This window comes from Fictibacillus nanhaiensis (genome assembly GCF_019801215.1).
In the GTDB taxonomy this organism is placed as follows: domain Bacteria; phylum Bacillota; class Bacilli; order Bacillales; family Fictibacillaceae; genus Fictibacillus; species Fictibacillus nanhaiensis_C.
The window spans coordinates 172,104-402,789 of record NZ_JAHVJO010000003.1; the positions used below are offsets into that span (position 1 = coordinate 172,104).

The window sequence follows — 230,686 nt, forward strand, 5'->3', positions numbered from 1 at the left end:
GAAAAACGTAAAAAAAGGGCTCTGATAAGAGTCCTTTTTTCTATATTCCCACGTTCATTTGGATTTCTCCCACGTTATTTGGGATTTATCCCACGTTATTTGGATTTATCCAACGTTATTTTAGAAATGTCCGAAATTCGACAAATTAGCTTTAAACCGATAACACTCTAAACATCTTAAGCTTTATTTATGATGAAACGGGCATTTGCCGGTAATCGGCTCTACATCGTCTCCGATAAAATACTGTTTCCATTCCCGATGCTCAGGATCTCCGTAATGACTGATGTTTGGATGCTTCGGCAAGTTATCCCATTTCTCCACGCGTTCACGAACTTTTTCACGGGACATGCTGCCGCCCGGGGATGTGCCTTCTAATCCTTCAAAAATACGGCGTGGCTGGAATCCAAGAACTAAGCTGTTTCCGAGATCTCTCGTTTTTCGTTGCTTGTAAGCCGGTGCATTCCCGAACACAAAATACGGTTCTTGATTGAACGAAAAAGCAAACAAGTGATGATCAGGATCTTTAGGAATTTGTTCTGGCCAAGGCTGATCATCTGTTTCGTGAAGATATTGGAGAATCTTCCAAAAGTACTCCCTGTAGTGTGGGATGTCCTTTTCTTCCTTTTCTGGTTCAACGAACACAAATAAGCCGTGACGAATTAATTTTGGAGCGTCAAAGAGTTTATTGAATTCTTTTATCGCTTCAGGCAAGTTGGACCAGTCGTCATGCGTCATATAAGCATAGCGAAGTTCCCCTTTATTTTCTGCAGCCATTCCGAAATAACACGGAAACGTTTTGTCCGTCACCGTTTCATGAAAAGTCTTATACTCTTCAATGACCCATGCCGGCACCCTTTCTGGATTTGTCATATCTTCTTTTGTCAGCAAACTTAACTGTTTCGTCTCCACTAAACCACTCCTCTTATCTGATAATGAGGAATTTCCCTTAAGACGTTTCGGTAAAACGTAAATTTTCCTGCTGCTCCTTGTTTCCAAAAAGAATGAGTTCCAGCTCCTCCAAATTTTCTGCAAGCCATATCATTTCTTTTGCAAATCGCTTTGGTGGATCGCCTTGATGTTCCATCGTTACGGAGATCCACCACGTACTTTCGAGGTACCATAACAGTTTCATCGAAGAACATAATATTTTGAGCGATAATTCATTTGTATTGCTATATCCTTTTACAAATGCCTGTACAGCTTCCAAGTTTAAGGATTCTTCTTGTAAGCAGGTTGAGATCACCACTCTTGCGACATCTATAGCGGGGAAATCATAATTCATACGGTCAAAATCCAAAATCGCCGCTAATTCACATTCGAAAAACAGCAGATTATCTACCCATAAATCCCGATGAGACCATCCGCTAGGGAAGTTTATTATTTCAGATAAATTTAATTTTAGGGTAGCTTCTTTTTGTAGCTTCATGAATGGTTGAAGGTGGTATAGCCCTTTTTCTTCAGACTCCAATAATACACTGTCCCAGTAGTCTAGACGTTCTTCAATAGGTGGTATTTTAAACATCGTCTCAGACTTTGGCGGCAAGTTCCCATCGTTCAGCAGTTTATGGAGCTTTCCAACAGATTGCCCTAACGACTCCATCTGGTTAGAATGAGCTGACCCTGCTGTTATCAAGCTACCTTTCATAAAGCGCATCACCGTAAAATATTCACCTAGACTCGACTCATGCAAAAGGTTTCCGTTATGCTGCAGCAATTCTGGGCAAGGAATCCCATGTGAAAAAGCACGATTTTGGGTGTGAAGTGCTTTTCGAATTGTATTGAGGTCGTATTTTTTTAACCTCTCTCGATTGTATTGTTTTAATAAAAAAGTCCCTTCGTCTGTTTCGATTTTCCACTTTTCATTAAGCCAGCCTCGTTTAATTGGCGTAACTTTAGAAATGGTAAAACCAAATAATCCTTCTGCCTCACTTTTTAGATGTTCCCATAACGATTGTTCAATTAGCTCCGTTTTCAGGATACTCACTACTTTCTTATGATTTACTTCAGCTCCTGCCATTTTGACCATAAAGCTTCTGGTCTTTTCGTATATGTACCTGATTCGCGATCCATATATCCATTCACAATAAATTCTCTACGAATCGTACAGAAATCTTCATGATAGTTCTTAATAAATTCGTTCAAATGTGGCTCACTGTATGTTTTACCGTCCTCAAGCTGGCGAACCAAGTGTTCGAGAACAACTAACTTTTTCTTTTTTTGTGAAGGAATATTCTTCAACTTACCTTCTTTATTGAGAAAAGCATTCAACACACTTGTTTGATAGTTTTTAAGTTCTGTAGACATGATAAATGATCTCCTTTTAGCATTACTTTTTTCCAGCGTAAATCTACTCTATAGAGTTTCTGTTTTCTTCATACGTTCAAATTTTAAATATCGAGTCCCTTGAAAAGAAAGCGTGCCTCTGTCACCTTCCACCAACTGGCCATATTCTTGTGGGCTCACTTCAAATTCCATGCGATCACCGCTCTCCACTTCAAATGTTACATAATAATCGGTACGAGCTCGTGTATCATTTGCTCCACCTCTCACTTCCGTTCGCTTTGTTTTCACATCCGCTGAAACGGTTAATATTGGCTGATTGTTGTTATAGTTCCACTGGCTAATACCTTTAACAATTACAAATAAAAATAATCCAATTACAAGGACGAAGACTGCACCCATAAAAATTGGTCCAAACTCAAACAGCCAGTCTCCTCCGCCTAATCCAGGTTCTTGAAAATCGTTCATCGTTTAACCCCCCCATGTGAAAAATCTACCTTACAAGACGTCTCTTTTAACATATTATTACATACGGAGTTATAAAGACAGAAGTTTCAGTCTTTACGTTGGTGTGAAAGCTTGCTCTCAGATTTACTGACTAAAGCAGTCTTACGGTACGTGTTCTTTTTTTTATTACACAAATGCTCATAGAATTCCAATGTTCGCTCATAGACTTGGACTTCGACAGGAACAACCATCTTTTTCACTTATTTTATGGGTATTTTTATTCAATAGGTGTTTTTACAATCCACTACACTCTTTAAAGAACGAAAAAAAGCCGCCGAAGCGACTTTTTCTTCCTTTACTCTTAAACGGACACTCTATTTGCTCGTATATCGTGCAGGGCATTCTGTACTTTGCCATATTCTGATGCGTGTGGTCGGTCTTCACCATCGCCATATCCGTAATCTACCATTCTGTTGCGGTTTAAACATAGTTTTGTCAGTTCTGGCTTAAAGAAATCAAACAGCTTGAACCGGTCCTCCAAATGAGAAAATCTCTTTTGATACGCTTCAATAGCTTCTACCAAATGCGACCAAAAGGCTTTTTCTTCAATCAGTTTCTTCTTCACTAAAACGTTCGACATGTACCGGAGATGACAGATGAAAAGTCCAGTGAAAATAAACTGCGTTAACCCTTCAGGTGGCTCGCTGCGCAATACTTTACGCAACTCTTCCGTTACTCCTTCCAGTTCAGGGAAAGGCTGATCAGAGATGTTGACGTCATCCACATAATCCTTCACTGCTAATCTTTCAGGCTGATAGTCTTTCAATATGAGAATCGTGTTCTGACCATGTGGAGAGAAAACTGTTCCGTACTGATACAAAAAGTGCAGCAATGGCGGCATGACAACCGAAAAGAACTTCTTCACCCATTCATCTGCACTTAAGCCAGACTTTTCAATCAAACTTTGAACAAATGGTTTTCCATTCACATCTACATGATGAAGAGCAGCAAGGGTGATCGGCTGTTCCCCCTCTTTCAAATACGTATAGATGCTTTCACGCCATATGGTTCCGAGCATTTCTAAATATTGATACGGTGCTCCTTTTAACTTGCTGTAGTGGGGATGGTCCACGTTCATGCTTGCCACTTCACCCGGTAAAACCACCTGACACTCTTCTTTTAAAAAATGGTCCTGTTCAAAGATTCCTTTGATGTGTTCCGTAACTCGCGGAGCAATCACTGTACGTTCAGATGGAAGCCCGCGATAGACGAGAGTGTTTAAAATACTCATTGGAAGCTTCACATGAGCTTTCGTTTTGTTCGTTGTGTTCACAAACGTTCTGATCGACTGCTGGGGCAAGTAATGATCTGTTCCTTCTTCTAACGGAACAATTACCCCGTTCGCCAAATCTTCCGGAAAGTTTTGAATCAATACGTTCTTCCATTGCCATTCGTGAACAGGCATGAAGTAATAATCTAACGGCAGTTTTCCGTTTTCCCGTAAAATTTCATTAAACCGCTGAAGAAGTACACCATCAAGTTCTTTCAAAATCAGTTTTTCGTAGTGAAGCTCACTTACGGAATGAAACTGTGCACGGTCACGATGAACAGCAATCCAAAACAGCTTCGTCTCCTGCTGGTTTTCAGGGGCATATTTCATGTAATCGTCAAAGCCAAACCCAATACGTCCTTTGTTGTATGTAATCCAAGGGTGACCTGACATTTCTCCTTCTAATTCAGCATAATCGAGATCAGCCAGTTCATCAGAAGTCTTTTGATGATGGTTTAATGTGTTTGCATCAGCAATCAGCGTATGGTTTAACTCTTTAATTAAATGTCCTGCTGTTTCAGCTGACATCCCGATCAACGGCTGAATATCCGTTAAAAAGGTAATCGCACTTCTTGCCGGCTTCCACTTCTCCGACTCAAAAACTTCGATAGAATCTCTATCTACCTCATAGCTGTCAAAGAAACGTTTCTCTGCTGTAAACCGATATTTCCGCTTCTCATTTATCGTGAATACATATCCCTCTTCTGTTTTTTCTGGAGAAATCATGTCTTCATACATGTACTCTGCGAGCATTTTGGCAAGCAAGTTCTTATTCACAATCTCCCACGTATCACGCTGTAAAATAGCTTCTGTTTCATTTATATAAAGCATGCTTTTCCTCCTTTTGAAAGTGCAGTTTCCCTGCCTTTCTTTCGCTTGTGAACGTACTCCATAAGAAAACAACAAGGTGAAGAACAACAAACAGACTTGCATAGAAAAATACGTCTGAAATCGATTGGTTGCTCACGATGAATGATGCCGCAACAGGTGCAAGCAGCAAACCTACATTTTGAATCGCAGAGATTTTACTATAGTCGCCATGTGTATTTTGGCTTTTTTGAAAAAGAAAAACATCCAGTTTTGCCAAACACCAGGCAGCTCCTATTCCGAACAAACATCGGAACACGATCAAGCCCACCATTCCCGTTTCAATTCCTTGGAAAAAAAGGCCTGAAATCATCAGAATCGTCGCGAACACATAGCCGTTCCAGCCAATTTTTTCACTGTATCTTAAGATTAGAGGCAGACTAATGATGCTCATAAGACTTGGTATTAAGAACAACAGGCTGCTCATAATCTCACTCGTGTGGTACACATTTTCGGTGTACGTTGTAAAGAATGGCCGAATCATATTTACTGCTAAATGAATCGTTAACACCACGATGCCGAATTTCACAAAGTGCGGAAATAGACTCGAATCATGATTTACATTCTGCCGTGTATTACTTATCTTTTGTTTGTTCAACGTTTGTTTCAATAAAAAATAACTGCAAAGACCTAAGAAACATTCGATAAGACCGATCATCCAAAAGATCATAAGCGGATTCTCCATCTGTATTATCCAAGCCGATAAAACGGTCGCGGTTACGATGGCTCCCTGTAGAACGGCATGATAACTGGCTGCCGTACCTGTTGTTCTTCCTTCATTTTGTTCCATCATGATTGTGTACAATAAAAAGTAACTGCTCTTAAAAAGGAGCAACAGCATACTTGCCGTTAGAAACATCACAAACGTCTGTGAAATTGCCACTATAAAGCAGGAGAGCCCTGTTCCCCATTGACCGATCATCAGCAAAATGGAGCTGTTGTATTTTTTTGCGAGCATGCCCCATATTGGTGTGAAAATGACGACCACTAAACGGCATGTCATGATGTAAACCCCTGTTACATCGGGGTCCGTGATGCCGTACACCTTACGAAAGAATTGCGGATAGAACGGTGATAACAAAACTTCGGTGCACACAAACAGGAAGACACAGCATAAAAGAAAAAAGGTTAACGAACGCTTGCTAACTTCCATGAAGGTTCCGTCCCGAATGTCTGAAACACATTTTTATGGCTGACACAATAGATTTCTTCATCATAGAGCGTATTGACGATTACAGCATTTCGATATGCACCAAGACCTAAATCAGGAGCACCGACTCCGTGTGTGTGAAGCTCTCCATTTTGAATAAAGATGTGATTGTTTTCAAGACCTTTTGTTTGTAAACGATAATCCCGTTTGATCTGGTACCTGTTTTTCATATCCCACTGAATTTTGTCCTGCATGCTTATGAGGAAATGCGGAAGTGAAGGAGCATAGCCGGTACCTAAAATAACAACATCTGACTCTAGTTCAAACACATCTCCTGTAACATGCTGACGCAATGTAAGTATGTTACGATTTCCTTTATTTTCTAAATGAACGAGCTCTGTCATCGCCTGCAAATGAATCTCTGGTTTTACTTCACCCACCGTTTTTTCGTATAACAGATTATAAATATCAGCGATCGTATCCATGCTGATACCTTTATAGAGAAGATCTTGTTTTTGCAGGAGTTCATCTTTTTTGGATTGTGATAAATCATAAAAGAAATTCGTGTAATCAGGTGAAAAATACTCAAGACCTAGCTTCGAATACTCCATCGGGAAAAATCCGTTTGACCGTGTGAACCAGTTCAACGAATAACGGTCATTATCCTGAAGCTGGGCCAGGTCATAAAAAACCTCCGCCGCACTTTGGCCAGATCCAATTACAGTTATGCTCTTTGCCTGCATTAAATTTTTCTTGTGCTTCAAATACTGAGAAGAATGAATGACGTTACATCCTAACTTCTTTTCAAGATGAGACGGAACAGAAGGACTTGTTCCGATTCCAATGGCCAGGTGCTTTGTATAATACGCTTGTGTTTCTCCACTGTTTTCCGATTTCACCATTACTTCATACAAGTGACCATCACCATAATCTATAGGGACAATCTGTTCAACGCTCGTTCCAAAGCGGCAAGACTCGATCTGGCTTGCTGCCCATCGGCAATAGTGGTTGTATTCGGTCCGTGGAATATGAAAGTTTTCTAGAAAATAAAAGTGGTACAATCTGTTATGTTCCTGCAAATAGTTTAAAAAGGTGTACTTGCTCTTGACGTTTGCCATGCTGATTAAATCTGCAAAGAAGGGAACCTGCAAGGTTGTACCATCGATTAGCATTCCTTTATGCCAGTTAAACTCTGTTTTTTTCTCAAAAAACAGTGCCTCTTTTCCACCCGTTTCATCAAGCATTGCTGCGAGACCGAGATTAAATGGCCCGATGCCTACGCCGATGATGTCATACACTTTTTCATGTTGCGGCTGCTTTAAAGACATCACTCCATCTCCTTTCAAACGTTTCTCTATGGCAGAACATGAGCATACCTGTCTTATCTGGCAGCTTGATTGGTTTCACTTTTTCAAAACGGCATTTTTCAAACACGTGAATCATTTTTTCATTCATTATATCTGGTTCCGCAATCACTTTTTCAGTGCCCTTTGATAAGAACTGAAAATGAACCATTGCACGTAAAAGAGGCATTGCATAGCCTTGCCCTAAAAATGCTTCCTCCCCAATTAACAGATGAATTCCTTGATCCTTCGGGTGCGGGTCATAGCAATCTTCAACTACGTCACCCCTTACCCAATACGCTTCCCAATAGCTCATCGGAACACCATCGATCAATCCAAGATAAAGGGTCTGATGTTTATCTGCCAAAAAATGTTCCAGATGTGTTTTGTATTCTGTAAACGGCATATCAAGCTTCCAAAATGGAACCACATAAGATTGCTGCTGCCACTTGTGAAGAAGTTCGGCATCTCGCTCTAAGTCCACTTTTACAAAAGATAATGTCTTTTCGATCAATGAATCATAAAAACTAAATTCTGGCTTCATCAAGCGTCATCACCTTCTGCAATGGGTTAGGTATATTTCTGTACACAGATTGTGTTTCAAGTGATCCTACGAGCTCGTCCATGTCATGAAAACGTGTAAGCAAGTTTGCTTTACAAGGGAGTTCAGTTGAATCCAGCAAACTTCTTAAGAGCCCAGATTTACCTCCTGTTAAAGAGTCGTGATGGACTAACCGGTTTCGCAACATCTTCATAAGCTCTGCTTCTTCAATTAAACCTGCTGCTCCAAACCCGTTAATCAATCCAAACAGATGATTCATGAAAAAGTAATAACGAAATCGTTCGATTGCTACGGCATCACTGCAGATTGTCACACTTTTGCGGTTAAGGTCAGAAAGTTGCTTCACTAACAGGTCTGCTTTCGATTCGCTGTAATAATAGCCTTGGTTATCACGGTAAAAGAACGTGCTTGGATATCCGCCTTTTAGCTGTACTATTGAATTCTGCTGGTGTGCTTCAAGGGCAATTCCATATGTTTCATAAAGCCAAACCATCGGATCTAATGCGATAGACAAGTACTCTCCGAACCAATCTTTGCTTACTGCCTCAGTCGATCTGCTCTCTTTTTCTGCAATCTCGTGAATGAGCTCAGAGATACGCGAACGACCACCATATCCGTGATCTTGACATAATCCAGCTACTAAGCTCGCATTTTTATCATTTTGATAGAAAGGATTTTCTCGGATCACTACTTCAAAACCTGACGTTTCTTTATCAGTCGCTATATTTAAAAATGCAGGATCTTTAATCACTTGAAACGAAGGGAAAAATTCGTTAAGTTCTTGTCCGATTTGAGACTGCATGAGCCTGGAAACTTCCACGCCTCGATGAAGCTCTTTCTCCAGATTAACGCGAAGTGAATTTGTAATTTTTACCGGTACAGAAAACTTGAACATGTATTTGAAATCTTTGCTGTACACTGAACGCATGGAAGAAGTAGCCATGAACGGTTCGCCATAAGATCCAATGTAGCTGAGTTTCTCTTTTTTTATTAATTTTTTCACGTATTCATCTTCTAGAAGAACGGGTACTTGCAGTGGATGTACGGGTATGTACACGGATGAATCATCTTGTTTTATCGTTTGTAAAAATATCTTATCCATCTGAAGCAGATGTAAGGATATTTCCTCAGCCGTCAAAGAGTCAGCGGAATCTTGATCAACGATAGATCGATCGGCTTTAAAAAAATGAAGCTGAAACTCACCTTTCATCTCGGGAGAGTAGAGTGATTCTTGCTCATTCGTCATACCCTGCTTGCTTTTTGGAGTTGGATGAAGCAGATGTCCGAACAGAAGAGATTGCTCTGCCTCAATAAACGTAAATTCACTGTTATTTAGTTTATCTTCATCACTTTCTCGTTCTTCTAAATATCGCTTGATGTTCTGGCAGCTTAAGATCGTGCGCAGCATCAACTCATCTTCCGCATCTTCACGGTTTTGTTCGAGCAACAGCTCTTTTGAAAGCAAAGATATTAACGTGACATAGTCAAGAGATATCTGATGTTGACTCGTTTTATAAAAAATGGGAAAGTGGAACAAATGCCTTCCTGTCAGTGAATGATGTTTAACTGCTGCATAAATCGCTCCACCTTGACTGGTCAATGAAAGTTTTATCCATTTTTGAGGCGTTTCTCCACTCCATTCAATCTCTTCGTTCTCAATCTCAATAAAGTCTTGTGTTTCCCTAAGATAACAGTTTAAAAAGCTTTGCATACTCGCCTGTTCAGCTCTTAATTTATGTTTTGTCATTGGGTAATCCCCCTGTCTTCGTACTCTAAAGCAAATTGAGAAATGCTATGAAGAACATCTTCAATATCCACGATTGTTGTTCGTGGATTCAGCAACGTAAATTTTAAAAATACGTGGTCCCTCACTTTTGTCTTCGCAACAAGTGCTGTTCCTGTATGAATAATCCTCTTATAAATAAACGTGTTTCGTTCATTGTTGTCCTTCGTAGCACCTTTTACATAACGAAAAACAACCGCGTTCATCTCTGGGTTTTCGTTACACACTTCGAAATTTTCTTTTTGGCTGATGACACTTGCTGCTTGGCTTGCAAGGTGCAATGTATAATCAATCATATTGCCAAAATTCTTTTCACCGATAATTCGAAGGGACATATACAGCTTTAACGCATCAAACCGTCTCGTAGTTTGTACCGATTTATTTACTAAATGAACAAGACCGTCTTCTTCATCGTTCTCTGGGTTTAAGTAATCGGCATGGTGTGCTAGATATCTGAAGCTCGTTTTGTTTTTAACAAAAAAAGCACCACAGCTGATGGGCTGGTAGAACTGCTTGTGAAAATCGATAGTGACAGAATCTGCTTGTTCAATACGTGAAAGTTTGTCAACATGCGTATCGCTCAGCATTAATGCTCCCCCATACGCAGCATCTACATGCAGCCATAAATCGTGTTCCTCAGCAACAACCGCGATGTCCGCGATTGGGTCGATGCTTCCAAAATCAGTTGTACCAGCCGTTGCGACGATACACATCGGCAGAAGTCCGCCTGCTTCTAGTCGCTCTATTTCTTTCTTTAAATCAATTGTATTCATTTTCTTATTATCATCTGTACGAATGGTTACAACAGCCTGTTCACCAAGACCTAACTGGTAAGCTGATTTTTTTACAGTGAAATGAGCATCTTCAGAACAAAGAATGCGCATCTTATATGATTCCTGGGGAAGCCCCTGTTTCTTCACGTTCCAGTTCAAGTGCTTATCGCAGTACCGGTCACGCGCTAATAGCAGCCCCATATAGTTGGATTGCGTCCCGCCACTTGTAAATGTTCCATCAGCTGTGTCTGGCAGTTTTAGTTTTTGGCTAACCCACTCCAACATTCTTTCCTCTAAGTAGGTAGCAGCGGAACTTTGATCCCATGAATCCATCGATTGGTTTAGTGCTGCAATAATAAGCTCAGCTGCAATTGCCGGAATTACTGGCGGACAATGCAAATGTCCGATACTCGTTGGGTGCGTAACATGGATGCTATTGTGAACGATGGCTTGCAAAATATCATCCAGCACTTTGTATGTGTCTTCTCCATGAGGAGACGAAAGCGATAATGCGTTTACCTCGGTCTCAATTTCCTGTGGCAGTTTTCCGTTAAAAGCGTTGCCGTTATTTTTATAAAATTGGCTTAGCAATTGTTGTGTTTGTAACAAGATCTGTTGAAAGCTTTGAGTTCCTGCATCACTTTCGTTAAGAAAAAAACGATCAAAGTCCGTTGTGTTCATATAGCACCTCTATTTGAGTGCGGCTCTAACCGCATCTTTAAAAATAGCAATCACATCATCAAGCTGCTTCTCCGTTATGATAAGAGGTGGTAAAAATCTGATGACACTCCCATGTCTGCCACCCACTTCTAAAATCAAGCCTCTGTTAAAGCACTCCCTCTGTATACGGCTTGCAAGTTCTGGATGAGCTGCATACGTCCCTTTTAATCCTGACGGAATACGCGGATTTACGATTTCTGCTCCTACCATCAAGCCTCTGCCGCGAACATCACCAATTTCAGGAACTTCATTTTGAAGAATAGAAAGCTCTAGCATTAATTTTTCGCCAAGCTCTGCTGCATGTTTTGATAGTTGATTTTCTTTTATATAACGAAGCGTTGCCGTCCCTGCTGCCATTGCCATTTGGTTGCCCCGGAACGTTCCGATGTGCGCGCCCGGTCCCCATTTATCGAGCTCTCGGTCATAAATGACAACCGATAACGGCAAGCTTCCACCAATTGCTTTTGATAAAACGACCACATCCGGAATGATATCAGCATGCTGAAAAGCAAAAAGCTCACCGGTTCGGCCGATTCCAGTTTGAACCTCATCAATAATCAATGGAATGTTGCGCTCTTTTGTAATGCGGCGGATCTCTCGTAACCACTCAACTGGAGCAGGTATCGAACCGCCTTCGCCTTGAACGACTTCTAGAATCATCGCTGCAGGTGGTAAAATACCGCTTTCTGGATCATATAAAAGATTTTCAATATATTTAGCGCTAATTTTGTGCGTCTCTTCTCCACCGACTCCAAACGGACAGCGGTACGCATATGGATAAGGCATAAAATGAACATCTGGCATTAGACCTTGTACGTTCATCTTTGGTCCTAAATTTCCAGATAGAGCCATTGTCCCGTGCGTTGCTCCGTGATACCCTCCTTGGAAGGATAGGATGCTTCTTCTTCCCGTTGCCGTTTTTACAAGTTTGATCGCAGCTTCAATTGCATCTCCGCCAGTTGGACCACAAAATTGAATTTTGGCACGTTTCGCAAACGCTTCTGGTAAACTATCAAACACTTCACTCACGAATTCTTCCTTTACAGGTGTTGTTAAATCTAATGTATGTAATGGCCGCTTGTCATGAAGCACTTTTTCAATCGCATCAATTACAACCGGATGGTTATGACCGAGTGCAAGTGTCCCAGCTCCGGCAAGACAATCGATGTATTTGTTTCTATTCGCATCTTTTACATAAATGCCCTCTGCTTCTTCAATGGCAATCGGAATTCTTCTCGGATATGATCTTGCGTTGGATTCTCGTTTTTCCTGTTGTTTAAGATAATGTTCGTTCATTTCTATTTGTAGAGTGCTCATGTTTGCTCCTCCTTAAAATGGGTTGTTTTTTCACTGAAAATGATTCTCATTATTAATTACATGTATAACCTTAATTGATAATGATTATCATCGTCAATGAGAGTTTATCCCTAACTTCCTTCCAATTATATTCTTTGCTGGATGTAGCGAGTAGGTATAAAGTCCCTTAATTAACAAACAAAAAAAGCCGCCAGCCGGCGACTTTTCATTTATTCAAATGATAGTTTAATAGAGACTTTGTTTAGTTGAGCTTTCAACTCACATCTTCCCCCAATCGGAAATGTAAAAATAGGTGTAGTATGACCAAAATTAGCGTTTACGACAACAGGAAGGTTTCTTAGTTCCTCTTTTGTTTCAATAACATAACGCAGCTCTTCTTCTGTAATGTTTGAGCCTTTTTCAAATCTTCCGATGACAATTCCTTTTACACCGCTAAATGAAGGCTGGTGGATTAAAGACTGCAGATCCCTATCGAACGTGCGAGCATTCACCTCTGAGTCATCTTCTAAAAATAAAATCGTATTCTCCAGACTTGGCATAAACGCTGTCCCTTGCAACAAGTTGAGTGTGCTTAGGTTGCCGCCAATAATAGTGCCTGAAGCACTTCCCTCCTGAAAAACTCCATACCCCTCATTCTCAATAAACGCACGATTGTCTTGATCGATATACCAGCTATCATTGCTCCAATGAAGGGAAGGTTTCAAGTCTGCCTCTTCCTCACTCATCAATACTTTTTGAAGATACTCTAACGTATAGTCCAATCCTTTTTTCATACCTAATGAAGAGAATGCTGGACCTGAATAGGTTACGAGTCCCGTTTTTGTAAAAATGGCATTCTGGAGAGCAGTAATGTCAGAATAACCGCAAAATACCTTTGGGTTTTTCCGAATCAAGTCATAGTCTATATATTTCAACAGCTGGTTGGAAGTAAAGCCGCCAATTGTTGTGAATATCCCTTTTACATTCGAATCAAGAAAAGCCTCATGCAAGTCTTCTATACGCTTTTCAATAGGAGCAGTCATTAACACACTGGATTCCATAATATTTTTACCGAATGTTACTCGTAAACCTAGTTTCTCAAAATTTCTGATCGCTTCCCTTACAATATCCTCTGAAATAATCTGATGCGTCGTTGATGGAGCGATAATCCTGATTTCATCGCCTCTCTGCAGTCGTTCTGGTACAGTTTTGTTCATTATGTATCATCCTTTTTTAAATGAAAAATAATAGTAGTACGAAGATTTCCTAGCATTCTCCTTACACCCTGACCGTGTAAAAAGCTTCTGCATCGCCTTGTTCGACTCATGAGTAGAACCTATGTAATAGCTTGCGCCCATCTTTTTTAATAGATAGAGAGAATCGTTATGAAGCTTTGAAGCATACCCTTTTCCCCTCTCTTCTGGCAGCAACCCAAAATAGAACAAACGGCCTTCATCCTCTGTCCCAGGTTCGATATGAGGGATACATACCGCGATAGGACGGTTTTGCATATAAAATACACCACAGTTGTGTTTCCAATGAGATCCTAGCTCATTCTTAACGGAACTTAAATGCCCTTCCATCGATATCGTCGAACGCTTGTTTAGTGAGTTTTGCATCACCCTTTCCCATAAGCCCTTAAACTCTTTTTCGGTAAACTTACCATCCTTTAAAGTATAGTAAGAAAAATCGGGATGAAACTCAAACTCCTCAGATAGATTCTTCACGTATTCTATTGAGTTAGAATGATGCTTAAAACCACACTCTTCTAGATACCTGGCCAAACTGGATTGTGTGTTCGTTTCATTGCGTAAATGAACACCCACTCGGTTAAGATGTTTTTGCGATCCGATCGTTAGCAACTTCTCCACAATCTCAGAAAAAAGCTCATTTTCAACCGAATGCTTCTGTTCCAACCCAAGATACTCGGGCATGCCGTTTAATAAGTAAAAAAAGGGGGCTATTAACAATTCTAATCTTTCTTTATCATGCATACGATTTCCACTCAACTCTCTTTTTCATTTCTTCCCAGCATTTTTCTCCATCCATTTCTACAAAAATGATCGAATTCCTTTACTATAAATAACTTGCAACTTCTCTCCACAAAAAAACGACCAGCAACCGCTGATCGTTTTACATTCATTATTCTTTAACGTTTTTCTAATACATCCACCATGCGAATGGCTACACTTCTGCTCGACTGAGGGTTTTGACCCGTAACCAGATTGCCGTCTGTTACGGCAAAATCTTCCCATTTTCCTGCTCTTTGGAATTCTGCTCCAAGTTCCCGCAATTTCGTTTCAAGCAAGAAAGGGACTTCTTTCGTCAGCTGCATCTCTTCTTCCTCTTCATCCGTAAAAGCTGTTACTGTTTTTCCTTTTACGATAGAGGTACCATCTTTCAGCGTGGCAGTTGTTAGTCCTGCTGGTCCGTGACATACACTTCCAATGACTTTGTTTGTCTGCGCCATCTGACTTACCACTTCTTTTAACGCTTCGCTTTTCGGAAAATCAAATACCGTTCCATGACCTCCTGGTAAATAGATCGCGTCATAGCTCACCGCATCGTCACGGCTAAGTTCAGCGGTATCCTCAAGCAAGGACAATGCTTCTTTATATTGTTCCCGATCAACACCTTCTACGCTATTCGGATCCAGAGGGATACTTCCTCCTTTAATACTTTTCACCGTAATGTCATACCCTTTATCACGGAATTCGTTAAATGGAACGGCAAACTCTTCAAGCCACAACCCTGTTTTATTATTACCGATATTCTGATGATTCGTTACGACAATCAATATGCGTTTTGACATGCTAGCACTTCCTTTCTGTCATCTACGTTTATCATTTTTCCCGATTTCTTATTTTTAAAACAAAAGGCTTGCATGCTGTTTTCGTGAGCGAGCACACAAACAAGCAGTCTCTCCAAAAGAAAAGACTGCTTCACTCTACTCAAACTGCTTATAAAATTCGGGATCGTCAGGATCAGCGCCGTTCCGCTTATCTTGGTTCAGAGCCGAAATCCGTGACATGTCTTCGGCCGTTAACTCAAAATCAAAAATATGACCATTCTCTTCTATGCGGTGTTTCGTTACGGATTTTGGTATCGTAACAACACCATTTTGGATATCCCATCGTAAAATAATCTGGGCTACTGATTTGTTATGCTTTTTAGCAAGTTCAACTAAAGTAGGCTCTTCAAATATCTCTCCTTTTAAAAGAGGACGCCATGCTTCAACCTGAATCCCTTGTTCTTTGCAATACGTGATTAACTCTTCCTGTGTAAGACGAGGATGATATTCCACCTGGTTCACCATTGGTTTTATTTGTGCTTCAGCGATTAAATCCTCAAGATGATGCTGTTTAAAATTACTTACACCAATGGCTTTCGCTTTGCCATCGTAATAAATTTTTTCCAATGCTCTCCACGTCTCTTTATACTTTCCAGGAACTGGCCAATGCACGAGATAAAGGTCAACATATTCAAGACCCAATCTTTCTAAGCTTGCATCGAATGCTGCTAGCGTTTTTTCATATCCTTGATCCGTATTCCAGACCTTTGTTGTTATGAATAGGTCTTCTCTTGGCACATTTGTTTCACGGATGGCTTGACCAACACCCGCTTCATTATCATATAGACTTGCTGTATCGATGCTTCTATAGCCTGCATCAAGTGCCCACTTAATCGACTGGATCACTTCATCTCCGTCTTCCGCTTTATAGACACCAAGACCAAGCCAAGGCATATGGACACCGTTATGTAGAACCGCACGATCATGTATGCTGCTTACCATCTTGAATCACTCCTTCGTCTATTATGGTGTAGTGAATAGGTACACTGTACATATAAAAATGAATTACATCACTGAATGTTCCCCTATTTTAATCATTTGTAATCCAGAACGATAAACGGAACTAAACGTTTCATGATTAAAAATCTGATTAATCAGATCAGCCCATTTAATCGCGCAAGCAATAATCCGTGGGCTAGTTCGCTATCTTTCCAAATGCCTTGTTTAATGTTTTGAAACGCTCTCTCAACTGGGATATGAAAAGCTTGAATAGATGCTTCCTTCTTCTCCAACATTGGTGATCTGTATTCGACAATATCTTTTGTAAAATAGACATGTGTGATTGTATTGCTAAGGCACGCACTAGGTTGGATGCTGCCTAAGAAAACAGCCTCTCCACAAACAATACCGGTTTCTTCAAGCAGCTCTCTTTTCGCTGCTTTTTCTGGATATTCGTTACGGTTCAATCCACCGCCTGGAAGCTGGATAATCACTTCGTCAACGGCAGGTCTGTACTGACTAACTAATATTAAACGGTCATTTTCAAGAGCAACCATTATAGCAGCTTCATGTGGCATCTCTTTTAATGTGATTTTTCCAAACTCATCTTCGAATACCTCTATTTCTCTATCTCTGCTCTTATAAACAAGTTCCATTATCTAAAAGTCCCCTGCCTTTATCATGGTTTACTCTTAACATTATCCAAACATGGAAACTTTTACAACTTATAAGATTAAGAAGTTTCCCAAAGAAATGATGTCTGTATTGTGAAAATAACCATTAATCGATACACTACAAATAAGTCATGAGGAAACTTTATGAAGACTCAGGCGTACTTACATATATATAAAGACAAAGGAGTTTTCATCTATGAAAAAGAAAGCGGGAATTGTTTTAATCGTACTCTCTTTTGTTTTATGGATCTTTATCCCCATCGTTCCCTTTCTATCATTAAGCACCGGAATGAAGACGGCTATCGTAAGCGGATTGTTCATCGCAGGAGAGGTTACTTTCTGGCTCGGAGCACTTTTAGCTGGTAAAGACATTGTGAAGAAGTTTATTCAAAAGTACTTGCGTAAAAAAGAAAAAAGTAATGATGATGTTTCATAACATCGTCTAGGAGGATTAGAATGAAAAGGCGATTAACTGGGATGCTTTTTTTATTGTTTTTGTTTGGCTGCTCTTCTGTTTCACCTGAACTTGAGAACTTAATGAAGGAACAGCCAACCATCGAGAAAGAGATGAAAACACTGCCTGATACAGAACTCTCTCAAATAAAACTGCCAAGCTACTTGCCTTTTCAGCCTGACACCATTTCTTCTTCTGTTGAAAAGGATGCTGGCTTCCGGCCCCAGTTCACAGAAGTGACTTACCAAAAGAAGGGTAATGCCATTTTGCACATTACGACCTATTTTAATAAAGTGGAGAAAATTGATCCGGATATGCCTACGACAGTCAAATTAAAAGATGGAACTCTTGCCGATATGAGAAGAAACAGTGTAAATACAAAGGAAATGGTTTGGTCCAACAACGAGCAAAAAATAACCTATAAAATTACACTGGCTGTTATTCCTAAAACGAACAATCCTTGGACAAAAGAAGATCTATTGAAGATGGCAGAGTCTATGAAATAGGAGACATCTACATGGAAGGTATACTTATCGGTTTCATATATACATTTTTAATCTCGCTTTCGTTTGAAACGGTTTTTAGCAGGATTCTTAGGCAAGGAAATAAACATCCAGGTAAAAAGATTATCGTTCTTGCCATCCAAAGCTTTGTCATCACTTGGATGTTGTTTCAGATGTACACCTAGTGCCCAGGCAGGATAAAACCCATGCCTGATTATTTAAAACTCAATTTTTTTACAAGAATACAGCAGCATTGTTATTTATCTTTTTTATGATTTTTGGAATTTCAGCCAGTCCTTCAATGATGTAATCTGCTTCAACATCCCAATTACGAACTGCACTCTTCCAAATTGCGGTCATCCCCGCTTGTTTAGATCCGCATATATCATGAAGTGCATGATCTCCAACATATACACTCTCATTCGGTGAAATTTGAAGCTGCTCTAACGCTCTAGCGAAAATTTGCGGATTCGGTTTTTTGATACCTTCACACTCTGAAACTAATATGACATCAAAATAATGTTCAATACATAACGCTTTGATGTTATTCCTTTGAAATTGTCCATACCCATTCGTGATTATGCCTAATTTAATCGATTGTTGTTTCAGCTGTTCCAGCATACTTTTTAGATGGTCAAAAGGGATGCAAGCATGTTTAAAGTTATCTATGTAGTCTTGAAGCAGCATCTCCCAAGTAATTTCCTTTATTTGAAACTCATCCACTAACTGTTTGTACACTTTATCTTTCCAAACATAACCCTGACAATCAAGCTCTATGAATCTATTTATAAAAGTATCTTTTGGAATAGCATTAACCCACTGATTCAATCGTTCATATTGGTACGCTATAAATTTCTTTACAGATTCCTCTCGATCAAGCATTGTTCCGTCAAGGTCAAATAAAACGGCTTTTATCACAAGTAACATCCCTTCTTTTTACTTAATCGTTTAAAATGGTATAAATTAGTGATTCGTACAAGCAGTCCAACTCCCTTTTCATATAGTAGAATAGGGGGGTGATTATATTGAGAAATCATAACAATGGTGTAGACCCAAGAAGTCTGCGTGCTTTGCGAGAACTGCGTGGAAAAGCTCGGCAGAATGGAGAAGTGCTTGGGGCTAGTTCAGGTTCTAATGATAATTCCAGCGGCATGGATCCAGATAACATTGTACAAGCTCTTCGCTCTCTAGGTTCAACAATGCCCGAAGAATTAGATGCCGCTGCTTTAAAAAAGAAGAAAAAGAAGAAGAAAAAGAAGAAATCACGATGGTCAAACAATAGTAATTCCGATGACTGTTTTGTAGATTCTGATTAATGGTATAGTTGTTTAAAAAAGCCCCTCTTCGAAAGGGGCTTTTCCTATTATTTTGACACTTTCAATCTCTCTTCTGCATTTTGTTTCAAATAGGTTAATGTTGCAGCTCCTAATACGTTAGCAGCAACCAATAATGCATCCTCATTGATCTTAAACTTTGGATGGTGATGCGGGTAAGTTTCATCCCACAGAGCATCCTCAGCTCCAGTAAAGAAGAATGTTCCAGGAACATTTTGCAGATAGTAGGCATAATCCTCTCCACCCATCTGTGCTTCGATTTCTTCTAGCTCTAAAACGCCAGGTACATTCCTTGCCACTTCTACAACAAAATCAGTGTCTTCTTTATGGTTCACTACGGTCGGATAGCCTCTCTTATAAACATATTCATATGTAGCATCTGCAGCAAGACACGTTCCTTTAGCGACACGATCAATCTCCTGTTCGATTGCTCCACGCACATCTTCTTTAAATGTTCTTACTGTTCCAGTCAATTTGGCAGTATCCGCAATCACGTTAAAAGCGTTCTTGGCTTCGAATGCGCCAACTGAAACTACTGCTGCATCTAATGGATTTACTCGCCGGCTCACGATCTGCTGCAGATTAGAAACAAGCTGAGCACCAATCACGATACTGTCCTTCGTTTTATGCGGCTGTGCACCATGTCCACCTTTTCCCTGCACTTTTATAGAAAAAGAATCCGCTGCAGCCATGACAGGGCCTGTTCGGTATCCGATCGTTCCCGTTGGCATGGTTGCCCAAAGATGCGTGCCATAAATAACATCCACACCATCAAGGCATCCGTCTTCAATCATTGGAAGCGCCCCTCCTGGTGCAAGTTCTTCAGCATGCTGGTGAATAAATACAACATTCCCTTCAAGCTCATCCTTCATTTCAGTTAAAACTTTTGCCAAAACAAGAAGTGTTGCTGTATGACCATCATGCCCGCAAGCATGCATTACACCCGCTACTTGGGACTTAAAAGGCAATTCTGTCTCTTCATGGATCGGAAGTGCATCAAAATCTGCACGCAAGGCAACGGTCTTACCTGGTTTACCCCCTTTAAGGGTTGCAACAACTCCTCTTCCGCCAACTTTTGTTCTAACATCTAATCCTAGTTTTTCATGATAAGTTGCAATGTAAGCAGGCGTCTTTACTTCTTCAAATGACAGTTCAGGATTTTGGTGAAGATATCTGCGGATCTCTATCATTTCATCTTGATAGCTTGCTAAACGATTAAATAACTGTTCCATACACATTCACTCCTTATTCAATCTACATCTTTATATATTCGCCAGGACCTAACGGAAGTCCTAGTACATACCAAACAGCAAACAAGATACACCAGAATACCGTATACGCAATCGTGTACGGCAGTAAGGATGAAATGAGTGTTCCCATCCCCATGTTCTTGTCGAACTTTTTAGCAAAAGACAGTAAAATCGCAAAGTATGCCAGCATCGGTGTAATTGTATTTGTAATGGAATCCCCAATGCGATAAGCCATTTGCGTAAATGCTGGGCTATAGTCGAGCGCCATAAACATTGGCACAAATACAGGACCTAAGATTGCCCATTTTGCGGAAGAACTTGCGATCAGCAGATTTACGAGAGCGGTAAATAATATAAAAGCCAATAAGAGCGGAAGTCCTGTAAACCCAGACTGTTTTAAAAAGTCTGCGCCAGTAATGGCAATAATTGATCCAAGGTTGCTCCAGCTAAAATAAGCAATCATCTGTGCTGCTATAAAGGCAAGAACGATGTAATATCCCATCCCGCTCATGGCTTTCGTTAAATGCTCGGCTACATCTTTGTCATTCTTCAGAACCTTAGACGCAAAACCATAGGCAATAGCAGGAATTAAAAAGAATAAAAGCATGATAGGTACGAGTGAATCCATAAAAGGAGATTCGATAATTTGGCCTGTTTTTGGATGACGCAGCATTCCTCCCTTTGGAACGGTAACGAGCAGAAGGATACCTATGTACGTAAACAATGAAATGCCTGCCCATTTTAATCCTCTTTTTTCATGAGTAGAAAGGGTCTGTTCCTTCACTTCGAGGTCTTGTGGAGCATGATACTCACCTAACCGAGGTTCTACAATTTTAGTTGTTACCCAGACCGCAACAGGTAAAAGAACGAATGTGGATGCGAGCATAAAATAATAGTTCATCGCAGGGTTCGCCGTATAACTCTTATCCGTTAGATGGGCTGCTGATTCAGTAAAGCCTGCGAGCATCACATCCAGCATACTGATAATAATGTTCGCACTAAAGCCGCCTGCAACTGCCGCATATGCTGCTGCAAGACCTGCGATCGGATGTCTGCCAAGTGTTAAAAACACCATAGCTGCAACAGGAGGAAGGACGATTAGCGCTGCATCTGCTGCTGCGTTTCCAACGACACCGATAAACACAATGATCGGCAAGATGAGAGCTTTTGGTGAGGCAAGAACCACTTTTCGCATAAATGCTGAAATGAGTCCGGTTGATTCAGCTAGTCCCACGCCAAGCATCACGACGAGTACAAGTCCAAGCGGAGGAAAATTAACGAAATTACTCACCATTTCCGTAAGCATCCGTTTAATGCCTTCTTCATTCAAAAGATTGACCGCAGCAATCTTTTCGTTATTGGCAGGATTCACTGCACTCCAGCCCGACACGCCTGCAACCAAAGAACCTAGCAGTATAGTGACAGTAATGATTACAAATAATGTTAGAACATCTGGTAGTTTATTTCCGTTTTTTTCTACCCAATCGAGCAGCCTGTTAAAAAAATTTTTCCGTTTCTCTTCAGGCTGCGGCGGTTTTGGTGATGGAACTGCTTTGATTGCTGAACGAGCCATTGTCATCCTCTCCTATCTTTCGTATTTTTCAGAAAATTAAATTTCTTTACATTCTACAAGCTGTTTTTCTCACTTACAAGGGGTCTTTCAGAATACATCTTTTTTACTACTTTCCAGTCACCATCAGTGTTTAGAGAAATGTAAGGGCTTTCCATTGCGGAATTTTCTTTTATTTTAAAATTTACCAATCCTGTGTAATCCGCTATAATAAATCTATTATTTTGCTTTTGATGCATTTTTCAACGTAATAGAGAAAAAAGGAGCGAACTGTATTGGATCTTTTATTAAAAGAAAGTTTAAGAGCCAGCTATAACGTTCAAGCAGATGTACGTGATAAGGTAGAAATAGAGAATTGGAAGATAGATGAGCTGAATTTCTTTATTAAGGCTCTTAGACAAGAAGAATTACATACCGTTCTCGACATTGGCTCAGGTTCCGGTCAGCATGGAAACTATTTAAAAGACCACAACATGGACGTAACATGCATCGATCTATCCCCAAACATGGTAGAAACGTGTCATGCAAAAGGGTTAAAAGCTGAAGTTATGGATTATTACAACTTGCTTTTTAAAGAAAGCTCCTTTCAGGCGGTTTGGGCGATGAACACACTCCTTCATGTTCCAAAAGTAAGTTTGCCTGCTGTGTTGAAGAACATACATACTGTGTTAGCTGATAATGGATTGTTCTACATGGGAGTGTACGGCGGCAAAGATTCTGAAGGGGTCTGGGAAGATGATCCTTATGTGCCAAAGCGTTTCTTCTCTTTTTACACAAATGAAAACATCTTAGAAGTAATAGATCCATTATTTGAAGTCGTTCACTTTCACTGTATACCTCAAGCTGGCGGCAGTTTGGATTTCCAATCATTATTGCTTCGAAAAAAAGAGATTTTTGAATAAGAAAAGCCACTCATCTGAGCGGCTTTTTAGATTTTTCTCATATAACGATACGAAATGTGATCCGTGCTTCCTTCGCTAATCTTCTCTGACTGTTTCACAAAACCTTTCGCTTCATAAAACGGTATTCCCTTTTCGTTACCCTCTGCTGCCGATAGCCATTGTTCGTTAATACGTAAGCTTTTTTGAAAGTCAGTATAATAATTTAGCAGTTGGCTTCCGATTCCACGATTTCTTTTTAGAGGATCCATATAAAAAACAAAAATTTCACCTATTCCTTCTCCTGTCGTTCCCCCTCCGATCGCACCTACGACAACTCCTTCTTCTTCTGCTATAAAATAACCGTGCCAGTCATCATTCGATTCTGTCACTTCTTTATAGAGCCGCTCTTCGTTATAGTACTCTTGTATAACTTGATCAACATAAGCCTCATCCCTAAGGTAACCGTATGTAGCTCGCCAGCCTTCAGAGCATACTTTCGCTATGCCTTGAACATGTTCAGGACCTGCTTTTTTTATCGTAAGATTTAACGAATTCATCATAACTTATCCTCCCCTTTTTTCCTTATTTATCGCCCATTATATACTATTTTTTGGTAAAATAGAGATATGCTGCTCAGTCAGTCAGAAGCTTATTCTAATGATGAAAGGCGGACGAAATTTTGACAAAAACAATAACAAAAAACGAACATGTTTATGACATGCTGGACTCCCTTTTACGTGATGAAGGCCAATTTTGGAATTCTTTTTATGAAGATCGAAATAAAAAGATTCCTTTTTTTGTTGATGGAGCTGATGAAAATCTCGTAGACTATGTGGAGAGAGGACTCATCAAGCCTGGCCGTGTGTTAGAGCTAGGCTGTGGACCTGGCCGTAATGCTATCTTTTTGGCAGAGCTAGGTTTTGAAGTAGATGCAGTAGATTTGTCAAGTGAAGGTCTAGAGTGGGCAAGAGAACGTGCTTCGGAAAAAGGGGTTGACGTAAACTTTATCCAAGGAAACATCTTTAAATTAGACCTGCCTCATAATCACTATGACTTCATTTACGACTCCGGCTGTTTTCATCATGTCCCACCTCATAGAAGAGTAAGCTATTTAAATCTATTAAACGATTGTTTGAAAACCGGCGGACATTTTGCTATTACCTGTTTTGATGCAGAGGGAATGGGCCTAGATATACCGGACATGGAGGTATATAAAGAAAGAACGATGAAAGGCGGACTCGGTTATACACTTGAAAAGATGCAAGAGGTATTTTCCCAGTTTCACGAGTTAGAACTACGTAAAATGAATGAGATTAAGCAGCCAGCAAAAACATTTGGCGTTCCCTTTTTGTGGGCAGCCCTATATAAACGATAAAATAAGACACTTGGAGCGATTCCAAGTGTCTTCTATTGTCTGTCTTCTATTAAACCTTCGTCAGCCTATCACTTATCACTTCAACACGATAAAATCCAGCCATTCTTCTGGCAGCATCTCCACATACTTTCGCGTCAAGAACCGGTCATCTACGAGTACGAGTGTACCTCGATCTTTCTCTGACCGGATAACACGGCCACCAGCCTGCAAGACTTTATTCATGCCAGGGTACACGTAAGAAAAATCGTATCCGTTCTTTCCTGTGCTCTGAAAATATGCCTTTATCGTATCCCGTTCCAAGCCGACCTGCGGCAAACCTACGCCGATGATAACCGCACCTGTCAACCGGTCTCCTTTTAAATCGATTCCTTCTGAAAAAATACCGCCCATGACTGCGAACCCAACAAGTGACGTGTCCCCTACTCTTTCAAAGTGAGCGAGAAACTCCTCTCGCTCTTCTTCTGCCATCGCGGGGTGCTGCACAATTAACCGAAACGGTGGGCCATCTTCCTGCAAGCGTTCATACACATCACTCATATAGCGGTACGAAGGAAAGAAGATAAGGTAGTTGCCTGGTCGTTTGTGAACAAGATCCCCAATCATCGTTACGATTGGTTCAAGTGATTTATCTCGATCTCTGAAGCGTGTGGATAGAGGCTGGATAAAGACATCAAGCTGTTCTTTCTCATAAGGTGATGGCATTCGAATAACGTAGTCTTCTTCACCTCCGCCCAGCATCTCTCGAAAATAAGAGAGCGGTGAAAGGGTAGCAGAAAAGAATATACGTGAAGCATATTTTTTACTTGTTTGAAAAAGAAGCTGAGATGGATCCATGCAGTATAAACGAATTTGAACTTCACTTTTAAACGTATTAATAAACGTAACGAACCGCTCATCATAATACGATGCGATCTTTACCATCTGCAAAGCTGAAAAATAGGTTTCAAGCAATCTCTCATCCTTTTCTCCACTTGCAAGTAATTGTTCTGCTTGAACTAAGAAAGCTTCCATCTTGTCTATGCACTCTTCTGGCATCTCAGGAACGGCTATTTCTTTTTCGCCGTACACTTTTTTTAGTTTTAACAGTTCTTCATTAATGGCTTTTGCTGTTCTCCACACACCATCATGCTTCCCTTTAAAATCGCGGGACAATTGTAAAAACGACGACTTCAAAATCTCAGCAGAATACATGCCGCGTGCCCTGTCAACAAGGTTATGCGCTTCATCCATCAACAAGACCGTTCGTTTTTTCTGTTCTTCAAACAAACGTTTAAAAGAAACACGTGGATCGAACACATAATTGTAATCACAAACTACACTATCTGCCGTATAAGCCAGATCAACAGAAAATTCAAAAGGACATACTTTATGTTTTTGGGCATAATCAGCGATAACATCTCGATCCATGACCGTTTCATGCTTCAGAATGTCTAAAACCGCTCCATTGATACGATCGTAATATCCATCTGCAAACTCACAATAGGCAGCATCACAGCGCGTTTCTTCTTTCAAACACACCTTGTCTTTTGCCGTAATCGTCACACTTTGAAAAAACAATCCTCTCTCTTTCATCAACTGAAGTGCTTCTTCCGCATTTTTACGATTCAGCGTTTTAGCCGTTAAATAAAAAATTTTATCTGCCTTTTCTTCTCCTATTGCTTTTATAGCCGGAAAAAGGGTGGAAATTGTTTTACCCGTACCTGTCGGCGCATTGGCAAACAACGTTTTTTTATCAAGGATCGTTTGATAAACTGCTGCAGCAAATTTCCGTTGGCCTTCTCTATATTTTTCAAAAGGAAATGACAGTTTCCGAATGCTTCCATTCCTTTTTTCTTTATTTTGAAGACGCAGTTCAGCATATGGTGCATAGCTCTTTACGAGTTCATGCATAAACGATTTTAATTCTTCTAACGTATATGTTTCCTGAAAACGTTTTTGTTCACCTGACTCAATCTGAACATAGGTAAGTTGAACTTGGATTTGCTGCATAGCCTCTTTCATTAAATACATGTACGCATAGCATTTTGCCTGGGCCCAGTGGACAGGATATGACTCACTCGTGATATCATCCAGCTGTCTTGCCGTGGATTTTATTTCATCGATCGTTACACTACCATCACCTAAAAGAAGACCATCACATCGGCCCTCTAACATGTATCGTATATTTTCAAATTCATATTCTGTTTGCAAAAACACCTCGGCTGCATCTGCTTCTCCATATGTCTTTTGTATCGTTTGATGGGCTTTTGTTCCTTCTGTTAAAGACGACGTAGTCTTAAATCCCGATTGGATGCTCCCAGAACGAAATACATATTCGACAAGAAAACGAACTGAAATGCTTACAGATTGAGGCATGTGTATCACCTACCGTTTTATCACTTATATAGATTAATAGTAACACATGAAGTAAGAAGGTCGTGATTTCCTTCCATAATGTAGTATTTTTACACGTCTCAAGGTAGAAAATAGTAGTAATCTTAAAATAGTCATTGCCTCTAAATACTTTTGTGATAAAATTAAAAAGGTTTGAAAGCGATTACACAATAGTATTAGGAGGGTTTACAACATGTCTACATTATCTACTTCACTCGTAAAAACATTAAACTTAAAAGAGTTTACACACGGTACGTCTGAGCAACGAAAAGCATTTGCTGCTCAGTTTGAAGCTGGCCTGAAAGAAACAGGATTTATTATTTTAGAAGGTCATGGTGTGAACACGCACCTGATTGAGAAAAATTACGAGCTTTGGGAGAAGTTTTTTACCCTCGATACAGAAATCAAACAAAAATATGAAGGCGTTGAAGGCGGCGCTCGCGGTTACACAGGTTTCGGTAAAGAGCACGCTAAGAACCGCTCGGTTGGAGATCTAAAGGAATTTTTCCATGTAGGACAAGAACTTCCTGTCGGCCACCCGCTATCAAGTGATTATGCAGCAAACGTATGGCCTGAAGAAGTAGCAGAACTTCGTCAATATGCGTTGAACTTCTACCGTGAACTTGAGCGTGTTGCGCGTAACATGCTTGAAGCCTTAGCTATTCAAATGGACCTTCGCCCAAGATTCTTTGCTGACATGATTCAAGATGGCAACAGCATCCTTCGTGCTATTCACTATCCTCCACTAGATGAATCTATGGATAAAGGTGCGATACGTGCGGGAGAACATGAAGACATTAACTTAATCACGCTTTTAGTAGAATCTACAGCTTCTGGTTTAGAGCTGCTGACGCGTGAAGGAGAATGGGTTCCTGTTAAAGCGGAAAAAGGGCAGATCATCGTTGACGCTGGGGATATGCTTTCTCGCATAACGAATGAAGTCATTCCTGCTACTACTCACCGGGTCGTAAATCCTGAAGGCAAGAACACATCTCGTTATTCCATGCCGTTCTTCGTGCATCCATATCCGAACTCTTTGTTAGAGACGATTCCTGCTTGTATCTCTGCAGATAATCCGGAAAAATATCCACCAATTACAGCAGGTGAGTTTCTTTATGAGCGCCTTGTTGAAATTGGTTTAATTAAAAAATAAAGTTATTAAAAAAAGGCTGTTCCTAAATGGATCCAGCCTTTTTTATTTGATAACCTGTCCGCCTAACGTTTTCTCCCAGCTTTTTTCTTGCATCGTTTGGAGCATCCCAACCTTCCATTCTCCTTTATCATTTTGAAACGAAAGGTATACATCTTTATATACTCTCTCCTTTCCGTTTTCAACCATCACCATATCCACACTTCCGGCAGGCAAGCCATCATTTAGACGAATCCTTAATCTCTCGAAAGATTTTATATACGTTCCTTTGTTTTTTAACTGCTTAATTCTTGTGACCCAACTCTTCCTTGCTGCATCCTTCTTAATGGTTACATCTTCATCAAAAGCACTATCGAAAAAATATATACGGTTAAATGCTTGTTCTAGATTATCGTTCTTAACATCGTTTAAAAACTGACCGGCACTATGCTTCGCTTTATGTTTCGTCCAGAGATCAGGTCCTAAATATAGTACAAAAAAGACTAAAAATAATCCTGTTACCATCCAGCTAATTTTACGAATTTTTTTCATCAACAGCCTCTATTCTTTTCCTTTTATTCTATCCAAAAAATGTAATTCTCGCTACGATCACTTGATGATTGTTTGATAATAAAGAAAACAGCCACCTCTATTCAGATGACTGTTTCAAAGTACCTTCTTCATTTAAGTTAGCTGTACAACTTTGACACTTTACTGCTCTTAATGGGATGGTGGATAAACAGTATTGACATTCTTTCGTATCAGGTGCCTTCACTTCTTCTTTCTTTTTCATACGATTAAGCTGTTTAACTACTATAAAAATGACGAGTGCAATAATGAAAAAATTGATTAGTGTATTAATAAAGTTTCCATAATTCAGAGTTGCAGCTCCAGCTTTTTGCGCTTCTGCCAGCGAAGAGTATTCCTTCTCTCCTAAGTTGATATAAAGGTTGCTGAAGTCCACTTTTCCTAAAAGCAAACCAATTGGTGGCATAATCATATCTTCCACTAAAGAAGTAACGATTTTTCCAAACGCTGCACCAATAATAACTCCGATGGCAAGGTCCATCACATTGCCACGCATGATAAAGGTTTTAAATTCTTTGAACATGTTTGATAATTCCTTTCTACCTATCTACTCCTATGTATTTCCATACCACGTATCTTTTAAAACGCCGCTTTCTGATTTCAGAAAAGGAAATGTATTACAATATGTCGAATTCTGAAGACAAGGGGGACTTTCATTCATTATGCACAATAAAACGATCATCGCAATCATGATAACAAGTATATTTCTTTCAATAACGCTTTTTACCATTCTGTTCTTCAAAGAACAAGCTGTACCTGTTGTTCAATCTGACATCACTACCAAAAAGGAGATTGAAAGTACCAGTGTTTTCCTAAACACGAAAGAGGCATCAACATTTTTAGGCATATCAGAAGAGCAATTCAATACGATGCTTATTCTGGAAAAACAACAACTTATCCAAAATGGATCCTTTAACGGTACTATGATTCCGTACATCACCATTGATAGTACTTATTATTTTACAGAGGAATCCCTAATACTATGGGCGGCTGTATCGACTAAAGAAAACCGAAATTACGATGAATGGCTTGGTCAATAAATTCATATACTCATAGATTGTTATCCAGCTTTATTCAAAGAGCAAGCTGACACCAAAAAATGATTATACGTATCCTCACGGGTGTCAGCGTCTTTGTTTTTTACACGATTTTTAATGGTACTTCGCATATATCCTTCACATCTGTACATACTTCTGCTTCGAAATCCAGCTCCAGCAATGCTATACTTTCTATTCTTCCGTAAAACGGTTCCATGTTTTCTGCCGACCAATCAAAAGCTTGAACGAGTTTTTCATGTGACAGATGGCTGGCGATCGTGCAATGAGGAACCCAATGTTTTGGTGCATACAAGGATGTGGGATCCACATATTTCTTGAACTGTTCATGATAGCTCGTATGAAAATCAGTAAGCTCAGGATCTTTTGTAGGGGCTGCATACAATGTTCCACTATTTAAGAACATGCCTAACGAAGGAAAGAACAAAGAGATACTTTTCTCATTTTTAAAATATTGATTAAATTCCTCTTTAAAGTCTTCTAAATCTAACTCCAGATGAGTGGCAATTGTTACATGCGGCCTCATATCGTACTCCGTTATCCTTGCTTCCTTCATTCCTTCTCTTACTACATGAATTTTGTCTTCTGTCTTTTTATCCAAATACGCGATTATACCGTACATTGTATCATCTCCCTTTGTGGAAATTATACCCTATTGTACCACAAGGAAAATCGTACAATCCCCATATAAAAATATCCGCTCTTGTCCCGAAAAAATGGGCTAATTCCGCCCAAACCTTTAACTTGTACCTTTAATAAATTGTCAATGTAAAGAAGGAGGTGGGTTATATGGGATTTAAGTCACACGGAAACAGCTTTGCTTTGATCGTAGTGCTATTTATCTTGTTAATCATCGTTGGGTGCTGCTGGTGCGGCGGCTACGGTGGAGGCTACGGTGGTGGATACGGCTGGTGTTAATTGATTACTTCTTACAAGAAGTCATTCAATGAATGTTGTTCAATTGCGTAAACCTTTTGCGAAACAACCCCTCGTAGAATACAGAGAGAGATTAGAGAGAGATTAGAGAGAGATCAAAGAGAAAAAGGCCTGCACTCGTTTGAGGGCAGGTCTTTTTAAATATTATAGTGTTTCACCTGAGGCAGTCGTCACTTGAATGGCTTCAGGAACCACTACGTTTATGTTGGAATAGCCGCCTGCTCTAAATATGCCTCTTTCATGTGGAATAGAATGAATCGTTAGATAAAGTGTATTTCCGATCACCTTTGTATCTGCTACTTTTTTTAATGGCAACGTCGTGTCTTTATTCTTCTCTTTATACATCATTGAAGTATGCGTTCCAAAAACATGAAGATCAGATTCTGTTGATCGTTGCACATAAACATTGTTTGCCTCTCCGTTTACCAAAACCACTTTTTTAATAGATGGTGATATAGACTCTTCATAGGAAGGGAGTTTCTTTGTAATCTCTTTAGCGTACAGCGCATTTTCCCATTCTCCAACGAGTCCAGCTCCTGCTGCAAAAGTAAATACGATGCCACATGTTCCTAATATCGATACAAAGAAAATACTGACAGAATCATATTTTACGAAACTCGTTTCTTTTTTATGAAAGAATAGATAGCACAAAATTTCGCTTCCTACGATAATTAAGAGAATAGGAACCCAAACATTTATTACATTTTCCTTAAAGTAATGACCAGCGATCAACGTAACACCGAGCAGTATTAAGGCGGCTCCCATGGAAAAAGTACCAACCCTCCATGTTCTCATCATACTTTTCCTCCACTGAGCTTTTTCTTCGTTCCCATCAATAACTTAATACCGCCTAAAATCAATAGGAAGGCTACGATTCCCGTTTGAAAATACTCGTGATAATACATATAAAGAGATTGAATATTGTAGTAACGAACTAAAAAACGATCCGCAATTGGTACAAGAACCCGATCAAAAATATAGAACATACCTAATGCGATCAGACCGATACCTACCCAGCGCTGATGATAGATTAAATACTCCACGACCGGTTTATCTTCAAGGTCATCCGGGTCTTTATTAATCTGCTGCAATGCATCAAAAAAGCTGTAGAACCAAATGATCGGAGCCAGAAAGAAAAACAGATCAAACCTCAACACATCCAAGATAAAAATGGTAAAAAGGAATGCTGCCATGAGTTGCAAGCCTCTTCTTTGTAACCCTAAATATAAATGAGCCGTTCCAGGAAAAATCGCTAAAATCGTTGCGAAGATTTTGTTTTTGCCTCCATCTTTTCTTACTTGTTCTAAGTCTTCAAACAAACTTTGGTCCACTAAAGGCAGCCCAAGATCATTTAATTTCTGAAGCTTTACAATATCAAACATGTTATAGATCCAAATGACCGGGATAATAAATAAGAAGATTAAAAATCCTTCATGATTTGTCCATATGGTTACGAAAAAAATCATACTAGCGAGTCCAAAAAATGCGGCTAAAAACGTTAATCCCCTGTTCGCTAATCCAAGGTGTAAATGTCCACAGCCTGGAACGAAAGCGAGCATAATCGTTCTGGAATGATTTGTTTTCACTCCACCGTCATCCGCTGTTTCAATTGTTGCAGCTGCATTTATTTTAAGCTGTTTATTCCATGTTATTATTAAATCCACTATACTAATGAGCCACACAACCCCTGAAAGGGTAATCAACTCTACCCCACCATTCCAGAGCCCTATCCCTAAACCAAACATGAAAGGTGCCATAAAGCAAAAGAAGTAAAGAGCTGCCCGAATTCTTTTTAAATAAAAATGGCCCATACCTGGAATAATTCCTATGATCAAACCTAAAATCGGATTTTTTTGTACCATCTGTTAACCCTCCTATTTTGTGGATTGCAAACGATCAAGTAAAATCAACGTTCGATCCATTAAATTTTCTGTCATTGATTCTGGAGCTTTATTCGTTACATTGCTCTCAGCATCCTTCCATACCCCTGTTACTTGATGAAACAATCCTGAACTCATTAAATAAACAGTTAATGAGGCTGCAATCACATAATGAATCATTGGATGTTGTTTATTTTTTCTTTTTTGTTGTTTCTTTTTTGGTGTAACGTTCATCTCTTTTAAGAGTTCTTCCATTTGTCCAATCGGTGTTTCCGGTACTTTAAAGTGATTAAATTGATCATTAACCCGAAGGTAGTCTGCCAAACATACGTCACACCCGTACAAATGGTCTTCCATGATAACTTGCTGTTCTAGGTGTATGGATCCATCCACATATGACTTCCATTCTTTTTCTGTAAAGTGTTTCATTTGGCATCCTCCTTCCAATGTTCTTTCACCCACTGGCGTGCACGATAGAGCTTCATTTCAATTGTTTTTTCCTGTACACCTTGATTCTCTGCAATTTCTCGATGCGATTTGTCCTCCAAATAAAAAGCAGTCAATACCTCTCTATAATTTTGTGGAACCCCTTCAAGTTTGCGATGCAAGTCTTGCCTTGTTTCTTTCTCGAAAAATGCTTGCTCCGGTTGACAGAGGGACCCTTGAATGAAGTATATTTCTTTTTCGCTGCCATCTTCTTTCGGTTTACGCTGCTTTTTCCTAACAAAATCAATTGCTTTATTTACCGCAATTCTTGCCATCCATGTTTTTAGTCCTTGATGCTGATACTCGGGGAGAGAATGGAAGATCTTTAAGAATACATCCTGAAGAATTTCTTCTGTATCTTCCGATGTTTTCGCAATTGGATGAATGGTACGAAAAAGATACGGTCGATATTTCTCGTAAAAAATTCTAAAAGCCTGTTCATTTCCGCTCAACAATAATGAAATTAATACTTTATCTCCTATATTCCTCTCCCCCTTTCTTGTTGACCTACTTATATAGACGATTCTTTAGGATTCAACCCCTACAGTTTTTTTAAAAAAAGATATAACTTAAAAAGCAATACCACTTCTGGCATTGCTTAGTCCCATTAAGATGTTGTTGAATTCATACGGTATCATCTTCTCTAACTCACTCTCAGTTTGTCTTCTTGGTAAATTTTAATTAATTTCATATATGATTCCTAATGTATTAGATTGAATAACATAGCTATGTACAAATTTATTACATTAAATTAATTTTTTACCATTATCGTAAACCTATGGAACAAATTTTTCAAGACTGAATGACTACTACCTTTTGCTTTTACTGTAGTTGAGATGCTTTATGCTCCCCTCCCAGGTTTTATGCTCGCCCTTCAGGTTTTATGCTCGCCCCACAAGTTTTATGCTCGCGCCACAAGTTTTATGCTCGCGCCACAGGTTTTATGATCGCCCTTCAGGTTTTATGCTCGCCGTACAAGTTTTATGCTCGCGCCGAAAGAGATAAATTTCCTCAAAAAAAACATTGCAGAAGCCAAGCTGCAATGTTTTGTTTCACTTGATGGAGCCCTTATTCCTTATAAATTAATGACTTGTTTAATCTCTTTTTCTCTATTATGAACTTCCTTACTGCTCGCCACATCATAGATTTGAGTATTTGCCTCTATCAACAGTGTGTCTGCTGCCTCTTTCCAACACGTAATTAAGGAATAGAACTGTCCATCTTTTTCTTCCTGTCTCAATACTTGAATAGCGTTGCTTGCTACATAATTAACGGTTAACGGTTTAGGTCCAATTACGGCATACTGTTTCTTATTACTCTGCTTAGCCTCATCGTCTTCTCTATGAGTGACATCACAGGACTTGTTAAACACGTTGTTCCTGCTGGATTGAAACACGTATGTCAAATCCTCCACCATGGCGCTAGCCGTTGGAAGTTTGCCTGCCCCAGCTCCTTGCAGGGTCACTTTTCCTGCTAGACTTGTTTCAATCATCACTGCGTTTTGTACACCTTCAATTCCATATAGGGAATGCTCAGCATCCAAAAGTACTGGTTTAACAGATGCCAAAAGCTCGCCACTGTCATGATGGATTTGTGCTAAATGCTTAATTCGATATCCCCATTCCTTAAAAACCTCTATATGGTTCTGAGCCACGTGTGTAATGCCGCTTCGGTCAACTCGCTCCCAGTCTGGGGCATAACCGAAAGATAGTTCACTTAAAATAATCAGCTTATAAAACGCATCAAAACCTTCCACATCATTAACAGGGTCTGCCTCTGCGTACCCAAGTTTCTGCGCTGTTTTTAATGCATCTTCAAAAGCTAATCCCTTTTCACGCATGTTGCTTAAAATATAGTTTGAGGTACCATTTAAAATGGCTTCTATTGAGAGAATGTTGTTCACTTGCAAGAGCTGAGAAATACTGCGGATGATCGGTGTGCCGCCTGCTGTTGTTGCTTCAAAACCAACAGAAACACCTGCCTCACTCGCTTGGTTTAATAGCGTTTTACCATGTCTCGCAAACATCACTTTGTTCGCTGTAATAACGTGGCAACCTTTTTCGATGGCTTTTTTTAAATAGGTGAACCCAGGCTCTTCTCCCACTATGGCTTCAAAGACAACCTGCAGATCAGGTATGCGTAAGATCTCTTCAAAGTCTGTTGTTACACGTACATTTTCATCAATATCACGTTTTTTCGTTCCATCCTTCACTAAGACAGCTTCAATAACAATGTCACTTCCAAGCACAGACTTAAGTTGCTCTTTGTGTGTTTTTAATGATTCATAAACACCTTGCCCAACCGTTCCAAAACCGAGCAGTGCCGCTTTAATAGGTGCCATATCGAAGCCTCCTTTCTTGAATCAAAGCCTCTTTTACAATTGGCCCCCATTTCTCAAACTCTACTAGAAACCCGTCATGTCCAAAGTCCGTATCAATGGAATAAAAAGTACCATATCGGGTATGTTTCACAAAGTCTTCCATTACGTCTGGGGGATACAGAAGGTCTCCTTCATAGCCGAAACAATAGACTTCTGCCTGAATCTGAGAAGCTGCACGCTTCCAACCTCCAAGCTTATTGCCGATATCATGGGCATTCATGGCATAGAGAAGGGTCAAATAACTATCCACATCAAACCTTCTCGTAAGCTTCTCTCCCTGATACGTTAAATAAGAATCTACTTGGAAAAAGGGCTTACCATCTGCATCACGCTCCCGCACTTCACGCTGGAACCTGTCGTTAAAAAGTTTAGGCTGACGGTACGTTAAGAGTCCTACCATTCTTGCAATCTCTAATCCTACTAACCGCTCTCCTTCTTCTCGCTTACCACTTTTGTAAACAGAATCATTTTCAATCGCGGTTATTGCTATCCGGTTAAAAGCAATTCCGTAATCACTCAAATACGGTGTTGCGGCGAACACAAATACTTTTTCTATTAAATAGGGAAATTGAACAGCCCATTCCAGCGCCTGCATGCCTCCGAGAGATCCACCTAAAACCGCCAAAAGCCGCGGTATGCCTAGAACTTCGAGTGCTTGCCGCTCTGCACGTACCATATCCCTCACCGTTACAAAAGGAAAAGTGTTTCGGTATGAACTTCCCGTTTTCTCATTCACACTTGTAGGGCCTGTTGAACCGCTGCATCCTCCAAGCACGTTAAAGGTAATGACTTGATAGTGGTTTGTATCAATATAGCAACCTGCACCAATCAGTCCTCTCCACCATCCAGGATGCTCTTTTGTCCCATACGCATATTGGTTGCCAGTCAGCGCATGACATAAAAGTATGACCGGTCCAGTTGAATTGCCGGCTTTTTCAAACGCTAACTCGGCATCCATAATCACTTGACCAGATTCTAAAGTAAAATCACCAATCTTTACCTTTCCGATCTTTCGTGTCGTTTCAAGCAAGTTTTTGTAACTCACGCGCCTTCAGCTCTCTTCGCAAAATTTTTCCGCTGATCTTTGTTTTTGGGAGCTCTTCAACCACTTCAATCTCGCGCGGTGCAGCATGTGCTGCAAGCTCGCCTTTCACATAGATCCGGATTTGTTCTAGCAGATCCTGGCTTTGTGAATACCCCTCTTTTAGCACAACAAAAGCTTTGACGATTTCTCCTCGAATGGGGTCAGGCTTTCCAATCACTCCTGCTTCAGCAACAGCCGGATGTTCGATAAGCTTACTCTCAACTTCAAACGGACCGATCCTTTCACCAGCAGAATTAATCATATCGTCAGAACGACCTTGAAAAAAGATGTATCCGTCATCATCACGGTAAGCGAGGTCACCTGAAACATACCAATCACCCCAGCTAAAATAGGAGTTATACTTTTCTTCGTTTTGCCAAACCTCTTTCATCAAGCTCGGCCATGGTGCCTGAATCGCCAGATGTCCTAATGAAAACGGAGGAAGTTCTTTGCCCTCTTCATCCAAAATACTAGCTGTAATTCCAGGAAACGGCTTGCCCATAGAGCCTGGCTTGATAGGTTCATTCGGCAGGTTTACAATAAGCTGCGCGCCTGTTTCGGTCATCCACCACGTATCATGTATCCTTTTACCAAGAACATGTTTGCCCCAGTAAACGACTTCTGGATTTAACGGTTCACCTACGCTTAGAATATGGCGCAGTTTTGATAGATCATATTGCTTCGAAAGCTGATTTCCTTTAGCCATCAGCATGCGAAATGCAGTAGGTGCACTGTACCAAACGGTAACACCCGCTTTTTCGAGGGTTTCATACCACTGTTCTCCCTTAAAACGCCCACCATAAATGACGATCGTTGCTCCATTTAACAGAGGAGCAAACACTCCATAGACCGTTCCTGTTACCCAGCCGGGATGTGCCGTGCACCAATACACATCTTTCTCCTGAAGATCTAGCACCCACCGGCCTGTTACATATTGCTGAACCATAGCCCGATGAGCGTGAACGATTCCTTTTGGTTTGCCAGTCGATCCAGATGTATAGTGAATGTTCAAACCATGTTCCGGATCTACCCATTGAATGATATCTCCCGTGTCACCTATCCCTTTAATCTCATTTTTTATTGAAACTTCACCCCTCTTCCTTTCTCCATCCGTTAGGAAAACGGTATGAAGACTTGGAAGATCTTCTCTTGGAACTCGCTCATAAAGTTCTTGATTTGTAATTAAAAATGCTCCTTCGCAATCTGCGATACGGTCTCTTAGCGCGTCAGACATGAACGCTTCAAACAATGGACCAACCACAGCACCTAGTTTAATTGCAGCGAGCATCGCGATGTGACAATCAGGATGTTTTGGAAGAAAGACAAACACAAAGTCCCCCTTTTTTACTCCATGATTTGAAAAAACCACTGCCCAATCATCTGTTTGTTTTTTAAGCTCCTCATACGTGATTTTACATTCTTGTTTTTCATCTAAATAATGAAGAACTGTTTTTCCTCCCCGTCCCTCTTCTACATGACGATCAACACATTCATAGGCCATATTGGTTTTACCGTCATCTCTTCTGCTGAATCGCTCAGCCGCTTTCTCCCATGAAAAGAGAACGTTCCCGTTATCTGTTTCCACATTGTATGTTCCGTTAACAGGATCTATCAGTGCGAGCTTTGTCATGCCTCCCCACCTGCTGCTCTCTGTTGGACATTTAAAAGGTTTAAAATGTGTGCTTTCTGTTTTGATAGATAGGCATCTCCACGGGTTCGTGGCTTCGTTTTTTCAACATGCACTTCACCAAAAACTTCTCCTGGCTGACCTTTTAAAATAAAGATTCTGTCACAAAGATATAGCGCTTCGTCAATATCATGAGTCACTAAAATCATTGTCGTCTTTTTTTTCTGCCAAATTGAAAGAAGCAGGTCTTGAAGCTGCATCTTCGTGAAGGCGTCAAGTGCACTGAACGGTTCATCCAAGAGCAGCACATCTGGATTGGTGATCAGTGCCCTTGCGATCGCTGTCCGCTGCGCCATACCCCCTGACAAGTCTTTTGGAAAATGGTTTTCAAAACCAGATAAACCGACAAGGTCCAAATATGTTTGATAACGGTTTGTTTTTCGTTCCTCCTTTGGCAAGCCGAATGAAATGTTCGTTTTTACCGACAACCAAGGTAACAGCCGGGGTTCTTGAAACATCATTCCAATGTTTTTATGATCACTATTATCCGTTGTGATCTTCCCTTCATAGTAGGGATCAAGTCCGGAAAGAACTCGAAGTAGAGTACTTTTCCCGCAGCCGCTCGTACCTAGTATTCCGATGACCTCTCCTGTATCTACCGAAAAGTTAATATTCTGGAAGCCAGTTTTTTCCTTATTAAACGTTCGTTTTAATCTTGTTACGGTAAGCATTTTTCCCCCTCCTTCTACGCTTGGTTATTCATGCTGTCCTGCCATTTAAGTGAGCGAAATTCAATCCATTTCAATAAGGCATCGGTCACTTTACCTAAAACGGCAAACAATAAAATGCTTGCGATAACCGTGTCAGGTGAGTACGTATTTTGACCAACAACGAGTAGGTAACCTAAGCCTTCACTCGCTCCCATCAGTTCAGCAGCTACAACAAACATCCAGCCAAGCCCAAGCCCGCTCCGCATTCCGGTCATAAAAGAAGGCAGTGCGGCAGGCAGAATGATGCGTTTCGTTAGCTGGAATGGAGAGAGTTGATAGATCTTGCCCACCTCAATAAGCTTTCGATCCACACCTTGAATGCCAGCTACGATATTTAAATAAACCGGAAAAAAAACACCGACAGCAATCAACGTTATTTTGGAAGGTTCTCCAATACCCATCCATAAAATAAAAAGTGGTACCCAAGCAAGAGAAGGAATGGAACGAAAAGCTTGCAGGAGAGGATCAAAAAGCTGTTCAGCCGTTTTTGCATAACCTACAACCGCTCCAATGATAACCGCTGCTGCTGTACCGATAGCGAATCCAATACACACACGTGTAAACGTAACGGATACATGAGCGTAAAGAGAACCATCTTTTTGCATATGGATGATCTTTTCTAAAATAAGGCTAGGAGCCGGAAGCAAATGCGGCGCCAGAACACCGGCTCTTGCAGCCAATTCCCATAAGATAAGCAAAAGGAACGGCAAGATAGAGCCAAGAACCATTGTGCGTCCTTTTTTAAAAAGATCTGGAGCAGAGGTATTTGCCACTGCTCGCTCTATTACTTTCCACTTCTGAGTTTCTGAGATCACTTACACGGCCTCCTTTTATCCGTCATTTTTTGATCACTTTTTCAGCAAACGTTGAATTGATTAGTTCCTTCGCTAATTTTTCAATGTCTGTATCTTTTTTCACAATTTCTTCTGTTTGTAGAACCTTCCCTGCTGCAGCTATCGCTTTTTCATGCTCTTTCCCTGGAACAGGCTGTGAAAAGTTATTTCGTTCAAGGCCTTTTTTGGCAACATTCTCTTTGATGCCCGCTTCTTCTGATAAAAGCTTTGCTGCTTTGTCAGGATTATCTACTGTCCATTCTCTCGCCTTCTCGTAAAGCTCAATCACTTTTGCTACTTGCTCTGGATAATTCTTTGCAAATTCTGAACGGACGTTCAATGTTCCATACGTATTAAAATCAGGATTACGGTAAATGAACGTTCCATCCGATTCAAGTTCAACTCTTGCCATATGAGGATCTAATCCAGCCCAAGCATCTACTTGACCTTTCAATAATGCGTTCGCACCATCTGCATGCTGGAGGTTTACGATCTGCACATCTTTTGCAGATAGGCCTGCTTCATCAAGTGCTCGCAGCAAAAAGATATAAGGATCTGTTCCAATTGTTGCTGCTACCTTTTTGCCTTTAAGATTTTTAACATCCTTTATCGGACTATCACCTTTTGCAACAAGTGCTGTCCATTCAGGCTGTGAATAAATATAAACGGATTCGATCGGCGCTCCTTTATCTTTCGCTATTAATGCGGCAGCCCCAGCCGTTGAACCGAAATCTACACTATCAGAATTCAAGAATTCAAGTGCTTTATTACTTCCTTGGCTCAGCACCCACTCCACTTCGATGCCTTCTTTTTCAAATGCTTCTTCCACCCACCCAAACTTTTTTAATGCGAGGCTTGTTGGCGAATAATAGGCATAATCTAGTCTGATCTTTTTCGGTTTTTCTCCGGCTTCTTTCGCTGAACTTGAACATCCTGCAAAAAGCAGTACGCCCAATAAACTGAATAAAAGCGTCACTCTCCACTCAATTTTCATTTCATTTCCCTCCACTTTATTTATCTCTTTTTAATGGGAAATCCCTTTACACTTTACTCGCATACGTTGCAATCGTCCCTCTTAATCGCTGTGCTTCTTTATACGTACAACGGTTGTGGACAACATCAATGCCAGCATCTTTTGCAATTTTTGCCGCTTCTGGAGAGATAACACCTTCTTGCAGCCAGAATACTTTTGGCTGAGTAATTGCTGCTTCTTTTGCCAGCTCAACCGCAGCTTCTGGACTTCTGAACACTTGAACTACATCGATCGGAAATGGAATCGACTTCAAGTCAGGATAAGCCTTTTCATCGAGTACTTCTGTTTCTCTTGGATTTACTGGAACAATCTTATATCCAAGCCGCTGCATCTTTCGGGCTAAGCGATGACTCGGGCGGGCTGGATTTGAGCTTAATCCTACGATGGCAAGTGTTTTTGGCCGCTGGATATCCTGGCCATTTTCATTTGATCTGTAAAGAGAAGACTGCAGCGCCCAACGAATAACGCCTTCATCGTTAATCGTTACCTCTTGTTTTTCAATGCCAAGCCCTGTTGCCACATGTATGGCTCGATCTAAATCATTCGTTAGATCCTTCACTGATTCAAGACCGATCGACAAACGGATCAGTTCTTCTGTAACACCAGTTGCTTTTAACTCCTCACCGCTTAACTGCTGATGAGTCGTTGAGGCGGGATGGATAATCAATGATTTTGCATCCCCAACGTTTGCTACGTGCGACCAAAGCGAGATGTTATCAATTACTTTGCGTCCGGCATCACGTCCGCCTTTAATACCAAAGTTCACAATTGAACCGAAGCCGTTGCTTAAATATTTTTTGGCGAGTTCATGACTTGGATGTGCTTTTAGTCCTGGATAAGAAACCCAATCCACAGCCGGATGCTTCTCGAGAAATTCTGCGACCTCTTGTGCATTTTTCGCGTGTTTCTCAATACGAAGATGCAGTGTTTCTAGTCCTTGTAAAAGAAGAAACGCATTGTGCGGACTTAAGCATGCCCCAAAATCCCGTAAAAGCTGAACCCGTAGTTTTGTTGCAAAGGCAAGCGTTCCAAAATCAATCGCATACCGCAGCCCGTTATAGCTTCGGTCGGGCTCTATAAAACCTGGGAATTTTTCAGAGTTCCAATTAAAGCGCCCACCGTCCACTACAACCCCACCGATGGCTGTTCCATGCCCGCCAATCCACTTTGTTGCTGAATGAATAACAATATCCGCTCCCCAGCTTAGCGGCTTCGTCACATACGGTGTTGCAAACGTATTATCAATAAGTAAAGGAACCCCGCTCTCATGCGCAATATCTGCTACTGCTTCTATATCAAGGACGTTCAAGCTAGGGTTTCCGATTGTTTCTGCAAAGAACGCTTTCGTGTTTGGGGTAACAGCTTTTCTGAAATTCTCTGGATCTTCAGCGTCAACGAATTTCACCTTTATGCCATATTTCGGTAGTGTAATAGAAAATAGATTATATGTGCCCCCGTATAGATTCGTAGCGGCTACAATCTCATCACCCGCTTCTGCGACATTTAAAACAGCGAGTGCGATTGCGGACATACCTGAAGCTGTTGCAACCGCTGCTACTCCGTCCTCTAAGAGAGCGACTCTTTTTTCAAACACATCAACCGTTGGATTACCAATTCGGCTGTAGATGTTTCCTGGTTCCTCAAGTGCAAATAAGCTTTGCGCATGATCCGTATCTGAAAAAACATAGGACGTAGTTTGATAGACTGGGACCGCCCTGGACCCTGTTGTCGGATCAGGTGCTTGCCCTCCGTGTAAAAGCAATGTCTCGATATCATAGCCGTCAAATGATTTTGTCATGTAGATCTCTCCTTATTTTTAAATTTTATTTTTGATAATACTTATAGGAAAACTAGGAATAATAAATAAACTCCCTCCCTCGTATGAAATGAAATTTTTTAGAAATGAAATCAATACAGAAAACCTAGGAGAATGACTATGGAAGTTTAGAAGGGGAAAACAAAAACCCCCTTCCTAAGAAGAGGGTTTAATGTCCTCCTCTTATCTTTCAGATCAATATGATCTGTAGGAATTGGCACCTTTCCAAACCACTGGGGTTTGTTGGTTGCCGGGCTTCATCGGGCCTAGTCCCTCCGCCTCTCTGGATAAGAGATATTCAGATTATGATTTAACACTGTAACGTGCAGTTGTTTGCTTTGTTCTTGAATAGGATTATAGAACATCCTGTTTTTAAAAGTCAACCGTTTTTTGAAAAATCTTAAAAGTCATACAAAAGACTCAACCTGTCAACTGTAAGTTTTAACTTAAGATTATGTCTATGCTATGTCGGTTATGTCAATTTTGTTCCGCTTTTTCATCAAACCATCGAAACGCTTCTATTCTCCGGACGAGTTCTGGAATTCGGTTTTTTATAACTTTTTTCTCTCCGTACCGGATGCGCTGTTCTGAAGTCAACTCTTTAGATTGAATGACAGTAAATTGAGATGCCGTAAGACTCGTCAATTGAATAAATTCCTCTTGTTTAACGCGTATCTTTTTTTCAGAATCACCATTGCAATAGCCTTCAATAAAACCATCTGCTATCGTTTTTAGTCTTTCTTCATGCAGGTCGAATTGATGCTTAGCATACCTTGGAGAATTAAAGAATGTTGGAAACAAAGTATGATAATTATTTAAAAAATTTCCTGCTAACGAATCTCCACTATAAAGAATAGGCACTGGATCTATCAGACTTAATCTTCCATCCGCATGAAGTAACACATTCTCAGGAGAAGTATCTTGATTGGCAAGCACTACCCGTGAATCATCAAGCGTTCGATCTTGCATGCACTCTTCAAGTCGAGTCATCACTTCCGGGTGAATCGTTCCATCATATTTATTGATAAACTCTTTGAAATCGGTTATGTACTCTTCATTCTCTTCTTTCATCGACTCCGAAACACTGGATTGAACTTCTCCTTCAATGTTCGTACCGTTCCACTTCAAATACCCAAATCCTCTTAATCCATGCTCTGCATCATGCATGTATCTGAAAAACTCACCAAGTTCAGCTCCTGTCTGAAAAGCCTCCATGAATGTAAACGTATCAAGCTTGATCGCTTTTCCTGCATAAGACTCAACAGTAAATGTCTTATCTTTTTCTACATGATACTGAAAAAATTCTGGACAGATTCCCGGCTTAACACGGTTCGCAAGTTCATAGTATGCTTTTGTTCCGGCATATTCGGCATAACAGGCAGCTTCCTTAAATTCGATTTTCCTTCCGTATGCTTCCTGTTTTGGAAACCTGACTACAACAGGTTCACCCGTTCGCAATTGTATAAGATATGCTTGATGCCATGCCCCTTCGCCTAAATATTGGACTTGTGTAGTATCTTTAAGTGCTTCAAGACCACTCTTTTGCAACGCGAAGTCAATTAACTCAAATGTTTCCTTCATAGATGTTCCTCTTTCTGTGTCTAAATTCTATAGTACACCTATTCGGTATTTGTCGAAAAAAATCCTTTTTTCGCAAATTTCTTCATTTAGCCCCTAGCCAAGTATAAATTCCTGAGTGCGAGCATAATTCGGCACTGGCGAGCATAATTCCCCGCGGGCGAGCATAAACCTCCGCGAACGAGCATAAATCCTCACGTACGAGCATAAACCTCCGCGAACGAGCATAAATCCCCACGGACGAGCATAAATCCCCACGGACGAGCATAAACCTCCGAGAACGAGCATAATTCCCAGCATACGAGCATAAATCCTCGCGAACGAGCATAAATCCCCACGGACGAGCATAAACCTCCGCGAACGAGCATAAATCCCCGCGAACGAGCATAAATCCCCTAGCGCTAGCATAAATCAGTTTTTTCCATAAAAAAACTAGCCGCTTCAGGAGATGTGTCCCCCTGTACGGCCAGTTTTAATTCAGTCAACGTATGTTATGATCTCCTCGACTGATTTACGAGCTAGTTTTTTCGGCTGATCTTGCGGGTGACCGAGTGAAATGACCATATTGATCTGCTTTTTCGAAGGGATATTTAAGTACTCACGAATCTCCTTCTGCGCTAATAAAACAGGACCAGTCATCGGGCATGAACCTAGACCTCTTGCATGGGCTGCAAGCATCAAGTTTTGAATCGCAAGACAGCTGCTTTTTATCCCTTCTTCTTCCCACACCGATTCTTCAGCAAGTTCAATAGGATCAAAAATTTTATCTCTGAATTTTGATTCGTATGGTGTTGCTAAACAGATGATCAGCACTGGTGCACCAGAAAATGCTGTAGCATAAGGTCCGAATGAACGAGTGAGCAGCTTTGCTTCCTTCGTCTTGCCATTCTTTTCTGCAATAGCAGCTAATGAATGAATGGCATCCCACGTCATTTCTTCAATTTTTTTCACTTTATCTCGATTTCGAATGACGATAAATTCCCACGTTTGTGAGTTTGTGTCACTCGGGGCGTATCGGGCACAATCCATGATTTCATAAATGTCTTCCTCAGAAACCGCATCATCCGTAAACTTCCGGACACTTCTTCTACCATGGACAATTTCTTTAAAATCTTCGTAGTTCATGTTTGTCTCCTCTGACACAATAATTAAGTAACTACTCGTATTATACAAAAAATTGTAATGACCTACAAAAAACGTAAAAAAACAGTGCTATTTCGCACTGTTTTCTGATTTTGAGCTTTTCTTGCCTTTGATTCTCGTTCCAATCGCAATCAGGGCACACCCTGATAAAATACTTACGATATAAAATGGCGTAAGACCAAGACTCTCATTTGCACTTTGTTCAAGTTGAGCTCCTATAAAGGTAGTGCTTAACAGAATGATGATTCCTGCCAGGATAAAACCAGCTTTAATCCATGGTGTCATATGAAAACCACCTTTTCCCTTTTACTTTTAACATATTCTAGGAAAAAAGCGAAATACCTTTTTTTAGGATAATTTTCGAATAACGGTGTGGGGGATTTATTTTAATTTCGCTTTATAAGACAAATAGTTTTTTAAAAACAAAGCTATGTTAATTGATATTGTTGATTTAGATAATAAAAATGGAGACTCCTAATAATTAGGAGTCTCATTAAAAGTTTATTAAGATACTCTGGCATTTAATCTACAAGAACGTCAGAAAGTAACTTATCTTTGGACATATTGACTTGTTCAATCATATGTCCAATATTACCTTCTCCAGCATAAAGGGACATATCGAAAAAGTTTTGATTCAAATCAGACCAATACAGATCATTTTCATCACCTGAAACTATTACATCCTGTTTTAACCTGCCGACATAAACCTCGACATAGCATTTATGGAAATAATATTTAAAATCCATTAAATGATGCAGAGTGATGTCTTCTTTAGATATACCAGTTTCCTCGATTAGTTCTCTATATGCAGCTTCAATCCCTACTTCATCATTTTCAATTTTTCCACCGACTAAATTACTCAATCCTTTATACGGATTATTTAATCGTTTACACATTAATAATTGGTTCATTGTTTTATTGTAAATAATAAGAACGTTGTATCCTTGCATCAAATGACCCCCTTATTTTAAAAACTCATTTGATAATATAATAACTCAAGAATAAATTATTTGGTAAATTCTGATAATCTAAGTTTATCATAAGTGGAATTCATCGAGAATAAACAACTTTCAACAATCAACTTAATTACCGTTGTATCATCATTTTTATGCTTAATCTGATCCAGAAATTGTTGTTTAAGATAACTAAAAACAAAAAAATGACGCCGAGCCCTCAGCGTCCGAAAAACCATTTATACGATTTTATCGATAAGAGGTTCAAAAACATTCCTCCAGCAAGACCTGCTATTACATCAATCAAATAATGGATGCCTAGCTTCACTCTGCTAATACCAATCATAACTAAAAACAAAAAACATCCAACCCACGCCCACAGGTGCCTCCACATACCAGATAGGAAAAGTAATAACCCATAGAATCCTGCAGCGTTCATAGTATGTGCACTTGGATAGCCATAGTTGCTTGATTCCACTAAGCGTTCCCATTCAGGTGGTTGCCTTTTAAACATCCGTTTACATAAAAAATTCAACACCCTTATACCAATCACATTAAAAAGAATGAGTTTGCCTTTATCTCGATTTCCGGTTTGATTATAGCTTACGTACATCATCAATCCGAGTGGTATCATAAAAAAACCAGACCCAAGCCGAGTGAACAACTCCATTAACGGGGTAGAAAACGTGTGACTTTTAAACAGAGAATGACTCCATTTCTTATCGAAAGAGCTAAGAGGTCTTTGATTTCTAACGGAAGTAAGCAAAACAAAAATTGCTCCTGTTATGAACAGTCCCATTAATGGAATAAGAGAATAGCTCGTTTTTTTCTTACGGAGTAACATATCAAAAAATCTCCTGTCATGTATCATATTGTGCTTATTTTCTCCGAGTGTCTTTTTTCTATACGATAAAAAAAGAGCACCTAATCAGGTGCCCTCCATTCCTTATTTTCGCTCTGCCATTACGATGATTTTTCCGTCTTCTAAGTCTTGCATATAACGGTCTGCATCCATTTCAGAAACATCCATCTTCGTAAGAATTTCTTTCATATCATGGTCACCATCATCAAACATGGCAGCAAAAGGCCCTGCGGCTAAAAGCGGTCCTACTCCAGGAACGCCAAGCCCAGGTACAGCGATACCGCCACCAATACCTGTTAAAAATCCAGCAATCGTGCCATACGTCGCATTATCCATATCATCATTTAATACTTTTTCTTCATTCACGTGAGTTTCATCTGCCACATGATCGACCATTTCATCATCTTTTGCAACAATTGAGATGTCAGATGGATGATACCCTTTTTCAATAAGAGCTTTAATCGCTCCAATTGCTTCTTCTTCTTTTACATATGTACCGATAATATCTTTTTTCATCTTATTCCCTCCAAACGGGTCTTTTACAAGATAGGTTCCCCTGTTCAGAGCGTTTTAAACAGTAGGCTAATCCTGATCGAACCAGCCTTTTTTCTTAAACCACATAGACATGATGATGCCAAGCAGAACCATTACACCGAGTACGTAAAAGTAGCCATGATCCGATTTCAGTTCGGGCATGTTCACAAAGTTCATCCCATACAAACCTGCGATAAACGTTAACGGCATAAAGATGGTGGTAATGACGGTCAGGGTTTTCATGATATTATTCATCTTGTAGGAGTTTAGCGAGATATAGTTATCACGTATGTCTGATGTCATTTCACGTGCTGAGGCCATCATATCTGTTAATCTCAGAAGGTGATCATAAATGTCATGAAAGTAGGTTCGCTCATCGGCATCCAAACCCACTCGTTTTGACTCGAGCATGCGATAAAGAAGTTCGCGCATAGGTACCACTGTTTTTCGTAAAGAAAGCAAATCTCCTCGAATGTCAAAGATCTGGTTGATGAGCTTTGGTGCTTCATCATCTTCATTGCTTTCAATGGAAATGACACGTTCTTCTAAACCGTGCATAATTGGAAAGTACATATCCACTAGCTTGTCTATTAACTTGTGAACGAGTTCATTTTTCCCAAGTTCAATAGGAACGGATTCTAAATTCTTCATATAATGCCATACAAAATCAATCTCGGGGACCTCTGTTTTATGAAAGGTAACAATCGTGTTTTTTGTTGTAAAAATATCAACTTCAGTAGCTTCAAGTGTTTTTTCATGAAGAGCATGAACAACATAAAATAAATGATCTTCATAAAACTCTACTTTTGGACGCTGTAAAGAGTTTACACAATCTTCTACAGCGAGTGGATGAAAGTCAAAGTAAGTTCGCAACAAATTGGTTTCTTTCGGTACGGGACTGTCAAAATCTACCCAAATCCAGTCTGCATGGAGTTCTTCCAGGCGTTCTAGCGGTGGATTAATGATTACTTTTTGATCAACAACGGCAATTATACGAATCATAGAAAGCCCTTCTCTCTCTTCTTATCTACTCTATCATTACCCTAATTTTGATGTTTTTTTACTTTCTAAGCAAACGAAAATAAACTCCCTTATAATTCCTTTTTTGTTAAAATCATAATTAGGAGATATTCAGGAGGTTTGTTATGAAAAAAATGATTGTGATTCTTGGCGTAATGGGTGTCTTTCTTGTTTCAGGATTTTCGGTTTACAGCTATATGAGTAAAAAAGATCAGTACATTGGTCAGACAGTTGTACCAGAGGAACGCAACGACCTTCCCCTTTACGAGGGATTGACGTTTAGTGATCATGATTATGTGATAAAAGGAAACCACTGGCATGCTATCTATACCTTTTATAAAGAAAAACTGCCTGAAAACGGATGGAAGTTAGTGCATACACAAGCTTCATTAGAGGGAAATGGCGGGTTTAGATGGACTGGGAAAAAAATGATCAAAACCTCTCCATCGGTGGCGGATGGAACCCTTTTGAAAATGAAACAGAAATTATTTTTGACTTAAACCCTGTTCTTCATAACACTGGATTGAAGGCATTCCAGAAAAAATTTGTGTATATGCTGATCAACAGGCAACAACATGTGAGAGCATCATAGATGAAAATACGATTAAACAAATAGTCGTTTTAGTAAATGACGTTGCTTACGATAAGGAAAACGCCCCACTTCAAAAAAAGTACGGTACCATCAGGCCAATGGCAAACAGATCGAAATTCACTACAATCCAAAGCTTCCTTCATATACACTAAATTCAGATTTAGGACGTAAACAGATAAAATCTAATGATTTATTAGAACTGACGGGTTTAACCCATTTAATAAACCAATAAGAATACCTTGGCCACGATTAAATTATGGCCAAGGTATTCTTTATGCTTCCTTTTGCTGTGTTGATTCTAATAGAGGTTCATACATCATAATAGCATGGTTCTCCGTTACATATTCATCATCGATCAGCAAGGTTCTTTACCTTATTGTGCTGATACCACATGTCTACATCCTTTAGTTTACGAAGAAGAATCGTTTTATGCGAAGAACTGACGAAAGGCAGTTTTTCGCGTTTTTTTGTTTTCGCGTATTCCTTGTTGTCTGTATACCATTCCAAGTATCTCTTGAGTGTATAATACTTTTTGCCTAATGAAATTCGAAATGCCGAACGTCGCTTTGGACGAAGGTCGAAATGGTTCATCCTGTCACCCCTTTTGCTCAAAATCATCGTGGGAAATAAATTGTTGGGGGTCAGTCCCCCAACAGTTTATTTCTTCATTTACCATTTATTTTCCTTTGATTTTTGAGTTATAGTGAAGGTATTGTATAAAAGTTATCTTTTCGAATAAAGTTTGGAGGAAATCGGATGCTCGACAAAACGTTTTTACAGATGAATACCGTATTTATAAGCATCCTGATCGAAGCACTGCCTTTTGTTCTCATCGGTGTGCTCATTGCTGGCGTCATCCAGATGTTTGTGACTGAAGAGATGGTTGCGCGCATCATGCCTAAAAATAAAGTATTAGCCGTTTTATTTGCCGCTTTTTTAGGAGCTGTTTTCCCTGCATGTGAGTGTGGAATTGTACCGATTACAAGAAGGCTGATCGCAAAAGGGGTTCCCGTTTTCGCAGCGATTCCGTTTATGCTTACAGGACCGATTATTAATCCAGTCGTCCTTTTCTCAACATTTGTAGCTTTCGGAAATCAATGGGACATTATGATTTACAGAGGCGGACTTGCGATGGTCGTTTCCGTCCTTGTTGGCTTTTTACTTGCCGTTCAGTTTAAAAACGCAAAAGTCCTTAAAAACGAAATCGGTGTTTTGGCAAACACTCAAGGTAACATTGAACTGGCAGCTACCAGTGAAACCGTAGATATTTCATTTTACAATAAACTTAAGGGAACGCTTGTCCATGCAGTTGAGGAATTTTTCTCTGTAGGAAAATATCTTATTATTGGTGCTTTAATTGCTGCTGGGATGCAGACATATGTCAAGACATCCACACTTTTACAGATTGGACAAGGCGAGGTTTCTTCTTCTCTCGTTATGATGGGATTAGCTTTTGTTTTATCTCTTTGCTCAGAAGCTGATGCGTTTATTGCTTCTTCCTTCCAAAGTACGTTTACCATCGGTTCTATCGTCGCGTTCTTAGTTTACGGACCGATGCTGGATATTAAAAATGTGCTTATGATGCTGGCTGCCTTTAAGAAACGACTTGTTATTCACCTTATTGGCTATATAACCTTGCTTGTATTAATCGGATCGTTATTTCTATAAAAAGGAGGTGCCCATTTTATGATACGGATCCTCATCTTAATCGGTTTTACATTTTTGTTTATGCATCTTCATGCGACCGGTGATATTGGTAAATACATTAACATGAAATATTCGTATATCTCGTTTTCAGCCATTTTTATATTAGGATTCCTAACACTTGTCCAATTTTATATTTATGGAAAAAGTGAAGATGGCGAACATGTACATGACGAATCGTGTGCCACTCATGACTGCGGACACAATCATCATAAAAAACCGTCTCGCTTTAAGAACATGACCGTCAATAGCATTCTAATATTCCCGATTATTTCAGGTTTGTTTTTTCCGATTGCCTCTCTTGACTCCGAAACTGTCAAAACAAAAGGATTTCATTTTAAGGGATTAGAGAACGAAGGAGATTTTGGAGAACATCAATTCTTAAAACCTGATACGAGTGTATATTATGGAGAAGAAAGCTATCATTCTATTATGGATAAAGAATTAAAGCCTTTTCTTAAAGGTGATCAAGTAGTTCTAAACGATAAGAACTATTTAAAAGGGATGGAAAGCATCTATTACAAACCAGGAATTTTCCTCGGTAAAAAAGTACAGTTTAAAGGGTTTACGTATAACAGTGAGGACCAGACAAATTCGAAGAAAAATCAGCTTTTCCTTCTTCGCTTTGGTGTAATTCATTGCATCGCGGATTCAGGGGTATTCGGCATGATGGTCGAATTTCCAAAAGGCACATCCTTCTCCAACGACAAGTGGATTGAAGTCAATGGAACGATCGAAACGATGTATTATCAGCCCTTTAAAGCAGACATTCCCTATGTAAAAGTAACGGATTGGAAAGAAATCGAGAAGCCTAGTGAAGAATATGTTTATAGAGGCTATTAAAACCAGATTCCGCGTCTGGTTTTTTTATTTGCTTTTGCTTGAATTCATTGGATTAGTTAAACAAACATTTTCTTTAGATTAGAGCTTGTTTTCACCACTTAAAGTATCACCTGATTTGTTCCTTACATATACTAATTTATAGTTGGCCAAGCTTTTGCAGCTTGTGACCGGCTTTTTTAAATGGAAGTTGGTGAACGATTTTGAAAAAAGTTATAAAAAATGATGTTTCTTTTTTCGTGTCCGATGCTAAACAATTTGAATTTTTTTGGGACAATGTTTTTTCTAACCATTGGGAAGACTTTACGTTCAACATACTGGATTATTACTTACATCCTGATAAAAATTATTTAGACATCGGTGCATGGATTGGTCCGACTGTTCTATACGCTGCTAACAAAGCAAAACATACTTTTAGCATTGAGCCGGACCCTGTCGCATTTGCAGAATTACAAAAAAACATGGAAATGAACACTTCAATCGCACATAAAATCACCTTAATCAATAAAGCACTCTCCTACCAATCCGGCACCAAGAAGCTATATAAAAGAGAGCATTTTGGAGATTCAAGTTCTAGCTTAATTCCTACGTTATCAGACGACTTTCATACGGTTTCTGTTTCTACTTTGAAGGAAGTACTCAAGGAATTTTTAATTGAAGACCTTTCACTTATTAAAATGGATATTGAGGGCGGAGAATACTTATTGGTCCCTAGCATGAGAAGTTACTTAAAGAAGTACAAGCCGGCCTTTTATTTATCGCTTCACCCAAATTTTTTAAAAAGTTATATGTTGAAAGAATGTTCTTCCGAAAAAGAACGAGAAAAAACCTTTAGAAAAAGAGTGAAAAAACTGGTGAAAAGCTTAAAGATGTATGAATACATTTATGATTCATCTTTTCATCGAATAGATCAAAATGATTTTCTAGACTTACTGTTAACCATCAATGAGCCTGTTGAGTTTCTCTTCACTTCAACTCCCCTGAACACAACAAATAAATAAAATTGTAGGGGGTCTGTCCCGGGACAGACCCCTTACAATTTTCAAACCATTTTAGTGCTATTCAACGCTCTCTTTATTTGGTATCATTTTCCTTAAAACCATTAAGGGGTGTTGAGGACTATGCGTACACTGAAACAATCGTTTAATGATGTAGCTGATTCCTACGAAAAATATCGGCCAACTTATCCTTCTCAACTATTTACAGATATTCTTCACTACTCATTGATTGATCCACAAGATGACATCCTCGAGATTGGATGTGGCACAGGAAAAGCGACTGAAGGGTTTCTACATGACGGGTATTCAAAGATTACTTGTGTTGAATATGGAGAAAATTTAGCAAACCTTACAAAAGAAAAATTTTTAACATATCCCCAAGTTAGTGTCATTCATTCTCCTTTTGAAGATTGGGTGCCAGGCGATACGCAGTTCTCACTTGCCTTTTCCGGTACTGCTTTTCATTTTATCTCTCCACATATCGGTTATCCGAAAGTTGCGTCCTGCTTGAAAGAAGATGGAGTTCTTGCCCTGTTTTGGTTCGTGCACGTTGCATCAAATGAACCAGTCTACGTGTCAATAAATGAAGTTTACAAAGAGCATGCTCCACACCTAGATGACTTTAGCATACCTGCAATAGAAGCATTCATTGAAGAACGAAGTAATCTTACACTAGAGTCAGGACAATTTCACAAACTTAAAGTACATACGTACAAATGGAATCAGCTTTATACGCCTGAAGATTATATTGGACTATTAAACACACATTCAGGACATCAAGTACTTCAGCACGACCAAAAAGATGCTTTGTACTGTGGCATTGAAAGAGCTATCCTTAAACACGGAGATACTGTTTCAAAAGAGCATGCAGTAGTGTTGTTTTTAGCCCGAAAAAGATCATGAACAGCAGTTTGAATTCTATGTCATATCATATTTTTTAAAAATAAAAACCAGCATAAGACCAAAAGTCTGCGCTGGTTTCTTTTATACATTCTGCAGTTTCTCGCTTTCAAGATAACGACTGTATTCTTCCAGTCCTTCTCTTGTCGATATATCGTGATCAAACATTGGAACATAGATCTTTTCTGTCTCATTAAACATCTGATCAATTTCTATTAGATAAGGACGTTCAGCCTCTTTTCGATTTCTCATGAATGTGCCTTCAACATCTTCAGGAATGACTTTGTTTACGATGAGTCTGCTTACAGATATCCCATGTTCTTTTAAGGTTTTTACTGCACTTGCCGTTTCCAGTATAGGCAAACGTTCCGGATTCAACACCATCATGTACGTCGTTTTTTCCTTATTGATAATTAACTCTCTTACTTTACTAAACTTCTGTCTTCTTGCCTGCAATACCTCATATATTGGATCTTCTCTTGTCTCACCATCATACAAAAGCTGTGAATAGTTGTCCTGCACCTTTTTCCTCTTCTCTAAAAGGCCATCCATCCAGACGCCCATAAATTCAGGCAAAAGCAGTAAACGAAGCGTATGACCTGTAGGTGCCGTATCAAAAATGATCCTATCATACTCTTGGCTGTCTTCTAGAAGAATGGATGTCATTTTATCAAATACAGCCGCTTCTGCAGCTCCAGGTGACTTGCCTGCAAGATCAAGCTGCCGGTACACTTCTTCCACCATCGTCACTTTAACGAGTCCTTTTATGTTTTGCTTGACTTGAGCCATATATGTTATTGCTTCTTGGTCTGAGTCAATCTCAACCAAATCCAGATTAGGGGCTATTTTTGTTTTGCCCCGAACTTTTTTCACTTGAAAAAGATCGCCAGTATTATGTGCGGGGTCAGTTGAAACGAGTAGCGTTTTCTTACCTTCTCTCGCACACAAAACGGCAAATGCAGAAGCGGTTGTACTTTTACCAACCCCACCTTTTCCACCAATAAAAAAAACCTTCATATCTATCTCTCCTAACAGCAGCGTATTCCATGCAAAGGGGATTTTTCCATACCCATCCTAACGTGCCAATCGTGAAATTTTTCAAGAAGCAACGGGTACAGTTCAAGTGTGTAATAATAAGCAGGATTTGGTATTCCCAACATTTCCGATACACATAAAAGCATGAAAAGATCCTCTTCATCTCTTAGCTCTCGTGCAACCTCTACACGATGAGGCTGTTTTAATATTTGATCATACAAATCAACTGCTGTTTTTAATTTTTCTAAAAAAGACATCGTTCTTGCTGCCTCCTTCTTGAAAAGAAAGTAGAGACTAGCTTACCTAGCCTCTACCTCTGTTTTACATATCTGTCGTTAACGGTTCAACCGTTTTTTTCCTAAATGTAGCAAGCGCTTCTAAAAGAATCCAAAGCGTAAAACCTAAGATTAAACTTCCGAAAATAAAGAGCAGCATGTTTGCATCATTATCTCCCATTCCTGACCAGGTGAAGACCACTTGCTGAATCATTGCCCACAGTGTCATAAAGAACACGAAAAGCATTGGAACGAGTGTAACGATGTAATTGCGGCCAAGTCGTTTTAGCCAAATTGTAATAAGAAGCAAACTGATTCCTGCTAACAGCTGGTTGCTCGTCCCAAACAGTGGCCATAACAAATATCCGCCAGAGCCAAAACCATTAGGACCTTGAGGCAAGATAACAAGTGCCGTTGAAGAAACTGCTGCAATCGAAGTCGCAACGTGCTTCTTTTCAAGTGATGGAATCTTGTATTCTACTCCAAGCTCAGAAATAATATAGCGCATTAATCGAAACGAAGTATCAAGGGATGTAGCGGCAAAACTAACGATAATGACTGCGACGATTGTAGCTGCGATATCAGCCGGAATCCAGATACCTGTCGCCAGTTGAGCTGCTCCGCCAATAAACGCGCCGAGTCCGCCTGCTCCAGCTGCGGCAAAACTATTATATGTAGCTAAAAAGTCTCCTTGTGTCGCAAACACGGTAGATACCGCTATAATCGCAATCAATGCCAACGTTCCTTCTCCAACTGCACCTGCATATCCGACAAAACGCGCATCTGTTTCTTTATCTAGCTGCTTCGAAGTGGTTCCTGACGATACGAGACCGTGAAATCCTGAAATCGCACCACAAGCAATCGTGATAAACAGTAACGGGAACCATGGAACATCCCCTGCAGCTGCGTTTACAGCTGGAGCCGTGATCTTCGGCTGAAGGAAAACAAGTCCTAGATACAGCATCAACAATCCTACCACCAGTTGATGGGAGTTGATATAATCACGGGGTTGAAGTAGTTTCCAAACAGGAAGAACGGATGAAATATAACAATACACCATCAAGATAATAATCCAGACTAAGAATGCCGAGCCCACTGCACCTAAACCAAAAAGTCCTGCGGCTTCTGCTCCTCCAAAATATTTAACAACGTCAATTTGAAGAGCTGGTATCTTGCTTGATAGAATGGCAGAACCATACATGATGACTAGTGCAATAATGGACGGAATAAGCATTTCTTTTTTACGCTTATATACCGCATATCCAATCCACACAGCAAGCGGGATTTCGATAAAGATAGGCAAAACGCTCGCTGGGAATTTTATAAACAAGTTCGAGATTACCCATGCAAACACAGCGTTTACCATTAACATCAAAATAAGAATAATAAATAAGAACATAACTTTCGCACGTTTTCCGATAATCGTACTTGTAATCGATCCAACCGACTGGCCTTTATGTCGTGCGGATAAAACAAGCGTTCCAAAGTCGTGAATACCGGCTGCAAAAACAGTGCCGAAAATAACCCATAAAAAGGCAGGCAGCCATCCCCAATACAAAGCAATAGCCGGTCCAACAATCGGTGACGCCCCTGCTACTGAAGAAAAATGATGACCCCAAAGTACAAATTTGTTAGTTGGTACAAAATCCACTCCGTCATTGTACTTATGAGCAGGTGTTACATAATTCGGATCCAATTTGTAAATTTTTTCAGCTACAAACTTTGAATAATACTTGTACCCGAACGTAAACATCAACATTCCAATAATGGCTAACCATATGGAATTCATTTTAAAAACCCCCTTCTTATGACCTGATACTACATCTAAATCATAATTGAAAGCGTTCATACTAGTCAATATATTCTGAATTTTTATAGTGACTGAATAAATCAAAAGTCTTTCTATAGAGAATCACCATAAAAAATTTAGGGAGCGAGTACTATTGTTTCGACATTTTAGAGGATTTTATCGATTGTCGAAGAATTATGGAGAAAACACAGAGAGGGGGAAATGGGAAAATGAGTGAAGTGATAATCCGAAATCTAGTAAAACGTCATTTCACCAAGAAGAACATCGAGGACCCACAATTGCAACAACTGCTCGTTCACTTTCTTCTTTCAGTTAGGAAAGAAAAAATGTAGCGATCAGATAGATAGAGTGTTTAGCGGAAATATACTTAATCATCTCATTTTATAACAGAGTATCTGATCTTTTTCAGGTACTCTTTCTTATTTACTTAGAGAAGACGTTCCTATTGTGAACACTCATTTACTTGCAAAATACAAATCGTTGCGTTTTTAAAAGGGGCCTTTCACCCCTTTATCATATTGCCATTTCTTACTTCGCCCATTGCTTTTGTTACTATTTTTAGAGAATGGATGATTGTATCTTTTTCAAAATCATTTAATTTCAAAAAGACCCTTTCCAAATGGGTATTTATTATCGTATCAATTTGATCTGCTGTTTGCTTTCCTTTTTGCGTGAGTGACAAAACATAAACCCTTTTATCTTCTTGCTTTGCACGCTTTTTAACAAGATTGGCTTTTACGAGGGTTTGAATCTGCCGGCTGAATGTTGTGATATCAATACCGAGTAAATCAGCGAGCTGCTGCATGGAAGGTTGTGTGTGTTTATCAATTTCAAAAAGAATATGACTATGTATCAGTGATATGTCTATTCCTTCTTCACGGAAACCATTTTTCTGTAAAAGACTAAACCTTCTGTTCAAAACGTGAAATAAGTTTCTTACATCTTCCATATGAACACCGCCTTTTTATTACCTTATATGCTTATCTTGCAAGATGCAATTATTAACATTCCTAATCAATAAACCGGCAAATTACCGTTTAGGAAGATAGAACTATTCATTTACTGCTCAATTCTCAAATATAAACACATCCTAAAAGAGTCTTTTTCCCTTTTAGTACAAAAGATGTATGAAAATGTATGACAAAAGGTTTTAATTTTTTGCTTACGGGTAACCAAGAAGTATAGAGAAACGAAATTGACTTGGGGGTATCATCGAATATGAATAAAGTAGAACAGAAACGCAGCAAGCTAGGTCTTTGGCTTGAAACTCATAATAGAGATACTGACTGGTTAACTTCAGCATCTGGTATTGAAGGAAAAATAATCGAAGAATTAGCAACAAATCCTAATAAATGCCCTAGGATGATGACGATTCGAAAAATCTTATATGTAGTAAAGCGAGTGGATCCTACCACAAAAGTTAGTGATTTATGGGATATGAACTAAAGCATGTACGTTAATTTATACTAACGTACATGCTTTTTTTTGCACAGCGTCTGTTATTATTTTTACTCGTACTATGGACAATCTCTGTACATAAAATATCCTGACACATTCTTTAAGGGAGGTATTTTATGTCGATTCTTCAAACGATAAAGCATCTGATTCAACAAGAAATACGTAAGTTGTTATGTCTCATTGACGAGAAACTTAAAAAAATCGAAAAATGCCCTGGCCCCCCTGGACCTCCTGGACCTCCTGGTACTTTTTCCCCTGTTTATGCCAATATTTTTGATAACGCAAATCAAGTTCTCGTTCGTGGTACGAATGAAAGGGTAAGATTTAATCAGTTTAATCAGCCACAGTCGGTGATTTTTGGCGGAATAACTGCAACGGCTACATCTCTTACAGTACCTGTTGCAGGAGACTATTCGGTCTTATGGGAAACGGTCTTCCTTCCAATACCTGGTCAACAACACGCGGCCTTTGGTATTTTTGTAAACGGGACACTTCAGGATTCAACGCGATCAGGTTCAGCTGCCTTTTCTGATCAGCAATTCAATATTGTTAGTTCCGTCTCCATACTTTCTTTAGCAGCTGGAGATACGCTAGAACTTCGTTTGTTAATCCCTGCTACCAGCACACAGACTACTGTTAATTTAAATGCAACAATTCAATATCCTCCATTTAATAACGTAGCCAATCAGCCTATCAACAGTGCCTCACTGAGAATATTCAAGCTTGGTCCCACATAATAAAATCTAATTACAGAGATAAAAACTGATTTGGGCAAGTTAATCAGTTTTTATTTTTTTGAAGATTACTTACCATCATTTTCATGGATTGGATCACTGTTTTTTTATACCGAAATGCCAGATATAAGACTTTTACTTTTTGGGTAAAAGATAAGTTTTTAAAATGTGGTTCCTCTTTTAAAAATGCTCGAACGATTGCAATGCTTTTAGGACTTAGATGGCGTAGTCTAGCATTTTTATTTTCGGAGGATGTATGGAGATTGAACACTCGACGGAAACAGCACTTCAGTTCTGTCATCCATTTCCTTTCATCAATTATACAAGGGGCGTACTTATTTTTCGTATGCTTTTTAAGGTATTGCAGCCGATCGTTTCCACTTACAATCGTAAAGTTCCCATCATTCCCCTTTTTTACCACCATAATATGCATACAGTCCCACATGATCGTATGAAGTTTCTTCACGTGTTCTGTAATATTATTAGACAGATTGGGCTTAATTTTGTTTAAAGGAATATACTGAACATTTAACCTCATCTGCATCCCCCTTTTCCTATTGTGAGTAGGTATGTGAGTATCATATGTAAGTATGTGGGCGATTGGCACTTTACTAAAAAAGAGCCTCTTTGTAGCCGTCTAAAGACGATTCCAAGGAAACTCTCCTACCATTTTTATGCGGTTTTGTTTTTACGAATAAAGTTACGAATATCTCGGTTGCCGATAAATTTTTTTGACTGCTCATCCCATAGCTTAAACGTTAAGGATTTTAAGCTCGTAAGCAAAGTAAGTGTTGGTACATCTTGAAGTCTTGGGTCACTTTTGTGAGCTTTTTCAAGATGATAATTCGGTACACGAGAATTAAGATGGTGCACGTGATGGAATCCAATATTGCCTGTGAACCATTGCAGCACTTTCGGAAGTTTGTAAAATGAACTCCCTTTTAAAGCGGCTTCTACATAGTTCCACTTTTCATTATGTTCAAAGTAACCATCTTCAAATTGATGCTGAACATAAAACAGCCAAACTCCAGAGAAAGTAGCGAGATAAAAGATTGGCAATTCTACTAAGAGGAATGCTTTCCATCCAATTGAAAAGCCGATGCCTAACACGATTGCTATTAATACAACATTTGTTATCCACACATGTACTTTTTCTTTTTTAGATGCATTTTTCGCGTTGAAGCGGTAATCAATTAAAAAGATATACAGCGGTCCGATTAAGAACAGTACAACAGGATTTCGATAGACACGATACTGTAATCGTTTCAGCCAAGTAGCATCAGCATATTCTTGTAAGGTCATCGTCCAAACATCGCCAACACCACGTTTCTCCAGGTTGCCGTTGGTTGCATGATGTGTTGCATGGCTATTCTTCCACTGCTCATAGGAACAAAATGTGAATAATCCTGTAACCATTCCTACAATTTCGTTTGCCCTGCGGCTCTTAAAAAACGAGTAGTGTGTGCAGTCATGAAAAATAATAAAGGTCCGGACTAAAAATCCAGCTGCTGGAACCGCACATAATAATGTTAACCAGAACGATATATTCAAACTCAAATAAGCCAATACCCATAAAATTACAAAGGGACCTACTGAGTTAATTAACTGCCATACACTTGCAGATATACGCGGACGTTCAAATGGCGCTAATTTTTTCTTCCACTCACGAATGTCATACTTCAAATTTTCAGTCATGCGATCAGTCTCCTTCTTCATCTTTTACATTCTACCACAAATTATAAACAACATTTCTACTTAAATTTGACGAACTATGTAATTATTACATCACTTGGACATATTTTATTCATAATTACAAGTAAAAATGAAAAAAGAGTCCCTTAGTAGGAAGAGACTCCTTATTTCTGCTTATTAACTCCCTCTATAAAAGAGAAAGGTTCTAAACCTATTCTGGCCGTTCTAATGAGAAGGTTTCCCCGATTTTGGCATAGTTTGTTCCTGCCAGTCTGCCAACAGGTCGTAGTTTTTCCGCATCAATCCTGCCTTCATGATACAGCTCATCTTTAATATGATAGTGTACGACTCTGCCTATGAGTAAATCTGTGGCCGGTTTCTCCTTCGTGCCTCCAAGCGGTTTGATCTCTTCCACGACACATTCCATTCGAATCTTCGCTTCAGCAATACCAGGAACTTTCACTTTTACGGAATGAACTGGTGTTAATTGTGCAAGCTCCACTTCGCTTTCTTCTGGTCCAAGGTTAGCAGCTGTCATGTTTACAGCTTCAATGTACGTTTCGTCAGGGATATGAACTACAAATTCTCCAAGAGCTTCTGCATTTCGTGAGGTGTCTTTTTTCACTCCATCTTTTCTGCCAATCGATATGGCAATCAAAGGCGGATCAGATGTTAAGGCATTGAAATAGCTGAAAGGAGCAGCGTTTAAGACACCTTCAGTGGACAAGGTGGTTACAAACGCAATCGGTCTTGGAATAATGCTGCCTGTCAAAACCTTATAGTTTTCTTTTACCGATAATGCTGCCGGATCAATGGATTTCATGTACATCCCACCTTCTTTAGCTAAAATTTTTGTTAAACCACTCTGCTGCATCTTCTACTTCTGCACGTGAAAGCTGATGTCCCATATGGTCCCACTTTATATGAACAGAGGCTCCAGCTTCTGTAAGTATTTTTGCAAGTTCTTCTGTTTCCTCTGGAGAACAGATCGGATCGTTTTTACCAGCACCGATAAATACTGGCAATTGCGTGATAGTAGGCAGTTCGATGCCGCGTCTTGGCACCATAGGGTGATGAAGAATTGCTCCTTTTAATGAGTTTTCGTAATGAAATAGGAGACTCCCTGCGATGTTTGCTCCATTTGAATACCCTACAGCCACAATGTTTTGACGGTCAAATGCGTATTTTTCAGCTGATTCATCCATAAAATCATATAGTTCTTTCGTGCGGAGAATTAAATCTTCTTCGTCAAACACGCCCTCAGATAGTCGTCGAAAAAAACGGGGCATTCCGTTTTCTAACACATTCCCGCGAACGCTGAGGACTGAAGAATCGGGAGAAATCATCTCTGCAAGGGTTAATAAATCTTCTTCGTTTCCTCCTGTACCATGAAGTAGGAGCAATACAGGCTTCTTTTCATCTGTTCCTTGTTTAAAAATGTGAATCATTTATTTGTCCTCCTCCAATATTCTAACCTCTGCCGGTAAAAGATGACTTTGTATTTGTTCGCGGTGTGGTTCTAACCACGGCGGCAGCAAAAGACTTTTTCCTAACTCATCTTCTGTTTCATCTCTTGTAAATCCAGGAGGGTCCGTTGCTATCTCAAAAAGAATCTGACCTTCTTCTCGAAAATAGATGGCATTAAAATACTGGCGATCGATGATTTCAGTGACTGGAAAATCATTTACTTTTACATGTTCTTGCCACTTTTCATGATCCTCATAACTTTTCGCACGCCACGCGATATGATGGACGGTTCCAACCCCGCTTACACCTCTTACTTCAGGTGATAGTTTGATGTCAATCAAATTTCCAAGATCACTATTTGCTTGAAAGCGGAGATAGTCTCCATCTTGGCCGATCTCTTTTAGTCCCATCACTTGTGTTAATACCTTTGATGTTTGATGAGGTGAGGCAGATAACAACACAGCTCCGCCAAAACCTTTAATTGCGTGTTCAGGGGTTACTTCTCCAAAAGACCACCCACTATCTTCTCCTTCATTTCTTGCAACTATCTCCAACTGAAGACCGTGTGGATCTAAAAACTCTAAGTATTCCTCTTGAAACCTGATTGTTTTCTTATATTCTACATTGTACTTTAAGAGCCTTTCTTCCCAAAACGGAAGTGCTTTCTCTGGCACAACGAATGTTGTCGTTCCCACTTGGCCTGAACCAACCCGTCCTCGATAAGCATCGGGCCAAGGAAAAAATGTCATAATGGTTCCCGGCTTTCCTCCTCCATCTCCGAAATACAGGTGATACGTTCCAGGATCATCAAAGTTCACCGTCTTCTTTACAAGCCGTAAGCCGAGTATGCCTGCATAGAAGTCCACATTCTCCTGCGGATTTCCTACAATAGCTGTAATGTGATGGATTCCATCAGTTTGCATGGTCATGTATAAAACGCCCTTTCGAGTTAATGTAATGATGTTCTGTACATCGAGTATATGATTTTATACTTACTTTTGTCAAGTAACTATATTTTATTTTAACGTGGTAATGTGGTAATTATCTTCATAACCTTATTTACTATGTACGATTGACAACACTCTTAGCCTATACCCCTAATAAAAAGATGAAAACAGCAGGAACGTGAAAGGTTCGATGTATGTGGCAATGCATTAAAAAGTCCACGTGAAATGTATATTCCACGTGGACAAAAAAGAAGTTTTTGTATTTGTTTGGGGTCAGACCCCTTTTAAAAATCGAAGTTATCTGGATCTGGACCGATGCGGCGATCTTCGTTTAATCCATCGATCTTTTGCATATCTTCTTGTGATAACTCAAAACCAAAGATATCTGCATTTTCAACAATACGGTGCTGTTTAACAGACTTAGGAATCGTCACGACACCGTTTTGAAGATCCCAGCGAAGAATAATCTGAGCAACAGATTTTCCGTGTTTCTCAGCCAATTCTACTAAAGCCGGTTCGTTAAGCAGTTCACCTTGCATCAATGGGCTCCATGCCTCCAGTTGGATTTGGTTTTCTTTACAGAAGCTAAGCAATTCTTTTTGAGCAAGACGAGGATGGTATTCTACTTGATTAACCATTGGTTTAATCTCGCAATCAGCCAAAATGTCTTCTAAGTGGTGAATGTTAAAGTTGGAAACTCCGATCGCTTTTACTTTTCCATCCTTATATAACGTTTCTAGTGCTCGCCAAGTTTCTTTATATTTGCCTTTTACTGGCCAGTGGATCAAATACAGATCAAGATAGTCAAGCCCTAACTTTTCCATACTTTCTTCAAAGGCAGCAAGTGTCGTCTCATATCCTTGATTTTTATTCCATACTTTCGTCGTGATGAACAATTCTTCACGGGGTACTCCCGATTCCTTTATAGCCTGTCCAACACCTTCTTCGTTTTTGTAGATGGCTGCTGTATCAATGCTTTTATAACCAGCTTCGATTGCCCATTTTACAGAATCGATGACTTCTTGTCCTTCTTCTACCTTAAAAACCCCTAGGCCAAACCATGGCATTTTCACACCATTTTGGAGCACAGTCGTATCTTGTAAGGTTTTAATAGCTGTCATTTTTTTATTGCCTCCTATGCTACAAACTTGTATTACTCTAAAATATATTGTCATATTCTGCTGTAGAAAGGAAACATTTCGACTTTTAGAAGGGATTTAAATCCTTCTATGGAAGTAGTATCCAACACATTATGAAAATGGGGTGTTAGTGTGAAGGACAACCTGATTCAATTTAAAGCCAAGCCCGAATCATCTAAGCCTATACATGACCAAGAATTTACCCTTATTCAGGAAATCCGCGAACTTCTTTCTGAGTTTCATTGCAACTATCCTTTAGTAACAAAAAAAGCCATCTTACTTCGCATTGATCAACTAACAGATGAACTCATCTTCAATAAACGATAATTAAAAAGAAGCTTGTCTTTGATAGACATTTAGCAGTACATCTAATTCTTGACTGCATTTTACCGTTTCATTGCTGGTTAAACCGCTACGGTCTGCTACTTCGACCAGCTTTTCTTTTTTTTCTTTTATACATTCCATGAGAAGAGAGTTATTCCATTCTTTTTTCTCCACGAAAATCGGCTCCTCTTTTGTCATTTTGTACCTCTCGACTATTATGACTTCTTTTTGGTTTCTTGAAAATAGATTCTGCAAAAGAAGAAGTAATGTTACAAATTCGGACAAATTTTTACATAGTCTATCGTCATAAAGACCTATAATCAGTCCCTTATTTTAATACTTTCCTCCCTTTTTTTGTCTTCATTTTCATGTCGCTTCTTTTCATTTTATGTTTCAATAAAGGAAGACAGATGAAGAGAAAGGTGGTTTTAGTAGATGAGAAGATTTACAAAAGAAACAAAAGAAGAATTAATCTCCAGAATCCAACTCTTTTTCCTAAAAGAACGTGGTGAGGAAATTGGAAATCTAGCTGCAGAACAATTTCTTGATTTTATTACGAATGAAACGGCTTCTTATTTCTATAACGAAGGAATTGAAGATTCAATAAAAGCACTTCAATCAAGAATGGAAAATTTAGAAGAAGATCTGTACACATTAAAGCGTCCTCATCAAAATAATAGAGCATAAAAAAGGATGGGGGCTCAGCTCCCCATCCTTTTATTGTTTCTTGTCATTATAGTAATTGACAGAGTACATGGCTCCTTCTTCTACCATCTTGTTATCATCCACATCCATCGGGTCTGGATGCCCTGCTTTATTAATCGGCAGCTGGGTACGCTCAATGTGATGCGGGCGGACTCTGCGTTTAAAATCCTTAATTTTCATTTTCGTTTTAATTCGGTTTGGTTTAAAAGAGAGCCAGACCAATGCACCTGTACCAATCCCGATAAGCGCCCAAGATTGTGTTTTAAATAACTTGTTTGTTGTTCTTATTTGGCTTGCAGTTTGCATGAATAACGCCTCCTTTGCTTAAAGTTACCCCAAATTCTTCTGATGATAACATCACATTTTCTTTTCAAATATTACATTAAGCCTAATTCTATAAAAACTAAGCATTTGTCCATACACGCTCTTTACCTAACACATATAATGTATCGAAGTCGAAGTACAAATCGTAAGGAGGAGTTTTAGAATGTATGCAAATTCACCAGTAAATGCATCAATGGCAAATGCCCCAATGTATGGTGGCGGGTACGGATATTGTGGTGGCGGAGGTTATGGTAAGAGTTTTGCGATCATCGTTGTTCTATTTATCCTTCTCATAATCGTTGGTACTACATGGGCGCACAAAGGCAAAGACTGCTAACTTTGTCATCATTAAAAAAGAGTGAGGTTTTTTAACCACACTCTTTTTTTACATATACTGTTTTGTTTTTTTCTGTAGTTGAACCGTACGAACGAGTTCTATGACCCTCGTTGCAAGCCATTGGCAAATTAAAGCATACAAGATGATTTCAAATCCGATCGTAATAGCTGTAATAAGCAAAATGCAGCTGTTAATCCAAAATAATACACGTCCTGGTTTTTTCCCAGTCCATTTTGCGATGATTAATGCCAAGATGTCCATTCCGCCTGAAGATGCACCAAAGCGAAACAGAATTCCTACTCCTATCCCAAAGAGAACAGCCCCATATATGACATCAAAAAAAAGGGCATTTGCTGGTCCGTTCACGATGGCAGTGAGCCAATCGATGGTGATTGATGTAACGGCCACACAATAGATCGTCCATAGTGCTGTTAGCCTGCCTAGTTTTTTAATTGCTAACAAGAGCAGTCCAAAATTAATGATCCATAATGTCAGAGCTAAAGGGATCTTAAAGAAAAAATCGTTTAAAATTGCGATGCCAGCAACCCCGCCCGAAGGTATGGAATGTGGAAATAAAAAAACAGCCATTGCAATGCCTTGTAAGAATGCCCCAATTGTAAACCAAACTACCTTATACAAATTAAAATCCCTACTTTTTCCTGATTCATCCTATTCTTCATCCATTTTAGACCCATCCCAATAGAATGCAAGTTTTTTTTCAACTAAATAAAACATTTGCATTAAAACCTTCAACAATTTTTGTAGATAAGCTCTCTTGCCCTTTCGTCTTCATAAGATAAAAAAAATGAGGAAAAAGAAGGCTGTGCATGATGAAAAAAAACATTCTTTTTTTTGGAGATCCGGGAATTGATGACACGCTAGCTATCATTTATGCATTGTTGCATCCAAACATTAACCTCGTCGGCATCGTTGCAGGATATGGAAATGTTACGCGTGAACAGACTGCTAAAAATACGTATTATTTACTTGATCTTGCAAATAGAAAAGACATTCCAGTCATTGGAGGCGCTATACGATCAGTCGTTGGAGAGTCAGGTATCTTTTACCCAGAAATACATGGAGAGGATGGCTTAGGACCTATTCAGCCACCAGAATCTTTTGCTAAAGACTTAAATGCGTTTGATGACATTTATAAAATTATAGACAAGTATCCCGATGTAACCATAGTCGATGTAGGACGCAATTCTTCCTTGGCTACCGCATTTACGCTTGACGATAAATCCATGGAAAAAGTAAAAGAAATTCACATCATGGGAGGAGCTTTTTTAGTTCCTGGCAATGTTACACCCGTTGCCGAAGCGAACTTTCATGGAGATCCGGTATCTACCAACATCGTTTTAGCTAGAGGCAACCATGTGACAATCGCACCACTGAATGTTACGAATTATGCTATCATCAAACCAAAAACAATCGATTTCATCGCCACTAACATGCAGCCCCCTTTTGGAGCATTAATAAAACCGATATTTGATTACTATTTTCAAGCCTATCAAAAACTGATACCTGGAATTGAAGGCACGCCTCTTCATGATGTTTTTACACTTTGGGCTTTAATGAACCCTAAGAGCGTACAAAAAGTAACGAAGCAAGTAAATGTCGTCAATGACAATGCTTCTAAAGGATTGTCTATTGCGGACTTTCGGGCAAAGCCTGTTATTCAACCCAACATAAAATTTCAAGATATTATTTTAAAGTTCAATTACAAGGCTTTTGTTGAAGACTTTACCACCACTTTGCTTAATCATTATTGAGAGAGTGACATATTCATCTAAGCAACTGCATATGTTTATTATAATTTCTTCTTACTAGAGGAATAGGGCCCTGTTCATCTCTTCTTGCAGAAATAACACATTTATGTGAAAAAAGCAGAAAGGTGGACCATTCTTTGAGCATTCAGAATTCAAGTGATATTCGAGCGATTGAACAAAAAGCAAGGCAACAACACAAGGAAGCTGATCAAGCACGATCTGCTGTACAAGATGTTCTGCTCCAAAAACTCGTCCAATCTGAGCGAAAGCCTAATAGTATAAGAAACAAAAAAGAAAACAAATAACAAAAAAAAGCAGTCAATCACGACTGCTTTTTCTCTGTGTGCCTAGTTATTTTGCAACTCAGATTACGGTAAAAGCCCCGTTCCTAAACTTCTCAAAGCCTCAATGGCATTTCGGCTATTTTCGCCTTGTGCCGATACACAGCAAATTCCATGCATCCCATTAAGCAGACTCATACTTAAATGGCTTTTTGCATTGAGTTTCAATGTATTGCATTCTAAAAAAATTTGGCAATGTTCGTATTCATTCGCTTTGTTTACCATTTCATAAATCCAAGTAGGCTTTATGCGTTCTGATACCATAAAATACGTTTTCATCTAATCTTTTCCCTCTTTTCAAACCGAGTCATAATAATCTGTACAAATAAATGGAAAGATCGTATATACCCTGTGTCATTCTTTATGGCTTATCTTCTTAATTTATGATAGGGATGAAAAAATAATGGTATGAAAAAAGCACTATATTGCAACATTAGGAATAGTACTTAAAAAAGGAGACATTTTAGAATGGCATATTACATAGCTTGTGATTATGACGAACCAGATCGGCAGAGTTATCGGGGAATCGTGATTATTGACACACTAACAAATGAAGTGGCACATCGCTTCTTTTCTGGAAATTTCGAACAAGACTTTCAAGAGTATCAGAGCTGGCTTGAGGATACAGCACCTTATTTTTATGAGGGAGAGAGCCTTGTAAACTTCATAGGTGATCTGAATGATCCTGCTTTAAATGAAAATCCAGACATGTTTCACTAAATAATGAAAACGCCAGGAATGAGTCATAATTCCTCGCGTTTTTTTAGTTTAATCCTTATTTGAACTATCAAAGATTCGAATCGTATTTCCGGTTTCGTCTTGATAAATGGCATACCTTCCGGGTGGTATCGTACAAGGAGTTTTCACAAAGTTCAGCTTGGATTGATTGTCTTCATAAAATTGATCTACACTGTCAACAACAAACACACCGCCTGGACCAAGTTCGAGTTCATCTTCCTCAATCATCAGCTGTACATCACAATCAGGCATGGATAGTCCAAGTACTTGATTTCCTTCTCTCCAAGCCTCTTTCATGCCAAGTCCCTCATAATATTGTTGAGATTTCAGCAAATCTTTTACTGGGTGAAACAAAAATGCTAGCTTCATTAAAGAACCCCCTTTGTTTGCCTCGTAAAAAATGAAAACACGTTGAGTGTATTCTCTTTCGTTCTTATTATGTATACGTAACTTCCATATTTTATGTATGATTTCCTGCTGTTCTTCTCCTGAAAAATTCAGTAAAAAAGCAAGAGACTGACAAAAAAAGATCACTTTACGTGTTCTCTTCAATCAGTCTCTTCTACATTAATAAGGGTATGGAGGGTATGGTGGATAAATGGGATATGGTTTCGGTGCTATTGCAAAACCTACGATCGTCCCAAGTGTTAAACCAACAAGAGCAGGTACAATAAAGCGGCCACTCTCATCAACTTCCGAACTATATGGCAAAATATATGCCTTTTCATTGTCTACATGCTTAAGGATACCGTGATACCTTGTACCGCAATCGCAAGTGATAAGAACACTTCTGCCAACATAGCGGCGACACAGATGATACATGTGGTAAGACAAAGGGCAAACCTCCTTGCTTGTTTTTGCCTTTCTCTACACCATATGTCCAATCTTTTATTTTGACAGAGACATGTGTCCTTATTCTATTATTTTTCTTCAGACGGCTTTAACACAAGATGTTTACGATTCTTGTTATCTTTTGTATAAAGCTCTGTAACATGATACTTGCCTGTTGCCCAATCAGTTGTTTGATCGTCATACCATGGGCTCATTACATGTCCAGATTGTCCAGGTCCTACAACGTGATACGCTTTTGTCGTGTCCTCCATATCAATAACCATTCTCCAAGCACCACCATGTGTAACGTTTCCGGTCTCTCTGTTCCAGCCTGCTACACCAACTGTAACTCTGCTTCCACCCATTTTCTCCGTCTTCGGATTAAATAGCAGATTTAGTGGCTGAATAGCCGACAATGGATGCTCAAACGTTAATTGGTGGAAGTTCCCCCACTGCCAATCAGAAATGTCTTTTCCATATTGATCAGAAAGTTCATCTATCATGTTAGAAAATGCTTGATTCGTAACTTTTTTTAGACCTCCGTGCTGCTTCATCCAAGGTCCAGGGTCCTTCGCATATGCACTTCGGATTAATTCATCTACTACTTGCTCACGTCCGTCAAACATCTTCATCATGTCATCACTTATCTCATCCTTGAACAACACATCACTAAATGCTTCCATCCATTTATGAAAAATGAGAGGAGCTGCACTATCTTTGCTGTCTTTTTTGTTCCACTTCCTCAAAACCGATATAATCTCTTTTTGCCCTTCGTTTAGTGGATCGTTCATCACCTGCTCTAAAAGAATGGGAAGCATCTCTTCAGCTTGTTTGTTCGTTTGATCAAACTGCAAAGCTTGCATATCATTAACGGATAGTTTCTGATTGCCAGAGAGGACTTCAACGATTCTTTTTTGTCTGTAAGGCTGAGCGAACGTATCAGTTATGTGGTACGGATAACTGTCCGTTGTCACTTTATTATTAGCTGTTGCAATAAAGCCTTTATCCGGATTTACCGTGATAGGCAATTCTCCCCACGGAATGTAGCCTTTCCATTCATATTCATCTGTCCATCCGGGAACAGGTAATGACGTATATTCCTTGTTCCGAATAGGAATTAACCCATTCGCTTTATAGGCGATTGTTCCATCTGTACTTGCAAACACAAAATTTTGTGCAGGAGTGTGAAAGGATTCCAGCGCTTTTTCAAATTCCTCCCAGTTTTTGGATCGATTCATCTGAATAACAGCTTCCAATTCTCTTGAAGGTTGGAGCGCAGTCCATCTTAAAGCCAATGCTGTACCTGGTTGATCGTGATGAGCAAATTCAGAAATAATCGGTCCGTGCCTTGTAATCACTACTTCATGTTCTACGTTAGGCTTGTCTTTCACTTTAATAACTTCGTTTATAACGTCTGCCTTTTCCCAATTTGCTAAATACTGAAATTCATAGGGATTATTAGGATTTCTCTTTTCTGCATACAATTCTTGCACATCAGGTCCAACATTCGTGACTCCCCAAGCAATAGAATCATTGTGGCCGACAATAATCCCAGGTATCCCGGCAAAAATCACTCCGCTTACTTCATAATCTGGCCCTGTCAAATGAGTTTGATACCAGATAGAGGGCGTACCCAGCTGCAGATGAGGGTCATTTGCCAGCATCGGTTTCCCTGACTTTGTTTTACTTCCAGATACAACCCAGTTGTTGCTTCCATTCTCAAAGTTTGGGATCACTGCATCAGCAAAGCTTTTTTCAAAATCAAGCCCGCTCTGTTTCAAGTCTTCTAAAATCGCTGGAGCATCTGCCGGATAACCCGGAAAAAGATCAAGCGCTTTTTCTTTCTGGAATTTTTCCATTAAGTAATAACGAAATGCTTGACCTTCCCAATGTCCTCCTAGATCAAACGCCATATACTTTCCAATAACAAGAGAATCTACAGGCGTCCATGGTTCGGGTTTGTATCCGACTAGTAAAAATTCGATAGGTAATGTATTCTCTTTTTTCGCCTTAGAAATATAGGCGTTCACACCATCAGCATACCACTCTAGATATTGTTTAGATTCAGACGAATATTCATGATAGGAAGCTTCGGCCGCTCTTCGTAAACCAAGAGTTCGGAAAAAACGATCGCGCTTCAGTGTTTTTTCACCAATCACTTCACTCAGCATCCCTGATGCCTGTCTTCGGCTTAAGTCCATCTGAAACATACGGTCCTGTGCGGTAACATATCCTTGAGCCATAAACAGATCCTTCATCGTTTCGGCCTTTATATGGGGGACACCGTTTTGGTCTCTAAATACATCTACCCTCCCGTTCAAACCTTTTAAAGCAACTGTACCATTTACTTGCGGCAAGCTTTTTTGCAATAAAAAATAGGCAGTCCCTGCTGCAGCTGTCAACATAACAACAAGACCAACCACTACAATGATCAAACTCCTTTTCCACGTTACTCTTTTTCTGGTATTCTTTTTTTGAAGTGCACGTTCCATTCCTGACCCTCCCGCCCGACAATCTACCTAATAACCTTCTATATTGTTCTCAAATTCCCTGTGGCAAAAGTCAGAAGCGTACAAATTTATGCTAATCCCCCTACTATCTGCCTGTTTTTCTACCCAAACAGACATTTTTTTAAAACAAATATCGAATTTATCAACAAACAGATCAAATGCCAGAAATTAAAAGGGAGAGATGAAAATGGCTAAATTTCTTGTTCACTTCGAACTCAGCCATGGCCAGGAGCAAGTTACGCAAGGAAATATTGTCATAGTTGACTTAGTTCCTGAAAAAAAGAATCTCCATGAAGAAGTAACTACTATCATTGCAGAACAATTCAATTGCCCTCCATCACTTATTTCTATTACACAAATTAAGATGAATATATAAAAAAAAGAGGTGCTTCTCATATAAGAAGCACCTCTCTATGTATAGGGGACTTTATTATCTCACAATCAAGAATTGAAATTGAAGTTCCATATGTCATACAACGGTAGCCCTACATCTATTCCTTTAATCGGAAATTTTTCTATCCTGATCTTGCGATATCAAACTTTTGACACACTAGAAAAGAGAACCAATTATACCCTCTATCTCTTGCTCTGACATCTTACCTAAAATTCCAGGCGTGTTAGCAAAATATGTGACGGCCTCTTCCTTTGTAAGCCCAACCTGACTCAGTCCTTTTGCAATCGTTGTTAAATAGGCAATCGGAGGAGAATTAAGCTGTTGTTCATTCAAATCCAGATTACATGTAAACGTTACCATTGGATACCCTTCTTCTTCTCCAAGATAAACCATCCTGCTGTACCATCCCTTGCCAAAATGGATGTATCCCTTTTGAATGACTTCTTCAAGATCTGCTTCAATCTCATCACAGCTGTTTTCTTGAGCTGTAACATCTAAAAATTGTTCAACCGTAATTAAGTATTTGCGGCCATACGTTTTATATCTTTCGTTTTTTTCGTGTCCGATAAACGCAACCCCGCCGTTACCCCACTTCGTACGCTCTCCTGCAAAATAAAGAGGATATGACAGGGTGGTCTTTCCATTTTTTAAAGGCATAGCCGGATTTCTGCAGCCTCTTTCTCGTTGAGAAGATCCTTCAGGCTGGTCACCTAAAATGTAGCATAAAAACCGATGCTCCATAAGGTTTGACCCATAGCTAACATACCAGACATAAGACGTATCCAAGCGTTATTCCTCCTCCAAAAATTTTTCTTCGATAATTGTCATGAAGCTCACCGTTTTTTTATACATTGAAATACACAAACGAGGGGGATTGAAAATAATGGCTAGAAGATGGCTACTCTTTTTGCTCGGCACCTTTACTTTCCTTCTGACGATGCTTGTTTCGTCTCCAGTTTCATAAAAGAACACCTTTTTATATTGTGTATTTTGTAGGTATTTATTACCAGTTTCCGTTACTTTGAAGATACAAACAATAAATCCCGAATAAATATATTGGTAAAATAAACCTATTGACCTAATTGAAATCTTAAGAAATAGTAATTACGATTCTTGTTTCATTTCCTTTTTCGGGATAAAATGGAAAACATACAATACTTTTCCTTCTCTTTTTCTAGTACGAGTCTTGCTTTTAAATCTGATAAGGAGGGATTGGGGATGACAGTATTTGAAGCAATGTCACTAATGATCGGTTTTTCAATGCTTATTCTTACCATAATCCGCTCCAAAGACAACTCCTAAAGAAGAGAGAGAGTTTCTTAACTTACCCATACTGCCATGCCGGCGCATGGCTCATTTTTTCGTGAAAATGCTTTATGTATTACTCTGTCCCTTCTATCCATTGTAAAACAAAAACCTTGCTGGAGATACTCCAAGCAAGGTTTTTTAGTTTTACGCTTTTTTCACAACAATATGCCCTTCAACTACATTTACTGTGAGTTTTTCTACATTTTCTTCATCCAATAATACATCTGCAATCTTGTCTTCAATGTGCTCTTGGATGATACGACGCAGAGGGCGTGCTCCGAATGATGGATGATAGCCCAGTTTCGCTAATTTTTGTTTTGCAGCAGGTGTAACGTTTATCTTGATGTTCTGTTCTTGTAACTGCTCTGAAAGTTCCTGCAGCATAAGATTAACGATTTTCACAAGATGTTCTTCTTTCAATGATTGGAACTGTACGATGCTGTCAAATCGGTTAAGGAACTCAGGTTTAAAGTATCCGCCTAGTGAGTCAAGAATGTTTGTTTCTTTCACAACGTCTTCTGTATTGAAGCCTAATTTCTTCGTTTGTTTTACAGAAGAACCCGCATTACTTGTCATAATAATTACAGTATCCTTGAAGCTTACCGTACGTCCTTGGCTATCTGTTAATCTTCCATCTTCCATGATTTGAAGGAACATGTGCTGTACATCTGGATGCGCTTTTTCAATCTCATCCAGCAATAAAATGCTGTATGGTTTGCGACGTATTTGTTCTGTTAATTGTCCAGCTTCTTCATGCCCAACATATCCTGGAGGTGAACCGATTAATTTAGATACAGCGTGTTTCTCCATATATTCACTCATGTCTAAACGAATCATGCTGTCTTCGTCACCGAAAAGTTCTTTTGCAAGGGTCTTTGTTAATTCGGTTTTTCCTACACCTGTTGGTCCAACAAACAAGAATGATCCTATCGGACGTTTCTTCGCTTTTAAGCCAGCACGGCTTCTGCGAATCGCTTTAGCAACTTTCTCAACTGCCTCATCTTGTCCGATGACTTGCGAAGCAAGTTTCGCAGCAAGCTCTTTCATTTTAGATTGTTCATCACTTTGCAGCTTACGAACCGGTATCCCCGTTTTGTGTTCTACAATCTTTTGAATGTCCTCTACTTGGACAATCGCTGCTTTCTTATCCTCTTCCTGGTTTTTCAGCTTTTCTTCGAGCACTAATTCTTCTTGACGAAGTTTTGCTGCAAGCTCGTAATTTTCATCAGTTGCCGCTTTCTCTTTTTCTTTTACAAGTTGTTCTAATCGTTCTTCAACAGAAGACTTTTCAATCGTGATGTGCTGAAGATTGCTCTTGGAACCGGCTTCATCCATTAAATCTATTGCTTTATCCGGAAGGAAACGATCTTGAATGTAGCGATGCGATAATTGAACACACGCTTTCAATGCCTCTTCCGTAAATTTAACTTGATGAAAGTCTTCATAGCGAGAAGCAAGTCCTTTAAGGATCTCATATGCTTCATCAGTAGTAGGTTCATTTACAATGATTGGCTGGAAGCGTCGTTCAAGCGCTGCATCTTTTTCAATCTGACGGTATTCCTTGAGCGTTGTAGCTCCCACCATCTGCAGTTCACCACGAGCAAGTGCAGGCTTTAAGATGTTTCCTGCATCCATAGACCCTTCAGCAGATCCGGCTCCAACGATCTGATGAACTTCATCTACGAACAAGATAACGTTCTTACGTTTTTGCAGTTCGGCAATAAGCTGTTTCATTCGTTCTTCAAATTGGCCTCTTACACCAGTATCTGCAACAAGAGAAGCGACATCGAGCAAGTACACTTCTTTGTTTAACAATTTTGCGGGAACATTGCCATCAATAATATGTGTTGCAAGTCCTTCTGCAATAGCCGTTTTACCAACACCAGGTTCTCCGATTAATACCGGGTTATTTTTTGTGCGGCGGTTCAAGATCTCAATGACACGCCTTACTTCTTTATCCCTGCCGATAACCGGATCGATAATCCCTGCTTTAGCCGCGTCAGTTAAGTTACGGCCGAATTTATCTAAAAAGCCTCCGCCTCGTTTTCCTTTTTGAGTTTGTTGCTGCTCCTGATGACTGTTATTGTCAGTAAATGCCTGACCATTCATCATTTGCTGAAAGATATCATCGAAAGAAGAAAAGTTCATGTTCATTCCTCCTCCAGTATTCATCTCTTGTTTTACTTTATGGTAACAATCAGAGCAAAGCACGAATTGTTTCTTTTCTTTATTCATCGAAATACTCATTTGGATCGTAGCAGGATTAACTTCACATTGTTCACAACGCATAATTGTAACCCCCTATTTCGAATTTTTTTGGTATGAGATGGGAAAAAGTTAGACTTTGACTATCTTTGACCAATCACCTTTAATCATATTATACTTTGACCTTTTTTGACTTTCAAGTATTTTGTTTTGTCCTTGCAAAAACAACAAAAGAGATGAGCTCTTAACTCATCTCTTCCCTAAATCAGTTCCAATTAAAAGTAATTTTTTGACGATGATCTTCTGATTCCCCTTTTGGAGTCAGCCAAACCTCTAATTCATACGTACCAGGTTCTAAATCTTTCACTAGAATATCCTGCTTAAATGTATCTCCCTGCCTTAACTTCAATGAAGATAACACTTGCATGAACATATGATTCTTTGAATATTGATAAACGATCTTACCATTTTTATCCTTGATTACATAATCAAACTTTTGGCTTGTAGAAAATTGATAAACTTTTTCTTTTTCTGTTTGATTCTTTAGTACATAACGAAACAGAATCCCTTTATCACTCTGTGGTTCCAGTTCTTTCAGCGATGATTCGATACTGCCTGCCACTATTCCGTTCTGACCTTCTTCTGGCCGCTTTTTCTCTTCCTCTTGTTTCCCGTCACCCATTACCGGTTCTTCTCTCCCCTCGGATTGGTTTGAGCTGTTTTCCTTCCCACAGCCCGATATGGCTATCGTGATACATATTGTTAAAAGTATAACATGTATAACCTTGATCCGTTTTGGCACTTTTATCACCTCATTGTTAGTTTGGGCATTTATGCGGATTTTCATGTTAAAAAAGGATTTTTGATGGTGAATATGTAAAATAGAACTATACGATCAATGGGAGCGTGATTTCTTGAATACTTTACATACTGATCTATTACTTGAAATGAAAAAACGCACATCCGAAAAACGGGCTACTCAAAATACAACCATCCTTCAGCAGCATAGCTGTGATGAATCTTATCACACTCCAGTCTTGCCTGATGTCGTTGTTTATCCTTCCTCAGCAGAAGAAATCTCTTCTATACTGTCATTCGCAACAGAACATCAAATTCCTGTCGTACCTTTTGGGGCAGGGTCAAGTCTTGAAGGGCACTGCATCCCCGTAAGAGGAGGCATCTCTCTAAATTTTCAAGAAATGAATCACATCTTGGAGATCCGTGCGGATGATTTTTTAGTAAAAGTACAACCTGGTGTAACACGGACACAATTGAATCTTGCATTAAAAAAGTACGGATTGTTCTTTCCCGTTGATCCTGGGGCAGATGCAACAATCGGCGGAATGGCAGCTACAAATGCGAGTGGAACAACAAGTGTTAAATACGGGATCATGCGGGATCAAGTAAGAAACCTGCAAGTTGTTTTAGCAGATGGAACTATCATTCAAACTGGTGGATTAGCTGCTAAATCCTCAGCAGGCTACCACCTGACGAGTCTGTTTGTAGGTTCAGAAGGAACGCTTGGCGTGTTTACTGAAATCACATTAAAAGTGTACGGCATTCCAGAATCACTGCTAGCTGCACGGTGTACATTCCCTACGGTTCAATCAGCTGTTCATGCAGCATCAGCTGTACTAAGTTCTGGTACAGGAATCGCCCGGTTAGAGCTTGTAGATGAACGTTCTATCGTTCAAGTGAATAAAAATAGCGATACTTCCTATACAGAATTGCCTACTCTTTTCTTGGAGTTCCATGGAAACCCGGCTAGTGTTACGTATGAGGCTTCCTTAACTCAAGAACTGCTTGAAAGTTACGGAGGGTTGGAATGGGTGGAAGAACGAGATTCTAAAGCACGAGCAAAGCTATGGGAAGCACGACACCATTTAGCTTATGCATTTAAGCATGGATACCCTGGTAAGTCGATGATGTTTACCGATGTTTGCCTCCCTTTATCCGAGCTATCAGGTGCAATCGTACATGCAAGAGAAACAATGGATGCCCTGGGAGTACCTGGCGCTGTCTTAGGCCATGTGGGTGACGGAAATTTCCATGCCATACTCATGTACGACCCCTCAATTGATGCTGAAAAGGAAAAGGCAGACATCGTAAACGCAAGCATTGTTGAGTACGCTCTAAAAAAAGGCGGTACTTGTACAGGAGAACATGGCATCGGAATAGGTAAAGCTAAATATTTGGCGAGTGAGCATGCGGACACACTTCCGATTATGGCAGGAATAAAAAAACAATTAGATCCAAATGGTATTTTGAATCCAGGTAAAATCATACTATAGTATGGAAACGAAAGGCTTGTTAGGGTCGTATCAATCGTCAAACATTAGGAGGTCTTTGTCATGATTGTGGTCACAACTGAAAATATTAAAGGCTATGAAATTAAAGAGGTAAAAGGCTCTGCTTTTGGAGTTGTAGTTCGAGCAAGGGGAATCGGCGGCGACATTATGGCAGGACTTCGTGGAATAATGGGCGGAGAAATAAAAGAATATACATCAATGCTTGAAGATGCCCGTAAACAAGCGGTTGATCGGATGGTAAAAAACGCTTCTGAAATGGGTGCTAACTGCATTATCATGATGCGCTTTGATTCTGGTGAAATGGGCAATAACATGAGTGAGATTGTTGCTTATGGTACTGCTGTGGTTGCTGAAAAACTATGACAGCTATCAGCATACTCATCGGCTGGCAAGCAATCTCGTTTATTGTTTTAGTTGTATTATTTATTATCTCATGGACCTATTTCGACAAACGCTATAAAAAAAGCGAAACGAAAGTGCCTACAGGCTATATTTGGACAGAAGAAATCTCCATCGACCCCACCACGGGTAAAAAAGAACGCGTTTATTATAACCCTGATACAGGGGAGAGGTTTTATAAGGAAGAATAGATCAGGATGAAACCCAAAAGAAAAATGCTTTTGGGTTGTTTTGTTTTTATAAATAACGCATTTATCATTTCCGGCAAACCGCAAAACATAAAAAAAGCCGGCTTCAAAAGATTACATGTTGTAATCATTTCTTGTCGGCTGATAATCCTTCTATACTTTAAACTTATTTATCGCTTCATTCATCTCTTCAGCTAACTGTGATAGCGCATTTGAGGATGAAGAGATTTCTTCCATGCTTGCAAGCTGTTCTTCTGCTGATGCAGAAACTTCTTGAGTTGATGAGGCTGCCGTTTCAGCCATTGAGGAGATTACATCGATCGATCCCACTACTTGTTCAGTACTGGCAGACATTTGCTGTGTAGCTGCCGAAACATCTTCCACTTGGCTTGAAACTTCGGCAACACTTTCGTATAAGCTCTTAAACGCTTCACCTGAGCGGTATACAAGTTCTCTGCCTCCAGTAACTTCTTCTGTGCCTAACTCCATCGCTTCTACTGCTTTTTCTGTCAGCTCCTGAATACTTGAGATTAATTGGCCAATCTGCTGTGCAGATGCCGACGATTGTACTGCTAGTTTTCGTACTTCATCAGCTACTACTGCGAATCCTCTTCCTTGTTCGCCAGCTCGAGCTGCTTCAATAGCTGCATTTAAAGCAAGCAGATTGGTCTGTCCTGAGATATCTGTAATTACATCTACAATATTTGTAATTTCCTGTGATTGATTTCCTAAATTCTTTACCACTTGAGAGGTATTCGTGATGGACGTATGGATGGCATCCATTTGTCCAATCGTCTTTTGAATGGTTTCATTTCCGCCTTCTGCTACATGTAAAGATCTTGAAGAAGATTCTGACATGTTTTGCATGCTGACTGCGATCTGCTGAATACCTGCAGAAAGCTGATTCATCGCTTCTACGATGTCTTCAACCGTTCGCACTTGTTCCTGCGAACCACCTGCAACTTCTTGAATCGTGGTAGCAATCTGTTCTGTTGCCAAACTTGTCTGCTCTGCACTCGCTGTCAGCTCTTCTGATGAGGCTGCAACTTGCTCTGAAGTAGCTCTAACTTGTCTGATGAGGGTAGCAAGGTTCATTCCCATATGATTGATCCCGTCTGCAAGCATGCCTATCTCATCTTTGTTCTTCACTTTAATAGGATCCATTGTCAGATCTCCATCTGCAATGTCGTTTAACATTTCTGCCATTTGTACAACAGGTCTAGAAATCATACGGGAGATGGCAAATCCGATCGCAACTGATGCCAAAACAATAATGATACCTAAAATAGTGACGATGGAGATCACTTTGCCTTCAGCAGCATGAACAACAATAATACCTTCATCCATTAAATTAGACTGTCTTTGGGCCATTTCTTTCGTAACATTACGCATCTCCCTCCCTATTGGAAAAAGAGAACTTTTGGCATATTCATTAGCGGCTTCCATACTGCTGGTCGAATTTGTTAAAACTCTCTCAGACTCATTTTTGTAGTCTGTATTTAACGCTTGAATTTTTTCTAATCTTTGTTTGTCCGCATCCACTTTCACGAGTTTCATGGTGCTTGCAACAAGTGAATTAATTTTCTCTGTTGACTCTATTAGTTTTGCTTTGCTGTCTGAAGACTGTTCAAGCAAAAACTCCCGAACACTGTTATTCTGTATGGTCGACTGCAGCTCCATCTCTTTTGCATTCTTAAAGATGACGGCTCTTCTGTCTAATAATTCATTATACGTACCTTGCATGTCCTGTAAGAAATAAAAGAAAATTCCGCATGTAGCCGCGAATAATAGGGCAACTGTCAAAAAAGAACCGACTAATTTTTTTCTTAACGTTAACTTCATACGCCACCTCTTCTTATACATTTCTGTTTTTAAAAATGACAGGGCAATTCAAAACGATAATTAATTGATCGTTTTGTTTGGCAACACCCTGAATCAACGAATCTTCTTGTTGATTAAAGCTCCCTGGTGACTGTATCATGTCGGATTGAATATCGATAACATCTGTTGCGGCTTCGGTCAACAGTCCTAAATATCCTTGCTCATTTTGCAAAACAACAATTCTAGATGCCTCTGTTACCTTGGCTTTTGCGCTTCCGAGAAGTTGACCAAAGTCAATGATCGGAATAATGTTCCCTCTTAAGTGAATGACTCCTAGTACTTCTTGAGGCATTTCAGGCATAGGCGTTATATCTAAAACACGTTCGATTGATGCAACATGGTTGATAGGAAGCCCATATTCTTCTTCGCCTGCTTTAACGATAACCATTTTCAACATTTGAGTGCTAAGCGACATTTCACTTACTCCTTCTCTAGGTATTTCGAAATTATACGATAGTCTCATGTCCCATCCTATTTATCGGTTATGTATAAGGAATCTTTTAGTAAGAATTTCTTGCTTTTAAACGTTAATAAAAATATTTTTGACCACATAAAAACCGCCTGAGCACTTTAATGCTCAGACGGCTGTAACTTACACTCTTAACGTTTTACGTCAATGTTCTTCGTGCTGTTAGCTGGAATCGTAACTTTTACTTCTACAAATTGCTTTGTTCCATAAAGTTGTGTTTCGATGACTTCTCCAGCAGAAGCTGTGTAAGTCCCTTGTTTCATGTAGAAAGGAATATTGACTGTTATTGGTTTGCTTAGACGATTTGTCACGGTTGCTGTTTGTGTGACTTGTGATCCATCATTTGGCAGCTTAAAGCTGTTTTCAAATGACACAACTCCCGCGGATGTGTTTCCATTTTCATATACAGGCATTGATTTATCAGGACCTTCAAACACATATGAGCCAAACTTGTCGCTTGCAGGATCTTTCTCAAATATTCGATATCCTACCCATGGCTTGGCTGATAATTCGATTGAAGCAGTCGTTGAATATAGAATGCCGTCTTGTTCTGTAATGTTATCAATATGCGTGTGTCCATGAAGAGAGATATCTACATTATTTTGTTTCATAATATCAATCAACTCGTGTGAACCTTCTCCATGCCACTGTTGATCATATTCAATGCCTAGTTTTTCACCTTTTGTGAGCGTAGTTAAGCTCTGAGGATCATGCTGAGCATCATATTCTTTCCAGTATTCAACTACATTTGGGTCAGAGGTTGGCCAAATATCACGGTCACGCCAGATTGGATTATGATGAGAGAATAATCCCTTCGTTTGACCAGGTTCTGCAGTTGCCTTATTATCGGCTAAATCCTTCTTAATCCATTCCATCTGTTGATCACGAATCTGTCCGCCCCATGTTGGTACTGAAAGTGTTCCGTGTCCTTGACGGTCAAACTTATGCCAGTCATATGAATTATATCCGATCATATGTGCATACGGACCATAGTCAAATGAGAAATATTGAGGTCCGAAATATTGTTCCCAATATTTTGCACCGTCTGCTAGAGTTGCATCTTGAGCATAATAATCATGGTTACCTGGTACGAGGTAAACAGGAACATTCAATTGTTTGAGCATGCGATATGTTTCTTCATATTCATAAATATATTCCTGGGGGTTCATCTGTCCAAACATTAAATCACCAGTTACTACTACAAAATCAGGCTTTAACAGATTTACTTGTTTAATTGTTTTTTGAAGATACAACCATCTCTTAGATTTATCCGGATCCCACATTCCCGCTTCTGTAGCATTATTTGGGTCTGCAATGTTACGAGGTGAACCAACATGAGTGTCGGTGAGATGCATAAACGTGAAATCTTTCTTAAACTCTTTTACAACTTTTACAGAGTTAGGTTCATCGTCTGTAATTCGTGTTCCATCTCCGGTATAAGTAACTTGAAGGTCAAATAATTCTTCTGGCACACCTTCTGGGATAGTCACTGTAACATCATAAATGGAAGAGCTGTTTTTCCAGTGTGATGAGCCTTTTTTTACATTCTTTACAGGTAATTTAAAAGTTCCATCTACTTTTGTAGCTTCCGTAGGATTTAATGAAACATCCCATCCAGCTGGTTCTTTTCCTTTTGTATCTACTTTTACAGTTAAATCTGAACCGTTTTTCTTAATTGCTGGCGTTGCCATAAGGGGGTAAATAATATTCTCCACTTTTGGATCTAAGGAAATATTAGGAACTTCGTCCGTGAAATGAGTGGTATTTCCTATTCCGCCGTCTGCCTTATCTATGCCAGATAATTCAGCATGAGCTTGTCCTGCTGGAATGGTTAGCACGGAGGCAATGGCGAATGCTGTTAACTTCGTTTTCCAACTGGTGTTTGATCTCATATCCTGCACTCCCTTTTTTCAAAGTAAAAACACTTACCCTACTAAAGTAACAGGACAATGTAAATATAAAATGACAGAGATATTACAGCAGTTTAAATATAAAATAACAAGGAAATTACAATCATCGAAATATCTTATGAAGACTTAATTTCTTCCAAGCGTTTTATAGCTTCTTCTTTATCAAATGAACTGTAAATGCGATGATCATTTTTATCTAGTATGCGAAAATGCTGGCTGATGATATTTTGCTGAAGCTTGCATCCTTCATGGGAAAGAACTTCCTTCCACCAGACATGCCCGCCCCACGTTTTTTCTTTTGGTCTCGCTACATACTCGTGCACAATAACTTCCAATACATCTAGAGGATCGCCACCAAGAGAGTTGTAAAGAATCTCTGAATTTCTAAAAAGTGCACATAGTGCAACAATTACTGTCCAGCTCGCTTTTATTCTTTCCTTTTCGATCTGAACAAGCGTCTTTTTTGAGATTCCTAAAATATCTGCCATCTTATCCTGCGTGTATCCCCGTTCTGTTCGAACAAGTTTAATCTTCCCTGTTAACAGATTGACAATTTCATTCTGTGTCATCTGAGAATCTCCTTTTATCTTTTTAGTAACATTTTACACAAAAAAGCTCCTTTCAACAAAATCGAAAGGAGCTCTAACTATATGTGTAAGGTTCCCAATGTGCGAGATCATACAGACCAGCGTTGATGCGGCTGCTCTCACCTTCAATGACAGAAAGAAGTTCGGTTGGCAGCTGTTCATGGTGTTTAGACACATCCACTTGATCGTTTGGTGATGAGATTAGGACGGTAAATAATTTTTTATTCTCCATATTCATACCGTGTACATGAATGTAATTTAAATTTTTTATCCGATATACAAAAAAGATTCGATATTTTTCCACGTTTCCCACACTCCCTTATTGACAGTGTGGTCTCTTTTTGTGTTCGATAAACCTATAACGTACTTTGAACGGGTGCTGTCGGCAGTTCGATCTCTACTTGTGTTCCTTGCCCTTCTACCGAAGAGAAGTGGATGACTCCGCCGTGTTCTTCAATTATTTTAAAACAAACCATTAAACCTAAGCCTGTACCTTTCTCTTTTGTCGTATAGAAAGGTTCTCCTAATGTTTTAAGACGATCGGCAGGAATGCCACATCCTTGATCAGTTATTTCGATAAGAACCCTTTGGTTTTTTGTTTTTATTTTAATGTGTATTTCCCCATCGGAATCCATACTTTCAATCGCATTTTTTAATAAGTTAATAAACAATTGTTTAAGCTGATTATCTACCCCATACACCGGTGGAATATCGTCTGCGATGTTCACCCAGATCTGGATATTCCTCATGATTGCCTGCGTCTCTAATAGCCTTACCACACTATAGATCAAATCTTTTATATTTGTGTGTTCAAAGCTCACCGCTTGTGGTTTCGCAACAAGCATCAATTCTCCCACAATGTCATTAATCCGGTTTAGCTCAGATTCCATGATTCTTAAATATTCTAAACGAATTACATCATCCGCATCTGATAAAAGCTTAGTAAACCCCTTTAGAGAAGTGAGCGGATTTCTTATCTCATGTGCAACCCCCGCAGCCAGTTCACCAAGAACTGACAGCTTTTCAGATTTGAGCATCAGTTCTTCTGTTTGCTTCGCTTTTGTTACATCCCTAGCAAACGTAACAAGGCTTTCTACATGCCCTTCCTTTGTCATAACCGGCACACCGCGTGTTTCTAATAACACCCAATCTCCTTTTTTATGACGCAAACGAAATTCGGTTTGAAAAGGCTCCTTTTTTACAAGAGCTCTCATGAAATGTTCGGATAGATCCTCCAAGTCATCGGGATGGACTAAATCCAGAATAGCTCCTTTAATCTCTCCATCCTTGTATCCCAAAACCGTAAAATGGGATGGTGATACGTAATGAATTAGGCCAGAAGGATCAATAACTGTAATTAAATCTGTTGAGTGTTCCGCAATCAAACGATATTTCGCCTCACTTTCCCGTAGAGCCCGCTCTACTTTTTTCTGTGAAGTAATATCACGATAAACAATAACAAACCCCATGATCTTGCCATCCATGTCACATATATTCGAAAAAGATGCAGACACATCAAATACTGTTCCATCTTTGTGAATCCTCTGAGTTTCATGCAATGGAACAGATTGGCCTTGTTTTAACAGGTTGATTATTTTTTTTGACTCTTCTTGAAGATGATAAGGTGTTATAACAGGCTGAGTTTCATTTTCTTCTAAGAAATCCTCTTCCTCCCATCCGAACATTTGGATGAAAGCATCATTTACTTTAATGACTTCTTGCCTTGTGTTTAGGATAAGAATAGCGTCTGTTGTCCCTTTAAGGACGGATTCTAAAAGGTCGAGTGCTACACTGAGCTCTTCTTCCTTCTGCTTATGAGGCGTAATATCTCTGCCTGTTACAAACAGCATCTGAGGCTTGCCATCATTTGTAAAGGTCGGTTGCTTGATCAGCTCCAGCATGACAGTCCGTCCATTTTTAAAATGAATTTTTTCTGCTGTTTTTGTAGGTTTACCAGTGTCCCAAGCAAGTTGATCGGAAATATTACAGCGCTCGATTACTTCTTGTGAAAGCCGGGTTTCCATTTCTTCTAAGCTTTTTCCTTTGTATGCATTGTCGTATATACCGTAAATATTTAAAGCGAACCGGTTTGCTTCTGCCCACTTCCCATCTGGATATTTCAGACATACAAATTCAGGCAGGACATCAATCATCTCTTTAAAAGTGGCAACTGCAGGAAGTTCGTCCTGACTTATAACATTCATTTTTATCCACCCTTTTTTACTAGAACTTCTTTCTTAACTAGTATTTAAATAAAGGCGTCTCGTTTCCTTCAAACATTTTGTTAATTCGAACGTCAAATTCTTCTTTTTTTCGCCTTAATATGACAAAAAGACGCTTTCTATAAAGAAAGCGTCCTCTACATTTGTTGACGATTAAACAGCTTTTACAGCTTCTTTTAGCGATTTTCCTGGCTTAAATGCAGGAACATTGCTTGCCTGGATCATAATTTCCTCACCAGTAAGCGGGTTGCGCCCTTTTCTAGCATTTCGGTTACGTGTTTCAAACGTTCCGAATCCAATCAACTGGACACTTTCGCCGTTTTTCAAGGCATCTGTAATCGCGTTTAACACCGCGTCAACTGCAAGTGCAGATTCTTTTTTGTTCATACTTGTTGCTGAGCGTACCGCATCTACTAAATCCATTTTTTTCATTATAGATTTCCTCCTTTAAACGTTAAGAATTATTGCTTGTGTAGCACCATTATTAACGAATTCAGAAGATTTCATACAGAAAGAAACAAAATTCCGAAAAATATTTATATAGTTTACTAAACCAGCTGTTTAAAAGCCTTGGATGGTCATGCCGCCATCAACAAATAAAGTTTGTCCATTGACATAGCTAGCAGCCTCACTTGCCAGGAATACAGCTGGCCCCACAAGATCAGGTAGTTCACCGACTCTTTTCTGAGGTGTTACGGAAAGAATATCATTCAAGTAATCTTGATCTGCTAACAATTTTTCCGTTAAAGGCGTATTAAAATACCAAGGTCCGATGCTATTCACATTAATGTTGTACTGCCCCCATTCGAGAGCGAGGTTTTTTGTCATTTGAATAATTGCTGCTTTCGTAGAAGCGTAGACCACACCGGTTCGGAGTGCAACAGTTCCTGCTACGGACGAAATCGTTAGGATTTTCCCGCCTCCATATTCTTTCATGCGCTCTCCCGCTTTTTGTGAAAACCAGAAAGCAGAACGCAAATTTGTATTCATGATCGTATCCCACTCATCGTCTGTAACATCAAGTGCCTTTGAACGGATGTTCATTCCAGCATTATTAACGAGTATGTCTAAACGTATATGTTCTGAATCTAGTTTTTCAAAGACCGTCTCAATATGATGCTTATTCGTAACATCTGCTTCAAAAATAAACGCTTTCCTGCCGGCATTCTGGATCTGTTCTGCAACTTCTACAAGATCAGCTTGCGTTCTAGACACAACGACAACATCAGCACCTGCTTCTGCAAACCCGATTGCAATCGCTCGTCCAATTCCTCTGCCAGCACCTGTTACAAGAGCGGTCTTACCTTTTAATGAGAATGATGGTAAATACATGATGGATAGCCTCCTTTTTTTCTACTGGATCGTCTATTGATAAAGTGTGTTTGAAATGTGGAAAAATGATTGATGGTGCGCCGTGTAAGAATCTGCACCCATAAGTTTCATACTGGCTATATTAATGTGGTATGAAAAATTAGATTCTGAATCCATATCATCAGATACTGTTTCGAATGTATACTCTTTAATGCCTGATTTTTGTATATCCCAAAAAGATTCATCTTCATTTGAATCTGCTGCTTCGTTGTGATTGCTGCTGTTTGAAAAACTTACAAAGTAACGATCACTATTCGGTACCATCTTTTTTAACCCGTGAAGATCTATGGCTTTGAAGTAAATACTTGGTGAGGAAATGGTGTTTTGGTAAACCAAACGATCACTTTCTTCATGCAGGATCTGGAGATTTATTTTGTACGTACCGTTTCTTTGTTCAACCCAAGCAATCATATCTCTTCCATCTTTCGTAAAGTAACCGACATAGCTTAGCTTAACAACCTTTCCTGATTTTGTAAATTGGAGATCAAAATTGCTGATTACTAATTCTCCTTCTGCTTCAATCGCTGACTTTACCATCTCATACTCTTCATTTAATTTCATGTGAAAGACATTGGTTGAAGAAGCATGAAAAACAATACTCTTCTCGTGATACGCCTCTTCGAATTGTGTAATCAAAATTCCAGATAAAAAAGAAAGAACACCTGCAATTGCAGCCCACTTTTTCACCTGTCTATTCACATAAAGCCTTGGACGAAAAAAAAGAAGGAAGATCACAAATCCTGCAGGCAGTACCCAAGAGTCCATCCGAAATGTAAAAGTGCCTAGCAGATAATAGCCGATGATCTTCCAGCCGATATATGTTTCTTCCCGATCCGCTTTTTTTATGTAAATCCAGATTAATAATGTCATAAAAGCAATAAACGTTCCCCAGCCTATAAGAGAGGTAATCCACACACTATCTCACGCTCCATTTTTTGGTATTTACTGATAGTGTAGCAAATAAAACGATCTGTCTGTTGTGGATTTACTTTTTTTTATTTAGGTTGTTTTCGTAAACTATGTTTTTTTGAAAGCAATAGTTTTCCGTTTCAGGATTTTAAGCTTTCCACGTGGTGTGCGGTGAGCCTCCTTGGTGCTTAGCATTAATCATTTAGAACACAGCAGCCTATATTTAAACACACAACTGTGATAAAAGAACGACAAAAAAAATGGGCATGCTTTTTTAAGCAGGCCCATCTTAGTGTATTCTCTTATGTCTCTACCCACTCTTTTCGAAGTGTGAAGAGGTCTTTTAGTTCATCTGTTGATAATTCGGTAATCCAATTTTCACTCTGAATCACCTTCTCTGATAATTCTTTTTTACTTTCAAGCATCATGTCTATCTTCTCTTCTAAGGTTCCGAGTGTAATCATCTTATGCACTGTAACAAACTTCTTTTGTCCGATTCGGTGGGCACGGTCTGTCGCTTGGTTCTCCACTGCTGGATTCCACCATCTGTCGTAATGGATTACATGATTTGCTTCTGTTAAGTTCAATCCTGTTCCACCAGCTTTTAAAGATAAAATAAATATCGCGTTTTCACCGTTTTGGAAACTGTCGATCATCTCATCGCGTTTTTGTTTGGATAAGCTTCCGTGCAGAAACAACACAGGTATACCAAACTTTTTCTCCACATATTTTTTAATGAGTTCTCCCATGAAAATAAACTGTGTAAAGATTAGACACTTTTCATTTTTTTCTAAGATGGCTTCGATCAGCTCGATCATTTTGGAAAACTTCACAGATTGGTCTTCTAATCTTGAAAGCTTTTCATTTTTTGTATAAAGCGAAGGATGATCACAAATCTGCTTAAGTTTTCCCAGCATCGCGAGAAGAAGACCCCGACGCTGCATACCAGTCACTTTTTCAAGCTGTTCAAACGTGTCCTGTACAAGTCTTTCATAAAGAGAAGCTTGATCTTTTGATAATGGACAATACTCTTTAATCTCCTGCTTCTCCGGAAGATTCAGCTGAACGGCAGGATCTGCCTTCGTTCTGCGCAATAAGAAAGGCTGTACGAGTTTCTTTAATTGCTGAAGACGGAGACTGTCGTTTTCTTTTTCAACCGGCAAAACAAATTTTTTCTGAAAAGAAGGCTCACTGCCTAGGTAGCCTGGATTCAGGAAATCAAAGATCGCCCATAATTCAAGCAATCTATTCTCTACAGGCGTACCGGTTAAAGCGATTTTGTGACGTCCATTCAGTTTCCGAATGCTTCTTGACTGTTTCGTATAACTGTTTTTAATATTTTGAGCTTCATCCAACACGATCGTTTCCCAATAAGTGCCGCCCATTTCTATAAAATCAAGCTGACAGGTTGTGTAAGATGTGATGACAATATCGTAATTCTTATACCACTCTTCAAAATCTGTACCCTTTTTCCTGTTGCTACCGTAATGAAGGCCTACTGATAACGATGGTGAAAAGTGCTCCAATTCCTTCTGCCAGTTTCCGATTACTGACGTCGGACAAACTAATAAGAATGTTCCTTCTTGCTCGCCTTTTTCTTTTACCTTTAAAAAATAATCGATTGTCTGAACGGTTTTACCTAGACCCATGTCATCTGCCAAGCAGCCGCCAAGTCCGAAATTGCGAAGAAAATACATCCAGGAGCTGCCTGTTTTTTGATAGTCTCTTAAAGTACCTATTAAATCTTTTGCCTTTGGCTCAACCGGTATCGTTTTAATTTCAGAAAGCTGATCCATCCATAAATTAAGCGGTTCATCCCACTCAAGATCAAGCATTGGACTTTCCACTTCAAGTCCGTCCAACTCCTCTTCAGCAGGATTGGTTTCTATATTTAAAAGGTGCTGTTCAAGAACATCTTTTAGCTGGATCCCGGTGCGGTCAACATTTTTGATCAAATGTCTGACTTGCTTCATCCACTCAGGATCCACTCTGTACCATTGGCCATTTCTCTTGACAAGCCTTCTGCTTCCGTCCACTAGCTTTCTGAATTCTTCCTCGGAAAGCTCCTCATCACCGGTAGAGAGTCTCCAGTCAAATTGCATAATCGCGTTCAGTCCTAGAAACGATGGGGCTCCACCAGCAGATTGTGGTTTCGATTTTATTTTAGCTTTTACTTTTGGCTGAAGTTCTGTAACGGTTTGCCACCAAGCAGGCAAAATCACGGAGATTCCGATTTGCCGCAACAGATCACTTTTTGCCGTTAAGAAGTCCCAGGCTTCTTTTTCCCCAATCTCTTCTCTGACTTCTTTACGGTTTCCAATTTTTAACCATGAGATGAGTTTAGCTGCGAGCTCCAAATCCTTTTCAAGCATTTTTTGATAAGGCTTCCACTCATCAGGAAGAAGTGTACTTTTTCCAATATACGGAACCCGAATCCCTTCCTCTTTTTCCTGGAGATAAACATGAAGATGCCATACTTCTTTCTCTTCCTCGGTAGGCTCCAATATCTCAAAAATGAGCTTGAACGGTTTAGGATCCTTGTGCCAGCCAATCTTAATAAGCCATTCGTCTTCATCCAAATGACTTAATGCTGATATCACTTGCCTGGAAATTCCTTTTATTAGATCTTTATTAAAAGAAGGTGGCATTGCGATTGAAGCTGTGTCAGGCAACGTAGTCAATGCCTCATTAATCCATACTGAATCAATCCGTTGGCCATCTGCCTTCCAGGACCATCCACCTGATTTCCATGCTTCAAAATCAGGCGAAACACGATTTTTTTTCAATAAGCTGTACACTTCATTTGCTTCTTTTATAGTTTTCCAGGAATCTCCTTCCCAATTGTTTTCCGATAGAAAAAATTCAGGGTAACGATTAAATAAGTCGAAAGCTTCCCCGGCATTCACATAAATATTTTGATGTTCATCTACATCGAGCAACGTCCCGTAAAAAGATGGCTGATGCCATGTAAATAAAAGTGGTTTCCAGTCGTTTACATGCACTCTTTTATGATGTCTAGTGGCCCACAATACCATGTTGCCATGCAGCCATTTTACGTGGAGTAAAAGATTGCTTGTATCGATCATGAAATAAACTTTCCTTTCCTTAACTCTTCCTGAAACGCTCTTAACCTTCCATACACGGCAGCGATTCTGTCGATATACATGGAAAAACGCTCTTCTTCACCAAGATCAAAATAAATGGTTCGAAGCGTCTTTAAATGCTTGATTGCCGATTGATACGATTTTCTCGTTCGTTCGTTGATCAAACGGTCAATCGTTTGATGGTAAATCGGCAAAACCGTTTCTTTCTGAAAGGAAAGAACTTCTTTTAAGTCTTTTCTTTGTATAAGCTCTGGTGAATAACCCATGATTACCTGTAGCTCTACCCAACGCTCATGCTCACCGATGACCATCAAATATTCACCGTACTCGTAAAACGTGATCGGCAAAAATTCAATCAGCATTTCTTCGTATTGGTCTTCATCCCCCGTATGCTGGGCATATTTCCAAAAGTAATTTAAGTATTCATGAAAGAACTCGCGTGCGTCAGAATGATAATAATAAGAGTTTACCCCTTCAAGAAAGTTTGGCTTTAAGTAAAGAAGCCAAGTTAACAAACGATCCCATTCTTGCTTATCCACTAAAAGCTTCATCCATACAAGATAATGAACCATCTCTACTTTCTTTTCATTCTCTCCTAACCGCTCAAAAGCATTCGTATCATCCTTGCGTGCAAAAGCAAAGTGAACAAGAGCGAGCTGAAGCATTTGTGTAGACTTCCCTGCCTTTTTTTCTTCCAATAGTTGATTCTCATATTTTTCAATCCATGACTTTTCTTTATATAGCAATGACCAGCTGATCTGAAAAAGATAAAACAACAAATATCCCCATTTAGGTGGGATCTCATAAAGACTTTGAAAATTTCTAAGACTTTCCTCAATGAGTTTTTTGTTTTCATCAAGAAGTTTTTCACTTTTTATTTGTTTTAATGTCACATAAATTTGGTCAGAGAGCTTTTCCACCGTCGAATCAAAATTCCCTTGCATATAAGAGACAACACCATATTGTGCTTCAAATGCAAAAAGACGAATCAACGTCTCTATTTGTACATGATATTTATAAAGCATCGCAATATCTTCGTCAAAAAATTGTCCTGCGTTTAGAAGAGCAGGATAATAATCTCTGTAGATATGTACGAATGTATAACTTGTATCTTTCCCATCTGCCAGATCTCGAAAGGAGACGGATTGCAATTTTCGTTTTTCAAAGGTTTCAAACCGCTCCGAAAAATACTCTCGCCATAATTCAACCGAATGAGTGTTTTGAACCTTCTTTTCAGGTGAATCGTAATTGACCTGGTTATTGTCATGAGCTTCTTCAGAATGTTTCATGCCGTCTCCCCTCCTTTATGTTTTATTACCAATTATAGCAAATTACTTGAACAATCATTCATGCATATCATTTCTATTTTAAAGGAAATAACAGCATTTGACCAAAAAAAGCTCTTTATCCTTCTTAAAACAAATGAAAACGATCCGATAACTAAATGACAGCATCGTTTTTTTAGCCTAGTTACTTATTAAACCCTATAGGATGAATTCCTTATCATGGTGTCTTATTTTGTAATTTTTTGTAAACAAATTAAGACCATTATGTTATACTATGGAAAAATCGACGAAAAGGCAAACTTTCCGAAAGAGAAGGACGCAAAGCTAAAGGGGCTAAGTCTTTAAAAAAGATATGCCAGCCAGTTGCCGAATGAACTCCTTCGTCGGTAATAATATGTAAGGGAGATACAAATATGAAGGAGAATTCTATTCAAGAACGCATACGCGCCTTAAGAGAAGAGCTGTATCGTACTTCTTCACAGCTTAATCATGAATTAGCGCACCCAAAGCTAGTAAAGGTAAGCCAGCAGCTAGATCGGTTGCTCAACCAATACAGAAGTTCAGGACATAAAAATATATAAAAAAAATGGCCATAAGTCTTTGGCCATTTTACACTACTGTTAATCATCCTCTTTTTCTCAATTGCATCTACTATTCGTTCCATCTCTTCTACAGTCAGTTGACAGGAAATCTATTCTTTCGAACACGTCTTTCAATCCCCTCTAGCTCTGCATACAAAGCCTCAATAATAATAGCAAGCCGTCTTGTGAACGCCTCCACTCCGGATGTTCTTCATACATCACATTGAGCGATCGGATAAAGTTTATTTATTTTTTTGCCAAAGCAGTTACTCCTACAGATACAGCCAATAGGATTCTATGTTTAATGAGTGATGCATAACGAACTCCTCTCAAAACGATCTCCGTCTCCATTTTTTCCTTTAGCTTCCTACCTCAAACGTTTTCATCACAAAATGGAATTCGACAATCATTTTTATCATTTGTTGTATCGTGTAACATTTTCACTTTTTTCCACGAAACCCTTCCTCTTTTCAAAAAAATAATGCATATTTATTGAGACAAAATCTCTCATGAAAGTTGTGAATAGAACATGTTATTACAATTAATTGAGGAAAAACGTGAAGTATTGCTGTGCCTTGGGAAAACATATGGATTAACAGCTAAAGAAACGATTGATTGCAGTCAGGAATTAGATCAGCTACTAAACCGTTTAGAAGGCTTTATGAACGAATCTAGTAAAGAGAAGTAAATTCTTGTCTATTTCCTGGGAAATTTGTCGAGTACTTAAAAACATGATAAAACCCCAGCCTTTTCCTCCATAACCACTCTATTATTATATGAAAATAATATTGTAATCTTTTTGTTATCTTCTCCTAATGAGTTTGTTACATTACGTTAGTATAATTGGCAACCGAGGCGTATTTAACCAATTATACATAATAGGAGGAGTTACAACATGATAAAAAAATGGGTAATTACAGGGGCTCTAGCATTTGGAATGCTCGTTTCTGCCCCAGTTAGCGGACTAGCAGCTATGGGTGATCACACTCTTCGACCAGGTGTATGGGACAACGATGTATATGAACTTCAAGGTAAACTAAAAGCAATGGGTTATTTTGATTTTGCAGTTACAACAGGTTATTATGGCTCTGTTACTAAACAGGCAGTCGTGAATTATCAGCGGGCGAAAGGCTTATCCGTGGATGGCATTGCTGGACCACAAACATTTAATAGTATTCAAAGTAATATTCAAAGAAAAGGAATGACAGTTGAATCGACTGCCTACACAGCAAATTGCGAAGGTTGCAGCGGTACTACTGCAAATGGGACAAACCTTAAAGAAATTCCTTATGCAAAAGTAATTGCCGTAGATCCTAAAGTTATCCCAATGGGCTCAGTTGTATATGTTCCTGGATATGGATATGCCGTTGCAGCAGATACTGGCGGTGCCATTAAAGGCAACAAAATTGACGTTTATATGAAAAACCACTCTGATGCTGTTAATTGGGGAAGAAAGAACATCAATATTACAATAGTGAATTAGTGGAAGATGGGGCTGGTTTCCCCATCTTTTTTCATTTCTGCTTCACCTTTTAAGATTAACTAGAAAAAGAATATGACAACGTTCTTCTTCTCAACTATAATAGATTTCATCAATGAAAAATAAGTGAAGGTGAATGTATGTTTCTTTGGATTGCTATTGTAATGGGTGTCATAGAAGGTTTAACAGAATTTCTCCCGGTTTCTTCAACTGGTCACTTAATTGTAGCCGGCCATATGCTAGATTTTACTGGGGACAAAGCAAAAACGTTTGAAATAGTAATACAGCTAGGTTCTATTTTAGCTGTTGTTGTTTTGTACTGGAATCGGCTCTGGAGCTTGCTTGGTGTTGGTAAGATGGCTAAAAAAAGTGGTTCGTTAAATTTAGGCCACATTTTTATCGCGATTATGCCAGCAGTGATTCTTGGACTATTAGTACATGATTTTATAAAAGCTTATCTGTTCTCACCTAAAACCGTTATTATAGGGCTTGTTGTCGGCGGATTTTTGATGATTTTCGCTGAGAGGATTCAGAACAAAAAAGGTGTAAATGCCTCAGATCTTGATGACATGACGTATATGCAAGCTCTGAAGATTGGGTTGTTTCAATGTTTAGCACTTTGGCCAGGGTTTTCACGTTCTGGCGCGACTATTTCAGGAGGATTAGTATCTGGACTGAATCACCGTACAGCCGCTGACTTTTCATTCATCCAAGCTGTTCCTATCATGATTGCGGCATCTGGCCTTGATCTTTATAAGAGCAGAGATATCTTAAGTGCAGCTGATCTTCCCTTTTTTCTAACCGGATTTATAACGGCATTTTTAGTAGCAGCTGTTGCTATCTTATTCTTTGTAAAACTGATTGCAAGGGTAAAGTTAACTCCTTTTGCTTATTATCGATTCATTATCGCAGCCGTTTTAGCCCTATTCTTCTATTTATAAAAATTGTCTAAAAGCTCACTTTCCAATTGGATCGTGGGCTTTTTTATATTCATTGTTACAAAAATATTACAATTTATTATTTTCTAAATATTGTAATAATGATATGGTTATTTTATCTAAAGTTTGAGAGGACGATTTATATGAACATGCTGAACCAAGTAAGTCTAGTTAAAAGTGCAATCGCGGGAGTACTTACAGGTAAAGATGAACTTGTTGAACTGACAATGATCGCAATCGTAAACAAAGGACACTTACTGTTGGAGGATGTACCCGGAACAGGAAAAACGGTACTCGCGAAAAGTCTTGCTCGTCTAATCGGAGGCGAGTATAAACGTATTCAGTTTACACCAGATATCCTTCCTGCTGACATAACAGGAATCCAGTTCTTTCATCCAAAACATCAAGAATTTGAGATGCGCCCAGGTCCAGTAATGACAAATATCTTATTAGCTGATGAAATTAACCGTGCAACTCCCCGAGCACAATCAAGTCTGTTAGAAGTAATGGAAGAACGACAAGTGACCATTGATGGGGAAACGCTTAAGCTTCCTTCACCGTTTCTAGTTTTTGCAACACAAAATCCAATCGAATCTCATGGAACATTCCCGCTTCCGGAAGCACAGCTTGACCGTTTTTTTATGAAACTTCCGTCTGGGTATCCTGACTTTTCTCAAGAAAAAGATATGTTGCACATGTATCGTTCACAAAATCCACAAGAGCTCCTGGAACCTGTCTTCTCTTTGGAGGACATTTTAAAAATGCAAGAAGAAGTTCAGTTCATTCTTGTAAGCGATGAAGTAGAAAATTATCTGTTATCCATCGTTCATGCAACTCGTAACCACGAGTTTATCGAGAATGGCGTTTCTCCTCGTGGAACCCTTGCGTTCATGAAAGCAGCACAAGGGGCAGCTTACGTGAAAGGCAGAACGTTTGTAACACCTGATGATATTCAGTATGTTGCGCCATTCGTACTTTCTCACCGACTGGTTCTTACTATGGAAGGAACGATGCGGAAAACAAAAGATCAGGTGCTGAAAGAACTTATGGAAAGCATTGAAGTACCTGTAGAATCTGAGGCAGGAAGATAACGATGCAGCAATGGAGTAATCAAATCTGGGTCAAACCAATCTTTCGAGCGCTCGTCATGTTCAGTCCATTAATTCTCCTGATTGGTTTTTACCGTAATATTTCCTTTCTTTTTGTTTTGGGGTTAATTATTATTTTTTTATATGGCGCAACGTTATTACAGTTTAAATCATCTGTTCAAGATATAAATATAGATCTTTCAAAACAAGTTTATCGTTTGTTCCCTGGGGATTCTGATGAATTTTATGTAAAGCTGCTTCATAAAGGAAGATGGCCCTCGTTCAGAGGTGAACTTATTTTCACTCATGGAAATGTCATATCAGAACCAAACATGCTTAATGAAAATCTCGGTTCAAAAGGAAAAATTGAATTAATACGTCCATTTTCTATTTATAAAAAAACAGCATATACCCAGGTCATACCATTTGTGGCATTAAAAAGAGGAACAACAAGAATTTCAAACCTTTCTCTCCATATTCACGATCCACTTCAGACGAGTGGGCAAGCATTGACATTTCGGGATTTGTTTCCTGCTGAGATAATCGTATATCCTAGGCCTCTTCCAGTTCACAGGATTGAGCATCTTTTTCATCAAGGAAGCGGTGAGGCAGCACGTCCGTTTGCACTTTTCGAGAACGTTTCACTGCCTGCAGGAAACAGGAACTATTCTTATGGAGATGCCTTTCACAAACTGCATTGGAAAGCGACAGCAAGAACAGGAAGTCTCCAAACGAAGGTTTTTGAAAAAACAGTCGTCTTTCACTGGACGTTTGTTTATACCATTCAGCCTGATCATAAAGATATGAAAGCATCTGATGAGATTGAAAAAGAAATTAGCTATCTCGCTTACATGTGCCAGTTTGCTGCTGAAAAAGGAATTCCGTTTGAAGTCTATATAAACTTTAAAGTACCTGGTCCTTTAGGTATGTATCATGTGGAAACTGGAAGCGGCGCTCAGCATTTAAGCAAAATTCTTGAAGGCCTTGCCCGTGTTGACCGTTCAAGTGTAACCGTAAAGCCACATATCATGTGGACAAAGATGGATCGGAATTTTACTGGCTCCGTCCCGTTTATTATTCTTCTTGGACATATTCCCGATGATCTCAATACACAATTCATCAATAAGAAGTGGATAAAAGCGGGCGGCAAACTATTTTATGTGAAACAAAGCGGAACCGAAGCCTATTTGATGCCTTATTCTTCACTGGAGGTCGTTCCATGTTAAATAGACAACGATTTGTTTTATATGGAATGGACGTTATCTTTGATGCTATGCTTCTCTTTTTAGTGTATGTGATCCTTTTACAAGGAGCTACTTGGCTAGATTTCGGAATATTTATCGCAGGATTGCTGCCCGTGGTTGCCGTTAGCGGAGGATTGTACATTTATAAACCTAAGCAATTAAAGGTAACTCTGATCTGCACTTTCGCAGTGGCAGTCATTGTATTTTGGCTGCTGACTTCATCTCCACTCTTTTCCATAATAATTGCGCTAATCCTTACGTGGCGAAGCACCGAAAACTGGAAGGATCTCCTAAAGTCAGATATAGAAGTCATCTTTACAATCAGTGCCGTTACCGCCTTACTTCTCTCCCTTTTCTTTAAGGATGGCTATTCTGTTGTGTATGGAGCTGTCTGGATTCAATTTATGCTTATGCTTGGGATTAAAATGATCATTCACTATATTAAACAACCTTCTGCAGAAAAGGTATGGAAAGACTTTTCTGTTCCCATTGCATTAATAGGGTCAAGCGGTATAATTTTTGCCTTTTTAGGTCCCATCAAACAATTTATTTATTGGATTGTGGATGGAGTACTTTTCCTTTTGTATTACATTGTGGCAGTTCCTTTGGCGAAATTATTTAGCTATCTATATGAGTTCATTGAATATTTAAAAGGATTACTTCATGGGAATCAAACAGGGAAAAGTGATTCAGGCACTCCTAAAAAAGAGATATTTGATCAAGAGGCTAAAGAATGGGTTTCCACGGATTACTCTCTGCTTTTATGGTCCACGATTGCATTGCTTCTGTTCATTACCTTGTTTTATATATGGAAAAAGAAATTAATAAACAACCAAGGCGATGCATTGCTTAGTGGAGCAGTTTCTGTGTTGAACAGTGCGGATTTAAATGAGACCGCCTACCATAAAAGAAGATGGTCTCAGTCAAAGGACAGAACTCGAAAAAAATTTTTGCATTTTGAAAAAACTATGGATAAACGCGGTTTTGCAAGAATGCCTGGGGAATCCGCTTCTATATGGTTCGAACGGCTAAATCTCACCGGAAAAGACGTTGATTCCGTTCTCTCTGCTTATGAAAAAGTACGCTACGGTGAAGAAGAGCTAACACATGAGGAATTTCAACATTATGCACAAGTCATCAAAAAACTGGAAAAATCCGAGCACCTTCAAAGGAAGAAGTCTAATTAAGGCTTCTTTTTTTTGCATGTTACTGTCCATTCTTACCTTTATATAATAGACTAGATATATAGAAGTAGTCGGAATTAAACCATCTAGGAGGCTAATCATGACCAACAAAATATATGTGATACATGAAAACAGTGAATGGACTGCACCTTTATTCCAGCGTTTTGAAGAACTAGGTCTTCCCTATGAAGATTGGCACATGGCTAATGGGCATATTAACTTAAGTGAAGAACCGCCCGAAGGCATTTTTTATAATCGTATGAGCGCTTCGTCACATACGAGAGGTCACCGCTATGCGCCAGAATATACATCCGCTGTATTGGCTTGGCTCGAAAGCTACGGTCGCAAAGTATTTAACGATGGCCGAGCGCTGCAACTGGAGATTAATAAAGTAAATCAATATAGTGCATTGAAAGCTTTTGATATTCCAACACCAAGAACGATAGCTGCTTATGGAAAAGATGAGTTATTGAAAGCTGCCGATTACTTTACTGGCCCCTTCATTACTAAACACAACCGAGCAGGAAAAGGTTTGGGCGTTCAATTGTTCCAAACAAAATCTGCTCTTGAGACTTATGTGAACAGTGAACATTTCGATGATTCGATCGATGGGATAACCCTTTTGCAAGATTATGTAGAGTCTCCTGAACCTTATATCGTTCGGTGTGAATTTGTTGGCGGCAAGTTTCTTTATGCTGTTAGAGTTGATACGTCTGAAGGATTTGAACTTTGTCCGGCCGATGCCTGCCAGATTGGCGATCAAATGTGCCCTATTACTGACCAACAAGAAGAACCAGAATCCAAGTTCAAGATTTTGAAAGAATTTACACTGCCTTTTCAATCGAACTTTGAAGCCTTTTTAAAGGCCAATGGAATTACGTTTGCAGGAATTGAAATCATTACGGATAAAAATGGTCATGTTTATGCGTATGATGTCAACACGAACACGAACTACAATCGGGAAGCAGAAGAAAAAGCAGGCGTTTATGGAATGAAAGCAATCGCAGAGTTTTTAGGAAAAGAATTAAACTAACGATGAGATTTGCTGCTTATCTGAACATAATAAAGAGGTGAAAAGCACAAAAGCGGCTTTTCACCTTTTAAGGATGATCGACAGGACTTGGCGTTTGATTCAAACTTTCCCATAAATAGTACGTAATGTACGTGCGCCATGGCTTCCAGTCTTCAGCTATTTGTCTTACCTCTTCTTCGGTAGGCTGGTGTTCTAGCTGCCAAATATTTCGTACAGCATTTCTTAAACCAATATCAGCAGCAGGAAGTATGTCTGGTCTTCCCATCCCAAAGATTAAAAGACACTCAATCGTCCACTTCCCTATGCCTCTTATCGGAAGAAGGGTATGAATGACTTCTTCATCCGTATCATTCCATAATGCCTCTAGATTCGAGTCTCCGTTAGAAATCAATCTGGCCAAATCAATAATATATTCAGCTTTTCGCTGACTGAACTGCAATATCCGAAGATCATCATATGTAAGTTTTGCCGTGTCTTTAGGAGTAGGAAATACTTGAAACTCTTTTCCTTCAACCTTAACAGTTTGACCTGCCCGTTCGATCAATCGTTCGGTTAGCGTTCCGGCAAACGTTAAATTCACTTGCTGCCCGATAATAATCTTAACAATAGACTCGAATAAATCGGTATCTGTTAAAAGTTTTAATCCTCTAAAACGCTTTAAAACCGGGCCTAGTTCTTTATGTCCTGAAAAATGGTCATACAAAGGGGAAAGATCTAGTTCTGTTGAGAACAGTTGTTGAATCCTTTTCTTTGCTTCTGATTCCGGAATATCTCCTTCTAACGCAATTAATCTGCATTGCAGACGCGGATCTTCTACTCTTCCAGTCGAAACAATTTGCACATAACAGGAAACATCTTGAATACGGATAATTTTTTCAAACTGTGTAAGATTCTCATCCAATTTTAAGACATGTGTTTTGCCCGTTACCATCAAACGCTTCATCATTTTTTGAAAATCGAATGGCGCTTTTGGTGTAATAGTAAATTCCATACCTTTAGTCCCCTCTATTCAAGATGTGATTTTTTGTTTTTTCCTTTACTTCATCCTGCCCGCTCTTTTGAGTTTGATGATTTACATGTCGATTGTCTTCTAACGTGTCGACAGTATGTTTGTATGAGTATCCTTTCGTGATCGCTGCGGCAAAAATGATGATTACCAAAACAATGATAACGAGTGAGATTAATATAGAGGTCGTTAATAGGCTCATGAGTTGCTCCTTATTAAAAGTGCTTGTTCTAGTTATCATAGCATAGATTTCATACAAAAAAGCAGCCGTGCCATCAATTCAACACGTACTGCTTTGTATTAGTTCTTTATATTTTATCTTCGTACTTTTCATGCATAACTAGACGGTTAATATCGAAGCGGTCTGTTGGTTTTGCTGGACCATCCGCATAACCTAATGTAATCATCATAACTGGGATAAACCGTTCAGGTATACCTAGGGCTGGCAAAATCGCATCATGATCAAATCCTGTCATCGGGCAAGAATCCACACCTAACGCTTTTGCTGCTAACATTAATTGCATTGCCCCAAGAGAAGCATTCTTCAAGGCTTCTCTTTCACCTAGAGCACGGCCTTGTGAATAAGCACTCTTGATGTTGTTTAAGAGCATATTACGAGCTTCTTCTGGTGCTTTTTCGAAAACCTCTGCAGCCACTTTATCAGCTTCAGTGTCGCCTAGTACAATTACGACTGCAGAAGCATCAAGCACATGCTTTTGATTATATGCAATAGGAAACAGTTTTTCTTTTTGTTCTTTAGAGGTTACAACAATAAAACGCCAATGCTGCAGATTCCATGCAGATGGTGCCTTACCTGCCATCTCTAATATTTTATGAAGAGTGTCATTTGGGATCTCTCTGTCTTTTTGATAAACCCTTACAGATGCTCGCTCTTCCATTACCTTAAATGTTTCGTTCATTTCTTTCTCCACTCCTTAAACATTAAAAGGTGCCTCATAAGCAAGACACCTTTATACTATTCCACCATCAACGATTCATTATGAACTATAATTAAGCGTTTCGTTTTGCTGATGCTAATTCTTTCGCAAGTCCAGATGCTTTCTCTCTTGCTTCTGCCAGAATTTCTTCTGCGCGATCAGGCAGAGCTGCCATTCCTTCTGCGAAAATGTGGTGATAATCTGTAATTCCGATGAATGCCATTACACCTTGTAAATAGCCGTTTGTAAATTCAAACGCCTGTGCTGGTCCTTCAGAATAAACACCGCCACGTGATTGAATGTGAACGGCTGTTTTTCCAGCAAGCAATCCAGCAGGTCCCTTCTCTGTATAGGCGAATGTCTTACCTGCCATAACGATATTATCAATATAAGCTTTTAACATTGGAGGGTAGCTTAAGTTCCACATAGGTGTGTTAAACACATACATGTCTGCTGAAAGGAACTGTTCTAAAATTTCGCTCATGCGTGTCGTTTTTTCAACTTGAGATGGAGATAGCTCTTGACCAGCTGCCAATTTCCCCCAAGCATCCAATACATCTGCATCGATAAACGGAATATTTTCCTCATAAAGATTTATGGTTTCAATTTCTATATTTGAATTTTGATCAGACAATTCGTTTAAAAAGTGACGTCCTAAACGAAGGCCATAAGATTGTTCCATTGGTTTTGGATTGGAATTAATATAAAGTAATTTCATGTAAGTTTCTCTCCTTTTTAATGAGTTGTTTTTTATTGTTTTAGAATTAACTTCTTTTTAGTAAGTTATTTCTTTTACATCTTAAAACCTTTGCTTACTTTTGTCAAGCGATGAACTTTTAGTTATTACCATAATCTTAGTTAGTAATATTTACCATTAAAAAACGCTCCCTGGCATGTGCCAAAGAGCGAAAAGGGGGGCATGTTTCATTTCCTTCTTTAGAAGGAGCTTGTACCTTTGTAATAGTTATATTCTTCAAGGCCGTCAAAACATTTCAAACGGTCCCCGATCGTTAAACCAAAATCAATATATGCATGGCTTTTTGCAGTTATTAAATGTTTATCTTCCACGATCTGCTTTGATACATATGTTCCATTAAGCCAGTTTCCTGTTTTTGCATATTCCTCTTCACGTAATGAGATGGTATAGGATTTTCCTTTTAATATACCTGCTCGTCCAAGAATGGAAGCTCCATTACCAATAGCAGCAATCTTAATTCCTTCTCGATCAAATACTTGAAGGAGGTGAAGGAGTCTTGGGTTACTTTGAGTGAAGGCTTGTTTTCCACCTGGGACAACAAGCATCTCATAGTCCATCGGGCTTATATTTTTCATCTTGATGGTCGGCTGCATCATTAAACCGCATTCACTCGTAACAGTACCCGGTAGTAGTGAAAAAGGTAATACTTCATATTTCTTACCTATAATAGATAAAGTTGTCATAATCTCAACTTCTCTAAATTGGGGATACAAATACACAAGGACTTTCTTCTTCACACGTTTCACCCGTTCCTGATACTAATTTGCCCATCTGTTTGAAAGGGCTGTATTCTTATTTTAACAGGTGATAGGAAAGCTTTGTATTGGGAAAATTGAAGGGGAACATGCGCTTTCTTTTTAGTCTTAAACAAGCAGTTTTCCCAACTTCTCATGGTAAAATAGCTTTGGTTATGGCGTAATCGAAAATTTTTACAACTACTGCTTTCTTAGGAATGGTGTAATACTTTTCGATTATGAGAACAGTACTAATAAAAAGACTGATTCATCCATGACAGATGAATCAGTCAGTCCGTTTTATCTGAATCCTTTTCCTTTGGTAAGATGGCATGCCACACCTTTTCCTAATGCTCCAGGCTTAGACATCCGCTCTATATATTCCAGCCCTCTCGCACATTGTGTTTTACAAGCAATGCATGTTTCGCTCGTCACCATTTTCATCGTATATTGATATTTGTTTATTTGACTGTCAAACTTATTCATTTTCTTTGCATTCTTCTTAGCCACTTTTAAGCCCTCCCCCTTGAATCCTAACCACAGTGTATGTAGTAAGGTGGGCTTTTGACATCACTATAATAAAAAAAACTACCCGATATACAGGTAGTCTTCGTCAAATTCTAACTTAAACTCAACGGAGTTCATTACAACAAGTGAATAAATATAATCACTGTCAAACTTGTCATACGCTAGCATAAATTCATCCAGTGGCATGTTGTACTTATTCCATACCACTTCCATTAACCACTTTTGGCTGACTTCAATATGCTCTCCGTTAAAACGATTAACTTTAATGGTATTGCCTACATACATCCATAACACTCCTTTCAAAGAGGTTAATTATGCAATAGGTCTACAGAGTTGTACTTTCATTATAAGACTTTTGTCAGAAAAGTCAAAAAATTTTTTATGGTTTTTACAGATAAGATGATTACATGTGAAAAATAGTGGAAGCCGTTTTAATCCTATACTGGGGAAGACTAAAGTTGTATAAAGTCCATACTCATTTATATTAACTACTTTATTCTATGACAAAACACCCATATTATGGTAACCTCTAAAGGGTATATTCAACACGTGTAAAACATCGAAAAACGGGAATAGAATTAAAAGCTGATGATATAGACAAAGGAGTAGTTCGTATTGCGAATCATAAAAGAAAATATTTTAGCACTATGTCTTCTCCTCTCTATCCCTTTGCTTAATATCATCTATCAGGTGTTGAATCACGGGGAGCGGGGAGCGAGACAACTTATTACGGCAGTAGACCATCAAATTCCTTTAGTAGAGGTGTTTGTCGTTCCTTATCTGCTGTGGTATGCCTTTATTTTTTTAATGTTTGTGTACTTTTGTATTTTTGACAGAGCGATTTATTACCGCACTCTGCTTAGCTTTTGTTTGGGTATGCTCGTGTGTTATGTGATCTATTTCTTTTTCCAAACAACTGTTCCTCGCCCAGAACTCTTGGGGAACGGAATACTAACTCGCATGGTTCAATATGTGTATGGAGCCGATCAGCCTTTTAACTGTTTCCCAAGCATTCATGTTTTAAGCAGTTATTTGATGATTTTAGGCATTCGTCATAGCAAACTTTGGACACTAAAAAAAGATATTTTTATTTCAGGCATGGCATACAGCATTATTCTATCGACACTGTTTGTCAAACAGCATGTTGTTCTTGACGTTGTTGCCGGTATATTATTAGGTAGCTTATTGTTTAAACTGTTTTATTATATAGAAGCTGCTGCAGTGTTCAACTTTTTTAAACGGATGTTTAAAACAAAACTACAGAGTTCAGAAAAAAGTTAACAAAAAAAAACTGCGTGAGTCACGCAGTTCTTTTTTTTTTGCTCCTAATAAGGAAGTGGCTCCGCTGGTACGTTGCCAATCGTAACAGATGTTGTATGTTTTGCTGTACTATTTTGACGCAATCTCATGTTTGCCGAGCCTGTTGTTCCTGATTTAATCTGAACGTTTAACACTTTTTCTGCGTGACCAGTTGAATCCGTTGTTAATGAAAAGTAGCTGCTGTAGCCATAAGACGAAGGCCAAGTACCATTACTGTTTTGTACCTTTGCAACTTGAGTTCCGTTTGATGTATATACTCCTAAATTGTAATTCGTATACGTTGTATTTGGTGAAAGTCCATCCACATTTACTCTTACCTGGAATGTTTCGTAATTGGATAAAATGGCTTGATGTTCAAAATAATACCCATTTGTGGCCGGCGGCGGTTGCTGTCCACTGCCTGCACCGTAGCTTCCCGATTTAAAGGTGGAAGAATCATACCATAAATAACCGCTAGCAGGTGCTGACCAAGGTTCGGCTTGTGGTTCCGTTGAGCTTGCTGGGTCTTCCATCGCTAACAGAGCTGTTGCAGGATCTAGTGGAATTCCAGCTTGAACAAAGCTCGTATAGCTTTCATCAACAGATAACCAGTTCACCATGTTAACAAGAAGCGTACTATCGTTTTGCTCTAAAAACCCATCATATGTTTTCTTCGTTGCTCCTGTTTCTTCTCTTAAATATTTTGGTGTAGCATCCTCGACTGGTGAAGAATCACCAATGAAAGCTGCTTTTCCAAGACCTTTTTTTGAGATAGCGGCATATGGACCTTCTGCTCGTCCTCCACCGTTATATACACCTTGATCGACCGCATGAGTCCATTTAGCAGTAGTTTGAGGAAGATACACAATCCCCTTTGCAATATAAGGATCTGTGATAGCTAATGTTGATCCTGCATGCATAGCAACTGTTGAAACGCCTTGCGTGATTCCGAACGTATCAGCAGGTGATACAATATCATTCGCGGTTACATCGCCGATAGCATTGTAACGGAAACGCAGTCCAAAATGGTTTGAAAGCCAGTCAGAACTCGCAACATTTGTCATTTCGTCTGAACTTCTCTCACCTGTTGTCATTCCTTTAGCAGGGTCAGACCATGCTCCTCTTCGATAACCGTTAAAAATTTCAGAAGCATCCCAACGGTTTTTGTTTCGATCAGCGTTGTAATGATCAGAGACGAAAAAAAGGCTGCCTCCATTTTCAACATATTGAATCAATGCATCTTGTTCAGAAACTTTATAAGGAATGTTTGCTTCAGGTAGAACAAACACGTCATAGCTTTGTAAATCTGTATACGTGATCGGTGTTGTTTTTCTTAATTCTTTTACATAATAGCCATCATTTGCGAGTGCATTGGCAAAGTCAGAGAAAGCACCATCAATTACCCAGTCAGCAGCACCCGCTGTTTGACCATGTGTATTATCAAACAAAACTTTCTTTCCAAAATTCTCATTAACGACTTTTGCTTGAATCTCAGGAGCAGGATCAGTTGGTCCCTCTGCTAAAACTGAAGTTGCTTCGCTTGAAAAGACCGTTGGCAAAATCAAAGAAATTGCTACTAATGCAGAACGTAAAAAACTTGCTTTCATGTGTTCCTTCCTCTCACTTGTTTTTTGAAACCTTCTTCCGGTCCCAAAAAGAAGTATACCAATCGAAATCTAGGAAAAATATTAATCTTTTGTAAATTAAAACCTTTTCATTTAAAATAATCCATTTGTCCTCCATCCAATTCCCTACTTTTTACGCCACTAATGAAAAAACAGTTCTTTCAGCCCTGATGTGTTTAATATTGGAGCTCATTCTAAAAGATTTGATGCTTTTGGTCATTTTGTTCATTCTCTTCATTGACAAGTTGATTGGAGTGGAAGGTGCGAGACTCCTGGGGGAGAAACGGGACAGGTGAGACACAACTAGCGCAACGCGCCAAGGTAGCTCACCGCACGCCCCCCGGAAAGCGAGCATCCTGAAACGGAAATCAATAACTTTCAAGAACAACGAAGTTTGCAAAAACAGCCTTTTATTTAGTCATGGACAGGCATAACCTTAAAACATTGAAAATAAAAATAATAGGGGGAGGAGTGATAACAATGACGATTAACAACCCTCAGCAACAGGATGAAAACCGGGCAGACAACATGCATAAAATGTGTAAGGATCATATGTATTATCATGTCATTATAAAAACTGAAGACGGACAGCAAGTTGAAGGAATCATCACAGATTTGGATAAGAAAAACGTATATATGCTCGTTCCACAAGATATGATGCCAGTAGATGAAAATGAACATGAAAGCCCGCAAATGAGTCATCATCAACAAGCTGAACGCCAGCGCGTCCAGCAAAATCAACGGCAATATTACGGAAGACCCCGTTACAGAAGGTTTTATCGACAGATCTTCCCACTAGCGACACTTGCTGCTTTGTCATTATATCCATATTATCAGCCTTATCCGTATCCGCCATATCCCTATCCGTACTATCCCTACCCCTATTATTAAGGTCAACCGCCTGTCCACATCAGGCGGTATTTTTATTTGCTCTTTTCTTTTTTTACATCGATTACAATCGCAGAAGCTAGATAGGTAAGCTCAGGATAAGTCTGTATCTGTGAAGTTGAAATCCACTTCTTAGTTGTAAAAAAGTTTTTTGAATACACCGTAATTTTAATGATTCTAGATGTATAAATTCGGGAAGAGAATATAAGACGTAACTTTAAGGGAGGTAATTTTTTGGCAAATATTCTAGTTGTCTATTACAGTTCCTATGGACACATATATGAAATGGCACTTGCTGCAGCTGAAGGAGTTAAACAAGTAGAAGGAACTGAAGTGAAAATTGTAAAGGTACCTGAATTTGAAGTAACGAAAAAATATATGTCGCAGCAAGATGCTTATGTTAAGGCTCAAGAAGCACAAGCTGACATTCCTGAAGCAACACTAGATGATTTAAAGTGGGCTGACGGAATTGTATGGGGTATCCCAACGAGGTATGGGATGATGCCTGCCCAGATCAAACAATTGTTAGATTCTGCCGGGGGGCTTTGGGCTAATGGCGATCTTGAAGGAAAAGCCACAGCAGTTATTACAAGTTCAAACACTATTCATGGAGGACAAGAATCAACGGCAATCACTTCTTTCGTACCCCTTATGCACTTTGGAATGATCTACGTAGGTCTTCCATATGGTGAGAACCCTGAACAGATGACCGCTGATGGTATTGGTGGGTCTCCTTATGCTGCTTCAACTGTCGCGGGTGCTGATGGAAGCAAACAGCCTGTTGATGCTGAGAAAAAGATGGCGTCCCGCCTAGGTGCACGAGTAGCAAAAGTGGCGAAAGCACTAAAAGGAAACATGTAATAAATCAATAATAGTAAAAAAGCATCCCTTTCCACCGAAAGAGATGCTTTTTTATTAACTTCAATATCTACCATTATTTTTTCACATCGTATCCTTGTTCTTCAATCGCTTCAATCATCTGAGAATCTGTAATTTGAGAAGCATCTACTTCTACTTCAACAGTTCCTTCTTCTAAATGAACAACTACATTCTTCACTCCTTCGAGATCTGAGAGTGCGTTAGCAACTGCACTCTTACAATGTCCACACGTCATACCTTCTACATGTAAAGTCTTCTTTTCCATTTTTCATTTTCCTCCTATAACGTTAGTTTAATTTTATGCGTTTTAATCGCAGAGCATTGGAAACAACAGATACCGAACTAAATGCCATAGCAGCACCCGCTACCCATGGCTCTAACAGTCCTAGTGCAGCAACCGGAATACCTGCCGTGTTGTAGAATAATGCCCAAAACAAGTTTTGCTTAATGTTTCTCATCGTTTTCCGGCTCAGCTCAATCGCCTTAGGAATATGCTTCAAGTCTCCACCAACTAGTGTTACGTCAGCGGCTTCAATCGCTACGTCAGTACCTGTTCCAATAGCCATACCAATATCCGCCGTAGCTAAAGCTGGAGCATCATTAATGCCATCCCCAACCATAGCTACTTTTTTTCCTTTTTCCTGAAGTTCTTTTACTTTTTGTGCCTTTTCTTCTGGTAGTACTTCAGCAAAAACACCTTCAATATCCACTTGTTTAGCAATTGCAGTTGCTGTTCTTTCATTATCCCCAGTTATCATATATACCTCAATACCCAGTTTAGATAAAGAGTTAATCGCATGTTTGGAAGATTCTTTAACGGTATCTGCAACTGCAATGATCAAAACCAGTTCTCCGTCTGCGGCTCCGAACATGGCAGTTTTGCCTTCACTTTCAAGTTTTTGCACGGTTTGTTCGTGCTCTTTATAGGAAATCCCATTATCCTTAAGCAGTTTTCTTGTACCCACAAGTATGTTTTTACCGTTTACAACTGCTTCAATCCCATGTCCTGGAATCGCGTTAAATGTTTCTGTACTTACCGATTTTATTTCATTTCTTTTTCCATACTCTACAATGGCTTCTGCTAAAGGATGTTCTGAATTTTTTTCAGCCGAAATGATTTCAGGAAGATAGCCTTCTTTGAGTTCCACCACATCAGTAACTTGTGGCTTTCCTTTTGTCACAGTACCTGTTTTATCTAAAAGAACAGCTGAAATCTTATGTGCTCCTTCTAAGTACTCCCCTCCTTTGAACAAGATGCCTTGCTCTGCGCCTTTTCCTGTCCCGACCATGATGGAAGTAGGAGTTGCGAGCCCAAGCGCACAAGGACACGCAATCACTAAAATGGCGATTGAAACCTCTAAAGCCTGTGGTAGGTTGCCAGGTGATACGAATGAATACCAGACAATAAAAGATAGTATGGAAATTCCCACAACAACAGGAACAAAAACTCCTGATATGGTGTCTGCCATTCTTTGAATTGGTGCTTTAGAGCCCTGTGCTTCTTCAACAATCTTTATAATACCGGCTAATACCGTTTCCTTGCCTACTTTTTCAGCCTTCATCTGAAGTGTTCCGTTTTTATTGATGGTTGAACCAATGACAACGTCACCCTCCCCTTTTTCAATGGGAATGGATTCCCCTGTAATCATGCTTTCATCGACAGATGAGTTCCCTTTGATTACATGGCCATCTACAGGAATCTTTTCTCCGGGTCTGACAATCAAAGTGTCTCCTGCAGCAACTTGGTCTAATGGAACCTTTACTTCTTCACCATCACGAATGGCAGTTGCTTCTTTCGCTTGAAGATTCAACAGTTTTGATATGGCTTCTGTTGTCCTGCCTTTTGCAAGAGTTTCAAAATATTTACCTACTAAAATTAACGTAATCAGCACCGCGCTTGTTTCAAAATAAAGCTCTGGATTATAAGCAGGATTACCGATCGTCTTAATTGATTCATAAACACTATAAAAGAAAGCAGCTGATGTTCCTAATGCAACGAGAACATCCATATTAGCACTTTTGTTTCGCAGCGCCCGGTAGGAACCAGCGTAAAACGCACCTCCGATATAAAACTGAACAACGGAAGCAAGTGCGAGCTGAAACCACGGGTTCATCAGTAAATGAGGCATCGGTAACCCCGTATCCCAAGGCATGTGTGCGATCATCGTATAAAGAAGTGGCATAGATAAAAGAATAGAAAGGATGAGTTTTCTTCTTTTAGATGAAATCTCTTGTTTCTTTTGACTTTTTTTCACTTCTCTGGCCTGTTTAATGGAACCTTTATACCCGAGCTTTTCCATTTTGTGCAATACATCTTCAACGCTCAATATAGCGGGGTTGTACTCAATAGTTCCCGTCTCAGCTGTTAAATTAACAGAAGCGGAAGAAACACCCTCCATTCGGGTTAATCCTTTTTCTATACGAGTTGAACAAGCTGCACATGTCATCCCGCTAATATCTATCTCTACTTTTTCTTTTGCAACACCATAACCTAGTTTTTCTATTTTTTGTTCGATGTCTTGTAACTTCGTGACAGCTGGGTCATATTTTACTGAGGCTTTCTCCATGGCTAGGTTCACATTCGCATCTACGCCGTCCATTTTATTCAGTACTTTTTCAATGCGTACTGCACATGCAGAGCACGTCATGCCTGATATATCGAGATTCGTTTCCTTATGGCCCATGGTTATCCACCTACCCTTATTATTTTGAAAATTGTTTAATCACTCTCATTAATTCCTCGATTGATTCCTTACCGTTTCCTGACTGAACGGCGTCACTTACGCAATGATGTGTATGATTCTCCATGAGTTGAAAGCCTACTTTCTTAAGGCCAGCGGAAACAGCTGATATTTGAACAAGAACATCTATACAGTACCGGTCTTCTTCAATCATTTTTTGCAGTCCCCGTACCTGTCCTTCAATCTTTCTTAAACGATTGTTTAACTCATGTTTGTTACTTTCAGAGCGATGTGTATGTTTCTCCACAATCCATCATCCTTCCTAAAAGTCGTCTATCTATGTATAGAATATACTATACCCCCCTATAGTATTCAAATGGTTAGATCTTCATTTCTTTTTTTAGCTCTTCTGATTTTAAGCGGATACCAAACACACTTTCTTCTTATTACAACAACAATGTTTACGAAAACAGCCTCTTTTTAAGGATGCCGAATAAGCATGCTGCAGCAATTATCCCTAGAATGATCTTTCCTTCTGTGTTCCATTCTGTAATGTTGTAAACGGAGTAAGCTTCCAATAAAAGCGCGGGGATCTTTCCGATCGAGCTCGCTAAAACAAAAACAGTCACAGAAACAGCTCCTATTGCTCCTGCAAAAGTTACTAATCCAGAAGGTACGAATGGAAGCATCCGCAAAGAGAATAGGATGACAAAAGCTTCTTTTCCTTTTGCGCTAAGCAACCTAACCACCAGGGGGTACTTCTCCAGTTTTTGTCGTGACACTCGTTTAAATCCTTTTCGGTATAAAACAAACGAAACGAGAGCACCGATTGCTTCCCCAATAAAGGAAATGAGCGTTCCTGTCCAAAACCCAAAGAACACGATGTTTGCCGCTGTTAAAAATACAGACGGAACAAGTCCTAAAATCGCAATGACTATGTTTAAAATGATAGACACGGTTATTGCCCATTCACTATATTCGTAAAAAAACGCTATAATTGTTTCAGTCATCGTGCACTGCCTCCAATCAAGAGCATACTTACCTATATGTATCGTACTAAAAAAGCCATGCATCTGCATGGCTTATGATTTTTCTTTTTTCTGCTTATGCAGCAATACTGTCAAACTGATGAGTGTAACAAGAATCGTTGCTCCCATATCAGACAGAATCGCAATCCATAAGGTTAACCAGCCTGGAATCGTCAAAAGAAGTGCAAAGATTTTAAGTCCCAGTGACAACCCGATGTTCCACTTGATAATCTGGTTTACCTTTCTTGATATATCAACTGCATCCGGAAGTTTTCCTAAATGATCTTGCATGAGCACGATATCAGCTGTTTCAATAGCACTGTCTGTACCCTTTCCCATCGCAATACCAAGATCTGCTGTTGCAAGGGCGGGTGCATCATTTATTCCATCACCGACCATCGCAACTTTCCCTTTTGTCTTTAGCATTTTTACCTTTTCTACCTTTTCTTCGGGAAGAAGTCCTCCAAAGAATGCAGAAACCCCTGTTTGGTTTGCCACTTTTTCGGCAACGATTGGATGGTCTCCTGTTAACATGATGGTTTCTTTGATTCCGTTACGATGAAGGTCACGAATGATGTCCTTGCTCTCTTTTCTTATCTCATCAGCGATTGCGAATAGTCCTAGGACTTCCGTTTCTGTCGCGACGAGAACAATCGTGTTTCCTTCTCTTTTTTGTTGTTCTATTTCTTTTTTGATTTCTTCATCTGTAAGGTCACCGATTAATGTTTCATTTCCTAATCTGTAAGTGACACCCTCAATTTCAGCTGTTATTCCTTGACCTGATACCGTTTTTATCTCATCTGGTTCTGTTTTTTCAACACCAAGCTCTACGCAGTGTGTGATTACCGCTTTTGCTAAAGGATGAGAGGATGATTGTTCGATCGCATAAGCAATCTTATAAAAATCAGGATGGTACACACGCTCTGCTACAACATGCGGTTCCCCTAATGTCAATGTGCCTGTTTTGTCAAAAGCGATCATATCGATCCTAGACAGTTGTTCTAAATGAGCTCCGCCTTTTATTAATATACCATTCCGAGCATTTACGGTGATTCCTGACAGAATGGCAATGGGAGAAGATAGGATAAGAGCACACGGACAGCCAACAATTAATACAGCAAGACCTTGATAGAACCATTCCCCCCACGCTCCATTGAACAGTAGAGGAGGAACAACCATAACAAGTACAGAGATCAGCATGATAGCGGGCGTATAGTAATTAGCAAATCGATTAATAAACAGCTCTGTCGGCGTTTTTGATTCTTGCGCTTCTTGAACGAGAGCAAGAATCTTAGAAAGAGCTGATTCCTGATAAGGTTTTGTCACTTTAACATGAAGAACACCTTCATTGTTTATACTGCCGCCAAAAACAGGTTCTCCGCTTTCTTTTTCAACAGGCAATGATTCCCCTGTTATGGCCGCTTCATTAACTGAGCTTTTTCCATAAACCACAACGCCATCAGATGGGATCTTTTGACCTGTTTTCACTAACACCACATCATTGACATTTAATTCTTCTATCGAAACTGTCACATAATCGTTTTCTCTTATTAAAAGAGCTTCCTTTGGCGCGACTTCAAGCAAAGATTCCATAGAACGGCGAGCTTTCTCCATTCCGTAGGATTCAAGCAATTCATTGATGCCAAAGAGGATAGCAACAAGAGCGGCTTCTTTCCACTCTCCAATAGATACGGCACCTATTAAGGCAACAGTCATCAGAGTATTGATATCGAATTTTATTTTTGCAAGGTTACGCAAGCCCTTTAGGAACGTTGAATACCCGCTTAGAATGGTTGCTGATGCATACATAATTATAGGGAAAACAGAATTGTCTGTGTACCATTCAGCACCTAATGCACCAAGAAATGATGCAAAAGATACGTATAAAGAAATTAAGAGCCAATTCGGACCTTTTGGCTTTCCATCTGTTTCAAAACGGACGTTTTCTGATGATAAAATAGAACGAACAGCGTTTATATCCATTTCTTCATTGAGCACTACTTTGCTTGAATTAAACTGGACTTTCGCTTCTTCTCCCAGAGGCAGCTGCTTTATTTGCTCTTCAAGTTTCAATGCGCAATGTCCGCAGGATAATCCAGTAATCTTATATTCCTTCATCTGTCGTCCCTCCTCTCTTAGTCGTGTCTTGCATGATGGATGGATTGATGCAAGAGGGTCATAACATGTTCATCATCGATTGAATAAAAAAGGGTCGTTCCTGAACGTCTAAATTTTACAAGTCTGAGGTTTTTTAAAAAACGCAGCTGATGGGAAACTGTCGACTGCATAAGTGACAGTTGTTCGGCTATTTCAGAAACACTGCATTCATTTTCTCCTAACAAATGCAGAATTCGAATTCGGGTTGGATCGGAAAGTGCTTTGAACGTTTGGGACACAATAAATAGTGTTTCCTCATCCAGTTGTTCATATTTCTTATTGTTTTCTGTCATGAACTGACACCCCCAAATCGTACTCTCTTTTTATATATGAATATGTGCTCATATATGTTACATCAAGTGTAACGAATTTTTTAATAAAGTGCAAAAAAAAATGGATTTCTCCATTTTTCTAAGCAGAACTTGCTGATTTTCTTTTTAATCTCTGTTTTTTACCGTACGTCAATGTCCTCCAAACCCACTCTAAAGGACCCATATAATAATTTGCGAGCCACCACTTTGAGAATTGGACTTGAGCTGTAAATATGACGATAGCAATCGTTACACCAACAAACGGACCATACATCCCATAAAGTCCTAAACCATAACTGTAAAAGATGAATGTAGCCACAATGGATTGTGCTAAATAGTTCGTAAACGCCATTCTGCCAGTTGCCCGAAACAAATTAAACAATCGTTTAAACTTCCCTGCTCTAATAAGCAAAACAACTGAACAAATATAAAATAGGCTCATCATTGCACCACCAAATTCATAACCCCATGACATGGCTGTATCATATCGCCAATCTTCTCCTTTAAAAGGAAAAAGCACGATAGGCAGCAGCTTGCTTCCACATCCCAAAAATAAGGATACCCCCCATAACAACCATACTTGTTTACTAGAAAAGGTACGCTTTTTTGCAGCATATGCCCCAAATAGAAACATAGGAAGCAAACCAGCTACAAAAAATAAGAAATAACTGTTGAGGTCACTCCATTCACGAATTCTTTCTTGCATGATCTCTATGTAAGTACCCTCACTGTATATAGAAATGGATTGATCGATTTCACGTTCATGCTGCTCATTTAATGCACTTTGGTAACTTATAGCAGCACCACTAGACCAATAATTATACGTTAACAGGCTCATCAGCAAACTGTAAACGACAAGTAAAATGAGCCCTACTATTAACAAAACGTTACGAGGCAGTCGGTAAAAGATAAGCATGACTATTCCGATCACTGAATAAGTAATGAGGATGTCACCATACCAAAAGAAAATCACATGAATGGCTCCAAACAAAAACAGCACAACCTGTCTTCTCAGGAAAATCGGAACAAACTTTCGATTGTTTTCTTTTGCTCTTTCCGCCATTAAAATCAATCCAAAACCAAATAAGAAAGAAAACATCGTAATAAAGTTGCCTTGAACGAAAAATTCAAGCAAAAGGTTAGTCCAAACATTATATGGCTGATCAAAATATTCATAGCTCAGCGCCCGAATAGGAGAATCGGGCCCTGAAAAGGACTTCATATTTACGAGCAATATACCAAAAATCGCCAAACCACGAAGGATGTCCAATGACTCAATTCTTTGATTTTCCCCTACTGGTGTCCATTTCATAATTTAATCAACTTCAGATTATTTTGCATGTTTCCACTCCCTTTGGTTTATTTTACCTCATATAGGCAAAAAAGTTAGAAAAAGCTTCAGTATTTGCTATCCTATAAAGAACAGATAAAGAGAATGAGGAAGGATGAATCTGTTTTGAAAAAATACACGTTAACTTTAGTATCTTTCGTCTCTATTGCAGCAAGTCTTTTATGGCTGTTTGGCTTAGGCTGGACCTTTCAGGATCAATTCTCAGCAAACAAAAAATTTGACCAGCCCAAGGTAAAAACAGATTCAGTCACATCAAAACAAGATGACGCCTTATCGATCTTTGCCTTAGGTGATTCTTTAACACGTGGAACAGGTGATGCTGACGGCAACGGCTATACAGGTTATCTATCAGATCTCTTAAAAAAGAAATCTGAACAAGAGATCACCCTCGTCAACACAGCAGTAAAAGGGGAAACCTCTTCTGGTCTTCTTAAGCAAATGAAGCAAAGTGAGATTCAAAGGCAAGCAAAACAAGCGGATGTCATTGTTATGACAATCGGCGGAAACGACTTGTTTCAGCAAGGTGCTGCTCTGGAATCCTTGAACATGGATACAATCAACAGTCAAAAACAGTTGTATTTGACAAATGTAAAAAAAATCTATGAACAGCTGCGTGCGCAAAATGAAGAAGCTGTCATTTATCACGTTGGACTTTACAACCCCTTCAGCAATCTTCCTGATGCAAAAACCACTTCTTCAATCGTGAGAGACTGGAATTTTCAGACGGCAGAAATGGCAGCTAACTTTGAGAACATCATTTATGTACCAACGTTTGACCTTTTTCAGCTGCAGGTTGAAAATTATTTATATACCGATCAGTTTCATCCGAATACTGAAGGATATAAGCTGATCGCAGAACGTGTTGCCTCACTGATTACGTTTGAACAGGAGGGGAACGAATCATGAGTAATAATCCTGCTTTAGAGGTAGAAAATCTAACGAAAAAAATAAAAGGCAAACAAATTATTAAAGGGGTTTCCTTCACTCTTTTTCCAGGAGAAGTGTTTGGTTTTCTTGGTCCAAACGGAGCCGGTAAAACAACAACCATCCGGATGATTGTCGGTCTTATCTCCCCAACGTCAGGAACGATAAAAATAGGTGGTAAGAATGTTCGAACTCAGTTCACTGAAGCTATGAAGCATTTAGGGTGTATCGTTGAAAATCCTGAGCTATATCCTTACTTAACAGGATGGGAAAATCTCGAGCATTTTGCAAAAATGGATCCTTCTATACCAATGACAAGATTGCAGGAAGTCGTGGATCTTGTTGGTATGCATAACCGCATTCATGATCGCGTAAGCACCTATTCCTTAGGGATGCGACAGCGTTTAGGAATTGCTCAAGCCCTTTTAGGAAAACCAAAAGTGCTTATTTTAGATGAACCAACAAACGGACTTGACCCAGCGGGTATTCGGGAAATGAGAGAGTTTATCCGTCAGTTGGCAAGAGATGAAAACTTAAGTGTTCTTGTTTCTTCCCACTTGCTAAGTGAGATTCAGCTTATGTGTGATCGCGTTGCCATCATTTCGAAGGGTGCTGTCATTCGTACTGATTCCGTAGAAAAATTGTTAGCTGAACAAGAAAGAGTCATCTGGAAAGCAGAACCGATCGACCGTGCTAAAGAGCTTTTACTAGAAGAAACAGAAGTCCAAGAAGGGATCGACGGTACATTAATTACCCTTTACAACGAACCCCTTCTGCCCCAGTGGAACGAGAAGCTTGTACTGGCAGGGGTTAAAGTGAAAGAAATGAGAACGCAGCTTCCTTCTTTAGAAGATTTGTTCTTAGAAGTAACAGGAGGGGAAACGATTGATTAATCTTGTTCGAAATGAAATGTTAAAGCTCCTCCGAAAGAAAAGATTATACGTAATCGTACTGATCATTGCCTTTCTTGTCCCTCTTTTTACATATGCTCAGTTTAAAACGATTCAAGAGCAGAGAGAAAAGCTTGGTGCACAAGATTGGCGTACTGCCTTGCAGCAGGAAATAACAGATACTCAAAACAGACTCAGCTCCAGCCGCCTTCAAGATGAATGGCGCAAATATTTAAAGATTCGTCTATCTCAACAGCAGTACTATTTAGAAAATGATATAGATCCTCGTGCTCCTGGCGCACCGACATTCATGCGTGTATTCGTAGAAAACTCGATCGACCTTTTATTGCCTTTACTTGTTATGGTAATCGTCGCCGATCTTGTTTCTTCGGAAGCGAGCGGCGGAACGATCAAGCTGCTGTTAACAAGGCCGGTTAAAAGGTGGAGGATTCTATTAAGCAAGTATTTAGCGATGCTGCTTTCTGTCTCCTTTATCGTACTGTCAGTAGCTGTTTTATCTTACCTTATATCAGGTGTCGTATTTGGTTATGGAGGCTGGAATATGCCGCTCTTGACCGGATTTGCGGTATCGGGAGATGAACTTCTCACTGAAAATGTGCACATCGTTCCACAATGGCAATACATCTTAATGGAGTTCGGTCTCGTCTGGTATGTTTGTGTCATCGTAGGAACATTGACGTTCATGCTTTCCGTGTTATTAAGAAGTACGGCTGCTGTCATGGGAATCATGCTAGCCGCCCTTATCGCAGGTGCCATTCTCGTAAACATGGTGTCCTCATGGGAAAGCGCTAAATATTTCTTTATGGTAAACCTCAATCTTACAAACTATGTAAGCGGGATGGCGACGCCGATTGAAGGCATGTCATTAGGATTTTCAATGGCTGTTCTAGCCGTTTGGGGAATTGCCGGTTTTATTATCGCGTTCGTTACTTTTTCAAAGAGGGATATCTATTAATTCAAGTAAAAAGGAAGCCTGAGAATGATTTCTCCCGGCCTCCTTTTTTTCTTGTGTTCGAGTCTAATGTTTACAAATATCAATAAAACGGAAATGAACTACTTTCAATAGCAACAAAGTTGGCGAAAACAGCCTTTAAATAAAATTAGATTTTAAAATGCTTAATCATCGCAGCCAATGAACTTGAGGCTTCATTTAGTTCTTCTGCCGATTGAGAAACCGTTGCAAGTGCTCTCACTTGCTCTTCAGATGAAGCACTTACTTCCTCGCTTGCTGCTGCTGATTGTTCAGCTACTGCTGCAATGCTTTGGATGGAAGCAACTACTTCTTCTTTATAGTTATTGATGATTTCTACTTCACTCGTAATCTGTTGAATGGATTTTACCATCTCATCCATTGTCCCAGCGATTTCATCAAAGGCACGTTCAGTATCTGTTACTGTATTGTTCTGATCAACCGCAATTTGCTTCGTTTGTTCCATTTCTTTTACTGCTCGCACGGATTCAGCACCGATTCCAGTGATTGTTTTTCTTACTTTATCAGCTGCGATCGATGATTGTTCTGCCAGTTTTCGAACTTCATCTGCAACTACAGCAAATCCGCGGCCGCTTTCTCCAGCACGAGCTGCTTCAATACTTGCATTTAAAGCAAGCAGGTTCGTCTGCTCAGAAATATCGGTAATGGATTGAATCACTTGTTCGATTTCTTTTACTTTACCAGCTAATCCAGAGATTACTTCTTCAATGTTTTTAAGGACTTCATTACTCTCACCTGTTTTCTCACGCAGGATGTGCATTTGCGATAGCCCTTTTTTATTTGCTGATTCTGCAAGAACCGATAAACGTGTCATCGCATCTGCTTGTTCGTTTACTTTCTCAATTTGTGAAGATAAGTCTAGCGTTCGTCTATTTGTTTCATCTGCATCTTCAGCCTGGTTCGTTGCACCTGAAGCAATTTCAGCTACAGCTCGAGATACTTCTTCACTTGCAGCGATCGTTTCTTCTGATACAGCACTCAAGTTTGAAGTGGATTCATTAACTGTTACGACAGATTGGCTGACTGATGTAATGAGACCTCTCATGTTTTCTACCATCGCATTAAAGTGTTGAGTCAGCGTTCCTACTTCATCTTTTGATTTCGCGTTTACAGATACTGTGAGATCACCTTCTGCAACAAGCTGAACTTGCTTTTGAAGATTTCGAATTGGATTAGAGATGCTTTTCGCTAAGAAGTACGTGACAACTAATGCGACTAAAACGGCAATCGACGCAAAGATTAAGATCACGTTCAGAAGCTGTTGAGCATCTTTCAAAAGTTCTTTCGTCTCGTACACAAAACCAAGCTTCCACCCTGTGTCGGCAATCGTCGTATAATACAGTTCACGATCAGTGTTTTTATATTCGTAGGCAAGGTTCCCTTTTTCATGTTTGTACATCTCTTTTATAAAGGATTCTTTGCTCAAATCTTTGCCCTGTTCCTTCGGATGAACGAGAGCCATACCTTTTGGGTCAAGAAGAACGGGATACCCGTTATAACCGACTTTTGTTTTATTGATCATATTGGAAAGACCAGCAAGACTTAAATCGAGTCCAACTACTCCTAATACATCACTTGTCGCTGGATCTAAAACCGGTTTTACAACGGTAACGACATATTCTCCTGAAGTTGCATCTTCATAAGGTTCCGTCCACATCGTTGTTTCTGGTGATTGAATAGCTGTCTGATACCACGGACGTCCAGTAGGATCAAAACCTTCAGGAAGTTCTAGCACAGGTGATGTTTTAAATTGTTTAGTTTCAGCCCCTACATAAAGAACGGCCACATTTTTGTTCAGTTCTAAAAAGTGCTGAAAATCCTGGTCGACTATCGGCCATGATTCTCCAAGACCCTTAGCTTCATCCGTTTTTAACGTTTTTAAGTAATCGATAACCCTGCTATCCTGGCTATAGCGATCAATCGTGTTTCCATAAGATTGCAAATATAATTCGGTTGATGCTTTTACGTCATTTGCAAGCCCTGTTGTCTGTTCTTGGATATTTTTTTGCATCTGATGTTTCGTTTGAAAATATGAAAACAGTGAAGCAGATATGAGTGCCACTGCAACAAGCACACTTACCGATAACATAATTTTTGTTTGTATCTTTTTAAACACCTGTTTAACCCCCTATAAATCCCCATATTTGTTTCTATACTAAATATCGACAAATAATTACATCAGCTTTACTAAATAAAGCTAAACAGGTACTAAAGAATTACTTTTATGATAAACATTCACAAAAACTGTTACTATATACCTAAAAAAACCAAAAAACCACCTGAGTCGGTGGTTTTTCGTATCATGCACTAAACTTCATTTTTTGAAGGCGTTTTTTCGTTTAAGTTCTCAGCTGTCTTTTTCTCAGCCGTCTTTTTCTTTTTAAGCAATCCAAGACCTACGACAACAATAATAATGAAAAGTTCAAATCCGTATTTCACAAAGTCATTTTCAAAATATGGCTTCATAAACTTTTCGCCCACGATCATCTTAGATGCTGTCCACGCAAGAACAGCAGCTCCGATAGTGATGATGAAAGGATACTTTTCCATCAATTTCAAAAACAATGTACTTCCCCATACTACAATTGGAACTGAAATCAATAACCCGATCACAACTAGTAAGAAGTCACCATGTGCTGCTCCTGCAACTGCAAGAACATTATCAAGTCCCATTACGGCATCTGCAATAATTATCGTTCTAATGGCTGCCCACACATTGTTCTGAGCCTCTATGTCATGATCTTTTTCTTCAATCATCAATTTGTAAGCAATATAGAGGAGAATAAGTCCACCTGCCAGCAAAAGGCCTGGAATTTTTAATAACCATACAACGGCCAGTGTAGCAACTGCTCTTATCACAATGGCACCAACAGTACCCCAAAAAATAACCTTCTTTTGATTTTCCTTTGGCAGGTTCCTTGCTGCCAATCCAATTACGATTGCGTTATCACCTGCTAAAACTAAATCAATAATTACAATAGCCAGAAGTGCTGACCAAAAATCTGGTGAAAACAATTCCATGTAAAAAATCCTCCCTGTTGAACATCTGTATAATAGTATACCCGAATCGCATTTAAAAAGATAATAAATTAGTTTTTACAATTTGCAGCTAAAAAAAGGCTGCTCTAGACCGGATTCTGCCCTGCCAGGCTTATCCACTTTTCCATATATTAGAGGAAAGGGGGTGTTTTTTATGTGTTCATGCAATCCTTGTATGCAGTGCAATTGCAATTCTTGTATGCAGTGCTATTCGTGTGTTAATTTTTGCGGCGTTCGGATGTTTTGTCAAAATGCAAATGCTTGTTGTTGTCTAATGGCTCCAACTCCAGCTCCAACTCCTGCGCCTGCTCCTACACCTTCTAACTCTCCTTTAGTTTATTATTGCCGTTATACTTGCTGTTCTGGAAATAGCAATAACGGTACAACTAGAAGATATTAATTCATTGCTTTGCTAATAAATAAACTTCAAGAGTGTAATACGAGAAAAAGAACGTTTTGTTTCAAAAAGCGTTCTTTTTTTTCTTTACTGGCAATAATGCATGATATAGATATGCTGTAACAATGGAGGATATATATGCGTTGGTTAATGAAACAATGGTTCCATCGCTTCTTTGAAGATAAAGTCTTTGACCTGTCAGCACAGCTTGCCTATTACTTTCTTGTTTCTTTATTTCCATTTGTTTTTTTAATCTTTACTGTTCTAGGATTCTTGCCCATTTCAACGGCATATGTTCTAACCCTTTTTCAATCTATCGCTCCAGAAGAAGCTTATACCTTACTAGAATATAATTTAATCGCCGTTTTAGATGAACACCGTGGAGATGTTTTATCTCTTTCTTTTATTATTATGATTTGGCTGGCAACGATAGGCACACATGCGATTATCCGTGTTTTTAATCAGGCCTATAAAGTACAGGAAAGCAGACCTTTTGTTAAAGAATTAATTCTCGGGGTATTCTTAACGATTGGTTTAGTAATAGCTGTCATAACCGCTCTATTACTCCCCGTTTTTGGACGAACGATTGGGATCTACCTTTTTGAACAGACCGGATATTCACATCCTGTCTGGCACATTTGGGAAACGGCGCGTTATGTGATTGGTTTCTCTGTACTGATCGCCATTTTTTCTGCTCTTTACATGTTTGCTCCGAATGTAAAATTGTCTTTTAGTGCCGTATGGCCAGGTGCTATTTTTTCCACAATCGGATGGCATGTGTTTTCTTATCTTTTTTCTTCTTATGTACTGATTTTTGATTATGGACAAATCTACGGAAACCTGGGCGCACTCTTGACTTTAATGATTTGGTTCTACCTTTCTGCAATGATCTTAATTGCAGGCGGACAGCTTAATGCGATCCTTGCAAAAAGAAAACAGTTAGGTAAATAAAAAGATTTTTGAAAACTTTTCTTCTTGTAATTGACTTTTTCACTTTATCGTAACATCATTGTGTATATACAAAGAAATTTCATCTTTTTTCCGGTTATAATGGATAATACATTAGACGGAAAAAGACCGGATAATTTTACGGGGATTGGAGCCGGATCATGACTGTAAAGAACGTAATTTTATTATTTTTATTGCTCGCAGGAATCATCATATTTGTCTTTTACAGTATACCTCTCCTTCTCGCATTAATTACCGCTATAATGCTTGAACCGGTTGTAAAGTTGTTTATTAGACTTTTGAAAGGAAGACGACTTTTGTCTGTCACCTTTACTTTCCTGTTATTTTTAGCAGGTTTTGGTCTCCTATCATACTGGCTTACTACAACACTTGTCATTCAAGTTATTGAGTTCATTACCATACTTCCATCCTACTCAGTTCATCTTTTTGAAGTAGCGGAAAATACGTTTTATGAAATGGAGAATTTTTATGCAAGTCTGCCTCCTGAAGTTGTACGGACACTTGAAGAAGGCTTAGTTGCATTAAAAGAGTATGCGGTAGAATCTGCTAAAGGATTGACCACTGGCATACTGGGTCTCATTACCTCGATTCCAGGATTGCTGATCTATTTTATTATTTACTTAATTTCTGTATTTTTATTTTCGTTAGATTTACCAAGGCTTTACGCAGAGTTTCTTAATTTATTTACAACTTCAGCCCGTGAAAAAGTAGAACTGGTATTCAGTCAGCTATCAAGAGCAACAGTCGGTTTTTTCAGAGCACAAATCATTTTAAGCTTCATAACGTATATCTTAGCGTTAATCGGTCTGATGATTTTAGATGTAAAATATGCAGTAATCATTGCCCTATTAATCGTCATCGTAGATATATTGCCGATTTTGGGTACCGGTTCGTTCCTCGTACCTTGGGCTGCCTATACATTCTTTATAAACAATAATGATCATCTTGCATTCGGTCTCCTGATTATGTTTGGAGTTATAACGATTGTCAGAAGAATCATAGAGCCTAAAATTCTTGGTTCCAGTCTTGGCATCTCAGCATTAGCTGCTCTTGTTTCTCTGTATATCGGGTTCCAGCTTCTCGGGTTCATCGGCTTAATTGTTGGTCCTGCTATCGTGATCATTTATGAAGCATTAAGAAGTGCCGGTTTTATTAAAATTAAAATAGACTTTTAAAGTGAGCTTTATCATAAAAACGCGTTTCCTGCACATTGGGATATGCGTTTTTTTCATGAATGAGGTTAGAAAACCTATAAAGGTTGGGAATTATAGAGGATAGGAAGAAAAAAGAGAAATTCATTCGAACACTTAGTTAGTATGGTGAATTTTTATTGGAGGAATCATGATGAGTACTGCAGCAAAAGAACGCGATTATTATTTTGACAACGCGAAGTTTATACTGATTTTCCTGGTCGTGTTCGGGCACTTTATTTCACCGATAAAAGGTCAAAGTGAGTGGCTTTATACGATTTATAATTTTATTTACACGTTTCATATGCCAGCGTTTATTTTGATTGGGGGATTTTTCACGAAGGGTGTATGGCGAGATGGGTATCTTCCAAAGATTTTTAAAAAGGTTCTCATTCCTTACTTAGTATTTCAGTTGGTGTATAGTTTCTTTTATTATGATCTTTACGGAAAAAGTGAAGTTAAGCTGGATTTCTTCTCTCCGCATTGGACACTTTGGTTTTTGCTAAGCTTAGTCTTTTGGAACATTCTGCTGAAATTGTTCGTGAAAATAAAGTATCCCCTTATTTTGGCTATTGGGATTGGCGTTGCTGTAGGGTATATCCATGATATTGGAACATACTTGAGTCTTTTGAGGACGTTTGTATTTTTCCCGGTCTTTTTATTAGGGCACCTTCTCGAGAAAAGAGATTTTAAAAAGATCTTAAAGCCGTCATCAAAAGCGGCAGCTGCTGCGTTTTTAATTGTTCTATTCATTACGTATCATTTTATATTTCCAAATGGAACGAAAGAGTGGCTGCTCGCTTCCTCTTCATATTCCGAAATACTCGGATATAATAATTGGTATGGCGGATTAATACGTCTGGCTATGTACGGTGTAATGTTTGCCGCCACATTCAGCTTTTTGGCACTTCTTCCAAGAAGAAAAATGTTTTTTACAGAATTCGGTGAGCGTACCTTGTATATCTACCTGCTTCACGGATTTGTCTTAAAGTATTTGTTTACCACTGATCTATTTGCTTCTATTGAAGAAAATGGAGCTTACTTTATGTTGTTATTCCTTGCACTCATTGTTACCTTATTTTTAGCAAGCAAGCCCGTTATTGCATTGGCACAGCCTTTTATTGAGCTTCGATGGTCTCGATTAAAAAAAATAGTGAAAATTAAACCAAAACCCGCTCAGCCACAGGAACGTTAATTCATAAAGAAACCCGTAGGTCGACTAATGACCCACGGGTTTTTAAGTTTAATTTAGACTTGACGCACCAGCACTGACGTCTAAATCATATGCTCCGCTTCCTCTGCTAGAGGAAACTTTTACTTGGTAAGTACCTGTTTGTGTAGGCTTAAAAAATGCATGATCTTGACGCTCGTTTTCAGAAGAGCTTGCAACTGTTTTCCCGCTTGGATCAATAAGGGATACTGAATAATTATGTGATGCAGGGAAAATGAGCCATCCTGGGCTGTAATTCTCCGTTATCACCGTCATTGAAATCGGAAATGACGTAGACGTTACATCTAAAGTAAAGGTTTGGGAACCGCCTGAACTTAATGTGCCTCGTTTATAAAAATGGTCAGGAACTAGAGGACCTGAACCAGAAAGACCACCAGCCGCTTTAACTGCAGCATGTCCATCCAACCGACCGTGACCATACTCGTTATCTTTTCCGGCTTTTCCGAAATCGATGCTAGTAGAGTAGAGGGCATTCTTAATTTCAGGTTCTGTGATGGAAGGATTCGCATCATGCATGAGTGCAATCGTACCGGCCGTAAATGGTGTAGCCATACTTGTTCCGCTATATGTTACATATTGATTTCCTGAATTCGCTTTTGCAGCTGTAATATTGTAACCCGGTGCAAAAATATCTGGCTTTACTCTCCCATCTGCTGTTGGTCCGCGAGAAGAGAAATACGTAATATTGAAGCCACCTTCGTTCAGATCTGCTCCCGCTCCAACCGTAATCGCTTTGTCAGCAGCTCCTGGTGATCCTATCGTTGATGCAGAAGGTCCAGAGTTTCCTGCTGCAACAGCAACAGCAATTCCAGCAGCCGATGCGTTGTTTACAGCTACAGATGTAGCATCTTGTCCGTTAGAACTTCCTGACGTTCCAAGACTTAACGAGATCACTTCAATGCCGTATACCTCTTTATTTTGGACAGCCCAATCGATTCCAGCCGTAACCGTACTCATACTTCCAGAACCTTGGCTATCCAATACTTTCACTCCAACTAACGCTGCTCCTGGTGCTACTCCTTTGTGAGCAGGGTTTGAATCTCCTTCACCCGCAACAATACTTGCACAATGCGTTCCATGTCCTTGATCATCGTATGGTGTTGTACGGTTGTTGACGAGGTCCTTCCAGCCGATTACTTTTCCTCCGTCTAAGTCCACATGAGCCGCATCAATGCCCGTATCGATTACCGCGACTACGCTATCTGTTTTGGAGTATGCTCGCTCATTACCATCTCGATCTCCTGTTACTCCGAAATCAGTACGTGCCTTTGTTGTTCCGAACCAGCTGTTTGCGGTTTCAAGGTTCATTTGAATAGGTGCGTCATATTCTACTTGTTTTACAAATGGCAAGTGCTCTAATAGCATAATCTGCTTTTTCGTCATCTTTGCAGCAACACCATTAATCACTTTATATTCAAAGGTTTTTTTGAACATCCCGATCTTTGAAGTTAATTTTTCGAACGCTTTCCCGCTGGCAAACTCTTCATTAAATTGAATAATTACTGGAACTTTTTCTTCTTCCCCCATTTGTTGAAGCTTACTTTCTAGATTGTCAAAGAGTTTATTCTTATTTAAGTTAACAAGCGCATCTGTAATCTTTTGATCTGTCACCTGTTTTGGACTTTCCGCCATAACTGTAAATGGCGTAAGCATAATAGATGTTGCTAGTAGAGTAGTTGCTGCAAATTTTTTCTTGTTCACTCCAAATAACCTCCTGTACAATATGTAGTCTAAAAATTATGTCATTTCTTGGTGATTACTTCCATATTAAACAGAATTGGGATGAAAGAGGATATGGTATTTGTCTTATTTTCATTGAGAGACTTTTGTGCTAGTTTTTAAGGAGATAAGAGGTAGAAAATCATTTTTAGTAGATAAGAATGGATTTTAAAGGTATAAATCCTATTATAAAGTTACCAGTCCTCCTTATGTTTTAGGAGATATCTATTTTTCAGGAGGAATTTACTAGTGTTTTGACCTTGTTGGTGCTTATGAAGAAGTTCTAATCCTCATGAAGAGCATCGGGATTAGAGATCGAGGCATATCATCACATAAATTAAAAAGGGAATCATATAAAAATTGAACATGATCATATAAAAAAAGGTAGTCATCATATAAAAAATAGATATCATCACATAAAAATCAAAAATCTGGAAACCCCTGTCTCATCATCCTTTTAACAAATTATACTTTCTGACCACATTTAATAAGAAAAGCCTGTCGCATTCGACAGGCCTTCTTAATTTCATCCATGTTTATAGTATTCTTGTTTTGCTTCAGCAAGGACACGCAAAGGGAGTTTATCAGCTAGTTTAAACGCCTCTTTTTCGTTCAACTCCAAAGCAGTTACGAGCTTCTCAATCTTTTCTTCAGAAGGAATCATTCTTCCTTTTTCAATATCTGCCATGTATTGAGGAGTTATGCTCAATCTTCTTGCAAGCTCTGATTTGCTCAAGCCTTTCTGTTTTCTTGAAGTTTCGATATACTTGCCAAATTCACTCATTTTTGTTTACCTCCTTCTCTTTTGGAATAATTCAGTAAAAAATGCATGATGATATACGCCGCCAACCTGCTCGTCATATTCCGAAAGTCAAGGGTAGGATCAATCTCGACGATGTCCATTCCTTTAACAGAAGGATTTTCCGCAAGCCAGCCCACGCCTTCAATTAATGATTCGCTGTCTAAACCACCTGGTCCAATTGCCGGACAGCCTGGAGCATACGCCTGATCCAGAACATCCATGTCTAAAGAAATATATATGTTGTCTGTTGTCTGTTTTAACTGTTCAACTGATTTTTTCAATAAGGAAAGCAAGCCTTCTCTTCTGATATCCCCCATTTTAAAAACGGTGACACCTTGCTCTTTTGCATATTCATGATAAAGCTTGCCATTTGAAAAATCACGGATACCAAGCTGGACGAGCTGGTCACCATTAATTACACCTTTTTCAATCAGCTGCCGAAATGGCGTTCCATTTGAAGGACCACCGTCTTCCGTATTTCTAAGATCAAAATGTGCATCAAATTGTATGATACCCACTTTTCCTCTCGATTCCTGAAAAGCTTGAATTGCACCTGCTGAAACAGAGTGGTCTCCACCCAAGGTAATGAGAAACGCTTCCTTGTGCTTTTCCTGAATTTCTTTTAACACGGAATAAATACGAGACTGAGATTGAATAAGTTCGGTAACATGCATTTCAATGTCACCAAAATCAGTGATTGTATGATTCCACATGTCTGTTTCTTCTTCAATGCTATAAGTTGAAAAGGAATGCATCATTGATCGGATGGTCTGTGGAGCCATGTACGCTCCTGAATGAGAAATGGATGTTTTGGAAAGTGGCGCACCTGCAATTGCAATCCCTTTCACTTCTTCCCCACTCCAAGACTTGAGCAGCTGACCTCCCTTTTTTATTCCACGATCGGTAAATGGCGGTTCGCCTGATTTACGAAGAAAGGGTATAGTTTGCATGCATGTCTCCCTTTCCTGCAACAACTTTACCGCTTTTCCATACTTTATTAACGTGATTAACACCATAGTGATACGGAACATATTTATAATTCGGCACGTCCCATAAAACAAGATCAGCACTTCTTCCTTCTAACAAGCTTCCAGCAACATCACCTCGTCCGATCGCATAAGCTGCGTTAACCGTCACCGCGTTCCAAATTTCTTCTGGTGTCATTTTTAGTCTGAGTGCAGCCAAGTTCATGATAAACTGAATATTTTCTGTTGGTGAGCTTCCAGGATTAAAATCAGTCGACAGCGTTACTGCCGCTCCGCTTGAAATCATATCACGTGCTGGTGCAAATTGATCTTTTCCTAAGTAAAAGGTCGTCCCAGGCAAAAGAACAGCAATCGTATCTGACTGACCGAGCATGCGGACGCCTTCCTTACTCGCTCCTACTAAATGATCTGCCGAAATCGCGCCAATCTCACACGCCATTTCTGTACCGCCGAGAGGATCAATTTCATCTGCGTGGATTTTCACGCCAAAACCAGCTGTTTTCGCTTTTTGTAAAAAGTTTCTAGATTGTTCAACCGTAAACACACCTGTTTCACAAAAAATATCTACGAATTCAGCTAAACCCTTGTTAGAGATTTCATTGAGCATAGATAACATCTCTTCTAAAAAGGCATCTGGTCGGCCTTTATAGTTTTCCGGAATGGCATGAGCTCCTAAAAAAGTGGAAACGAGATCTATGGGGTGAGCTTCATTCAGCTTTTTAGCCACTCTCAGTTGCTTTAACTCTGTTTCTTTATCAAGACCATAGCCACTCTTTACTTCCATAGTTGTAACCCCATATGTTAAACATCTGTTTAAATGAAATAATCCTTTTTCGAATAGAGCTTTTTCGCTTGTTTCTCTTGTAGCTTTGACAGTGGACAGAATTCCGCCGCCTTGTGCAAGAATTTCAAGATATGGAACTCCTTGCTGCTTCAGTGCAAGTTCATGTTCTCGTGATCCCCCAAATACAAGATGTGTATGGGGATCAACTAATCCTGGTGATAAAAGCTTTCCTGTCCCATCAATCGTTTCTTTAGCCTGTAAGTGAGCTGCTTCTTCTTGGGTGCCCACAAACGTAATCTTGCCACCTTTAATACCTATAGCCCCATTTTCAATGACCTTTAGTTTGTTCATTTCACTTCCGCGAAGTGGTCTTCCTTCACTGTAAGGAACGACAATCTGTGTAGCGAAAATTATTGTATCCAGCATCATTTACACTCCTCCATATTAGTCATTATTAAGTAAGTTAATCTGCACTGTACTCGCAACATGATCGCTTTTCATCTTGCTCTCGCAAGTAATTGTTTCCGTTTTAGGATGCTCGCTTTCCGGGGGGCGTGCGGTGAGCCACCTTGGCAGATTGCGCTAGCTGTCTCACCTGTCACGCTGATCCCCCAGGAGTCTCACACCTTGCACTCTATTCAATCGACAATGAAGATAATGAAAAAAATGGTTCAAAAGCAACAATCTTTTAGAGAAGACCCTTTAGAGAAGAACTTTATTTATTAAGCATCGGAAGGTCTACGCCTTTTTCTTTTGCTGTTGTAATGGCAAGATCATATCCTGCATCAGCGTGTCTAACAATCCCCATACCCGGGTCACTCGTTAACACGCGTTCCAATCTGTTTGCAGCCTCTTCTGTTCCATCTGCCACGATAACCATTCCTGCATGAAGGGAATACCCCATTCCAACACCACCACCATGGTGTACAGAAACCCAGCTTGCTCCATTTACCGCATTGATCATCGCATTTAAAATCGGCCAGTCTGCAACCGCATCACTGCCATCTTGCATCGCTTCTGTTTCTCGGTTTGGTGAAGCGACTGAACCGCAATCCAGATGATCACGTCCAATTACGATCGGTGCTGACAGTTCACCACTTGCTACCATCTCGTTGATAATTTTTCCAAACTTCGCACGCTCTCCATACCCTAACCAGCAAATACGCGACGGCAAGCCTTGAAATTGCACTTTTTCCTGAGCCATCTTAATCCATTTGCAGAGATGCTCATTATCACTGAATTCCCGCAAGATGACTTCGTCCGTTTTTCTGATGTCTTCAGGATCACCAGATAGCGCAACCCATCTAAAAGGTCCTTTTCCTTCACAGAAAAGCGGTCTGATAAATGCAGGAACAAAACCTGGGAAGTCAAAAGCATCTTTTACACCTTCATCAAAAGCGACTTGTCTGATGTTGTTGCCATAATCGAAAACGACAGCACCTTTCTTTTGCATATCCAGCATCGCTTTTACATGAATCGCCATTGATCTCTTTGACTTCTCGATATATTGGTCTGGGTTGCGTTTTCGAAGTTCTGCTCCTTCTTCCATGGATAAACCTGTTGGCAAGTAGCCATGTAACGGATCATGAGCCGATGTCTGGTCAGTTACAAGATCAGGAATCTCTCCTATCTCAATAAGTTTTGGTAAAAGTTCAGCTGCGTTTCCTACTAGTCCGATTGATAATGGCTCACCTTTTGCGGCATATTCTTTTGCCATCCTTAGTGCTTCTTCTAAGCTGTCAGTCTTTTTATCTAAGTATCTTGTATCAAGGCGGCGTTGAATTCTTGTTTCATCGACGTCTATCGCGATTACAACACCGTCGTTCATCGTAACGGCTAAAGGCTGTGCCCCCCCCATTCCACCAAGTCCTGCTGTTAGAGTAATCGTGCCTTTTAATGAACCGTTAAAATGTTTGCGGGCAGCTTCCGCAAACGTTTCATATGTTCCTTGCAGAATCCCTTGTGTTCCAATATAGATCCAGCTACCTGCTGTCATTTGTCCGTACATCATAAGGCCTCTCTTTTCTAGGTCACGGAACGTTTCCCAATTGGCCCAAGCAGGTACAAGATTGGAGTTAGCTAGCAGTACACGCGGTGCGTCTTTATGAGATTTAAAAACAGCAACAGGCTTCCCAGACTGAACAAGCAACGTTTCATCGTTTTCAAGCCTTTCTAACGTTTCTACGATTTTGTGATACGACTCCCAGTTTCTGGCTGCTTTCCCTATCCCTCCATAAACGACGAGCTCATCCGGATTTTCTGCCACTTGTCCGTCTAAGTTATTCATGAGCATGCGAATTGCAGCTTCTTGAACCCAGCCTTTTGCTGAAAGCTTTGTACCTCTTGCAGCTGATATAGAATGTTTTACGTTTGTCATGTAAAAAAACCTCCTTTTAGTGTGCTAACTTTTGAGTTTTTGTGCCAATTAAGATGTCATTCCAAGAGCCATCCAAAATCCACGAGGCCACAGCCTCCATATCACGGTGAAACATGCGGTCACATTGAATCGTCGGACAAACTTTTCTTCCGTGTTCATAAACTTTTTTCGTTTTTGGAGCAAGTTTTTCAGGTCCTCTAAAATCTGCTGCCTGCATGGCACAGATCAGCTCTACAGCAAGTACTCGTCGGGCATTTGCAATAATTTGAGCAGCATGTCTGGATGCAATCGTCCCCATACTTACATGATCCTCCTGATTAGCAGATGACGGAATAGAATCCACACTCGCAGGATGCGCTAATGTTTTATTTTCCGATACAAGTGATGCGGCAGCATATTGCATAATCATGGCACCAGATTCAAGTCCAGGGTTCGGGCTTAAAAAACCAGGTAGATCATTTAGCTGCGGGTTTACCATCCGCTCGATGCGCCTTTCTGAAATATTCGCCCACTCTGCTGCGGCAAGCTTTAAGAAATCCATCGCAAACGCAATAGGCTGGCCATGAAAATTTCCGCCTGAGATAATCTTGTTTCCATCATCAAAAATAAGCGGATTATCGGTTGCTGCATTCATTTCGATCTCCAGTTTTTCTTTTACATACCCGAGAACTTGCCAAGAAGCCCCGTGGACTTGAGGAATGCACCTTAAGGAATAAGCATCCTGGACCCTTATTTCGCCTTGTTTTGTCGTTAGTTGGCTGCCATCTAAGTAGCTTCGCAGCCTGCTTGCCACTTCTACTTGTTCTTTGTATCCTCTTGCAAGATGAACATCTTCATCAAAAGCATCTGTAATGCCTCTTAGACTCTCCGTCGTTAAGGAAGCGATCGCATCTGCCATAAGACCAATTCGTTCAGCCTCAAGAAAAGCTGCAATTCCTTGAGCGGTCATCGCTTGAGTTCCGTTGATTAATGCAAGCCCCTCTTTAGCTGTTAAAACGACAGGTTCGATTCCAGCCTTCAATAATGCGTCGTGACCGGTCATCCGCTCTCCCTTATAATAAGCTTCCCCTTCACCTACTAAGACGAGAGCTAAATGTGATAACGGAGCAAGGTCACCACTAGCTCCAAGCGAGCCTTGCTGGGGAACAACAGGATGCACGCCATGAGAGACGAGATCCAACAATCTTTCAATCACAATTGGACGAATACCAGACAATCCTTTTAAAAGGGCATTCGCTCTTAAGATAAGCATCAAGCGGCTAATCGTTTCTGGGAAAGGATCACCTATTCCGCAAGCATGACTGCGGATTAGATTTAACTGTAATGTTTCCACATCATCCCTAGATATAAATACGTCACTGAATTTACCAAACCCAGTCGTGATGCCATACACCACTTTTCCGGCAGAAACGATCTCTTCTACTGCTTTCCGGCTGTCAGCCACTTTTTTCATACTTTGTGGACACGCTTCTACAGCCTCGTTCTCATGCAGAATTCGTTTTATTTCTTCTATTGAAAGCGTATTTCCAGTTAAAGTAACCATGTTTATCCCTCTTTTTTTTATAGTCCCTTACCAAACAAAAAGAGCGCACTCAAAAGAAAACCTTTTGAATACGCCCCCTCATCACTAGTTACTATGGGCCATTTATTTAAATATGATTAATTCCAAGTCCGATCGCTTCATGCTCCAGTCCTTTTACAGGAGCTCCAATCGTTCCATAAAGTGCGACAGCAATCCAGTCGCCTTCTTCCTTTTTCTCGTAAGGGTTTCCACGAACAACAATAAAACGCAAACCCACCGTTCTAAGCACCGTTCCTAACTGAACCTGCCCTCTCGTCACACCATGAAAGGCTTCCATGATGGCATGATAGAGAGAATGTGTTTCCCGATAGATCCCGCTTTGAATCACATTTTCATTTTTGGCCGCTGTTTCAATGGCAGCTACTACTTTGTGTGAATCCATAGAACCGGCTTTGCCTGTGCAATACTTCCAGCCCTGTTCTTCAATCTGGGGCAGATAGCTCTCATCGAGTACTCCTAACATAGCCATCTTTCCAATAAGCTTTTCATTAGATAATGCCATATGAATGATTCTCTCTTTCTCTTACGACTAATAACTACTTACAGTGTATGCGTTTACATTTTGTCCGTCAATTCCCTTTCAACAACTTATCACGTCACTAGAGTAAAGAAATTCGGACGTATAATCTATCAATCTATCGGTAAAACTAGTTGTAAGAAAAATTAGAAATGAGGGTTGCAGGATGTTACATGTACAAAAAGAAATTACACTTGCTTCAATGGCAAGAACTCCGCAGTTTGAAGAAGATGTGAATGACTTTTTTATTGCCTATGACAAAGAACATAACCCTTTATTACTTTTACCTACAACAAAGGGTTTTCTGCCAGATGGACAACTATATGCAATCGCCTTTTTAAAAAAAGAAAACAATTCTTATCAATTTACACTCTCTGATAAGATTATGCCTTTTAATCTGGATCATGCCACACTCATTCATGATCAGCTTGGGTTCTTTTTTGGCCCACAAAACAATATGCTAGAAAGCTTTTTTAAAGGCGATACGTTCGGTGCTTATGTTGTTTGGTCCAAAAATATGGTAAAACAACTAATCAATGAGACGCTCCAAAATATGAATAATACTTCAGATGATAGACAGCGTGAAAAACATAAGAACCGTTTAACTCTTCTTCTGCAGGCATAAGACCATTTTTATGAAGATGATAGGTGTTCACGATCAGTCCCTTTCTTTTTATACTGTTTACGTATAAAGGTCGTTATAAACAAGAGAGGGATATAACTCACAGATAAATAAAAACCCGTAATGTTTGTATAACTGTTTAATACGTTAATTTTATAACGGTTGTCCAAGTAAATGCACATCCCAAGAATAACAGCTAATAAAGCAATCAGTGTGTAATGCTGACGAACGTTTAACATTAATTTCGCTACACGGCTCGAACACCAGATTGCCAGTGTAATGTTTGGAAGGATAACGAGACACCATATGGAAACAAAAATAAAATCAAAGCGTTCAACGAAAGATACTTGCACAATCTTAACCATAGACAGCGTCCCCCATATGTTTCGGGCAAGCTGTTCCTCACTGAAGAAGGCAAACGAAAACAATGTTACGAGAAGATACATCATAAACGTAAAAATATTGGCATGGTGAGCAAATTTTTGTGACTGTTTCGCATTGCGAATAAATGGATAGAAAACAAGCAATGTTTCAAAACCTAAGTAGCTCAACATCATATTTTTGGATGCTGTTAAATAATCTTTTAAGTTCTCATCAAAAACCGGCAGCAGATTGGAAAAGTGAGTGTATTCTAAAGGAGAGATCAACAAGAAGATCAGCCCTAACGGAATAACTACTCCTAAAAAGCAGATGCCTGTTACAGTCCGGAAACCAGCAACGACGACATAATACGCTAAAACGAGAAATACGATTGCAATTTTCCATGTATTTAGAGTGGGAAACATCCAAACTTGAATGACTTCGATATATGTTCTGAGTACGGTTATCGACCATAAAAGAAAATATAAAACAATAGCAAGGTTAAAGATGTTTCCAATTACGCCGCCAAACAACGTTTTATGAATCGTTACAATATCTCCATCGCCATTATCAAGAACATAATAGATCATCCAGATCAGAATATGAATATACACAGCTGCGATGATTACTGCAATCCAAGAATCATATCCTGCATACTTCGCAATAATTCGTTGATACCCTAATACCCCGACACCAATTTGTTCAGAATGCACAAGAAAGAACACTAGAAAGGGAGATACAAGAAACGCTTTTTTAATTTTTTGCAAATGCTCTCACCCTTTCCTATGACTGATTAAATCTTGTCTTATCATTCCCAACAAAAGTGCGATTATCCCATTATTAGCCAAAAAAAAGCTAACTCCAAAGGCAGTTTACAACCTTTAAGAGTTAGCTCTTTTGTTTTATCCTGTAAATACTTCACCGTCAGGATAACGTATATTTTCTTTTGTTTGTTTGGCAAGACTGAATGCAAGTGTCAGTGGTCCAAGCTTACCGAACACCATAACCGTACAAATCACGATTTTACCGATAAGAGTAAGGTCAGGTGTTAATCCCATACTGAGTCCAACGGTTCCAAATGCAGATATGACTTCAAAAAGAATGAGCATAAAAGAGGTATCTTTTTGCACATAGGTGACAAGAAACAAGGCAACAAAGATAAATAATATCGATATCGTCGTAATCGCTAATGCTCGATAGACTACAGCATTGCGAATAGTACGTCTCATGATGACCGTGTCTTCCTTGCCTTTTAAAAAGGCCGAAACGGTAAATAGAATCACTACAAAGGTTGTAAGCTTGATCCCGCCGCCTGTTGAGGTGCTTCCTGCTCCAACGAACATGAGCAGAACCATTAGTAGTGACGTATCTGGATTAATCGCTGTCATATCAATCGAGTTAAAGCCTGCCGTTCTCGGAGAGACTCCTTGAAAATAGGCTGCCCATAGTTTATCAGTACCCGTCAACATTCCCAATGTCTTCGGGTTATTAAACTCAAATAAATAGAAGAGCAATATCGCTAATATATTTATTACAAGCGTGGACATAATCATAACCTTTGAGTGCAGAGAAAGCTTTTTCCACTGACGGCTTACCCAGAGATCAACCAACACCGTAAACCCTATACCACCTGTAATAAAAAGGAGCGAGATCACCATATTTACCATAGGATCGCCAACATACCCCATCAATCCATCAGGCCAAAGAGCAAACCCTGCATTGTTGTAGGCAGAGATCACATGGAAGATGCTATAATAAACCCCTTTTAGAAATCCCATATCAGGAACCCATCGTAATGACAAGAAAAATACGGCTATCGCCTGTATACTGATCGAAAAGAGGAATAGATTTCGGACAAGCCTTATAACCCCACCGATCGAAGGCTGATTCAACGCTTCTTGCATCAAGACTCTTTGTTTGATCGAAATTTTTCTTCCCATCATAATAACGACGAGAGAAGCAAAGGACATAACGCCAAGTCCGCCCACTTGAATTAAAAATAAGATGACGATTTCACCAAATAACGTAAAGGTCGTACCTGGGTCTACAGTAGCAAGACCTGTTACTGTAGCCGCAGATGTGGCAATAAAAAAAGCATCGACCCAAGACAATGCTTTTTCATGTGCTACCGGTAATTTTAACAAACACGTTCCCATAAAAATCAGAAACAAAAAAAGCATGGCTAAGAATTGTGGCGGATTTAATTTTATCGGGTTGTGCAAAAACCGCTTAGAACCTTTTACATGCAGTGCCAAGGCTTACACTCCCTCATCCTCAAAGCGGTTGAGATCTTCATTACGTCCGATTACAACGAGAACATCTCCGTATGCAAGCTCTACGTCCGCAATTGGGGAAACCAGAATATCATCTCCACGTTTTATAGCAACAATATTACATCCAAAGCGTGCTCGAACGTCTAAATCAGTTAACGTTTGGTTGACTAGTTTATCTGTTACACCAATCTCAACAATGCTATGTTCCTGGGATAATTCAATAAAATCTATAATCTTCTCTGAAGAAATAAGCTGAGCTACCCGAAGTGCCATATCACGTTCAGGGTGAATAATGCGATCAGCTCCTAGCTTTTCCAGTACTTTATGGTGGTAATCATTTTGAGCTTTCACCCAGACTTTACCTACGCCAGCTTCTTTTAGTAATAAGGTTGTTAAGATACTCGCTTGAATGTCTTCACCGATTGAGACGATTACATGGTTGAAGTTTCTGATCCCAAGCGACTTCATAACCTTTTCATCCGTAGAATTTGCCTGAACAGCTTGAGTTGCACTAGTAGCAAACTCATTCACTTTTTCCATATCCTTGTCAATTGCCAGAACATCATAGCCCATTTTTGCAAATTCTCGGCAAATACTGCCTCCAAATCGTCCTAGACCAATAACGGCAAACTGTTTTTTCATAATTCTATTCTCCCCTTAAGCTCAATGAAGTTTTGCTTGGTGTTCTCTAGCCTTGCTGGTTAAGAGGCTAAAACTTCGTGTGAAAACAAAAAAAGACCACACAAAAAAGCGGGTCTGGTTATTCACCTTTTTGACCTCTCCAGTGACATGACGCTTACGGGGTTAGCTGTCGGATTAGGGATTGGAGTATCCCTTTTTGCAAAAAGCAAAATTCACCCCAAAAGAATGGTTCCCCCGTTTTACGGCCTTCTTTAATAGAAGAAAAAGCTGTAAATTCAGCGATCTAAAGCCTGCTAAATTTTGAATTACATATACTGTAATCCTCCATGTTTTAATTGTCAATCCATTTTTAACATGTTAACAAATACTTTACATATTTCCTGAAAATTGAAGTCCAATGACGATGAATCCAATCAGCCAAACGTATATAGCAAAGCCTTTAAGTGTCCCGGTCTGAAGCAGTTTGATCATCCATTTTACCGCGATATAACCGAACAGAGCAGATGCAACTGTCCCGACTAAAAGCGTGCTGTATGAGAGAGGTGGGGCCGTTCCAGTAAACAAGTCTTTTGACTGCAGTACAACTCCGCCCGCAATAGAGGGGATCGATAATAAAAAGGAAAAATATGCTGCGGTCTTTTTATCAATCTTACAGAACAGGGCAGCTGCAATCGTTAAACCTGATCTTGAAACCGCTGGCAGGATTGCCGCTCCTTGAAAGGTTCCAATCACTAGGGCGTCTCTGATTGTAATTTCTTCTACACCTTTATAACCATTGCGTTTGAAAGAATCTGCCCACCAAAGCAACAACCCTGTGATCAAAAATTCCCAGCCTACAGTAACCCCCGTTTTAGAGATCTCTTCAAAAAAATCCTTGAAAGCGAGGCCGATAATCGCAGTCGGAATCGTACCGACGATAAGAAGAATTCCCGTGCGGCTAAACGGCTTTTTCATAACAGACAATATCTCTTTTCCGTAAACGGTCATAACAGCTAGCAACGTGCCAATATGGAGCATACTATCGAGAAAAAGCCCCGCTTCTTCTAAATCAAATAACTGTCTGCCAAGCAGCAGATGGCCAGTCGAACTTACAGGCAGAAACTCAGTTAAGCCTTGTACGATCCCTAGAATAAGGGCTTCAAGCCAGTCCATAAAAAAATCCCCCTCTATTAGATTGTCTCGTACAACCTATTCATAAGGGGAATTTTGTATACCTTTTGTTTTTTGATAAGCGTCTAAATACCTTAGAGAGATTACACTAGAGGACGCCTGAAAAAAGACGGGCAAATGACTCTTTCGTCCTTTCCCAAAGACCTCTTTTATAGAATTCAACAGGACGCAATTTTGCAGATTCTTCAATATCTTCTTTATATTGTTCTACAAGATCATTTACAGAAGATGTGTTCAATAAGAATACATTCACTTCAAAGTTTAAATGGAAACTTCTCATGTCCATGTTAGCCGTTCCAATTGATGCTGTATCTCCATCAACAATAATGACTTTTTGGTGCATAAACCCTTTTTTATAAGAATAGATTTCAATGCCTGAGCGAAGCAGCTCAGGGAAATAAGAACGTGTTGCATATTGGGTTAAGAACCCGTCGTTGATCTCTGGTACCATCAAGCGGACTTGCACACCTTTTTTGGCAGCTACTCTCATGGCCGTTCGGATGGCCTCATTTGGAACAAAGTATGGCGTCGCAATCCAAATTGATTTTTCCGCACAAGAGATCAATGAATAATACAAATCACTCATAATCCCAGATTGCGTATCAGGTCCACTCGCCACCACATGAACGGTTCCGTCTCCATTACTTGCTATCGGTGTCGTTAAATGTGGATCTTCTAGCAAGTCCTCTCCACAAACATACTCCCAGTCCAAAAGAAAGATCGCATGCAAAACTTGAACCGCTTCACCCAGCATAACTAAATGAGTGTCCCGCCAAAAGCCGATTTCCGGGTCTTCTCCTAGATATTCAACACCCACATTCAAACCGCCGACAAATCCAATCTTGCCGTCAATTACAATAATTTTCCTATGGTTTCTAAAATTTAGTTTTTGGTTAAAGAATCCATATCTCACCGGCAGGAACGCTTCAACTAATATCCCGGCCTTCTTCATCCGATCGATATCATGCTGCTGCAAAGAAAGACTTCCTATCCCATCGAACAAAAATCTTACCTTCACACCTTCTGACGCTTTTTGAATGAGAATGTCGATAATTTCTTTGCCTAGCCGATCTGAGCGAAAGATATAATATTGGATGTGTATATATTCTTTTGCTGCCTGTAATTGTTTGATGATCTCTGGAAATGTCTCATTTCCGTTCTTTAAAATTTTAGTTGATGTAAACCGGTTTATTCGAGTGAGAGTAATATGATGGGCATGCTTCGCAAAACATACTTGATGCCTGTTCAAATCGCTAAAATCGGGTTTTTCATCCTGTTTGGATACCCGGATCCATTCATCCCTGTCGTTTTTACGCTTCGATTTAAACAAATGGCCTTTCAAGTACAGCTGACCTGAATACAGATAAAACATATAGCCTATAAAAGGAAATAAGATTAAAACATAAATCCATAAAAGCGTATGCTGTGCTGTTCGATTTTCCAGCATTAAAGAATAAATCGTATATAAAATAACCGCAACATACAGGAGCCCAAATGCTGTTTTAATAATTACATATCCATCTGCAATGAAAACGATGTATAGTGAGATCAGTAATAATAAAGTGAGAAAAAATTCCCAGATACGTTTCATGCCATAGCTCCTTTTTCTCAATCTGTTTTATTCTCTTCTTTATTCCCTTCCACTTGCAATTAAAACAAGCGTACCTCTCTTTTTATACCATTTTTGCTTACTATTTGCAGTATCCATACATGTTATGAACGCAAAATCTCAAAGTAATGACACTTAAGGTATTTTTCCTCTATAAGGTAACGTTTCGATGAGTCGAAACAAGGACCCTTTTATACATGAGGGGGTATTCTGAATTGAATTCATATGTGCAATCCACAAAATTCGGGCTCCAATCCAGAAGTTTTAGGCTTGAATCCAAAAATTTTAAGCCTCAATCCACGAGTTTTTATTATTTATCCACGAGTCGACATTTTTCGACAAGCCCAATCAGGAGGATACCCTCATTACAAAAGACTCCAGAGGGGATAACCCTTCTGGAGCCAGTCTCGTTTACTCAGCATTCACATCTTTTTGCTTCCAATAGTATTCTGCAACGGCTTCTGCAACCGCTTCTGCACTTCTGTAGAGCTCATCCATATTATTATCGACTCCACCAAACTCAATTAAGATGGCATTTTCAGATAAATCCTGGTTGTAAACACCATTCGTGCCTTCCGATTTATTCTTTCCGATGACTGCCCTGCTTAAGCTTGGGTATTTTTTGTTTAGGATATTATGAATTTCTTGTGCCATAATCTGGTTTTTTTCAAAGCTGGGATTGCCTTTACCGATGACAAACAGTACTTTAGCATAGGATTTTCCATTTATCGTAGCCGTTGTCGTTTTTCTTCGGGAGGAGTCTCGGTGGAGGTCAAAGATTAATTGCAGATCAGTATTGCTTGCCAGAGCACTCTGCACTAATGTTCTCGACATCGGATAGCTCTTACGGTAGTCCGCATTATTCTTTCTTAATAATGCCGTCATATCTGTCATGTCTACGGAAGCACCGATTCCTCTTGATTCAAGTTCTTCACCTAGCTTTTTCCCTACCATCGTGATATTCACTTTGGAGTGGATGGCATGATCCGGATTCGTTACACCTTTCAAGTGGGGTAAGAACGATTCCCAGCTGTGAGAATGATAAATATAGGCTACTTTTTTCCCGCCAGTTGTTTGACCTGGTGGATTTTGCGGTTCGGAAGGTTCTGGATCCTCGAGCCTTTCAATATCCTGTACTTCTGCATCTTCACCGCTCAATAGCAATTCCATCGGTGGCGGTGATTCGTAACCGATGTTCGTGTAATCGGTACCTTCTCCGGCAACGATGATTGTTGAATCATAAAGAGCGAATCCAGGTAATTCATTGCCTAGTAAGCTGCGGATGTCCCCAGGTTTAATGCTTGTTGTCAGCTCTAGCAATATGCTTGATAGCGCTGGCGGTTCACTCTCCTTTGGAAGCTCTTGAGTAAAATAGCGGTTTTCCCAGCCTATAAAATAGACGAGTGCTTCTCCTGAAAACTCCGTTAACCACTTGTGCATGGTCGAAGAACTCAACCTGTATTTATGCTCGAAAGATGTGATGAAACTCGTGGCAATCACGATAAACAGCATGGCTCCTGCTAATAAGATGGGCAAACGTTTCATATTTACTTGCGGGGTTAGCATATCTCGTCCTCCACTTCATAAATCGTTTCTATCACATCCTATGCAGGTGCAAAATCAAATAGAATAAAATCTATGAAAAAATAATAGAGGCGCTTATGGTTGATCCTACTCCTCTGATAAAAGCAAAAAACCAGCTAAAATCAGCTGGTCTTTGTTGAAATCATGTAACTTTCTTCTGTTGGGTTTCCATTGGCTAGCTTTTCATAAATATTAATAAACATGCCTAATTCTTCTGGAGACAAATGGTTGAGATAGTTGCTGATAGAGTCCACTCTCTCATTTTCTGCTTCTCGTAAAACTTCATTTCCTTCTTCAGTAATTTCAAGGTATACGATTCGCCTGTCGAGGTCACTTCGATATCGTTGTACAAACCCTCGTTTAAACAAACGATCCGCTCCGACAGTAATAGCACTTGGCTTAACACCCATATATTCAGCTAATTTTGATACGGTCCATTTATTTCTTACACATAACGTTTTTAAAAGTACAAATTGTGTTTTCGTTAACTCTTTTTCAATCGCAATATCTGGGTGTAACCGTTTTGACACGATGTAATGTACTCTTTCCAATCTCTCAACATAGGATTTCAAATCCTTATTCCCCATACTGTGAACCTCCAACCTAGTTGTAATGTCGAGCCTTATACTAACATTATACAAGAATTTTCATAACATTTGAACTATTTTTTACAAATAATATGTAAAACGATTGACAAATGGTATATATTAACAGTATTATGCATTTAAATAAATTTGAACGTTTAAGGAGTTTTAAACATGCAGGAAATTTATTATATTAGGGAAATTGAACAGTTGAAGGTTATCAGTGATCCGCTTCGCATTAAAATTATGTGGGAGCTCATAGATGAGGCCAAGACTGGCAAGATGTTAGCAGATATTTTAGAGGTCCCAGCCCCTAAAATTCATTACCACCTAAAAGAGATGGAACGTGTACGTTTATTGACGGTTGAAAGAACGGAAGAAAAAAACGGAATTATACAAAAGTTCTACAGACCTGTTGCAAAGTCTTTTTCGATTGAAGAAATTCTTCCTGATCAGCGTCACGCTGTCAAAGATGAATTATCAGATGCATTAAAGGAAAACATTCTCGTGTCATTAGATAAAACAAAATCGATGATTCGGAAGTTAGATCCTGAAGTTCTAAGCCATACAGATTCACCCCTGAAATTTGGTTACAGTCATCTGAAATTGTCACCTGAGCAGCTGAAACAGCTTCATGAGATGTCAAAAGAAATTTCCGAACTGATCTCTGAGTTCAAAAAAAACGAAACGGAAGACGGTGAAATGTATCACTACCTCATGCTTTCGTTTCCGTTAAAAGAAACGCCATATCCAGAAGAGGGGATGGATTGAGATGACACAAGTATCCGCAATAAGTGAACAATCTGTAAAAATGGTGTCTCTTTTTAAACAGCGGTCTTTTCTATTCATCTGGGCAATCACGATATGTTCTTCCTTTTCCATCGCAATCTTTCAATTTTCCCAAAGCTGGTACGTTGTTAAAACACTCGACAAAGAAGCTTCGTTAGGGATTGTTTTTATTGCAGCAAATGTTCCGAGAATCTTATTTATGGCAGTCGGCGGCGTCCTAGCAGACCGAATGAGCCGGACAAAAATCTTATACATCTCCAACTTTTTAAGAACGCTCTTACTTTGCGGTCTGCTCGTACTGCTTGCAACAGGACATCTGTCTCTTCTATCCTTAATTATTTTCGGCTTGTTTTTCGGAGCATTAGATGCATTTGTTTGGCCAGCAAACGGCTCATTATTGCCAAACATCGTCGATGATTCTCAGTTAACACGTGCTAATTCGGTGATTCAAACCACACAGCAAAGCTCACTCATACTAGGTCCGATGATCGGTGGACTGCTTGTTGCCAGCAGTGGCGGGTATTTGCTTTCATTTGGAGTACCAGCTGTTATGTTGTTCCTTTCAGCGATACTCGCTTTTTTATTGAACGTGCCTGCTTCTGACACTTCAACTCACAAGAAACCAGGAATGTGGCAATCCATCAAAGAAGGCTTGGATGTCGTGAAACAATCTTCATTTTTAAAAGCGCTTTTCTTAAGTACGATCTTCTTAAACGTTTTTGTTATTGGACCTTTGATGATGGGGCTGCCAATCTTCGTCAAAAACGTTTTGAACGGTAATGCCCTCGACTTTAGTTTTATTGAAGGATCGATGGCAGCAGGCATGCTCGTAAGTTCGGTTATCATCGGGATATTAAACATCAAACGAAGACGAGGACTAATGGTTACATCCTCCCTGTTTACAATGAACATTTTCTTTTTTCTCTTTAGTCAAAGTTCCACATTATATGTATGTATGCTTACGATATTTTTTATTGGCGTAACATTTCCAGCCACGAACATTCCGCTTATCTCCGCGGTTCAATCTTCCGTTGATAAAAAGATAATGGGCAGATTGATGGGACTTTTGACTATGGCAAGTATGGGACTCGCACCTCTTTCCCTTGCCGCAACATCCATACTGATTTCCTATGGCCTCACGATTGATAAAATAATGGCTGGTGGAGCCCTTTGTTTAATCGTTGTAAACCTTTTAATTATGTGGAAGTTACCCGCTCTAAGAAAAATGGAATAGAATGAGGGAAATAGGTGAAAGACATAAAAAGGGCTGGCTTCTTAAGATGCAAAATCACCTCTTGAAGCCAGCTTATGCAGACAAGGAATTGACTCAATAATAGTAAAAAACAAAAAATTACATGAATGCCCATGGCACTTGTCCATACCATTTGATACCAGAGTACATATAGTAGGATTGTGAGATATTAATCTCTCCTGTTGGCACCAGCCAGCAGAGCAATTCCCTACCCCCCATTTCTTCATCATGCGTTCGGTTTTCTTTACCATAATCCTATTTTTGGGATTATGGTTTTTTTATGGAGTTTGACGTTAGCCTTCTATCATCACTGAACTGAAAATACTTATTTAGATGCCCTGGAAGTTCACCTTTTTGAAAAACATACTGAATATCTTGGATAGGAATCTCAAGACGGGACAATTCAGGATACAACGGCAATATCTCCTTGGGTTCATACGACTGCTGATAGCTCGTAACCGCTTCATTCGTATCTTTTTCAACCGAAATTCTATAAGCATGAATCTCTTGAATTTGTTGTACCATCATCAAATATTCCGCTTTTAACCGTTCTAGCTGGTCAATTTTTTTCTCCATACTATTTTTAGCAGCATCAAGCTCTCTATCACGTGATGAATAGACCGTTTTAAGATATTCAGACAAGCGGTCGTCTCTATTTTCTTTCAAATAATCGACCTGTTCCATTGCTGCACGCTCTTTTTCCATTACAGCAAGATATTGATTCTTCGTTTCTGTTAGATGCTCCATCGTTACTTTTGAATTCCTAACTCCATACGAATTCAACAAATCTTCATATTCTCTAGAAGCCCATTCTTTTTGTTTATGTAATTGCTGCCACTTTTCGTGTGCTGCCGCAATATCTTTATCGTAATCTTTCTTCATCTGTATAAAATGATTCAACTCAGGATACATAACTATCTCCCTTCGACTTTCACTACTATAGTATTCGAGAAGGAATTGGATTTATCGTCTCGAATAGAAAATAACAAACGTATTAAAGAGAGGTATACCCTATTGAAAATTGTAATTGTGCGCCATTGCCAAGCTGAAGGTCAAGAAAGTCATGCTCCTTTAACTGAAAAAGGAAAAGAACAAGCAAAAGAACTTGCGTCATTTCTAAATCCCTACCCATTTGACCTCATCCTATCCAGTCCATTCTTACGGGCTATTGATACAATCAAACCGTTTGCCGAAATGAAACAGTTGAATATCGAAACCGACGACAGACTCAAAGAGCGGATTTTGTCCGCTCAACACCTTCCCGATTGGAGGAACCTTTTAAAACGTACATATAAAGAAGAACATTTAACCTTTCCAGGGGGCGAATCGACTTATGAGGCAAAACAGAGAGTGAAGTCACTCATAAAGGATATACAAAATAAAACCGATCGTTCTGTTTTGCTTGTTACTCACGGAAATCTGATGAGCTTAATGATCAACCTTTTTGAGCCTTCATTCGGATACGAGGAATGGGCACTCCTATCAAACCCCGACGTTTACTCGGTAGAGCTCTCAAATCATACAGTAACCAAGTTGTGGGTGTCTTAATCTGGTAGTTACTTCCAGACCCCCACCCCTCCTACAAAAGTCCCGAAACCTGTTTACGTAAGATAAATTATTGGGAGGGAATCATCATATGAAAAAGTTAGTTGTAGCATCAGTACTTGGCGCTTCCCTATTCGGCGCAAATGCAGGAATTTCAGAAGCGGCATCTTGTCCGTTTGTTTCTTATAATCATGAGCCTCAGCAGCAGCAAACTGCTCCGGCACCAGAACCACAGCCTCAAGCTGCTCCAGCTCCACAAAAGCAAGCAGCTCCAGCTCCGGCACCTGCTCCTGCTCCACAAAAAGAGCAAGCTCCGGCACCAGCTGAAGAACCAAAGGCTGAAGGAAATGCAGAACTTACAGCAGATGAGCAACAAATGCTTAACTTAGTCAACCAAGAGCGTGAAAAGCAAGGATTACCAGCTTTAAAAGCTGATCCAGAATTAACAAAAGTAGCTCGCGTTAAAGCGAAAGACATGATCGACAATAATTATTTTGATCACAATTCACCAACTTATGGTTCACCATTTGACATGATGAAGCAATTTGGTGTTGAATATCGTACAGCTGGTGAAAACCTTGCAGGTAACTCTTCTGTAGAAGGTGCTCACACAAGCTTGATGAACTCTCAAGGTCACCGTGAAAACATCCTTAAATCTGACTTCACGAACGTTGGTATCGGAGTAGTTGACGGTGGACAATACGGTAAAATGTTTGTTCAAATGTTTAAAGGATAATGAATAATAAAAAGCTTTCCTAGTCAGGAAAGCTTTTTTACATATTTTGATTAACAGGTAGTGAAATAAGAAAATTTGTGCCTTTTCCCTTTTCACTCTTCACATCAATTTTTCCGTTATGATGTTTGATAATATTATTGCTGACCATTAATCCTAATCCAGTACCTTCATTTTTTGTAGTGAAGAAGGGTTTGCCAATTTTCTTAAGGATCGCTTCATCCATCCCGCATCCAAAATCACGTATTTGAATTTGTACATACTCATGATCAGCACTCATTCTCATTTTCACTTCAACGTACATGCCTATTGAAGAAGCTTCAATCGCATTTTTAATAAAATTAATAAAAACCTGTTTGAGCTGCATGGGATCACAATAAATGAGCGGTAGTTGTTCCTCAAACTCAGTTCTGATCTCAATATTTTTTATAATAGCCTGGGTGTTTAATAAATCGACCGTGTCTTTTATAATCTCCTCAGCGCTAGCCAGATCAAAGTTTTGTGTATTGCTTTTTGATAGCACCAAAAATTCTTTTATAATGTGCTCAATCCTGTCAACCTCAGATAAAATGATGGATAAATACTGATTATAGTCATTTGTTTGATTTTGAATCAGCTGAACAAATCCTTTTAGAGAGGTTAACGGATTTCTGATTTCATGTGCGACGCCTGCGGCAAGTTCACCAACAACATTGAGCGTCTCTGCTTTCAATAGTTTTTGTTCTGTTAACTTTTGATCCGTGATGTCTTTTAGAACAGTCACATGTAAATCATCGACGACATCCCCCTGACAAGTATATTCGATCTCTTTTACGAAACCATCTGGTGTTCTGTAACGAAATTCGCCAGAAATCTTTTTGCCAACCATCATTTCTTGCCATTTTTTTCTTATGACTTCTCTTCCATTTTTCATAAAAAACAACTCTGCACTTTTTCCAATCAACTCTTCTTTTGAGAGGTGAAGCAGCTCACACGCTCTTTCGTTTACTTCTACGATCTCCATATTTGAACGACATAACACGATTGCCTCAAGCACATAGTTAAACAGTTGTTTAAACTTCCTCAAATTTTTTTCGTCAGCTGTCTCTTGTTGATCCTGCAAACGAGTCATATAAGAAGTTCCCACTACTTCAATCGCCTCATGATCCTGTCGTGAAACGGGATACAACGTTGTTCGGACTTTTTTATCATTTAAATCGATATCAGCGATTTGGATTTCTCCAGAAAAAGCTCTTTCTAGGTGGGATGTCCAATCCGAAATCAAATCTTTTGAATATAGATCATGAAGTTTTGATCCTGGCAAAGGTTTAACTGAAATTCCTAATACATCAAGCATTGCCCCTGCAGAATATGTATATGAATAAATACCTTTTGTTTCTCTTTTCAGTCCAAATAGATGGATGGGGCAATGTGACAGTGTCGTATTATGAAAATCTGCAATACGTCTTATTTCAACATCTTCATACTGCTTGTTCATCAAGTAGTCCCCTTTTTCTTACAGAATCTGATACATGGGCTGGGCTGTTATGTTTATAACTGGACACTTATGTTTTTTTCGCTAATACCTTTATTTCGACAAAATGACATTTTTCCCTATTGGTCAACTTTCCCATTTTTTCAATATGCTGATACGGGTCTTTAGAAGGAGATTTCTTACATAACTATCGATGCTTTTCGTACAATTACTCCCATTACTGCTGTCGAAGACAACAAAAGCTTTATAACATACGCTGTTATTTCATACTGTTGATTTCTTCCTCCAAAAAATCATAGTTCATAGGACCTATGTGCATTTTTCTGATTATTCCTTGTGTGTCTATAAAATAACTTGTTGGAATCGAAACAGCTCGAAACTGTTTTCCAATGGTGTTCTTCTCATCCAAAGGAATCGGAAATGTGAGCTGATATTCTTCAACAAATTCACGAATTTTTTCTGGTTTTGTTTCAGAATACGCTAAGTTAATTGCTACGATTTCAACATCTTTTTGTTTAAAATCATTATAAAAACGCTGCATTTCCGGCATCTCTTCTCGGCAAGGAGGACACCAAGTAGCCCAGAAGTTTACTATCACTTTTTTTCCTCTCAAATCCTTCAGAGAAAGTGAATTTCCATCCAACGTATTCAGTGTAAAATCAGGAGCTAAACTGCCAGGTTTTAATCCTGTTTGATTTTCTGAGGACGTCTCGTTTCGTGATTCTGCTTCCTCATTCTCTTTTTGAGTTGTATATAAGGCAAGACCTATAAGGGCTGCAAAGACTATGATGATCAATACTGGTTTTAGTTTCAATGAAGATCCCTCTTTTCTTTTTTTTCTTAGTATAGAAGAAATGCTGTTCTTACCGCAAAGGGTCCAACTTCTTTCTAAAAGCCTGTTTACGTAAACTATGTCGCTCTTTAAAGTAGTTGAAAGCAGTTGGTTTTCGTCGCCCTGTGGAAAGCGAGCAACCTGGAGCATAAATGAACTACTTTAGACGAGAAACTATGTATGCTACTACAGCCTTTAGGAAGAAGCCTTTAAAAAAACAACAACTTAAGTTGTAAGTTGTTGTTTCTGCAGGCATTTATAATTCAGAAGCCATGACGATCGTACCTTTTGGCTGTTTGCTATCTGGCGTAGGTTCGTGTGAAATAGCTACAGCATCCCAATTGTGCTCACCAGGGAATGTTACAGGAAAGACAACAGCACCATTTCCATTCTCATCAGGAGTAAAGGTTCCAGCTCTGAATTTCTTGTCTCCTTCAATGAGCCAAACTTGGTACGTTTCAGTTCCTTGTACTTGTGTCATATTATTTGTATGCACAACAAGCTTCATCGTTTGATCATCTTGTACCATGGAGGCTACGCCTGTTGATTTCGTTTCTTCAGAAGCAAGCTGTACGGTTTTAAACGTTTTATTTATTGGCTCTTCTATTGCTTGTTCATTCTTATCATTTTCAATAAATAAATAAGCATTTGTACCAAGCGATAAAAGAAGTCCTGCTGCAAGCAAGCCAGTTATCCATGTTCTTGGTCTCTTTCTACGAATAGGTGATACAGAAACCGTTTCAGCTGATTTGTTTTTCTGGTTGATCGGTTTATCATGATCTACAGCTGTACCATCTTTTTTATCAGATGTAACGTTGAACAATATACGTTCCTTCATTCCGAGGGGAGGCTCTACTTCTTCTGATAAATATGGAAGATCGGCTGTGAGCTCTTGCCATTCGGCTAATTCTTCCTGACATTCAGGACATTGATTTAAATGAGCTTCAAATTCTTCTTTTTCTCTTCCCACTAACTTGTCATTAAAGTAATCCAGCAGGTTATCGCATTTTTTCTGCTCCATATTTATCCCCCCTCTCATCTGAATAAATCTTCCTCAAATGTTTCAGTGCAAGCCGTACTCTTCCTTTAACAGTGCCAAGAGGAAGATTTTTCTTATCAGCAATATCGGCCTGTGAATACCCTCTAAAGTAGAACAGATCGACAATATCTTGCTGCTCTTCCGTTAATGTAGCTACCGCTTCTTTCAGCAATGTTCTTTCCTCATTCCAGGTAACGGTCTCTTCTACACTTTCAGCACGCTCATAATCGATATCTCTCTCTAGTATTTCGACTTCATTTTTATTTTGTTTGCGTATTAAATCAATACAGGCATTTCTCGTAACTGTTAATATCCATGAAGAAAATTTCCCTTTTTCCTCTGTATAGATCCCTTTTTTCCGCCACAGTTTCATAAAAACATCCTGAACAGCCTCTTCAGCCATTTCCTTTTGCTTCACCATTTTATATGAAAAAGAAAACAACAGTTTTTCATAGCGGTCATATAACCGTTCAAGGGCTTCTTTATTTTCTTCTTGAACTTGTAGATAAAGTTCCCAATCAGAAAGTCTACCCATCTTTGTCTCCTTTACTGCACACAGAATAGTTACATAATAACAAAATGAGGCAGTATTTGTCTTTTATTATGATGGATGTATAAAGCTTACGTATGTATGAATCATTTGGATCACTACTTTTTCCATCATTTTTCATTAAGTTTCCCCTATTCTTTCCGATATAAAAGAATATCTAACACTTACAGATAAATGTATTTAGAAATTAAAAGATAAAGTGAGGAACACCAAAATGGATCGCACAAGTTTTATAGGGGTTATACTCGGAATTATTGCTATTGGTGTAGGAATGGTATTAAAGGGAGTAAGCCCGGTATCATTACTAAACCCGGCAGCATTATTAATTATTTTTGCAGGTACTGCTGCAGCCATTTTAATTGCATTTCCAATGAATGAAGTAAAGAACATACCGACTCTGTTTAAAATATTGTTTAAAGAACAAAATCTGATTGATATGAAGGAGCTTGTATCTGTCTTTATTGAATGGGCTACAATAGCGAGAAAAGAAGGCTTGCTCGCTCTTGAACCAAAAGCAGATGAAGTTGACGATCCCTTCCTGCAGCAAGGTATTAAGATGATTGTTGATGGTCAGCCGCCAGAATTTATTAAAGACGTACTCATGAAAGACCTAGAAACCATGGAAGACCGCCATGCAAGCAATGCCACGATTTTCACCCAAGCAGGTACATATGCTCCAACTCTTGGAGTATTAGGAGCGGTTGTTGGTCTTGTTGCAGCTTTAAGTAACATGAATGATATTACAGCACTTGGTCATGCGATATCAGCTGCCTTTATCGCAACTCTGTTTGGGATATTTTCCGGATATGTACTATGGCATCCTTTCGCGAATAAGCTAAAACGCAAATCAAAAAAAGAAGTGATGATCAAAGAAATTATGATCGAAGGTCTCTTATCCATTCAAGATGGAACTTCACCCAAAATTTTAGAAGAAAAACTCTTAACCTATATTCCGACTAGTGAACGCGATCAATATAAAGCGGGTGGTACAGTTGGCTAAAAAACACAAACATCATGAAGAACATGTAGATGAAACATGGCTCATACCTTATGCAGACATGCTTACATTGCTTCTTGCTCTTTTTATTGTTTTGTTTGCAATGAGTGAAATTGATGCTAAAAAATTTGAACAGATGGCTAGTGCGTTTCGAAACGAATTCACAAGCGGAACGGGAGTCCTAGAAGAACAAGCACCCATCCCAACACCTGACTCTACTCCGGTACCGGATGCTCAGCAAGACGTTATTTCAAAAGAAGAGAAAGAGCGGCTTGAAGAAGCAAAGAAAGAATTAGAAGCCTTAGAGAATTTACAAAAAAGAATTAATGCCTATATTCAAGCCAATAATCTTACTACAAGTCTTCAGACCCAATTAACAGAAAACGGGCTCTTAATCACCATTTTAGACAATGCTTTATTTGATTCAGGCAGTGCAACCGTAAAACCAGGCTCTAGAGAGATCGGTAAAAAGCTTTCAGACCTGCTCGTTACGAACCCTCCAAGAAACATTGTGATTGCCGGTCATACCGACAATATACCGATCAGCACGGCAAGTTTCCAATCAAACTGGGAACTTAGTGCCCTTCGCGGCATCAACTTTATGCGGGTTTTGCTCGAGAATCCTGCACTAAAACCGCAGCAAGTAAGTGCCAGCGGTTATGGAGAGTACAGGCCGAAAGCAGATAACAAAACAGCTGATGGCAGAGCTAAAAATCGCCGAGTTGAAGTTTTAGTGTTGCCAAATGTGAGCTTACAAGCAGTAAAATAACGGATAAAAAAAGAAGCAGGCTCCTAATCGTGGTTATTGACCACAGATTGAGCCCGCTTCCTTTTTATTTTTGTTCTTTTTGGATGGTATTGCTCGTATTAAAGCTCTCTAAAAAATGGATACGTTCAAGCATTGTAGGATGACCGTACAAAAACCATTTAACAATCTTAGGCGGGTTTACTTCACTTAATGAAACAGTAGCCAATTCCTGAAAAGCCCCTACTGCAGCCTCTTGGTTTTTTGTCATCTGAATCGCATAAAGATCAGCATCTCTTTCTGCTTTTCTTGACACAGCATTTTCAATGGGAGATACAGCGAAACTTAATAGTGAGAAAATTAAGAGCAGAGCCGGTAATGCAGCAAGGTCTCCTACCCCTTTTATCCCCCACGTTTTTCCGTACTTTTCTACCCATCTGCGATAAATCATATTTCCAAGCCATAGGCCCAAGAAAGATAACACAATCGATGATAGTAAGTTCCAATATAGATGGTCCATCACATAATGGCCGATTTCATGTGCCATAACGAACAATACTTGATTATCCGTTAACTTATTTAATGTGGTATCCCATAGGACGATTCTAAGATTAGAACCGATTCCGTTAACGTAAGCATTCAATGCATTCGTTTTTTCTGACATGTTCACTTCATACACATTTTCAGCTGGTATATCCGCTTTATCAGCAATATCAAGAATCTTTTCTTTTAATACTTCATCCTGAAGCGGATAAAACTTGTTATACAACGGATCGATCACAACAGGCTGAATAAAATAAAGGAACAGGGTAAACGGAATAGATAATAGCCAGGCATAGAGCCACCATCTCTTTTCGTTCCGTTTGATGAGCCAGTACATGACTGCGACCATAAGCGTTGTTAATACCCAGCTGATCCAAAAGTCAACGAGCCCATCTCTCATCCAGCTGTGAAACGACTGTACAGAAATTTTATATGATTTGGAAATGGTAAAACTGTAGTAGCGTAACGGAAACGTTAAAAGCCAGCTTACAAACGATAATAACAGTACGTAAACGCCTGTATGAACAATTGAAAATTTCGTTAACCCACTCGACGCTTTACGAAACCAGCCTGACAGGCCAAAACCTAACACAAACAGATAGATCAACCATTCAAGAGGCACAGATATAAAGTATAGAAAATCTTTAATTCTCGAGAAATCAGTACTCAACTCCAGTTCCCGATCGGTCATAAACATCGCTGGGTCTGCAGCAGATCCTTTTAAATGTACCGGAAGTGCCGATTCAGCTCCTTGGAAGAGGTAGTACCACATTAACGCTCCATAAATTGCGAACCCCACCAAAAATAACATGGATTTTTTCAAAACGTATGCCCCCCTTTAATACCTACTATAAAGTGTAGGGCAATTTGTCCAAATTAGAACAAGCTTTAAGATATATTTTCGAAAATCTCCTTAGAAAGCGTTCGCTAATGTACGGATAACCAACAAGTTCTCATGCTGTACCTCATGTTTGTTCTGCTGAATATAGATCGCCTTTAACCCCATCAGCAGAGCAGGTGCGATTTCGTTCATAAAATTATCCCCAATGGAAACTGCCTCATGAGGGTTGATCTGATACTCATTTAGAATGTTTTCTATTTTTTCTTTCGTCTTTAATGGTTTTTGTCCTTCTGTGTGAAGGGCATGAAAGATTCCATCAAGTTCAAGCTCATGTAAAAGTCTCTGAACATCCTCTCTTTCGCTGTTGGTTAAGAGAACCAGTTTTTTTGTTTGCTTTAAACGAAGCAAAGCTTGCTTTAAACCTGGTGTTTTCGTTAATTGAAAATGGTCTGTTACCATATATTCTTTTGTCGCGTTATAGCATTCCCACGTGTCGCTTTGCTTTAAACCATAATGCATAGCAGTCGCATAAGGCAGCCACCAGCCATCTCCAATGGCTATCAGACGTTCAAAATCATATACCAGATCTCCTCTGTATTCTTTCTTTATTTGCTCCTCCGTCCACTCTTCTCCATCGAAGGAAGTGACTTTTGTTACCTGAAGGCTCATAGGATCTACCGAAACGCTCGTATCATTTTGTATATCATACACCTTACCGATCGCAACAGGGTGAGTTCCGTTCTTCATACTTTCATAAGTATCCCAAAACGCTTGACTCTTTTCTTCAGGTACTCTCTTCTGCATCAGTCTGCAATAATAATCAAAATGATCGGTGTCTTCATAAAGTGTCCCGTCCAAATCAAATAGTAATAACTTTGCATCATCAATGATATTTCTCAAAATAGCATCCCTCCTTTTATCATTTTAGATTTCTCCTTTTAAAAAAGTAAAGGGAAGACCGTTGACAGGATTTTACTAATCTTGTATGTTAAAAGTGTACTATACACATTAATACACATATAGTATTTAAAGGTGGGATAAAATGATTTTGAATTTAGATCCCCGAAGCAATACACCCATATGGGAACAAGTTGTCCATCAAATTAAAGAACTGATTTTGAAGGAAATTTTGTTGCCAGAAGATAAGTTGCCTTCGGTTAGAGAATTATCAGCAACTCTCTTAATCAATCCAAATACAGTAAGCAAAGCGTATCAGGAATTAGAACGACAAGGGATTATAGAAACATTGCGGGGAAAAGGAACTTTCGTATCTGCCTCTTTTACCCCTAGACAAGATGAGCAAAAAATTCAAGAAATGAAACAGCAGCTCAAACAACTGGTTATTGATGCTTCTTATTTAGGCATCGATCACCTTACGTTATCAGAATGGATGAAGAAATATTCAAAAGAGCTTGGAGGGAAAAACGATCATGCTGAAAGTGAGTAATGTCAGCAAGAAGATAGATGGCCGGTTTGTTTTAGAGGATGTGAACATGACGTTACAGCCTGGAACGATTGCTGGAATTGTTGGACGAAATGGTGTTGGCAAATCCACACTGCTTCGAACGCTCGCTGGCATTCTAGATCCTGATCATGGACATGTGAGTTTTCAAGAAAGAGACATCCATATAAATCCGGAAGTCAAACAGAAGCTGACCTATGTTCCTGATTCTACGGAAATCTTAAAGTCTTACAATGTAAAAGAAATTGTCATGCTATATGATGCGATTTATAAAGATTTTGATGTGATGTATTTCTACTCACTGATGGATCGTTTTAAACTGCCTAAAAATAAAAAACTCAGAACGTATTCAAAAGGGATGAAGGCTTTATTTCTTATCCTTCTTTCTTTCTCAACAAAAGCAGAGTTTATTATTCTAGACGAACCTACAAACGGGCTAGATCCCATCGTAAAAAGAAGCATCCTTCAGTTTATTATTGAAGAAGTAAGCGAGCGGCAGCTTTGTGTGCTGATCTCAACCCATCATCTTGAAGAAGTTGAAAAAATAGCGGATGTCCTCATCATGATGAAAGAAGGAAAAATTGAATCGACAACATCCATTGAAGATGCGAAAACATCGTACCGGAAAGTTCAAGTCGTATACAAGCAAGCTTTGCCGGAGAAAATCGCAATTCTGAATTCTGTTTCCATTCTCTCTCAAACAGGCAGAGTGTACACGTTGATGATCAAAGGAAATATTGAGGCAACACTCGCTGCCATGCATGAAGAAAAACCATTATTACTTGAAGAGCTTCCTTTAACACTTGAAGATATCTTTATTTCATCGCTCGGAGGGGAATCACATGTTTCATAAAGCACTATGGATGCGTAATCAAAAAATTGGAGGTCCAGCGGTTTGGGCTGTTTATCTCTCTCTTTTCTTTTTCATGCCCATTTCGTTTTTTGGGAGTGCACAAAATTTACAATCTCAGGCAGAGCATTTTGCTGATGAAGGAATGTTTTTAAACTTTAGCTTTCATGGAAGAGAACTTGCCTTATTTCTATCTTTTATCATAGTTGGATTGGCCACATTACTTATCGGCCAGGAACGGACTACCCATTCTACCGATCTAACTTTTGCGCTTCCTTTCAAACGTAAAGACATTTTTCTATCAAAATGGATGTTTGGCATTGTTCATATTACAACTAGCATTTTGCTTAATTTGCTATTATGTATGGTTATCGTAAAATTTACGATACTTTCAGAAATGGTTGATGCTTCTTTTTTGTTAGAATTTATGATCTTGGTCATTCCTTTCTCCATCGCTATCTTTACGTTCTGTCTGTTTATTGGAACGATCGCGGGAAGTATGGTCTCCCAATTTTTACTGAGTGTCATTTTTTTATGGTTCCCAATCGGATTCTTTTGGTTGATCGGAACGTTCTTAACGTACCATGGCGTTCAAATTAATGAGGTTTATGATTTGCACGATCCCTTACATTCGTTTGGAGATTTTATGTCGGCAGCGACCTTACCAATCCCAGTTTATGAGTTTAGTTATTTTACGAATCTTGATGATAGCGTTTCAAACAGTTACACAAATATGCCTAACCCTTTCGTTTTCCTTTCTCCACTTCTTTATATGATCATTACGTTTCCTCTCGGGATTTGGCTATTTACCCGTTCAAAAAACGAGAACAACGGAAGATTGCTTGTTTTTGAAAAAGGAAAAGGGTTTTTCAGCTTTGGAGTCGTACTCTGTTTTGCATTAGCATTTGGTATGGCAGGAGGGGGCTTGTTTAATTCTAATAATACGCCTTCCCTTATCGGCTACTATGTTTCAGCTGGAATAGGCGGAATTTTATCTTATATTCTATTACGAAAAATCATTGGACTGCGATTATCAAGATAATTTTTTTAGGAGCGGATTCTTTCCGCTCTTTTTGTTTGTCCTCGCAACTATTGGGCATCCTTTAGAATGAGAAGTTTCGAAAGAGGGCTTACAATGGAAGGGATACTCATTACAATCTTTAGAACGGTTTTAGGGTTTGCATTTTTGCTATTTTTAACAAGGTTGTTGGGTAAGAAGCAGCTTGGCGAACTTACCTTCTTTAACTATGCAACAGGCATTGCGATGGGAAACATCGTGGGTGACATGGTGGTTCATAAAGAAATCACCGTATTGGAAAGTCTATCAGCTTTAAGTTTTTGGGCATTATCGGTTTTCTGTATAGAGTTCATAAATCGCCACTCCCAAAAAGCAAGAAAGCTTACGAATGGTGAGCCAGTCATCTTAATTAAAAAAGGACAGATCAGGCAAAAAGAAATCAAGAAGCTTCAGTTGACCATGGACGACTTATTGATGCTACTTAGGATTCATTCTGTCTTTGACATTCAAGAAGTGGAATATGCGATTATGGAACGAAATGGTCAATTAAGTGTTCTGAAGAAGCCTCTCAATGCTTCTGTTACAAAAGAGGACTTACAAATTGAGCCAAGAGTACCGAAATTCATTCCAACAATGCTTATCAGCAATGGAAAAAAGATTGCTCATCCTTTTAAAGAATTTAATTTAACAGATGAATGGCTTCATGAACAATTAAAAACTGCAGGATTACAGCATATAGATGAAGTTTATTTTGCTCAATTAACGGAAGAAGGCAAAGTCTTCTTTGTAAAAAAAGAAAAAAGCAGCTGATAGTTTTCAGCTGCTTTCATTCATCTTCCTTTATCTTCCTTTTTTCACTTCATGCAGAAGGTCTGGGAAGTTTGTAAATATTCCAGTAACGCCCCATTGGATCAGCTTTTTCATTTCTTCTTTCTCATTAACTGTATAAGGATGGATCTCAAGTCCATTTTGCACGGTTTTTTGTACATATGCCTGGTCAATCATCGAGCTGTTTGGACCGATTCCAATCGCGTACTTTTTGATAGCCTCTAGCTCAGCATCAGAAATTGCTGCAGGTGATGTATACCACATAAGCTGCACTAACTTTACAGATGGATCAATTTGGTTCATCTTTGTTAAACTTGCCGGGCTGAACGATTGAACAAGCAGCGTGTCTTTGTTGATTCCATATTTGTTTACTAAACTAACAAGGGCTTCTTCCATTCCCGGGTAAACTTCTGGTGATTTTGTTTCAATGTAATAGTTCGCATTTTTTCCGAACTTTTGGAACACTTCTTCTAATGTAGGAACTTTAAGCCCAACGTATCCAGGTTTAGCTTTTTCTGGATATTTCTCATTGAACCAGCTTCCTGCATCCAGCTTTTTAATTTCCTCAAGTGTATGATCTTTTACTTGACCCGTACCATTCGTCGTTCTGTCTAATGTTTCATCATGCATAGCGATGAGATGACCATCTTTTGTCATCTGAAGATCTACTTCTATATAGTCTCCATGCATCTTTTCACCCATTTTATAAGACTTAATCGTATGTTCAGGTGCATGACCAGAAGCTCCACGGTGTGCAACGTTTAAAATTTCTTTATCTTTTTCAGATGCATCAGCAGCAAATCCTGATCCCATAACGGATAGACTTAATGCTAGAGCACCAATAGTCATTTTAACACGATTTTTCATGGTGTTTCACTCTCCCTTTATTATCTGTGAACTACTTAATCACTTTAACAAGGAAGAATGAACAATCATTTACAGCAACGTAAATGGTATGTAAAGGTTTAAGAACAAAAAGAAGCTGATTCGACATATTCGAACCAGCTTTTGTAAGTCCACCTATTATTTTTCCAAAAACTTTTGAATAGCGAATGCCACACCGCTCTGATCATTTTCTTTCGTAACAAATGCTGCCATCTCTTTAATCTCTTTTACCGCATTCCCCATCGCTACAGGAAATCCTGCAATTTCAAGCATCGATACATCGTTGTAGTTATCCCCGATAGCCATCGTATTTTTTAACGAAATTCCTTTTAGTTCTGCAAATTTCTTAAGAGCAATGCCTTTTTGTGCTTCACTATGTGTGATCTCAAGGTTATTATCAGCAGATGAACTGACTGCTAATTGATCAACACGTTTTAGATGTTGAAAAGCACGCTGAAGTTTGGCGTTATCGCTTGAGAAAGCTAGAAATTTATATACTTCCAGGTCCTTATCGTCAAACAGTTTCGTGAAGTCTTCCACCACACTTACAAGACCTAATCGAAACCGGCGCAATGCTGCTTTTTCGATATCTTCATCTGTTGCCTCTGGATTAGAGGTTAATACGATGTCTTTCATTACTTCATACGCTTTTTCACGATTGTCTGTAAATGTACCTTTGCTTGTATACAATTCATAATAGATATCTTCTTCATCCAGTATCTCTTTGATCTCTTCGTATTGTGAAGACTGCAAAGGAATAGAGGATAAAATTTCCCACGCTTCAGATCTGATTTCTGCACCATTGACACATATAAGCGGAAGATGTAAATCAGCCTCTTCTAGGGCATGGCGCGCCTCATCATAGGAACGCCCTGTTGCTATGACAACATGGTGGCCATCTTTTACAGCCTGTAAAATGATCTTACTGTTTTCCTTTGTTACTTTTAATTGTTTATCTACAAGTGTTCCGTCCATATCAGTAGCGATTAATTTCATAAAACCATCCTTTATTGCTTAGTTCATTAATAAGTTTACCCAAAACCGTCAGGGTTCAACGATGCGCCTATTTTTTCGAGTGATTATAAAAAGGTGTAACCATACAATACGAAAATTGAAGATAGAACAACAACTATAACATTAAAGTTGAGCCATGCTGCAATAATTGCTGCCGCTGCTCCTATCACGCCATATAGATAAGATTCCGGATTAATTAGAAGTACCCCGGGAAAAATCAAGGCACCAAGTATGGCGAAAGGAACATTTTTCAATATGCCTTGCACCCTTGGATGTAAGTTGTTCGTATAAAATAAAACGAGCGGAAGCATTCGCGGAATGTACGTCACTAGACCCATTCCAATGATCACCCAAATTAGCTCAAGCTTCATTCCGCTCCTCCCCTTTCATAACAAACTCTATTGAAACAGCAGCGATCAATGTTGATAAGATAATACCCCACCCACCGTTTAATAGAGGGATAAATGAAAAAAGAGAATTCAAAACCGCTGCACTCCCTGCAAGTGCAACCACTTTACGGCTTTTCTTAGCAGCAGGAACGAGAAGGGCAATAAACATGGCATACAGGGCGATACCCATACTCGCTTGAAGTGATGGAGGTAACCCTGAACCCATGATGTATCCTACACCTGAGAAAACAACCCAGCAGCTGTAGGCAACAAGCCCCAGTCCTAACAAATAACTACCCGTTATCTTTTTTTCTAAAGACGTTGCTGCAACAGAAAACGTCTCATCTGTAATAAAAAAAGCGTATAGTGCTTTTAACCATTTGGGATCATCTTCTGCTCTTTCGTTTAAAGAGGCACTCATTAATAGATGACGAATATTCATGATAAACGTTGTAAGGATAAGTTCAGCTGCTCCACTCGCTGCAGCAATCATAGACAACGCGATGTATTGGGAAGCACCCGCAAATACAATGACACTCATGCCCACGGTCTCAAACAGGCTCAATCCGGCCGCTTTTGCGAGCAGACCAAAAGTAAAAGCAATCGGCATGTAACCAATTGCAATAGGCAGTCCTGCTTTTAGGCCCTTTTTCCACTGGGCGGGTGTATGTACTTTTGGAAGCGCAGGACTAGGCAGCATCGTCTTCTCATCTCCGTTTTTAAATTGTGTATAAATTGTATGGGGTCTGTCCCGGGGACAGACCCCTATCATTTTCAAAGCTTTTACTTCTCACCTGTTATCGTTCGCAAAATAAGGTCTACACTATCTGATGCTTGAAATTTCTCCATGTTTTTCATCATGCTCTCTTTTTCTGCTTTTAGTTCTTTTAGAGAATGAAGTAGTGTTTCTTTTGTTAAGTCCTCTTCATACAGAACGTGACAAAATCCTTGCTTTTTGAAGGATTGAGCGTTTAATATTTGATCCCCACGGCTGGCAGCTCTCGTTAGTGGAATCAACAACATCGGAATCTTCAGCGTCAGCCACTCAAAGATACTATTTGAGCCCGCGCGTGAAATCACAAAGTCTGTTGCCGCAACAACATCGGGCAGCTCACCTTGAATATACTCAAACTGGCGATAACCTTCTGTTTGCTGTAATATTTCATCCATGTTCCCTTTCCCGCAAATGTGAACAATCTGATAAGAGCGTAGCAACTCTGGCAAGGCATCTCTTAATGCTTCATTAATTTTGCGGGCACCTAAACTTCCGCCCATAATCGTTAACACAGGCAGATGATTCCTAAAACCTAAAAAGGTAAGTCCCTTTTCTTTCGATCCTTGAAGCAGTTCATCGCGGATCGGTGAGCCTGTAACAATCGCTTGCCCTGCTGCAAAGTGTTTTTTCGCTTCATCAAACGTTACAAAAATTTTAGAAGCAAACTTGGATGAAATCTTGTTAGCGAGTCCTGGTGTTATATCAGACTCGTGGATGTAAACCGGAATTTTCCGCAACCATGCTGCAATAACGACCGGAACTGCTACAAATCCTCCTTTAGAGAATACCGCATCCGGCTTAATTTTTCCGAGCCTGAGATAAGCTTGGGCAACCCCTGCTGCTACTTTAAAAGGGTCTTTTATATTCTTCAGATCAAAATAGCGGCGCAGCTTTCCGCTTGAAATTCCGTAATACGGAACATTTGTGCCTTCTTTTATTAAACTTTTCTCTATTCCATCAACAGAACCGATATAATGCAGGTCCCAACCCATTTTTTCTAATTTTGGTATTAAAGCAAGATGCGGTGTCACATGCCCAGCTGAACCACCGCCTGTTAAAACTAATTTTCTCAAGCTGCATTCCTCACTTCTTTTTATATCCGGCCGTATTTAACCGGATGTTATCTTATCGACATTTTAATATATGTGGCTGAAAAAAGAAAATGGCAGCTATGTCAGACAGAAGTATTCATTCACTGAGGTATTCATTTCGGTTTATTTATAGAATTTTTTCATAAGGAAAATTCATGTTTGATGGGCAAAGGATTTTTTTGATTGTCCAGACTACTCTTTTTTTCTAAAAGAAAAAAGCGGTCAATTTGGACCGCTTTCTTTCTATCTATTAAACAGAACTTTTCTCTTTTTTACGTGCAGGTGGTACGTGAATGGCTTTGCCGCTCACACTTTCTACTGCTTCAAGCCACGCTTCGTTTAGAGCGGGATGTGCATACACGGGATAAGCAAGGTCTTCTTCCCGTGCTACCATCTCTAAAGCGTATGTTCCCGCTTGTATCATTTCAACAGCGCCTGCACCCATCATGTGAATTCCTAGAATAACATCAGTTTTTGCATCAATAATCATCTTCGCTATGCCTTCTTTTTGGTTAAGAATTGAGGCAAAACCGTTCCCGTTCATCGAAAACTGACCCGTTTTCACTTCATATCCTTCACTGATCGCTTCCTGTTCTGTCATTCCAACAGATGCGATCGGAGGATTTGTATGCACCACATAAGGGACTAGGCTTAAGTTAAAAGCTGAGGATTGCCCCATCATATGTTCAGCTGCCGTTTTTCCTTGTTTGATCGCTTTTGACGCGAGTTTCATACCGATCGTACAATCACCCGCAGCGTATATGTTTGATAGGCTAGTTTGGCTATGCTCGTTTACAACAATAAAGCCCTTTTCATCACGTTCCAGAGCAATGGCCTCAAGACCGAGCGCTTCAACATTTGGGGTGTAGCCTCCTGCATAAAGAACGTGGGAGGCTTCGATTGACACCTTTTCATCCTGCTCTTTTAGTAACGCTAGTGTGATGGATTCCGATGATTCCCGAGCGCTCTCCCACTGATGGTTTTTAAACACTTTGATCTTATTTTTCTTTAAAACTCGTAGAAGTTCTTTTTCAAGACTAGCGTCTAAGTTAAACCCATCAGCTGAACTGACCAAAGTCACCTCACTGCCAAGCTGTTTATAAGCCATGGCTGCTTCTAATGCAAAATAATCATGACCAAAAACGACAAGGCTTTCTGGAATTTCATTCAGCTCCCATAAAGTGTGAGGTGTCATCAACCGATTGGATGGTTTGACTTGTTTCGGAAGTAACGGGGTACTTCCTGTAGCGATTAAAGCATGTTCAAATTCATACATCTCAAAATGATGCCCAGAATCAATACCAATTCTTTCACCTGACATAAACGATGCTGATCCTGTAAGATGCTCGATTTTATTGGCTTTTATTAAGGCTTCTACCCCTTTTTGAAGACCAGCTACTACACTCGTGTAATAGTTTGAGAAGGTTTCATATTCGAAGCTTGCTTCCACAACTGAGATACCCATCTGCTTATATTGCGATATCCCACAAAAATTAGCTGCTGTTTGGGTCAAGCTTTTCGAAGGAATACAGCCTTTATGAAGGCAAACGCCGCCAAGCTTTTCTTTTTCTATCAATGTAACTTCCATCCCAAGCTGAGCGGCTCGAATAGCCGCATGATACCCGCCTGGTCCGCCTCCGATAATGACAAGCTGTCGTTTAGTCGCAAAATCGCCAACAACCATTTATATCAACTCCAGTGTCATGAAGTATGGGTTCTCGATGAGTTCTTTTACTCGGTTCGTAAACATAACAGCCGTTGCACCGTCAGCAACACGATGATCGAACGACATAGAAACGTTCATCATGGAACGGATCACAATCTCATTCCCAACAACAACTGGTGTCTTCTTCGTTTTATGAAAAGCCATCAGAGCCACTTCAGGATGATTAATAATTGGGGTGGCTGCAATAGATCCAAGCGGACCAACGTTGGAAATCGTAAAAGTGCCGCCTGTCATGTCTGACCCTTTAAGCTTATTCGTTTTTGCACGGTTGATCTTATCCTTCATGTCTACTGCGATGTCTCTGACGTTTCTCTGTTCAACATGATGGATAACCGGCACAATCAGACCATCATCAGAGTCTGTCGCGATGCCGATATTGACGTTTTTCTCTAATCGGATCACTTCCTTTTCTTCATCGAGCTTGGCATTAAAGATCGGGAAGTCTTTCAGGGCAATCTGAATCGCTTTCACAAAGAAAGCTGCAACAGACACGTTCATGCCGCGTTTGTTTTCTGGATCGAGTGTTTTGAGCTGTTTTTTTATTTCCATTACAGCAGTTACATCGATCTCCTCAAAATGTGTCACATGTGGAATGGTTGCAAGAGATTGTACCATTTTCTTTGCGATCTGCTTTCTTCGTCCTTTAAAAGGAATCTCTTCAGCATCTTTTGAAGTATAGGAAGAAGCTGTAGTGATTGGTTCAGTTGCTGCATGCTCTGCCTTTTCTGCTGTTTTTGGTGCTGAACCATTCTCTATAAAATGATATACATCGTGATCCGTAACACGGCCCCCAGGTCCTGACCCTTCAATCTGCTCAATATCTACTCCGTTTTCACGCGCGATTTTTCTCGTGAATGGTGCAGCAAGAACCCGCTTCTTGAGAGTAGCGATCCCGCCTGTAAATACCGTATTTTTCGGCGATGCGACAATTTTATCGACAACAGGCTGTTCTTTAACGTTCACTGGCTCTTCTTTTGTTTTATTCCCTGACTGAGAGGCACCCGCTTCAATCGTAAGAATGACCGATCCTACTGTTACAACGTCGCCTTCTTTCACCTTTATATCTTTAATCGTACCGGCTGCAGGTGAAGGAAGTTCAGCTGTCACTTTGTCTGTTTGTACTTCAACAAGCGGCTGATCGACTTTTACCGTATCTCCCGCTTTTACAAAAAAGTGAATGACTTCTCCTTCATGCATACCTTCTCCTATATCATGCAGTTTCACTTCTACCATATGTTCCACCTCCTAAAATTGAGTGACTTTCTCAATCGCTTGTACAACACGTTCTGCACTCGGCAGGTAGTGGTCTTCTAGAGCAAACATCGGTACAGGTGTATCAAATCCGGTTACACGTTCAACTGGCGCTCTCATATGCAAGAACGACGTATCGTTAATGAGTGATAGAATCGTTTCTCCTAGTCCGCCCGTTCCTGGAGCTTCATGAACAATAACTGCACGGCCGGTTTTTTGAACGCTTTCTGCAATCATGTCCTTATCAAGTGGATACAAAGTGCGAAGGTCGATTACATCACACTTAATTCCTTTTTCTTCAGCGGTTTTCGCAGCTTTCGTCACGACGTCTATCATCGCTCCATATGCGAAGATACTCACATCTTCCCCTTCTTGCAGACGAGCAGCCTTTCCTAGTGGAACATTGTACTTTCCGTCAGGCACATCCATTTTTGTACTTCTGTAGCAGCGCATCGGCTCTAGGAAAAGAACCGGGTCTGGGTCTTCAATCGCTGAGATCAGCATTCCTTTTGCGTCATAGGGGTTAGAAGGGACAACAACCTTCATACCAGGCATCCCTGTAAAAAGTGATTCCACGGAATCGGAATGAATTTCAGGTGCCCTAACTCCTGCTCCAAAAGGTGCACGAATAACCATCGGTACGGTAAATGAGCCTAGTGTTCTTGCACGAATTCTTGATGCGTGTGTCATAATCTGATTGAATCCGGGATAGATGAACCCCAAGAACTGCATTTCTGCAATGGGTTTAAATCCGTTCATCGCTAGACCGATAGATGTTCCGATAATGCCAGACTCTGCCAGTGGCGTATCTATTACTCTTTGATCACCAAATTCTGCAACAAGACCGTCAGTCGCACGGAACACACCGCCGTTTTGCCCAACGTCTTCTCCAAGGACAATTACATTCTCGTGTTCTTTCATCATGACTCTCATGCCGTCAGTTACGGCTTGAACCATCGTTAACTTTTTTGTATCTACTAGCGTTGTCATTAGCGATCACCTCTTGAATGTGCATATGCTTCTTTTTGGCTGTCAATCGGCCAAGGATTTTGGGCAAACACATGATCAAACATATCGTTATAATGTGGCGCAGGCATCTCTTCCATCTCTTTTACCGCTTCTTCAATCTCAGCCGTTAAGGATGCTTCAAGGTCTTCAGCCCACTTCTCATCCCACATGCTTTCATTCTTCATAAAACGCTCTAAACGAAGAAGCGGATCCGTTTTTTCACGTCGCATTGCTGATTCGTTCTGGTCTCTGTATTTAGAAGGATCATCAGCCGTGGTATGCGCACCATAACGCCAAGTTAATGCTTCGATCAGTGTTGGTCCTTCTCCTTTACGTGCACGCTCTACTGCGGTTCTTGTATGGAAATACACCGCAAATACATCATTTCCGTCCAAACGGATGCCTTCCATCTCGTAAGCGACCGCTTTTTGCGCGATCGTTTTACTTTTCATCTGTTTTTCGATCGGAACGGAAATGGCAAAGCCGTTATTTTGATTAAAAAAGACAACAGGTACGTTGAACACGCTCGCAAAGTTCAAGCCTTCGTGAAAATCGCCCTCAGAGGTTGCACCATCTCCAAAATAAACAATGGAAGCACGGTCGGTCCCTTTTAGCTTTTCAGCCCATGCTGTTCCTGTCGCATGAAGAAGCTGTGAGGCAATGGGTACAGCTGGAGGAAAGATGTTTTTCCCAGCTGGAGGAACACATCCTTCTTGACGGCCTTTCCAATAAAGGAAAAGCGTTTTTAACGAGTGGCCAAATGTCATCGTTGCTGCATGGTCTCGATATGTCGGGAACATCCAGTCACCTTCTCCCATCGCCAAAGCGCTCCCGATCTGGGAAGCTTCCTGGCCTTCAAATGGGACGTACGTACCAATTCGTCCTTGCCGCTGAAGGTTAACGCCTTTACGGTCAAAAAGACGGGACCGAAGCATTTTGGTATACAGTTCTTTCGTTAGTTCCTCGGTAATCTCACTACGGTATGTTTCATCCGTCCACTCACCGTTTTCATTAATAATCTGCATCTTCGGAAAAAGTTTTTCCATAAAAGAATCCCTCCTTAGTTTCGAACCTGCCATTTTGGTCTTTTGTTATGAGCAAAAAAGCTATTGCGCTTTGATCGGGCTGCTAATTTTTCTTCACAAAAACGGTTAGCTGCTTCCATCGTTGAAACGCTGTTTCTCGTACTTTCACTATAAATTTGAATCAAGCTATCATAAATCGCTCTTGTTTTTGTCAGAACACGTGCTTTGTTCGGTCCGTATAGCTCATCGGCAACCTGAATCAAGCCGCCCGCGTTGACGATATAGTCTGGACCATAAAGAATGCCTTTTTGCTGCAAATACAGTCCGTGTTTATCTTCTAACAGCTGGTTGTTCGCACTTCCTACAACCGCTTTTACTTTTAACTGTTCAATCGTCTCATCGTGTAGGATTCCTCCAAGTGCGCATGGGATGAAGATATCAGCATCCACTCCATAAATAGCATCACCATCCACAACTTCTACGTTGCCTGGCAGCATCTCTGCACGTTCTTGAATTTGCTTAAGTGCTTTTTCATTGATATCTGTCACATAAATCTGCGCGCCTGCGGCAAGCAGCTGCTCTGCAACCTTAAACCCTACTTTTCCTAACCCTTGTATCGAGTAAGATTTGTCGCCGAGTTCATCCGTTCCTTCAAGGGTTTGGATTGTAGCTTGAAGACCGTATATAACACCTTGTGCTGTCGGCACAGACGAATCACCGCTCCCGCCATACTCTTCTGGAATTCCCACAATGCAGTTTGTTTCTTTTAATGCATGAACAAAATCATCCGGTGTCGTGCCCATATCAGTGCCAGTGTAAAAACGCCCGTTCAATGAATCGACAAACTGTCCGAATGCACGAAACAGCTCAGGTGTTCGTTCAGTTGTCGGGTCACCGATAATAACCGATTTGCCTCCTCCAAAATCCACATCTGCTCCTGCACATTTATATGTCATTCCTTTGGAAAGACGAAGAACATCCTCAAGTGCTTCATCAACAGATGTGTAAGGTCTCATCCTGCAACCGCCAAGCGCTGGTCCTAGAGTTGTGTTATGTATCGCAATAATCGCCTTCAGACCAGTAGATGGATCATTACAAAAAACGACTTGCTCGTGCTGTGAAATTTTCTCAAACATGTTGAATCCCCCTAGTGAATCTCTATTTCGCTTTGTTTCTTTTGCGCTTTTATGCTTTAAAGTGTAAGCGCTTTCATTAGTGGTTAAAAAAATATTTATACTTTCATTTCTTCAATTTTTTGTGAAATAGCTGTTCTTGGCAAGATATATTGTGTCACTTCACCTTCACCTACAACTGCTTTTCCGTTATGAACCGTCACATCACAAACAACGGCTTTCCCTTTTAATTTCCGTAAAGTGGCTGTAATGATAAGTTCTGCGCCTTCTGGTGTAGGAGCTAGATGCTTTGCCATAACGCCACCACCTATACCTTCTTCATGGTCTTCAAGATATGGCAATATGATCTGCCGGGCTGCCCATTCCATATGGTAGACCATGCTGACAGTAGAATAAGCTGGATGAACCAGCTTCCCTTCAAATTGAGCGAACATATCGGGTGTCACTGTAGCTGTGATTGTGGCTTTTTGGCCAATCTCCATGCCTGGTTTCATGCACACACCTCATATCTTTCATCTAATTTATATAACGTTTTCTTAACGTAATCATATCATTTTGTGTGATAAGCGGTCAATGAATCGCCTAGGCTGAAGTGAAGTGATTTCATTTACATATTTTGTAAAAATATGTGATGACGATCGATTTTTATGTGATTGCGGCAGCTATTTATGTGATGAAGTTTGTATTTTATGTGATAAATAAAACTTTTTATGTGATTAATCATTCAAGCGAACTTCAGCAGCTTAGATTGCAGCACGTCATCTTACATAAAACGAGCCAAGAACCCTGCCACTGATCACGTGACAGGGTTCTTTCACCTTCAACACTATCTGTTATCGTCAATCTGCTTCAATATTTCCTTCACCCGAGCATGATCCTTCGGTGAATCATCCAGATGGTTCCACAAAACTTCGCCTTCACGCGAAAACAGCCATGAGCTTCCTTGAACATTTACATCCTGATTTTTTACAGCGCTAAAGAAAAGCTCTCTCTTTTTCTCTTCTTTTGGCACAATATCGCTCAGTTTGGCTTTGCCGCTCAAAATTCCCGCGCCAACATACATTAAGCTCTTTAAAGTCGTAAAGCGGTGATTCCCAAACTCACGGTATATATTCAGCTCTGGATCACCATGAATTTCAAAAGGAAATGGACCTTGTACGTCAAAAAACTTTTCAATCTGCTCCCGATCAGCAGGTGAAACAATGACTACTTTTACCGATCTTGCCTTGAATTCCTCGTATGACTTACGCAACTGCGCAAGATAGTGCTGACAAAACGGTCAGCCTAGGTGTCTGACTAATACTACGAGGGTTTGATCATTTCCAAACAACTTCTTTAAAACAACACCCTCGGAATGGTCAGGCGAAACGAGCCTATGATCTAAGTTCATAAGACTTCTCTCCTTTTATATATTCGGATATTCTTGTGAAAGAGGATGAATCATAATTTCATCCACAACCATGTGTTTCGGAGCACTCGCCATATAGGCAACAGCCTCAGCAATATCTGTCACTTTTAACCAGTCTTCTTTAAAATCTAGACCAGGCTCACTGTCAGCAAAATACGTATCGATCGCACCCGGATTAACTGTACCTACACGTACTCCAAACTCGCGGAGTTCTTGTGCGAGAGAACCCGAGAATCCTTGCACAGCATATTTGGTAGCTGTATAAACAGATCCGTTTGCGATCGTTCTGCGGCCTACATCAGAAGATATTGTAATGATCGTTCCTTCTTTTCGTTCTTTCATATGAGGAACAACCGCTGTACTACATAAAAATACTCCTTGAACGTTCACTTCAAACATGTGTTTAAAATCTTCTAGAGAATGTTCTTCTGCCAGTTTGAATTGTCCTACACCCGCATTGTTTACTAGAATATCAACCTGCCCAAATTGATCAAGCGTTTGTTTAAAAAGATCTGCCACATCGGCTTCGTTTGACACGTCCGCTTTTACAGCTAGTACATCAAAACCTTTATTCTTTAATTCCTCAGCAGTTTGAAAGATGCCATCTGATGAACCGACTAACGAGAGCTTTGCACCAAGTGATCCTAATTTTTCAGCAATCGCTTTCCCGCATCCGCGAGTAGCGCCAGTTATAACCGCAACTTTATTTTGAAGCATGATAAAACCATTCCTTTCCCTTTCCTTCTAAACTCTATTATAAGCATAAAAAAGACGCAGAACCAATAATGGCCTGCGTCATCTATAAATTAACCCGTAATCATTTTAAATACGCCAAGTGTGTTCAAGAAAACGATAAAAATAATGATTGGTACAAGGTAGCGAACGAGCATAAGCCATAGTGCAAACCCTTTTACCGTTACAGAAGATCCTGCTCTAAACTCTTCCAGCAGTAGATCCTTCGGGTATCTGTACCCTACGAACAAAGCGATAAACAAAGCTCCTAGTGGAAGCAATATGTTACTAACTAAGAAGTCTAGTAAATCAAAAATGGTCTTATCAAATAACATAACATCAGAGAGGATACCCATGGACAGTGCGGATGGAATACCTGCGATAAAGATCAGCAACCCAATGATCCACGACCATTTTGTACGGTTTGTTAACGTTCCTTTTGTTATCGATGCAACAATGATCTCAAGCATGGAAAAAGCTGAAGTTAATGTTGCGAATAAGAATAGTGCCAAGAAAATAATAAAGAAAAATTGTCCAAAAACGATTTGATCAAATACCGCAGGAAGAACAACGAACAATAATCCTGGTCCTTCTGTCGGTTCCAGTCCTAGTGAGAATACCCCTGGGAAAATAGCCAATCCAGCTAGCAAGGAAATGACTACGTTTAAAAGAACAATCGTTGTAGCTGATTTAGTTAGACTCTCTTTCTTACTCAAGTAAGAACTGTACGTTACCATTACCGATATACCTACACTTAGTGAGAAGAACGACTGACCAAGGGCGAACAGAATATCATCTCCGCCAATCTCTGAAAAGTCAGGCAGCAAGAAGAATTTGACGCCTTCCATCGCATTGTCGAGCGTTAGAGAACGAACGATCAAAACGACGAACAAAACAAATAGCGCTGGCATCATAATTTGGTTCGCTTTTTCGATTCCGTTCTTAATTCCGCGACTAACAACGAAAATCGTAATAATCATAAAAATGAACTGTGAAAGCAATACAGGCCATGGGCTTGAGATGGATTGACCAAAAAGGGCACCAAAGTCATTGTTGAAAAAGTCGCCTGAAAAGCTCTGTCCAAGATAAAGAACAATCCATCCACCGATTACACTATAAAAGGATAATAAAATAAAGGCAGTTGCTACACCCATTCTTCCCAGCCATGGCCAGGCAGAACCTGGTGCGAGTGTACGGTAAGCAGAAACGGCTTCCTTCTGTGCACCACGGCCGATCACAAACTCAGCCATCAATAACGGAAAACCTACTAAAAAAGTAAACAATAAAAAGATAAGGAAAAAGGCTCCACCACCGCTTGTCCCAACAACGTAAGGGAATTTCCAAATCGCTCCGAGTCCTATTGCCGATCCTGCAGCGGCTAGTATAAAGGCTAATTTCGACGTCCACTGATCTTGCTGTTTCATTTTACATTTTCCTCCCCTGCTACAAATACAACTAGATTACATTAAACGCTTGTTTAATAAACTAATTGTTTCTTTCGCTTCATTCATCATGTCATCAAGCAGCTCTTTTACTGTCGGAATATCATGTATCGCTCCTGCTATCTGACCGCTATTAATAAAACCGTTCTCCAAATCCCCTTTTACAGCACCTAAAATATGATGGTCCTCTGTTGTATGTTGATGAAATTCTTCAGGTGTGACGCCGTTCTTTTCGAGTTGAATCAACTTCTGGGCATAAGGTGTATCGTAAATTCTTCTAATCTTTCCTGTTGATCGGCCGACAATTAATGTTTTGGTGTCATCTGCTTGTAGAAGAGATGTTTTATAAGCGTCGTGGAAAGGAGCTTCCTTCGTTGCGATAAAACGAGTACCCATTTGTACCCCTTCTGCGCCTAGAGCAAATGCAGCAGCCAATCCTTTGCCATCAGCAATGCCTCCTGCAGCAATAACTGGAATAGAAACACTTTGGCAGACTTGCGGAAGCAAAACCATCGTTGTCGTTTCATACGGAGAATTCAATCCTGCCGCTTCATACCCTTCTGCTACGAGCAAATCGGCTCCGGCAGCTTCTGCTTTCTTAGCGTGATAAACAGATGCGATGACCGTTATTACTTTAATTCCGTGTTCTTTTAACTTCGCTATGTAGGGGGCCGGATTTCCTGCAGAAAGAGAGACGACTTCCACGTTATGCTTAATCACAAGCTTTAGAATTTCTTTTACGTTTGATGCAACGGTTAAAGGTACATTAACAGCAAATGGCCTCTCTGTCATCCCTTTTGTTGCAATAATCAAGTTTTCAACTTCCTCAGGGTACATCGTACCGGCGCCAATTGTTCCTAAACCGCCTGCATTGGATATGGCTGCTGCGAGCTCTTTATTGCTCACATTGCCCATTCCCCCTTGAATAATCGGGTATGTAATGCCTAATTTTTCACAAACTGAATTCATTTCTTCCACCTCCCGTTTGTTCCTTTGTTATACTGAACCTATTCATCTACAATAAGGGGGCTCATTATGAAACACACATTTAATGGTAAAACTCCACAAATACATGAAAGCGCTTTTATCGCACCAGGTGTACATGTTATCGGTGATGTACAGATCGGCGAAGGCTCAAGCATCTGGTTTAACAGTGTTCTTCGTGGTGACGAAGGGCCAATTACAATCGGTAAAAAAACGAACGTTCAGGACAACTGCACACTTCATCTTTACGAAGGATTCCCGCTCGTTTTAGAAGATGAAGTATCGATCGGTCATAACGTCATTCTTCATGGCTGTACCATTAAAAAGGGGGCACTCGTAGGCATGGGCTCAACTATCCTTGATGGAGTCGAGATTGGAGAGCAAGCTTTTATTGGTGCAAACACACTTATTCCTCCAGGCAAAAAAATCCCGCCGCGTGTTATGGTCATGGGGTCACCAGGAAAAGTGATCCGCGAATTGAACGACGAAGATCTAAAGTTGATACAGCTTACGATCGATACGTATTATGACAAAGGCAAGCAATTTACAGCTGAATCAAAAAAGTAAAAAAGCAGCACTTTCGTTTTTTTCAGGCGAAAGTGCTCTTCTTTTTAAGAACGGTTTTCTTGAATAAGTGGATGTGTCAAAACATCATACTTAGAGTTTTTCTTAACAGAATTTCCGCTTGTATAGATACTTTCAAAAAAACGGCTTGCTGGCAATGCCAATGCACGATAATAATCACTGAATAAAGAGGCTGCATGATCTCCAAGCCATTGTGAAGGCAATAATTCTTGGGGAAGGCCCGGATCAATGAACAAAAACTTGCGATATTCGTGAACAAGCTTCGTCCGTTCTACAAAACATTCACCATCCGTCATCTCGCCTTTTTCGATCTTGTTCTTATCGATCACATATTTTTGTGAATAGGTTACGATAAACTCATTGTATCTTTCATTAATATCGTTTAAATCCCAGCATTCAGACACAAGCTTTGTGTTTTCATTCGGTCCGTTGTAAACGGCCGTAAAGGAATGGACATAGTCTTCAATCGCATATTTATCAATCATGGATTGAATCTGCTCAGCCGACTGATGCGGGGATATCCAAAAGCTGTTTGCTAACAGACCGAAACCGCTCCATACCAATTCTTTACGAAGTTCATCCCGAATGCTTCTCTTATCTTCAGGAATGGTATATGTAAACATCGTCCATTCCCCGTCCCACGGCTCCTGCTGCAACTTAAATATTCTTTTTGCAGCTTCTTCAATCCGCTTTTTGCCGCGCTCCGTTAAATAATAATAACTTTTGTTGCCTTGCTTTCTTGCAGCGATCCAGCCTTGTTTATTCATTCTTGAAATAGCAGCTCTAACCGCTTGTTCATTATGACCAAACTCCTCTAATAAACGGATCAGGCTGCCGATCCATATCTCACTTCCATAATGACGGATATAATCGCCATAAAGAGTAAATATCATTGAACGTGTGTTTAAACTGTTTTGCATCTTCATAACCTCATTTGTACCTGTAATTGTCTGTACAATCCTAACAGAACAATACAACCGGAAACAAATTACTCTCCTTTAAATACAGGTGCTCTTTTTTCTCCAAAAGCGACCAAAGCTTCTATTCGATCTTTTGTTGGAATCGTCACTTCATAGGCTTTTGCTTCAATCGCAAGACCTGTTTGAAGATCCACTTCACTTCCATGTTTAATAGCATATTTGGCTTGCTGTACAGCAACAGGACCATTTTTCATAATAAGAGACGCATAGTTCTCACATACGGCCATCAATTCTTCCCTGGATGTTACCTGGTTTAAGATTCCGTAAGAAAATGCTTCTTCTGCCATCATTTTTTTCGCTGTTAAAATGAGTTCCATCGCTTTTGCTTGACCGATCAGTCTAGGCAGACGCTGTGTTCCGCCAGCACCAGGGATAATCGCCCAGCTAAGCTCGGTTAATCCCATTGAAGCTTCTCTAACCGAAACTCGCAGATCACAAGCAAGAGCAAGTTCAAATCCGCCACCGAACGCATGGCCGTTGATCGCACAGATCGTCGGTTGCGGTAAAGCTTCTACTGCAGAAAACACGTCACGAATCTTACGTACGTTTCGTTTCACTTCTGCTTCCGTTAAGGTGCGACGCTCTTTTAAATCAGCACCTGCACTGAATGCTTTCTCCCCGGCACCTGTAAAAATCACAACACGCACATCGCTGTTATGATGAATGTCCTCAACCACTTCTTCCAGCTCTTTAAGCGTCGTAAAGTTAAAACAATTCAGCACTTCTGGCCGGTTCAGTGTTACATAGGCAACATGATTTTTCACTTCATATAAAATTGCGCACATTTTGCTTTACCTCCTATTTGTCATGGATTGCTTCAATTACAGATGCAATACCCTGTCCTACTCCGATACACATCGTAGCAAGACCGTATTGCGCTCCTTGCTTCTTCATTTCATGAATAAGCGTTGTTAATATGCGCGCGCCACTCGCGCCAAGCGGATGGCCAAAAGCAATCGCTCCACCGTTCACATTTACTTTTTCAGGATCTAATCCTAATTCCCTGATGCATGCCAGCGATTGAGAGGCAAAGGCTTCATTCAATTCAACAAGCTCCAGATCAGCAACTGACAGACCTGCACGTTTCAATGCCTTGCGAGAAGCTTCTATCGGACCGACACCCATGATAGCAGGCTCAAGTCCGGCAACCCCAGAAGATATATATCTTGCTAATGGCTTTAATCCTAATTCATCCGCCTTTTCACGGCTCATTAACAATAGAGCAGATGCTCCATCGTTCACACCAGACGCATTACCCGCTGTAACGGATCCGTCTTTAAACAATGGTTTAAGTGTACCCAGTTTCTCTCGTGATGTTTCAGGACGAGGATGTTCATCTTCTGTGATCCATGTTTCATTGCCTTTGCGATCTACTAATCGTACAGGAACGATCTCTTCTTTAAATCGGTTTTGTTCCATCGCTGCTTTAGCCTTTTGCTGACTTTTATATGCGAATATATCTTGTTCATCTCTTGTAATTTCATATTTCTTTGCTACGTTTTCAGCGGTTTCAGGCATAGAATCTGTTCCAAAGTTTTCATGCATGAGCGGATTTACAAAGCGCCATCCGATTGTCGTGTCAAACATCTTCATATCACCGCGCGGATAATCCACTTCCGGTTTCCCCATAACAAGAGGCGCACGTGTCATACTTTCTGTTCCACCAGCGATGAACACATCTCCTTCACCTGCCATGATGGCGCGTGCTGCGTAAATAACAGCGTCCATTCCTGACCCACAAAGGCGATTGATCGTCGTGCCTCCCACTTCAACAGGCAATCCAGCTAAAAGAGCTGACATTCTTGCCACATTACGATTGTCTTCACCAGCACCGTTTGCGTTACCAAAGATGACTTCTTCTATTTCATTTGCAGGCAGTGAGCTGTTTCGTTCTAAAAGGGCAGAAATAACGACAGCTCCCAAGTCATCTGGTCTAACAGATTTTAACGCTCCTTTATAGCGGCCGATCGGCGTTCGGACAGCGTCAACAATAACAACCTCTTTCACTACTTTTTCACCCCGCTGTTGTCCAGGGTGTAATCATATACACCTTTACCTGATTTGCGGCCCAGTCTTCCTGCTTTCACATACTTTACAAGAAGAGGAGCAGGACGATATTTTTCACCAAGTGTTTTATGAAGGTAGTTTAAGTTGTTTAAACGTGTATCTAGTCCGACTAGATCTCCAAGTTCGAACGGACCCATAGGAAAATTCAATCCAAGCTTGATCGCTTTATCAATGTCTTCAGGAGTTCCAACCCCTTCTTGGAGCATATAAAACGCTTCGTTTCCGATCATCGCAGAAATTCGGCTCGTAACGAATCCGGGAAACTCGTTTACCGTTACTGTTTCTTTTCCCATTTTTACCGCTGCCTCTTTTGCTAAATCAACGGTCTCATCGTTCGTTTCATGACCACGAACAATCTCAACAAGAGGCATTCTGTGAACAGGATTAAAGAAATGCATAGCGATTACATTTTCAGGGCGCTTCGTAAATGAACCGATTTCTGTTGGACTCATCGTAGACGTATTGGTAGCAAGAACACAATGCTTTGGCGCTGAACGGTCTAATTCTTCAAAAACAGCACGCTTAATGTCTATATTTTCTGGAACTGCCTCGATCACAATATCTGCACCGCTTACAGCCGCTCGGAGATTCACTGTGTATGACAGCTTCTCTTGTGCAGCATGTGCATCTCCATGTGACAGCTTCCCTCGAGATACCGCTTTTGAAAAAATAGAATTAATTTCTCTTTTGGCATTTTCAAGCTGTTCTTCCTTCACATCGACGAGCTGAACGTCAAATCCACCAACAGCACAAACGTAGGCGATGCCTCTCCCCATTACACCAGATCCGATGACTACTGCATTTTGCAACATGGTCTCTCCTGCCTTTCTTTTAAACAAGTGTTTAACATTTTTGATTATACTTTGTTGCTTTGATAGAGTTAATTTCCGCTCTTTGGGCTCGCTTTCCGCAGGGTGTGCGGTGAGCCCATTCGCCGCTTTGCGTCATTGAACGGTCTCACCTGTCCCACTTACCCTGCAGGAGTCTCTCCCTTCCGCTCCAATTAACTATTCAAAGTAGATTTTTAAAGAATCTCTTCCTAGCAACATATTTTTAGAAAACAGCCTTGTATAAAAAGCGAGCACAACGGCCCGCTTTTGTTTTTTTTATGTCTTTTTAAAGGCTTTTAGGAGCTTGTTGCTTCATTGACAAGTTGATTGGAGCGCAAGGTGCGTGCCTACTACTTGACAAACTTCTCGTAAGGCATGCGACGAGGAAGCTCAGTTCGGTAGCAAGTCCTTGTAGACGCAGGAGCAAGGAAGATGCTTTCTCGAAAGTGGATTTCCCAAGGAGGCTCACCGCCCACCCCGCGGAGAGCGAGCATCCTGGAGCGGAAATCAACTTCTCCCACAAGCAACAAAGCTTATACAAACAGCCTTTTAACTTACAGATTAAAAGGATTCAACGGACGACTTCCTGTATAGGAAACAACACTCTTTGTTTCACTATACAGATCAAGTGTTTCAATACAAAGCTCTCGGCCGAATCCTGATTGCTTGTAGCCTCCGAATGGCGTTCCAGGAAATGCTGAGAACGGAGAATTGATCATGATCGTTCCCGCTTGAATCATACCAGCAACACGCGTGGCTTTTCCATGGTCCTTCGTCCAGATTGCCGCCGCAAGACCAAAATCTGTATTGTTCGCTAAACGAATCGCTTCTTTTTCATCCTTAAACGTTGATACAACGACAACCGGACCGAAGATTTCTTCTTTTACGACTTTCATATCTTCCTTAACATCCGTAATAATTGTCGGCAAGTACCAGTGACCGTTTTCAAAGTCGTCTACCTTCGCACGTCCGCCGCCAAGAGCGATTGTAGCTCCTTCCTCCTCAGCAGACTTAACATAGCCATCGATTACTTCCAACTGACGCTCAGAAATGATCGCACCAACATGCGTACCTTGATCAAGTGGATTGCCAAGAACCAGTTTTTTTGCTTTTTCAACAAACTTTTCCATGAATGCTTCATAGACGCTTTCTTGAATGTATAAACGAGAGCGTGCTTCACAAGATTGACCGGTGTTATAAAAGATTCCGAAAAGAGAACCATCAACCGCTGCATCAATATCTGTATCTTCAAACACTAAGTTCGGGGATTTCCCGCCCAGTTCAAGAGTCACTCGCTTAAGTGTTTGGGACGCTTTTGCCATGATGTCTTTACCCGTTCCTGTTTCTCCAGTGAACGCGACTTTATCAACACCTTCATGCTCAGCCATATATGCACCAACAGTAGATCCATCTCCAGTGATGATGTTCACAACACCTTCAGGAACGCCAGCTTCGTGGCAGATTTCTGTCATTACGATTGCTGTAAGCGGTGTTAAACTGGCTGGTTTTAAGATTACGGAACAACCTGTGGCAATAGCCGGTGCGATCTTCCACGCAGCCATCATCATCGGGTAGTTCCAAGGTATAATCTGTGCACATACACCAAGAGGCTCTTTTAACGTGTAGTTCATGAACGGCCCTGGCATTGGATTCACGGCACCACGGTGGCTAACAATCGCTCCTGCGTAGAACTCAAAATCCTCAATCGCCTGCATCACTTGTCCTTGGGCAGCACTTAAAGATTTACCGCTGTTTAAGATCTCAAGCTCTACAAGCTCATTGAAACGAGAACGCATGATGCTTGCGATTTTGTTCATCGTGCGCGAACGCTTGTTTACAGGAGAGCGCTTCCATTTGCCTGTTTCAAAAGCAAGTCTCGCCGCTTCAACGGCACGGTCAACATCCGCTTTTGTAGCCTTCGCCACTTTCGCTAAAGGCTCTCCAGTAGCTGGGTTGTATGTAACAAAATACTCCCCTTCAGATCCCCCAACGCTTTGTCCACCGATTACCATATCGTATAATTCACGTTTAACTTCTTTGACGATTGTCTTTTCTGTACTCATTTCTCTCCACTCCCTTGATCTATGATGTTTATTTTCCTGTGAACGCAGGTTTTCTCTTTTCTAAAAATGCGTGTAATCCTTCTTGATGATCTTTTGATTCTCCAGCAATTTTCTGTGCTTGTGCTTCATACTCAAGCATTTCATTCAGATCGCTTTCCCAGCTTTTATTCAAATAGCGTTTAATAAGTCCGATTGCTTTTGTCGGCATGTTTGCAAGTTTCTCTGCATACGTTTCCACTTCAAGCATGAACTCTTCTTCGCTTACCGTTTTCGTTACAAGACCCAACTCTTGTGCTTGCTCTGCTGTGATTTTCTCACCCATGACAGCAAGCTCCATCGCTTTCGCGTGGCCGACTAGACGCGGCAAGAAATAGAGGTTTCCAGAGTCAGGCACTAATCCAACATGAATAAACGCCTCTATAAAACTCGCTTTCTCGCTCGCGATACGAAAATCACATGCAAGCGCTAAGCTCATTCCTGCACCAGCTGCTACACCATTTACCGCTGCGATAACCGGTTTTTCCATTGCGACTAATGCCTGCACCATCGGATTGTAGCCTTTACGAAGAACTTCACCATAATCCGTATCCGTTGACCCTGAAAGGTCCTGACCAGAACAGAACGCACGGCCCGCTCCCGTAATGACGACAGCTCTTACGTTAGAGTCTTTATTCGCTTCTTTAATCGCTGAAACCATTTCTTTATGCATAAGTGAAGTAAAAGCATTCAGCTTGTCAGGACGGTTTAATGTAATCCAAGCGGTCTTTCCTCTTGTTTCGTAGCTTATCGTTTCAAACATGGTCATCCTCCTACTTTCCTTTAAACTCTGCAGGACGTTTTTCAACAAAAGCTTTCATGCCTTCTTTTTGGTCCTGTGATGAGAATAATAGGTAAAAGTTTTTTCGTTCAAACTGCATGCCCTCATACGTTGAATAATCGATAGATTTGTAGACTGTTTCTTTAATTAATCGAACGGATAACGGTGCTCTTGAAGCAACAAGCCTCGCATATTTTTTTGCTTCATCTAAAACAAGTTCAGGAGCAATCACCCTGTTGATCACCCCATACTGCAGGGCATCACCTGCTGTCATCGGATCACCTAACCATAGCCATTCAAGAGCTTTTTTCTGTCCCATCAGCTTTGTGAGCTTCACTGTTCCCCCAGCTCCAGGCATCACGCCAAGCTTAATTTCGGGAAATCCAAACTGTGCGTTTTCAGCAGCAAACAGTATATCTGCACAAAGCGCAAGTTCAAAGCCGCCACCAAAGCAATATCCGTTCACTGCCCCAATAATAGGCTTTTTAATCGTTGCAAGACGGTCCCACTCTTTAAACTGATTTAATAGTTCAAGAGAAACGCTGTCGTCTTCTTTCATCTCATCAATGTCGGCACCTGCGGCAAACGCACGCTCACTGCCAGTTAAAACAATCGCTTTTACCTCGTCATTACAGTCAAACGCTTCAAAAGCATTTAAAAGCTCCGTAACCATCGGCCGGTTAATCGCGTTAAGTACACGAGGCCGATTTAATTGAATTAAGGCAATCCCATCTTCAACAGAGGTTATGATTGTCTCAAAATTACTCATTGATTTCCTCACCGATCATGAGCGTTACAAGGTCAGCTGCAAAACTCATCAAGTCTTTTCCAGATGCTTTCCCTTCGTCAGACTTCATCGCTGCTTTCAAAGCATCATGGTCGTCGTAATACATTTCACAGAGGATGTGGTATTCACTTTTACCCATTGGCGACCCGACAATCTTTGTTACTTCCATTTTGCGAAGTCCTGGAATCTGTTTTGTAATCTCGGTATGATGTCCAAAATAGTGCTCTTCAAACTGTTCGATATTCTCCGGTGTTTTGTAAAGTGCGATAAGTTTTACCATGTGTGTTTCCTCCCTATTTTAAAACTCATATTATATTTAGCCCATATCAGCAACTGGTTTCATTGCCTCAAACGGGTTCTTACACGATTTGCAATACAGAATGCTTCGACAGGCGGTCGGACCAAATATATTTTCCATCGTTACATAGGTTGATCCGCAGTATGGACAGTCGATCTCCCAAGGCTCTCCCATCACGTGGTTTGCAGGAGGCGGTGAGATGCCAAACTCTTTTAATCGAGTGCGGCCTTCAGGTGTAATCCTGTCTGTCGTCCATGCTGGTGTGAATACAAAATTCACTTCTGCCGATAAAATTCCTTCCAGCTGTTCCACTGCTTTTTTAATGTCTCTTTCGATGATGTGCAGAGCAGGACAACCTGAAAAAGTAGGAAGTACAGATATCTTTACTTTTCCTTCATTTACTTCAACTTCGTGTACCATTCCAAGGTCCAATATGCTGACGGAGGCGATTTCAGGATCCTTCACTTTCCCAAGCGCGTCCATAACGGTATCGGTCATGCTGTTTTTTAATTCGGACACGGGGTTCATCTCCTTTCTTAATCGTCTTACCAGCCAGTAGAAGGGTTTGTTGCATATACTTCTGAAAGAGTTGAAAGAGCGTGCTTCAAATCTTCTGTGTGAACACCGTTTCTCCCATTGCCTCTTTCCATTCGAGGTTCACCTGGGTAATTGGCTCCCACTTCTTTGAAAACAGCTTCCATTTTGTTCGTCCAGCGTTTTTTCATTACCGCTTCATCGTCTATAAAATTCGCTTTAACAATATCAGCATACGATGGCCCTAATGTAAGCACACCGCCAAAGTCTTTCCATACCTTTTCAATAGCCGTATTCATCCGTTTGATCGCTTCATCTGTACTTGTCATCAGCTGCTTGAACCAGATCTCCCAATGCATGAGGTGATAGTATTGTTCTGTCATGATTTTTCGAGCAGCTTCAGCTAACGGCTCATAAGCAGAATGGCGCAGTGAATCAAGGCGAATCTGCTTGTGTACGGCATAGAAGTAATTTCTGACGACTGCAAATGCCCAATCATAATCAGGTTCTTTCAAATACGTACCTGGTCCGTTCACTTCTTCTAAAATAATAGCGTTGCGAAATTTTTCAACTGAGCGCAAGTGTGCAATTTTGTCTGCATCTCCTTCACCTAAACCTTCGAGCAGATTATAGTAAAGGTTTGCATGTCCCATCATGTCCTGACTGATTGAAGAGAAGGCAACATCCTCTTCAATATGAGGCGCTAGACCTAACCATTCTGATCCACGAAAGGACAGAATAAAATCGTCATCTGCCAGCTGATAGAGGAGCTCGATCAATGCTTCTTTCTCTTGTGGTTTCACTGTTTCCTGTGTCATTAATTGTCTCCCCTTCCGCCAAGAATGTGCTGTTCTGTAAATTGCTCTTGATTGTAGTCGCGCCATTTCTTCTTTAAATATCCGTACCCTTTTGTCTCTCTGTACTCCTTATCGAGTCTCTTAAGCATCTCTCTTTCATCCTGATTGAGTCCGCGTATGTTCTCTCTTTTCACAACCCAAATATCAGCAACGGTCTCTCTTCTAAAAAAATTCTCTTTTGCCATGATGAGTGCCATGTCAGCATTCGGAGCGAGCAAGCTGAAACTGTGCTGAAAAGGTGATTTATCTGTCTTCTTACTAAATACTTCATAAACGTTATAAAATTCATTTTTCGGTTCGTTCACGTTTGTTGTCTCTCCCTTCCGCTGTTAGATCGCCTTTTTAGCAGCCAGTGCTTCACGGACCCACTCGTTATTTTTGTATGAGCGGCGGCGCAAGTCCAAGCGATTTTGTGATTGTGGTCCGTTTCCTGAAACGATCTGTTTAAATTCGCTCCAGTCGGCATCTTTGTATACCCACATTTGGCTGTCTTCGTCAAAATGAATCGTTTCATCTGGAATTGTTAATCCAAGTGACCAAATACGCGGAATGTATTTAGTAAAAAATTCTTGTCGAAGGTCTTCATTCGTTTTTGTACGGATCTTATACATGATGTTCTTATCTGCATTGGAGTTCCCAGTTTCCTTAGCCGATTTTGGTCCAAAGAACATAATGAGTGCTTCCCACCAGCGGTTTAGTGCGTCTTGCAGCATTTCACGTTGTTCTTTAGAGCCCTCTGCCATCGCTAAAATAATGCTTTCACCGTGCTGAGCGTGGAATACTTCTTCTGCACATATACGCTTTAACGCCCGAGCGTATGGACCATAAGAAGAATCCAGCATCATGCTTTGTGAGATGATTGCTGCTCCATCTACGAGCCATGCGATGATTCCAGCATCTCCCCATGTAGGTGCATCCATATGAAAGACATTGTGAAATTTTAACTTTCCTGAAAAAAGATCTTCCATGATGTCATGACGCGTTTTTCCTAGCGGTGCCATTAAATCCTCTGCTACACGAAGCAGCAATTGACCATGCCCCATCTCATCCTGTACCTTAGCCATGATCGCAAGCTTACGGTGCAGTGACGGCGCTTTAGGTACCCACTCTTTCTCTGGAAGCGCTCCCATAATTTCCGAAATGCCATGCATAGAAATTAAACGTATCAGCTGTAAACGATAATCGGCAGGCATCCAATCATCCGGTTCAATTTTCTCCCCAGCATTAATACGATCAAGAAAATGCGTCATCTTTTCGTCTTCACTAAGTTGACTAAAGCTCATCCCAACAGTCATGTTAATCCCCTCCTGTAATATTACGTTTTATTACCGTAATTATAAAATAACGTCATATGTTTAAACAATGGTTAAACACCCATTTTATTCTGAACATGCTTAACCACTCGGATCGCTTTTCCTTCAGAACGCGGAATTGCCTTTGGTGGAAACACTTTAATATCCAACGAGACAAGACAGGTGTTTTTGACTTTCTGTTTGATTGTCTGTTTTAAAAGCTCTGTAGCTGTATGTGATTCATTCCCATTCGTTAATGCGTAAAGCTTTTCACTCATCTCTACATGCAGTTCAATATGTTCTTTTAAACCTTCTGTTAACACATGAACTTGGTAATGAGGAACAATATCTTCTATTGATAAGAGGCAGTTTTCTATCTCTGACGGAAAGACATTTACTCCCCGTACGATAATCATATCGTCAATTCTGCCTTTTACACGGCTCATGCGAAGCGTTGTTCTGCCACAACGGCAAGGCTCACGATCCAGTGAAGCAATATCTCCTGTTCGGTAACGGATGACGGGAAACGCTTCCTTCGTTAAGCTCGTAAATACAAGTTCGCCGTACTCCCCGTCTTGCATAGGTTCAAGCGTTTTTGGATTGATGATCTCAGTGATAAAATGATCATCCATAATATGCAATCCATTCTGTGCCTCGTGGCATTCCATCGCTACACCAGGACCCATAACCTCGCTTAGGCCATAAATATCCATCGCTTTAATTCCCAGCTTTTCTTCTAACGTTGCTCTCATTTCTTCAGACCAAGGCTCTGCACCGAAAATCCCATATTTTAATGAGGTGGCTTTTGGATTTAGCCCGAGTTCCTCCATCTTTTCAGCAATGGTTAAAATATATGAAGGTGTTCCACAAATGACTTGAGGCTTGAAGTCTTCTATCAGTAAAATCTGCCGCTCCGTATTGCCCCCTGAAACAGGAACTGTAACCATCCCAATCCGTTCTGAACCATAATGAAGCCCAAGTCCACCTGTAAAAAGACCGTAACCGTATGCATTATGAAGAACATGACCTGGCTCTCCGCCCGCAATGGCGATGGACCTAGCCACCATATCACTCCATCTATCAATGTCACCTTCTGTATACCCAACTACAGTCGGTTTGCCGCTCGTTCCTGAAGACGCATGAAGACGAACGAGATGCTCTTGAGGAACGGCAAAAAGTCCAAAAGGATAGTGATCCCGAAGATCTTTCTTAACAGTAAAAGGAAGTTTTTGCAAATCTTGAAGGATTTCAATGGAACATGGCTGGATGTCTCTTTCATCAAAAGCATTCTTGTAAAAAGGTACGTTTTCATAAACAGCAGTGACGGTTTGCTTTAAACGGTGCAGCTGAAGTTCTTCCTTCTCATCACGATTCATACATTCCACTTTAGGATGGAGGATCATTCATTTTCATCTCCCTTTGTAATATGTAAGCGATTACATTTGAGAATAAAAAATATGACGTTTTTATACCGTCGACAATTAATCGTGTAATGTTATTTATGTTTAGCTTATCATTTCATTTATTTTTCTGTCAACGTTATGTACGCAGAGGATAATTTCTACCACTATAATTTCTTCGTACATCGTTTTTATAAAATTACGCTCTAGTTTTCTAAAGTTTATCCCAACATTATTTATGAAGAAGAGCTAAATACAAAAAGGCTGACTTCAAGATCACATGACGTGTTCTTATAAATCAGCCTTCTCTTTATTAATATAGAAGATCCAGAAACTCCTGGCGAGAAACATTACCAAAATAATGCACCAAATCGATATCTTCTAACACATTTTCAATCGCATCACGATCATAACGGATACCGTTTAATCTGTTTTCGATATCTGACACGTCACCCACTCCAAAGAAGTCTCCAAAAATCTTAATCTCTTGAATGATTCCTTTTACAATATGAAGACGAACATCGATTGATCCTGCTGCAAATCGGTTCGATAGCTCTACATTAAATTTAGGTGACTTACCATAGTTCCAATCCCAGTTCGCATAACGCTCTCTGGAGATTTTACGAATCTCTTCCCAATCTTTCTCTGTTAATTCGTACTTTGGAATCGATTCTAACTCTTCAAACAAGTAAGTTAAGAGTGTTTCTTTAAATTCTTCCATCGTCATGTCTTCATCTAAATGTTCTCTGATGTTCGTCACACGGCTTCGAATTGATTTAATGCCCTTCGATTCAATTTTATCCATACGTACGTTCAGTGCAGAAACAACATTCTCGATTTCAGAATCAAAAAGAAGTGTTCCATGGCTGAACATTCTGCCCTTTGTTGAGAACTGTGCGTTACCCGAAATCTTTTTACCTTCTGCAAGAATATCGTTGCGTCCGCTTAACTCAGCATTCACTCCGAGCTTTTTTAACGCTTTTACAACTGGATCGGTAAACTTTTTAAAATCATGAAAAGAGTTTCCGTCATCCTTCGTAATAAAGCTAAAGTTCAAGTTTCCAAGATCATGATAAACAGCACCGCCGCCAGATAGGCGCCGAACTACATGAAGACCTTCTTCACGTACATATTCCGCATTAATCTCTTCAACGGTATTTTGATTCTTACCAATAATAATGGAAGGTTCATTTATATAAAAAAGCAAATACGATTCATTGATGTCCAAATGCTTTAGAGCGAATTCTTCAATCGCCAGATTCACTCTTGGGTCTGTAATATTTTCATTATCAATAAAAAGCATGTAATTTCTCCTCTTTCAGTCCCTATCATTAAGCTCCCCACGTCCAGCCGGAAGAGGCAAGCTCTATCTTTTTGTTATACACCTCTTTTGCCTCTGTGACAAGCTGTGACAACTGACCAAAATGAGGAAGATGTGTCAGAAGCAGATGGCTCACTTCAGATTGTTGAGCCAGCTTCCCACAATCCTCAGATGTCATGTGACCTGGACCACTTCCATCCATTCCTTTATAAAAATTGCATTCTGCTATCAATAGATCAGCTTGTGTGCTGAAAGGAACCAGTTCAGGGACCAACGCAGTGTCAGCTGTGTAAACGACTGTGTTTATACCGTCGGTTATACGCATGGCGTAGCAAACGGCAGCATGCTTTGTAAGTTGAAACGTAATCGTAAATGGCCCTACTTTTAATTCACGTGAAGGATCATACGCAATTCCTTTTGTATGCTGCGCGTAAGTAAGCGAAAGTAGTCCTCCTTCATCTTCCTTATGTCCATAGATTGGCAATGTCTTTATTCCTTCTTGCAAAAAAGACTGAATTAGACGGCTATATTGAAGTACACCAATGTCAGCCACATGATCTGCGTGATAGTGGGACAAAACTACGGCATCAAGTTGTTCTGGCTTTATGTATTTTTGAAGCTGAGAGAGCACCCCGCTACCACAATCGATAAGCAAGTTAAATCCTTCACTTTGCAATAAATAGCCTGATGTGGCTTCCCCAGCACCTGGATACCCACCCCAATAGCCTAAAACAGTAAGTTTCATGAATTAATTCCTCCGTTTCATGTTTGTTCTTTAAGATTATCAAAGTCATATGAAAGCTTCCATGCTTTTATAGAAAAAGCAACTCAAGAAAAAAACACCGAAGATTTTCGGTGCTTCTACAGTCAGTTTACCCCTCATTTCGCTAAGGCATTACATTCTTTCCTGTTGTGCCTGAATATTGATGAGTATGTCCGTCATTAAAGGTGGTCGTTCCGGAAAACATATGATAATGTGTTCCATCACCCGTATAAACCGGCGGCCCAGTCGTTCCTGAGAATTGGTGAACATGACCGTCATCAAAAGTAGTTGTTCCTTCATATGAATGAACATGCCCCATCGTGTTATTTGCTGCATTCGTTACCCCTTCAACCGTGTGTGAATGACCGAAATTAACTGAGGTTTGAGTCTCATACGAATGAACATGCAATTGCCTGTTATTCCATCGAATATGTTCAATATCATGATCGTGCACAACATTTCCTCCCTTGTCTTTTTTCTACCTATATCTATGTACGATCAAAAAATTGTATAACTAAAACCCTGCAGCTATGAATCACTGCAGGGTTATCACTCTTATACGTCTATTCTTTTACCGCACCAGAGGTTAATCCCGATACGATTCGGCGCTGGAAAGCCAGTACCATAATTACGAGCGGAACCGTGACAATCACGGTAGCAGCTGTAATCTCACCCCACGGGATGGTAAACTGTCCTTCAAACATCGCGATACCAACCGGAACCGTCTTATAAGCATCATCCGTGTTAATCGTTAAAGCAAACAGGAACTCGTTCCACGCAGCGATAAATACAAGAATTGCTGTTGTGAATATGCCAGGAATAGCGAGTGGAAGAATAACTCGCCAGTAGGTCTGCATCAAGGATGCTCCGTCAATTTTAGCGGCTTCCTCCAGATCAAATGGAATCTTGCGGAAGAACGTAACAAGAAGCCAAATCGACAAAGGCAAAGTAAACGTCGTGTATGGAATGATCAAACCCAGATAGCTGTTCGTCAGCCCGAGATTCTTTAAAACGATATAGATAGGAGAAATGGTCGCAATCTGCGGAAACATGGAAACGGATAGTACGATTCCTAAAATAACCGTTTTTCCTTTAAACTTTAAACGCGCTATCGCATATGCTGCAAAACTAGCAACGAGAACGGTATATAGTGTTGTGACAGAAGCAACAACAAAGCTGTTCCATAAGTATTTTACAAAAGGATAATTCACAAAAACAGATTCATAGTTCTCTAACGTCATATTATCCGTAAACGGTATGAAGGCTCGGTCACCGAACAACTCGGCTACCGGCTTGATTGAACTTGTCAGCATCCATAAAAACGGAAACATGACAAGGAAGACAAACAATGCTAAAAAGACATAAAACATTGGACCTGCTTTTTTGTTCATTTCCTGCTCACTCCTTTATGGTTTCCGTTTTTATTTATCATTTAATAAGTCACGACCTAAGAACTTAATATAGATTATAGATATGACAGCTACACAGACAAACACAATAACAGCCAACGCCGAACCTTCACCGAAATTGGTTTGATTAAACATTACTTTATATGCCAGGATTGATATGGTTTCTGTAGAGTTTGCAGGACCACCGCCCGTTAAAACATAAACAAGGTCGAACACACGGAACGCATCAAGTGTACGGAACAACAAAGCGACAAGGATGCTTGATTTTAGAAGCGGTAAGGTAATCTTTACAAATTGCTTCCACTTACTCGCTCCATCAATAGCTGCTGCTTCATACAACGAACTCGGAATAGTCTGTAATCCTGCTAAAAGAAGAAGGGCCATATATGGTGTTGTTTTCCATACGTCTGCAAAAATAACCGAGAACATCGCTCCGTTACTGCTCGTTAATAAATCCGTCATGCGGTCGATCAGTCCGATTTCCTCAAATACTTTTGCCACGATTCCATTTTGTCCATCATATAAATATTTCCACATGAGAGCTGAAACCGCCGTAGGTATCGCCCAAGGAATAAGAATCGTCGCCCGAACAAGACCTCTCCCAAAGAACGCCTTATTGATCAGGATCGCGATGGCTAATCCAATAACGAGTTCTACAAAAACAGAGATCACTGTAAAGATGGTCGTATTTTGAATAGCTTTCCACATCCGCTTATCGGCTAAATTATCTTTGTAATGCTTCAAACCAATAAAGTTTGGTGTGATAACCGAATCACTTAATGATGAGGATAAGCCGATTGCATCATCTGGATTTTCCAGCTCACTTTTAAGTTTTCTAACACGATCTGTCGTTTCATTTGTTGTTTTTTCTAGCTGGAGTGCTACAGCCTTTTCGATATCAGCAACAGCCAGTTCTTCGCTTATTGGCTTCATGACCATCAGTTTTTCGTCAACTTCATCATAACGAGCTTTAAGATCGTTATCTTTCTTTAGCTCTGCATCTATTCTCTCTAAATTGGACTGAATCTCTTTAAGCTCGACTTTAGTCTTTCCAGATGCGGTCTCTGCCTCTTCCTCCAGAGCATTGATCAGGAATGGAAAGTTATCTAAGTACGTGTGAAGATCTACTTTGTAAGAAACATACGCTTCAGATTTAGAAGGATTGTTTAGTCTCAGATCAAACATGCTGTAATAAAACGATTGAAAAACAGGCCATATTGCGATAACTAAAATAAGAATTAAGGAAGGGGCAATAAGGAAATAGCCGATTGAACGCTCAGAAAGCTTTTTCTTAGATTTCGACTTTGCTCTTGCTGCAATAGGCTTTTCGTTGTTAGGCATTAGATTAGGTTTCAAAAGGGTCAGCTCCTTGCTTTTCGAATGCAATCGACGGACGGGCGTTGAAACGTCCATCCATTTCACTCTGTGGAATCGATACCAGATAGAGAGAAAAGGGAGCCTTCATCCTAAAGAAGGCCTGCCCTTTTCCTACTAAAACATGGCTTATTTTTCAAGTTTCTCTGAAATCTCTTTTTGCATATTTTTAGCCGCTTCTTCAGGAGTGATCTTCTTAGCGATAGCGCTGGATACTTGAACCTGAATGATGTCAGAAATCTCTGGGTAGTTCGGTGCTACCGGACGAGATACAGCAGCTTCTAAAGCATTTACAAAACCTTCTTCTTTAAAGTATGGATTTGCCTCTAAAACTTCTTGGTCATCATATAGAGAAAGAATCGTTGGTGCATGTCCACCTTTGATCGCGTCGATCTTTTGTCCTTTTTCTCCAGCCATAAAGCTTAAGAACTTCCATGCTTCTTCAGGATGCTTCGTGTTTTTGTTAATACCAGCCATCCAGCCGCCTAGAGCTGCTGCTGAACCTGCATCACCAGATGGAAGTGGAGCTACGCCTACTTTACCTACAATCTTTGATTGCTTCTCATCGTTTGCTAAGGCAAATTGATAAGGCCAGTTACGGATTAGGCCAGCTTGTCCGTTAATGAATGCTGTATGAGACTCAGGCTCAGCAAATGTTGTAACGTTTTGTGGCACAACATCAGAGTTCACGATTTCAACAAGCTTCGAAATTCCTTTAACTGCCTCTGGAGAATCAACTTTAACTTCACCATTTTCATCAATGATCTTTCCGCCATAAGAAGCGATGAATTCAACCGCGTTACATACTAGCCCTTCATATTGCTTCGCTTGCAGCAAGTAACCGAACTGCGTTCCGCCTTGTCCTTTTGTTTCTTTTGCTTTTGCTAACAGGTCATCCCATGTTTGCGGAACTTCACCTTCACCTACAAGGTCTGTACGGTAGAAAAGCATTCCTGCATCAATAAACTTCGGAAGTGCCCACTGCTTTCCTTTGAACTTGGAAGCACTTAATGCCCCTTCGTTATAAGCATCAAGATCTACGCCATCTTTTTCGATAAATCGATCTAGAGGCATCAAGAACCCAGCTTGTGCAAACTCTGCTGGCCAGATAACATCCAGATCAATCACATCGATCTCATCTGAGTTCGCGTTAAATGCTGTTACGTAAGCATCATGCTGCTTCCCGGTATCCGCTGGCATTTCTTTAAATTTCACCTTAATGTTAGGGTTTTCTTTTTCAAAAGCTTCCACCATCGCTTTAGTCCCTTGTGTGTCATCCTTACCACGTGCATAAACGATCGTTACTTTCTCGTCTTTATCGCCGCCGGAATTATTGCTGCTGCCTTCCTCTTTGTCTGAGCAAGCTGCAAGCACAAGTGAAAGCGCTAGCGATGCAGAAATCACTTTCGAGATATTCTTAAGCTTTTTCATTTTATTTCCCCCTACTCTCCTGTTTTGTAAACGATTTCATTTCATTTTAAAAATTTTTAAGTTGAAGTCCGTTCAATCAAACGAAGCGGCAAGATTACTTCTTTTCTTACGGGACGCCTTTTGGATTGAATAGATTCAATCATCAACTCCATCGCGTTACGGGCAATCGTTTCAATGGGTTGTTCTACCGTTGTTAGCTCCATAAGTTCTGCAAGAGGCTGATTGTCAAAGCCTATGATAGCTAAGTCCTCAGGTACTCTCCATCCCGCATCTTTCGCAGCTTTCACAAGACCTGCTGCCACTTCATCACTTCCAGTAAACAGAGCCTGTGGCGGATCATCCAGTTTCTCCAAAGCTTTAAACGTATTCAAGCCATCTTGGACACTGTAAGCATTGCGGAAAAACCATTCATCTTTCATTAGCAGACCCGCTTCCTCAACTGCTTTTAAAAAACCAACCTTTCTGTCGTAAGCCACTCTTGAACTTTTGTGATCACCGGAACAAAATCCAAGCTTTGTATATCCCTTATCGATCAGATGTTTTGTTCCTATGTACCCGCCTTCGATCTGATTTAGGAACACAATAGGGACTTCGGCCGTATCGGTATATTCGTTGCATACAACGATCGGTCCATATGACAAATAAGGTTCAATCTGACCCCAGTCATTTTCGATTGACGTTAAGATCAAACCGTCTACTTGCTTCGTTTTTAAGAGCTCTAAGAAGTTACGTTCCTGCTCCTTTTTGTATCGCGTTTGGCACAAGATTAGCTGATAGCCTTTTTTACCCGCCTCTTTTTCCATCACTTCAACCAAATGACTAAAAAATGGATTCGTGATTCGCGGAACATAGACAGCAATCGTTTCCGTCTGTTGCCTTCGCAATCTTCTTGCAGATGAATTAGGAACATAATTCAGTTCTTCCATGGCTTTAGAAACAAGTCGTTTTTTTTCTTCAGTTACATATGGATGCTGGTTGATTACCCTCGAAACGGTCGTCCGAGATAATCCGGCTAATTTCGCCACATCTTGAATGGTTGCCATCAGAATCTCCTCTTAAAAACAATGTGGAATCGAATTCATGAAATCGTTTTCATAAATCGAGTATAAGTTACCCTCTAACTTCAGGTCAATGCCTTTTTTCAGAAAGTTTCGTGATTAAGGTCGTGTGTCCAAGCAGGAGATCATCGGAAACGAACGAACTTATGATAAAATACATAAACGATTGTTATTCTTGAAAGGAGCCGGACGGATGATTAAAGTAAAAAATTTAAAAAAGTCCTTTGGTGAGCTTGAAGTACTGAAGGACATCAATGCAGAAATAAAACCACAGGAAGTTGTCTGTGTCATAGGACCTTCTGGCTCGGGGAAGAGTACGTTTCTTCGGTGTATCAATAAACTGGAGGATATAACAGGTGGTCAAGTTTTAGTTAACGGAACAGACATTACGGATCCCAAAACGAACATTAATAAAATTCGGGAAGAAGTCGGAATGGTATTTCAGCAATTCAACCTCTTTCCCCATAAAACGGTATTAGAAAATGTAACCCTTGCTCCACTTAAGGTGAAAAATTCGAACAAAAAAGATGCCGAACAAAAAGCGCTAGCATTATTAGAAAAAGTCGGGCTTCAAGATAAAGCAAACGCTTATCCCTCACAATTAAGCGGTGGACAAAAGCAGCGTGTTGCGATCGCACGCGCTCTCGCGATGGATCCGAAAATCATGCTGTTTGATGAACCAACGTCAGCATTAGACCCTGAGATGGTCGGTGAAGTATTAGAGGTTATGAAGGATCTTGCTCGTGAAGGAATGACGATGGTCGTCGTTACGCATGAGATGGGATTTGCCCGTGAAGTCGGTGATCGTGTGATTTTCATGGATGGCGGATATATCGTCGAAGAAAATATACCTTCTGAGCTATTCGGTAACACGCAGCATGAACGTACAAAACTATTCTTGAGTAAGGTACTATAAGTCCATTATTGGGTGGACATTGAAGAACCAGTATATTTTTACCGTTTTTCCTTTTAAATAAAAAACAAGGACATCGCGTGTAATTTTCATGCGATGTTCTTGTTTTTAACTGGCCCTTTTTACTTTGGATGATTTCTATTCATTCCTGACGATTACAATGTGATTGGAACGAATGAGTGTTTTTACGAAGTAACCGCCTCAATCGGTTTAATTTACGATTACTTTTTGATTAACCCTTTACTTCTTAAGAAGTCTTGTGCCACTTCACTTGGATTTTCTTTATCGATATCAACCTTCGCGTTCATCTCCTGCATGTCTTTAACAGTTATTGCGCCTTCTAGCTCCTTCAACACTTTTTCAAGCTCTGGATACTCTTTTAGCGTTTCATCTCGAACAATTGGAATGGCATCATACGGCGGGAAGAATTTTTTATCGTCTTCTATCGTCTTTAAATTGAATCGTGTAATTCTTCCATCTGTCGTAAAGGCTGAAATCGTATCAACTTCTCCTTCTTTTACTGCCGTGTACATAAGGTTAGGGTCGATGCTGACCTTTTTCTTAAAGTTTAAATTATACGCTTTGGCGAACGGTTTATATCCATCTTCTCGCTCATAAAATTCACTTGGTGCCCCAAATGTAACTTGGTTTGATTTTGGTGACAGCTCAGAGATCGTTTTCACTCCGATTCGATCGTACGCTTCCTGATTCATTGCAACCGTGTACGTATTTTCAAAACCTAAAGGGTACATCCACTGCAGGTTATATTTTTCGCTATACCCTTGCTTCACTTTTTCATAGATTTTGTCAGGATTCATACCTTCTTTGTATTCCTCTTTTAAGATGGTTAATAATCCTGTACCAGTGTATTCCACATACATATCGATATCACCAGCTTTAAGGGCTTCCGTTAAAATCGGGGTTTCTCCTATTCCTTCTTTAATCACTACAGGATAGTCTGTCTTTTCTTTAATGTACTCTGCCATGATGTGTGGAAGAATATATTGCTCTGTCCATTTTTTACCCGAGATTACGATGGCATCTTCCGTCGTTGTCCCGCGATAGATGAAGAAAATAACGAGTGCTGCCACCGGAATTAAAATCCATGAAGTCTTCTTCCAAGAAAAGCGTTTCTTTGCCCTTGGCTGTGTAGCGATTTCAATCCGTTTTAAAATAAAGTCAAATAAAATAGCTAACAGAGCCGCTGGAATGGCACCCGCTAATACGATTTCATTACGAGTTGTAGAAAGACCCCGGTAAATAAGATCTCCTAATCCGCCTGCACCAATAAATGCAGCAAGCGTAGCCACTCCAATCGTAAGGACAGTTGCTGTGCGAAGACCTGCCATAATAATCGGAAGTGCGAGTGGCAATTCAATCATTCGCAGAATCTGAGTATTGGTCATTCCCATTCCTCGTCCTGCTTCAACTGCTGACTGATCAACCTCTGTAATCCCTGTATACGTATTACGCAAAATCGGCAGAAGCGCATAAACCGTTAACGCAATAATGGCCGTGATGTTGCCGATCCCGAAGAATGGCAATAGAAATCCAAACAACGCTAAGCTAGGAATGGTTTGGAAGACCGCCGTTACACCAATTACAGGTTCAGCGATAGATTTTCTTCTTGATATAAAAATCCCTAACGGAATCGCAATAATCGTTGCTATAAAAATAGAAACAAAGGATAAAAACAAATGCTGCTGCAATCCAATCAAAATTTCAGGCCATCTCGATTGAACAGTATTTAAAAACGTTGTAAAAAAGTTTTGGTTATCCATGTTCAGGTCCTCCTTCTAGAGGAGTTCCTATGCGCAATCCTGCAAGACCTCTCATCATCGTTGCCCGTGTTATCAACCCAACGACCTGTTCTTCTTCCATAACTGGAATGGAAGTTACTTTTTTTACTGCGAAAATCTCTGCAACTTCTGTATAAGAAGCATCTACAGGTACCGTTACTACTTCGTGATTCATAATATCTTGAACGGTCTTATCTTCCTCATGAAAATGCTTTTCTATCGTTTCAAGGGTTGCCACACCTAGCAGTTTCCCTTTCTGATCTGTAACAAGCAAACTATCTACCGTATGCTTTTTCATCATTTTTAACGCTTCAGCTAATCCTCTTGTCGGTTTAGCTGTAACAAGCTTCTGCAGCATCAAATCTCTTGCTGAAGGGGCAGAAGCGTTTGTATTTAATCGTTCTTCTCCAATGAATCCTTTTACAAAGTCATTAGCAGGATGTCGCAAAATCTTTTCAGGAGTGTCAAACTGAACAATTTCACCATTCTGCATTATCGCGATTCGATCTGCTATTTTTATCGCTTCATCCATATCATGGGTAACAAAAACAATCGTTTTCTTAATGGAATCTTGAAGACTAACTAGTTCATCTTGAAGCTGCTCACGGCTGATAGGATCTAGCGCAGAGAACGGCTCGTCCATTAAAATAACTGGCGGTTCTGCTGCAAGCGCACGAATAACTCCTATACGCTGCTGTTGACCTCCGCTTAGCTCAGAAGGATACCGCTTTTTAAATGTGGCTGGATCTAACCCTACTAAATCAAGCAGTTCATCGACTCTGCCCTCATATTCTTCTTTCTTCCAACCTTTTAATCGAGGTACGAGTGAAATATTATCTTCAATCGTCATATGAGGCAGAAGTCCAATCTGCTGAATAACATATCCGATATTCCTTCTCAGCTCAACGGGGTTTTGGTTTGCAATGTCTTCCCCATCAATTAAAATAGTCCCTTTTGATGGTTCGATCAAACGGTTTATCATCCTCATGGTTGTCGTTTTACCGCAACCACTAGGCCCAATCAGCGTGACTAACTCTCCTTTTTTAATTTGAAAGTCAATGTTCTTCAAGGCCTCAAAACCGTCAGGAAACGTTTTTCCTACGTTTTTGAAAGTAATCAAAGTGGTTCTCTCCTTTTTACGTAAAATAAGCTGCATCCTTTAGAATGTCCAATTATTATAGTTCCCTTGCTTGCTTGCTAAAAAACGTCTTTTTCAAGCGGAAGTTGATTATCTATGAAAGTTCAGCCATTTTTTTAGGATTCCTAATGTTTTGCCCTCAAATCCAAAAATTTTTGCATGAATTCACGAGTTTTTATTCTGAATCCAAAAAAATGAGGATATATGAAATAATCGTGCACATAAAAAAGCACATGGACATACATTCCAAGTGCTTTAGCGATTAAGCTCCTTCAATTTCTTTTTAGTTTTTTAAACTGTTCTGCAAAGTATATCCACGTTCCAATCATACTAACGACCATGAATCCAATTAATATCCATGTATTTAAGGCAAAGCTGGTCATATCTCCGCTTGAAATAACCGATTTGAATCCTGAAACTGAATAAGTCATCGGAAGCCATGCATTAAAAACTTGCAAACCATTCGGTACCAATTCGATTGGGAATGTTCCGGCACTCGTAGTGAGCTGAAGAATTAAGATGATGATGGCTACAAATCGTCCAGGATCACCTAATAAGGTTACGAATAGCTGTACGAGCGCTAAAAATGTAAGACTTGTAATGATGCTCAGTAGTATAAAACCAGGCAGATTGCTAACTTGAATATTTAACCCTAGCAATAAAACGGCGTCTGCTATCAAAGCTTGAACGACACCTACGGCAGCTAGGAAAGAAAACTTCCCTGCGAACCAGTCTAACCCTGAGCGCGGATTCCCTGTTTTATCCCGTAAAGGAAATACGATAGACATCAATAACGCCCCGACAAAAAGTCCAAGTGATAAAAAGTATGGAGCAAAACCAGTTCCATAGTTTGGAACATCTGAGAAGGTTTTTGTTTTTACAGAGACAGGGTTGGCAATTCGTTCAAACATCTTGCTGTCTGGGTCAAGTTCTCCTGTTTTGTCTGCTGCTTCACTAAGTGAAGACGAAAGCTTGCTGCTTCCATCAAGAAGTCTTTGTTCCCCGTTGTGAATCTCCTGCACGTGATCTGTAACCTCTTGCCATCCTGACGAAATGGTTGACGTTCCATCTGCAATCTTACCGCTGGCAGCTAACAACTGTTGTGAACCAGCTGCTGCTTCGCCTAACTTAGATTGAAACGTTTCAGTGCCTTCATTAAGCTTTGCTTGACCGCTCACAAGCTGATCAACTCCGCCAACTAATTTAAGCTGACCGTTATGAAGCTGTTCTGCTCCTTGTGCAACAGCGGTTTGTGAATCGCTAAGCTTTTTAGCACCGTCTGAAAGCTCATTTGCTCCTCCTGCAATCTTGCCGGATGCTGCAGTTACGTCATCTAAACCGTTATTAACGCCATTGCTGATCGCTGCAAGCTGCTTTAATGATGCAGCCATCTCTTCGTCAGACATATTGCCTTGGTTTTGTATCAATGCATGAATTTGTTGTTCTAGTTGTTTTGATCCTGCTGTGGCTTTTTGCGCCCCTGCGTTCCATTCATTCACAGAACCAGCAAGTGCACTCGCACCACTCGATAACTTAGCAGCACCGCCTTGAAGGGCAAGACTACCGTCCTTGATTTTTTCTGATCCTGCTGTCGCCTGGTCAATTCCGCCTTTTAGGGCTTGTGCACCGTTACTCAGTTGACTTTGACCAGCTGCAAGCTGTTTATGAGCCGCAAGCAGTTTATCGATTCCGCTATCAAACTCGGTTAATTTTGACTGAAAAAGAGTTGCACCCTTTTTAAGTTCATTGATCTGGGGCGTTTTCTCTTCCATGCCAGTTGCAAGTTCACCACTTCCAGAAGCCGCTTTCTTAAGACCGTCTGTAACTTGATTCGACCCGTCTGCGGCTTTTTCCAAACCGCCGGCTAACTGCTCTACTTGATCAAACATGACTTCAGCATACGTTTTGGTAAGTTCGTTCGATAGGCTTTCTTTCATCTTATCAACTGCAGTTCCACCAATTTGTGCTGCTAAGAAGTTAAAGCCTGCATTTGGTGAATAAATAATTTCTGGCTTTTTATCTGAGCTGTCAGATAAAGATGTTGCATTTTCTGAAAAGTCATGGGGAATCTCGATCATCATATAATATTCATTTTGTTCGAGTCCTTGTTTTGCTTTTTCCTTACTTACGAATTTCCAATTAAACTGCGGATTCTCTTTTAGTTTTTCAACAAACTCATCACCGACAGTTAAACTATTTCCGTTATATTCATACCCTTCATCAAGGTTGACTATAGCAACCGGCAAATCTTCCATCTTTTCATAAGGGTCCCAAAATGCCCATAAAAACATCCCGCTGTACAGCACAGGTATAAAAAGAACGGCCAATACGGGGATGGCGATTTTTTTGTTTCGAAAGACTGCTTTAAACTGTTCCCCAATAGAATCAAACAATGAATTCACTCCTTTAACTATACAAAATGACCGTTTCGGTCAAACAGTCATTTTGTTCCAAAAAAAGAGACTCCTTAAAGTCTGCTTTTAAAGAACTGACCAAAAATGAAAACTGGTCACAACTAAATCTATCACGTTTTTACAGCTTCTGCAACACTATGATTTTCGCAGGCCATCCATTACAAACATTTCTAGAACTTCAAGCATCTTTTCCTTATGTATAGCAGGATGATCCTTCTCCCAATCAAAGATTAGAGCGATATACAGCTTCACCATCATAAATGCCACAATATCTGTAGGACATTCTTTTAGTTCACCCTTTTCTACCGCTTTATCCAGTTCTTTTTGCACAAAGCTTAAGACAGCCTTTTCAATGCGTTGCAACGCTTCTGTCACAGGTGATGAATTCATCTCTTTTACTTCTTGAGATAGTTTTACAGCCAATACATGTGTTTTCCGGAACTCGATCACTTCATACAAAGCATAATGAAGATTTTCATAAAATGGTCGATCTTCCTTAATCGCTTCTGATGCTGCGAGTTTCGTTTCTTTCACGAGGCTTGTAACGATTTCAGAGAATAACTCCTCTTTGTTTGCGAAAAAAGTATAGATCGTTCCTTTCCCCACGTTCGCGATTTTTGCGATTTGATCAACCGTAGTCGCTTTATATCCAAACATAGAGAAAGATCGTTCAGCTGCTTCTAAAATACTTCTTCTGCGATCCATTAGTTTATCACCTCTTCTGGCCCTTTACCAGACTTCGTACATAAAGGTAACGATAAAAGGACTTTTGTTCCTGTCCCCACATCACTTTCATAGCTCAGCTTGCCGCCCATACCACCAATCAGCTTGTACGTTACCATCATACCTAAGCCTGTACCTTTTGCTTTTGTTGTATAGAATGGAAGTCCTATTTGCTCAAGCTCTTCTTTTGTCATCCCTTTACCATTGTCTTCAATGGCGATGATGATATTTCTCTTTGTTACTTTATATCTGTATAGATGAATAGTTCCTGTATCCTCTATAGCTTCTACTCCATTTTTAATAATATTTATTAGCCCCTGCTTTAATCTTTGTTCATCTACACAAACTTCATAAGACCCTATATCACTTAACGTTACTTCTACATTATGGATGGCACCATAAGGAGCTGTTAAGGAAACCACATCTTTTATTACTTGTTTCAAATGAATTCTTTCAAGCTTTGGAACATCTGGCTTTACCATCGATAAATAATCAGTAATGATCTTATTTGTTCTGTCCAGTTCATTGATTAAAAGTGGTGAGTGTTCTTTTAATTTTTTGTCGGTTGTTGTACTGCCGAGAAATTGTATCATCCCTCTGATCGTTGTTAATGGATTTCGAACTTCATGCGCGATAGCCGCTGCCATCTGTCCGGCTACTGCTAGTTTATCCAAATACACCGTTTCTTTTAATTGCATATTGATTTTGACAAGTCTTTCGATAAGAAAGATACATGAAAAAAAGGCGATTAAGAAACAAGAAAAATAGATAAGATAGAATTCCAGAGATAGAAAATTAAGATACGTATGTATAAATAGCATATAAAATAAGGTATAGATGACAGCGATATAAATAGCCGAAATCCACCTTTTTTTATCTTCATCAAAAAAGTTCTGATACGCTAGGCTGACAATGTAAGCTAATAAAGTGAGAATAATACCGAGCCAAACATATTCTCCACCCATTCCAACCCTTGCTAGGATAACAACTAAAGAGCAAATAGCACCCGGCAGCCAGCCTGCGTACAGTGTCACAATCATGATTGGAACGTTTCTAAGGTCAAAATAAACATCCTTAAGCGTTTCGATCGGGTATACCATACAAACAAGTGCACCAATACCACTTATTGCTCCAAAGACAACCTTATTCTTAATATCAGGAATGGCACCAGGATGCAGAGGGAAGAACATATTCACTAGATGCGTAAATGAGAAAACGATTGCAATGTTTACAAATAAAGGTTCTATAAATGCCTGCATGTTGCTCCCCTCCCTTTTTTCTTTCTTCAGTATAGCAGAATCATTCTACAAAAAAATAAGAAAAACGACAAACTTATCCATTTGTCGTTTAAACGTTTTTTATTTATTTGGCAAACAAAGAGTCTGCTGCTTTTTTGGCAGAATTCACACAATCCGGAAGGCCTACCCCATCATAAGGTGCACCAGCAAAAAGAACGCCAGGCAGGTTCTTTGTAAACGCCGTTTTCAATTCCTTTACACGCTCTTGATGACCCACTTCATATTGAGGCATCGAATCAATCATCCGTGAAACGTAATAGAACTCTGGTTGCGCGTCAATCCCCATACTTGCTTTCAAGTCCGCTAAAACTTTTCCCAAAATAACTTCATCTGATTCATGTACGATATCTTGATCATCAGCACGGCCCACATAGCATCGCAACAGCACTTTTCCATCAGGGGTCGTGTGTGGCCATTTCCTACTTGTCCACGTACAAGCAGTTATGGAGGTGTTCTCACTTTTAGTGACCACAAAGCCAGTACCATCTAAGTGGAAGGTCACATCCTCTTCATTGAAGCCAATCGCGACCGTGGCGACTGAGGTTGGTTTTGTTTTGTGAAGTTCTGGAGGAAACAAAATATCGTTAAATAGGTGTTTGGTTATAGAATAGGGTGTCGTAACAATCAGTTGGTCTCCTGTAACCGTTGAGCCATCTTCCATATGCACCTGGTATGTTCCGTCTTCTAAACGAGCGACAGAGGTCGCTTTCAGCCCTCTTTGGATACACTCACTCGGCAAAGAATTTTCAAGAGCTGAAATCAAAGAAGATAAACCATTTTTAAGCGTCATAAACACGCCTTTTTTCTTTCCAGCTCCATGATTCTTAACCATTTTAGGCTGGGATTTTTTCATGCCTATTATCAAACTTCTATGTTTTTTTTCTGTTTCTACAAACTGTGGAAAAGTTGACTTCAGACTCAATTGATCGATTTTCCCGGCATATATCCCTGATAAAAGAGGTTCAATCAGCCGGTCCACCACTTCGTCTCCAAGGCGTCTTCTGAAAAAATGACCGACAGAAACATCTTTATTGAGATCTGACCGTTTTGGCAGAACGAGATCGAATGTAGCTCTTGCTTTGCCAAAGACTGAGAATAGAGGCGTAAAAGCAAAAGGAATCACTTTCGTCGGAATGCCCATTACTGCCCCTTCTGGTATGGGATTCAGTTTGTTATTGTGAAGGATATACGCTTGTCCTGTTTCATTTGATACAAGATCGTCCTCTAGACCAATCTCTTTTATGAGCTCAGTCATAACCGTTTTTCTGGCAAGGTAGGAATCGGGTCCCCGTTCGATCACAAAGCCGTCCTGTACAATCGTGTCGATCTTGCCTCCAAGCCGCTCACTGCCTTCTAGCAATGTGAACGTTACAGGTTGTCCTGTTTCTTTTGCATACTTTTGCACATAAAAGGCAGCGGCTAAACCTGTAATGCCGCCGCCCATTATGATTACGTGCTTTTCGTTGCCCATCGATTTCACAAACTTTCTTTAGGCAGTGCGTTTTCCACAACCGTTGCCAAACAGTCGATAAATTCAGGTTTTGCATTCGGCATTTCAGGACGGTAATATTGCACGCCTAACTCATCAGTAACCACTTTACACTCATAGTCGTTGTCATATAAAACTTCAAGGTGGTCCGCAACAAAGCCAACCGGACAATAGATGAAATGCTTGTAGCCATGTTTATTATATAAGTCACGAGTAAGGTCTTGAACATCTGGTCCAATCCAAGGGTCAGGCGTGTTGCCTTCACTTTGCCACCCGATCGTATAATGAGAAACTTCCGCACTCTTTGCGATCAAGTCTGCTGTTTCCTTCAATTGCTCAGGGTACGGGTCACCCATCTGTAGAATCTTTTCAGGCAAACTGTGTGCTGAGAAAATGACAACGGCTTGATCATGCTCACTTTCGGGGATGTGTTTAAACATTTGTTTAATGCCATCTGCCCAATATTGAACATATTTAGGCTCATCGTACCAGCTGTCTATTGTAACAAAAGCAGGTCCGCCTATCTTAGCAGATTCTTCGACAGCACGCCCGTTGTACGATTTAACACTAAACGTAGAATAATGAGGAGCAAGAACGAGTGTTATCGCTTCTTCAATACCGTCTTCTTTCATCTGTTGTACGGCATCTTCGATAAAAGGATCGATGTGCTTCAAACCTAAATAGCTCTTAAACTCCCGATCTGGGTATCGGCGATTCATTTCTTCTTCTAGTTTCTGTGCCTGGTCTTCCGTAATCTTTGCTAGAGGAGAAATTCCGCCGATCTGCTCGTATCTTTCCGTTAATTCCTGAAGCTGTTCAGGTGAAGGCTTACGTCCCCGTCTAATATGTGTGTAATAGCTTTCAACCTCATCAAGACTTCTTGGCGTACCATATGCCATCACGAGTATTCCGGTAATCTTTTTCATCACTTTTTACTCACCCTAGTTTTTTAGACGTGTATTCATGAACAAAGGTCGTTAACTGTTTCAGAGTCGCAATGTTTACTTCTGGAAAAATCCCTTTACCTACGTTGAAAATAAATCCTGGTTCTTCCATTCCTTCATCCAAAATTTCTTTTGTTCTCGCTTCGATTACTTCCCAAGGAGCAAGCAGCAAGGAAGGATCCAAGTTTCCTTGAAGCGCCTTAGTAACGCCCATTTGACGAGCTTCTTTTGGTGATATTCTCCAGTCGAGGCCGATTACATCGATCGGTAGCTCGTTCCACTCCATCACTAGATGGCGTGCACCTGTTCCATAAAGAATCAATGGTACGTTTTCTTCACGCAGGCTTGAGAAAATCCGATGCATAACTGGTTGTATATATTTTCGGTAATCCGCAGCATTCAATGCGCCAACCCATGAGTCAAAAATTTGAAAGGCTTGGGCACCAGCTGCAATTTGAGCTTTCGCATATGAAATGGTCATGTCCCCTAGCTTGTCCATCAACATGAACCAGCTTTCTGGATCGGAATACATTAACTGTTTTGTTTTATGATAATCACGTGAAGGACCACCTTCAACCATATAGCTTGCTAATGTGAAAGGAGCTCCTGCAAACGTAATAAGAGGTACTTCTAATTGCTGACGCAAAATCTTAATCGTCTCCAAAACGTAAGGTACATCTTTTTCAGGATCGATCGTTCCTAGACGCTCAACATCTTTTCTTTTTCTTACAGGCTTGTCGATAACAGGGCCGATTCCTGATTTGATTTCTACATCTACCCCGATTGCAGGCACAGGTGACATAATATCTTTGTAAAGAATAGCCGCATCCACGCCATGCTGATCCACAGGAAGCTTCGTAACACCAGCACAGATCTCAGGTCTATGTGTAATATCAAAGAGTGAATACTTTTCCTTCAATTTACGGTACTCAGGCTGAGAACGACCCGCCTGTCTCATGTACCAAACTGGAACATGTGTATTCTTCTCCTTGCGACACGCTTTCAAAAACTCTTCATTTATTGTCAAAACGTACACACCTTTCTATCAAGACCAAAAGCTCCTAATGTTTCTTCCAGCCATTTATCTAATAAGCTATAACGTCAATATCCATACACATTGTAAGGGAATTCATAATAAAAGTATAGGCACAACGCTTAATTGTCATGATTTTGGCAAAATGAAAATTTATTACACCTTCCTATATCCTTAGTTGTATACTCGGCCTATTACTTGGGGCTAAAGTTTGGAGGGTAAAGCACTATCTTTCTTCCAAGTCATTGACTGTCTTCCTCTGCAGTTGTTTAATAACGGTAATAAAAGTCAGAAAATTCCGTTAAGGAGTGAAGGCAATGTCCGTAAATAAAAAAGCAATTGGTGGCGCGACACTCTCCACAGCACTTGTCGCTTCCCAACTTTTCACAGGAACCAACGTGCCTGTTAACGCTTTGTCATCGAATGAACTTTCAAAAGAGGCAGTCGAACACCAGCACGAAGCATTTGATATTCGAAAGGGCTTACCTGCAGTCCTGCCTACGGATTCTCAAGTTCAAGCTGCAAATGCGTTTATTCAATCTGCAGGGACTGGTACAAAAATATCATGGAATTCAACATTTGGCACACCATCCTTTATAACCAAGAACAAGGGTTATTTAACCGCTCCTTCAAGTTATAACAGCGATACAATTGCCCGAAACTGGCTTAAATCCAACGCAGAACTGTTCGGTCTTAGTTCAGAACAAGCAGACTCGCTTTCGATCATCAAGAGTCATTCCATTCCTGGAAGTGGACTTCAGCCTGTCGTTTTCCAGCAGACCTTTTCAGGAATTGAATCTGCAAACGGCGGACGCATCATAGTCTCTGTTAATAAAGAAGGACGCATTCTTTCTGTTGCGTCAAATGCTGCCCGAGCAGATGCACTCGATGAGGCACACAAACTATCAAGCAAGGATGCTCTTTTATCAGTCGTTAAGGAACATCTCCCTGAACTAAACTACTCCCCTTCGTTAAAAGGTACAAAACAGGGGTGGGAGGAATATGCAGCCGGCGAATCACTACCAACTGTGCAACGTGTGAAGAAATCTGCTTTTGTCACAGCTAACGGTGTGAGACCTGCCTACCGCGTACTTTTCATTGAAAAATTAAACAAAGGGAAAGAAGTCGTCGTAGATGCTGTTACGGGCGAAACTTTATTTGAACGTTCCTTAGTTCAAAACCTGGATCCAGAAGGCTTAATCTTTGAAAATTATCCAGGCTCCCCACTTGGAGGTACACAAATCGTTAAGTCATTAAAAGGAGATCCTATTGCCTCTCCGCAAGGCTGGTTATTGCCAACAAACGATGCTGGCATGACTACAATCGGAAACAATGCTGATACGTATGCAAACTGGAGTAACTTCCTTGTCCCTGAGGGTCCTGGACTTGTTAGACCGGTTAACCCGCTTGGCCAATTTAAATTTCCGTTTAAAGACGCTTGGCATGAAACAAAAGGTGAAGCTACACCACCTTCTTATGCAGAAGATGCTTATAGTGCAACAACCAATTTGTTCTATCATCACAACCTGTTCCACGATTATTTTTATAAACTCGGATGGACAGAATCAGCTGGCAACCTTCAAGCTGCTAACTTCGGCAAAGGCGGTATGGATGGAGACCCTATTTTAGGACTTGTCCAAGCCGGTGCAGCTTCAGGGGGAGAACCAACCTATACAGGACGCGACAATGCCTATATGCTTACACTTCCTGATGGAATACCAGCCTGGAGTGGAATGTTTTTATGGGAACCGATTAAAGGCGCATTTGAAGGTGAATATGCAGACGGTGACTTTGATGCAGGAATCATCTATCACGAATACAGCCATGCCCTATCAAACCGCTATGTAGCTGGTGGAGAATCTTTGAACAGTCATCAAGCAGGTTCGATGGGTGAAGCTTGGGGCGATTGGTTCGGCATGCATTATCTTGTGAAAAACGGTCTCCAAAAAGATCCAGTCGTTGGAGCATATGTAACAGGAAATTCTGAAAGAGGAATACGCAGCTGGGCACTTGATGATGCACCTCTTCATTTCGGTGATATTGGTTTTGATATTGTCGGACCAGAAGTACATGCTGATGGCGAAATTTGGTCGGCCATCCTCTGGCATGTAAGAGAAAGCTTAATTCAAGCTCTTGGAAAAGAAGAAGGAGAAAAAGTGGCAGAGCACATTGTAATGGACAGCATGCCGATCTCAGCTCCAGACCCTTCAATGGATGATATGCGGACGGCTATTTTGGCTGCTGATCAAGACCGTTACGGCGGAGAGCATTATGATTTATTATGGAAAGCTTTTGCCCAACGAGGACTTGGGGCTTCTGCTAAATCATTATCTGGTGACGACACAGATCCAACTCCTTCTTATGATCATCCTGTTTCTGGGCAAAATGGTATGCTGGCTGGAAAAATCATTAATGCATCAACTAAAAAACCTGTTAAAGATGCAAAAATCATCATCGGACAATATGAAGCGCGAACAAGTCCTGTCAGTTTATCTGGGGAAAAAGGCGGCTTTAGTCTGCCAATCGTTTCAGGAACCTATGATGTTACGATTCAAGCTCGGGGATTCGGTGCTACTACCTTTAAAGATGTAGCAATCACAGCAGGTAAAATTGAAAGTCTAGATGTTACACTTTCACCTAACTTAGCATCAACAGCAAACGGAGCCGAACTTGTTTCCATATCAGATGAAACGGAAACCCATCCTGCAAAGAATGCATTGGATGACACAGAAGGAACAGTCTTTATTTCACAAACAAAAGAAGGTGGATTTACTGGGTCTGAATTTGCAGTAGATCTCGCTGGCAACAAACCAGCTGTTGTTTCAAGTGTTCAAGTAAGTGCGTTTAAAGATATGACAAAAGGACGATTTTCTGCATTAAAAGATTTTACAGTCCAAACTTCACTTGACGGTGTAAACTGGACAACTGTAAAAGAAGGAACGTTTACAGCCGGCAAGCCTCGTCCAGCAACACCTGATCTTCACTACAAAACCTTTGATCTGGCTGAACCGGTTAAAGCAAACTTTGTTAAGTTCATTGCAAACAATGCCCAAGATAATTCATTCGGCTACGTGCAAGTTGCTGAAGTTCAAGTGTTTGCTGAGCGTTCATCCAAAGTGACAGCTTTACCGCCAGTCGTTACTGAGCCGTTTTCGAGCGAAGGTGTCATTTTAGCAGGTAACCCGGCAACAGGAATCGGAAGCTTAGCCGATATAGATGCTACAGGCAGCGTGACACAAAACGAGTTTGTTTCTACACAGAATCCTGAACCAGCCTCACAAGGAGCAGATGGCTATGTTGTAAGCCTTCCTGAACAATACAGGGACGGTCTCCACAATATAACTGTTGCAGGACCTGAAGGAGGCACTCATGATCTTGATGTGTTCTTCTACGATTCTTCCTTTAATTTATTAGGCAGCATCGCAACAGCTGGAGCAAATGAATCAGGTGTCGTGCCAGCTGGAACTTCTTATATCTATGTTGGACTTTATACGGGAGCAAATGTACCGTTCACAGTGGACGTGCGAAGTCCATTTGCGAATTAATAGTACTTGGCCTAAGCCAAGTGTCCTCATATTGAGTGTAAGGTTGGAAAAGATGGGCAAACCGCCCATCTTTTTTTGTGTGTTCAGGAACATTTATGATCCTTCAAATAATTTTATGATCCTTCAATTTTTTTTATGATCCCTCAAATTTTTTTATGGATTTTTCGGCAAATTTCGACGAACACGAACACGCACTCAAATCGCAAACACTTCACTCAAAAAAAAGACAGCCCTCAAGGCCATCTCCTTCTTTAGTCGTCATCCCGCTTCTTTTTCTTTTTTTCTTTATTCTTTTCTCTTCCCCGCTCTTTTTTATCATCGTCATCCTCATCGTTCCCGAAGCCTTGGAAAAGTGAAATGGAAACTACATTTGAAGGCCGTCCCTCTTCTTTTGTTAGAGGATTGTATGGAACAACATAGAAATCAGGGAGTGTAAACAGATTCTTTCCTGACGCCGTGAACTCCCCTTGCCCTTTTACCGTATCTAAATAAGTGGTCTCTCCTTCATTCACAGAATAAATCTTATATTGAAGACGCTCATCTTTGGATGGTGTCCAGCTTAGCTTCACAGAAGGCATCCCAAAATCACCTACTCCAATGGCTGCACCGAGATCATTGATTTCAATCAGTTCAATGGGTGGTTCTAAGTCCTTTACTCCGTCAGGTTTTTTAAACGTCAGCCCTTTTTGTGATGGAATCTCGTTAATCACTTGTTTGAATAAAAGAGTAGGCTGAGCACTCCCGCTGTTTAAATACGTTTCCTTCGTTGTCTTATCATAACCAATCCATACCGCACCTACGATTTCAGGCGTGTATCCAACAAACCATGTATCTTTATTGCCTTTATCAACATTTGGATAGTTTGTCGTACCTGTCTTACCGGCGATCTCCATATTTTCCGGGCCGTCAGAACCTGTTCCGTTCTTCACAACCTGCTGCAGCATGCGCGTCATATACCATGCATTCTGCTTTTTCCAGACTTTTTGTTCCTGTGCTTTTGACTTGCCGATCAGATCACCCTCGTGGTTGTAAATTTTGCTAATCACAAAAGGTTCAATCGTTTTTCCTTCATGTAAAAAACTTCGGTATCCCTGGACCATTTGTAAAGGACTGACACCGTGATCAATTCCACCAAGTGCGATACCAAGTCCTTTATCTTCAATCGGCATCCCGAGTTCTTTTAAGTACTTTTTCGAATAAGAAACACCGACCTCGTTTAAAAGCCAAACGGCAGATGAATTAACGGAATTAGTAATTGCCTTTACCATGGACACTTGTCCATCATATTTGCCATTATAGTTTTTTGGCTCATACCCGTTATAACTTAATTCCTCATCACGCAGCATAGAATAAGGCTTATATTTTTCAGATTCAAGAGCCGGACCATAAACAGAAAGGGGTTTGAATGTTGAACCTGGCTGACGGTTAACGACCACTCGATTCAATCCTTCTGTTACATAGTTTCTCCCGCCTTGGACAGCTACAAGTCCCCCTGTTTTGCCATCCATCAGGACCATTGCCCCTTCAGGTTTTTCCTTGCCAGTGCCGATAAAGAAACGTCCATCTTGGAAACGGTTATAGACCGCTATCTGTGTGGCTGGATCCATCGGGACAACAATTTTGTAGCCGCCTTGTCTCAATTCCTCTCGAGAGATGTGATACTTTTCATTCGCTTCCTTTATAACCATATCAATATACGTTGAATAAGCAGGATTGCGTTCTTCTTGATACACGTTTAATGCGATCGTTTTCCCTTGTGCACGCACCGTCTCTGAAGGTGACAGATAGTTTTGCTTTTCCATAAGTGCAAGAACCAAGTCACGGCGTTCTTTTGCCGCTTCAGGGTGCTTAATCGGAGAATAATGATTTGGAGCTTTAGGCAGTCCTGCCAATAACGCACCTTCTGCGATTGTTAACTGATTTACATCTTTATTAAAATACGTTTTGGAAGCTAGCTGAATTCCGTAGGCACCATGGCCAAAATAAATTTGATTCAAATACATCTCCAAAATCTTGTCTTTGGAATATCTTCTTTCTAAGTTGATCGCAATAATCGCTTCTTTAGTTTTACGAAGCCATGACTTTTCATGAGATAAAAAAACATTTTTTGCAAGCTGCTGGGTAATCGTACTTCCACCCTCTACCTTGCTTCCTGCTAGTATGTCTTTATAGATGGCACGTAATATGGCTTTAACATCTATACCATTATGTTTATAAAAACGGGAATCTTCTACTGCCACAAAGGCTTCCTGAACATGAACAGGAATGTCCTCAATTCCTACGATTTCCCGATTTTCATCATATATTTTTGTGATTTTGTCACCGTTCTCGTTTACAAGCAAAGTCGCTGAGTCCATTACAAGATTTTTCTCGTCGATTACATAATCGCCTGCCATAATAATAAACAAATAAGCAAAAAATCCGATGATCAATGAACCGACTAAAATACCGAGGGCGATGAGACTTTTCTTTACCATAACCAATCCTCTTTTCTTTCTAGGTCGAAAAGTACATTTTATCTAATTTTCCCTTAGATGGAAAGTATATTACAAGCCGCCAAATTCTTGCTCTGTTTAATAGCCATGAGGGATGGGTAAAACAAAGGTAAATCAATATAAAGGCAGGGATAAGCAAATGAACACATATATCACGTATGGAACATCCGATTATCTATCTAGTTATCAAGAAAAATATGACCAAGCTCTCCTGCTTGAAGGTGATTCTAACTCCGCCCTAGTCTATGAAACAGAAGGAGAGAATCCGTTTACAGAAAAACACGAATATGAAATTATAAATGGGAGAGGCTCTCTATCTGGCGCAGGTTTTGTAGTAATGAACCACATACCAGTTTCAGAAGATGGAAGAAGTCTCTTTGAAGAACGCTTTCAAAATCGAGCCGGTCTTGTGGAAAAGGAGCCCGGTTTTATCGGCATCCGAGTTCTACGGCCGCTGCATCAAGATCCTTATATCGTAATGACTCTTTGGGCATCCCATGCGGACTTTATCAGTTGGCAGCAGTCAAAAGCCTATGAAGAAGCCCATAAAGACAGAGGCACCTCTAAAGGACTTCCAGAAACCCTTTTCTCTGGCAAGTCATTTGTAAAAGAATACAGTGTAGTCCAATGAGTAGCAGGAATACTTCATCACTAAACCGTGCTAGCGTAATTTTGAATCCTTGTGCAGGTCAGGGACGGCTTCTCAACCAATGGGAAAACGTATTGACCGAGTTAAAGAAGGGATTTTATGAAGTCCAGGTCTATGAAACAAAAGAACCGGGTGAAGGGGCAACGTATGTAAAACAATTGCAGCAAGAGACAGATGTTTTTATTGCCGCTGGTGGTGACGGTACCGTACATGAGGTTGCCGAAGCACTTCTTTCTCTTGAAGGAGATTTTCCAGCGTTCGGTATTATTCCCGGCGGAACATGCAACGATTTTTCACGCGCGCTCGGAATGAACCAAAATCCAGTTAAAGCTGCTGAGCAACTCTGTCAAAAACAGATTCGACATATTGATATAGGTGAATTTAATGGGCAATATTTCACAAACTTTTGGGGCATCGGATTAATTACACATGTATCAGAGTCTATTGATCCTGACACGAAAGATCGCTTTGGAAGGCTTTCCTATTATTTATCTGCCGCAAAATCTTTACAAACGTGGGAGCCTTTTTCGATCCAAATACAAGCAGAGGAGTTCCAATTTGAGGGTCAGGCAGCTATGTTTTTAGCGGTGAACGGACCATTTACAGGCGGAATCAAACCTTTTTTCCCTGATACTGATATACAGGACGGAAAACTGGATTGTTTATTAATTAAAGAACCTTCTGTTTCCTTTGTATGGGATGTTCTTCAAAATCGGTTGACCGACAATTCTGTTCAAGGAGAAGGGTATCATTATTTTCAAAGTTCAGAAGTCCATATAAAAACCGCCCCCCATCAGTTAATAGATTGTGATGGGGAACGGGAATATAAAACACCTTCTACTGTCAGATGCCTTCAAAAGCATCTCGTATCACTTACTGGGGATGTTTCCTTTTAAAAAAAGGAAGCGTCCTTTTTTTATAGGCCTTTATCGATTCAAGACCCCCGATACATAATAACAGCCAGACCGTTCCTGCAGAAAAGCCTGCAAGGACATCGGAAGGGTAATGGACACCCAAATAGATGCGGCTAAACCCAATCAAAATAATTAATGCAATAAATACCGTACTAAAAATAAATTTTAGCCATCTTCCGTGTTGACTCCTTACGATTAAATATCCTAAAAATCCATAATAAATCAAACTGCCCATCGAATGTCCGCTTGGGTAGCTAAAGCCTTGCTCAATAATGAGACTGTTTTCCGGTCTCACTCTCCCAAACCAATGCTTCAGTCCAAGATTTATCAGACCTCCGCCTGCTACAGCTATTATATAGAAAATAGCTTCCCAATAATTTTTCCGTTTAACAATCAGCCATACAAGACTCCCGACCAATAAAATTGTCAGAATGGTGATAGAGCCTAAAAAAGTAATGAATTTCATCACTTCTGTTATAGAATCATTCCTGATGTTTGAAACATATTGGATGATAACCTGATCAAATCTGAATCTTTCTTCTTCCATCAGATTTTCAGACAGCTCAAAAAAGACTTCTAAAGAATAATAAGAGAGTAATAATCCGCTTAGAATATAGAGGACGGGGAGTATAGGAAAAGGTAATTTATCGGCCATTTCGCGAAGCATATGAATCCCTCATTTTTCAACAGTTTTACCATAAGTTTTCACTGTATCGGTTATCGTTAAACACCATTTAAATATGAAAAAAAGCTGCCTGTTGTACAAGCAGCTTCAGTCATGTACTTTTATTTAACCAGTTTTACGAGCATATGAGCAAGCTTGTGTCGTTCTTCCTGCTCTCCAACTTTCCATAATTCTTTAAGTAAGTTTTCTTCAGAGTTTCGAGGTTCCTCATGTGCAGCTAAATAGTCGGCTACTTTTTCAGCTGTTTTTGCAAGAGTTTCTTCACTCATACCCATTTTTTCTCCAATTTCTACTTTGCTGTGCAAGTAGCTTTTGAATTCTTCAAAGTTAGAAAGAATTTCATCTTTCTTGCTTTCACTCATGCGGCTTGCTGTTTCCTCAACCTTACTCATGTCAACATCACGCTCTTTGTCCACCATGTGTCTGCTATCCATTTTGTTACCTCCTTGAGAATTTTGTGTATGACCTTTGTTTAACGAATGTTTTAGGCCTGTTAGTCTTTTTACCGTTTTACTGCTTTCTTAAACATTTTTGTACAGTTTACTTATTGCATATTTTCTTAGTGATTCGTCCTGTTTATGATTCTCATAATAAGGGAAGGATACTTTTGAAAGACAAGATTCAGGAGGTTATACAAATGGAAAAAGACTTACAAGCACTAATTGACGGACTAAACGAGGATCTTGCAAATGAGTACTCTGCAATTATTATGTACAATCACAATGCAGCAACAGTTTCCGGATTGTACCGTCAAATCTTAAAACCATTCTTTCAGAGTGAAATTTCGGATGAGCAGGGACATGCCCTCTACTTAGCAGAAAAAATCAAAACACTTGGCGGTACGCCAACAACTCAACCAAAGCCAGTGAAACAAGTAGAAAGCGTTCGTGAAATGCTTGAAGAAGCACGTAATGCAGAAGAAGACACAATCAGAAGATATGAAGAACGTAAAGAACAAGCATCAAATCTAAAGCTGACAGAATTAGTCGTACAGCTTGAAGACATGATTGCAGATGAAACAAAACATAAAGAAGAAATGGACCGCTTACTAAGCGATAGCCGATTCTAATTCTTAAAATAAACGATAACAAAGCACCCCATTTGATGGAGGTGCTTTGTTTATTTATTGAAGGATTGATTTTTAGTCGATCAGCAAACGCCACCTGAAGCAATTTTGTGCGACTTCACCTAAATCTTCTAAAAAGTGATAGTTGGCATATGCACCTACGATTGCACCTAATCCTGGCACCATCTGAAGCATTTTAATCAAATCAATATGATCTCGATAGTCCTGCTGCAGCTCCTGCCAATTGATCTGGTCGATGGAGCTAGGAATCTCCGGAAATTCGTTTAACGTTTCTTTCCAGAACACGACCTTTTCAAAGGCTTCTTTTCTTTTATGTGGATCGGAAAAAGCTAGACGAAACACATGTAAAATAAAAATACGTTCTCTGTAATCTTTTACATCAAGCCCATAAATGCTCGCGGCTTCAAAAAGAAACTTCATTTTTATGCCAAGAAGTAAAGGAAAATCTGCAAGTCCCAGTAAAATGCCACCGGCACCCGTACCCGCTCCTTCAACAGCAGCTGTTTTTTTATAAAAAGCGAGTCGTTCTTTTAATTTTTCATCTCTTTCACGAAGATTTGTATCGAGCATTGTCGTTCTCTTCGTTGTGTATTCTGAACCGATTAAGGTAGCTTTAATCATATGTTTCATGCTTGCTGTAATTACATCATGTACTTTTTGAGGTATTTTTTCGTTAATTTTCGTCTGGATCGACTTTGTTGCTTTGTTCCAAAGGGAAGGCTGCTTCGACATCTCGACTTCCCATTTCTTCAGCTCTTCAAAAACGTGTTGTTCGTATGTGTTCATCTAACTCCTCCTCTCAATGCTATTACGTCCGAAACAGTTTTCAAGTTTCAAGCTGATACCATTATTTTCTGCAGGCAACAGGAATGGATAGCGGAAAGTTAAAAAGATTTTCTGGATCGTATTTTGTTTTTACTTTTATTAATCTTGGTAAGTTTACAAAATAACATTGCTCTAGCCAATCTTTTATACTATTATCTTGAAAGTTAACATAAGCACCATCGGCAAAAGGCAATAACCTATTTCTTAATTTTTCTACCCATTTCGTATTTATGTTTGCTTCACTCTCATTATCCCATTTTGTTATATACAGCAAGCTGAATAAAGCTTTTCGATGCACATATGCGGTCTCTGTAGGACTAAACTGACCTGCACAACCTGAAAGGGCCTGAAGCTGCACTTTATTGTCTGGACTTGGTGAGTTGGATAGAAAGTCTTTCAAGATGCGTATTCCCTCTGGAGGCAATAGTTTTTTAGCAAAAGCTCCCGTATTTTTAAAAGGATGTGCATCCGGATCTCCATGGCTCACGGCATACTCTTCCATTCCAGGCATCATTCCCCCAAACATCTTTACTGCATCAATATAAGGAACACTTTTGATTTCGACCTTTTTCGGCGGATATGCATCGAGTAAAGGTTGAACGAGCCGCCATAATTCTATAGTCGATCCTGTAAATTCTCCAAGAGCTCGTAATTCCCCTTTATCTTTAGCAAGAATATCGATAATTGCCGTTAAACGGCAGTCTGTAAAGGGCGCCCAGCTTTGCCATGCCTCTACAACAGGTTCAAATCCCTTCCAATCCCATGTAATACTTAACGTGGATACTTGATCTATTGGGATCACATGGAAAACGAGTGACGTTACAACTCCAAAATTGCCTCCGCCACCGCCTCTAGATGCCCAGAATAAGTCAGCATTCTTTTCTTTGTTTGCTACAACGATTCTTCCCCTAGCATCCACCATCTCTACTTCTACTAATTGATCGATCAGCATTCCGTATGGACGTGTCAGCATTCCCCATCCCCCGCCTAGTGTGAGTCCTGAAAGGCCAACGGATGGACATGTACCTCCAGGTATGGTTACACCCTCTTCATATAATCTTTCGTAAAGCGGGTATAAGAGAGACCCTGCTCCTAATCTTGCCCTGTTCTTTTTATGGTCAACTTTTATATCGTTTATCTCACTAATATCGATTACTAAGCCGCCATCTAATGATGAATAAGCTTCATAGCTATGACGACCTGTACGAATTCTAAACTTGACGTTCTTCGCTCTTGCCCAGCATATTGCGTTTGAGACATCTCTTGTAGTCTGGCAAAAATTAATGATTCTTGGAAACAAGTCGTACCGTGTATTGAACTCTTCTCGTGCCAAATCATAATCTGGGTCCCCAGGTGTAACAATCCTCCCGGTTAATTTGCACTTTGACATAAGGTGGCTCCCCCTTTATAAAAAAACCGCTTCATATAAAGTATGAAAGACGCCTATGTTTTGTTATCAAATAAAAAATTCCTAACCCTTTGTTTAAGGTTAGGAAGTAAGAGAGATATGTTTTTTTGTCAGAGCTGGCAAGCGTATTAAGCTGAAGACAAATGCTGCAACAGGCATGAATAATGCAACAAGCCAGTCTCCTGTCATTACCCAATAAAACACGGCATAAACCGTTCCTTGGAGCAGCAATAAACTTTTTAACCATCTAACGAATGCGGCAATTTTCACAGCCGGCTTTATGGGATAGATGATAAAACTTACATTCCATCTGTACTGGGTGTACAGCGTGAATAATTGGAGTGACAGCATTTGAAAAAATAATAGAACTACAGCCAGCTGCCACCAACCTGCTGGGACGAGGTACAGGAATAAGAGACCTATTAAGATCAGCCTGATGTATAAACCTAAATAATCACCCGAACGGATGAACGTTTTCATATAGAGTGCTGACATGCTGTTACCTTTTTTAAAAGAAAAAGTACCAAGTGTGTTTAACCATTGTCGTTTATGAATCGTTTGTTTAAGTGCCGGGACATCCGTAAAATAGTTCGCAAGACGATAGCCCTTCATCTTCAATGTCTGCTCCTCTGCAAGAAGCATCTCCCATTGATAGCCGTGCATCTTTTTAAAGAATTCAAACACAAAATTCTTTAACACATACATGATGGCAAACATCGCGATCAAAAACAGATACGCTTCGTTAAACAGCAGATAAACATAAACAAAATTCACTATAAATCTCATGATTCGGTAATTCAATTGATGACTTTTATAAGGAAGTCTTCTTTCTTCCCAAGCAACATATAGATTAAACATTTTAGCAGTGATTAAAAAGAAACTGAAAACCGCATACATCTTCCAGCCGTCTCTAATAAATACTTGCACGATTGGCCACGTTAAGGTAAACAAAAAGAGTGTAGAGAAAGCACCTGTAAGCATTGCTGAAGAGATACTCTTGGAAAAATAGTGCTTCATTCCCGATTCTACAGGCAGCAAGAAAACAAGATCTCCTTCTTTCAGCAACGTTCGGATTGGACTTTTTGTCAGCCAGAAAGAGAAAAATACGGTTAAAATCAAAACGGCAGGAAAACCGTTAGGCAGTGCTTGGAGAAGCTTCGCATAATACACACTGCCAATCACGATAAGTAAAATTAATGAAACAATAAGTCCGCTGTTTGCCATCAAACTGAAGTATTTTAAGGTTTGGGTCAAATGAGCGTTTCGACGTTTACTCCATAATTTTGTAACATCTATCATGTTGTTTGTCCCCGTGCAACATGCAGGTAGATATCATCGAGCGTTGCATCAGTTAATCCACTTCTTGCTCTCAATTCCTGCAATGTTCCGCTAAGTACTATTCTTCCTTCGTGCATGATTAAGAAACGATCACAATATCTTTCTGCTGTAGATAAGATATGTGTCGACATGAGGATTCCCGCACCGCTGTTTTTAAAGGTAACCATATACTCAAGGAAAGACTGTATCCCTAGCGGATCTAGCCCTACAAATGGTTCATCAACTATGTAAAGCCTTGGCTCTACTAACAGCGCACAAAGAATCATCACTTTTTGCTTCATACCTTTTGAGAACTGATTCGGAAACCACTTGATTTTATTATCCATTCGAAATTCTTCCAACAATGGACGGACTCTTGTTAAAAAAGTCTTTTCCTCAAGCCCATATGCCATAGCCGTTAATTCTAGATGCTCCCATAGCGTAAGTTCTTCATATAAAATAGGCATCTCAGGAATATAGGTGAACTGGCTCCGATACTCTTCTGGTTCTTCTCTAAAGGTTTGTCCTATGATTTTTGAACTTCCAGACATCGGCTCCATCAAACCAAGAACATGCTTGATTGTCGTACTTTTACCTGCCCCGTTCAGACCAATCAGCCCTACAATTTCACTCTCTCCTACAGAAAAATCCAAGTGATGAATAACAGGCTGATTTGGCAGGTAGCCACCTGTTAAATCCGTAACTTCAAGGATAGGTTTCATCTCGTTCCCTCCTTTTTCCTATAATGGTTTACTTCCCTATTATTTACCATACTCACTGTTTTACCCGTTATGAAGCAGGCATTGGGGTTGGAGTGGGTTTTGCATAACCTTCTTTATACTTTTCATCAATCATTTTTCTGATCTCAAGAGTACTTTTTCCGGCTGCAGCTTCTTTCATGCTAACGGCTGCAATCTCGAGACAAGTGCCGCACTTTGTTCCGTGATCATCCCAAACGATTTCGCCGTCTTCTTTATTTTCCGCTACAAAGCAGTCGTAGTTATTCCTATGACCAGCAGATTCCCCACACCCGCAATAACAAGGCATGGATTCCAATACCTCTTTGAATTGAGGTGCAGCGGCATAAATGGCACCGATTTCCTTGGAATGATCCTTTAAAAAGCGGGGCATTGTATCAATCGATGCTGTTAACTCTTGTATATCTCCATTCGGAAGGTGATTTTGATGTACTGCTGAATCACTTTCATTGTGTTGCTTTTCATGCTCATGATGATCATTCTGTACTTCCTTCTTTTCATTACCACAACCTGCAATTAGGAAACCAGCTGCCAGTGTCATTGTAACGACCAGTTGTCTTCTTTTCATGGAGGTTCCTCCTTTTGTACATTCTTTCCTTATAATAGCGTAATTCTCGACCTATTTTCCATTTTTATATGTATAACATATGTGACAACTTGGACAAGATATAGTTGAAGAAGGTATCCCCCCTTCTTCAAGGAGAAAGATACAACGGTTTTAGATTTTTTATATATGCTTTCTTTTAAGGAGATGGTTCTCTTGGACTATTTAGTGCTTGAGCAATTTCAAATTCTTAACATCGAGGTGCATGGCTAAAAAATCTTATTGTTTTGTTTTCATGTTCTCCTTTCTTCTCTAACCTCTATAAGAAGGAGAGTTCTATTTATGAATAGGACTCTTCTTCTTTATTTTTTCCATAAGAAATGTGTGTTATGATAGATAAAAAAAATGAGGTGAGCTACTTGTCCCATGATTCAAACTGTATTTTTTGCAAGATTGTTGCAGGTGACATTCCATCCTACAAAGTGTACGAAGATGAAAACGTTCTTGCCTTTTTAGATATCAGCCAGGTTACAAAAGGGCATACCTTAATCATTCCAAAACAACATTCAAAAGATATCTTTGAGCTTTCTGAAGAAACAGCAGCCACTCTCTTCTCAGTCGTACCAAAGATTGCTTCAAGTATTAAACAGGCGTTTAATCCAATTGGCCTAAATATCTTAAACAATAATGGAGAAGCAGCTGGACAATCAGTGTTTCATTACCATATGCACTTTATTCCTCGGTATGGTTCTGGCGACGGTTTTGGAGCTGTATGGAAAACTCAGGACCTCCCTGCCAAAGAAATGACTGACATCGCTCAAAATATTCAAGAAAACATCAAGAACTAACCTTACATAGTAAAACTGCCTCTCAATTTTTTAGGCAGTTTTTTTTCATACATATAACACGAGGAGGAGAACAAATGGAACGCATCTATTTTCAAGCAGGACCTACAACGTTACCAAAAGAAGTGATGCTCCGAGCAAAAAAAGAATGGGATGATTTTGAAAATACAGGTTTGAACATTATGGAGCATAGCCATAGAGGTGACACGTACGAAAGTATCCATGAAGAGGCAAAAACACGGATGCGACAGTTGCTGAACATACCAGATACACATGACGTTTTATTTCTACAAGGCGGAGCCAGTTTGCAGTTTGCGATGGTTCCCATGAATTTAATCACTGCTCAAAAAACAGCAAAGTATGTTTTAACCGGTTCATGGTCAGAGAAAGCCTATAAAGAAGCGAAAAGAATTGGATCGAGTGAAATTGTCGTGTCAGGAAAAGAGACTGATTATCGTACTTTACCTCAAATGATTTATGAGTCTTTTGATAATGATGCCTACTTGCATATAACATCGAACAATACCATCTACGGCTCACAGTGGCCAGACTTAAATGCGTTCTCACACCCAGTACTTGTAGCCGATATGTCGAGTGATATTATGAGCAGACCCTTTTCTGTATCACAATATGGCTTGATTTATGCTGGTGCACAAAAAAACCTTGGTCCTGCTGGTGTAACAGCAGTTATAATCAGAAAAGATTTATTGCGGGAAAGCGAATCCATTCCCTCGATATTGTCTTATCATGTTCATGCAGAAAATAGATCTTTGTATAACACACCACCTGTCTACTCGATTTATCTTCTAAATCTTGTATTGCAATGGATGGAAGAACAAGGCGGTGTGGAAGAGATGGAACGGAGAAACAAGAAAAAAGCGGAAACTCTTTATAACGCAATTGATAACAGCTCAGGTTTTTATCAAGGCTATTGTACGCCTGAATCCAGATCCCTTATGAATGTTACGTTCAATTTAAATACAGAAGAAGCAGAGAGACATTTTATTAAAGAAAGTGAAGCCCACGGGTTTTATGGATTAAAAGGACATCGGTCTGTTGGCGGTATTCGCGCTTCAATCTATAATGCTGTATCCCAAGAGTCATGTGAGGAATTGGCAGCATTTATGCTTCATTTTCAGGAAAAATACGGTAAGTAAGCCAAATGCCTTTTCAGATACGTGTTCGTTTGATAACATAGGAGTTACTTTCGCAATAGGTCATAAGGACACTGTTGGAAAGAAATTTAGCCAAGCTATAGCTGAGGAGAGATGAGATATGAATACAAAATCATTAGCTTTAACATCCGTACTTATTGCATTGGGGTATGTTTTTCACACGGTGGTCCCGCCATTATTTTTTGGGATGAAGCCAGATTTACTGCTCGTTATGATGTTTTTAGCCATAATGCTATCACCTACAAAGCAAAACGTATTGATCGCAAGTATGGCAGCAGGTGCTATTTCTGCATTAACAACTGGAATGGCTGGCGGACAAATCGCCAACCTGGTTGAAAAGCCCATAACAGCGTTTATTTTTTTAGCCATGTTCTTGCTAGCAAAGAAAGTAAAAGTAAATGCATTTAGTGCCGTACTTTTAACGGTAGTCGGTACGATTATAAGCGGAACGGTATTCCTCTTAGTAGCAATGCTTGTAGCCGGTTTGCCTGGATCTTTATTCAGCTTCATCGGGCTGATCGTACTTCCAACAAGCGTAATAAGCGGACTGATTATGTTTTTTATTTATCCTGTTGCACAACGGTTCTCGAAACAATCCAGTTTAACCGTCTAATTCATATAAATATATAAAGAAAAAAAGCCAGTTCCTTTATGGAGCTGGCTTTACGTATGAATCTTCTTTTTCCCAGGATTGAAAGGATGAAATCTCACTGGATAATGTTTTAAACAAAAACGCTAAAACAGTTGCATCATCTAACAAACCGGCCCCTATCAGAAAATCAGGAACGGCATCTATCGGACTGACAAAATATAATAGGCCGGCCACAATGAGAACCATTGATTTTTTAGAGACGTTCCGGTAATCGCCCCTTTTGTAAGATTTCACTAAACGGACAAGGGCTTTTACTTGAGCACCTAAATCACGCAAACCTTGCTTATCCGTTTGAGACGTTTTATCCTCCGCCTTAGAAACAAGCTCACCTGTCTGGGTGGAACTTTCCAAAACTGCACTCGCTTTTTCTTTCATTTTGTTAAAATAATTGCCAATCGTATTTTGTTTTTTCACTCTTCGATCCCTCCTGTCGGGTTTTAATTATGTATACCCTGTTTTGCTATTCTTCGTCAATCCATATCATTCATTCCTCTTTTTTAATTTCGACTTCATTAAAGTACAAAACCAGTCAAAATACCAGTAAATTAGACAGATTTCTTTCTACTAAAAACTGCCCTTCTTTCGCAGTTTTCATCACTTTAAGTCTATCAACACAACGTTTTACATAATTTTTATCCGATTTCCCAATTTATCTGACCATGTCCAATCCTGACGAAATCTATCGGGAAATATTTTTATATTCGTCATTATTCTTCATAGGATTATAAGGGATATTACCGAATTTATTAGATAATAAAAGAATGAGGAGGAATTTTAAGATGTCTAAATCAAAATCTATCATTGCAGGTTTCGCATTAGGAACGGTAGTAACAGCAGCAGCTACCTTGCTATCCACTCCAAAAGCTGGGAAAGAAGTACGAAAAGATTTGAAAGAAAATATGGATAAAATGAAAACTACATTCTCCAGTATTAAGCGCGACGGTATTCAACTAAAAGAAAAGATCAGATTTGCTAAGAAAGAAAAAGAAGAAGCGATGCAAGAAACGGCTGCATCCATTATTGAAAAAAAAGATGAAGAAATGGAGCAAGAAACGAAATAACATTTTTTAAAAAAATTCTCCTTGTTTGGAGGATTTTTTTTATGTGTTAAATGCATGTATATCCTTTGACTATCCACTATATCCGTAAAAAGATGTATAACTTCTTTACTAAAAAATACGTAAAAATTGAAAAAATTTACTTTCTTATTATAGGAAATACTGGCATAATGAGGAATAGGATGTGTTTTATAAGATGGAGGGGCATTTTAAAAATGAACAAAGATCAATTATACAGTTTTCAAGAAGCCATGATCTATAGTCACAAACTTTCGCAGATTAGCAAAGCTTTATGGAAGAGCGTTGAGAAAGACTGGCAAAACTGGATTAAAGATTACGGATTAAATATCAACGAACACCATATTCTCTGGATTGCTCATCATCTGGAAGGTGCTTCGATTTCTGATATCGCTAAATTCGGGGTCATGCATGTTTCCACAGCCTTTAACTTTTCGAAAAAACTTGAAGAACAAGGTTACCTTACATTCTCGAAAAAAGAAGACGACAAACGCAATACATACATATGCTTAACACCTAAAGGCGAAGAGCTATTGCTGCAAACTTTAAGTACTTACGACCCAGCAAAATTCGGTGTATTTAGTGCATCATTGCCAATTAAAGATCTTTTCGGCAGCTTCCCTGAGTTTCCAGAACTGATGTCTATCATACGAAACTTATACGGTGATGATTTTATGTCTATTTTTAGTAAACTAGAAGAAAAAATCGAAGAGTCGCTCGGTGAGCAAAAGCCTGCACCTGTTATTATTGCAGCTGAGGAAATTGCCTCAACTCATTCGTAACGTATCGAAAGCTCGTAAAGTTTTTCCATTAAAGAGATATGCTTTCCTTGATGTATAAGAGCCTGAATGGTTTCTCTCGGATTAAGCTTTGGTGTTAACATACCTGCAAAATGGATTAAAAGCGGTGTGTAATGAACAAAGCCTTCTTCTGCCTGCATCAAATATGTTTTCTCAAGCTCATCGCAAAGAAGAAGGATGTCGTTCACTTCTTTTTCGGTGAGCTTTTTTTCCATCACTAGCCTGAAAAATGGATACGACGTGAGATCGACACTTTCAATCGTGAGCTGATTATAAAATTCTAGTCTCTCTAACCTCTCCTCAACCGTCTCCATACTTACCCTGCTTTCTAGTCAATCTATGTCTATATTATAATCCAACTTCCTCCATTTGGATATGAATTATTTTTGTATAATTGGGTTGCACGAGCATTCCTCATTTTTTTACGAGTGAACCGAAAAGCACCTTCAATTTTGTGAAATACCTAAAGGGTAGTCTCAATTATTTTGTCGTATATACGCCGAACTGTATAGAATTCTTTTTTAAATCGAACTTCTCTGTTTTAATGGCATAACCCGGTTTCGTTTTCATTTCTGTTATTTTCATCAAGATACTTTCATCAGACGGGTAAACATCGACCCAATCTGGAAAATCTATCGTATTTTTTAACAGCGTAAATACTTCGTCCCCTGGTAAAGGAAACCGTCCAACCTGAATATCCTTTTCTTTTAACAGCAGATCGCCGTTCTCCATCACTTCTGGCTCAAAGATGATTTGGTATGGCAGTTCCTGATTAAATGCTACAAAAGATCCATTCAAAACAGCTTCATCACGTAAATTCACATAAACGTTCACGTTAGGCGCTTTTTTCCTTAGCTCTTGATTTATTAAATCCTCCACCTGTTCTTTCTCTGTATGTATGCTCAACAGCTTTTGATTTGCCGTTACATCTGAACCTAGTTGACTGCGATCAAGCTCATTCGCCTTTGGATCAGTGAAAAGCAACACCCCAACTGTAACCGGAATGGCTAATGTAAGAAGCAATAGGATAAAAAAGGCCGTTCTCCATCTATTTCTCATCTTATCTCCCCTTGTGATAAGTAATTTTTCTATTCATATTCCACATATTTTGGTAAAGTTAAACAAGTAGTACATGTTGGAGGTTTTTATATGGCTGGCTATATCTTCGTCTTTTTAGCACCTGTGTTCTTATTTGTATTTAATTCGCTCACCCATAAACTATGTGATAAGAAAAACATGTCAAGTAAACAGCAGGATTCTGTTTATCGTACCATAAATGTTTCTATAACCATTCTGCTCATTTCTTCCTACCTTTCAAACGTCTTATGAAAATTTTACATAGTAAAAGGGGGAACCAGTTTGCTTTCCCCCTTGTGTTTCCTTAACATTCATACTCTACACCTATTGATTATTATAGTAAAGCACAACACGATGATATTGAATCTGCTACTAAATGAGACGTCTTACGTAATCCTCTACAAAAAGATTCGGTAAGACAACCAGCCATTTAGATTAGCAGAAACAAGCAGCACCTACGATAATCAATAAGATAAACAACACTACAATTAAAGCAAAGCCTTTTCCATGTCCGTAGCCCATGTTGCCACCTCCTTCACTAATCTGTACACTATCCTATGCAGCACGAGTAAGACACGCATAGGCATACGCCCTGTTATTATTGAAATTTTGTTACATTCATCTTTTAGCAGTAAGCAGCACCTATAATGATGAGAAGGATAAATAGAACAATAAGTATTGTAAATCCTCCCCCACAACCGTACCCGTACCCATAACCATAGCTCATCATCATACCTCCCTTTTCTTTCTCCATATCATATAGATAAACGCCCTGTTTTGATTAGACGAATGACCCGGTTTTTAAAATTTTTTTTTAAACTTAAGAAAAAAAACTCTTGTATATAGATTTGTATATCGAACATAATGTGTAAATTTTCTCATATTTCGTTTATTGAATAGGAATACCAAGAGCGTTTATGCTATAGTAAAAGATGTTAAATTATTACTTCACAGTAGGAGTGTTTGCAAATGAAAAAATGGATGTTATCTTTAGGGCTTACAGCGGGGCTTATCTCGTTATCCGCTTGTAATAACGCAGGTGCTGACTCAGAAGCTATCGTTGAATCAAAAGCTGGAGATATTACAAAAGAAGAGTTTTATAATAAGATGAAAGATCAGTATGGTGATCAAGTACTTGGCCAGATGATCGATGAAATGGTACTTGAAGACAAATACAAAGTAACAGACAAAGAGATTGATAAAGAAATTGAAAAGATTAAAGAAGAGCTTGGAGGAGAAGATGCGTTCAAGCAAGCCCTTGAGCAAAATGGCTTAAATGATGAAAAACAATTAAAAGAACGCGTAAAGTCTATGCTTTTAAATGAAAAAGCGGCAACTGAAGGCGTTAAAATTTCTGAAGACGAAATGAAGAAGGTCTTCGAAGAAAAATACAAAACAGAAGTAAAAGCGAGCCACATTCTTGTAGATGACGAGAAAACAGCAAAAGAAGTTCAAAAGAAACTGAACGAAGGCGGAGATTTCGCGAAATTAGCGGAAGAATACTCTAAAGACCCTGGTTCTAAATCTAAAGGCGGAGACCTTGGCTTCTTCGGTAAAGGTGCAATGGTTCCTGAATTTGAGAAAGTAGCGTTCACTCTTGATAAAGGTGAAACAAGCGACCTTGTAAAGTCTGATTACGGTGTACACATTATTAAAGTAACGGACAAGCGTGAAAACAAGTTTGAAGATAAGAAAGAACAAATCGAACAAGAATTGAAACAACAAAAAGCGAAGCCAATCACAGAAATCCTTGAAACTCTTCGCAAAAAAGCTGACGTTAAGGTGAAAGATAAAGAATTAAAAGAAAAGATGGAAAAGAAAGCTGAGCAACCAGAGCAGCCTGCAATGCCACAACAATAATAAAATAAAAAGACCTGCCATCTCGGCAGGTCTTTTTTATTCACCTGAAGCTTTTTGATCCTCTTCAACAAAACCATTATTGATTAAGTATGCCTCATCTCTTGCCTTTGCGTGTTCAATGCGCTTCATATACACTTTTCCTTCTTCTTCAATGACCTTTTGTTCGATGGCTCGATCTTCTTGAAATAAAGTTACTACTCGGAATCCGCTATAAATAATGCCGCAAAGCACAAAATACATCCACCATGGAGTCATTGTAAAAATTTTGCTTACTCCTGCCGAATATTCTTTCAATACAAATGCAGCAATGAGTATCGCACCAAAAAATAAAGCAGCATATCCTTTCATCGATAAACTCCCCCTTTTGTTAGACAAGCTTTTACTCAAGTCTATGAAGGAACAGAGAAAGATATGTCACGAAAGTACAGGTTCAGTCTTGTTCTCTGATTTAGAATTAGACTTAGTTTTCTTCTCGAATGCTCGGAACATGATGAAATATATGCCTGCACTCATAACCGCTAATAGAAAAAGAAGGTTAAACGTGTTTTCAAATCCAATCCACATCGTTAATGGAATAGAAATTGGAGCAATGGTACGCCCAATGGTAAAGCGAAGACCGGCTGCAGCAAAGTATTGACCTCTCATATTTTCTGGAGCGAGTTTAGAAATAAAGCTTTCCTGTATGCCGACTACCATCAACTCTGCAATCGTAAAGATGACCATCGCAGCAAATAGAATCCACATCATCGTCGTGCTGCCAAAAACGAGCATAGATACACCATATAGAAGTGCTGATGTGATAAATACTCTTCCTTCACGGAAACGGTTCATCCATCTGGCCATCCACACGGTACAGAGTGCAACCATTAGACCGTTTAAGGAGATTAAGTATCCAAAAACTTTTTCACCGGTCAATGAGATATCCCAGCTGCCAAACGAAAATAGGGATTGATCCGGTACTTTTTCAGTTGTGTAGATCGCTAAAAGCAGATCCATTTGCATAAATGTTTGGGCAACAAGAATTCCTGCAAAGATAAACAGCAAAAATAATTTGTCGCTTGCAATGACACGGTAATCTTTAAGCTGCTCCCAAACCGCTTCATACCATTTTTTATCAGGACCTACCTGTTCAAGTACTTCTTTCTTTACCGGTACAGTTTCTCTGATGTATTTCGCTAGTACGATTGCCAAAATGACACTGACGATCAAACAGGCGATTAAAAGTTCAAACCGATAAGAGAAAAAGAAGATACTTCCGAGCACAGGGCCAAAAACGACAGATATATTCATTGATGTATAGAACACCGCAAATACTTCTGTTCTATGCTTCTCCTCCACGACGTCAGCAATCATCGCGTGACTTGCCGGCCAGTAAAGAGATCCAAATAGACCAAGAGTCGAAAATGCGATAAACGTTAAAATAGGTGAATCTAACCAAGGAGAGTTTGCCAGAACAAAGAATATGAAGGTAATCGCCTGTCCCCAGGCAGAGATAACCATCATTTTCTTTCGTCCATATTTATCTGCACAATATCCGCCTACGAGATTCGCAAAGACACCTACAACCTGTGAAAGCACAAGCAAAATTCCGGCAGATTCTTTGCCAAGCTCATCTGAAAAATAGATAGCCATAAACGGGAAGAACATCCAAAATAACAGACTAACGAAAAACTCACCGATCAATCTTACTTTAATATTTGTATCCCAGTCTTTCCATTTCATGTTGTTCACTCTTTTCTTGTAATAAAATATCTGATACATACCTTCTTTTTGAGTACTTTAGAAGTGGATAATGGGATCATTTTTAATAAAAATAAAAAAGCCCATGGATAAGCACCTCTACAATGTGCATTCCACAGACTTTTTGTAAAAAGGCTGCCTATGACACATGAAAGATCGCTCAAAAGAAGGTAGAATGCATGCTAAATAAGCCTTTCCTAATCGGATTGGTCGTTATTTAGCTTGCTTTCCTGCCTTAATCTGAACAATGCTTTTCATGAGTCATTGCCTCCTAATATTCTTAATCTAACTTTCCAATTCCAAATTTATCATAATTTCAAGCAATTCACAATCGTTTTCTGGATATTAATTTTTTATTAATTCTGTTTGGAATTGCGGCTTATACAGTGAACGGTTTTCAAGAGCAAACTGTTTTTCAGTAAATTCTCCAGGCTGCACTTTTTCAAGAGCACGGTCCATCATGTTCATTCGCGCATCAAAATTATCAATCATATGAAGAATCTCTGCTTCTCTGATTAAAGGCTGTTTCGGACTGCCCCACTCTGGTTTGCTGTGATGACTGAGAACAAGATGCTGAAGAACAGTAACTTCTTCACCTTCAATCTCAAGCTCACTTGCTGCCATTCCGATTTCATTAACCATAATGGTTATATGACCAAGTAATTTGCCTTCAAGCGTGTAAGACGCTGCAACAGGTCCTGATAATTCAATAACTTTACCGAGATCGTGTAGGATAATCCCTGAATAAAGGAGATCTGTGTCCAATGAAGGGTATAGCTTACTAAATGCCTTTGCCATGTTCAGCATTGAAACAACATGGTATGCAAGGCCTGAAACAAATTCATGATGATTCTTAACAGCAGCTGGGTACTCTAGAAACTCGGTCTGATGCTTTTTCAGAAGATGTCGGGTGATTCGCTGGATATTCGGGTTCTTCATCTCAAATATGTATTGCGTAATCGTCTCAACCATCGCTTCTTGTGTAAGTGGAGCTGTTTCCAGAAAATCGCTTACTTTTACTCCATCAAGCTCCGTTGCAGGGCGGATCGCTTTAAGCTTAAGCTGCATTTTTCCTCTGTAGTTCCCCATCTCACCAGACAGTTTTACGATTTCTTGAGCAGCATAAAGCCCTTCATCTTCTGGAGAACTATCCCACAATTTTGCTTCAACATCACCTGATTGATCTTGCAGGATTAATGTTAAAAATGGTTTCCCGTTGCTGGCCGTTCCTTTTACAGAAGATTTAATTAGAAAAAAACCGTCAACCATTTCTCCCACTTTATAAAATGCAAGTCCTTTTTTCATATTCCACCCCGCCTTTCTTTGTTTTCAGTATAGCATATCAGCTAATATATCTACGTGTATGAACACTAGAGTAATGAAATGTTTTCGTTTTTATCTTTATACCTTCTCATTAATAGGAAGCCTGATTTGAAAAGCGACGCCTGATTCCGTATTGTGTGCTTCTGCTGTTCCCCCATGAAGCTCAGCGATTCGTTTAACTATGGCAAGTCCTAGTCCGAACTGTCCCTTATTTCCTTTACGAAATGGCTGAAAAATCTCTTCTCCAGAAACACCTGTTAGCTTTTCTCCATCATTATAAACTTCAATGATCAAGTAATTGCCTTTGTAAAAGGAAGAAAGCCGGATCGTCTGATCAGCATAGCGCAATGCATTTTGAACGAGATTATCGAGCAGGATGCTCCACTGTTCTTGGTCACCGAATATCTTATAGTGGCTTCCTGTAATGTCAAAATGAATATCTTCACGCTGGTATTTGAAACGCTCG

Annotated in this window: 240 protein-coding genes, 3 pseudogenes and 3 riboswitches (2 of these 246 only partly in view); of the genes and pseudogenes, 70 read left to right on the top strand and 173 right to left on the bottom strand. The window is 39.8% G+C overall.

Features of this window, described 5'->3' with window-relative positions; all coding sequences use genetic code 11:
• Positions 1-11 carry the 3' end of a hypothetical protein gene (locus tag KUV80_RS13840; RefSeq protein WP_222463334.1) on the top strand. The gene continues 895 nt to the left of window position 1, outside the view, so the window shows 11 of its 906 coding nt (coding positions 896-906); its start codon lies off the left edge, out of view; it ends in the stop codon at positions 9-11.
• A gap of 172 nt (positions 12-183) precedes the next feature.
• Here the strand turns inward: KUV80_RS13840 and KUV80_RS13845 are convergent, their stop codons facing one another.
• The 16 genes from KUV80_RS13845 to KUV80_RS13920 all read right to left on the bottom strand — a co-directional run bounded on the left by KUV80_RS13845 (position 184) and on the right by KUV80_RS13920 (position 16,997).
• Positions 184-870 (bottom strand): YqcI/YcgG family protein, encoded by a 687-nt coding sequence (locus KUV80_RS13845; protein WP_222463666.1) that lies wholly within the window; start codon positions 868-870, stop codon positions 184-186.
• Between the two features lie 76 nt (positions 871-946).
• On the bottom strand, positions 947-2,026 hold the full coding sequence (locus KUV80_RS13850; RefSeq protein WP_222463335.1) for a phosphotransferase: 1,080 nt from the start codon (positions 2,024-2,026) through the stop codon (positions 947-949).
• Entirely contained in the window at positions 1,999-2,307 is a 309-nt protein-coding gene (locus KUV80_RS13855; protein WP_222463667.1) for a DUF2087 domain-containing protein, read from the bottom strand. Before KUV80_RS13855 ends, KUV80_RS13850 begins: the two co-directional genes overlap by 28 nt.
• A 45-nt stretch (positions 2,308-2,352) precedes the next feature.
• Positions 2,353-2,748: a DUF2500 domain-containing protein gene (locus tag KUV80_RS13860; protein WP_222463336.1), complete on the bottom strand. Its 396-nt coding sequence runs from the start codon at positions 2,746-2,748 to the stop codon at positions 2,353-2,355.
• 340 nt (positions 2,749-3,088) lie between these two features.
• A complete protein-coding gene (locus tag KUV80_RS13865) occupies positions 3,089-4,888 on the bottom strand; it encodes an IucA/IucC family protein (RefSeq protein ID WP_222463337.1) in 1,800 nt (599 codons plus the stop codon).
• Positions 4,872-6,077, bottom strand: coding sequence for an MFS transporter (locus KUV80_RS13870; protein WP_222463338.1), 1,206 nt, complete (start codon positions 6,075-6,077; stop codon positions 4,872-4,874). The genes KUV80_RS13865 and KUV80_RS13870 overlap by 17 nt, the downstream gene beginning before the upstream one ends.
• Positions 6,053-7,402: a lysine N(6)-hydroxylase/L-ornithine N(5)-oxygenase family protein gene (locus KUV80_RS13875; protein ID WP_222463339.1), complete on the bottom strand. Its 1,350-nt coding sequence runs from the start codon at positions 7,400-7,402 to the stop codon at positions 6,053-6,055. The genes KUV80_RS13870 and KUV80_RS13875 overlap by 25 nt, the downstream gene beginning before the upstream one ends.
• A complete protein-coding gene (locus tag KUV80_RS13880) occupies positions 7,377-7,928 on the bottom strand; it encodes a GNAT family N-acetyltransferase (RefSeq protein ID WP_222463668.1) in 552 nt (183 codons plus the stop codon). The genes KUV80_RS13875 and KUV80_RS13880 overlap by 26 nt, the downstream gene beginning before the upstream one ends.
• Positions 7,929-7,944: 16 nt before the next feature.
• Positions 7,945-9,726, bottom strand: coding sequence for an IucA/IucC family protein (locus KUV80_RS13885; protein ID WP_222463340.1), 1,782 nt, complete (start codon positions 9,724-9,726; stop codon positions 7,945-7,947).
• Positions 9,723-11,216 carry a pyridoxal phosphate-dependent decarboxylase family protein gene (locus KUV80_RS13890; RefSeq protein WP_222463341.1) on the bottom strand — a complete coding sequence of 498 codons (1,494 nt, stop codon included), beginning with the start codon at positions 11,214-11,216 and terminating at the stop codon, positions 9,723-9,725. The genes KUV80_RS13885 and KUV80_RS13890 overlap by 4 nt, the downstream gene beginning before the upstream one ends.
• Before the next feature lie 9 nt (positions 11,217-11,225).
• Positions 11,226-12,572 (bottom strand): aspartate aminotransferase family protein, encoded by a 1,347-nt coding sequence (locus KUV80_RS13895; RefSeq protein WP_222463342.1) that lies wholly within the window; start codon positions 12,570-12,572, stop codon positions 11,226-11,228.
• A gap of 209 nt (positions 12,573-12,781) precedes the next feature.
• On the bottom strand, positions 12,782-13,768 hold the full coding sequence (locus KUV80_RS13900; RefSeq protein ID WP_222463343.1) for a S66 family peptidase: 987 nt from the start codon (positions 13,766-13,768) through the stop codon (positions 12,782-12,784).
• A 6-nt stretch (positions 13,769-13,774) separates the two neighbouring features.
• Positions 13,775-14,545, bottom strand: a complete 771-nt coding sequence (locus tag KUV80_RS13905) for a GNAT family N-acetyltransferase (RefSeq protein ID WP_222463344.1) — start codon at positions 14,543-14,545, stop codon at positions 13,775-13,777.
• A 155-nt stretch (positions 14,546-14,700) separates the two neighbouring features.
• Positions 14,701-15,363 carry a type 1 glutamine amidotransferase domain-containing protein gene (locus KUV80_RS13910; protein ID WP_222463345.1) on the bottom strand — a complete coding sequence of 221 codons (663 nt, stop codon included), beginning with the start codon at positions 15,361-15,363 and terminating at the stop codon, positions 14,701-14,703.
• A 135-nt stretch (positions 15,364-15,498) separates the two neighbouring features.
• Positions 15,499-16,344: an aldo/keto reductase gene (locus KUV80_RS13915; RefSeq protein WP_222463346.1), complete on the bottom strand. Its 846-nt coding sequence runs from the start codon at positions 16,342-16,344 to the stop codon at positions 15,499-15,501.
• 152 nt (positions 16,345-16,496) lie between these two features.
• Positions 16,497-16,997, bottom strand: coding sequence for an NUDIX hydrolase (locus tag KUV80_RS13920; RefSeq protein WP_222463347.1), 501 nt, complete (start codon positions 16,995-16,997; stop codon positions 16,497-16,499).
• Between the two features lie 214 nt (positions 16,998-17,211).
• Between KUV80_RS13920 and KUV80_RS13925 the strand changes: the two genes are divergently transcribed.
• Genes KUV80_RS13925 through KUV80_RS13935 form a run of 3 tightly spaced genes read left to right on the top strand, consistent with a single transcriptional unit; the run spans position 17,212 to position 18,157 of the window.
• Positions 17,212-17,451 carry a transporter suffix domain-containing protein gene (locus KUV80_RS13925; RefSeq protein WP_222463348.1) on the top strand — a complete coding sequence of 80 codons (240 nt, stop codon included), beginning with the start codon at positions 17,212-17,214 and terminating at the stop codon, positions 17,449-17,451.
• A 20-nt stretch (positions 17,452-17,471) separates the two neighbouring features.
• A complete protein-coding gene (locus tag KUV80_RS13930) occupies positions 17,472-17,975 on the top strand; it encodes a hypothetical protein (RefSeq protein ID WP_222463349.1) in 504 nt (167 codons plus the stop codon).
• 11 nt (positions 17,976-17,986) lie between these two features.
• Positions 17,987-18,157 (top strand): hypothetical protein, encoded by a 171-nt coding sequence (locus KUV80_RS13935; RefSeq protein ID WP_222463350.1) that lies wholly within the window; start codon positions 17,987-17,989, stop codon positions 18,155-18,157.
• A 49-nt stretch (positions 18,158-18,206) separates the two neighbouring features.
• Here the strand turns inward: KUV80_RS13935 and KUV80_RS13940 are convergent, their stop codons facing one another.
• A complete protein-coding gene (locus KUV80_RS13940; RefSeq protein ID WP_222463351.1) occupies positions 18,207-18,890 on the bottom strand; it encodes an HAD family hydrolase in 684 nt (227 codons plus the stop codon).
• Positions 18,891-18,997: 107 nt separating this feature from the next.
• Here KUV80_RS13940 and KUV80_RS13945 point away from each other — a divergent pair, with 107 nt between their 5' ends.
• Positions 18,998-19,288, top strand: a complete 291-nt coding sequence (locus KUV80_RS13945; RefSeq protein ID WP_222463352.1) for a hypothetical protein — start codon at positions 18,998-19,000, stop codon at positions 19,286-19,288.
• A 47-nt stretch (positions 19,289-19,335) separates the two neighbouring features.
• Here KUV80_RS13945 and KUV80_RS13950 read toward each other — a convergent pair whose 3' ends face one another.
• On the bottom strand, positions 19,336-20,538 hold the full coding sequence (locus tag KUV80_RS13950) for a M20 family metallopeptidase (protein ID WP_222463353.1): 1,203 nt from the start codon (positions 20,536-20,538) through the stop codon (positions 19,336-19,338).
• A 22-nt stretch (positions 20,539-20,560) separates the two neighbouring features.
• Positions 20,561-22,129: an AbgT family transporter gene (locus KUV80_RS13955; protein ID WP_222463354.1), complete on the bottom strand. Its 1,569-nt coding sequence runs from the start codon at positions 22,127-22,129 to the stop codon at positions 20,561-20,563.
• 272 nt (positions 22,130-22,401) lie between these two features.
• Between KUV80_RS13955 and KUV80_RS13960 the strand changes: the two genes are divergently transcribed.
• Positions 22,402-23,028: a class I SAM-dependent methyltransferase gene (locus KUV80_RS13960; protein ID WP_222463355.1), complete on the top strand. Its 627-nt coding sequence runs from the start codon at positions 22,402-22,404 to the stop codon at positions 23,026-23,028.
• A gap of 26 nt (positions 23,029-23,054) precedes the next feature.
• Here the strand turns inward: KUV80_RS13960 and KUV80_RS13965 are convergent, their stop codons facing one another.
• Positions 23,055-23,567 (bottom strand): GNAT family N-acetyltransferase, encoded by a 513-nt coding sequence (locus KUV80_RS13965; RefSeq protein ID WP_246625227.1) that lies wholly within the window; start codon positions 23,565-23,567, stop codon positions 23,055-23,057.
• 119 nt (positions 23,568-23,686) lie between these two features.
• Here KUV80_RS13965 and KUV80_RS13970 point away from each other — a divergent pair, with 119 nt between their 5' ends.
• The gene (locus KUV80_RS13970) at positions 23,687-24,382 is read left to right on the top strand and encodes a class I SAM-dependent methyltransferase (protein ID WP_222463356.1); all 696 of its coding nucleotides are present in this window, start codon (positions 23,687-23,689) and stop codon (positions 24,380-24,382) included.
• Positions 24,383-24,457: 75 nt separating this feature from the next.
• On the opposite strand, the gene KUV80_RS13975 is transcribed toward KUV80_RS13970, so the two are convergent.
• Positions 24,458-26,737 (bottom strand): ATP-dependent DNA helicase, encoded by a 2,280-nt coding sequence (locus KUV80_RS13975; RefSeq protein WP_222463357.1) that lies wholly within the window; start codon positions 26,735-26,737, stop codon positions 24,458-24,460.
• 211 nt (positions 26,738-26,948) lie between these two features.
• Here KUV80_RS13975 and KUV80_RS13980 point away from each other — a divergent pair, with 211 nt between their 5' ends.
• Complete coding sequence (locus KUV80_RS13980; protein ID WP_222463358.1) at positions 26,949-27,908, top strand: isopenicillin N synthase family dioxygenase; 960 nt, start codon at positions 26,949-26,951, stop codon at positions 27,906-27,908.
• Positions 27,909-27,950: 42 nt separating this feature from the next.
• On the opposite strand, the gene KUV80_RS13985 is transcribed toward KUV80_RS13980, so the two are convergent.
• On the bottom strand, positions 27,951-28,436 hold the full coding sequence (locus tag KUV80_RS13985; protein WP_222463359.1) for a hypothetical protein: 486 nt from the start codon (positions 28,434-28,436) through the stop codon (positions 27,951-27,953).
• Positions 28,437-28,533: 97 nt separating this feature from the next.
• On the bottom strand, positions 28,534-28,995 hold the full coding sequence (gene mscL / locus KUV80_RS13990) for a large conductance mechanosensitive channel protein MscL (protein ID WP_222463360.1): 462 nt from the start codon (positions 28,993-28,995) through the stop codon (positions 28,534-28,536).
• 139 nt (positions 28,996-29,134) lie between these two features.
• On the opposite strand from mscL, the gene KUV80_RS13995 reads away from it, so the two are divergent.
• Positions 29,135-29,512 (top strand): hypothetical protein, encoded by a 378-nt coding sequence (locus KUV80_RS13995; RefSeq protein ID WP_222463361.1) that lies wholly within the window; start codon positions 29,135-29,137, stop codon positions 29,510-29,512.
• Positions 29,513-29,612: 100 nt separating this feature from the next.
• On the opposite strand, the gene KUV80_RS14000 is transcribed toward KUV80_RS13995, so the two are convergent.
• Positions 29,613-30,149: a 2'-5' RNA ligase family protein gene (locus tag KUV80_RS14000; protein ID WP_222463362.1), complete on the bottom strand. Its 537-nt coding sequence runs from the start codon at positions 30,147-30,149 to the stop codon at positions 29,613-29,615.
• Between the two features lie 167 nt (positions 30,150-30,316).
• Here KUV80_RS14000 and KUV80_RS14005 point away from each other — a divergent pair, with 167 nt between their 5' ends.
• Positions 30,317-30,445 (top strand): YjcZ family sporulation protein, encoded by a 129-nt coding sequence (locus KUV80_RS14005; RefSeq protein WP_222463363.1) that lies wholly within the window; start codon positions 30,317-30,319, stop codon positions 30,443-30,445.
• Positions 30,446-30,607: 162 nt separating this feature from the next.
• On the opposite strand, the gene KUV80_RS14010 is transcribed toward KUV80_RS14005, so the two are convergent.
• The 19 genes and pseudogenes from KUV80_RS14010 to corA form a co-directional block, all read right to left on the bottom strand.
• Positions 30,608-31,258 carry a hypothetical protein gene (locus KUV80_RS14010; RefSeq protein ID WP_222463364.1) on the bottom strand — a complete coding sequence of 217 codons (651 nt, stop codon included), beginning with the start codon at positions 31,256-31,258 and terminating at the stop codon, positions 30,608-30,610.
• Positions 31,258-32,325 carry a hypothetical protein gene (locus KUV80_RS14015; protein WP_222463365.1) on the bottom strand — a complete coding sequence of 356 codons (1,068 nt, stop codon included), beginning with the start codon at positions 32,323-32,325 and terminating at the stop codon, positions 31,258-31,260. Before KUV80_RS14015 ends, KUV80_RS14010 begins: the two co-directional genes overlap by 1 nt.
• A 12-nt stretch (positions 32,326-32,337) precedes the next feature.
• Positions 32,338-32,772, bottom strand: a complete 435-nt coding sequence (locus KUV80_RS14020) for a hypothetical protein (RefSeq protein WP_222463366.1) — start codon at positions 32,770-32,772, stop codon at positions 32,338-32,340.
• Positions 32,769-33,281 carry an RNA polymerase sigma factor gene (locus KUV80_RS14025; protein ID WP_246625228.1) on the bottom strand — a complete coding sequence of 171 codons (513 nt, stop codon included), beginning with the start codon at positions 33,279-33,281 and terminating at the stop codon, positions 32,769-32,771. The genes KUV80_RS14020 and KUV80_RS14025 overlap by 4 nt, the downstream gene beginning before the upstream one ends.
• 623 nt (positions 33,282-33,904) lie before the next feature.
• Positions 33,905-35,170: a homoserine dehydrogenase gene (locus tag KUV80_RS14030; protein WP_222463367.1), complete on the bottom strand. Its 1,266-nt coding sequence runs from the start codon at positions 35,168-35,170 to the stop codon at positions 33,905-33,907.
• Positions 35,157-36,254 carry a homoserine O-acetyltransferase MetX gene (metX, locus tag KUV80_RS14035; RefSeq protein WP_338083503.1) on the bottom strand — a complete coding sequence of 366 codons (1,098 nt, stop codon included), beginning with the start codon at positions 36,252-36,254 and terminating at the stop codon, positions 35,157-35,159. The genes KUV80_RS14030 and metX overlap by 14 nt, the downstream gene beginning before the upstream one ends.
• Entirely contained in the window at positions 36,232-37,923 is a 1,692-nt protein-coding gene (acsA, locus tag KUV80_RS14040) for an acetate--CoA ligase (RefSeq protein WP_222463368.1), read from the bottom strand. Before acsA ends, metX begins: the two co-directional genes overlap by 23 nt.
• Positions 37,920-38,651 carry an ABC transporter ATP-binding protein gene (locus KUV80_RS14045; RefSeq protein WP_222463369.1) on the bottom strand — a complete coding sequence of 244 codons (732 nt, stop codon included), beginning with the start codon at positions 38,649-38,651 and terminating at the stop codon, positions 37,920-37,922. The genes acsA and KUV80_RS14045 overlap by 4 nt, the downstream gene beginning before the upstream one ends.
• Before the next feature lie 14 nt (positions 38,652-38,665).
• Entirely contained in the window at positions 38,666-39,418 is a 753-nt protein-coding gene (locus KUV80_RS14050; RefSeq protein ID WP_222463672.1) for an ABC transporter permease, read from the bottom strand.
• Positions 39,419-39,527: 109 nt separating this feature from the next.
• On the bottom strand, positions 39,528-40,517 hold the full coding sequence (locus KUV80_RS14055; protein WP_222463370.1) for an aliphatic sulfonate ABC transporter substrate-binding protein: 990 nt from the start codon (positions 40,515-40,517) through the stop codon (positions 39,528-39,530).
• A 46-nt stretch (positions 40,518-40,563) separates the two neighbouring features.
• Entirely contained in the window at positions 40,564-42,354 is a 1,791-nt protein-coding gene (locus tag KUV80_RS14060; RefSeq protein ID WP_222463371.1) for a PLP-dependent aspartate aminotransferase family protein, read from the bottom strand.
• 198 nt (positions 42,355-42,552) lie between these two features.
• A riboswitch (SAM riboswitch) is annotated at positions 42,553-42,666 on the bottom strand.
• A 183-nt stretch (positions 42,667-42,849) separates the two neighbouring features.
• Positions 42,850-43,953: a hypothetical protein gene (locus KUV80_RS14065; protein ID WP_222463372.1), complete on the bottom strand. Its 1,104-nt coding sequence runs from the start codon at positions 43,951-43,953 to the stop codon at positions 42,850-42,852.
• A 474-nt stretch (positions 43,954-44,427) separates the two neighbouring features.
• Positions 44,428-45,075 carry a nitroreductase family protein gene (locus KUV80_RS14070; protein ID WP_222463373.1) on the bottom strand — a complete coding sequence of 216 codons (648 nt, stop codon included), beginning with the start codon at positions 45,073-45,075 and terminating at the stop codon, positions 44,428-44,430.
• An 87-nt stretch (positions 45,076-45,162) separates the two neighbouring features.
• Positions 45,163-45,378, bottom strand: coding sequence for a hypothetical protein (locus KUV80_RS14075; protein ID WP_222463374.1), 216 nt, complete (start codon positions 45,376-45,378; stop codon positions 45,163-45,165).
• Positions 45,379-45,614: 236 nt separating this feature from the next.
• The gene (locus KUV80_RS14080; protein ID WP_222463375.1) at positions 45,615-46,043 is read right to left on the bottom strand and encodes an NUDIX hydrolase; all 429 of its coding nucleotides are present in this window, start codon (positions 46,041-46,043) and stop codon (positions 45,615-45,617) included.
• Positions 46,044-46,099: 56 nt separating this feature from the next.
• Positions 46,100-46,225, bottom strand: a pseudogene (locus KUV80_RS18630) (IS1595 family transposase); the annotation flags it as partial.
• Positions 46,226-46,266: 41 nt separating this feature from the next.
• Positions 46,267-46,890 (bottom strand): phosphatase PAP2 family protein, encoded by a 624-nt coding sequence (locus KUV80_RS14085; RefSeq protein WP_222463376.1) that lies wholly within the window; start codon positions 46,888-46,890, stop codon positions 46,267-46,269.
• A 102-nt stretch (positions 46,891-46,992) separates the two neighbouring features.
• Positions 46,993-47,424, bottom strand: coding sequence for a general stress protein (locus KUV80_RS14090; protein WP_222463377.1), 432 nt, complete (start codon positions 47,422-47,424; stop codon positions 46,993-46,995).
• Positions 47,425-47,490: 66 nt separating this feature from the next.
• Positions 47,491-48,444: a magnesium/cobalt transporter CorA gene (corA, locus tag KUV80_RS14095; protein ID WP_222463378.1), complete on the bottom strand. Its 954-nt coding sequence runs from the start codon at positions 48,442-48,444 to the stop codon at positions 47,491-47,493.
• Between the two features lie 143 nt (positions 48,445-48,587).
• Here corA and KUV80_RS14100 point away from each other — a divergent pair, with 143 nt between their 5' ends.
• The gene (locus tag KUV80_RS14100; RefSeq protein ID WP_222463379.1) at positions 48,588-48,962 is read left to right on the top strand and encodes a hypothetical protein; all 375 of its coding nucleotides are present in this window, start codon (positions 48,588-48,590) and stop codon (positions 48,960-48,962) included.
• A 452-nt stretch (positions 48,963-49,414) separates the two neighbouring features.
• Here the strand turns inward: KUV80_RS14100 and KUV80_RS14105 are convergent.
• Positions 49,415-49,645: pseudogene (locus KUV80_RS14105) on the bottom strand (VanW family protein); the annotation flags it as partial.
• Between the two features lie 165 nt (positions 49,646-49,810).
• Between KUV80_RS14105 and KUV80_RS14110 the strand changes: the two are divergent.
• The 4 genes from KUV80_RS14110 (at position 49,811) to KUV80_RS14125 (ending at position 53,499) form a co-directional block, all read left to right on the top strand.
• Positions 49,811-50,722, top strand: a complete 912-nt coding sequence (locus tag KUV80_RS14110; protein ID WP_222463381.1) for a permease — start codon at positions 49,811-49,813, stop codon at positions 50,720-50,722.
• A gap of 18 nt (positions 50,723-50,740) precedes the next feature.
• Positions 50,741-51,601 carry a TIGR03943 family putative permease subunit gene (locus KUV80_RS14115; RefSeq protein ID WP_222463382.1) on the top strand — a complete coding sequence of 287 codons (861 nt, stop codon included), beginning with the start codon at positions 50,741-50,743 and terminating at the stop codon, positions 51,599-51,601.
• Between the two features lie 200 nt (positions 51,602-51,801).
• Positions 51,802-52,599: an FkbM family methyltransferase gene (locus KUV80_RS14120; RefSeq protein WP_222463383.1), complete on the top strand. Its 798-nt coding sequence runs from the start codon at positions 51,802-51,804 to the stop codon at positions 52,597-52,599.
• 120 nt (positions 52,600-52,719) lie between these two features.
• Complete coding sequence (locus KUV80_RS14125; protein WP_222463384.1) at positions 52,720-53,499, top strand: class I SAM-dependent methyltransferase; 780 nt, start codon at positions 52,720-52,722, stop codon at positions 53,497-53,499.
• An 81-nt stretch (positions 53,500-53,580) separates the two neighbouring features.
• Here the strand turns inward: KUV80_RS14125 and KUV80_RS14130 are convergent, their stop codons facing one another.
• The 3 genes from KUV80_RS14130 to KUV80_RS14140 all read right to left on the bottom strand — a co-directional run bounded on the left by KUV80_RS14130 (position 53,581) and on the right by KUV80_RS14140 (position 56,595).
• Positions 53,581-54,513, bottom strand: coding sequence for an ArsA family ATPase (locus KUV80_RS14130; protein WP_222463385.1), 933 nt, complete (start codon positions 54,511-54,513; stop codon positions 53,581-53,583).
• An 11-nt stretch (positions 54,514-54,524) separates the two neighbouring features.
• The gene (locus KUV80_RS14135; RefSeq protein WP_222463386.1) at positions 54,525-54,788 is read right to left on the bottom strand and encodes a cory-CC-star protein; all 264 of its coding nucleotides are present in this window, start codon (positions 54,786-54,788) and stop codon (positions 54,525-54,527) included.
• Positions 54,789-54,852: 64 nt separating this feature from the next.
• A complete protein-coding gene (locus KUV80_RS14140) occupies positions 54,853-56,595 on the bottom strand; it encodes a carbon starvation CstA family protein (protein ID WP_222463387.1) in 1,743 nt (580 codons plus the stop codon).
• A 230-nt stretch (positions 56,596-56,825) separates the two neighbouring features.
• Here KUV80_RS14140 and KUV80_RS18780 point away from each other — a divergent pair, with 230 nt between their 5' ends.
• Positions 56,826-56,948 carry a hypothetical protein gene (locus KUV80_RS18780; RefSeq protein WP_276516662.1) on the top strand — a complete coding sequence of 41 codons (123 nt, stop codon included), beginning with the start codon at positions 56,826-56,828 and terminating at the stop codon, positions 56,946-56,948.
• Between the two features lie 170 nt (positions 56,949-57,118).
• Here the strand turns inward: KUV80_RS18780 and KUV80_RS14145 are convergent, their stop codons facing one another.
• Positions 57,119-57,565, bottom strand: a complete 447-nt coding sequence (locus KUV80_RS14145; RefSeq protein ID WP_222463388.1) for a MarR family winged helix-turn-helix transcriptional regulator — start codon at positions 57,563-57,565, stop codon at positions 57,119-57,121.
• Between the two features lie 269 nt (positions 57,566-57,834).
• On the opposite strand from KUV80_RS14145, the gene KUV80_RS14150 reads away from it, so the two are divergent.
• Positions 57,835-58,062, top strand: a complete 228-nt coding sequence (locus KUV80_RS14150; protein WP_222463389.1) for an XRE family transcriptional regulator — start codon at positions 57,835-57,837, stop codon at positions 58,060-58,062.
• A gap of 128 nt (positions 58,063-58,190) precedes the next feature.
• Positions 58,191-58,811 carry a hypothetical protein gene (locus KUV80_RS14155; RefSeq protein WP_222463390.1) on the top strand — a complete coding sequence of 207 codons (621 nt, stop codon included), beginning with the start codon at positions 58,191-58,193 and terminating at the stop codon, positions 58,809-58,811.
• Between the two features lie 43 nt (positions 58,812-58,854).
• Here the strand turns inward: KUV80_RS14155 and KUV80_RS14160 are convergent, their stop codons facing one another.
• The 6 genes from KUV80_RS14160 to KUV80_RS14185 all read right to left on the bottom strand — a co-directional run bounded on the left by KUV80_RS14160 (position 58,855) and on the right by KUV80_RS14185 (position 64,035).
• Positions 58,855-59,346 (bottom strand): hypothetical protein, encoded by a 492-nt coding sequence (locus KUV80_RS14160; RefSeq protein WP_222463391.1) that lies wholly within the window; start codon positions 59,344-59,346, stop codon positions 58,855-58,857.
• A 134-nt stretch (positions 59,347-59,480) separates the two neighbouring features.
• Complete coding sequence (locus tag KUV80_RS14165) at positions 59,481-60,503, bottom strand: fatty acid desaturase (RefSeq protein WP_222463392.1); 1,023 nt, start codon at positions 60,501-60,503, stop codon at positions 59,481-59,483.
• A gap of 208 nt (positions 60,504-60,711) precedes the next feature.
• Complete coding sequence (locus tag KUV80_RS14170; protein WP_222463393.1) at positions 60,712-61,323, bottom strand: flavin reductase family protein; 612 nt, start codon at positions 61,321-61,323, stop codon at positions 60,712-60,714.
• Between the two features lie 16 nt (positions 61,324-61,339).
• Entirely contained in the window at positions 61,340-61,948 is a 609-nt protein-coding gene (locus KUV80_RS14175) for an alpha/beta hydrolase (protein WP_222463394.1), read from the bottom strand.
• A complete protein-coding gene (locus KUV80_RS14180; RefSeq protein WP_222463395.1) occupies positions 61,949-62,896 on the bottom strand; it encodes a ring-cleaving dioxygenase in 948 nt (315 codons plus the stop codon). It abuts the gene before it with no gap.
• A 302-nt stretch (positions 62,897-63,198) separates the two neighbouring features.
• Positions 63,199-64,035, bottom strand: coding sequence for an aldo/keto reductase (locus tag KUV80_RS14185; RefSeq protein ID WP_222463396.1), 837 nt, complete (start codon positions 64,033-64,035; stop codon positions 63,199-63,201).
• 150 nt (positions 64,036-64,185) lie between these two features.
• On the opposite strand from KUV80_RS14185, the gene KUV80_RS14190 reads away from it, so the two are divergent.
• Entirely contained in the window at positions 64,186-64,380 is a 195-nt protein-coding gene (locus KUV80_RS14190; RefSeq protein ID WP_222463397.1) for a hypothetical protein, read from the top strand.
• Here the strand turns inward: KUV80_RS14190 and KUV80_RS14195 are convergent, their stop codons facing one another.
• Positions 64,381-64,575 carry an aspartyl-phosphate phosphatase Spo0E family protein gene (locus tag KUV80_RS14195; RefSeq protein WP_222463398.1) on the bottom strand — a complete coding sequence of 65 codons (195 nt, stop codon included), beginning with the start codon at positions 64,573-64,575 and terminating at the stop codon, positions 64,381-64,383.
• A 237-nt stretch (positions 64,576-64,812) separates the two neighbouring features.
• On the opposite strand from KUV80_RS14195, the gene KUV80_RS14200 reads away from it, so the two are divergent.
• Positions 64,813-65,064 carry a DUF2164 domain-containing protein gene (locus KUV80_RS14200; RefSeq protein ID WP_222463399.1) on the top strand — a complete coding sequence of 84 codons (252 nt, stop codon included), beginning with the start codon at positions 64,813-64,815 and terminating at the stop codon, positions 65,062-65,064.
• A 30-nt stretch (positions 65,065-65,094) separates the two neighbouring features.
• Here KUV80_RS14200 and KUV80_RS14205 read toward each other — a convergent pair whose 3' ends face one another.
• Positions 65,095-65,388, bottom strand: a complete 294-nt coding sequence (locus KUV80_RS14205; RefSeq protein WP_222463693.1) for a hypothetical protein — start codon at positions 65,386-65,388, stop codon at positions 65,095-65,097.
• Positions 65,389-65,569: 181 nt separating this feature from the next.
• Here KUV80_RS14205 and KUV80_RS14210 point away from each other — a divergent pair, with 181 nt between their 5' ends.
• The gene (locus KUV80_RS14210; protein WP_425308885.1) at positions 65,570-65,743 is read left to right on the top strand and encodes a YjcZ family sporulation protein; all 174 of its coding nucleotides are present in this window, start codon (positions 65,570-65,572) and stop codon (positions 65,741-65,743) included.
• A 48-nt stretch (positions 65,744-65,791) separates the two neighbouring features.
• On the opposite strand, the gene KUV80_RS14215 is transcribed toward KUV80_RS14210, so the two are convergent.
• Entirely contained in the window at positions 65,792-66,382 is a 591-nt protein-coding gene (locus tag KUV80_RS14215) for a YitT family protein (RefSeq protein WP_246625229.1), read from the bottom strand.
• 191 nt (positions 66,383-66,573) lie between these two features.
• On the opposite strand from KUV80_RS14215, the gene KUV80_RS14220 reads away from it, so the two are divergent.
• Together KUV80_RS14220 and KUV80_RS14225 are read left to right on the top strand one after the other, a co-directional pair.
• Complete coding sequence (locus KUV80_RS14220) at positions 66,574-67,515, top strand: nucleoside hydrolase (RefSeq protein ID WP_246625230.1); 942 nt, start codon at positions 66,574-66,576, stop codon at positions 67,513-67,515.
• Between the two features lie 134 nt (positions 67,516-67,649).
• Positions 67,650-67,817: a hypothetical protein gene (locus KUV80_RS14225; RefSeq protein ID WP_222463401.1), complete on the top strand. Its 168-nt coding sequence runs from the start codon at positions 67,650-67,652 to the stop codon at positions 67,815-67,817.
• Positions 67,818-67,880: 63 nt separating this feature from the next.
• Here KUV80_RS14225 and KUV80_RS14230 read toward each other — a convergent pair whose 3' ends face one another.
• Positions 67,881-68,132, bottom strand: coding sequence for an HPr family phosphocarrier protein (locus KUV80_RS14230; protein WP_222463402.1), 252 nt, complete (start codon positions 68,130-68,132; stop codon positions 67,881-67,883).
• Positions 68,133-68,321: 189 nt separating this feature from the next.
• Here KUV80_RS14230 and KUV80_RS14235 point away from each other — a divergent pair, with 189 nt between their 5' ends.
• Entirely contained in the window at positions 68,322-68,573 is a 252-nt protein-coding gene (locus KUV80_RS14235) for a hypothetical protein (RefSeq protein ID WP_222463403.1), read from the top strand.
• Positions 68,574-68,621: 48 nt separating this feature from the next.
• On the opposite strand, the gene KUV80_RS14240 is transcribed toward KUV80_RS14235, so the two are convergent.
• The 3 genes from KUV80_RS14240 to KUV80_RS14250 all read right to left on the bottom strand — a co-directional run bounded on the left by KUV80_RS14240 (position 68,622) and on the right by KUV80_RS14250 (position 71,914).
• A complete protein-coding gene (locus tag KUV80_RS14240) occupies positions 68,622-68,960 on the bottom strand; it encodes a VOC family protein (RefSeq protein WP_222463404.1) in 339 nt (112 codons plus the stop codon).
• Between the two features lie 198 nt (positions 68,961-69,158).
• Positions 69,159-69,425: a hypothetical protein gene (locus tag KUV80_RS14245; protein ID WP_222463694.1), complete on the bottom strand. Its 267-nt coding sequence runs from the start codon at positions 69,423-69,425 to the stop codon at positions 69,159-69,161.
• Between the two features lie 86 nt (positions 69,426-69,511).
• Positions 69,512-71,914 (bottom strand): penicillin acylase family protein, encoded by a 2,403-nt coding sequence (locus KUV80_RS14250; RefSeq protein WP_222463405.1) that lies wholly within the window; start codon positions 71,912-71,914, stop codon positions 69,512-69,514.
• Between the two features lie 205 nt (positions 71,915-72,119).
• Between KUV80_RS14250 and KUV80_RS14255 the strand changes: the two genes are divergently transcribed.
• Complete coding sequence (locus tag KUV80_RS14255; protein ID WP_222463406.1) at positions 72,120-72,308, top strand: hypothetical protein; 189 nt, start codon at positions 72,120-72,122, stop codon at positions 72,306-72,308.
• A gap of 174 nt (positions 72,309-72,482) precedes the next feature.
• Here the strand turns inward: KUV80_RS14255 and KUV80_RS14260 are convergent, their stop codons facing one another.
• Positions 72,483-73,112: a hypothetical protein gene (locus tag KUV80_RS14260; RefSeq protein ID WP_222463407.1), complete on the bottom strand. Its 630-nt coding sequence runs from the start codon at positions 73,110-73,112 to the stop codon at positions 72,483-72,485.
• 432 nt (positions 73,113-73,544) lie between these two features.
• Between KUV80_RS14260 and KUV80_RS18910 the strand changes: the two genes are divergently transcribed.
• The gene (locus KUV80_RS18910; RefSeq protein ID WP_425308989.1) at positions 73,545-73,628 is read left to right on the top strand and encodes a putative holin-like toxin; all 84 of its coding nucleotides are present in this window, start codon (positions 73,545-73,547) and stop codon (positions 73,626-73,628) included.
• Positions 73,629-73,778: 150 nt separating this feature from the next.
• On the opposite strand, the gene KUV80_RS14270 is transcribed toward KUV80_RS18910, so the two are convergent.
• Positions 73,779-75,923, bottom strand: coding sequence for an ATP-dependent Clp protease ATP-binding subunit (locus KUV80_RS14270; protein WP_222463409.1), 2,145 nt, complete (start codon positions 75,921-75,923; stop codon positions 73,779-73,781).
• A 181-nt stretch (positions 75,924-76,104) separates the two neighbouring features.
• Entirely contained in the window at positions 76,105-76,641 is a 537-nt protein-coding gene (locus KUV80_RS14275; RefSeq protein ID WP_222463410.1) for a BsuPI-related putative proteinase inhibitor, read from the bottom strand.
• Positions 76,642-76,786: 145 nt separating this feature from the next.
• Between KUV80_RS14275 and KUV80_RS14280 the strand changes: the two genes are divergently transcribed.
• The 3 genes from KUV80_RS14280 to KUV80_RS14290 are packed head-to-tail and all read left to right on the top strand — an operon-like array spanning position 76,787 to position 78,738.
• Positions 76,787-78,130 (top strand): FAD-binding oxidoreductase, encoded by a 1,344-nt coding sequence (locus KUV80_RS14280; protein ID WP_222463674.1) that lies wholly within the window; start codon positions 76,787-76,789, stop codon positions 78,128-78,130.
• Positions 78,131-78,190: 60 nt separating this feature from the next.
• Positions 78,191-78,511 (top strand): YbjQ family protein, encoded by a 321-nt coding sequence (locus tag KUV80_RS14285; RefSeq protein WP_222463411.1) that lies wholly within the window; start codon positions 78,191-78,193, stop codon positions 78,509-78,511.
• Positions 78,508-78,738 (top strand): hypothetical protein, encoded by a 231-nt coding sequence (locus KUV80_RS14290; protein WP_246625231.1) that lies wholly within the window; start codon positions 78,508-78,510, stop codon positions 78,736-78,738. Before KUV80_RS14285 ends, KUV80_RS14290 begins: the two co-directional genes overlap by 4 nt.
• Positions 78,739-78,888: 150 nt before the next feature.
• On the opposite strand, the gene KUV80_RS14295 is transcribed toward KUV80_RS14290, so the two are convergent.
• From KUV80_RS14295 to KUV80_RS14345, 11 genes are all read right to left on the bottom strand, one after another.
• Positions 78,889-80,577, bottom strand: a complete 1,689-nt coding sequence (locus KUV80_RS14295) for a methyl-accepting chemotaxis protein (RefSeq protein ID WP_222463412.1) — start codon at positions 80,575-80,577, stop codon at positions 78,889-78,891.
• A gap of 13 nt (positions 80,578-80,590) precedes the next feature.
• Entirely contained in the window at positions 80,591-81,031 is a 441-nt protein-coding gene (locus KUV80_RS14300; RefSeq protein WP_222463413.1) for a chemotaxis protein CheW, read from the bottom strand.
• 185 nt (positions 81,032-81,216) lie between these two features.
• Positions 81,217-82,977: a metallophosphoesterase family protein gene (locus KUV80_RS14305; protein ID WP_222463414.1), complete on the bottom strand. Its 1,761-nt coding sequence runs from the start codon at positions 82,975-82,977 to the stop codon at positions 81,217-81,219.
• A 134-nt stretch (positions 82,978-83,111) separates the two neighbouring features.
• A complete protein-coding gene (locus KUV80_RS14310; RefSeq protein WP_222463415.1) occupies positions 83,112-83,564 on the bottom strand; it encodes a helix-turn-helix transcriptional regulator in 453 nt (150 codons plus the stop codon).
• Positions 83,565-83,637: 73 nt separating this feature from the next.
• Positions 83,638-83,886, bottom strand: coding sequence for a hypothetical protein (locus KUV80_RS14315; RefSeq protein ID WP_222463416.1), 249 nt, complete (start codon positions 83,884-83,886; stop codon positions 83,638-83,640).
• A gap of 52 nt (positions 83,887-83,938) precedes the next feature.
• The gene (locus tag KUV80_RS14320) at positions 83,939-85,786 is read right to left on the bottom strand and encodes a PAS domain-containing sensor histidine kinase (protein ID WP_222463417.1); all 1,848 of its coding nucleotides are present in this window, start codon (positions 85,784-85,786) and stop codon (positions 83,939-83,941) included.
• A gap of 171 nt (positions 85,787-85,957) precedes the next feature.
• Positions 85,958-86,236 carry an HU family DNA-binding protein gene (locus KUV80_RS14325; RefSeq protein WP_222463418.1) on the bottom strand — a complete coding sequence of 93 codons (279 nt, stop codon included), beginning with the start codon at positions 86,234-86,236 and terminating at the stop codon, positions 85,958-85,960.
• A gap of 129 nt (positions 86,237-86,365) precedes the next feature.
• Entirely contained in the window at positions 86,366-87,136 is a 771-nt protein-coding gene (locus KUV80_RS14330; protein ID WP_222463419.1) for an SDR family NAD(P)-dependent oxidoreductase, read from the bottom strand.
• Positions 87,137-87,169: 33 nt separating this feature from the next.
• Positions 87,170-88,090, bottom strand: coding sequence for a hypothetical protein (locus tag KUV80_RS14335; protein WP_222463420.1), 921 nt, complete (start codon positions 88,088-88,090; stop codon positions 87,170-87,172).
• Positions 88,091-88,386: 296 nt separating this feature from the next.
• Complete coding sequence (locus tag KUV80_RS14340; RefSeq protein WP_222463421.1) at positions 88,387-91,170, bottom strand: DEAD/DEAH box helicase; 2,784 nt, start codon at positions 91,168-91,170, stop codon at positions 88,387-88,389.
• The gene (locus KUV80_RS14345) at positions 91,167-92,477 is read right to left on the bottom strand and encodes a hypothetical protein (RefSeq protein ID WP_222463422.1); all 1,311 of its coding nucleotides are present in this window, start codon (positions 92,475-92,477) and stop codon (positions 91,167-91,169) included. The genes KUV80_RS14340 and KUV80_RS14345 overlap by 4 nt, the downstream gene beginning before the upstream one ends.
• Positions 92,478-92,757: 280 nt before the next feature.
• Positions 92,758-92,845: riboswitch (cyclic di-GMP riboswitch) on the top strand.
• Between the two features lie 42 nt (positions 92,846-92,887).
• Here KUV80_RS14345 and KUV80_RS14350 point away from each other — a divergent pair.
• The 8 genes from KUV80_RS14350 (at position 92,888) to KUV80_RS14385 (ending at position 100,022) form a co-directional block, all read left to right on the top strand.
• Entirely contained in the window at positions 92,888-93,055 is a 168-nt protein-coding gene (locus KUV80_RS14350) for an aspartyl-phosphate phosphatase Spo0E family protein (RefSeq protein ID WP_222463423.1), read from the top strand.
• A gap of 529 nt (positions 93,056-93,584) precedes the next feature.
• Complete coding sequence (locus KUV80_RS14355) at positions 93,585-93,743, top strand: aspartyl-phosphate phosphatase Spo0E family protein (protein WP_222463424.1); 159 nt, start codon at positions 93,585-93,587, stop codon at positions 93,741-93,743.
• A 207-nt stretch (positions 93,744-93,950) separates the two neighbouring features.
• Positions 93,951-94,538: a 3D domain-containing protein gene (locus KUV80_RS18915; RefSeq protein WP_222463425.1), complete on the top strand. Its 588-nt coding sequence runs from the start codon at positions 93,951-93,953 to the stop codon at positions 94,536-94,538.
• Positions 94,539-94,675: 137 nt separating this feature from the next.
• On the top strand, positions 94,676-95,476 hold the full coding sequence (gene bacA, locus KUV80_RS14365) for an undecaprenyl-diphosphate phosphatase (protein WP_222463426.1): 801 nt from the start codon (positions 94,676-94,678) through the stop codon (positions 95,474-95,476).
• A 146-nt stretch (positions 95,477-95,622) separates the two neighbouring features.
• Complete coding sequence (locus tag KUV80_RS14370; RefSeq protein ID WP_222463676.1) at positions 95,623-96,564, top strand: AAA family ATPase; 942 nt, start codon at positions 95,623-95,625, stop codon at positions 96,562-96,564.
• A gap of 2 nt (positions 96,565-96,566) precedes the next feature.
• Positions 96,567-97,787 carry a DUF58 domain-containing protein gene (locus tag KUV80_RS14375; RefSeq protein WP_222463427.1) on the top strand — a complete coding sequence of 407 codons (1,221 nt, stop codon included), beginning with the start codon at positions 96,567-96,569 and terminating at the stop codon, positions 97,785-97,787.
• Positions 97,781-98,992, top strand: a complete 1,212-nt coding sequence (locus KUV80_RS14380; RefSeq protein ID WP_222463428.1) for a DUF4129 domain-containing protein — start codon at positions 97,781-97,783, stop codon at positions 98,990-98,992. Before KUV80_RS14375 ends, KUV80_RS14380 begins: the two co-directional genes overlap by 7 nt.
• A gap of 97 nt (positions 98,993-99,089) precedes the next feature.
• The gene (locus KUV80_RS14385) at positions 99,090-100,022 is read left to right on the top strand and encodes an ATP-grasp domain-containing protein (RefSeq protein ID WP_222463429.1); all 933 of its coding nucleotides are present in this window, start codon (positions 99,090-99,092) and stop codon (positions 100,020-100,022) included.
• A gap of 67 nt (positions 100,023-100,089) precedes the next feature.
• Here KUV80_RS14385 and KUV80_RS14390 read toward each other — a convergent pair whose 3' ends face one another.
• From KUV80_RS14390 to KUV80_RS14420, 7 genes are all read right to left on the bottom strand, one after another.
• Complete coding sequence (locus KUV80_RS14390; protein WP_222463430.1) at positions 100,090-101,013, bottom strand: DNA-3-methyladenine glycosylase family protein; 924 nt, start codon at positions 101,011-101,013, stop codon at positions 100,090-100,092.
• A gap of 4 nt (positions 101,014-101,017) precedes the next feature.
• Entirely contained in the window at positions 101,018-101,230 is a 213-nt protein-coding gene (ytzI, locus tag KUV80_RS14395; RefSeq protein ID WP_222463431.1) for a YtzI protein, read from the bottom strand.
• Positions 101,231-101,336: 106 nt separating this feature from the next.
• Positions 101,337-101,948, bottom strand: coding sequence for a nitroreductase family protein (locus KUV80_RS14400; RefSeq protein WP_222463432.1), 612 nt, complete (start codon positions 101,946-101,948; stop codon positions 101,337-101,339).
• Between the two features lie 91 nt (positions 101,949-102,039).
• Positions 102,040-102,684: an FMN-dependent NADH-azoreductase gene (locus tag KUV80_RS14405; protein ID WP_222463433.1), complete on the bottom strand. Its 645-nt coding sequence runs from the start codon at positions 102,682-102,684 to the stop codon at positions 102,040-102,042.
• A 218-nt stretch (positions 102,685-102,902) separates the two neighbouring features.
• Positions 102,903-103,460 (bottom strand): DJ-1/PfpI family protein, encoded by a 558-nt coding sequence (locus tag KUV80_RS14410; protein ID WP_222463434.1) that lies wholly within the window; start codon positions 103,458-103,460, stop codon positions 102,903-102,905.
• A gap of 297 nt (positions 103,461-103,757) precedes the next feature.
• Positions 103,758-103,967, bottom strand: coding sequence for a hypothetical protein (locus tag KUV80_RS14415; protein WP_425308900.1), 210 nt, complete (start codon positions 103,965-103,967; stop codon positions 103,758-103,760).
• 78 nt (positions 103,968-104,045) lie between these two features.
• Entirely contained in the window at positions 104,046-104,270 is a 225-nt protein-coding gene (locus KUV80_RS14420; RefSeq protein ID WP_222463435.1) for a hypothetical protein, read from the bottom strand.
• Between the two features lie 330 nt (positions 104,271-104,600).
• On the opposite strand from KUV80_RS14420, the gene KUV80_RS14425 reads away from it, so the two are divergent.
• The gene (locus tag KUV80_RS14425; protein WP_222463436.1) at positions 104,601-105,266 is read left to right on the top strand and encodes a phosphatase PAP2 family protein; all 666 of its coding nucleotides are present in this window, start codon (positions 104,601-104,603) and stop codon (positions 105,264-105,266) included.
• Positions 105,267-105,310: 44 nt separating this feature from the next.
• On the opposite strand, the gene KUV80_RS14430 is transcribed toward KUV80_RS14425, so the two are convergent.
• Positions 105,311-106,891 (bottom strand): DNA-binding protein, encoded by a 1,581-nt coding sequence (locus tag KUV80_RS14430; RefSeq protein WP_222463437.1) that lies wholly within the window; start codon positions 106,889-106,891, stop codon positions 105,311-105,313.
• A gap of 498 nt (positions 106,892-107,389) precedes the next feature.
• On the opposite strand from KUV80_RS14430, the gene KUV80_RS14435 reads away from it, so the two are divergent.
• Together KUV80_RS14435 and wrbA are read left to right on the top strand one after the other, a co-directional pair.
• Positions 107,390-107,800 (top strand): hypothetical protein, encoded by a 411-nt coding sequence (locus KUV80_RS14435; protein ID WP_222463438.1) that lies wholly within the window; start codon positions 107,390-107,392, stop codon positions 107,798-107,800.
• Positions 107,801-108,031: 231 nt separating this feature from the next.
• Entirely contained in the window at positions 108,032-108,658 is a 627-nt protein-coding gene (wrbA, locus tag KUV80_RS14440; RefSeq protein WP_222463439.1) for an NAD(P)H:quinone oxidoreductase, read from the top strand.
• 73 nt (positions 108,659-108,731) lie between these two features.
• On the opposite strand, the gene copZ is transcribed toward wrbA, so the two are convergent.
• The 7 genes from copZ to KUV80_RS14475 all read right to left on the bottom strand — a co-directional run bounded on the left by copZ (position 108,732) and on the right by KUV80_RS14475 (position 116,165).
• Entirely contained in the window at positions 108,732-108,941 is a 210-nt protein-coding gene (copZ, locus tag KUV80_RS14445) for a copper chaperone CopZ (RefSeq protein ID WP_222463440.1), read from the bottom strand.
• Positions 108,942-108,963: 22 nt separating this feature from the next.
• The gene (locus KUV80_RS14450; RefSeq protein WP_222463441.1) at positions 108,964-111,360 is read right to left on the bottom strand and encodes a heavy metal translocating P-type ATPase; all 2,397 of its coding nucleotides are present in this window, start codon (positions 111,358-111,360) and stop codon (positions 108,964-108,966) included.
• Between the two features lie 19 nt (positions 111,361-111,379).
• Positions 111,380-111,664 (bottom strand): metal-sensing transcriptional repressor, encoded by a 285-nt coding sequence (locus tag KUV80_RS14455; protein WP_338083504.1) that lies wholly within the window; start codon positions 111,662-111,664, stop codon positions 111,380-111,382.
• Between the two features lie 154 nt (positions 111,665-111,818).
• A complete protein-coding gene (locus KUV80_RS14460) occupies positions 111,819-112,367 on the bottom strand; it encodes a TVP38/TMEM64 family protein (RefSeq protein WP_222463442.1) in 549 nt (182 codons plus the stop codon).
• A 72-nt stretch (positions 112,368-112,439) separates the two neighbouring features.
• A complete protein-coding gene (locus KUV80_RS14465) occupies positions 112,440-114,503 on the bottom strand; it encodes a heavy metal translocating P-type ATPase (RefSeq protein WP_222463443.1) in 2,064 nt (687 codons plus the stop codon).
• A gap of 17 nt (positions 114,504-114,520) precedes the next feature.
• Positions 114,521-114,835, bottom strand: a complete 315-nt coding sequence (locus KUV80_RS14470; protein ID WP_222463444.1) for an ArsR/SmtB family transcription factor — start codon at positions 114,833-114,835, stop codon at positions 114,521-114,523.
• A 118-nt stretch (positions 114,836-114,953) separates the two neighbouring features.
• Positions 114,954-116,165 (bottom strand): DUF418 domain-containing protein, encoded by a 1,212-nt coding sequence (locus KUV80_RS14475; RefSeq protein WP_222463445.1) that lies wholly within the window; start codon positions 116,163-116,165, stop codon positions 114,954-114,956.
• Positions 116,166-116,309: 144 nt separating this feature from the next.
• Here KUV80_RS14475 and KUV80_RS14480 point away from each other — a divergent pair, with 144 nt between their 5' ends.
• Genes KUV80_RS14480 through KUV80_RS14490 form a run of 3 tightly spaced genes read left to right on the top strand, consistent with a single transcriptional unit; the run spans position 116,310 to position 118,994 of the window.
• Positions 116,310-117,110: an SGNH/GDSL hydrolase family protein gene (locus KUV80_RS14480; RefSeq protein ID WP_222463446.1), complete on the top strand. Its 801-nt coding sequence runs from the start codon at positions 116,310-116,312 to the stop codon at positions 117,108-117,110.
• Positions 117,107-118,021: an ABC transporter ATP-binding protein gene (locus KUV80_RS14485; protein WP_222463447.1), complete on the top strand. Its 915-nt coding sequence runs from the start codon at positions 117,107-117,109 to the stop codon at positions 118,019-118,021. Before KUV80_RS14480 ends, KUV80_RS14485 begins: the two co-directional genes overlap by 4 nt.
• Positions 118,014-118,994: an ABC transporter permease gene (locus tag KUV80_RS14490; RefSeq protein WP_222463448.1), complete on the top strand. Its 981-nt coding sequence runs from the start codon at positions 118,014-118,016 to the stop codon at positions 118,992-118,994. Before KUV80_RS14485 ends, KUV80_RS14490 begins: the two co-directional genes overlap by 8 nt.
• 145 nt (positions 118,995-119,139) lie before the next feature.
• Here KUV80_RS14490 and KUV80_RS14495 read toward each other — a convergent pair whose 3' ends face one another.
• On the bottom strand, positions 119,140-121,146 hold the full coding sequence (locus KUV80_RS14495; RefSeq protein ID WP_222463449.1) for a methyl-accepting chemotaxis protein: 2,007 nt from the start codon (positions 121,144-121,146) through the stop codon (positions 119,140-119,142).
• Between the two features lie 191 nt (positions 121,147-121,337).
• Positions 121,338-122,051, bottom strand: coding sequence for a TerC family protein (locus tag KUV80_RS14500; protein ID WP_222463450.1), 714 nt, complete (start codon positions 122,049-122,051; stop codon positions 121,338-121,340).
• 553 nt (positions 122,052-122,604) lie between these two features.
• Here KUV80_RS14500 and KUV80_RS14505 point away from each other — a divergent pair.
• The 3 genes from KUV80_RS14505 (at position 122,605) to KUV80_RS14515 (ending at position 125,820) form a co-directional block, all read left to right on the top strand.
• Positions 122,605-123,417 (top strand): YihY/virulence factor BrkB family protein, encoded by an 813-nt coding sequence (locus tag KUV80_RS14505; protein ID WP_222463451.1) that lies wholly within the window; start codon positions 122,605-122,607, stop codon positions 123,415-123,417.
• Positions 123,418-123,575: 158 nt separating this feature from the next.
• On the top strand, positions 123,576-124,610 hold the full coding sequence (ytvI, locus tag KUV80_RS14510; RefSeq protein ID WP_222463452.1) for a sporulation integral membrane protein YtvI: 1,035 nt from the start codon (positions 123,576-123,578) through the stop codon (positions 124,608-124,610).
• 169 nt (positions 124,611-124,779) lie between these two features.
• The gene (locus tag KUV80_RS14515; protein WP_222463453.1) at positions 124,780-125,820 is read left to right on the top strand and encodes an acyltransferase family protein; all 1,041 of its coding nucleotides are present in this window, start codon (positions 124,780-124,782) and stop codon (positions 125,818-125,820) included.
• Positions 125,821-125,868: 48 nt separating this feature from the next.
• Here KUV80_RS14515 and KUV80_RS14520 read toward each other — a convergent pair whose 3' ends face one another.
• From KUV80_RS14520 to hutP, 7 genes are all read right to left on the bottom strand, one after another.
• A complete protein-coding gene (locus KUV80_RS14520; RefSeq protein ID WP_338083505.1) occupies positions 125,869-127,557 on the bottom strand; it encodes a S8 family serine peptidase in 1,689 nt (562 codons plus the stop codon).
• Positions 127,558-128,101: 544 nt separating this feature from the next.
• A complete protein-coding gene (locus KUV80_RS14525; protein ID WP_222463454.1) occupies positions 128,102-128,359 on the bottom strand; it encodes a helix-turn-helix domain-containing protein in 258 nt (85 codons plus the stop codon).
• Positions 128,356-129,327 carry a formimidoylglutamase gene (gene hutG, locus KUV80_RS14530; RefSeq protein ID WP_222463455.1) on the bottom strand — a complete coding sequence of 324 codons (972 nt, stop codon included), beginning with the start codon at positions 129,325-129,327 and terminating at the stop codon, positions 128,356-128,358. The genes KUV80_RS14525 and hutG overlap by 4 nt, the downstream gene beginning before the upstream one ends.
• On the bottom strand, positions 129,302-130,573 hold the full coding sequence (gene hutI / locus KUV80_RS14535) for an imidazolonepropionase (RefSeq protein ID WP_222463456.1): 1,272 nt from the start codon (positions 130,571-130,573) through the stop codon (positions 129,302-129,304). The genes hutG and hutI overlap by 26 nt, the downstream gene beginning before the upstream one ends.
• 289 nt (positions 130,574-130,862) lie before the next feature.
• Positions 130,863-132,524: a urocanate hydratase gene (gene hutU, locus KUV80_RS14540; RefSeq protein WP_222463457.1), complete on the bottom strand. Its 1,662-nt coding sequence runs from the start codon at positions 132,522-132,524 to the stop codon at positions 130,863-130,865.
• 16 nt (positions 132,525-132,540) lie between these two features.
• Positions 132,541-134,067, bottom strand: a complete 1,527-nt coding sequence (hutH, locus tag KUV80_RS14545; RefSeq protein ID WP_222463458.1) for a histidine ammonia-lyase — start codon at positions 134,065-134,067, stop codon at positions 132,541-132,543.
• A 106-nt stretch (positions 134,068-134,173) separates the two neighbouring features.
• Positions 134,174-134,608 (bottom strand): hut operon transcriptional regulator HutP, encoded by a 435-nt coding sequence (gene hutP / locus KUV80_RS14550; protein WP_222463459.1) that lies wholly within the window; start codon positions 134,606-134,608, stop codon positions 134,174-134,176.
• Positions 134,609-134,789: 181 nt separating this feature from the next.
• On the opposite strand from hutP, the gene KUV80_RS14555 reads away from it, so the two are divergent.
• A complete protein-coding gene (locus tag KUV80_RS14555; protein ID WP_222463460.1) occupies positions 134,790-135,248 on the top strand; it encodes a hypothetical protein in 459 nt (152 codons plus the stop codon).
• Positions 135,249-135,256: 8 nt separating this feature from the next.
• Here KUV80_RS14555 and KUV80_RS14560 read toward each other — a convergent pair whose 3' ends face one another.
• The 7 genes from KUV80_RS14560 to KUV80_RS14590 form a co-directional block, all read right to left on the bottom strand.
• Positions 135,257-136,372 carry a GerAB/ArcD/ProY family transporter gene (locus KUV80_RS14560; protein WP_222463461.1) on the bottom strand — a complete coding sequence of 372 codons (1,116 nt, stop codon included), beginning with the start codon at positions 136,370-136,372 and terminating at the stop codon, positions 135,257-135,259.
• Between the two features lie 135 nt (positions 136,373-136,507).
• The gene (locus KUV80_RS14565) at positions 136,508-137,785 is read right to left on the bottom strand and encodes a TrkH family potassium uptake protein (RefSeq protein WP_222463680.1); all 1,278 of its coding nucleotides are present in this window, start codon (positions 137,783-137,785) and stop codon (positions 136,508-136,510) included.
• A gap of 78 nt (positions 137,786-137,863) precedes the next feature.
• A complete protein-coding gene (locus tag KUV80_RS14570) occupies positions 137,864-138,520 on the bottom strand; it encodes a potassium channel family protein (RefSeq protein ID WP_222463462.1) in 657 nt (218 codons plus the stop codon).
• A gap of 135 nt (positions 138,521-138,655) precedes the next feature.
• Positions 138,656-138,811: riboswitch (cyclic di-AMP (ydaO/yuaA leader) on the bottom strand.
• A gap of 78 nt (positions 138,812-138,889) precedes the next feature.
• A complete protein-coding gene (locus tag KUV80_RS14575) occupies positions 138,890-139,672 on the bottom strand; it encodes an undecaprenyl-diphosphate phosphatase (RefSeq protein ID WP_222463463.1) in 783 nt (260 codons plus the stop codon).
• Positions 139,673-139,778: 106 nt separating this feature from the next.
• The gene (gene cls / locus KUV80_RS14580; protein ID WP_222463464.1) at positions 139,779-141,281 is read right to left on the bottom strand and encodes a cardiolipin synthase; all 1,503 of its coding nucleotides are present in this window, start codon (positions 141,279-141,281) and stop codon (positions 139,779-139,781) included.
• A gap of 429 nt (positions 141,282-141,710) precedes the next feature.
• Entirely contained in the window at positions 141,711-142,865 is a 1,155-nt protein-coding gene (gene spoIIP / locus KUV80_RS14585; protein ID WP_222463465.1) for a stage II sporulation protein P, read from the bottom strand.
• Between the two features lie 140 nt (positions 142,866-143,005).
• Positions 143,006-143,470 (bottom strand): MarR family winged helix-turn-helix transcriptional regulator, encoded by a 465-nt coding sequence (locus KUV80_RS14590; RefSeq protein WP_222463466.1) that lies wholly within the window; start codon positions 143,468-143,470, stop codon positions 143,006-143,008.
• A gap of 171 nt (positions 143,471-143,641) precedes the next feature.
• Here KUV80_RS14590 and KUV80_RS14595 point away from each other — a divergent pair, with 171 nt between their 5' ends.
• Both KUV80_RS14595 and KUV80_RS14600 read left to right on the top strand, forming a co-directional pair.
• The gene (locus KUV80_RS14595) at positions 143,642-144,238 is read left to right on the top strand and encodes an ArsR/SmtB family transcription factor (protein WP_222463467.1); all 597 of its coding nucleotides are present in this window, start codon (positions 143,642-143,644) and stop codon (positions 144,236-144,238) included.
• A gap of 1 nt (position 144,239) precedes the next feature.
• A complete protein-coding gene (locus KUV80_RS14600) occupies positions 144,240-145,490 on the top strand; it encodes an MFS transporter (RefSeq protein WP_222463468.1) in 1,251 nt (416 codons plus the stop codon).
• Between the two features lie 285 nt (positions 145,491-145,775).
• On the opposite strand, the gene KUV80_RS14605 is transcribed toward KUV80_RS14600, so the two are convergent.
• The gene (locus KUV80_RS14605) at positions 145,776-146,420 is read right to left on the bottom strand and encodes a hypothetical protein (protein ID WP_222463469.1); all 645 of its coding nucleotides are present in this window, start codon (positions 146,418-146,420) and stop codon (positions 145,776-145,778) included.
• Between the two features lie 102 nt (positions 146,421-146,522).
• Here KUV80_RS14605 and KUV80_RS14610 point away from each other — a divergent pair, with 102 nt between their 5' ends.
• On the top strand, positions 146,523-147,056 hold the full coding sequence (locus tag KUV80_RS14610) for a histidine phosphatase family protein (protein ID WP_222463470.1): 534 nt from the start codon (positions 146,523-146,525) through the stop codon (positions 147,054-147,056).
• Positions 147,057-147,144: 88 nt separating this feature from the next.
• A complete protein-coding gene (locus tag KUV80_RS14615; RefSeq protein ID WP_222463471.1) occupies positions 147,145-147,789 on the top strand; it encodes a CAP domain-containing protein in 645 nt (214 codons plus the stop codon).
• A 37-nt stretch (positions 147,790-147,826) separates the two neighbouring features.
• Here the strand turns inward: KUV80_RS14615 and KUV80_RS14620 are convergent, their stop codons facing one another.
• From KUV80_RS14620 to KUV80_RS14635, 4 genes are all read right to left on the bottom strand, one after another.
• Positions 147,827-149,263 (bottom strand): ATP-binding protein, encoded by a 1,437-nt coding sequence (locus KUV80_RS14620; protein ID WP_222463472.1) that lies wholly within the window; start codon positions 149,261-149,263, stop codon positions 147,827-147,829.
• 256 nt (positions 149,264-149,519) lie between these two features.
• Positions 149,520-150,074, bottom strand: a complete 555-nt coding sequence (locus tag KUV80_RS14625) for a peroxiredoxin family protein (RefSeq protein ID WP_246625232.1) — start codon at positions 150,072-150,074, stop codon at positions 149,520-149,522.
• A gap of 274 nt (positions 150,075-150,348) precedes the next feature.
• Positions 150,349-151,113 carry an anti-sigma factor domain-containing protein gene (locus KUV80_RS14630; RefSeq protein WP_222463681.1) on the bottom strand — a complete coding sequence of 255 codons (765 nt, stop codon included), beginning with the start codon at positions 151,111-151,113 and terminating at the stop codon, positions 150,349-150,351.
• On the bottom strand, positions 151,091-151,666 hold the full coding sequence (locus tag KUV80_RS14635; RefSeq protein ID WP_222463474.1) for an RNA polymerase sigma factor: 576 nt from the start codon (positions 151,664-151,666) through the stop codon (positions 151,091-151,093). Before KUV80_RS14635 ends, KUV80_RS14630 begins: the two co-directional genes overlap by 23 nt.
• Before the next feature lie 229 nt (positions 151,667-151,895).
• Here KUV80_RS14635 and motA point away from each other — a divergent pair, with 229 nt between their 5' ends.
• Together motA and motB are read left to right on the top strand one after the other, a co-directional pair.
• Entirely contained in the window at positions 151,896-152,681 is a 786-nt protein-coding gene (motA, locus tag KUV80_RS14640; RefSeq protein ID WP_222463475.1) for a flagellar motor stator protein MotA, read from the top strand.
• Positions 152,674-153,447, top strand: coding sequence for a flagellar motor protein MotB (gene motB / locus KUV80_RS14645; RefSeq protein ID WP_222463476.1), 774 nt, complete (start codon positions 152,674-152,676; stop codon positions 153,445-153,447). The genes motA and motB overlap by 8 nt, the downstream gene beginning before the upstream one ends.
• A 64-nt stretch (positions 153,448-153,511) precedes the next feature.
• Here the strand turns inward: motB and KUV80_RS14650 are convergent, their stop codons facing one another.
• Together KUV80_RS14650 and KUV80_RS14655 are read right to left on the bottom strand one after the other, a co-directional pair.
• The gene (locus tag KUV80_RS14650; RefSeq protein ID WP_246625233.1) at positions 153,512-154,789 is read right to left on the bottom strand and encodes a M48 family metallopeptidase; all 1,278 of its coding nucleotides are present in this window, start codon (positions 154,787-154,789) and stop codon (positions 153,512-153,514) included.
• A gap of 90 nt (positions 154,790-154,879) precedes the next feature.
• Positions 154,880-155,707, bottom strand: a complete 828-nt coding sequence (locus tag KUV80_RS14655; RefSeq protein WP_222463477.1) for an HAD family hydrolase — start codon at positions 155,705-155,707, stop codon at positions 154,880-154,882.
• A 142-nt stretch (positions 155,708-155,849) separates the two neighbouring features.
• Between KUV80_RS14655 and KUV80_RS14660 the strand changes: the two genes are divergently transcribed.
• The 4 genes from KUV80_RS14660 (at position 155,850) to KUV80_RS14675 (ending at position 158,947) form a co-directional block, all read left to right on the top strand.
• Positions 155,850-156,254, top strand: a complete 405-nt coding sequence (locus tag KUV80_RS14660; protein WP_246625234.1) for a GntR family transcriptional regulator — start codon at positions 155,850-155,852, stop codon at positions 156,252-156,254.
• Positions 156,238-157,122 carry an ABC transporter ATP-binding protein gene (locus tag KUV80_RS14665; protein WP_222463478.1) on the top strand — a complete coding sequence of 295 codons (885 nt, stop codon included), beginning with the start codon at positions 156,238-156,240 and terminating at the stop codon, positions 157,120-157,122. Before KUV80_RS14660 ends, KUV80_RS14665 begins: the two co-directional genes overlap by 17 nt.
• Positions 157,112-158,161, top strand: a complete 1,050-nt coding sequence (locus tag KUV80_RS14670) for an ABC transporter permease (protein ID WP_222463479.1) — start codon at positions 157,112-157,114, stop codon at positions 158,159-158,161. The genes KUV80_RS14665 and KUV80_RS14670 overlap by 11 nt, the downstream gene beginning before the upstream one ends.
• 93 nt (positions 158,162-158,254) lie before the next feature.
• Positions 158,255-158,947 (top strand): YetF domain-containing protein, encoded by a 693-nt coding sequence (locus tag KUV80_RS14675; RefSeq protein WP_222463480.1) that lies wholly within the window; start codon positions 158,255-158,257, stop codon positions 158,945-158,947.
• A gap of 30 nt (positions 158,948-158,977) precedes the next feature.
• Here KUV80_RS14675 and KUV80_RS14680 read toward each other — a convergent pair whose 3' ends face one another.
• From KUV80_RS14680 to KUV80_RS14750, 15 genes and pseudogenes are all read right to left on the bottom strand, one after another.
• Positions 158,978-159,832 (bottom strand): glycerophosphodiester phosphodiesterase, encoded by an 855-nt coding sequence (locus tag KUV80_RS14680; RefSeq protein ID WP_222463481.1) that lies wholly within the window; start codon positions 159,830-159,832, stop codon positions 158,978-158,980.
• Between the two features lie 156 nt (positions 159,833-159,988).
• On the bottom strand, positions 159,989-160,846 hold the full coding sequence (locus KUV80_RS14685) for a Cof-type HAD-IIB family hydrolase (protein WP_222463482.1): 858 nt from the start codon (positions 160,844-160,846) through the stop codon (positions 159,989-159,991).
• Positions 160,847-160,929: 83 nt separating this feature from the next.
• Positions 160,930-161,235, bottom strand: a complete 306-nt coding sequence (locus tag KUV80_RS14690; protein WP_222463483.1) for an AzlD domain-containing protein — start codon at positions 161,233-161,235, stop codon at positions 160,930-160,932.
• Positions 161,225-161,953, bottom strand: coding sequence for an AzlC family ABC transporter permease (locus KUV80_RS14695; RefSeq protein WP_222463684.1), 729 nt, complete (start codon positions 161,951-161,953; stop codon positions 161,225-161,227). Before KUV80_RS14695 ends, KUV80_RS14690 begins: the two co-directional genes overlap by 11 nt.
• 83 nt (positions 161,954-162,036) lie before the next feature.
• Positions 162,037-163,101 (bottom strand): undecaprenyldiphospho-muramoylpentapeptide beta-N-acetylglucosaminyltransferase, encoded by a 1,065-nt coding sequence (locus tag KUV80_RS14700; protein ID WP_222463484.1) that lies wholly within the window; start codon positions 163,099-163,101, stop codon positions 162,037-162,039.
• A 268-nt stretch (positions 163,102-163,369) separates the two neighbouring features.
• Positions 163,370-164,803, bottom strand: coding sequence for a dihydrolipoyl dehydrogenase (gene lpdA, locus KUV80_RS14705; RefSeq protein WP_222463485.1), 1,434 nt, complete (start codon positions 164,801-164,803; stop codon positions 163,370-163,372).
• Entirely contained in the window at positions 164,804-166,078 is a 1,275-nt protein-coding gene (locus KUV80_RS14710; RefSeq protein WP_222463486.1) for a dihydrolipoamide acetyltransferase family protein, read from the bottom strand. It abuts the gene before it with no gap.
• Between the two features lie 12 nt (positions 166,079-166,090).
• On the bottom strand, positions 166,091-167,086 hold the full coding sequence (locus KUV80_RS14715; RefSeq protein ID WP_222463487.1) for an alpha-ketoacid dehydrogenase subunit beta: 996 nt from the start codon (positions 167,084-167,086) through the stop codon (positions 166,091-166,093).
• Complete coding sequence (pdhA, locus tag KUV80_RS14720) at positions 167,086-168,150, bottom strand: pyruvate dehydrogenase (acetyl-transferring) E1 component subunit alpha (RefSeq protein ID WP_222463488.1); 1,065 nt, start codon at positions 168,148-168,150, stop codon at positions 167,086-167,088. Before pdhA ends, KUV80_RS14715 begins: the two co-directional genes overlap by 1 nt.
• 14 nt (positions 168,151-168,164) lie before the next feature.
• Complete coding sequence (locus tag KUV80_RS14725; protein ID WP_222463489.1) at positions 168,165-169,265, bottom strand: Leu/Phe/Val dehydrogenase; 1,101 nt, start codon at positions 169,263-169,265, stop codon at positions 168,165-168,167.
• A 95-nt stretch (positions 169,266-169,360) separates the two neighbouring features.
• Complete coding sequence (locus tag KUV80_RS14730; RefSeq protein WP_222463490.1) at positions 169,361-169,756, bottom strand: thioesterase family protein; 396 nt, start codon at positions 169,754-169,756, stop codon at positions 169,361-169,363.
• 332 nt (positions 169,757-170,088) lie between these two features.
• Positions 170,089-170,529 (bottom strand): annotated as a pseudogene (locus KUV80_RS14735) (AhpC/TSA family protein); the annotation flags it as partial.
• 138 nt (positions 170,530-170,667) lie between these two features.
• A complete protein-coding gene (locus tag KUV80_RS14740) occupies positions 170,668-171,387 on the bottom strand; it encodes an SDR family oxidoreductase (RefSeq protein ID WP_222463492.1) in 720 nt (239 codons plus the stop codon).
• An 89-nt stretch (positions 171,388-171,476) separates the two neighbouring features.
• The gene (locus KUV80_RS14745; protein WP_222463493.1) at positions 171,477-172,826 is read right to left on the bottom strand and encodes a sodium-dependent transporter; all 1,350 of its coding nucleotides are present in this window, start codon (positions 172,824-172,826) and stop codon (positions 171,477-171,479) included.
• A gap of 36 nt (positions 172,827-172,862) precedes the next feature.
• The gene (locus KUV80_RS14750; protein WP_338083507.1) at positions 172,863-173,822 is read right to left on the bottom strand and encodes an NAD(P)H-dependent flavin oxidoreductase; all 960 of its coding nucleotides are present in this window, start codon (positions 173,820-173,822) and stop codon (positions 172,863-172,865) included.
• Positions 173,823-173,879: 57 nt separating this feature from the next.
• Between KUV80_RS14750 and KUV80_RS14755 the strand changes: the two genes are divergently transcribed.
• The gene (locus KUV80_RS14755) at positions 173,880-174,395 is read left to right on the top strand and encodes a gamma carbonic anhydrase family protein (RefSeq protein WP_222463495.1); all 516 of its coding nucleotides are present in this window, start codon (positions 173,880-173,882) and stop codon (positions 174,393-174,395) included.
• Positions 174,396-174,439: 44 nt separating this feature from the next.
• Here the strand turns inward: KUV80_RS14755 and paaX are convergent, their stop codons facing one another.
• The 20 genes from paaX to KUV80_RS14855 all read right to left on the bottom strand — a co-directional run bounded on the left by paaX (position 174,440) and on the right by KUV80_RS14855 (position 193,679).
• Positions 174,440-175,333: a phenylacetic acid degradation operon negative regulatory protein PaaX gene (gene paaX, locus KUV80_RS14760; RefSeq protein ID WP_222463496.1), complete on the bottom strand. Its 894-nt coding sequence runs from the start codon at positions 175,331-175,333 to the stop codon at positions 174,440-174,442.
• 68 nt (positions 175,334-175,401) lie between these two features.
• On the bottom strand, positions 175,402-176,178 hold the full coding sequence (locus KUV80_RS14765) for an enoyl-CoA hydratase-related protein (RefSeq protein ID WP_222463497.1): 777 nt from the start codon (positions 176,176-176,178) through the stop codon (positions 175,402-175,404).
• A gap of 13 nt (positions 176,179-176,191) precedes the next feature.
• Complete coding sequence (locus KUV80_RS14770) at positions 176,192-177,400, bottom strand: thiolase family protein (protein ID WP_222463498.1); 1,209 nt, start codon at positions 177,398-177,400, stop codon at positions 176,192-176,194.
• Complete coding sequence (locus tag KUV80_RS14775) at positions 177,400-178,272, bottom strand: 3-hydroxyacyl-CoA dehydrogenase (RefSeq protein WP_222463499.1); 873 nt, start codon at positions 178,270-178,272, stop codon at positions 177,400-177,402. The genes KUV80_RS14770 and KUV80_RS14775 overlap by 1 nt, the downstream gene beginning before the upstream one ends.
• A 572-nt stretch (positions 178,273-178,844) precedes the next feature.
• Complete coding sequence (locus KUV80_RS14780) at positions 178,845-180,353, bottom strand: aldehyde dehydrogenase family protein (RefSeq protein ID WP_222463500.1); 1,509 nt, start codon at positions 180,351-180,353, stop codon at positions 178,845-178,847.
• Between the two features lie 28 nt (positions 180,354-180,381).
• Complete coding sequence (locus KUV80_RS14785) at positions 180,382-181,152, bottom strand: enoyl-CoA hydratase-related protein (RefSeq protein WP_222463501.1); 771 nt, start codon at positions 181,150-181,152, stop codon at positions 180,382-180,384.
• A gap of 10 nt (positions 181,153-181,162) precedes the next feature.
• Positions 181,163-181,939 carry an enoyl-CoA hydratase/isomerase family protein gene (locus KUV80_RS14790; protein WP_222463502.1) on the bottom strand — a complete coding sequence of 259 codons (777 nt, stop codon included), beginning with the start codon at positions 181,937-181,939 and terminating at the stop codon, positions 181,163-181,165.
• The gene (locus KUV80_RS14795; RefSeq protein WP_222463503.1) at positions 181,932-182,237 is read right to left on the bottom strand and encodes an EthD family reductase; all 306 of its coding nucleotides are present in this window, start codon (positions 182,235-182,237) and stop codon (positions 181,932-181,934) included. Before KUV80_RS14795 ends, KUV80_RS14790 begins: the two co-directional genes overlap by 8 nt.
• Positions 182,238-182,273: 36 nt before the next feature.
• Positions 182,274-182,783 (bottom strand): 1,2-phenylacetyl-CoA epoxidase subunit PaaD, encoded by a 510-nt coding sequence (gene paaD, locus KUV80_RS14800; protein WP_222463504.1) that lies wholly within the window; start codon positions 182,781-182,783, stop codon positions 182,274-182,276.
• A 17-nt stretch (positions 182,784-182,800) separates the two neighbouring features.
• Complete coding sequence (paaC, locus tag KUV80_RS14805; protein ID WP_222463505.1) at positions 182,801-183,607, bottom strand: 1,2-phenylacetyl-CoA epoxidase subunit PaaC; 807 nt, start codon at positions 183,605-183,607, stop codon at positions 182,801-182,803.
• Positions 183,607-183,951, bottom strand: coding sequence for a 1,2-phenylacetyl-CoA epoxidase subunit PaaB (paaB, locus tag KUV80_RS14810; RefSeq protein WP_077363378.1), 345 nt, complete (start codon positions 183,949-183,951; stop codon positions 183,607-183,609). The genes paaC and paaB overlap by 1 nt, the downstream gene beginning before the upstream one ends.
• A gap of 24 nt (positions 183,952-183,975) precedes the next feature.
• Positions 183,976-184,941 (bottom strand): 1,2-phenylacetyl-CoA epoxidase subunit PaaA, encoded by a 966-nt coding sequence (paaA, locus tag KUV80_RS14815; RefSeq protein ID WP_222463506.1) that lies wholly within the window; start codon positions 184,939-184,941, stop codon positions 183,976-183,978.
• A 71-nt stretch (positions 184,942-185,012) separates the two neighbouring features.
• Positions 185,013-186,341, bottom strand: coding sequence for a phenylacetate--CoA ligase family protein (locus KUV80_RS14820; RefSeq protein WP_222463507.1), 1,329 nt, complete (start codon positions 186,339-186,341; stop codon positions 185,013-185,015).
• 310 nt (positions 186,342-186,651) lie between these two features.
• Complete coding sequence (locus tag KUV80_RS14825; protein ID WP_222463508.1) at positions 186,652-187,641, bottom strand: lipoate--protein ligase; 990 nt, start codon at positions 187,639-187,641, stop codon at positions 186,652-186,654.
• 28 nt (positions 187,642-187,669) lie between these two features.
• Positions 187,670-188,404, bottom strand: a complete 735-nt coding sequence (locus KUV80_RS14830; RefSeq protein ID WP_222463509.1) for an MBL fold metallo-hydrolase — start codon at positions 188,402-188,404, stop codon at positions 187,670-187,672.
• A gap of 142 nt (positions 188,405-188,546) precedes the next feature.
• Entirely contained in the window at positions 188,547-188,876 is a 330-nt protein-coding gene (locus KUV80_RS14835; RefSeq protein ID WP_222463510.1) for a YmaF family protein, read from the bottom strand.
• 109 nt (positions 188,877-188,985) lie between these two features.
• Positions 188,986-189,813 carry a carbohydrate ABC transporter permease gene (locus tag KUV80_RS14840; protein WP_222463511.1) on the bottom strand — a complete coding sequence of 276 codons (828 nt, stop codon included), beginning with the start codon at positions 189,811-189,813 and terminating at the stop codon, positions 188,986-188,988.
• Positions 189,814-189,843: 30 nt separating this feature from the next.
• Positions 189,844-191,172: a carbohydrate ABC transporter permease gene (locus KUV80_RS14845; protein ID WP_222463685.1), complete on the bottom strand. Its 1,329-nt coding sequence runs from the start codon at positions 191,170-191,172 to the stop codon at positions 189,844-189,846.
• 162 nt (positions 191,173-191,334) lie between these two features.
• Positions 191,335-192,636 carry an ABC transporter substrate-binding protein gene (locus KUV80_RS14850; RefSeq protein WP_222463512.1) on the bottom strand — a complete coding sequence of 434 codons (1,302 nt, stop codon included), beginning with the start codon at positions 192,634-192,636 and terminating at the stop codon, positions 191,335-191,337.
• Between the two features lie 56 nt (positions 192,637-192,692).
• Positions 192,693-193,679 carry a LacI family DNA-binding transcriptional regulator gene (locus KUV80_RS14855; RefSeq protein ID WP_222463513.1) on the bottom strand — a complete coding sequence of 329 codons (987 nt, stop codon included), beginning with the start codon at positions 193,677-193,679 and terminating at the stop codon, positions 192,693-192,695.
• A 208-nt stretch (positions 193,680-193,887) separates the two neighbouring features.
• Here KUV80_RS14855 and KUV80_RS14860 point away from each other — a divergent pair, with 208 nt between their 5' ends.
• The gene (locus KUV80_RS14860) at positions 193,888-194,610 is read left to right on the top strand and encodes an amino acid ABC transporter ATP-binding protein (RefSeq protein ID WP_222463514.1); all 723 of its coding nucleotides are present in this window, start codon (positions 193,888-193,890) and stop codon (positions 194,608-194,610) included.
• 218 nt (positions 194,611-194,828) lie between these two features.
• On the opposite strand, the gene KUV80_RS14865 is transcribed toward KUV80_RS14860, so the two are convergent.
• The 8 genes from KUV80_RS14865 to hemE all read right to left on the bottom strand — a co-directional run bounded on the left by KUV80_RS14865 (position 194,829) and on the right by hemE (position 205,439).
• The gene (locus KUV80_RS14865; RefSeq protein ID WP_222463515.1) at positions 194,829-196,388 is read right to left on the bottom strand and encodes a glycine betaine ABC transporter substrate-binding protein; all 1,560 of its coding nucleotides are present in this window, start codon (positions 196,386-196,388) and stop codon (positions 194,829-194,831) included.
• Positions 196,381-197,526: a betaine/proline/choline family ABC transporter ATP-binding protein gene (locus KUV80_RS14870; RefSeq protein ID WP_222463516.1), complete on the bottom strand. Its 1,146-nt coding sequence runs from the start codon at positions 197,524-197,526 to the stop codon at positions 196,381-196,383. Before KUV80_RS14870 ends, KUV80_RS14865 begins: the two co-directional genes overlap by 8 nt.
• Positions 197,527-197,816: 290 nt before the next feature.
• The gene (locus tag KUV80_RS14875) at positions 197,817-199,937 is read right to left on the bottom strand and encodes a YhgE/Pip domain-containing protein (protein WP_222463517.1); all 2,121 of its coding nucleotides are present in this window, start codon (positions 199,935-199,937) and stop codon (positions 197,817-197,819) included.
• Between the two features lie 156 nt (positions 199,938-200,093).
• Entirely contained in the window at positions 200,094-200,663 is a 570-nt protein-coding gene (locus KUV80_RS14880) for a TetR/AcrR family transcriptional regulator (protein WP_222463518.1), read from the bottom strand.
• Entirely contained in the window at positions 200,663-201,940 is a 1,278-nt protein-coding gene (locus KUV80_RS14885; RefSeq protein WP_222463519.1) for an ATP-binding protein, read from the bottom strand. The genes KUV80_RS14880 and KUV80_RS14885 overlap by 1 nt, the downstream gene beginning before the upstream one ends.
• A 103-nt stretch (positions 201,941-202,043) precedes the next feature.
• Entirely contained in the window at positions 202,044-203,450 is a 1,407-nt protein-coding gene (gene hemY, locus KUV80_RS14890; protein ID WP_222463520.1) for a protoporphyrinogen oxidase, read from the bottom strand.
• A gap of 5 nt (positions 203,451-203,455) precedes the next feature.
• Positions 203,456-204,397 carry a ferrochelatase gene (hemH, locus tag KUV80_RS14895; RefSeq protein ID WP_222463521.1) on the bottom strand — a complete coding sequence of 314 codons (942 nt, stop codon included), beginning with the start codon at positions 204,395-204,397 and terminating at the stop codon, positions 203,456-203,458.
• Positions 204,398-204,404: 7 nt separating this feature from the next.
• Positions 204,405-205,439: a uroporphyrinogen decarboxylase gene (gene hemE / locus KUV80_RS14900; protein ID WP_222463522.1), complete on the bottom strand. Its 1,035-nt coding sequence runs from the start codon at positions 205,437-205,439 to the stop codon at positions 204,405-204,407.
• 323 nt (positions 205,440-205,762) lie between these two features.
• Here hemE and KUV80_RS14905 point away from each other — a divergent pair, with 323 nt between their 5' ends.
• Positions 205,763-208,990 carry a M36 family metallopeptidase gene (locus tag KUV80_RS14905; protein WP_222463523.1) on the top strand — a complete coding sequence of 1,076 codons (3,228 nt, stop codon included), beginning with the start codon at positions 205,763-205,765 and terminating at the stop codon, positions 208,988-208,990.
• 251 nt (positions 208,991-209,241) lie between these two features.
• Here the strand turns inward: KUV80_RS14905 and KUV80_RS14910 are convergent, their stop codons facing one another.
• A complete protein-coding gene (locus KUV80_RS14910; RefSeq protein WP_222463524.1) occupies positions 209,242-211,467 on the bottom strand; it encodes a transglycosylase domain-containing protein in 2,226 nt (741 codons plus the stop codon).
• A 157-nt stretch (positions 211,468-211,624) separates the two neighbouring features.
• Between KUV80_RS14910 and KUV80_RS14915 the strand changes: the two genes are divergently transcribed.
• Together KUV80_RS14915 and KUV80_RS14920 are read left to right on the top strand one after the other, a co-directional pair.
• Positions 211,625-212,116, top strand: coding sequence for an antibiotic biosynthesis monooxygenase family protein (locus KUV80_RS14915; protein ID WP_222463525.1), 492 nt, complete (start codon positions 211,625-211,627; stop codon positions 212,114-212,116).
• Positions 212,113-213,030 (top strand): diacylglycerol/lipid kinase family protein, encoded by a 918-nt coding sequence (locus KUV80_RS14920; protein ID WP_222463526.1) that lies wholly within the window; start codon positions 212,113-212,115, stop codon positions 213,028-213,030. Before KUV80_RS14915 ends, KUV80_RS14920 begins: the two co-directional genes overlap by 4 nt.
• Here the strand turns inward: KUV80_RS14920 and KUV80_RS14925 are convergent.
• Both KUV80_RS14925 and KUV80_RS14930 read right to left on the bottom strand, forming a co-directional pair.
• Positions 213,008-213,715, bottom strand: coding sequence for a phosphatase PAP2 family protein (locus KUV80_RS14925; RefSeq protein WP_222463527.1), 708 nt, complete (start codon positions 213,713-213,715; stop codon positions 213,008-213,010). The genes KUV80_RS14920 and KUV80_RS14925 overlap by 23 nt on opposite strands.
• A gap of 119 nt (positions 213,716-213,834) precedes the next feature.
• Positions 213,835-214,125, bottom strand: a complete 291-nt coding sequence (locus tag KUV80_RS14930) for a DUF3243 domain-containing protein (RefSeq protein WP_425308993.1) — start codon at positions 214,123-214,125, stop codon at positions 213,835-213,837.
• Positions 214,126-214,370: 245 nt separating this feature from the next.
• Here KUV80_RS14930 and KUV80_RS14935 point away from each other — a divergent pair, with 245 nt between their 5' ends.
• Positions 214,371-214,802, top strand: coding sequence for a ferritin-like domain-containing protein (locus tag KUV80_RS14935; protein WP_077363426.1), 432 nt, complete (start codon positions 214,371-214,373; stop codon positions 214,800-214,802).
• A gap of 72 nt (positions 214,803-214,874) precedes the next feature.
• Here the strand turns inward: KUV80_RS14935 and KUV80_RS14940 are convergent, their stop codons facing one another.
• From KUV80_RS14940 to KUV80_RS14960, 5 genes are all read right to left on the bottom strand, one after another.
• Positions 214,875-215,606, bottom strand: coding sequence for an EcsC family protein (locus tag KUV80_RS14940; RefSeq protein WP_222463529.1), 732 nt, complete (start codon positions 215,604-215,606; stop codon positions 214,875-214,877).
• A 61-nt stretch (positions 215,607-215,667) separates the two neighbouring features.
• Positions 215,668-217,035: an FAD-binding oxidoreductase gene (locus KUV80_RS14945; protein ID WP_222463530.1), complete on the bottom strand. Its 1,368-nt coding sequence runs from the start codon at positions 217,033-217,035 to the stop codon at positions 215,668-215,670.
• Positions 217,036-217,134: 99 nt separating this feature from the next.
• Positions 217,135-218,352 carry an ABC transporter permease gene (locus KUV80_RS14950; RefSeq protein WP_222463531.1) on the bottom strand — a complete coding sequence of 406 codons (1,218 nt, stop codon included), beginning with the start codon at positions 218,350-218,352 and terminating at the stop codon, positions 217,135-217,137.
• The gene (locus tag KUV80_RS14955; RefSeq protein WP_222463532.1) at positions 218,349-219,092 is read right to left on the bottom strand and encodes an ABC transporter ATP-binding protein; all 744 of its coding nucleotides are present in this window, start codon (positions 219,090-219,092) and stop codon (positions 218,349-218,351) included. Before KUV80_RS14955 ends, KUV80_RS14950 begins: the two co-directional genes overlap by 4 nt.
• Before the next feature lie 67 nt (positions 219,093-219,159).
• Entirely contained in the window at positions 219,160-219,696 is a 537-nt protein-coding gene (locus KUV80_RS14960; RefSeq protein ID WP_222463533.1) for a PCYCGC domain-containing protein, read from the bottom strand.
• 395 nt (positions 219,697-220,091) lie between these two features.
• Between KUV80_RS14960 and KUV80_RS14965 the strand changes: the two genes are divergently transcribed.
• The 3 genes from KUV80_RS14965 to KUV80_RS14975 all read left to right on the top strand — a co-directional run bounded on the left by KUV80_RS14965 (position 220,092) and on the right by KUV80_RS14975 (position 222,305).
• Positions 220,092-220,520 carry an HIT family protein gene (locus KUV80_RS14965; protein WP_246625235.1) on the top strand — a complete coding sequence of 143 codons (429 nt, stop codon included), beginning with the start codon at positions 220,092-220,094 and terminating at the stop codon, positions 220,518-220,520.
• Positions 220,521-220,594: 74 nt separating this feature from the next.
• Entirely contained in the window at positions 220,595-221,674 is a 1,080-nt protein-coding gene (serC, locus tag KUV80_RS14970) for a phosphoserine transaminase (protein ID WP_222463535.1), read from the top strand.
• A gap of 118 nt (positions 221,675-221,792) precedes the next feature.
• Positions 221,793-222,305, top strand: a complete 513-nt coding sequence (locus KUV80_RS14975) for a tryptophan transporter (RefSeq protein WP_222463536.1) — start codon at positions 221,793-221,795, stop codon at positions 222,303-222,305.
• Positions 222,306-222,341: 36 nt separating this feature from the next.
• On the opposite strand, the gene KUV80_RS18845 is transcribed toward KUV80_RS14975, so the two are convergent.
• Entirely contained in the window at positions 222,342-222,758 is a 417-nt protein-coding gene (locus tag KUV80_RS18845; RefSeq protein WP_222463537.1) for a YkvA family protein, read from the bottom strand.
• Between the two features lie 365 nt (positions 222,759-223,123).
• Between KUV80_RS18845 and KUV80_RS14985 the strand changes: the two genes are divergently transcribed.
• Together KUV80_RS14985 and KUV80_RS14990 are read left to right on the top strand one after the other, a co-directional pair.
• Positions 223,124-223,405, top strand: a complete 282-nt coding sequence (locus tag KUV80_RS14985) for a YtxH domain-containing protein (RefSeq protein WP_222463538.1) — start codon at positions 223,124-223,126, stop codon at positions 223,403-223,405.
• A gap of 212 nt (positions 223,406-223,617) precedes the next feature.
• On the top strand, positions 223,618-224,202 hold the full coding sequence (locus KUV80_RS14990; protein ID WP_222463539.1) for an HTH-type transcriptional regulator Hpr: 585 nt from the start codon (positions 223,618-223,620) through the stop codon (positions 224,200-224,202).
• On the opposite strand, the gene KUV80_RS14995 is transcribed toward KUV80_RS14990, so the two are convergent.
• Positions 224,193-224,534 (bottom strand): DUF1878 family protein, encoded by a 342-nt coding sequence (locus tag KUV80_RS14995; protein ID WP_222463540.1) that lies wholly within the window; start codon positions 224,532-224,534, stop codon positions 224,193-224,195. The genes KUV80_RS14990 and KUV80_RS14995 overlap by 10 nt on opposite strands.
• 166 nt (positions 224,535-224,700) lie before the next feature.
• Entirely contained in the window at positions 224,701-225,279 is a 579-nt protein-coding gene (locus tag KUV80_RS15000; RefSeq protein ID WP_222463541.1) for a YpmS family protein, read from the bottom strand.
• Positions 225,280-225,369: 90 nt separating this feature from the next.
• On the opposite strand from KUV80_RS15000, the gene KUV80_RS15005 reads away from it, so the two are divergent.
• On the top strand, positions 225,370-225,549 hold the full coding sequence (locus tag KUV80_RS15005; protein WP_222463542.1) for a hypothetical protein: 180 nt from the start codon (positions 225,370-225,372) through the stop codon (positions 225,547-225,549).
• 183 nt (positions 225,550-225,732) lie between these two features.
• On the opposite strand, the gene KUV80_RS15010 is transcribed toward KUV80_RS15005, so the two are convergent.
• Both KUV80_RS15010 and KUV80_RS15015 read right to left on the bottom strand, forming a co-directional pair.
• Complete coding sequence (locus KUV80_RS15010) at positions 225,733-225,819, bottom strand: YjcZ family sporulation protein (RefSeq protein ID WP_130297031.1); 87 nt, start codon at positions 225,817-225,819, stop codon at positions 225,733-225,735.
• A 103-nt stretch (positions 225,820-225,922) separates the two neighbouring features.
• On the bottom strand, positions 225,923-226,051 hold the full coding sequence (locus KUV80_RS15015) for a YjcZ family sporulation protein (protein WP_425308941.1): 129 nt from the start codon (positions 226,049-226,051) through the stop codon (positions 225,923-225,925).
• A 215-nt stretch (positions 226,052-226,266) separates the two neighbouring features.
• On the opposite strand from KUV80_RS15015, the gene KUV80_RS15020 reads away from it, so the two are divergent.
• Positions 226,267-227,157 carry a peptidylprolyl isomerase gene (locus KUV80_RS15020; RefSeq protein WP_222463544.1) on the top strand — a complete coding sequence of 297 codons (891 nt, stop codon included), beginning with the start codon at positions 226,267-226,269 and terminating at the stop codon, positions 227,155-227,157.
• A gap of 36 nt (positions 227,158-227,193) precedes the next feature.
• Here KUV80_RS15020 and KUV80_RS15025 read toward each other — a convergent pair whose 3' ends face one another.
• The 4 genes from KUV80_RS15025 to KUV80_RS15040 form a co-directional block, all read right to left on the bottom strand.
• Positions 227,194-227,505 carry a sporulation YhaL family protein gene (locus KUV80_RS15025; RefSeq protein ID WP_222463545.1) on the bottom strand — a complete coding sequence of 104 codons (312 nt, stop codon included), beginning with the start codon at positions 227,503-227,505 and terminating at the stop codon, positions 227,194-227,196.
• A 66-nt stretch (positions 227,506-227,571) separates the two neighbouring features.
• Entirely contained in the window at positions 227,572-228,879 is a 1,308-nt protein-coding gene (locus KUV80_RS15030) for an MDR family MFS transporter (protein WP_222463546.1), read from the bottom strand.
• Positions 228,880-229,242: 363 nt separating this feature from the next.
• Positions 229,243-230,202 (bottom strand): 3'-5' exoribonuclease YhaM, encoded by a 960-nt coding sequence (gene yhaM, locus KUV80_RS15035; RefSeq protein ID WP_222463547.1) that lies wholly within the window; start codon positions 230,200-230,202, stop codon positions 229,243-229,245.
• 96 nt (positions 230,203-230,298) lie between these two features.
• On the bottom strand, positions 230,299-230,686 hold the end of the coding sequence (locus KUV80_RS15040; RefSeq protein WP_222463548.1) for a sensor histidine kinase. It continues 965 nt past the right edge of the window; only the last 388 of its 1,353 coding nucleotides appear in the window; the start codon falls outside the window, past its right edge — the gene reads right to left on this strand; it ends in the stop codon at positions 230,299-230,301.

What these genes read in the sequence shown, in the direction of transcription:
- KUV80_RS13845 (WP_222463666.1), bottom strand. Translation starts at nt 870, where the DNA reads ATGACAAATCCAGAAAGGGTGCCGGCATGGGTCATTGAAGAGTATAAG.
- KUV80_RS13850 (WP_222463335.1), bottom strand. Translation starts at nt 2,026, where the DNA reads ATGGTCAAAATGGCAGGAGCTGAAGTAAATCATAAGAAAGTAGTGAGT.
- KUV80_RS13860 (WP_222463336.1), bottom strand. Translation starts at nt 2,748, where the DNA reads ATGAACGATTTTCAAGAACCTGGATTAGGCGGAGGAGACTGGCTGTTT.
- KUV80_RS13865 (WP_222463337.1), bottom strand. Translation starts at nt 4,888, where the DNA reads ATGCTTTATATAAATGAAACAGAAGCTATTTTACAGCGTGATACGTGG.
- KUV80_RS13870 (WP_222463338.1), bottom strand. Translation starts at nt 6,077, where the DNA reads ATGGAAGTTAGCAAGCGTTCGTTAACCTTTTTTCTTTTATGCTGTGTC.
- KUV80_RS13875 (WP_222463339.1), bottom strand. Translation starts at nt 7,402, where the DNA reads ATGTCTTTAAAGCAGCCGCAACATGAAAAAGTGTATGACATCATCGGC.
- KUV80_RS13885 (WP_222463340.1), bottom strand. Translation starts at nt 9,726, where the DNA reads ATGACAAAACATAAATTAAGAGCTGAACAGGCGAGTATGCAAAGCTTT.
- KUV80_RS13890 (WP_222463341.1), bottom strand. Translation starts at nt 11,216, where the DNA reads ATGAACACAACGGACTTTGATCGTTTTTTTCTTAACGAAAGTGATGCA.
- KUV80_RS13895 (WP_222463342.1), bottom strand. Translation starts at nt 12,572, where the DNA reads ATGAGCACTCTACAAATAGAAATGAACGAACATTATCTTAAACAACAG.
- KUV80_RS13900 (WP_222463343.1), bottom strand. Translation starts at nt 13,768, where the DNA reads ATGAACAAAACTGTACCAGAACGACTGCAGAGAGGCGATGAAATCAGG.
- KUV80_RS13905 (WP_222463344.1), bottom strand. Translation starts at nt 14,545, where the DNA reads ATGCATGATAAAGAAAGATTAGAATTGTTAATAGCCCCCTTTTTTTAC.
- KUV80_RS13910 (WP_222463345.1), bottom strand. Translation starts at nt 15,363, where the DNA reads ATGTCAAAACGCATATTGATTGTCGTAACGAATCATCAGAATATCGGT.
- KUV80_RS13915 (WP_222463346.1), bottom strand. Translation starts at nt 16,344, where the DNA reads ATGGTAAGCAGCATACATGATCGTGCGGTTCTACATAACGGTGTCCAT.
- KUV80_RS13920 (WP_222463347.1), bottom strand. Translation starts at nt 16,997, where the DNA reads ATGGAACTTGTTTATAAGAGCAGAGATAGAGAAATAGAGGTATTCGAA.
- KUV80_RS13925 (WP_222463348.1), top strand. Translation starts at nt 17,212, where the DNA reads ATGAAAAAGAAAGCGGGAATTGTTTTAATCGTACTCTCTTTTGTTTTA.
- KUV80_RS13930 (WP_222463349.1), top strand. Translation starts at nt 17,472, where the DNA reads ATGAAAAGGCGATTAACTGGGATGCTTTTTTTATTGTTTTTGTTTGGC.
- KUV80_RS13935 (WP_222463350.1), top strand. Translation starts at nt 17,987, where the DNA reads ATGGAAGGTATACTTATCGGTTTCATATATACATTTTTAATCTCGCTT.
- KUV80_RS13950 (WP_222463353.1), bottom strand. Translation starts at nt 20,538, where the DNA reads ATGGAACAGTTATTTAATCGTTTAGCAAGCTATCAAGATGAAATGATA.
- KUV80_RS13955 (WP_222463354.1), bottom strand. Translation starts at nt 22,129, where the DNA reads ATGGCTCGTTCAGCAATCAAAGCAGTTCCATCACCAAAACCGCCGCAG.
- KUV80_RS13965 (WP_246625227.1), bottom strand. Translation starts at nt 23,567, where the DNA reads ATGATGAATTCGTTAAATCTTACGATAAAAAAAGCAGGTCCTGAACAT.
- KUV80_RS13975 (WP_222463357.1), bottom strand. Translation starts at nt 26,737, where the DNA reads ATGCCTCAATCTGTAAGCATTTCAGTTCGTTTTCTTGTCGAATATGTA.
- KUV80_RS13980 (WP_222463358.1), top strand. Translation starts at nt 26,949, where the DNA reads ATGTCTACATTATCTACTTCACTCGTAAAAACATTAAACTTAAAAGAG.
- KUV80_RS13985 (WP_222463359.1), bottom strand. Translation starts at nt 28,436, where the DNA reads ATGAAAAAAATTCGTAAAATTAGCTGGATGGTAACAGGATTATTTTTA.
- mscL (WP_222463360.1), bottom strand. Translation starts at nt 28,995, where the DNA reads ATGTTCAAAGAATTTAAAACCTTTATCATGCGTGGCAATGTGATGGAC.
- KUV80_RS13995 (WP_222463361.1), top strand. Translation starts at nt 29,135, where the DNA reads ATGCACAATAAAACGATCATCGCAATCATGATAACAAGTATATTTCTT.
- KUV80_RS14000 (WP_222463362.1), bottom strand. Translation starts at nt 30,149, where the DNA reads ATGTACGGTATAATCGCGTATTTGGATAAAAAGACAGAAGACAAAATT.
- KUV80_RS14005 (WP_222463363.1), top strand. Translation starts at nt 30,317, where the DNA reads ATGGGATTTAAGTCACACGGAAACAGCTTTGCTTTGATCGTAGTGCTA.
- KUV80_RS14010 (WP_222463364.1), bottom strand. Translation starts at nt 31,258, where the DNA reads ATGAGAACATGGAGGGTTGGTACTTTTTCCATGGGAGCCGCCTTAATA.
- KUV80_RS14015 (WP_222463365.1), bottom strand. Translation starts at nt 32,325, where the DNA reads ATGGTACAAAAAAATCCGATTTTAGGTTTGATCATAGGAATTATTCCA.
- KUV80_RS14020 (WP_222463366.1), bottom strand. Translation starts at nt 32,772, where the DNA reads ATGAAACACTTTACAGAAAAAGAATGGAAGTCATATGTGGATGGATCC.
- KUV80_RS14030 (WP_222463367.1), bottom strand. Translation starts at nt 35,170, where the DNA reads ATGGCACCTATTAAAGCGGCACTGCTCGGTTTTGGAACGGTTGGGCAA.
- acsA (WP_222463368.1), bottom strand. Translation starts at nt 37,923, where the DNA reads ATGACAAAGCTCGCACTGATAGATCCTGTTAACGGAACATACAATGTG.
- KUV80_RS14045 (WP_222463369.1), bottom strand. Translation starts at nt 38,651, where the DNA reads ATGCTTACCGTAACAAGATTAAAACGAACGTTTAATAAGGAAAAAACT.
- KUV80_RS14050 (WP_222463672.1), bottom strand. Translation starts at nt 39,418, where the DNA reads ATGGTTCTTGGCTCTATCTTGCCGTTCCTTTTGCTTATCTTATGGGAA.
- KUV80_RS14055 (WP_222463370.1), bottom strand. Translation starts at nt 40,517, where the DNA reads ATGAAAATTGAGTGGAGAGTGACGCTTTTATTCAGTTTATTGGGCGTA.
- KUV80_RS14060 (WP_222463371.1), bottom strand. Translation starts at nt 42,354, where the DNA reads ATGACAAAATCATTTGACGGCTATGATATCGAGACATTGCTTTTACAC.
- KUV80_RS14065 (WP_222463372.1), bottom strand. Translation starts at nt 43,953, where the DNA reads ATGAAGGAAACATTTGAGTTAATTGACTTCGCGTTGCAAAAGAGTGGT.
- KUV80_RS14070 (WP_222463373.1), bottom strand. Translation starts at nt 45,075, where the DNA reads ATGAACTACGAAGATTTTAAAGAAATTGTCCATGGTAGAAGAAGTGTC.
- KUV80_RS14075 (WP_222463374.1), bottom strand. Translation starts at nt 45,378, where the DNA reads ATGACACCATGGATTAAAGCTGGTTTTATCCTGGCAGGAATCATCATT.
- KUV80_RS14080 (WP_222463375.1), bottom strand. Translation starts at nt 46,043, where the DNA reads ATGCAAGGATACAACGTTCTTATTATTTACAATAAAACAATGAACCAA.
- KUV80_RS14085 (WP_222463376.1), bottom strand. Translation starts at nt 46,890, where the DNA reads ATGTTACTCCGTAAGAAAAAAACGAGCTATTCTCTTATTCCATTAATG.
- KUV80_RS14090 (WP_222463377.1), bottom strand. Translation starts at nt 47,424, where the DNA reads ATGAAAAAAGATATTATCGGTACATATGTAAAAGAAGAAGAAGCAATT.
- corA (WP_222463378.1), bottom strand. Translation starts at nt 48,444, where the DNA reads ATGATTCGTATAATTGCCGTTGTTGATCAAAAAGTAATCATTAATCCA.
- KUV80_RS14100 (WP_222463379.1), top strand. Translation starts at nt 48,588, where the DNA reads ATGAAAAAAATGATTGTGATTCTTGGCGTAATGGGTGTCTTTCTTGTT.
- KUV80_RS14110 (WP_222463381.1), top strand. Translation starts at nt 49,811, where the DNA reads ATGCTCGACAAAACGTTTTTACAGATGAATACCGTATTTATAAGCATC.
- KUV80_RS14115 (WP_222463382.1), top strand. Translation starts at nt 50,741, where the DNA reads ATGATACGGATCCTCATCTTAATCGGTTTTACATTTTTGTTTATGCAT.
- KUV80_RS14125 (WP_222463384.1), top strand. Translation starts at nt 52,720, where the DNA reads ATGCGTACACTGAAACAATCGTTTAATGATGTAGCTGATTCCTACGAA.
- KUV80_RS14130 (WP_222463385.1), bottom strand. Translation starts at nt 54,513, where the DNA reads ATGAAGGTTTTTTTTATTGGTGGAAAAGGTGGGGTTGGTAAAAGTACA.
- KUV80_RS14135 (WP_222463386.1), bottom strand. Translation starts at nt 54,788, where the DNA reads ATGTCTTTTTTAGAAAAATTAAAAACAGCAGTTGATTTGTATGATCAA.
- KUV80_RS14140 (WP_222463387.1), bottom strand. Translation starts at nt 56,595, where the DNA reads ATGAATTCCATATGGTTAGCCATTATTGGAATGTTGATGTTTACGTTC.
- KUV80_RS18780 (WP_276516662.1), top strand. Translation starts at nt 56,826, where the DNA reads ATGAGTGAAGTGATAATCCGAAATCTAGTAAAACGTCATTTCACCAAG.
- KUV80_RS14145 (WP_222463388.1), bottom strand. Translation starts at nt 57,565, where the DNA reads ATGGAAGATGTAAGAAACTTATTTCACGTTTTGAACAGAAGGTTTAGT.
- KUV80_RS14150 (WP_222463389.1), top strand. Translation starts at nt 57,835, where the DNA reads ATGAATAAAGTAGAACAGAAACGCAGCAAGCTAGGTCTTTGGCTTGAA.
- KUV80_RS14155 (WP_222463390.1), top strand. Translation starts at nt 58,191, where the DNA reads ATGTCGATTCTTCAAACGATAAAGCATCTGATTCAACAAGAAATACGT.
- KUV80_RS14160 (WP_222463391.1), bottom strand. Translation starts at nt 59,346, where the DNA reads ATGAGGTTAAATGTTCAGTATATTCCTTTAAACAAAATTAAGCCCAAT.
- KUV80_RS14165 (WP_222463392.1), bottom strand. Translation starts at nt 60,503, where the DNA reads ATGACTGAAAATTTGAAGTATGACATTCGTGAGTGGAAGAAAAAATTA.
- KUV80_RS14170 (WP_222463393.1), bottom strand. Translation starts at nt 61,323, where the DNA reads ATGAAATCCATTGATCCGGCAGCATTATCGGTAAAAGAAAACTATAAG.
- KUV80_RS14175 (WP_222463394.1), bottom strand. Translation starts at nt 61,948, where the DNA reads ATGATTCACATTTTTAAACAAGGAACAGATGAAAAGAAGCCTGTATTG.
- KUV80_RS14180 (WP_222463395.1), bottom strand. Translation starts at nt 62,896, where the DNA reads ATGACCATGCAAACTGATGGAATCCATCACATTACAGCTATTGTAGGA.
- KUV80_RS14185 (WP_222463396.1), bottom strand. Translation starts at nt 64,035, where the DNA reads ATGACAGCTATTAAAACCTTACAAGATACGACTGTGCTCCAAAATGGT.
- KUV80_RS14195 (WP_222463398.1), bottom strand. Translation starts at nt 64,575, where the DNA reads ATGACAAAAGAGGAGCCGATTTTCGTGGAGAAAAAAGAATGGAATAAC.
- KUV80_RS14200 (WP_222463399.1), top strand. Translation starts at nt 64,813, where the DNA reads ATGAGAAGATTTACAAAAGAAACAAAAGAAGAATTAATCTCCAGAATC.
- KUV80_RS14205 (WP_222463693.1), bottom strand. Translation starts at nt 65,388, where the DNA reads ATGCAAACTGCAAGCCAAATAAGAACAACAAACAAGTTATTTAAAACA.
- KUV80_RS14210 (WP_425308885.1), top strand. Translation starts at nt 65,570, where the DNA reads ATGTATGCAAATTCACCAGTAAATGCATCAATGGCAAATGCCCCAATG.
- KUV80_RS14220 (WP_246625230.1), top strand. Translation starts at nt 66,574, where the DNA reads ATGAAAAAAAACATTCTTTTTTTTGGAGATCCGGGAATTGATGACACG.
- KUV80_RS14230 (WP_222463402.1), bottom strand. Translation starts at nt 68,132, where the DNA reads ATGAAAACGTATTTTATGGTATCAGAACGCATAAAGCCTACTTGGATT.
- KUV80_RS14235 (WP_222463403.1), top strand. Translation starts at nt 68,322, where the DNA reads ATGGCATATTACATAGCTTGTGATTATGACGAACCAGATCGGCAGAGT.
- KUV80_RS14240 (WP_222463404.1), bottom strand. Translation starts at nt 68,960, where the DNA reads ATGAAGCTAGCATTTTTGTTTCACCCAGTAAAAGATTTGCTGAAATCT.
- KUV80_RS14250 (WP_222463405.1), bottom strand. Translation starts at nt 71,914, where the DNA reads ATGGAACGTGCACTTCAAAAAAAGAATACCAGAAAAAGAGTAACGTGG.
- KUV80_RS14255 (WP_222463406.1), top strand. Translation starts at nt 72,120, where the DNA reads ATGGCTAAATTTCTTGTTCACTTCGAACTCAGCCATGGCCAGGAGCAA.
- KUV80_RS18910 (WP_425308989.1), top strand. Translation starts at nt 73,545, where the DNA reads ATGACAGTATTTGAAGCAATGTCACTAATGATCGGTTTTTCAATGCTT.
- KUV80_RS14270 (WP_222463409.1), bottom strand. Translation starts at nt 75,923, where the DNA reads ATGCGTTGTGAACAATGTGAAGTTAATCCTGCTACGATCCAAATGAGT.
- KUV80_RS14280 (WP_222463674.1), top strand. Translation starts at nt 76,787, where the DNA reads ATGAAAAAACGCACATCCGAAAAACGGGCTACTCAAAATACAACCATC.
- KUV80_RS14285 (WP_222463411.1), top strand. Translation starts at nt 78,191, where the DNA reads ATGATTGTGGTCACAACTGAAAATATTAAAGGCTATGAAATTAAAGAG.
- KUV80_RS14290 (WP_246625231.1), top strand. Translation starts at nt 78,508, where the DNA reads ATGACAGCTATCAGCATACTCATCGGCTGGCAAGCAATCTCGTTTATT.
- KUV80_RS14295 (WP_222463412.1), bottom strand. Translation starts at nt 80,577, where the DNA reads ATGAAGTTAACGTTAAGAAAAAAATTAGTCGGTTCTTTTTTGACAGTT.
- KUV80_RS14300 (WP_222463413.1), bottom strand. Translation starts at nt 81,031, where the DNA reads ATGTCGCTTAGCACTCAAATGTTGAAAATGGTTATCGTTAAAGCAGGC.
- KUV80_RS14305 (WP_222463414.1), bottom strand. Translation starts at nt 82,977, where the DNA reads ATGAGATCAAACACCAGTTGGAAAACGAAGTTAACAGCATTCGCCATT.
- KUV80_RS14310 (WP_222463415.1), bottom strand. Translation starts at nt 83,564, where the DNA reads ATGACACAGAATGAAATTGTCAATCTGTTAACAGGGAAGATTAAACTT.
- KUV80_RS14320 (WP_222463417.1), bottom strand. Translation starts at nt 85,786, where the DNA reads ATGAATGTTATAAGTCAGGACGAACTTCCTGCAGTTGCCACTTTTAAA.
- KUV80_RS14325 (WP_222463418.1), bottom strand. Translation starts at nt 86,236, where the DNA reads ATGAAAAAAATGGATTTAGTAGATGCGGTACGCTCAGCAACAAGTATG.
- KUV80_RS14330 (WP_222463419.1), bottom strand. Translation starts at nt 87,136, where the DNA reads ATGTATTTACCATCATTCTCATTAAAAGGTAAGACCGCTCTTGTAACA.
- KUV80_RS14340 (WP_222463421.1), bottom strand. Translation starts at nt 91,170, where the DNA reads ATGATCGATACAAGCAATCTTTTACTCCACGTAAAATGGCTGCATGGC.
- KUV80_RS14345 (WP_222463422.1), bottom strand. Translation starts at nt 92,477, where the DNA reads ATGAAACATTCTGAAGAAGCTCATGACAATAACCAGGTCAATTACGAT.
- KUV80_RS14350 (WP_222463423.1), top strand. Translation starts at nt 92,888, where the DNA reads ATGAAGGAGAATTCTATTCAAGAACGCATACGCGCCTTAAGAGAAGAG.
- KUV80_RS14355 (WP_222463424.1), top strand. Translation starts at nt 93,585, where the DNA reads ATGTTATTACAATTAATTGAGGAAAAACGTGAAGTATTGCTGTGCCTT.
- KUV80_RS18915 (WP_222463425.1), top strand. Translation starts at nt 93,951, where the DNA reads ATGATAAAAAAATGGGTAATTACAGGGGCTCTAGCATTTGGAATGCTC.
- bacA (WP_222463426.1), top strand. Translation starts at nt 94,676, where the DNA reads ATGTTTCTTTGGATTGCTATTGTAATGGGTGTCATAGAAGGTTTAACA.
- KUV80_RS14370 (WP_222463676.1), top strand. Translation starts at nt 95,623, where the DNA reads ATGCTGAACCAAGTAAGTCTAGTTAAAAGTGCAATCGCGGGAGTACTT.
- KUV80_RS14375 (WP_222463427.1), top strand. Translation starts at nt 96,567, where the DNA reads ATGCAGCAATGGAGTAATCAAATCTGGGTCAAACCAATCTTTCGAGCG.
- KUV80_RS14380 (WP_222463428.1), top strand. Translation starts at nt 97,781, where the DNA reads ATGTTAAATAGACAACGATTTGTTTTATATGGAATGGACGTTATCTTT.
- KUV80_RS14385 (WP_222463429.1), top strand. Translation starts at nt 99,090, where the DNA reads ATGACCAACAAAATATATGTGATACATGAAAACAGTGAATGGACTGCA.
- KUV80_RS14390 (WP_222463430.1), bottom strand. Translation starts at nt 101,013, where the DNA reads ATGGAATTTACTATTACACCAAAAGCGCCATTCGATTTTCAAAAAATG.
- ytzI (WP_222463431.1), bottom strand. Translation starts at nt 101,230, where the DNA reads ATGAGCCTATTAACGACCTCTATATTAATCTCACTCGTTATCATTGTT.
- KUV80_RS14400 (WP_222463432.1), bottom strand. Translation starts at nt 101,948, where the DNA reads ATGAACGAAACATTTAAGGTAATGGAAGAGCGAGCATCTGTAAGGGTT.
- KUV80_RS14405 (WP_222463433.1), bottom strand. Translation starts at nt 102,684, where the DNA reads ATGAAATTACTTTATATTAATTCCAATCCAAAACCAATGGAACAATCT.
- KUV80_RS14420 (WP_222463435.1), bottom strand. Translation starts at nt 104,270, where the DNA reads ATGTATGTAGGCAATACCATTAAAGTTAATCGTTTTAACGGAGAGCAT.
- KUV80_RS14430 (WP_222463437.1), bottom strand. Translation starts at nt 106,891, where the DNA reads ATGAAAGCAAGTTTTTTACGTTCTGCATTAGTAGCAATTTCTTTGATT.
- KUV80_RS14435 (WP_222463438.1), top strand. Translation starts at nt 107,390, where the DNA reads ATGACGATTAACAACCCTCAGCAACAGGATGAAAACCGGGCAGACAAC.
- copZ (WP_222463440.1), bottom strand. Translation starts at nt 108,941, where the DNA reads ATGGAAAAGAAGACTTTACATGTAGAAGGTATGACGTGTGGACATTGT.
- KUV80_RS14450 (WP_222463441.1), bottom strand. Translation starts at nt 111,360, where the DNA reads ATGGGCCATAAGGAAACGAATCTCGATATATCAGGCATGACGTGCTCT.
- KUV80_RS14460 (WP_222463442.1), bottom strand. Translation starts at nt 112,367, where the DNA reads ATGACTGAAACAATTATAGCGTTTTTTTACGAATATAGTGAATGGGCA.
- KUV80_RS14465 (WP_222463443.1), bottom strand. Translation starts at nt 114,503, where the DNA reads ATGAAGGAATATAAGATTACTGGATTATCCTGCGGACATTGCGCATTG.
- KUV80_RS14470 (WP_222463444.1), bottom strand. Translation starts at nt 114,835, where the DNA reads ATGACAGAAAACAATAAGAAATATGAACAACTGGATGAGGAAACACTA.
- KUV80_RS14475 (WP_222463445.1), bottom strand. Translation starts at nt 116,165, where the DNA reads ATGAAATGGACACCAGTAGGGGAAAATCAAAGAATTGAGTCATTGGAC.
- KUV80_RS14485 (WP_222463447.1), top strand. Translation starts at nt 117,107, where the DNA reads ATGAGTAATAATCCTGCTTTAGAGGTAGAAAATCTAACGAAAAAAATA.
- KUV80_RS14500 (WP_222463450.1), bottom strand. Translation starts at nt 122,051, where the DNA reads ATGGAATTGTTTTCACCAGATTTTTGGTCAGCACTTCTGGCTATTGTA.
- KUV80_RS14505 (WP_222463451.1), top strand. Translation starts at nt 122,605, where the DNA reads ATGCGTTGGTTAATGAAACAATGGTTCCATCGCTTCTTTGAAGATAAA.
- ytvI (WP_222463452.1), top strand. Translation starts at nt 123,576, where the DNA reads ATGACTGTAAAGAACGTAATTTTATTATTTTTATTGCTCGCAGGAATC.
- KUV80_RS14515 (WP_222463453.1), top strand. Translation starts at nt 124,780, where the DNA reads ATGAGTACTGCAGCAAAAGAACGCGATTATTATTTTGACAACGCGAAG.
- KUV80_RS14525 (WP_222463454.1), bottom strand. Translation starts at nt 128,359, where the DNA reads ATGAGTGAATTTGGCAAGTATATCGAAACTTCAAGAAAACAGAAAGGC.
- hutG (WP_222463455.1), bottom strand. Translation starts at nt 129,327, where the DNA reads ATGCAAACTATACCCTTTCTTCGTAAATCAGGCGAACCGCCATTTACC.
- hutI (WP_222463456.1), bottom strand. Translation starts at nt 130,573, where the DNA reads ATGCTGGATACAATAATTTTCGCTACACAGATTGTCGTTCCTTACAGT.
- hutU (WP_222463457.1), bottom strand. Translation starts at nt 132,524, where the DNA reads ATGACAAACGTAAAACATTCTATATCAGCTGCAAGAGGTACAAAGCTT.
- hutH (WP_222463458.1), bottom strand. Translation starts at nt 134,067, where the DNA reads ATGGTTACTTTAACTGGAAATACGCTTTCAATAGAAGAAATAAAACGA.
- hutP (WP_222463459.1), bottom strand. Translation starts at nt 134,608, where the DNA reads ATGGCATTATCTAATGAAAAGCTTATTGGAAAGATGGCTATGTTAGGA.
- KUV80_RS14555 (WP_222463460.1), top strand. Translation starts at nt 134,790, where the DNA reads ATGTTACATGTACAAAAAGAAATTACACTTGCTTCAATGGCAAGAACT.
- KUV80_RS14565 (WP_222463680.1), bottom strand. Translation starts at nt 137,785, where the DNA reads ATGCTTTTTTTGTTTCTGATTTTTATGGGAACGTGTTTGTTAAAATTA.
- KUV80_RS14570 (WP_222463462.1), bottom strand. Translation starts at nt 138,520, where the DNA reads ATGAAAAAACAGTTTGCCGTTATTGGTCTAGGACGATTTGGAGGCAGT.
- KUV80_RS14575 (WP_222463463.1), bottom strand. Translation starts at nt 139,672, where the DNA reads ATGGACTGGCTTGAAGCCCTTATTCTAGGGATCGTACAAGGCTTAACT.
- cls (WP_222463464.1), bottom strand. Translation starts at nt 141,281, where the DNA reads ATGAAACGTATCTGGGAATTTTTTCTCACTTTATTATTACTGATCTCA.
- spoIIP (WP_222463465.1), bottom strand. Translation starts at nt 142,865, where the DNA reads ATGCTAACCCCGCAAGTAAATATGAAACGTTTGCCCATCTTATTAGCA.
- KUV80_RS14590 (WP_222463466.1), bottom strand. Translation starts at nt 143,470, where the DNA reads ATGGGGAATAAGGATTTGAAATCCTATGTTGAGAGATTGGAAAGAGTA.
- KUV80_RS14595 (WP_222463467.1), top strand. Translation starts at nt 143,642, where the DNA reads ATGCAGGAAATTTATTATATTAGGGAAATTGAACAGTTGAAGGTTATC.
- KUV80_RS14600 (WP_222463468.1), top strand. Translation starts at nt 144,240, where the DNA reads ATGACACAAGTATCCGCAATAAGTGAACAATCTGTAAAAATGGTGTCT.
- KUV80_RS14605 (WP_222463469.1), bottom strand. Translation starts at nt 146,420, where the DNA reads ATGTATCCTGAGTTGAATCATTTTATACAGATGAAGAAAGATTACGAT.
- KUV80_RS14615 (WP_222463471.1), top strand. Translation starts at nt 147,145, where the DNA reads ATGAAAAAGTTAGTTGTAGCATCAGTACTTGGCGCTTCCCTATTCGGC.
- KUV80_RS14620 (WP_222463472.1), bottom strand. Translation starts at nt 149,263, where the DNA reads ATGAACAAGCAGTATGAAGATGTTGAAATAAGACGTATTGCAGATTTT.
- KUV80_RS14630 (WP_222463681.1), bottom strand. Translation starts at nt 151,113, where the DNA reads ATGGAGCAGAAAAAATGCGATAACCTGCTGGATTACTTTAATGACAAG.
- KUV80_RS14635 (WP_222463474.1), bottom strand. Translation starts at nt 151,666, where the DNA reads ATGGGTAGACTTTCTGATTGGGAACTTTATCTACAAGTTCAAGAAGAA.
- motA (WP_222463475.1), top strand. Translation starts at nt 151,896, where the DNA reads ATGGATCGCACAAGTTTTATAGGGGTTATACTCGGAATTATTGCTATT.
- KUV80_RS14660 (WP_246625234.1), top strand. Translation starts at nt 155,850, where the DNA reads ATGATTTTGAATTTAGATCCCCGAAGCAATACACCCATATGGGAACAA.
- KUV80_RS14665 (WP_222463478.1), top strand. Translation starts at nt 156,238, where the DNA reads ATGCTGAAAGTGAGTAATGTCAGCAAGAAGATAGATGGCCGGTTTGTT.
- KUV80_RS14670 (WP_222463479.1), top strand. Translation starts at nt 157,112, where the DNA reads ATGTTTCATAAAGCACTATGGATGCGTAATCAAAAAATTGGAGGTCCA.
- KUV80_RS14675 (WP_222463480.1), top strand. Translation starts at nt 158,255, where the DNA reads ATGGAAGGGATACTCATTACAATCTTTAGAACGGTTTTAGGGTTTGCA.
- KUV80_RS14680 (WP_222463481.1), bottom strand. Translation starts at nt 159,832, where the DNA reads ATGAAAAATCGTGTTAAAATGACTATTGGTGCTCTAGCATTAAGTCTA.
- KUV80_RS14685 (WP_222463482.1), bottom strand. Translation starts at nt 160,846, where the DNA reads ATGAAATTAATCGCTACTGATATGGACGGAACACTTGTAGATAAACAA.
- KUV80_RS14690 (WP_222463483.1), bottom strand. Translation starts at nt 161,235, where the DNA reads ATGAAGCTTGAGCTAATTTGGGTGATCATTGGAATGGGTCTAGTGACG.
- KUV80_RS14695 (WP_222463684.1), bottom strand. Translation starts at nt 161,953, where the DNA reads ATGCTGCCTAGTCCTGCGCTTCCAAAAGTACATACACCCGCCCAGTGG.
- lpdA (WP_222463485.1), bottom strand. Translation starts at nt 164,803, where the DNA reads ATGGTTGTTGGCGATTTTGCGACTAAACGACAGCTTGTCATTATCGGA.
- KUV80_RS14710 (WP_222463486.1), bottom strand. Translation starts at nt 166,078, where the DNA reads ATGGTAGAAGTGAAACTGCATGATATAGGAGAAGGTATGCATGAAGGA.
- KUV80_RS14715 (WP_222463487.1), bottom strand. Translation starts at nt 167,086, where the DNA reads ATGACAACGCTAGTAGATACAAAAAAGTTAACGATGGTTCAAGCCGTA.
- pdhA (WP_222463488.1), bottom strand. Translation starts at nt 168,150, where the DNA reads ATGGAAAAACTTTTTCCGAAGATGCAGATTATTAATGAAAACGGTGAG.
- KUV80_RS14725 (WP_222463489.1), bottom strand. Translation starts at nt 169,265, where the DNA reads ATGTTTGAGAAAATTTCACAGCACGAGCAAGTCGTTTTTTGTAATGAT.
- KUV80_RS14730 (WP_222463490.1), bottom strand. Translation starts at nt 169,756, where the DNA reads ATGAAACCAGGCATGGAGATTGGCCAAAAAGCCACAATCACAGCTACA.
- KUV80_RS14740 (WP_222463492.1), bottom strand. Translation starts at nt 171,387, where the DNA reads ATGCTTCAAAATAAAGTTGCGGTTATAACTGGCGCTACTCGCGGATGC.
- KUV80_RS14745 (WP_222463493.1), bottom strand. Translation starts at nt 172,826, where the DNA reads ATGAAACAGCAAGATCAGTGGACGTCGAAATTAGCCTTTATACTAGCC.
- KUV80_RS14755 (WP_222463495.1), top strand. Translation starts at nt 173,880, where the DNA reads ATGAAACACACATTTAATGGTAAAACTCCACAAATACATGAAAGCGCT.
- paaX (WP_222463496.1), bottom strand. Translation starts at nt 175,333, where the DNA reads ATGCAAAACAGTTTAAACACACGTTCAATGATATTTACTCTTTATGGC.
- KUV80_RS14765 (WP_222463497.1), bottom strand. Translation starts at nt 176,178, where the DNA reads ATGTGCGCAATTTTATATGAAGTGAAAAATCATGTTGCCTATGTAACA.
- KUV80_RS14775 (WP_222463499.1), bottom strand. Translation starts at nt 178,272, where the DNA reads ATGTTGCAAAATGCAGTAGTCATCGGATCTGGTGTAATGGGGAGAGGC.
- KUV80_RS14780 (WP_222463500.1), bottom strand. Translation starts at nt 180,353, where the DNA reads ATGAGTACAGAAAAGACAATCGTCAAAGAAGTTAAACGTGAATTATAC.
- KUV80_RS14785 (WP_222463501.1), bottom strand. Translation starts at nt 181,152, where the DNA reads ATGTTTGAAACGATAAGCTACGAAACAAGAGGAAAGACCGCTTGGATT.
- KUV80_RS14790 (WP_222463502.1), bottom strand. Translation starts at nt 181,939, where the DNA reads ATGAGTAATTTTGAGACAATCATAACCTCTGTTGAAGATGGGATTGCC.
- KUV80_RS14795 (WP_222463503.1), bottom strand. Translation starts at nt 182,237, where the DNA reads ATGGTAAAACTTATCGCACTTTACAAAACACCGGAGAATATCGAACAG.
- paaD (WP_222463504.1), bottom strand. Translation starts at nt 182,783, where the DNA reads ATGAACCCCGTGTCCGAATTAAAAAACAGCATGACCGATACCGTTATG.
- paaC (WP_222463505.1), bottom strand. Translation starts at nt 183,607, where the DNA reads ATGACACAGGAAACAGTGAAACCACAAGAGAAAGAAGCATTGATCGAG.
- paaA (WP_222463506.1), bottom strand. Translation starts at nt 184,941, where the DNA reads ATGACTGTTGGGATGAGCTTTAGTCAACTTAGTGAAGACGAAAAGATG.
- KUV80_RS14820 (WP_222463507.1), bottom strand. Translation starts at nt 186,341, where the DNA reads ATGATCCTCCATCCTAAAGTGGAATGTATGAATCGTGATGAGAAGGAA.
- KUV80_RS14825 (WP_222463508.1), bottom strand. Translation starts at nt 187,641, where the DNA reads ATGCTTTTTATTGATAATGAAAATATTACAGACCCAAGAGTGAATCTG.
- KUV80_RS14830 (WP_222463509.1), bottom strand. Translation starts at nt 188,404, where the DNA reads ATGAAACTTACTGTTTTAGGCTATTGGGGTGGGTATCCAGGTGCTGGG.
- KUV80_RS14840 (WP_222463511.1), bottom strand. Translation starts at nt 189,813, where the DNA reads ATGAACAAAAAAGCAGGTCCAATGTTTTATGTCTTTTTAGCATTGTTT.
- KUV80_RS14845 (WP_222463685.1), bottom strand. Translation starts at nt 191,172, where the DNA reads ATGCCTAACAACGAAAAGCCTATTGCAGCAAGAGCAAAGTCGAAATCT.
- KUV80_RS14850 (WP_222463512.1), bottom strand. Translation starts at nt 192,636, where the DNA reads ATGAAAAAGCTTAAGAATATCTCGAAAGTGATTTCTGCATCGCTAGCG.
- KUV80_RS14855 (WP_222463513.1), bottom strand. Translation starts at nt 193,679, where the DNA reads ATGGCAACCATTCAAGATGTGGCGAAATTAGCCGGATTATCTCGGACG.
- KUV80_RS14860 (WP_222463514.1), top strand. Translation starts at nt 193,888, where the DNA reads ATGATTAAAGTAAAAAATTTAAAAAAGTCCTTTGGTGAGCTTGAAGTA.
- KUV80_RS14865 (WP_222463515.1), bottom strand. Translation starts at nt 196,388, where the DNA reads ATGGATAACCAAAACTTTTTTACAACGTTTTTAAATACTGTTCAATCG.
- KUV80_RS14880 (WP_222463518.1), bottom strand. Translation starts at nt 200,663, where the DNA reads ATGGATCGCAGAAGAAGTATTTTAGAAGCAGCTGAACGATCTTTCTCT.
- KUV80_RS14885 (WP_222463519.1), bottom strand. Translation starts at nt 201,940, where the DNA reads ATGCAGGCATTTATAGAACCTTTATTTGTAAACATTGCAATCGTTTTC.
- hemY (WP_222463520.1), bottom strand. Translation starts at nt 203,450, where the DNA reads ATGGGCAACGAAAAGCACGTAATCATAATGGGCGGCGGCATTACAGGT.
- KUV80_RS14905 (WP_222463523.1), top strand. Translation starts at nt 205,763, where the DNA reads ATGTCCGTAAATAAAAAAGCAATTGGTGGCGCGACACTCTCCACAGCA.
- KUV80_RS14910 (WP_222463524.1), bottom strand. Translation starts at nt 211,467, where the DNA reads ATGGTAAAGAAAAGTCTCATCGCCCTCGGTATTTTAGTCGGTTCATTG.
- KUV80_RS14915 (WP_222463525.1), top strand. Translation starts at nt 211,625, where the DNA reads ATGAACACATATATCACGTATGGAACATCCGATTATCTATCTAGTTAT.
- KUV80_RS14920 (WP_222463526.1), top strand. Translation starts at nt 212,113, where the DNA reads ATGAGTAGCAGGAATACTTCATCACTAAACCGTGCTAGCGTAATTTTG.
- KUV80_RS14925 (WP_222463527.1), bottom strand. Translation starts at nt 213,715, where the DNA reads ATGCTTCGCGAAATGGCCGATAAATTACCTTTTCCTATACTCCCCGTC.
- KUV80_RS14930 (WP_425308993.1), bottom strand. Translation starts at nt 214,125, where the DNA reads ATGAGTAAGGTTGAGGAAACAGCAAGCCGCATGAGTGAAAGCAAGAAA.
- KUV80_RS14935 (WP_077363426.1), top strand. Translation starts at nt 214,371, where the DNA reads ATGGAAAAAGACTTACAAGCACTAATTGACGGACTAAACGAGGATCTT.
- KUV80_RS14940 (WP_222463529.1), bottom strand. Translation starts at nt 215,606, where the DNA reads ATGAACACATACGAACAACACGTTTTTGAAGAGCTGAAGAAATGGGAA.
- KUV80_RS14945 (WP_222463530.1), bottom strand. Translation starts at nt 217,035, where the DNA reads ATGTCAAAGTGCAAATTAACCGGGAGGATTGTTACACCTGGGGACCCA.
- KUV80_RS14950 (WP_222463531.1), bottom strand. Translation starts at nt 218,352, where the DNA reads ATGATAGATGTTACAAAATTATGGAGTAAACGTCGAAACGCTCATTTG.
- KUV80_RS14955 (WP_222463532.1), bottom strand. Translation starts at nt 219,092, where the DNA reads ATGAAACCTATCCTTGAAGTTACGGATTTAACAGGTGGCTACCTGCCA.
- KUV80_RS14960 (WP_222463533.1), bottom strand. Translation starts at nt 219,696, where the DNA reads ATGAAAAGAAGACAACTGGTCGTTACAATGACACTGGCAGCTGGTTTC.
- serC (WP_222463535.1), top strand. Translation starts at nt 220,595, where the DNA reads ATGGAACGCATCTATTTTCAAGCAGGACCTACAACGTTACCAAAAGAA.
- KUV80_RS14975 (WP_222463536.1), top strand. Translation starts at nt 221,793, where the DNA reads ATGAATACAAAATCATTAGCTTTAACATCCGTACTTATTGCATTGGGG.
- KUV80_RS14985 (WP_222463538.1), top strand. Translation starts at nt 223,124, where the DNA reads ATGTCTAAATCAAAATCTATCATTGCAGGTTTCGCATTAGGAACGGTA.
- KUV80_RS14990 (WP_222463539.1), top strand. Translation starts at nt 223,618, where the DNA reads ATGAACAAAGATCAATTATACAGTTTTCAAGAAGCCATGATCTATAGT.
- KUV80_RS14995 (WP_222463540.1), bottom strand. Translation starts at nt 224,534, where the DNA reads ATGGAGACGGTTGAGGAGAGGTTAGAGAGACTAGAATTTTATAATCAG.
- KUV80_RS15000 (WP_222463541.1), bottom strand. Translation starts at nt 225,279, where the DNA reads ATGAGAAATAGATGGAGAACGGCCTTTTTTATCCTATTGCTTCTTACA.
- KUV80_RS15005 (WP_222463542.1), top strand. Translation starts at nt 225,370, where the DNA reads ATGGCTGGCTATATCTTCGTCTTTTTAGCACCTGTGTTCTTATTTGTA.
- KUV80_RS15010 (WP_130297031.1), bottom strand. Translation starts at nt 225,819, where the DNA reads ATGGGCTACGGACATGGAAAAGGCTTTGCTTTAATTGTAGTGTTGTTT.
- KUV80_RS15015 (WP_425308941.1), bottom strand. Translation starts at nt 226,051, where the DNA reads ATGGAGAAAGAAAAGGGAGGTATGATGATGAGCTATGGTTATGGGTAC.
- KUV80_RS15020 (WP_222463544.1), top strand. Translation starts at nt 226,267, where the DNA reads ATGAAAAAATGGATGTTATCTTTAGGGCTTACAGCGGGGCTTATCTCG.
- KUV80_RS15025 (WP_222463545.1), bottom strand. Translation starts at nt 227,505, where the DNA reads ATGAAAGGATATGCTGCTTTATTTTTTGGTGCGATACTCATTGCTGCA.
- KUV80_RS15030 (WP_222463546.1), bottom strand. Translation starts at nt 228,879, where the DNA reads ATGAAATGGAAAGACTGGGATACAAATATTAAAGTAAGATTGATCGGT.
- yhaM (WP_222463547.1), bottom strand. Translation starts at nt 230,202, where the DNA reads ATGAAAAAAGGACTTGCATTTTATAAAGTGGGAGAAATGGTTGACGGT.